The sequence below is a fragment of the Nonomuraea sp. NPDC003727 genome, assembly GCF_053586935.1.
Map to the genome: position 1 here is coordinate 243,993 of NZ_JBSFNE010000007.1, position 205,592 is coordinate 449,584.

Annotated in this window: 197 protein-coding genes, 2 tRNA genes and 2 riboswitches; of the genes, 83 read left to right on the plus strand and 116 right to left on the minus strand. The window is 70.7% G+C overall.

Annotated elements, in window-relative coordinates; translation table 11 throughout:
• Window positions 1–36 precede the first annotated feature (36 nt).
• Both ACWDLG_RS19840 and ACWDLG_RS19845 read right to left on the minus strand, forming a co-directional pair.
• The gene (locus ACWDLG_RS19840; protein WP_449921867.1) at window positions 37–447 is read right to left on the minus strand and encodes an HPP family protein; all 411 of its coding nucleotides are present in this window, start codon (window positions 445–447) and stop codon (window positions 37–39) included.
• An 89-nt stretch (window positions 448–536) separates the two neighbouring features.
• Window positions 537–1,010: a carboxymuconolactone decarboxylase family protein gene (locus ACWDLG_RS19845; protein ID WP_449921868.1), complete on the minus strand. Its 474-nt coding sequence runs from the start codon at window positions 1,008–1,010 to the stop codon at window positions 537–539.
• Between the two features lie 87 nt (window positions 1,011–1,097).
• Here ACWDLG_RS19845 and ACWDLG_RS19850 point away from each other — a divergent pair, with 87 nt between their 5' ends.
• Window positions 1,098–1,652: a CGNR zinc finger domain-containing protein gene (locus ACWDLG_RS19850; RefSeq protein WP_449921870.1), complete on the plus strand. Its 555-nt coding sequence runs from the start codon at window positions 1,098–1,100 to the stop codon at window positions 1,650–1,652.
• A gap of 224 nt (window positions 1,653–1,876) precedes the next feature.
• Here ACWDLG_RS19850 and ACWDLG_RS19855 read toward each other — a convergent pair whose 3' ends face one another.
• Window positions 1,877–2,377, minus strand: a complete 501-nt coding sequence (locus ACWDLG_RS19855) for a DUF1269 domain-containing protein (RefSeq protein WP_354915658.1) — start codon at window positions 2,375–2,377, stop codon at window positions 1,877–1,879.
• Between the two features lie 162 nt (window positions 2,378–2,539).
• Window positions 2,540–2,947 (minus strand): DUF7144 family membrane protein, encoded by a 408-nt coding sequence (locus ACWDLG_RS19860; protein WP_354915655.1) that lies wholly within the window; start codon window positions 2,945–2,947, stop codon window positions 2,540–2,542.
• A 93-nt stretch (window positions 2,948–3,040) separates the two neighbouring features.
• Here ACWDLG_RS19860 and ACWDLG_RS19865 point away from each other — a divergent pair, with 93 nt between their 5' ends.
• The 7 genes from ACWDLG_RS19865 to ACWDLG_RS19895 all read left to right on the plus strand — a co-directional run bounded on the left by ACWDLG_RS19865 (window position 3,041) and on the right by ACWDLG_RS19895 (window position 17,544).
• Complete coding sequence (locus ACWDLG_RS19865; RefSeq protein WP_449922148.1) at window positions 3,041–3,925, plus strand: SseB family protein; 885 nt, start codon at window positions 3,041–3,043, stop codon at window positions 3,923–3,925.
• Entirely contained in the window at window positions 3,922–4,311 is a 390-nt protein-coding gene (locus tag ACWDLG_RS19870; protein ID WP_449921873.1) for a hypothetical protein, read from the plus strand. Before ACWDLG_RS19865 ends, ACWDLG_RS19870 begins: the two co-directional genes overlap by 4 nt.
• Before the next feature lie 115 nt (window positions 4,312–4,426).
• Window positions 4,427–4,831 carry a YbaB/EbfC family nucleoid-associated protein gene (locus ACWDLG_RS19875; protein WP_449921874.1) on the plus strand — a complete coding sequence of 135 codons (405 nt, stop codon included), beginning with the start codon at window positions 4,427–4,429 and terminating at the stop codon, window positions 4,829–4,831.
• Window positions 4,828–5,175: a hypothetical protein gene (locus ACWDLG_RS19880; protein WP_449921876.1), complete on the plus strand. Its 348-nt coding sequence runs from the start codon at window positions 4,828–4,830 to the stop codon at window positions 5,173–5,175. The genes ACWDLG_RS19875 and ACWDLG_RS19880 overlap by 4 nt, the downstream gene beginning before the upstream one ends.
• An 87-nt stretch (window positions 5,176–5,262) precedes the next feature.
• The gene (locus tag ACWDLG_RS19885) at window positions 5,263–16,422 is read left to right on the plus strand and encodes a WXG100-like domain-containing protein (RefSeq protein WP_449921878.1); all 11,160 of its coding nucleotides are present in this window, start codon (window positions 5,263–5,265) and stop codon (window positions 16,420–16,422) included.
• Window positions 16,423–16,457: 35 nt separating this feature from the next.
• Window positions 16,458–16,985, plus strand: a complete 528-nt coding sequence (locus tag ACWDLG_RS19890) for a hypothetical protein (protein WP_354915638.1) — start codon at window positions 16,458–16,460, stop codon at window positions 16,983–16,985.
• The gene (locus tag ACWDLG_RS19895; protein WP_449921880.1) at window positions 16,978–17,544 is read left to right on the plus strand and encodes a hypothetical protein; all 567 of its coding nucleotides are present in this window, start codon (window positions 16,978–16,980) and stop codon (window positions 17,542–17,544) included. The genes ACWDLG_RS19890 and ACWDLG_RS19895 overlap by 8 nt, the downstream gene beginning before the upstream one ends.
• Here the strand turns inward: ACWDLG_RS19895 and ACWDLG_RS19900 are convergent.
• Window positions 17,541–18,377: an LLM class flavin-dependent oxidoreductase gene (locus ACWDLG_RS19900; RefSeq protein ID WP_449921882.1), complete on the minus strand. Its 837-nt coding sequence runs from the start codon at window positions 18,375–18,377 to the stop codon at window positions 17,541–17,543. The two genes, ACWDLG_RS19895 and ACWDLG_RS19900, sit on opposite strands and share 4 nt — an antisense overlap.
• A gap of 70 nt (window positions 18,378–18,447) precedes the next feature.
• On the opposite strand from ACWDLG_RS19900, the gene ACWDLG_RS19905 reads away from it, so the two are divergent.
• On the plus strand, window positions 18,448–19,500 hold the full coding sequence (locus ACWDLG_RS19905) for an aldo/keto reductase (RefSeq protein WP_449921884.1): 1,053 nt from the start codon (window positions 18,448–18,450) through the stop codon (window positions 19,498–19,500).
• On the opposite strand, the gene ACWDLG_RS19910 is transcribed toward ACWDLG_RS19905, so the two are convergent.
• Window positions 19,475–20,044, minus strand: a complete 570-nt coding sequence (locus tag ACWDLG_RS19910; protein WP_449921885.1) for an MFS transporter — start codon at window positions 20,042–20,044, stop codon at window positions 19,475–19,477. The genes ACWDLG_RS19905 and ACWDLG_RS19910 overlap by 26 nt on opposite strands.
• 46 nt (window positions 20,045–20,090) lie before the next feature.
• Complete coding sequence (locus ACWDLG_RS19915) at window positions 20,091–20,522, minus strand: Lrp/AsnC family transcriptional regulator (protein WP_354915941.1); 432 nt, start codon at window positions 20,520–20,522, stop codon at window positions 20,091–20,093.
• Between the two features lie 112 nt (window positions 20,523–20,634).
• On the opposite strand from ACWDLG_RS19915, the gene ACWDLG_RS19920 reads away from it, so the two are divergent.
• The gene (locus ACWDLG_RS19920; protein WP_449921887.1) at window positions 20,635–21,459 is read left to right on the plus strand and encodes a tryptophan 2,3-dioxygenase; all 825 of its coding nucleotides are present in this window, start codon (window positions 20,635–20,637) and stop codon (window positions 21,457–21,459) included.
• Window positions 21,460–21,670: 211 nt separating this feature from the next.
• Here the strand turns inward: ACWDLG_RS19920 and ACWDLG_RS19925 are convergent, their stop codons facing one another.
• Entirely contained in the window at window positions 21,671–21,982 is a 312-nt protein-coding gene (locus ACWDLG_RS19925; RefSeq protein ID WP_449921888.1) for a hypothetical protein, read from the minus strand.
• A gap of 1,043 nt (window positions 21,983–23,025) precedes the next feature.
• Here ACWDLG_RS19925 and ACWDLG_RS19930 point away from each other — a divergent pair.
• Window positions 23,026–23,256, plus strand: coding sequence for a hypothetical protein (locus tag ACWDLG_RS19930; RefSeq protein ID WP_354915620.1), 231 nt, complete (start codon window positions 23,026–23,028; stop codon window positions 23,254–23,256).
• A 383-nt stretch (window positions 23,257–23,639) separates the two neighbouring features.
• Here the strand turns inward: ACWDLG_RS19930 and ACWDLG_RS19935 are convergent, their stop codons facing one another.
• Together ACWDLG_RS19935 and ACWDLG_RS19940 are read right to left on the minus strand one after the other, a co-directional pair.
• The gene (locus tag ACWDLG_RS19935) at window positions 23,640–23,972 is read right to left on the minus strand and encodes a hypothetical protein (protein WP_449921890.1); all 333 of its coding nucleotides are present in this window, start codon (window positions 23,970–23,972) and stop codon (window positions 23,640–23,642) included.
• Window positions 23,973–24,293: 321 nt separating this feature from the next.
• Entirely contained in the window at window positions 24,294–24,794 is a 501-nt protein-coding gene (locus ACWDLG_RS19940) for a MarR family winged helix-turn-helix transcriptional regulator (RefSeq protein WP_354915617.1), read from the minus strand.
• Window positions 24,795–24,893: 99 nt separating this feature from the next.
• Here ACWDLG_RS19940 and ACWDLG_RS19945 point away from each other — a divergent pair, with 99 nt between their 5' ends.
• The 3 genes from ACWDLG_RS19945 to ACWDLG_RS19955 are packed head-to-tail and all read left to right on the plus strand — an operon-like array spanning window position 24,894 to window position 27,815.
• Window positions 24,894–25,787 (plus strand): EamA family transporter, encoded by an 894-nt coding sequence (locus ACWDLG_RS19945; protein WP_449921892.1) that lies wholly within the window; start codon window positions 24,894–24,896, stop codon window positions 25,785–25,787.
• Entirely contained in the window at window positions 25,784–27,019 is a 1,236-nt protein-coding gene (locus tag ACWDLG_RS19950) for an MFS transporter (protein WP_449921893.1), read from the plus strand. Before ACWDLG_RS19945 ends, ACWDLG_RS19950 begins: the two co-directional genes overlap by 4 nt.
• Window positions 27,012–27,815 carry an NAD(P)H-binding protein gene (locus tag ACWDLG_RS19955; RefSeq protein ID WP_449921895.1) on the plus strand — a complete coding sequence of 268 codons (804 nt, stop codon included), beginning with the start codon at window positions 27,012–27,014 and terminating at the stop codon, window positions 27,813–27,815. Before ACWDLG_RS19950 ends, ACWDLG_RS19955 begins: the two co-directional genes overlap by 8 nt.
• 85 nt (window positions 27,816–27,900) lie before the next feature.
• Here ACWDLG_RS19955 and ACWDLG_RS19960 read toward each other — a convergent pair whose 3' ends face one another.
• Window positions 27,901–28,983: an epoxide hydrolase family protein gene (locus tag ACWDLG_RS19960; protein WP_449921897.1), complete on the minus strand. Its 1,083-nt coding sequence runs from the start codon at window positions 28,981–28,983 to the stop codon at window positions 27,901–27,903.
• Between the two features lie 145 nt (window positions 28,984–29,128).
• Between ACWDLG_RS19960 and ACWDLG_RS19965 the strand changes: the two genes are divergently transcribed.
• Window positions 29,129–29,665, plus strand: coding sequence for an NUDIX hydrolase family protein (locus tag ACWDLG_RS19965; RefSeq protein WP_354915602.1), 537 nt, complete (start codon window positions 29,129–29,131; stop codon window positions 29,663–29,665).
• Window positions 29,666–29,778: 113 nt separating this feature from the next.
• Here the strand turns inward: ACWDLG_RS19965 and ACWDLG_RS19970 are convergent, their stop codons facing one another.
• The 4 genes from ACWDLG_RS19970 to ACWDLG_RS19985 form a co-directional block, all read right to left on the minus strand.
• Window positions 29,779–30,042, minus strand: a complete 264-nt coding sequence (locus tag ACWDLG_RS19970; RefSeq protein ID WP_354915599.1) for a hypothetical protein — start codon at window positions 30,040–30,042, stop codon at window positions 29,779–29,781.
• Window positions 30,043–30,056: 14 nt separating this feature from the next.
• Entirely contained in the window at window positions 30,057–32,144 is a 2,088-nt protein-coding gene (locus ACWDLG_RS19975) for a hypothetical protein (protein WP_449921898.1), read from the minus strand.
• A 296-nt stretch (window positions 32,145–32,440) separates the two neighbouring features.
• A complete protein-coding gene (locus ACWDLG_RS19980; RefSeq protein WP_449921900.1) occupies window positions 32,441–34,009 on the minus strand; it encodes a peroxidase family protein in 1,569 nt (522 codons plus the stop codon).
• Entirely contained in the window at window positions 34,009–35,199 is a 1,191-nt protein-coding gene (locus tag ACWDLG_RS19985) for a cytochrome P450 (RefSeq protein ID WP_449921901.1), read from the minus strand. Before ACWDLG_RS19985 ends, ACWDLG_RS19980 begins: the two co-directional genes overlap by 1 nt.
• Window positions 35,200–35,320: 121 nt before the next feature.
• Between ACWDLG_RS19985 and ACWDLG_RS19990 the strand changes: the two genes are divergently transcribed.
• Window positions 35,321–36,241, plus strand: a complete 921-nt coding sequence (locus ACWDLG_RS19990; protein ID WP_449921903.1) for an acyl-CoA desaturase — start codon at window positions 35,321–35,323, stop codon at window positions 36,239–36,241.
• A gap of 139 nt (window positions 36,242–36,380) precedes the next feature.
• On the opposite strand, the gene ACWDLG_RS19995 is transcribed toward ACWDLG_RS19990, so the two are convergent.
• Both ACWDLG_RS19995 and ACWDLG_RS20000 read right to left on the minus strand, forming a co-directional pair.
• Window positions 36,381–37,328 carry an NAD(P)H-dependent flavin oxidoreductase gene (locus ACWDLG_RS19995; protein ID WP_449921905.1) on the minus strand — a complete coding sequence of 316 codons (948 nt, stop codon included), beginning with the start codon at window positions 37,326–37,328 and terminating at the stop codon, window positions 36,381–36,383.
• A gap of 10 nt (window positions 37,329–37,338) precedes the next feature.
• A complete protein-coding gene (locus ACWDLG_RS20000) occupies window positions 37,339–37,854 on the minus strand; it encodes a PadR family transcriptional regulator (protein ID WP_449921907.1) in 516 nt (171 codons plus the stop codon).
• Between the two features lie 56 nt (window positions 37,855–37,910).
• On the opposite strand from ACWDLG_RS20000, the gene ACWDLG_RS20005 reads away from it, so the two are divergent.
• Window positions 37,911–39,329: an MDR family MFS transporter gene (locus ACWDLG_RS20005; RefSeq protein ID WP_449921908.1), complete on the plus strand. Its 1,419-nt coding sequence runs from the start codon at window positions 37,911–37,913 to the stop codon at window positions 39,327–39,329.
• Here the strand turns inward: ACWDLG_RS20005 and ACWDLG_RS20010 are convergent.
• Window positions 39,326–39,769 carry a MarR family winged helix-turn-helix transcriptional regulator gene (locus ACWDLG_RS20010; RefSeq protein WP_449921910.1) on the minus strand — a complete coding sequence of 148 codons (444 nt, stop codon included), beginning with the start codon at window positions 39,767–39,769 and terminating at the stop codon, window positions 39,326–39,328. The two genes, ACWDLG_RS20005 and ACWDLG_RS20010, sit on opposite strands and share 4 nt — an antisense overlap.
• Entirely contained in the window at window positions 39,766–40,356 is a 591-nt protein-coding gene (locus tag ACWDLG_RS20015) for a DJ-1/PfpI family protein (RefSeq protein ID WP_449921911.1), read from the minus strand. The genes ACWDLG_RS20010 and ACWDLG_RS20015 overlap by 4 nt, the downstream gene beginning before the upstream one ends.
• Window positions 40,357–40,416: 60 nt before the next feature.
• Here ACWDLG_RS20015 and mads6 point away from each other — a divergent pair, with 60 nt between their 5' ends.
• A complete protein-coding gene (mads6, locus tag ACWDLG_RS20020) occupies window positions 40,417–41,739 on the plus strand; it encodes a methylation-associated defense system protein kinase MAD6 (protein ID WP_449921913.1) in 1,323 nt (440 codons plus the stop codon).
• On the opposite strand, the gene ACWDLG_RS20025 is transcribed toward mads6, so the two are convergent.
• Window positions 41,708–44,401, minus strand: a complete 2,694-nt coding sequence (locus ACWDLG_RS20025) for a BTAD domain-containing putative transcriptional regulator (RefSeq protein WP_449921915.1) — start codon at window positions 44,399–44,401, stop codon at window positions 41,708–41,710. The two genes, mads6 and ACWDLG_RS20025, sit on opposite strands and share 32 nt — an antisense overlap.
• Window positions 44,402–44,481: 80 nt before the next feature.
• Here ACWDLG_RS20025 and ACWDLG_RS20030 point away from each other — a divergent pair, with 80 nt between their 5' ends.
• The gene (locus tag ACWDLG_RS20030) at window positions 44,482–45,396 is read left to right on the plus strand and encodes a M23 family metallopeptidase (RefSeq protein ID WP_449921916.1); all 915 of its coding nucleotides are present in this window, start codon (window positions 44,482–44,484) and stop codon (window positions 45,394–45,396) included.
• A 49-nt stretch (window positions 45,397–45,445) separates the two neighbouring features.
• Here ACWDLG_RS20030 and ACWDLG_RS20035 read toward each other — a convergent pair whose 3' ends face one another.
• A complete protein-coding gene (locus ACWDLG_RS20035) occupies window positions 45,446–46,264 on the minus strand; it encodes an FKBP-type peptidyl-prolyl cis-trans isomerase (protein ID WP_449921918.1) in 819 nt (272 codons plus the stop codon).
• A 153-nt stretch (window positions 46,265–46,417) separates the two neighbouring features.
• Between ACWDLG_RS20035 and ACWDLG_RS20040 the strand changes: the two genes are divergently transcribed.
• On the plus strand, window positions 46,418–47,467 hold the full coding sequence (locus ACWDLG_RS20040) for a DUF2293 domain-containing protein (protein ID WP_449921920.1): 1,050 nt from the start codon (window positions 46,418–46,420) through the stop codon (window positions 47,465–47,467).
• Window positions 47,464–47,856: an MmcQ/YjbR family DNA-binding protein gene (locus ACWDLG_RS20045; RefSeq protein WP_449921922.1), complete on the plus strand. Its 393-nt coding sequence runs from the start codon at window positions 47,464–47,466 to the stop codon at window positions 47,854–47,856. The genes ACWDLG_RS20040 and ACWDLG_RS20045 overlap by 4 nt, the downstream gene beginning before the upstream one ends.
• Here the strand turns inward: ACWDLG_RS20045 and ACWDLG_RS20050 are convergent.
• From ACWDLG_RS20050 to ACWDLG_RS20095, 10 genes are all read right to left on the minus strand, one after another.
• Complete coding sequence (locus ACWDLG_RS20050) at window positions 47,818–48,387, minus strand: LysE family translocator (RefSeq protein WP_354909486.1); 570 nt, start codon at window positions 48,385–48,387, stop codon at window positions 47,818–47,820. The two genes, ACWDLG_RS20045 and ACWDLG_RS20050, sit on opposite strands and share 39 nt — an antisense overlap.
• Window positions 48,388–48,546: 159 nt before the next feature.
• Window positions 48,547–49,725, minus strand: a complete 1,179-nt coding sequence (locus tag ACWDLG_RS20055) for a kynureninase (protein ID WP_449921924.1) — start codon at window positions 49,723–49,725, stop codon at window positions 48,547–48,549.
• Window positions 49,722–50,690, minus strand: a complete 969-nt coding sequence (locus ACWDLG_RS20060) for an amidohydrolase family protein (RefSeq protein ID WP_449921926.1) — start codon at window positions 50,688–50,690, stop codon at window positions 49,722–49,724. Before ACWDLG_RS20060 ends, ACWDLG_RS20055 begins: the two co-directional genes overlap by 4 nt.
• A gap of 4 nt (window positions 50,691–50,694) precedes the next feature.
• On the minus strand, window positions 50,695–51,207 hold the full coding sequence (locus ACWDLG_RS20065; protein ID WP_354909480.1) for a 3-hydroxyanthranilate 3,4-dioxygenase: 513 nt from the start codon (window positions 51,205–51,207) through the stop codon (window positions 50,695–50,697).
• Window positions 51,204–51,614 (minus strand): RidA family protein, encoded by a 411-nt coding sequence (locus tag ACWDLG_RS20070; protein ID WP_449921928.1) that lies wholly within the window; start codon window positions 51,612–51,614, stop codon window positions 51,204–51,206. Before ACWDLG_RS20070 ends, ACWDLG_RS20065 begins: the two co-directional genes overlap by 4 nt.
• Entirely contained in the window at window positions 51,614–52,324 is a 711-nt protein-coding gene (locus ACWDLG_RS20075) for a 2-keto-4-pentenoate hydratase (protein WP_449921930.1), read from the minus strand. Before ACWDLG_RS20075 ends, ACWDLG_RS20070 begins: the two co-directional genes overlap by 1 nt.
• Window positions 52,321–53,325, minus strand: a complete 1,005-nt coding sequence (dmpG, locus tag ACWDLG_RS20080) for a 4-hydroxy-2-oxovalerate aldolase (RefSeq protein ID WP_449921932.1) — start codon at window positions 53,323–53,325, stop codon at window positions 52,321–52,323. Before dmpG ends, ACWDLG_RS20075 begins: the two co-directional genes overlap by 4 nt.
• Complete coding sequence (locus ACWDLG_RS20085; RefSeq protein WP_449921934.1) at window positions 53,322–54,293, minus strand: acetaldehyde dehydrogenase (acetylating); 972 nt, start codon at window positions 54,291–54,293, stop codon at window positions 53,322–53,324. Before ACWDLG_RS20085 ends, dmpG begins: the two co-directional genes overlap by 4 nt.
• Entirely contained in the window at window positions 54,290–55,084 is a 795-nt protein-coding gene (locus tag ACWDLG_RS20090) for a 2-keto-4-pentenoate hydratase (protein WP_449921936.1), read from the minus strand. Before ACWDLG_RS20090 ends, ACWDLG_RS20085 begins: the two co-directional genes overlap by 4 nt.
• Window positions 55,081–56,487 (minus strand): aldehyde dehydrogenase family protein, encoded by a 1,407-nt coding sequence (locus tag ACWDLG_RS20095; protein WP_449921937.1) that lies wholly within the window; start codon window positions 56,485–56,487, stop codon window positions 55,081–55,083. Before ACWDLG_RS20095 ends, ACWDLG_RS20090 begins: the two co-directional genes overlap by 4 nt.
• 45 nt (window positions 56,488–56,532) lie before the next feature.
• Here ACWDLG_RS20095 and ACWDLG_RS20100 point away from each other — a divergent pair, with 45 nt between their 5' ends.
• The 4 genes from ACWDLG_RS20100 (at window position 56,533) to ACWDLG_RS20115 (ending at window position 59,191) form a co-directional block, all read left to right on the plus strand.
• The gene (locus tag ACWDLG_RS20100) at window positions 56,533–57,291 is read left to right on the plus strand and encodes an IclR family transcriptional regulator (RefSeq protein ID WP_449921939.1); all 759 of its coding nucleotides are present in this window, start codon (window positions 56,533–56,535) and stop codon (window positions 57,289–57,291) included.
• A 122-nt stretch (window positions 57,292–57,413) separates the two neighbouring features.
• Window positions 57,414–57,932 carry a VanZ family protein gene (locus ACWDLG_RS20105; protein WP_449921941.1) on the plus strand — a complete coding sequence of 173 codons (519 nt, stop codon included), beginning with the start codon at window positions 57,414–57,416 and terminating at the stop codon, window positions 57,930–57,932.
• A gap of 173 nt (window positions 57,933–58,105) precedes the next feature.
• The gene (locus tag ACWDLG_RS20110; protein ID WP_354909459.1) at window positions 58,106–58,858 is read left to right on the plus strand and encodes a GntR family transcriptional regulator; all 753 of its coding nucleotides are present in this window, start codon (window positions 58,106–58,108) and stop codon (window positions 58,856–58,858) included.
• Between the two features lie 117 nt (window positions 58,859–58,975).
• Window positions 58,976–59,191 (plus strand): hypothetical protein, encoded by a 216-nt coding sequence (locus ACWDLG_RS20115; protein WP_354909456.1) that lies wholly within the window; start codon window positions 58,976–58,978, stop codon window positions 59,189–59,191.
• A 219-nt stretch (window positions 59,192–59,410) separates the two neighbouring features.
• Here ACWDLG_RS20115 and ACWDLG_RS20120 read toward each other — a convergent pair whose 3' ends face one another.
• Complete coding sequence (locus ACWDLG_RS20120) at window positions 59,411–60,427, minus strand: DivIVA domain-containing protein (protein WP_354909455.1); 1,017 nt, start codon at window positions 60,425–60,427, stop codon at window positions 59,411–59,413.
• 211 nt (window positions 60,428–60,638) lie between these two features.
• On the opposite strand from ACWDLG_RS20120, the gene ACWDLG_RS20125 reads away from it, so the two are divergent.
• Complete coding sequence (locus tag ACWDLG_RS20125; RefSeq protein ID WP_354909453.1) at window positions 60,639–61,160, plus strand: gamma carbonic anhydrase family protein; 522 nt, start codon at window positions 60,639–60,641, stop codon at window positions 61,158–61,160.
• Here the strand turns inward: ACWDLG_RS20125 and ACWDLG_RS20130 are convergent.
• Entirely contained in the window at window positions 61,132–62,022 is an 891-nt protein-coding gene (locus ACWDLG_RS20130; RefSeq protein WP_449921943.1) for a hypothetical protein, read from the minus strand. The two genes, ACWDLG_RS20125 and ACWDLG_RS20130, sit on opposite strands and share 29 nt — an antisense overlap.
• Before the next feature lie 45 nt (window positions 62,023–62,067).
• Here ACWDLG_RS20130 and ACWDLG_RS20135 point away from each other — a divergent pair, with 45 nt between their 5' ends.
• Both ACWDLG_RS20135 and ACWDLG_RS20140 read left to right on the plus strand, forming a co-directional pair.
• Window positions 62,068–64,239, plus strand: a complete 2,172-nt coding sequence (locus ACWDLG_RS20135; RefSeq protein ID WP_449921945.1) for a hypothetical protein — start codon at window positions 62,068–62,070, stop codon at window positions 64,237–64,239.
• Between the two features lie 195 nt (window positions 64,240–64,434).
• Window positions 64,435–64,596, plus strand: a complete 162-nt coding sequence (locus ACWDLG_RS20140; RefSeq protein WP_354909446.1) for a hypothetical protein — start codon at window positions 64,435–64,437, stop codon at window positions 64,594–64,596.
• 86 nt (window positions 64,597–64,682) lie between these two features.
• On the opposite strand, the gene ACWDLG_RS20145 is transcribed toward ACWDLG_RS20140, so the two are convergent.
• The 7 genes from ACWDLG_RS20145 to ACWDLG_RS20175 all read right to left on the minus strand — a co-directional run bounded on the left by ACWDLG_RS20145 (window position 64,683) and on the right by ACWDLG_RS20175 (window position 71,521).
• The gene (locus tag ACWDLG_RS20145; RefSeq protein WP_183653791.1) at window positions 64,683–64,964 is read right to left on the minus strand and encodes a metal-sensitive transcriptional regulator; all 282 of its coding nucleotides are present in this window, start codon (window positions 64,962–64,964) and stop codon (window positions 64,683–64,685) included.
• A gap of 17 nt (window positions 64,965–64,981) precedes the next feature.
• Window positions 64,982–66,043 carry a glycosyltransferase gene (locus tag ACWDLG_RS20150; protein ID WP_354909444.1) on the minus strand — a complete coding sequence of 354 codons (1,062 nt, stop codon included), beginning with the start codon at window positions 66,041–66,043 and terminating at the stop codon, window positions 64,982–64,984.
• The gene (locus tag ACWDLG_RS20155) at window positions 66,040–66,870 is read right to left on the minus strand and encodes a hypothetical protein (RefSeq protein WP_449921949.1); all 831 of its coding nucleotides are present in this window, start codon (window positions 66,868–66,870) and stop codon (window positions 66,040–66,042) included. The genes ACWDLG_RS20150 and ACWDLG_RS20155 overlap by 4 nt, the downstream gene beginning before the upstream one ends.
• 140 nt (window positions 66,871–67,010) lie before the next feature.
• Window positions 67,011–69,104, minus strand: a complete 2,094-nt coding sequence (locus ACWDLG_RS20160; protein WP_449921951.1) for a (Fe-S)-binding protein — start codon at window positions 69,102–69,104, stop codon at window positions 67,011–67,013.
• 92 nt (window positions 69,105–69,196) lie between these two features.
• Window positions 69,197–69,778 carry a TetR/AcrR family transcriptional regulator gene (locus ACWDLG_RS20165; RefSeq protein WP_449921952.1) on the minus strand — a complete coding sequence of 194 codons (582 nt, stop codon included), beginning with the start codon at window positions 69,776–69,778 and terminating at the stop codon, window positions 69,197–69,199.
• Entirely contained in the window at window positions 69,775–70,686 is a 912-nt protein-coding gene (locus ACWDLG_RS20170; RefSeq protein ID WP_449921953.1) for a class I SAM-dependent methyltransferase, read from the minus strand. Before ACWDLG_RS20170 ends, ACWDLG_RS20165 begins: the two co-directional genes overlap by 4 nt.
• Window positions 70,687–70,711: 25 nt before the next feature.
• Window positions 70,712–71,521, minus strand: a complete 810-nt coding sequence (locus ACWDLG_RS20175; protein ID WP_449921955.1) for a sugar phosphate isomerase/epimerase family protein — start codon at window positions 71,519–71,521, stop codon at window positions 70,712–70,714.
• Between the two features lie 36 nt (window positions 71,522–71,557).
• Here ACWDLG_RS20175 and ACWDLG_RS20180 point away from each other — a divergent pair, with 36 nt between their 5' ends.
• The 5 genes from ACWDLG_RS20180 to disA all read left to right on the plus strand — a co-directional run bounded on the left by ACWDLG_RS20180 (window position 71,558) and on the right by disA (window position 76,081).
• On the plus strand, window positions 71,558–72,256 hold the full coding sequence (locus ACWDLG_RS20180) for a class I SAM-dependent methyltransferase (protein WP_449921957.1): 699 nt from the start codon (window positions 71,558–71,560) through the stop codon (window positions 72,254–72,256).
• A gap of 85 nt (window positions 72,257–72,341) precedes the next feature.
• Entirely contained in the window at window positions 72,342–72,716 is a 375-nt protein-coding gene (locus ACWDLG_RS20185) for a MerR family transcriptional regulator (RefSeq protein WP_354909427.1), read from the plus strand.
• Window positions 72,713–73,018: a thioredoxin gene (gene trxA / locus ACWDLG_RS20190; RefSeq protein WP_449921960.1), complete on the plus strand. Its 306-nt coding sequence runs from the start codon at window positions 72,713–72,715 to the stop codon at window positions 73,016–73,018. Before ACWDLG_RS20185 ends, trxA begins: the two co-directional genes overlap by 4 nt.
• A gap of 137 nt (window positions 73,019–73,155) precedes the next feature.
• On the plus strand, window positions 73,156–74,571 hold the full coding sequence (gene radA, locus ACWDLG_RS20195) for a DNA repair protein RadA (RefSeq protein WP_449921962.1): 1,416 nt from the start codon (window positions 73,156–73,158) through the stop codon (window positions 74,569–74,571).
• Window positions 74,572–74,995: 424 nt separating this feature from the next.
• On the plus strand, window positions 74,996–76,081 hold the full coding sequence (gene disA / locus ACWDLG_RS20200) for a DNA integrity scanning diadenylate cyclase DisA (RefSeq protein ID WP_354909421.1): 1,086 nt from the start codon (window positions 74,996–74,998) through the stop codon (window positions 76,079–76,081).
• 6 nt (window positions 76,082–76,087) lie between these two features.
• Here the strand turns inward: disA and ACWDLG_RS20205 are convergent, their stop codons facing one another.
• Window positions 76,088–76,771, minus strand: coding sequence for a hypothetical protein (locus ACWDLG_RS20205; RefSeq protein WP_449921964.1), 684 nt, complete (start codon window positions 76,769–76,771; stop codon window positions 76,088–76,090).
• A gap of 68 nt (window positions 76,772–76,839) precedes the next feature.
• On the opposite strand from ACWDLG_RS20205, the gene ACWDLG_RS20210 reads away from it, so the two are divergent.
• Window positions 76,840–77,706: an A/G-specific adenine glycosylase gene (locus tag ACWDLG_RS20210; RefSeq protein WP_449921966.1), complete on the plus strand. Its 867-nt coding sequence runs from the start codon at window positions 76,840–76,842 to the stop codon at window positions 77,704–77,706.
• 311 nt (window positions 77,707–78,017) lie between these two features.
• Here ACWDLG_RS20210 and ACWDLG_RS20215 read toward each other — a convergent pair whose 3' ends face one another.
• The 6 genes from ACWDLG_RS20215 to ACWDLG_RS20240 form a co-directional block, all read right to left on the minus strand.
• Window positions 78,018–78,911 (minus strand): TIM barrel protein, encoded by an 894-nt coding sequence (locus tag ACWDLG_RS20215; protein WP_449921967.1) that lies wholly within the window; start codon window positions 78,909–78,911, stop codon window positions 78,018–78,020.
• Window positions 78,912–79,843: 932 nt separating this feature from the next.
• Window positions 79,844–82,345, minus strand: coding sequence for an ATP-dependent Clp protease ATP-binding subunit (locus ACWDLG_RS20220; protein ID WP_354909412.1), 2,502 nt, complete (start codon window positions 82,343–82,345; stop codon window positions 79,844–79,846).
• Window positions 82,346–82,645: 300 nt separating this feature from the next.
• Entirely contained in the window at window positions 82,646–82,978 is a 333-nt protein-coding gene (locus ACWDLG_RS20225) for a histone-like nucleoid-structuring protein Lsr2 (protein ID WP_354909410.1), read from the minus strand.
• A gap of 386 nt (window positions 82,979–83,364) precedes the next feature.
• On the minus strand, window positions 83,365–83,862 hold the full coding sequence (locus ACWDLG_RS20230) for an RDD family protein (RefSeq protein WP_354909408.1): 498 nt from the start codon (window positions 83,860–83,862) through the stop codon (window positions 83,365–83,367).
• A 97-nt stretch (window positions 83,863–83,959) separates the two neighbouring features.
• Complete coding sequence (locus ACWDLG_RS20235) at window positions 83,960–85,369, minus strand: RDD family protein (RefSeq protein WP_449921970.1); 1,410 nt, start codon at window positions 85,367–85,369, stop codon at window positions 83,960–83,962.
• An 86-nt stretch (window positions 85,370–85,455) separates the two neighbouring features.
• Window positions 85,456–86,025 carry an amino-acid N-acetyltransferase gene (locus ACWDLG_RS20240; RefSeq protein WP_449921972.1) on the minus strand — a complete coding sequence of 190 codons (570 nt, stop codon included), beginning with the start codon at window positions 86,023–86,025 and terminating at the stop codon, window positions 85,456–85,458.
• A gap of 276 nt (window positions 86,026–86,301) precedes the next feature.
• A riboswitch (cyclic di-AMP (ydaO/yuaA leader) is annotated at window positions 86,302–86,452 on the plus strand.
• Window positions 86,453–86,457: 5 nt separating this feature from the next.
• Here ACWDLG_RS20240 and ACWDLG_RS20245 point away from each other — a divergent pair.
• Complete coding sequence (locus ACWDLG_RS20245; RefSeq protein ID WP_449921974.1) at window positions 86,458–87,501, plus strand: NlpC/P60 family protein; 1,044 nt, start codon at window positions 86,458–86,460, stop codon at window positions 87,499–87,501.
• Here the strand turns inward: ACWDLG_RS20245 and ACWDLG_RS20250 are convergent.
• On the minus strand, window positions 87,498–87,713 hold the full coding sequence (locus ACWDLG_RS20250; protein WP_354909400.1) for a LuxR C-terminal-related transcriptional regulator: 216 nt from the start codon (window positions 87,711–87,713) through the stop codon (window positions 87,498–87,500). The genes ACWDLG_RS20245 and ACWDLG_RS20250 overlap by 4 nt on opposite strands.
• Before the next feature lie 225 nt (window positions 87,714–87,938).
• Complete coding sequence (locus tag ACWDLG_RS20255) at window positions 87,939–88,355, minus strand: winged helix-turn-helix transcriptional regulator (RefSeq protein WP_449921976.1); 417 nt, start codon at window positions 88,353–88,355, stop codon at window positions 87,939–87,941.
• 78 nt (window positions 88,356–88,433) lie between these two features.
• Between ACWDLG_RS20255 and ACWDLG_RS20260 the strand changes: the two genes are divergently transcribed.
• Window positions 88,434–89,363 (plus strand): NADP-dependent oxidoreductase, encoded by a 930-nt coding sequence (locus tag ACWDLG_RS20260; protein ID WP_449921978.1) that lies wholly within the window; start codon window positions 88,434–88,436, stop codon window positions 89,361–89,363.
• A 105-nt stretch (window positions 89,364–89,468) separates the two neighbouring features.
• Here ACWDLG_RS20260 and lysX read toward each other — a convergent pair whose 3' ends face one another.
• The gene (gene lysX / locus ACWDLG_RS20265; protein ID WP_354909395.1) at window positions 89,469–90,950 is read right to left on the minus strand and encodes a bifunctional lysylphosphatidylglycerol synthetase/lysine--tRNA ligase LysX; all 1,482 of its coding nucleotides are present in this window, start codon (window positions 90,948–90,950) and stop codon (window positions 89,469–89,471) included.
• 143 nt (window positions 90,951–91,093) lie between these two features.
• Between lysX and ACWDLG_RS20270 the strand changes: the two genes are divergently transcribed.
• Window positions 91,094–91,582: a hypothetical protein gene (locus ACWDLG_RS20270; RefSeq protein ID WP_449921980.1), complete on the plus strand. Its 489-nt coding sequence runs from the start codon at window positions 91,094–91,096 to the stop codon at window positions 91,580–91,582.
• A gap of 39 nt (window positions 91,583–91,621) precedes the next feature.
• On the opposite strand, the gene ACWDLG_RS20275 is transcribed toward ACWDLG_RS20270, so the two are convergent.
• The 6 genes from ACWDLG_RS20275 to ACWDLG_RS20300 all read right to left on the minus strand — a co-directional run bounded on the left by ACWDLG_RS20275 (window position 91,622) and on the right by ACWDLG_RS20300 (window position 97,633).
• On the minus strand, window positions 91,622–92,404 hold the full coding sequence (locus ACWDLG_RS20275; RefSeq protein WP_354909390.1) for a type III pantothenate kinase: 783 nt from the start codon (window positions 92,402–92,404) through the stop codon (window positions 91,622–91,624).
• Window positions 92,405–94,885, minus strand: coding sequence for an L-aspartate oxidase (locus ACWDLG_RS20280; protein WP_449921982.1), 2,481 nt, complete (start codon window positions 94,883–94,885; stop codon window positions 92,405–92,407).
• Window positions 94,886–94,959: 74 nt separating this feature from the next.
• Window positions 94,960–95,370 (minus strand): aspartate 1-decarboxylase, encoded by a 411-nt coding sequence (gene panD / locus ACWDLG_RS20285; protein ID WP_449921984.1) that lies wholly within the window; start codon window positions 95,368–95,370, stop codon window positions 94,960–94,962.
• Window positions 95,371–95,379: 9 nt separating this feature from the next.
• Window positions 95,380–96,201 (minus strand): pantoate--beta-alanine ligase, encoded by an 822-nt coding sequence (gene panC / locus ACWDLG_RS20290; protein ID WP_449921986.1) that lies wholly within the window; start codon window positions 96,199–96,201, stop codon window positions 95,380–95,382.
• Between the two features lie 48 nt (window positions 96,202–96,249).
• Window positions 96,250–97,140: a Rossmann-like and DUF2520 domain-containing protein gene (locus ACWDLG_RS20295; RefSeq protein WP_449922150.1), complete on the minus strand. Its 891-nt coding sequence runs from the start codon at window positions 97,138–97,140 to the stop codon at window positions 96,250–96,252.
• Between the two features lie 262 nt (window positions 97,141–97,402).
• Entirely contained in the window at window positions 97,403–97,633 is a 231-nt protein-coding gene (locus ACWDLG_RS20300) for a chaplin (RefSeq protein ID WP_354909378.1), read from the minus strand.
• A 191-nt stretch (window positions 97,634–97,824) separates the two neighbouring features.
• Between ACWDLG_RS20300 and ACWDLG_RS20305 the strand changes: the two genes are divergently transcribed.
• Genes ACWDLG_RS20305 through ACWDLG_RS20315 form a run of 3 tightly spaced genes read left to right on the plus strand, consistent with a single transcriptional unit; the run spans window position 97,825 to window position 100,496 of the window.
• The gene (locus ACWDLG_RS20305; RefSeq protein ID WP_449921988.1) at window positions 97,825–98,787 is read left to right on the plus strand and encodes an SAM-dependent methyltransferase; all 963 of its coding nucleotides are present in this window, start codon (window positions 97,825–97,827) and stop codon (window positions 98,785–98,787) included.
• Window positions 98,788–98,791: 4 nt separating this feature from the next.
• Window positions 98,792–99,274, plus strand: coding sequence for a cation:proton antiporter regulatory subunit (locus ACWDLG_RS20310; protein ID WP_354909374.1), 483 nt, complete (start codon window positions 98,792–98,794; stop codon window positions 99,272–99,274).
• A gap of 37 nt (window positions 99,275–99,311) precedes the next feature.
• A complete protein-coding gene (locus ACWDLG_RS20315) occupies window positions 99,312–100,496 on the plus strand; it encodes a cation:proton antiporter (RefSeq protein WP_449921989.1) in 1,185 nt (394 codons plus the stop codon).
• Window positions 100,497–100,574: 78 nt separating this feature from the next.
• Here the strand turns inward: ACWDLG_RS20315 and ACWDLG_RS20320 are convergent, their stop codons facing one another.
• Together ACWDLG_RS20320 and ACWDLG_RS20325 are read right to left on the minus strand one after the other, a co-directional pair.
• Window positions 100,575–101,765, minus strand: coding sequence for a cytochrome P450 (locus ACWDLG_RS20320; RefSeq protein ID WP_449921991.1), 1,191 nt, complete (start codon window positions 101,763–101,765; stop codon window positions 100,575–100,577).
• The gene (locus ACWDLG_RS20325) at window positions 101,765–102,496 is read right to left on the minus strand and encodes a TerC family protein (RefSeq protein ID WP_449921993.1); all 732 of its coding nucleotides are present in this window, start codon (window positions 102,494–102,496) and stop codon (window positions 101,765–101,767) included. The genes ACWDLG_RS20320 and ACWDLG_RS20325 overlap by 1 nt, the downstream gene beginning before the upstream one ends.
• A gap of 103 nt (window positions 102,497–102,599) precedes the next feature.
• Window positions 102,600–102,715: riboswitch (SAM riboswitch) on the plus strand.
• 47 nt (window positions 102,716–102,762) lie between these two features.
• Between ACWDLG_RS20325 and ACWDLG_RS20330 the strand changes: the two genes are divergently transcribed.
• The gene (locus tag ACWDLG_RS20330; RefSeq protein ID WP_449921995.1) at window positions 102,763–104,019 is read left to right on the plus strand and encodes an aminotransferase class V-fold PLP-dependent enzyme; all 1,257 of its coding nucleotides are present in this window, start codon (window positions 102,763–102,765) and stop codon (window positions 104,017–104,019) included.
• 46 nt (window positions 104,020–104,065) lie between these two features.
• Here ACWDLG_RS20330 and ACWDLG_RS20335 read toward each other — a convergent pair whose 3' ends face one another.
• The gene (locus tag ACWDLG_RS20335) at window positions 104,066–104,578 is read right to left on the minus strand and encodes a DoxX family protein (protein WP_449921996.1); all 513 of its coding nucleotides are present in this window, start codon (window positions 104,576–104,578) and stop codon (window positions 104,066–104,068) included.
• A gap of 91 nt (window positions 104,579–104,669) precedes the next feature.
• Here ACWDLG_RS20335 and ACWDLG_RS20340 point away from each other — a divergent pair, with 91 nt between their 5' ends.
• The 3 genes from ACWDLG_RS20340 to ACWDLG_RS20350 are packed head-to-tail and all read left to right on the plus strand — an operon-like array spanning window position 104,670 to window position 107,061.
• The gene (locus tag ACWDLG_RS20340) at window positions 104,670–105,815 is read left to right on the plus strand and encodes an NADH-quinone oxidoreductase subunit D (RefSeq protein ID WP_449921997.1); all 1,146 of its coding nucleotides are present in this window, start codon (window positions 104,670–104,672) and stop codon (window positions 105,813–105,815) included.
• A complete protein-coding gene (locus tag ACWDLG_RS20345) occupies window positions 105,812–106,894 on the plus strand; it encodes an acyltransferase family protein (protein ID WP_354909360.1) in 1,083 nt (360 codons plus the stop codon). Before ACWDLG_RS20340 ends, ACWDLG_RS20345 begins: the two co-directional genes overlap by 4 nt.
• Entirely contained in the window at window positions 106,891–107,061 is a 171-nt protein-coding gene (locus ACWDLG_RS20350) for a hypothetical protein (protein ID WP_449921999.1), read from the plus strand. Before ACWDLG_RS20345 ends, ACWDLG_RS20350 begins: the two co-directional genes overlap by 4 nt.
• Here the strand turns inward: ACWDLG_RS20350 and ACWDLG_RS20355 are convergent.
• From ACWDLG_RS20355 to dacB, 11 genes are all read right to left on the minus strand, one after another.
• A complete protein-coding gene (locus tag ACWDLG_RS20355) occupies window positions 107,046–107,507 on the minus strand; it encodes a DUF3180 domain-containing protein (protein WP_354909357.1) in 462 nt (153 codons plus the stop codon). The two genes, ACWDLG_RS20350 and ACWDLG_RS20355, sit on opposite strands and share 16 nt — an antisense overlap.
• Window positions 107,504–108,007: a 2-amino-4-hydroxy-6-hydroxymethyldihydropteridine diphosphokinase gene (gene folK / locus ACWDLG_RS20360; protein ID WP_354909355.1), complete on the minus strand. Its 504-nt coding sequence runs from the start codon at window positions 108,005–108,007 to the stop codon at window positions 107,504–107,506. The genes ACWDLG_RS20355 and folK overlap by 4 nt, the downstream gene beginning before the upstream one ends.
• Window positions 108,004–108,369, minus strand: coding sequence for a dihydroneopterin aldolase (gene folB / locus ACWDLG_RS20365; protein WP_354909352.1), 366 nt, complete (start codon window positions 108,367–108,369; stop codon window positions 108,004–108,006). Before folB ends, folK begins: the two co-directional genes overlap by 4 nt.
• Window positions 108,359–108,808 (minus strand): nuclear transport factor 2 family protein, encoded by a 450-nt coding sequence (locus ACWDLG_RS20370; RefSeq protein WP_449922001.1) that lies wholly within the window; start codon window positions 108,806–108,808, stop codon window positions 108,359–108,361. Before ACWDLG_RS20370 ends, folB begins: the two co-directional genes overlap by 11 nt.
• Window positions 108,805–109,647 carry a dihydropteroate synthase gene (folP, locus tag ACWDLG_RS20375; RefSeq protein ID WP_449922003.1) on the minus strand — a complete coding sequence of 281 codons (843 nt, stop codon included), beginning with the start codon at window positions 109,645–109,647 and terminating at the stop codon, window positions 108,805–108,807. The genes ACWDLG_RS20370 and folP overlap by 4 nt, the downstream gene beginning before the upstream one ends.
• A gap of 188 nt (window positions 109,648–109,835) precedes the next feature.
• The gene (folE, locus tag ACWDLG_RS20380) at window positions 109,836–110,414 is read right to left on the minus strand and encodes a GTP cyclohydrolase I FolE (protein WP_449922005.1); all 579 of its coding nucleotides are present in this window, start codon (window positions 110,412–110,414) and stop codon (window positions 109,836–109,838) included.
• On the minus strand, window positions 110,411–112,402 hold the full coding sequence (ftsH, locus tag ACWDLG_RS20385; RefSeq protein ID WP_449922007.1) for an ATP-dependent zinc metalloprotease FtsH: 1,992 nt from the start codon (window positions 112,400–112,402) through the stop codon (window positions 110,411–110,413). Before ftsH ends, folE begins: the two co-directional genes overlap by 4 nt.
• Window positions 112,403–112,634: 232 nt before the next feature.
• Window positions 112,635–113,189 (minus strand): hypoxanthine phosphoribosyltransferase, encoded by a 555-nt coding sequence (hpt, locus tag ACWDLG_RS20390; protein ID WP_354909343.1) that lies wholly within the window; start codon window positions 113,187–113,189, stop codon window positions 112,635–112,637.
• 10 nt (window positions 113,190–113,199) lie between these two features.
• A complete protein-coding gene (gene tilS / locus ACWDLG_RS20395; protein WP_354909340.1) occupies window positions 113,200–114,198 on the minus strand; it encodes a tRNA lysidine(34) synthetase TilS in 999 nt (332 codons plus the stop codon).
• A gap of 187 nt (window positions 114,199–114,385) precedes the next feature.
• Window positions 114,386–115,492, minus strand: a complete 1,107-nt coding sequence (locus ACWDLG_RS20400; RefSeq protein WP_449922009.1) for a zinc-dependent metalloprotease — start codon at window positions 115,490–115,492, stop codon at window positions 114,386–114,388.
• Between the two features lie 100 nt (window positions 115,493–115,592).
• A complete protein-coding gene (gene dacB / locus ACWDLG_RS20405) occupies window positions 115,593–116,756 on the minus strand; it encodes a D-alanyl-D-alanine carboxypeptidase/D-alanyl-D-alanine endopeptidase (RefSeq protein ID WP_449922011.1) in 1,164 nt (387 codons plus the stop codon).
• Window positions 116,757–117,064: 308 nt separating this feature from the next.
• On the opposite strand from dacB, the gene ACWDLG_RS20410 reads away from it, so the two are divergent.
• Window positions 117,065–117,562, plus strand: coding sequence for an inorganic diphosphatase (locus ACWDLG_RS20410; protein WP_354909332.1), 498 nt, complete (start codon window positions 117,065–117,067; stop codon window positions 117,560–117,562).
• A gap of 338 nt (window positions 117,563–117,900) precedes the next feature.
• Here the strand turns inward: ACWDLG_RS20410 and ACWDLG_RS20415 are convergent, their stop codons facing one another.
• The 5 genes from ACWDLG_RS20415 to ACWDLG_RS20435 form a co-directional block, all read right to left on the minus strand.
• A complete protein-coding gene (locus ACWDLG_RS20415; protein WP_449922013.1) occupies window positions 117,901–119,067 on the minus strand; it encodes an NlpC/P60 family protein in 1,167 nt (388 codons plus the stop codon).
• An 87-nt stretch (window positions 119,068–119,154) separates the two neighbouring features.
• Window positions 119,155–119,796, minus strand: a complete 642-nt coding sequence (locus tag ACWDLG_RS20420) for a hypothetical protein (protein WP_449922015.1) — start codon at window positions 119,794–119,796, stop codon at window positions 119,155–119,157.
• Window positions 119,797–119,801: 5 nt separating this feature from the next.
• Window positions 119,802–121,577 (minus strand): hypothetical protein, encoded by a 1,776-nt coding sequence (locus tag ACWDLG_RS20425; protein WP_449922016.1) that lies wholly within the window; start codon window positions 121,575–121,577, stop codon window positions 119,802–119,804.
• A gap of 401 nt (window positions 121,578–121,978) precedes the next feature.
• Entirely contained in the window at window positions 121,979–122,776 is a 798-nt protein-coding gene (locus ACWDLG_RS20430) for a hypothetical protein (protein ID WP_449922018.1), read from the minus strand.
• Between the two features lie 74 nt (window positions 122,777–122,850).
• Window positions 122,851–124,461 (minus strand): ABC-F family ATP-binding cassette domain-containing protein, encoded by a 1,611-nt coding sequence (locus ACWDLG_RS20435; RefSeq protein WP_449922019.1) that lies wholly within the window; start codon window positions 124,459–124,461, stop codon window positions 122,851–122,853.
• Window positions 124,462–124,580: 119 nt separating this feature from the next.
• Here ACWDLG_RS20435 and ACWDLG_RS20440 point away from each other — a divergent pair, with 119 nt between their 5' ends.
• Entirely contained in the window at window positions 124,581–124,928 is a 348-nt protein-coding gene (locus ACWDLG_RS20440) for a hypothetical protein (protein WP_449922021.1), read from the plus strand.
• Window positions 124,929–125,295: 367 nt separating this feature from the next.
• Here ACWDLG_RS20440 and ACWDLG_RS20445 read toward each other — a convergent pair whose 3' ends face one another.
• Window positions 125,296–126,321, minus strand: a complete 1,026-nt coding sequence (locus ACWDLG_RS20445; RefSeq protein ID WP_449922023.1) for a hypothetical protein — start codon at window positions 126,319–126,321, stop codon at window positions 125,296–125,298.
• 158 nt (window positions 126,322–126,479) lie between these two features.
• Here ACWDLG_RS20445 and ACWDLG_RS20450 point away from each other — a divergent pair, with 158 nt between their 5' ends.
• On the plus strand, window positions 126,480–127,799 hold the full coding sequence (locus ACWDLG_RS20450) for a sensor histidine kinase (protein WP_449922025.1): 1,320 nt from the start codon (window positions 126,480–126,482) through the stop codon (window positions 127,797–127,799).
• Window positions 127,738–128,361, plus strand: a complete 624-nt coding sequence (locus ACWDLG_RS20455) for a response regulator transcription factor (protein ID WP_354909526.1) — start codon at window positions 127,738–127,740, stop codon at window positions 128,359–128,361. The genes ACWDLG_RS20450 and ACWDLG_RS20455 overlap by 62 nt, the downstream gene beginning before the upstream one ends.
• A gap of 390 nt (window positions 128,362–128,751) precedes the next feature.
• Here ACWDLG_RS20455 and ACWDLG_RS20460 read toward each other — a convergent pair whose 3' ends face one another.
• Together ACWDLG_RS20460 and ACWDLG_RS20465 are read right to left on the minus strand one after the other, a co-directional pair.
• Window positions 128,752–129,198 (minus strand): type II toxin-antitoxin system VapC family toxin, encoded by a 447-nt coding sequence (locus ACWDLG_RS20460; protein WP_449922027.1) that lies wholly within the window; start codon window positions 129,196–129,198, stop codon window positions 128,752–128,754.
• Window positions 129,191–129,403, minus strand: a complete 213-nt coding sequence (locus tag ACWDLG_RS20465) for a hypothetical protein (RefSeq protein WP_449922028.1) — start codon at window positions 129,401–129,403, stop codon at window positions 129,191–129,193. The genes ACWDLG_RS20460 and ACWDLG_RS20465 overlap by 8 nt, the downstream gene beginning before the upstream one ends.
• 274 nt (window positions 129,404–129,677) lie before the next feature.
• Between ACWDLG_RS20465 and ACWDLG_RS20470 the strand changes: the two genes are divergently transcribed.
• Window positions 129,678–129,875: a hypothetical protein gene (locus ACWDLG_RS20470; RefSeq protein WP_449922030.1), complete on the plus strand. Its 198-nt coding sequence runs from the start codon at window positions 129,678–129,680 to the stop codon at window positions 129,873–129,875.
• Between the two features lie 219 nt (window positions 129,876–130,094).
• On the opposite strand, the gene ACWDLG_RS20475 is transcribed toward ACWDLG_RS20470, so the two are convergent.
• On the minus strand, window positions 130,095–130,496 hold the full coding sequence (locus ACWDLG_RS20475; RefSeq protein WP_354909310.1) for a winged helix-turn-helix transcriptional regulator: 402 nt from the start codon (window positions 130,494–130,496) through the stop codon (window positions 130,095–130,097).
• 79 nt (window positions 130,497–130,575) lie between these two features.
• Between ACWDLG_RS20475 and ACWDLG_RS20480 the strand changes: the two genes are divergently transcribed.
• From ACWDLG_RS20480 to ACWDLG_RS20495, 4 genes are all read left to right on the plus strand, one after another.
• On the plus strand, window positions 130,576–131,286 hold the full coding sequence (locus ACWDLG_RS20480) for an NADPH-dependent F420 reductase (RefSeq protein ID WP_449922031.1): 711 nt from the start codon (window positions 130,576–130,578) through the stop codon (window positions 131,284–131,286).
• A gap of 141 nt (window positions 131,287–131,427) precedes the next feature.
• A complete protein-coding gene (locus ACWDLG_RS20485) occupies window positions 131,428–132,531 on the plus strand; it encodes a DUF4185 domain-containing protein (protein WP_449922152.1) in 1,104 nt (367 codons plus the stop codon).
• Complete coding sequence (locus ACWDLG_RS20490; protein ID WP_449922033.1) at window positions 132,528–133,478, plus strand: DUF4432 family protein; 951 nt, start codon at window positions 132,528–132,530, stop codon at window positions 133,476–133,478. The genes ACWDLG_RS20485 and ACWDLG_RS20490 overlap by 4 nt, the downstream gene beginning before the upstream one ends.
• A complete protein-coding gene (locus ACWDLG_RS20495) occupies window positions 133,475–134,239 on the plus strand; it encodes an SDR family NAD(P)-dependent oxidoreductase (RefSeq protein ID WP_449922035.1) in 765 nt (254 codons plus the stop codon). Before ACWDLG_RS20490 ends, ACWDLG_RS20495 begins: the two co-directional genes overlap by 4 nt.
• A 30-nt stretch (window positions 134,240–134,269) precedes the next feature.
• Here ACWDLG_RS20495 and ACWDLG_RS20500 read toward each other — a convergent pair whose 3' ends face one another.
• Complete coding sequence (locus tag ACWDLG_RS20500; protein ID WP_449922037.1) at window positions 134,270–134,719, minus strand: MarR family winged helix-turn-helix transcriptional regulator; 450 nt, start codon at window positions 134,717–134,719, stop codon at window positions 134,270–134,272.
• Window positions 134,720–134,775: 56 nt separating this feature from the next.
• Between ACWDLG_RS20500 and ACWDLG_RS20505 the strand changes: the two genes are divergently transcribed.
• A complete protein-coding gene (locus tag ACWDLG_RS20505) occupies window positions 134,776–135,570 on the plus strand; it encodes an alpha/beta fold hydrolase (protein ID WP_449922039.1) in 795 nt (264 codons plus the stop codon).
• A 54-nt stretch (window positions 135,571–135,624) separates the two neighbouring features.
• Here the strand turns inward: ACWDLG_RS20505 and ACWDLG_RS20510 are convergent, their stop codons facing one another.
• The 6 genes from ACWDLG_RS20510 to ACWDLG_RS20535 are packed head-to-tail and all read right to left on the minus strand — an operon-like array spanning window position 135,625 to window position 143,408.
• Window positions 135,625–136,845 (minus strand): enolase C-terminal domain-like protein, encoded by a 1,221-nt coding sequence (locus ACWDLG_RS20510; RefSeq protein WP_354909294.1) that lies wholly within the window; start codon window positions 136,843–136,845, stop codon window positions 135,625–135,627.
• A complete protein-coding gene (locus ACWDLG_RS20515) occupies window positions 136,842–139,835 on the minus strand; it encodes a glycoside hydrolase family 38 N-terminal domain-containing protein (protein ID WP_449922041.1) in 2,994 nt (997 codons plus the stop codon). Before ACWDLG_RS20515 ends, ACWDLG_RS20510 begins: the two co-directional genes overlap by 4 nt.
• Window positions 139,832–140,644 carry a carbohydrate ABC transporter permease gene (locus ACWDLG_RS20520; RefSeq protein WP_449922043.1) on the minus strand — a complete coding sequence of 271 codons (813 nt, stop codon included), beginning with the start codon at window positions 140,642–140,644 and terminating at the stop codon, window positions 139,832–139,834. Before ACWDLG_RS20520 ends, ACWDLG_RS20515 begins: the two co-directional genes overlap by 4 nt.
• A complete protein-coding gene (locus tag ACWDLG_RS20525) occupies window positions 140,641–141,489 on the minus strand; it encodes a carbohydrate ABC transporter permease (protein WP_449922045.1) in 849 nt (282 codons plus the stop codon). The genes ACWDLG_RS20520 and ACWDLG_RS20525 overlap by 4 nt, the downstream gene beginning before the upstream one ends.
• Window positions 141,486–142,715, minus strand: coding sequence for an ABC transporter substrate-binding protein (locus ACWDLG_RS20530; RefSeq protein ID WP_449922047.1), 1,230 nt, complete (start codon window positions 142,713–142,715; stop codon window positions 141,486–141,488). Before ACWDLG_RS20530 ends, ACWDLG_RS20525 begins: the two co-directional genes overlap by 4 nt.
• Before the next feature lie 15 nt (window positions 142,716–142,730).
• On the minus strand, window positions 142,731–143,408 hold the full coding sequence (locus ACWDLG_RS20535; protein WP_449922048.1) for a FadR/GntR family transcriptional regulator: 678 nt from the start codon (window positions 143,406–143,408) through the stop codon (window positions 142,731–142,733).
• Between the two features lie 38 nt (window positions 143,409–143,446).
• Here ACWDLG_RS20535 and ACWDLG_RS20540 point away from each other — a divergent pair, with 38 nt between their 5' ends.
• On the plus strand, window positions 143,447–144,265 hold the full coding sequence (locus ACWDLG_RS20540; protein WP_449922050.1) for an alpha/beta hydrolase: 819 nt from the start codon (window positions 143,447–143,449) through the stop codon (window positions 144,263–144,265).
• Between the two features lie 15 nt (window positions 144,266–144,280).
• A complete protein-coding gene (locus ACWDLG_RS20545) occupies window positions 144,281–144,547 on the plus strand; it encodes a hypothetical protein (RefSeq protein WP_449922052.1) in 267 nt (88 codons plus the stop codon).
• 24 nt (window positions 144,548–144,571) lie between these two features.
• Here the strand turns inward: ACWDLG_RS20545 and ACWDLG_RS20550 are convergent, their stop codons facing one another.
• The 3 genes from ACWDLG_RS20550 to ACWDLG_RS20560 all read right to left on the minus strand — a co-directional run bounded on the left by ACWDLG_RS20550 (window position 144,572) and on the right by ACWDLG_RS20560 (window position 147,316).
• Window positions 144,572–145,099 carry a DUF305 domain-containing protein gene (locus ACWDLG_RS20550; protein WP_449922054.1) on the minus strand — a complete coding sequence of 176 codons (528 nt, stop codon included), beginning with the start codon at window positions 145,097–145,099 and terminating at the stop codon, window positions 144,572–144,574.
• Entirely contained in the window at window positions 145,084–145,932 is an 849-nt protein-coding gene (locus tag ACWDLG_RS20555) for a lytic polysaccharide monooxygenase (protein WP_449922055.1), read from the minus strand. The genes ACWDLG_RS20550 and ACWDLG_RS20555 overlap by 16 nt, the downstream gene beginning before the upstream one ends.
• 406 nt (window positions 145,933–146,338) lie before the next feature.
• Window positions 146,339–147,316 carry an NAD(P)/FAD-dependent oxidoreductase gene (locus tag ACWDLG_RS20560; RefSeq protein WP_449922056.1) on the minus strand — a complete coding sequence of 326 codons (978 nt, stop codon included), beginning with the start codon at window positions 147,314–147,316 and terminating at the stop codon, window positions 146,339–146,341.
• A 437-nt stretch (window positions 147,317–147,753) separates the two neighbouring features.
• Between ACWDLG_RS20560 and ACWDLG_RS20565 the strand changes: the two genes are divergently transcribed.
• Window positions 147,754–147,990: a hypothetical protein gene (locus ACWDLG_RS20565; protein WP_449922057.1), complete on the plus strand. Its 237-nt coding sequence runs from the start codon at window positions 147,754–147,756 to the stop codon at window positions 147,988–147,990.
• Window positions 147,991–148,031: 41 nt separating this feature from the next.
• Window positions 148,032–148,823 (plus strand): class I SAM-dependent methyltransferase, encoded by a 792-nt coding sequence (locus tag ACWDLG_RS20570; RefSeq protein WP_449922059.1) that lies wholly within the window; start codon window positions 148,032–148,034, stop codon window positions 148,821–148,823.
• A gap of 18 nt (window positions 148,824–148,841) precedes the next feature.
• On the opposite strand, the gene ACWDLG_RS20575 is transcribed toward ACWDLG_RS20570, so the two are convergent.
• On the minus strand, window positions 148,842–149,663 hold the full coding sequence (locus tag ACWDLG_RS20575) for a helix-turn-helix transcriptional regulator (protein WP_354909262.1): 822 nt from the start codon (window positions 149,661–149,663) through the stop codon (window positions 148,842–148,844).
• Window positions 149,664–149,818: 155 nt separating this feature from the next.
• Here ACWDLG_RS20575 and ACWDLG_RS20580 point away from each other — a divergent pair, with 155 nt between their 5' ends.
• A complete protein-coding gene (locus tag ACWDLG_RS20580) occupies window positions 149,819–150,664 on the plus strand; it encodes an NAD(P)-dependent oxidoreductase (protein WP_449922061.1) in 846 nt (281 codons plus the stop codon).
• Window positions 150,665–150,792: 128 nt separating this feature from the next.
• Here the strand turns inward: ACWDLG_RS20580 and ACWDLG_RS20585 are convergent, their stop codons facing one another.
• The 5 genes from ACWDLG_RS20585 to ACWDLG_RS20605 form a co-directional block, all read right to left on the minus strand.
• A complete protein-coding gene (locus ACWDLG_RS20585) occupies window positions 150,793–151,707 on the minus strand; it encodes a phosphotransferase (protein ID WP_449922063.1) in 915 nt (304 codons plus the stop codon).
• Between the two features lie 313 nt (window positions 151,708–152,020).
• Window positions 152,021–152,296 (minus strand): hypothetical protein, encoded by a 276-nt coding sequence (locus ACWDLG_RS20590; RefSeq protein WP_449922065.1) that lies wholly within the window; start codon window positions 152,294–152,296, stop codon window positions 152,021–152,023.
• 214 nt (window positions 152,297–152,510) lie between these two features.
• Window positions 152,511–153,092: an SMI1/KNR4 family protein gene (locus ACWDLG_RS20595; protein ID WP_449922066.1), complete on the minus strand. Its 582-nt coding sequence runs from the start codon at window positions 153,090–153,092 to the stop codon at window positions 152,511–152,513.
• Window positions 153,093–153,243: 151 nt separating this feature from the next.
• Window positions 153,244–153,645 (minus strand): hypothetical protein, encoded by a 402-nt coding sequence (locus tag ACWDLG_RS20600; protein ID WP_449922067.1) that lies wholly within the window; start codon window positions 153,643–153,645, stop codon window positions 153,244–153,246.
• A gap of 550 nt (window positions 153,646–154,195) precedes the next feature.
• Complete coding sequence (locus tag ACWDLG_RS20605) at window positions 154,196–155,653, minus strand: hypothetical protein (RefSeq protein ID WP_449922068.1); 1,458 nt, start codon at window positions 155,651–155,653, stop codon at window positions 154,196–154,198.
• Between the two features lie 589 nt (window positions 155,654–156,242).
• On the opposite strand from ACWDLG_RS20605, the gene ACWDLG_RS20610 reads away from it, so the two are divergent.
• The 3 genes from ACWDLG_RS20610 (at window position 156,243) to ACWDLG_RS20620 (ending at window position 158,715) form a co-directional block, all read left to right on the plus strand.
• The gene (locus ACWDLG_RS20610) at window positions 156,243–157,118 is read left to right on the plus strand and encodes a metalloregulator ArsR/SmtB family transcription factor (protein ID WP_449922070.1); all 876 of its coding nucleotides are present in this window, start codon (window positions 156,243–156,245) and stop codon (window positions 157,116–157,118) included.
• Window positions 157,115–157,714 (plus strand): dihydrofolate reductase family protein, encoded by a 600-nt coding sequence (locus ACWDLG_RS20615; protein WP_449922072.1) that lies wholly within the window; start codon window positions 157,115–157,117, stop codon window positions 157,712–157,714. Before ACWDLG_RS20610 ends, ACWDLG_RS20615 begins: the two co-directional genes overlap by 4 nt.
• A 446-nt stretch (window positions 157,715–158,160) precedes the next feature.
• Window positions 158,161–158,715, plus strand: a complete 555-nt coding sequence (locus ACWDLG_RS20620) for a hypothetical protein (RefSeq protein WP_449922074.1) — start codon at window positions 158,161–158,163, stop codon at window positions 158,713–158,715.
• A 282-nt stretch (window positions 158,716–158,997) separates the two neighbouring features.
• Here the strand turns inward: ACWDLG_RS20620 and ACWDLG_RS20625 are convergent.
• The 6 genes from ACWDLG_RS20625 to topA form a co-directional block, all read right to left on the minus strand.
• A tRNA-Thr gene (locus ACWDLG_RS20625) sits at window positions 158,998–159,074 on the minus strand.
• A gap of 57 nt (window positions 159,075–159,131) precedes the next feature.
• Window positions 159,132–160,598 carry an alpha/beta hydrolase gene (locus tag ACWDLG_RS20630; protein WP_449922075.1) on the minus strand — a complete coding sequence of 489 codons (1,467 nt, stop codon included), beginning with the start codon at window positions 160,596–160,598 and terminating at the stop codon, window positions 159,132–159,134.
• A gap of 103 nt (window positions 160,599–160,701) precedes the next feature.
• Window positions 160,702–161,526: a PSP1 domain-containing protein gene (locus tag ACWDLG_RS20635; protein WP_354909524.1), complete on the minus strand. Its 825-nt coding sequence runs from the start codon at window positions 161,524–161,526 to the stop codon at window positions 160,702–160,704.
• 114 nt (window positions 161,527–161,640) lie between these two features.
• Complete coding sequence (locus tag ACWDLG_RS20640; RefSeq protein ID WP_449922076.1) at window positions 161,641–162,816, minus strand: DNA polymerase III subunit delta'; 1,176 nt, start codon at window positions 162,814–162,816, stop codon at window positions 161,641–161,643.
• 10 nt (window positions 162,817–162,826) lie between these two features.
• Window positions 162,827–164,710: a dTMP kinase gene (gene tmk, locus ACWDLG_RS20645; RefSeq protein WP_449922077.1), complete on the minus strand. Its 1,884-nt coding sequence runs from the start codon at window positions 164,708–164,710 to the stop codon at window positions 162,827–162,829.
• 318 nt (window positions 164,711–165,028) lie between these two features.
• Window positions 165,029–167,689, minus strand: a complete 2,661-nt coding sequence (gene topA / locus ACWDLG_RS20650; protein WP_449922079.1) for a type I DNA topoisomerase — start codon at window positions 167,687–167,689, stop codon at window positions 165,029–165,031.
• A 177-nt stretch (window positions 167,690–167,866) separates the two neighbouring features.
• Here topA and ACWDLG_RS20655 point away from each other — a divergent pair, with 177 nt between their 5' ends.
• The gene (locus ACWDLG_RS20655; RefSeq protein WP_354909235.1) at window positions 167,867–168,052 is read left to right on the plus strand and encodes a DUF5703 family protein; all 186 of its coding nucleotides are present in this window, start codon (window positions 167,867–167,869) and stop codon (window positions 168,050–168,052) included.
• Between the two features lie 192 nt (window positions 168,053–168,244).
• Here ACWDLG_RS20655 and ACWDLG_RS20660 read toward each other — a convergent pair whose 3' ends face one another.
• From ACWDLG_RS20660 to ACWDLG_RS20670, 3 genes are all read right to left on the minus strand, one after another.
• Window positions 168,245–170,230, minus strand: a complete 1,986-nt coding sequence (locus tag ACWDLG_RS20660) for a chaplin family protein (protein ID WP_449922082.1) — start codon at window positions 170,228–170,230, stop codon at window positions 168,245–168,247.
• A 182-nt stretch (window positions 170,231–170,412) separates the two neighbouring features.
• Window positions 170,413–171,018 (minus strand): hypothetical protein, encoded by a 606-nt coding sequence (locus tag ACWDLG_RS20665; protein ID WP_449922083.1) that lies wholly within the window; start codon window positions 171,016–171,018, stop codon window positions 170,413–170,415.
• A gap of 187 nt (window positions 171,019–171,205) precedes the next feature.
• A complete protein-coding gene (locus ACWDLG_RS20670; protein WP_449922085.1) occupies window positions 171,206–172,483 on the minus strand; it encodes a M20/M25/M40 family metallo-hydrolase in 1,278 nt (425 codons plus the stop codon).
• A gap of 108 nt (window positions 172,484–172,591) precedes the next feature.
• Between ACWDLG_RS20670 and ACWDLG_RS20675 the strand changes: the two genes are divergently transcribed.
• Window positions 172,592–172,680: transfer RNA gene (locus tag ACWDLG_RS20675), tRNA-Leu, on the plus strand.
• A 416-nt stretch (window positions 172,681–173,096) separates the two neighbouring features.
• Here ACWDLG_RS20675 and ACWDLG_RS20680 read toward each other — a convergent pair.
• Window positions 173,097–173,756 carry a CAP family protein gene (locus tag ACWDLG_RS20680; RefSeq protein WP_449922087.1) on the minus strand — a complete coding sequence of 220 codons (660 nt, stop codon included), beginning with the start codon at window positions 173,754–173,756 and terminating at the stop codon, window positions 173,097–173,099.
• Window positions 173,757–173,974: 218 nt separating this feature from the next.
• Between ACWDLG_RS20680 and ACWDLG_RS20685 the strand changes: the two genes are divergently transcribed.
• The 6 genes from ACWDLG_RS20685 to ACWDLG_RS20710 all read left to right on the plus strand — a co-directional run bounded on the left by ACWDLG_RS20685 (window position 173,975) and on the right by ACWDLG_RS20710 (window position 181,378).
• Complete coding sequence (locus ACWDLG_RS20685; RefSeq protein WP_449922088.1) at window positions 173,975–174,985, plus strand: polysaccharide deacetylase family protein; 1,011 nt, start codon at window positions 173,975–173,977, stop codon at window positions 174,983–174,985.
• A gap of 530 nt (window positions 174,986–175,515) precedes the next feature.
• The gene (locus tag ACWDLG_RS20690; RefSeq protein ID WP_449922090.1) at window positions 175,516–176,907 is read left to right on the plus strand and encodes an MDR family MFS transporter; all 1,392 of its coding nucleotides are present in this window, start codon (window positions 175,516–175,518) and stop codon (window positions 176,905–176,907) included.
• 279 nt (window positions 176,908–177,186) lie between these two features.
• On the plus strand, window positions 177,187–177,597 hold the full coding sequence (locus tag ACWDLG_RS20695) for a hypothetical protein (protein ID WP_449922092.1): 411 nt from the start codon (window positions 177,187–177,189) through the stop codon (window positions 177,595–177,597).
• Between the two features lie 226 nt (window positions 177,598–177,823).
• Window positions 177,824–179,290, plus strand: a complete 1,467-nt coding sequence (locus ACWDLG_RS20700; protein ID WP_449922094.1) for an alpha/beta hydrolase — start codon at window positions 177,824–177,826, stop codon at window positions 179,288–179,290.
• 315 nt (window positions 179,291–179,605) lie between these two features.
• Window positions 179,606–180,886, plus strand: a complete 1,281-nt coding sequence (locus ACWDLG_RS20705) for an ArsB/NhaD family transporter (RefSeq protein WP_449922096.1) — start codon at window positions 179,606–179,608, stop codon at window positions 180,884–180,886.
• A 51-nt stretch (window positions 180,887–180,937) separates the two neighbouring features.
• Window positions 180,938–181,378, plus strand: a complete 441-nt coding sequence (locus tag ACWDLG_RS20710) for a CBS domain-containing protein (RefSeq protein WP_354909186.1) — start codon at window positions 180,938–180,940, stop codon at window positions 181,376–181,378.
• A gap of 62 nt (window positions 181,379–181,440) precedes the next feature.
• Here the strand turns inward: ACWDLG_RS20710 and pdxR are convergent, their stop codons facing one another.
• Window positions 181,441–182,844, minus strand: coding sequence for a MocR-like pyridoxine biosynthesis transcription factor PdxR (gene pdxR, locus ACWDLG_RS20715; RefSeq protein WP_449922097.1), 1,404 nt, complete (start codon window positions 182,842–182,844; stop codon window positions 181,441–181,443).
• Window positions 182,845–182,964: 120 nt separating this feature from the next.
• On the opposite strand from pdxR, the gene ACWDLG_RS20720 reads away from it, so the two are divergent.
• The 4 genes from ACWDLG_RS20720 to ACWDLG_RS20735 all read left to right on the plus strand — a co-directional run bounded on the left by ACWDLG_RS20720 (window position 182,965) and on the right by ACWDLG_RS20735 (window position 185,777).
• The gene (locus ACWDLG_RS20720) at window positions 182,965–183,711 is read left to right on the plus strand and encodes a metallophosphoesterase (RefSeq protein ID WP_449922154.1); all 747 of its coding nucleotides are present in this window, start codon (window positions 182,965–182,967) and stop codon (window positions 183,709–183,711) included.
• Entirely contained in the window at window positions 183,701–184,351 is a 651-nt protein-coding gene (locus ACWDLG_RS20725) for an HAD family hydrolase (RefSeq protein ID WP_449922099.1), read from the plus strand. The genes ACWDLG_RS20720 and ACWDLG_RS20725 overlap by 11 nt, the downstream gene beginning before the upstream one ends.
• Before the next feature lie 362 nt (window positions 184,352–184,713).
• Entirely contained in the window at window positions 184,714–185,157 is a 444-nt protein-coding gene (locus ACWDLG_RS20730) for a YbhB/YbcL family Raf kinase inhibitor-like protein (RefSeq protein ID WP_449922101.1), read from the plus strand.
• A complete protein-coding gene (locus ACWDLG_RS20735) occupies window positions 185,154–185,777 on the plus strand; it encodes a protein-L-isoaspartate(D-aspartate) O-methyltransferase (protein ID WP_449922102.1) in 624 nt (207 codons plus the stop codon). Before ACWDLG_RS20730 ends, ACWDLG_RS20735 begins: the two co-directional genes overlap by 4 nt.
• A gap of 53 nt (window positions 185,778–185,830) precedes the next feature.
• On the opposite strand, the gene ACWDLG_RS20740 is transcribed toward ACWDLG_RS20735, so the two are convergent.
• Genes ACWDLG_RS20740 through ACWDLG_RS20750 form a run of 3 tightly spaced genes read right to left on the minus strand, consistent with a single transcriptional unit; the run spans window position 185,831 to window position 189,035 of the window.
• Window positions 185,831–186,607 (minus strand): ABC transporter permease, encoded by a 777-nt coding sequence (locus tag ACWDLG_RS20740; protein WP_449922104.1) that lies wholly within the window; start codon window positions 186,605–186,607, stop codon window positions 185,831–185,833.
• Complete coding sequence (locus ACWDLG_RS20745) at window positions 186,604–188,118, minus strand: ABC transporter permease subunit (protein ID WP_449922106.1); 1,515 nt, start codon at window positions 188,116–188,118, stop codon at window positions 186,604–186,606. The genes ACWDLG_RS20740 and ACWDLG_RS20745 overlap by 4 nt, the downstream gene beginning before the upstream one ends.
• Entirely contained in the window at window positions 188,115–189,035 is a 921-nt protein-coding gene (locus ACWDLG_RS20750) for an ATP-binding cassette domain-containing protein (protein WP_449922108.1), read from the minus strand. Before ACWDLG_RS20750 ends, ACWDLG_RS20745 begins: the two co-directional genes overlap by 4 nt.
• A gap of 134 nt (window positions 189,036–189,169) precedes the next feature.
• On the opposite strand from ACWDLG_RS20750, the gene ACWDLG_RS20755 reads away from it, so the two are divergent.
• Together ACWDLG_RS20755 and ACWDLG_RS20760 are read left to right on the plus strand one after the other, a co-directional pair.
• Complete coding sequence (locus ACWDLG_RS20755; protein ID WP_449922110.1) at window positions 189,170–190,513, plus strand: sensor histidine kinase; 1,344 nt, start codon at window positions 189,170–189,172, stop codon at window positions 190,511–190,513.
• A gap of 96 nt (window positions 190,514–190,609) precedes the next feature.
• On the plus strand, window positions 190,610–191,269 hold the full coding sequence (locus tag ACWDLG_RS20760; RefSeq protein ID WP_449922112.1) for a response regulator: 660 nt from the start codon (window positions 190,610–190,612) through the stop codon (window positions 191,267–191,269).
• Between the two features lie 118 nt (window positions 191,270–191,387).
• Here the strand turns inward: ACWDLG_RS20760 and ACWDLG_RS20765 are convergent, their stop codons facing one another.
• Together ACWDLG_RS20765 and ACWDLG_RS20770 are read right to left on the minus strand one after the other, a co-directional pair.
• On the minus strand, window positions 191,388–191,729 hold the full coding sequence (locus ACWDLG_RS20765; protein WP_449922114.1) for a hypothetical protein: 342 nt from the start codon (window positions 191,727–191,729) through the stop codon (window positions 191,388–191,390).
• A 110-nt stretch (window positions 191,730–191,839) separates the two neighbouring features.
• A complete protein-coding gene (locus ACWDLG_RS20770; RefSeq protein WP_449922115.1) occupies window positions 191,840–192,751 on the minus strand; it encodes a LysR family transcriptional regulator in 912 nt (303 codons plus the stop codon).
• A gap of 129 nt (window positions 192,752–192,880) precedes the next feature.
• Here ACWDLG_RS20770 and ACWDLG_RS20775 point away from each other — a divergent pair, with 129 nt between their 5' ends.
• Together ACWDLG_RS20775 and ACWDLG_RS20780 are read left to right on the plus strand one after the other, a co-directional pair.
• Window positions 192,881–193,468, plus strand: a complete 588-nt coding sequence (locus tag ACWDLG_RS20775; protein WP_449922117.1) for an isochorismatase family protein — start codon at window positions 192,881–192,883, stop codon at window positions 193,466–193,468.
• A 50-nt stretch (window positions 193,469–193,518) separates the two neighbouring features.
• A complete protein-coding gene (locus tag ACWDLG_RS20780; RefSeq protein ID WP_449922119.1) occupies window positions 193,519–193,938 on the plus strand; it encodes a hypothetical protein in 420 nt (139 codons plus the stop codon).
• A gap of 37 nt (window positions 193,939–193,975) precedes the next feature.
• On the opposite strand, the gene ACWDLG_RS20785 is transcribed toward ACWDLG_RS20780, so the two are convergent.
• Both ACWDLG_RS20785 and ACWDLG_RS20790 read right to left on the minus strand, forming a co-directional pair.
• Window positions 193,976–194,623: a response regulator transcription factor gene (locus ACWDLG_RS20785; RefSeq protein WP_449922121.1), complete on the minus strand. Its 648-nt coding sequence runs from the start codon at window positions 194,621–194,623 to the stop codon at window positions 193,976–193,978.
• The gene (locus ACWDLG_RS20790) at window positions 194,608–195,867 is read right to left on the minus strand and encodes a sensor histidine kinase (RefSeq protein WP_449922123.1); all 1,260 of its coding nucleotides are present in this window, start codon (window positions 195,865–195,867) and stop codon (window positions 194,608–194,610) included. Before ACWDLG_RS20790 ends, ACWDLG_RS20785 begins: the two co-directional genes overlap by 16 nt.
• 249 nt (window positions 195,868–196,116) lie before the next feature.
• Between ACWDLG_RS20790 and ACWDLG_RS20795 the strand changes: the two genes are divergently transcribed.
• Window positions 196,117–196,557: a hypothetical protein gene (locus ACWDLG_RS20795; RefSeq protein WP_449922125.1), complete on the plus strand. Its 441-nt coding sequence runs from the start codon at window positions 196,117–196,119 to the stop codon at window positions 196,555–196,557.
• A 103-nt stretch (window positions 196,558–196,660) separates the two neighbouring features.
• Here ACWDLG_RS20795 and ACWDLG_RS20800 read toward each other — a convergent pair whose 3' ends face one another.
• Entirely contained in the window at window positions 196,661–199,147 is a 2,487-nt protein-coding gene (locus ACWDLG_RS20800; protein WP_449922127.1) for a tetratricopeptide repeat protein, read from the minus strand.
• A 178-nt stretch (window positions 199,148–199,325) separates the two neighbouring features.
• Between ACWDLG_RS20800 and ACWDLG_RS20805 the strand changes: the two genes are divergently transcribed.
• The 3 genes from ACWDLG_RS20805 to ACWDLG_RS20815 all read left to right on the plus strand — a co-directional run bounded on the left by ACWDLG_RS20805 (window position 199,326) and on the right by ACWDLG_RS20815 (window position 201,648).
• A complete protein-coding gene (locus ACWDLG_RS20805) occupies window positions 199,326–199,781 on the plus strand; it encodes a carboxymuconolactone decarboxylase family protein (protein WP_354909156.1) in 456 nt (151 codons plus the stop codon).
• A gap of 219 nt (window positions 199,782–200,000) precedes the next feature.
• The gene (locus tag ACWDLG_RS20810; RefSeq protein WP_449922129.1) at window positions 200,001–200,459 is read left to right on the plus strand and encodes an iron chaperone; all 459 of its coding nucleotides are present in this window, start codon (window positions 200,001–200,003) and stop codon (window positions 200,457–200,459) included.
• A gap of 157 nt (window positions 200,460–200,616) precedes the next feature.
• Window positions 200,617–201,648, plus strand: coding sequence for a hypothetical protein (locus ACWDLG_RS20815; RefSeq protein WP_449922131.1), 1,032 nt, complete (start codon window positions 200,617–200,619; stop codon window positions 201,646–201,648).
• 232 nt (window positions 201,649–201,880) lie between these two features.
• Here the strand turns inward: ACWDLG_RS20815 and ACWDLG_RS20820 are convergent, their stop codons facing one another.
• Together ACWDLG_RS20820 and ACWDLG_RS20825 are read right to left on the minus strand one after the other, a co-directional pair.
• The gene (locus ACWDLG_RS20820) at window positions 201,881–202,435 is read right to left on the minus strand and encodes a hypothetical protein (protein ID WP_449922132.1); all 555 of its coding nucleotides are present in this window, start codon (window positions 202,433–202,435) and stop codon (window positions 201,881–201,883) included.
• A gap of 625 nt (window positions 202,436–203,060) precedes the next feature.
• Entirely contained in the window at window positions 203,061–204,107 is a 1,047-nt protein-coding gene (locus ACWDLG_RS20825; RefSeq protein ID WP_449922133.1) for a hypothetical protein, read from the minus strand.
• A gap of 604 nt (window positions 204,108–204,711) precedes the next feature.
• Between ACWDLG_RS20825 and ACWDLG_RS20830 the strand changes: the two genes are divergently transcribed.
• Window positions 204,712–205,293: a signal protein gene (locus tag ACWDLG_RS20830; RefSeq protein ID WP_449922135.1), complete on the plus strand. Its 582-nt coding sequence runs from the start codon at window positions 204,712–204,714 to the stop codon at window positions 205,291–205,293.
• Window positions 205,294–205,592: the final 299 nt, after the last annotated feature.

Consider the following 205,592-nt stretch of genomic DNA (forward strand, 5'->3'; position numbering starts at 1 on the left):
ACGCGCGGCACCACGGCCAGGACGGCGGTGCGGAGGTCAACGTGAACGGCGGAAACGGGCCACGCGCGGCACGGCGGCCAGGATGGCGAGGATGGCCGCACCGGCCACCAGGGCGAGGGCGGGGACCGGCTGACCGGCCACGCCCAGCAGCGCGGCCGACGCCGCGGCGGGGGCATGGAAGGTGCCGGTGACCAGCATCGCCACGACCCCCGCCCCCACCGCCAGCATCGCGGCCGTTGTGCCGGGCCCGGCGACGAACGCCGCGCCGAGCCCTGCCGCCGCCGCCATGAGGTGGGCGAGCAGCACGGTGAGCGGGCGGGCCGCCGGGGTGCCGGGGGCGACGGCGATGAGCGCGGCCGAGGCGGCGAGCGGAGGTGCGAGCGTGGGCTCCCCGGCCACCGCCTGCACCACCGCCAGCGGCGCGAGCAGCACCAGCGTTACCGCCACAGGCCGCATCCGCCCGACCCTGGCCGCCCACCCGGCACCCTCCCCCCGACCGGGACCCTCGGCACGGCCGGCGCCCAGGCGCGCGATCGTCATGCCGTCGGCCAGTCGTTCTCGGTCTCCGCCACCTTGTTGACGTAGTTCGTCATCGTCTGCAGGGCCACCAGCGCGATGATCTCCAGGATCTGCTCGTCGTTCCACCCCGCGGCGCGCGCCTGGGACGGGTCGGCGTTGCCGCGCGTCTCCGTCAGCGCCCGGGCGAACTCGACGGCCGCGGCCTCCTTGGCGTCCTCAGCGGTGCCCTGCTTGGCCAGCTCGACGTCGGCGTCACTGAGCCCGGCAGCCGTCTTGCCGCTGTAGGTGTGCGCGGCGACGCAGTACGAGCAGGCGTTGGCCGCGCCCACGGTCAGCGCGATGCGCTCGAAGGCGGTCTGCGGCAGCGTGCTCTTCTTCAGCGCCCGCGCCAGCCCCTGGTAGCCCTCCAGTACGGCAGGCGAGTTCGCCATGACGCGCACCATGTTCGGCACCTTGTCCAGCTTGGGATCCCCCTGCACCGGCTTGATCATCTTCAGCACTCCTTCTAACGGGATAACCCCGACAAGCCCGTTACGTTATCACGGACTTTGAGAGGAATTCCCGTTAGAATGAAGGGTATGGACGACCCGTTGGCACTCCGGCTGGCCGGCACCATCCGAGCCCGCCGCAGCGGCCTCACCGACGCCTTCGCGACCGTCGACGGCCTGACCGCCTGGGTGCGCGACCAGGACCTGTCCCCCTACCTCGACACCGCGGCCTTCACTGCCGACGAGCGGATCAGGGTCGGCACGGTCGCTCTCCGCCAAGCCGTACGCGCCCTCTTCGCCAAGGCCGTCTCCCCTCACCCGCCCAGCCCGGCGGATGCCGGAGCCCTGCCCCCGCTCCCCGAGGCGCTCGCGCTGGTCAACAGCGCCGCCGCCCCCACGCGCCGCCGCCTCGAGTGGTCGCACGCGCCGGAGGAGCATCTCGAGGTGCACGGCGACCACCTGTCGTCGGCCCTGGCCAACGCCGCGATCGACTTCTTCGCCGGCCCCGATCTTTCGCGGGTCAAGGTGTGTCCCGCCCCGAGGTGCGTGCTGTATTTCGTCAAGCGCCATCCCCGCCAGGAGTGGTGCTCGGTCGCGTGCGGTAACCGCGCCCGCGCCGCACGCCACTACCACCGCGACCGTTAGACGGGTGGTTCCGATGGCGGCTCGTAGGCGATCAGGAATCGAGTGATGGTCGCGCGCCGCCCCGGCTCGTGGGCGCCCGGCGACCCAGGGGCCGGTCAGGCGTGGCCGCCCGGCGAACCTGGGGCCGCGTCGGGCGTGTGGCGATCGGGACAGGCCAGGAGGACGCCCGGCGGCCCGGGGCCGGCCAGGCGGCGACGGACGCCTGGCCGCCCGGGGTTGGTTGGTCAGGCGTTGACGCCCTGCGCCGCCTTGACCGCCTCGCGCAGATGGTCCTCCTGGTCCTGGCTGAGCGAGGTCTGCAGGATGTCGCCGCCGTACTGGGCGATCTCCGGGATGACCTTGTCCGGCGTGCTCTTCACGACCAGGACGAACAGCGCGGCCTTGCCCGGTTCCATCTTGGCGCCGAGGTCCTTCATGAACTTGTCGTTGACGCCTACGTCGGTGAGCGCCCCGCCGGCCGCGCCGGCCGCCGCGCCGATCGCCATGCCGAACAGCGGCATGAAGAACAGCAGCCCGATCAGGCCGCCCCACAGGGCGCCGCTGGTGGCGCCCAGCCCGGTCATGCTGGTGGACTGGTGCAGCTTGATCTTCCCGTCCAGCCGGCGCTCCACGACGGCCACGTCGGCCAGCGTGATGAGGTTCTGCTTCTGCATCTCGAACAGCCGGTCGCGGACCATGGCGGCGGTGTTGACGTCCGGGTAGGAGATGACGATGAGGTTGCTCATGGATGGTCCTGCTTCCTGTCGCGTTGTGGGACGGCCTTCTTCCCGGCACGAGCGACCGCGCCCGGCCCTCGCGAGGTCGGCCATATGCGTTCTTTCCCGATGCGGGTTATAACGAAGTCCGCAAAACCCCCAAAAGCGCATGTATCCGACAGATGCGGAGCCTCACTCCGCGAGCGTCTTGGCCTCCCGGCCGTGCACGATGAGCGCGTACAGCACCAGCACGTCGATGGCGATGACCGCCAGCGACCACCAGGGGTTGACCGCGATCCAGGTAAGCTGCGTGATCGCGTTGATCATCAGCAGAACGACCGCCGCGATGCGGGCCCAGCCCTTGCCGAAGCTCACCGCGACGCCGGTGACGGTGAGCAGAACACCCCAGATCAGGTGGAGCCAGCCCCACCCGGTCAGGTCGAACAGCAGGAGTTTGGTGAAGGTCTGGACGTAGACCTGGTCGTTGATGATGGCGGACAGGCCGCTGACGATGTTGAAGATCCCCGACATGATCATCAGCATGCCGCCGAACCAGATCCAGCCGACCCAACCGGTTACCCGTTCCGTATGGATGGCCATTGGTCGAACCTCCCCCGACGTTTCGAGCCCCTATTGGCGTGTGTTCCCAGGTAAGGCCTGGGGCATGCGAGTTGGGAGCACGCCTTGGCTAGGGTGATCGTCGTGCGGAACCCGTCCAGTCCTTTCGAGGAAGCGCTCTGGGCCGCGTTCGAGGCGGGTGCGACGGCCCTGTGCCTGAGCCTGCTGAAGGACGCCGACCTGGCGCTGCCCATCTCCGCGGCCGCCTTCGAGGGAACCGAACCGGTCGCCTGGCCGACCGCCCGCGACGGTGACCGTACCTGGATGCTGGCCTACACCTCGGTCGAGGCGATGGTCGCCGCCAGTGCCACCTTCACCGAGCATCACCGGGTCGTCTCGATGCTCGAGCTGGCGGCGGGCTGGCCCGACTCCCGCTGGGGCCTGGCCGTCAATCCCGGCCTGCCCGTGAGTTTCCTCCTGGAGTCGGGTACGGTCGCCAGGCTCGCCGTCCCCACCCTTGTCCAGGACCTCGCGCTCGCCCCCCGGTCGGGCGTGCCGGTGATGCAGAAGCTGTTGCGCCCCTCCGACATCCACGACCTGCTGTCCGGCGGCGAGCCGAGGGTCTCCGGGTACTGCCACCACGCGCTCGACGTCTCGCACATCGCCACGCCCGCCGTGCTCGCCGAGGCGCTCGGGCAGCCCGACCTCGTCACCCCCGAGGGCGCGCTCAACCTGCTGCGCTGGCGTCCCGTGGGGCTCGACCTCTACCGCACGCCGTACGGCGGGGTCGACGAGGAGCGCCGCGACGCGGTCGCCGGATGGGTGGTGGAGGAACCGCCCTTCGTGGGGCTCGGCCTGGTGCCCAACCCCGACCAGGTCATCCGCGAGTACAAGGTGTACGGCGTCGGCCTCACCCACGGCGCGGAGATCTGGGAGCTGAAGCACGACGGGATCGAGCGCAGGCGCGCCGTCTACCACGGCGACCTGCGGCGCTGGTTCCTGGTCGGGCGGCGCGCATGACGCCGTCCCCCTACCGCGCCAGATGGCGGGGCGCCGACTACCCGGCCAGCCCGGAGGCGTCCGCCCTGGAGGTCTGGCTACGGCTGCGCCGCGAGGATCCGGCCGAAGGCTTCACCGAGGTCGAGCAGGGTTGCCATGTCATGACGGTTCCCGCCGCCGAGTGCGAGGGCGTCTGGTTCGTCACCACGGTCTGCACGTGGCGGGGCACGGAGTTCATGGTGCTCGCCGAGCGTGACGGCGAGGTGCTGCTGGAGTACCTGGGCGGCTCGGCGCCGGAGGCGGTGGCGCTCGGCATGGAGCGGGTCGAGCGCGGGGTCTACCGGCGCTGGGTCACCCGTGATGACGTGGGAGAACTCCAGGAGCGTGCGGTCCCCCTCCAGCTGTGAGGCTGTGTGACACATGAGCAATTTGCGGGACATCTTGTCGGATGATGTTCATGTGCCGGAAACTAGCGTGTAACACGTACGCTGCTGGCGCGCGTGGTGGGGCGAGGGGGGTGACATGGAGTCCTTCGGCGAACGAGACCCCGCGGGCCTGCAGGCCTACGCGGACGAACTGCGCGCGACCTTCATGCGGCTCCAGGAGGACGGCGCGGAGCTGCACGCCAAGGCCAAAGCCGTCCAGGTGAGCGCGAAGTCACGCGACGGTCTGGTGTCGGTCACGGTCGGCTCGCGGGGCGAGCTGATCCGGCTCGACATCGACCCGCGCATCTACCGGCATCCCGACGCCAGAGGGCTGGCCGACACGATCACCGAGACGGTGCACCAGGCGGCCGCCAAGGCGCGCGAGCAGATCATCGAGGTGTTCTCCCCGCTGATCCCGGCCGATCAGATGGAGGCGCATCTCGAGGGCGACCTCGAGACCGTGCTGGCCCAGCTGGCCGACCAGATGGGCGGGAGACGATGAGCTACCCGTACGGCGTGGACCTCGTCAGGCCCATCACCTACGAGGGGATCACGCAGTGGTCCGACATGGCCGGCGAGATGGAGAAGGACCTGCCGCGCCTGGTGGACGAGCTGCGGCAGGCCCTGGCCACCGAGCCATGGGGGTCCGGCGCCGAGGGCAAGGCCTTCTACGCCAACCACTACCAGGGTGACGGGCCGACCAAGCTGTTGGATCGGTGCTCGAACTTCCCCCAGCAGTTCGCCGACGCCGGCGACCGGGTGCGCGAGGGCGTCGAGAACCTGTTCACCACGGACGCGACGATCGCCTATGACATCGGGACGGGCGAACGGGTCCGGGAGGTCTGAGACGAGAAAGAGCGCGACGGCGAGGGGCCTGACGCGCGGTGACGAACAGTCGGACGGCTGACGGGGGACGGTGTGGCAAGCGGCGGCGTGGAGGTTCAGGGCCCAGGGGGTCGGGCCACCAAGCAGGACGTGGTCGTCGTCATCGACAGGGACGTCCGCCCGGCCTGGGAGACGGAGTCGCTGCCCGACTGGGTCAACTACTGGCTGATCCCCATGCTGTCGGCGGGCCAGAAATGGCCTGAGGCCAGCGAGACCGGATTGTCGAAGCTGTCCCAGGCCTACTACAACCTCGCCACGGGAACGAGCCGGTATCCCGAAGCGGCGGGCCGCGCCGCCAGGGCCATCGTGGCCGGTTGTTCCGCGCCGTCCACAGCGGAGTTCGTCGGCAGGGCGCGCGAGCTGTGCGGCAACCCGGCAGGCACGACGGCCGTGACGAACGAGTCGATGAGCCGCGCGGCCGAGGCCAGCAACTTCGCCGTCGAGACGCAGTACTCCAAGCTGTCCATCAACGTGGCCTTCTGGGTCACCGTCGTGGCGATCGCCATCGCCCTTCTCGTCGCCTTCTTCACCGCGGGCTCGACCGCCCCGTTCGTCGGCCCGTACGCGGCGGCGGCACGAGCGGCGATCACCCGCATCCTCGTCAGGCTCACGGCGATCGCGAGCCGCGCGATCGGCCCCAGAGGCGTGGCCATGCTGGCCGCGCTGAGCGGACCCACCGGCCGTGCCGCCGTGCTCAGATTCCTCGCCTCCCCCATCGGCAAGGAGCTGGTCGAGGAGATCGGCGAGGAGTTCTTCATCGACGCCTACGCCCAGTGGGAACAGATGCAGATGGGCACGCGGACCGAGTGGGACTGGCAGAAGTCGGGTGCCGCGGTCGTGGGCGCGGGCGGCGGCGCCGTGATCGGCACGAGGCTGGCCGGTCCGATGTCCCACATCACCGACCACGTGCCGGGCTTCGCGGGGCGCGCGCTGAACACCGGTCTCACCAACGCCATCGCCTCGCCGTTCGGCAGCATGATCGCCAACACCCTCGTCTACCGGCAGTGGCCGCCGGAGAACCCGTTCACCCTCGACGCCATGGTGGGCGGCTTCATGGGCGGCGCCGGACGTGCGGGAGTGCCGTTCCTCACCGACACCACCATCAGCCCTTTCAACCCCGACGTCTACACAGCGGTGCTGCACCCGCTGTCGACCCTCGCCAGCGCGAGCGACCTGGCCGCCGCCGCCGACCTGGCCCGCTCCGGCCAGAACCCCTCCGGCCCCGCGGGCAACGGCCCGACGGGCAACGGCCCGACGGGCAACGGCCCCGACCCGTCCGGCGACCCGTCGACGGGCGGGCCGAACATGACGGGCTCGGGCGGGACCTCCACGACCGGCTCGGGCGGTACGGCGGGCAGGACCGGCCAGGCGGGCACGCAGCAGGGCGGGTCGTCGTCCACCGTGGCCGGCGGGGAGGGCACTCGGAGGGGGTCGAGCACGACCTCGACCGACCCCGACAACCAGGTCGTGGTCACCCCGGAGGAGGAAGAGGAGCAGACGCAGCCGGCCGGTGACCCGACCACGCAGGCGACGCGCCCCTCGGCGCAGCAGCCTGACCCCCAGGGCCGGTCCCAGCAGCCCTCCACGGGCGAGCAGAACCAGGCGTCCGAGCCGCTCACCCAGGGAGACCCGGACACCGCCCAGAACCCCACGGCCCAGAACCCCGACCCCGGCCAGACCCCGTCCAGCACCCAGAACCCCGACACGGGCCAGAACCCCACCACGGCGCAGAACCCGGACACCGGCGAGAATCCCGCCGCGTCGCAGAACCCCGACACCGGCGAGAACTCCGGCACGTCCCAGAACCCCGACACCGGCGAGACCGGCGAGAACTCCGGCACGTCCCAGAACCCCGACGCGGCCCAGAACCCGGACACCGGCCAGGACCCCGCCGTCCAGCCCACCGCGGCGACCGGCGAGCAGGCCGGCACCGGCCAGGCCCAGACGTCGGAGTCCGGCACCACCACGACCGCCGCCACGCCGTCCGCTCCCACGGCGCAGCAGCTGGCGGCCGCGGCCGCCGCGCGCGAGGCCGCCGCGCCCACCGCCGCCCGGAAGGCGATCGACGAGGCGCTGTTCCACGTCGCCCCGGACGCCCTGTGGCTCCAGAACGGCGACGTGCGCCTCACCGATGTCACCGGCCGAACCGTCACGATCTCCGCAGAAAAGATCAACAGCGCCAGGAGGGGGCTCCGGGCCAACGCCAAGGACGGCATGCCCGAGGAGGTGCTGCGCGTGAACGCGGCGGCCTGGCTGGGCGCCGAGATCGCCGGGCTCGCCGGCCGGTCGCGGTCGAACGGCGCGGTCGACGCGCTCGAACAGCTCGCCGAGCTGTCCGAGCCCAGCCGCGCCGCCGCGACGAAGGCGATCTCGGATGTGCTCGCCGGCAATCCCGACGCACGGCTGAGCGCGCTGATCGCCGATGATCCGGGGGCCGGGGACGGCTTCATGCGGCCCGGCTTCCACGACGACTCCGCGGCCGACGTGGCCACGAAGGTGCGGGCGCTCGATCCGGAGACGGCCAACGCGCCTCAGGCTCCTCCCGCCGCGCCCACCACCCGTCCGGGCCCCAGGACGTCCAGGACCGTCGTCGACACGACGTTGACGGCCGATACCCGGCCGCCCTCGCAGGCCGACCTGAACGACGCCGAAGTCAAGGCCCTCGTCGACGGTGAGGCGGTGAAACCGTCCGACCTCGGCAGGGGCGTGCGCTCCATCGTCTGGTCGGCCGGCGGTCCCCAGCTGCGCGTCGAGATGGACGGCCGGCCCACGATGCACTTCCGGCTCGTGTACCCGTCGTCGGCCTCGGGCGGTCATCCCGCCGTCGTGCTGAACTCGGGCACCGAGAGCGACCCTCACGTCCTGCGGCTGTCGGGACGGCTCGGCTCCGAGCTGGTCTCCGTCACGCTGGTGCAGTACCTCACGCATGCGGCGCAGGAGCTCGACGCCGTCGCCGTGGAGCCCAGCCAGGGCCCCATCAGGGGTGTGCTGAACCGGCTGACCGGCCGGGGCGACGCCGAGACCAGCCAGGCCGCGTACGTGGAAGCCCGGTACAACGAGCACCGCCACCTCGCCAGGCGTTGGCTGAACGCGTCGAGCCAGAGCGAGCAGGAGGCGCTGAAGAGGCTGATGGACGCGGTGGCCGCCGACCTGGCCCAGCGCGGCGAGACGGCGCCCACGCCACCGTGGATCGCCGGAGAGCAGGGTGTGCTCCCCCCGGCTGCCCCCGTGGCGGAGACACCGCTCGCCGAAGCGACCAGGCTGGCGCGCGGACAGGCCGACTCGCTGTCACGCGCGGTGGCGGGCCTCGAGGCCCGGATCAAGGCGCACGCGGAAACGGCGAAGAAGGCGAAGGAGGCGAAGAAGAAAGCTCTCGACGACGCGAAGAAGGCGGACGGGCAGCGGGACCAGTTCGCGAAGGAACGCGCCCGCAAGGCTCGCGCCGAGGCGGACAAGCAGCAGGAGATCCAGCGTCGCCACGAGCGGATCATCAGGGCCTACAAGAAGGCGCTGACAGCGGCCCGGACCGTCCAGGGCGACTACGCGCGGCTCGCGGAGAGCCTGCACCAGCTGACCGCCGCCGACCCGGCCGCGGTGACGGCCGCCAAGAGCGAGCTGGCCCAGGCGGCCGAGGACGCGAAGAGGCGCGTCGAGGCCTACAAGGAGGCCCTGCTGGCGGCTCTGCCCGCTCCCGACGCCGTCGCGAACTCGATGGCCGAGCAGCTGCCGCACATGACCAGACTGACCCAGCGGATCAACGCGGGCATGCTGGCTCAGGGGATCGACGAGCAGTTCACCGTGGATGATCTGCACCGGGCGCTGCTCGGGCAGTGGAAGCAGCTGATCTCGAAGGAGGGCGTGGTCCTGCGGGTCGGCGTGCTCTCGCAGGGTGAGGTGAACGTCAAGCTGACAGTCGCCGAGCTGATCGAGGTGATAGGCCACTGGGCCAGGTCCGGCCAGATGATGTTCGGCCGCCTCCCCCAGGGCGGTCTGGCGATCGCGGCGGAGATGGTCCGCACGGTGACCTACAAGATCGGCGGCAAGCTCGCGGGCCTGGTGAAGGTGATACCGGGCGTCGGCTCCCTCGTGAAGCTCTTCAGCCCCGGTGGGGAGCTGAACTACGGCCGGAGCCGCTCGACGAGCGGGAACGCCCTCGACAACGTGGTCGGCGGCGCCGTCGAGGACAACAGAGGCGAGGCGACCCCGTTCAAGGGGCGTGGCACGTACACGGTGCGCATCCGTACCTCGCCTCAGGAGGGCTGGGTCACGCTCGACCCGGTCGACAGCGGCACGAGTAACGATCTGTCCGAGCTGCACGTGTGGATCGGGGCCTCGCACACCGACCGCCCGGTACGCAAGCCTGTCACGCTGGCCGAACTCGAGGCCAGGCACCCGGCGCCGGCGAAGGCCAACGGCGCGCCCGCCGGGCAGACCGGGGACACGCGCACGTTCCCCCCGAGCGTCACTCTCAACGCGACCGGGGCGGAGGAGCTCATCGACGGCGCGATGGAGAGGCTGGGCAAGAACGCCGGCTCGGACACCCTGCGGCAGCTCCGCAACTTCGTGTCCGAGCAGTGGCCCAGCGAGATGGCCGACGCCGTCAACACCGGCATCCAGGGCAAGCTCTCGCACAACGGGCGCGAGGTCGCACGGGTCGAACTGCGGACCGAGCCCGACTACGAGTCGGCGCGGTTGGCGGGAACCCCCAGTAACGAGCGCTGGAAGGAGGACCTTGGTGTCGCGGTCACCAACTCGAACGGTGGCCAGTCGTCCGGGTTCTCCAGCGGCGGCTCGGTCGGCATCGGCCGCGCGTTCGGGTGGCTCGCCGGCCTGCTGCAGAAGCTGAACCCGAAGGCCAAGTCCTCGTGGGGCGTCAACGCCAACTACGGCCGGTCGCGGTCCGAGAGCGTGAGCGCCGGAGGAACGGCCTACAAGCCGGTCGTCGACCGCAGCATGGCCCACCACCAGGACGTCGTGCTCAAGCACAAGACCGTGCTGGTGATCACGATGATCGAGGGCGACGACCGCCTCGATCCGGTCGAGACGACGGGCGAGATGCAGATCGTGGCCACCGAGTCGGAGGCGGCCCGCGCGGGCATGCCGTTCGACCCCGCCGCGGTGGTGCTGGGCGACGACAAGCAGCCGCTCAGGAACGCCGACGGAGAGATCGTCCTGCGCGACGACCCGCAACAGATCGGGCCGAAGACCGGCCAGGAGGCCCGGCCGATCTGGCAGGGCGACCAGGAGCACCAGTTCGCCGACGCGGGCTTCGCGCTCGTCAAGGGGGTCACCAACCTCGACCGGACCCTGTCGGACGCGATCACCGCGCTGCGCAGCCTCGGCCTCCTGCCCACCCCCGTTGACGGCGAGCTGATCTACTCCGAGGACGAGTACGAGGCGGCCGCCCAGCACACCAACCAGATGGAAATGGAGCAGCAGGTCCGCGACCTGAACGTCAAGACCCGGCTCAACCAGGCCATCCACCAGGGCATCCTCATCCCGCTCGTGCGCAACCACGCGGGGGAGAGCACCCAGATCTTCACCCTCGAGCTGAAGATCGGCCTGGACGTCACGACGACCACCCTGGTCGCGCAGGATTTCAACCAGGCCATGGCGCTGCTGTACATCGGGTCCGACACCAACGTCGTGTCGGCCGGGCACGGGCATTCAGGGGGTCTGAGCGGCGAGGTGAGCGCCGCGCACGAGCCCGGCGAGAACTCGGCCGGGTTCAGTTTCAAGGCCCGCCTCGGCGCCGCCCTCGGCGGCAGCACGAGCTCCGGGTCCGCCAAGGGCGACACCGGCAACGACGTGTTGCTCCACGAGTTGCTGACCGACGGGAAGACGGAGACGGAGGGCACGGTCACCGCCACCCTCCGCAGCGGCGACAGCGAGCCGGTGGTGCTGTCCGAGCACGAGACGACGGTCAGCATGGCGGTCCCGACCGCCATGCTGGCCGACCCCAGCAGACCTCCAGGACAGTGGCAGGCCGCCCCCGCCGAGCTGATCGACAACGCGACGATGCACCACGTCGACACGACCGGCCTCCTCCCGGCGGCCAGGAGACTGTTCTCGCGGTTCCTGCGCTGGGGCACGAGCGCGCTGCATCACGTGGCGAACTTCCTCGGCCACCACAACGTCCTGAGCCACGCCGTGAAGGGCGGCTCGCCGTACACCACGGGCTTCGCCGTGAACTCGCGCAGCTTCAACCAGGGGCGGCGCTGGTTCCGCCTGCCCGGCCCGTCCCGGGCTCGGCTCAGCCTCGACTGGAAGCCGGGAAAGGTCCGCGCCCTGGGAGCCCACGAGGGCGTCATCGCGGACATCTTCCTTCAGTTGGAGAGCCTGAACACCACCTTCTCCGCTTCCGCCAACGGGTCGGTCAACGCCGGGGTCGGCGCCGGCTACCAGAACGGAAAGGGCGCGAACGGCAGCGCCAACGCCGGCTGGGGCAAAGCCGGGTCGATCGCGCGCTCGATGTACCAGCTGCTGATCTGGGGCAGGGAGCGGCTGGCCATCGACATCGGCGTCCAGCACTACTTCCAGGCCGACGGGCAGTTCTCGATGAACGCGTTCCCCCCCGGCTCGGTCACCCCCGTCGGGGAGACCGTGGACGGCTCGGCCATCTTCTCCGTCCCCGAAGAGGTGAGCCTGCGCCTGTACGCCGAGGGCAAGCTGCAACTGCCGCCATGGATGACGGCCGACTCGGTGGAGCGCTGGCTCGACGACAATCTGGAGCTGGACCGGACGGTCGCGGTTCCGCTCGTGCAGCGCTACCTCATGGAGCTGCGGACGCTGCCGGCCGACCAGCGGCCCGAGCTGGCCGACAGGCACACGCGCGAGGCACTGGAGAACAAGCTCTCCACCCTGCCCGGTCTCGCGGACATGATGGCGGCGCCGGACGGGCACCGCCTGTCAGCGGCGGCGGCACTGGCCGCCAAGTCCCGACGTGTCAGGTTGGTCAACCATCTCGCCACGAAGATCGGCGACTCTCTGATCGAGAACGTCGTGTTCTCCCTCGGCGGCAAGCGCGTCAACCTCCTCGAGCAGACCATGGCCCACCTGGCGCGGCTGGCGCCCGGTGTCCTCGATGCCGACGCCCCCGCTCCCGACAAGCTGTACGGCTCGCTGAACGGCAGGCGCTGGCGCGGCAAGGTCGACAACATGACCGGCCGGTTCGGTTACCACACCGCGTTCACCATGAGGACGGGCCGCTTGGGCAGGACCGAGCGGTTCAGGGTGCGGATGCATCTGAATCTCGACCCCGACTCCGTCCAGGATCTCGGCCGCACCAAGACGAAGGTGCCCCTCGGACAGGACTACTCCTACAAGCAGAAGGGGTACACGCTCTCCAGCGGCCGCAACCGCGGGGGATCGGTCGACGGCGGCGGCGCGAACGCGGTCGGTGGCGGGAACGGCTCGGTGTCGACCGACAAGAACCGGTCCACGTCGAGTTCCTCCCACATGCAGCAGACCACGGTCGAGCGTTTCGGCGGCCCGGCCGACATGCACAGGCTCCTGCAGAGCGGCCAGCTGACCGTCACGATGGAGCGCTTGCCCTCCCGGTTCCGCTGGTTCGGCCTCAGGCGCGCGGCGCGCAGGGCGGCCGACGCGGTGCTGCATCCCGAACGCGCCACGGAAACCGAGTTCACCGTCGACCTCGAGATGGTCCGCCTGGTCGAGAGCACCGAGATCCGCCCCTACGAGGAGGGCGCGGTGCCCGAGCTGGACGGCGCCAGGGATCCGCGCTCGTTCCCGCTGCCGAACGCGACCAAGACCGAGACGATCGAGCAGGACGGCTCCCTGTACGACAGCCTGCGGGCCGCCGTGGCTTTCCGTCACGGAGAGGCCGCCGCGCGCGAGGTCGAGGACCAGCTGCAGACGATGACCGACGACCTGACGCTGATCGCGCTGCTGAAGCGGATGACCGCCGGGGAAGGGCTGCTGATCGGCGAGGTGAACCCGCGCAGCGCGAGCGGCCTGGGCCAGGAGGTCACCCTCCAGGCCAGGACGTTCAAGAAGGGTGTCGTGGTCGGCGTCCTCGAGGACAGGGAAGGCGGAGACGTCCAGCGGTTCCAGCACGAGTGGTCGACGACGGTGAGCACGGGCACGATGCTCCCGCTCGGCAGGGGCGCAGGCGGCAGCCACGGCCCCTCAAGCGTGTCGGCGGGCGTCTCCAGCGGTGAGCAGGCCACCGACCGCTACACGGTGGGCAGGGGAAGCCGCGTCGAGCACACCACGTACACGCGGGGCAGGCGGCTCAAGGTCGCGTTCGAGGTGGCGTTCGACGCCACGCTGACGGAAGTCGGGCGAACGGTGACCGGCCGCCGGGTTCGCGGCCCTTCCGAGTTCCTCCCCGAGGCGGGGACCGCCACCGTGGTCGTCGAGATGTTCGAGGGCCAGTTCAACGCCATCAACGCGGCCATCGAGGCGGGCGTGCCTCTCGGCGCGGGATGGGTGTTCGCCGTGCCCACCTTCGAGAACGACCCGATCGTGTGGCAGGGGCAGGTCACGGAGGAGGCGCCGTGGCGCCTGCTGAACGAGGCGCGCACGGTCGCCTCGCGCGGCAGGCCCGTCGTCCTCGACCAGGTGGAGCCGGACGGCACCCTGCGCAGGTACCTGCTCGACGACAACGGGGTGCACAGCCTGCCGACGGATCCGAACGATCCCGAGGCCCTGCTCGTCGCGGCGGACAACGGCTTCGCCGAGGCGTTCGGCACGCTGCCGCAGCCGCTGCTCGACCTCGCCATCGAACACAATCTCCCGCTGCGTCAGATCTTCTTCGCCTCGACGGTGGAGGGCACCCTGTCCGACAAGGTGCGGGCGGAGCTGGAGGACCGCGGCGTGCCGTACGCGGAACCCACCCCGGCCTTCCCCGCGCAGCCGGCGGAGGAGACGCCCGCCGTGGATCCGGCGATGGCAGGCAGCGACGTGGGCCAGGGCGGCGTCAGCGTCCAGTCCGCGGTCTCCGCCACTTCCCCTGCCATCCCCGGCACGCCGTACGATCCCTCGGCTCGCGCCGGGAGCGCCCCCCTCACCATGGACGACCTCAGGCAGCGGATACCCACGGCCGAAGAGCTGGGCGACGGCTTCGTCGCGGTGCGCCTGATGGCCGACGGCCGGACGTTGGAGGTGGCCACCGCGAAGCACGGGATCCTCTACACCCAGCTGAACGTCGGCGAGGTCGTCTCCGGCGACAACGCCGTCACGTCCAGGGGGACCGCGCCCGACGACCCGGCCACCACGGTGATCAACGAGCACGCCGACCCCGTCATCGTCAAGGCGACGGTGGCCCACGAGATCGTCCACCTGCTCCAGTGGGCGGCGGCCGAGCAGAACGGCGCGGGCCAGGGCGTGGTCAGAGGCTCCCTGCCCTCCGCCGAGCAGCAGGAGGGGCGTGACCACTGCCTGGAGCCGCGGCTCAGGGAGCACGCGGTCCTGTCCAGCGACTGGCGGCAGGCGAGCGACCCTGCGGTCCAGCTGCGGATAGCCCAGGCGATCGACGCGGTCGCCGCCGACATCGTCGCTCGCGGGCACCTGGCCCCCGAACCGCCGTGGGGCTCGGGCCCGCCGGTGACCTCGACGCCGGCCAGGGGCTCGATCGCCGCTCTCCTCAACACGGGGGCCGGTCCCGTGCTGGGCTCGGCCGCCACGATCGGCGCGTTCGACACGACGCCGACGGCCGCGGACGCCCTCAGCAGAATCGCCAACGTCGACTCCGTCACGGCCACCGGTCCTGGCCGCTTCGAGGTGAAGTGGCCGGGCGGCCAGTTCACGCTGGTGGTGTCCGAGGCCGACCTCGCACCCGGCGAGGTGCGCTCCTACCCGCAGCTCGGCCGGCCTGGCGAGCTCGTGATCGAGGTGTCGCAGAGCGGCGGCAGGACCGTCACCACCGGTGTCGCGGCGCGGATCGCCGAGCGGATCGCCGAGCTGGAGGGGCTGCCGCCGGGCAGGACGATGGCTCGCGGCGCCGCCGACCCTCGCCTGGAGGAGAGCGCACCCGTTCTCGGCCGCGAGGACCTCGCGGTGCTGGCCAGGCTCAGAGCGAGGATCGAGGACCTGGCCGACGCCCCGCGGCTCGCCCGCCGCCAGCGCGAGGACGCCTTGCGCGCGCAGGCGGCGCGGGCGGGCCTGGAACCCGGCACTCCCGGAGCCAGGACGCGGCTGATCGCGGCGGCCAGGGCGGGCCAGCTCAGCCCTGCCCAGGTCGACGCCATCCTCTCCCTCGTCGGCCACCAGCCGACCGCGGCGGTGAACGCGGCCGTGGCGGCCGTCGAGCGCGCCGCGCGGCGGGCCGGGGCCAGTGTGAGGAGGTACGGCAACGGCCTGCTCGACATCGTCATCCCGGGACACGCCCCCGTCGCGGTGGAGCTGACGGCCCACCGGGGGCTGCGCTCGGAGCCGTTCAGGGCGACCGTCGAGGAGCACGTCGCGACGTTCCAGGTGGCGACGTTCGGCTCGATCGGCGCCATCGAGCGGGAAGCCGCCGCGGCGGCGGTCGGCGCCATCGCCGCGCGACTGAACCTGCCGTCCGGTCCCGCCCTCCTGACGCGGGAGCCGGTGACCGGCGGGCAGGCCGTGCTGACCACGGCGGATCACCAGAACATCGCCAGGCTGTGGGAAGCCGCCCGGCAGGTCGAGGCCGCGACGCCGCAACAGCGGCGCAGCAGGCTGCTGGTCCTGATCGCCATGGCCGACTCGATGGGCGTCGGACAGGACGGCCCCAACCGGTCTCTGCTGCCGCCGTCCCTGGTCGACTCCCTCGTCACGAGGGTGGACAACCGTCTGGCGACGCGGCAGGCCCAGCGGGAGGAGCGGATGGAGCAGGCCCGCAGGCGCAGCAACACCACCGGCTGGTACCCGCCGGAGGACGAGGAGGAGTGCCTCTGCCCGCCGGACGAGGCCTGTGTCTGCGGGCGGCGTCGCGACGGCTCGGGAGGCGGGCCTGCGCCCGCACCGTCGGCGACGCCGGCCTCGGCTCCCACCCCGGCAGCCACCCCTTCAGTCACCCCGGCCCCGGCTCCCACGCCGACGCCCGTGCGGCGGGTCGTCGGCAGCGGCGACTCGCTCGCGGACATCTCCGAGGACGTCTACGGTGACGAGCGCTACTGGCCGGAGATCTGGAAGCGCAACCGCGATCTGATCGGGCCCGATCCCGGCGCGCTGAAAGAGGGTATGGAGCTCGTCATGCCGGAGAAGGTAGGAGGTCCATGACGGCGGTGCATGATGGGACGAAGGAAAGGACGGCCATGCCATTCGCGGTAGCGCGCACGAGAGACGAGGCGCATCTCTACCTCGACCTGCACCCGTGCCAAAAGTGCGGTTCGGTCGAGACGACGTGGGCCACCAGCGTGGTGACCGTCGAGGGTGAGCTGGCCAGCCGCTACACGGGCACCTGCGAGGAGTGCGGCGCCGAACGGGAGTTCCTGTTCGGCCTGCCGCCACAGCCCGTGATGCCCGAGGGCTATCCCACCTTCGGCGGCCCCGAGCCCTCTCAGCTCCTCGACGCCGGCGAGTGGATGTGGGTGGCCGATCTGACGGCCGGCAACGTGCCCGTGGACGACCGGGCCGAGGCGCGCAGGACCCTGTCGATCGCCGCCGCGTCCGTCGCCGAGGTGCTGAAGTTCGTCGAGCCGGGGGCCGAGGAGGTGCCCGACTCGGCGTTCTGGTCCGAACGTGGCCTGAAGGTACGCGCGGCCGAGCCCGGCAGGTTCACCGTCGACAGGTTGCAGGTCGTCAGAGACACCTACAGAGACCTGGTGACCGACTATGCCTGAGCTCGGCCTGGCCCGCTCGCTGGTGGAGGGCTACCTCTACCTCGATCTGGCGGCCCGGGAGGTCGGAGGGAACGCGGCGGAGCGGGCGACGCTGACCGAGGGCGAGGAGAGCTGGACCCTACGGCTCGACGGCGTCGAGGTGGAGGTGCCGTACCAAGGTGAGGCCACGGCCAGGCTCGACGAGCTGACCTTCGGCGAAGGGCGCTCCGAGCTGATCGACCCGGGTCAGTGGGTGTTCGTCGCCGGCACCTACGCGCGCCGTACCCTCAGCGAGAGTCTGTCGTTCACCGCGAACCCCGACGACGACGAGCAGTTCGAGAACGTCGCCGCCGGTTGGCAGTTCGCGGCCGACGCGATCGCCGAGGCGCTGAAGTTCCTGCCGCCCGGGGCCGACGCCGTACCCGCCGAGGCGTGCTGGACCCCCATGGGCAGGGCGCTGCACGAGGCGAACCCCGAGCGGTTCACCAGGCAGCAGCTGGAGAGCGACCTGCTCTTCTACCGGCAGAACCTGGAGGACTTCTGGCAGCTCCACCGGCCGGACGATGACGCCGCGTTCTAGGCGAAGCGGCTGACGACCTTGTCGAACACCGCGCGCTCCTCGGGCTTGGGCGCGTAGCAGACGATCTCGTCGAAGCCGATCGCCTGGTAGCGCTCCACCATCCTGGCGAAGGCGTCGGCGGAGGCCCACGGCGTGAGCGAGCCGTACGCGAGCAGGATCCTGCGCACCTCCCCCGGCTGCCGGCCGCGCTCGCCGCAGAGCCGGTCAAGGGTGCGGGACCGCTTGACCGACGCCTCATGGAACTCCTCCTCGGCGGAGGCTCCGGTGAAGGTCACCCACGCGTCGGCGTGGTCGGCCACCACGGCGAGCCCCTTCGGGCCGTTGGCGGCGACGATGAGCGGGATGCGCGGCTGGACCGGCGCGGGCGACATCGCCGCGCCGGAGTAGGGGTAGTGCGGGCCCTCGTGGTCGCGGGTGTCGCCCGACAGCAGCCGGTCGACCACGCCGACGAACTCCCGCAGGCGCTCGGCCCGCTCCCCCGGGTTCCAGAACGGCACCCCGGCCATGGCGTGGTCGGCGGGCCACAGGCCGGAGCCGATGCCGAGCTCGAAGCGCCCGGCCGCCACGTGGTCGATGCTCACCGCCTGCTTGGCCAGCACGGTCGGCCGCCGGTAGGCCATGTTGGCGATCAGCAGGCCGACCCTGATCCGCGTCGTGGTGGCCGCCCACGCGGCGATGATCGTAGGCCCGTCGTGGACGGGTGTGGCGGCGTCGCGCGAGTTGAGCAGGTTGTCGCCCGTCCACAGGCTGTGGAAGCCCGACTCCTCGGCGATCCGCGCCCATAGGCCGGCTTCCTGCCAGGTGCCCGGGTTGACCTTGAGACCGAAACGCATGGGCCCACTCCATCTCTTAGGGTGTCGTCGTCCGGATCATCGGGTTTCCGCCGAACGAAGGATAGTAAGCGTGCGTTACCGAACCCTGGGCGGCACCGGCATGCAGGTGAGCGTCCACTGCCTCGGGACCATGATGTTCGGCGCGGTCGGCAATCCCGACCACGACGACTGCGCCCGCATCGTCCACGCCGCGCTCGACCAGGGCGTGAACTTCGTCGACACCGCGGACATGTACTCCGCGGGCGAGTCCGAGGTGATCGTGGGCAAGGCCCTGAAGGGCCGGCGCGACGACGTGGTGCTCGCCACCAAGGTGCACTTCCCGATGGGCGCGGGCCCCAACAGGGGCGGCAACTCCCGGCGCTGGATCGTCAAGGAGGTCGAGGAGAGCCTGCGCCGCCTGCGGACCGACTGGATCGACCTGTACCAGGTCCACCGGCCCGACCACACCACCGACGTCGAGGAGACGCTGTCCGCGCTGACCGACCTCGTCCGCCAGGGCAAGATCCGCGCGTTCGGCTGCTCGACGTTCCCCGCCGAGGAGATCGTCGAGGCGCATCACGTCTCCGAGCGCCGCGCCCTGCACCGCTTCAGGACCGAGCAGCCGCCGTACTCGCTGCTCGCCCGCGGGATCGAGGCGTCGGTGCTGCCCGTCTGCCTGCGGTACGGTATGGGCGTCCTCACCTGGAGCCCGCTCGCCTCCGGTTTCCTGTCGGGCGCCTACCGCAAGGGCAGGAGCGTCGACCTGACCACCGGGCGTCCCGCGCTCACGCCCGCCCGCTTCGACCCCTCCCTGCCGCAGAACGCCGCCAAGTACGAGGCGGTGGAGCGGCTGATCGAGGTCGCGTCGAGCGTCGGCTGCTCGCTTCCCGAGCTCGCCGTGGCGTTCACGGTGGCGCACCCCGCCGTCACCTCGGTGATCATCGGGCCGCGGACCGTCCGCCAGCTGGACGAGCTGCTGAAGGGGGCCTCGCTCGTCCTCGACGACGAGACCCTGGACCGGATCGACGAGATCGTGCCGCCGGGCACCAACCTCTACCAGCCCGACGGCGCCTGGCGGCCGATCTCCCTGGCCGACGCCGCACGGCGCCGCCGGCCGCTCAGGGAGCGTGCCGCGGCCGAGTAGCGCCGGCCGTGTCCGCCTTCGGCGCTCCGACGAACAACGCCGCGACCACCACGGCCGGCAGGACGTCAGCCAGGAAGACCCACCTGCACGAGAACATCTCGGCGACGTAGCCGCCCCACACGGGCCCGCCGACGTAGCCCACGATGATCGCCGCCGACACGGCCACGACCAGGGGCCACACCCTGGCGCCCTGGAAGGCGGCGACCAGGAGCACGAACCCGGCCCTGATCGCCACCGCGGCGGCCAGCCCCTGGACGGCTCGCCCGCCCACCAGCGCGGTGGCCTCGGTCGCGAAGGACGCCACGATCGAGGCCACGCCGAACACCGCGACCGCGGAGACGAACACGCTCCTGCGCGCCTTCACCGGGATCAGCACCCCCACGAGAGCGAAAAGATAGGCATCCGCCGCCCACCCGGCGGCGGACGGGGTGATGCCGTAGGCGAAGGCGATCGGTTCATCGATCGCGTCCATGACGGTCGCGTTCACCGCGAAAAGGAGCACGGAGAGCGTGAAGGCAGCAAGTGTTAACCAACGTCTGATCATGGACAGACGATAGAAAAGGTAGCTTGACGATCACTTGCACCCCTGGTCAAGGTGCCGTGGCCCGCCACGGCACGGGGCTGGACAGCACCATCGAGCTGGACGGCGTGCCGTAGGCGGCGAGCCGGTCGATCAGCGACTCGAAGTCCTCCATCGTGGGCACCGCCACCCTCAGCACGCAGCACGCCCCGCCGGTCACCCGGTGCACCTCGAAGATGTCGGCCGAGTCGAGCGCCTCCGGGTGGCGCAGCACGCAGCCAGGCCCGTAGCAGGACATGGTGACCAGCGCGACCACGCTGCGCCCCGTCCGCCGGGGGTCGACGTAGGCGCGGTAGCCGCCGATGACGCCCGACTCCTCCAGCTTGCGCACGCGCTCGGCGACCGCGGGCGGCGACAGGTGCACGCGGCGGGACAGCTCGCTGAAGGACAGCCGCGCGTCGGCCTGCAGTTCACGCAACAACAACCAGTCCAGGTCGTCCACTTTCACTTCCGAAGGTGAGAAGGGCGAATCCGCCATGGATGTGTGGGCAAACAGTCTAAGGACCGTTCGATCGGCATTCCAACCTCACGGTCGGCCGGGCAGGATGAGCCGCATGGAAGTCATGCCGATGACCGCTGTCCAACGGGACGAGAGAGCCGAGGCCAACGGCGGCGCTCCCACACTCGAGTTCGACCGTGGCGTGCCGTACGACCGGTATGTCCGCGCCAGCACGCTGCACACGCTGCAGCGGACACTGAGCGACGACCCGGGCGAGATGTCCTTCCTGATGATCAGCCAGATCATGGAGCTCTACTTCGGGCTGATCCGCTACGAGCTGCGCGACGCGCAACGCCTGCTGCGCGACGACGACGTGTGGAACGCGCTCGCGCCGCTGCGCAGGGCCGCGCTGCACCTCGACGGGCTCAACGCGGCGTGGCGAGGGCTGCGCTGGATGACCCCCTCGGAGTTCAACCAGTTCCGCGACCTGCTGGGCGAGGGGTCGGGTTTCCAGTCGGCGATGTACCGGCACCTGGAGTTCACGCTGGGGCTCAAGACCGAGTCGGTGATCCGGCCGTTCCGGCGCCAGCCCGAGGTCCACGCCGAGCTGGTGGAAAGCCTGGAGGCGCCGTCGCTGTGGGACGAGGTGACCGCGCTGCTGGAGCGCCGCGGCCTGGTCACCGGCGGCGAGGGCGTGGTCGACGCCTGGGTGTCGATCTACGGCGACACCACGCCGGGCAACCACCTGCGCATGCTCGGCGAGGCGCTGGCGGACGTGGCCGAGGGCTTCGGCGACTGGCGGTACCAGCATCTGCAGGCCGTACGGCGCTCGATGGGGGCCAAGGCGGGAAGCGGCGGGTCGGCCGGACTGGTCTGGCTGGAGCGGAGCATGGCGCGCACGGTCTTCCCCGAGCTCTGGACCGCCCGCACCTTCATCTAGGCATCCAGACGCACGCCGCACGCCTGGCGGCCCGCCTCCGGATCTGGCGGCGCGGGTCTCCGCACCTGGCGGCACGCCCGCGCGCATGGGGCGCCGGTCTGCGCGCTTCCGGCGGCACAGGTCTCCGCGCAAGGGGACGGCCACCGCATGATCTCGGGTGATCATGCGGTGGCCGGCTCTCATGTGCCCTGGCCGGGCGAGAGCGTGACGGTTAGTTCGGCGGCGTCAGGTCCCAGAACGCCTCGCAGTTGTCCGGCCACGCCGGGGTGTCGTCGTCATCGTCACCGGGCTCGGGCCACACCGTGCAGACGGCGTGCGCGATCCTGCCATCGGCGTTCCGCACGACGACGTCGAGGTCGGGACCGGTGTTCGCCAGGGAGACGCCGACGACGTTGCCGGGGTAGTTCTCCACCGTTGACAGGTCGTGCCAGGTGGGCGTGGTGCGCGGGTCACGGACCAGTGTCCTGCCGTCCGGGGTCACCGTCGCGACGAACTTGGCGCGCTTGACGAAGGCGGCAGCCACGCTGCTGCCTGGCCCGGCAGGACCCCTGTCGCCCTTGTCGCCCTTCGGGCCCCTGAGGCCCTGTGGCCCCCTGTCGCCCTTCGGACCCCTGGGCCCCTGCGGACCGCGGGCCCCGGCAGGGCATTTGCAGTGGCGATGACCGCGGTGACGGGAGCAGCAACGCCCGAACGTCTCCCAGGAGACGGTCGCCTGCACGGCTGCGGTCTGGGTTCCGGCGAGAACAGCGCTCGACGCACCCCACGCCTGAGCGGAGGGCAGGAGGAGGGCACCCATGGTGAGGGTGGCCAGCGTCAGCTTGCGAACACTTCCGCGCCATTGCGGAAGGCCGGTCTGTATCGTCATTTTTGTCCGTTTCGTGTCATCCAGGGCCTGCGAAGCAGCGAACTTCGTGACAGACCTGAGTAGCGGCGATCTACCCGGCACATGGACGGCTCAGGCGTGCCCGCTCCCCATATGACGTCCAAGACTCGATACTCAAAAAGAAAGACCGACATACCCCCGAAAACACGCTATTAGTCCCGCAGTCTCACTTTCTGGACTTATCCCTGCGACGGCTTGGGGTACTTCGGGGGTTTCGCGTGGAGGATTCGCGCGGGAGCCCCTGGGGAGGCGGAGTTCTATCCACTCGAACGACTCCTTTGCCAAGGGAGATGGCGGAGTGTCCGTCCTGGCGACTATCGCCCGGTTCCCGGCAGGATTCCGCCGATTCCCTGCGCGCACAGGGTTTTTGCGAGACTCGCGCAGTCAACGCGACACCAGAAGGAGGTCAGCAGGCCGGCGACGCTCTCCTCTGTGACCCGCTTTCCGCTGCCCAAGAGAGGCCAAACAAACAACTGCCTTTTCTCGAAAGAAGGCAAGGAATGTTCCAGTCAAGTGCCCCTGAGGCTACCGAAAGAATACTGACCCTTGGTCCGCGGAGGACGAGACTCTGCTTGAAAGCCAGCATCGAATAGCCCATTATGATTGCCGAGCGCTTTGGTGCTCTGCCAGAAACAACTGACGGCAGCGGTAATCCGCAGGCCATCTCAACGGAGGACACAAACATGCTTCGTCGCATTCTCATTGGTGCCGCGATCGCCAGCACCGTCTTCGCCGGCTCGAGCGTCGCGCACGCCGACTACACCAAGCCGGAGAAGGACAAGGAGCTTGAGTGCTCGCAGGTCAACAACGCCACCGGCGGTCTCATCGGCGGCATCCTGGGCAACGTCCTGAACCTGAACAACACCCAGGTCGCCATCCTCGCGATCGCCGAGCAGGAGAACTGCGAGGACTAGTCCGGCGCTCGTTGGACGCGAGATTGTTCTGACACTATCCGTCCCATTGAAACGAATTGCACTCCCCCCTTATGACGCAGTTCTTTCGAGTGTCAGCTGTGCGGTCCGCTTCTCGGAGCGGGCCGCCCATCGCGCCCAGCAGGGCACGAGGCTGGTTCCGCCGTTTCCCGACGGCACACTCCTGGGCGGGCCCCAGGCAGTCCAGGAAGTCCAGGAATGGTGGACAACGCTCCGCAGCGATTCGCCATCACCTGAAAAGGTTGTCAGCGAGTCCGTCCCGCGTGGGTTCTCCGGTTATCTGGTCGCGACCTCAGACGTCGCCGGAGACCCCTCTGCGGGGCGGACCGCTCCCATGTTTCCCCGCCTGACCAGCGGCGCGTAGGTCACGAACCCCGCCCGGTCGCCGGCGCAAGCACGATCCTCTCCCCGTCGACGGCGATGCCCGCGTGCGCGTGGCCGGAATCCGCATGTCGCCGCGCCTTTTCCGATCCGGGCCCGTCCGTTCCGCCACCGCCCCGCGAATACGGCATGCCCGGCATGAGCGGCACCGCATTCGTCGCCCGGTCGCCGGCTTCCCGCTCACCGGCTTCCCGCTCACCGGCTTCCCGCTCGCCGTATCCGCAGCCCAGGCAGCCGGAAAGCAGCAGGCCCGCGCCGCCACCCAGGTCCTGACCATTCGATCCACCTCGCGACGATTGCTCTCCCCAACCATCCACGCGACACTCGGTGCTTTTGTCGCCGGCCGGTGGAGAATTGTCGAAAGAATGCGGGTTCCTGTGCCGTCTTGACGCTTCCGGGAGGCGTGCTCGATCTTCCGCTGGGCGCGGGAAAGCGAATGGTTGACTCTTTCAGAGATACTTGTGGCGCGCCACGAATGACCGTGGAATCGAGCAGTGAGATAGGTTATTTTTTTCTTGTCCACCGAAGGGACGGCAGCCTTGCCCGTTCGGTTCTCAACGGGCAAGGCTCTGTCCGCTCCACGACCGTCCGGCGGACCGCTCTCCCCCCGGCGTCCCGGTCCTTGACCCTCCCCGCGATCAGTCGATCGAGGTGTCGCCCATCGACTCGAGCACCACGCGCAGCAGCCCGCACAGTTGCTCGCGCTGCTCGGGGGCGAGGGCGGCCAGCATCCGGGCCTCGTTGGCGACGTGCAGCCCGATCAGCTCGTCGACGAGCGCGTACCCGCGAGGGGTCAGCCTGATCCGCACCGACCTGCGGTCGTCGCTGTCGCGGATGCGCTCGACGAGCCCCTTGGCCTCCATCTTGTCGATCCTGTTGGTGATCGCTCCCGAGGTGACCATCGCCGCCTTGAGCAGCGCTCCCGCCGTCAGCTCGTACGGCGGGCCGGAGCGCCGCAGTGTGGCCAGCACGTCGAACTCGAAGTTCTCGAGCCCGTGCTCGGCGAAGAACTCCTTGAGCCCGTGACCGAGGAGCCTGGACAGCCGCGAGATCCTTCCGACGACGCCCATGGGCCAGACGTCGAGGTCAGGCCGCTCCCTGCCCCACTGCGCGATCACCGCGTCCACTGCGTCACTCATGCCCTGTCCTCTCAACGGAAATAATCTCAACGTTCATAGACTTGACGTTCACACACGCAGCTGATGTTATCTCAACGTTGAGATTATCAATGAGAGGTGATGGACGTGTCCACGATCCAAGCAGTCCCGATCGCACGGCGGGGGTTGTCGAGCGATCTGGCGCTGGCCGCCCTGGCCCCGGTGAGCTGGGGCACCACGTACGTCGTCACCGCGACGCTGCTGCCGCCTGACCGGCCGATGCTCGCCGCGACGCTGCGGGCGCTGCCCGCGGGGCTGGTCCTGCTGGCCGCCACCCGCCGCCTGCCGAGCGGATCGTGGTGGTGGAAGGCCGCGGTGCTCGGCATGCTCAACTTCGGCGCGTTCTTCCCGCTGTTGTTCTTCGCCGCCTACCGGCTGCCGGGCGGGGTGGCGGCCACGATCGGCTCGGTCCAGCCGCTGGTCGTGGCGCTGTTGTCGGTGGTGATCCTGCGGGCGCGGCCGGCCCGCGCCGTGCTGTACGCCGCTCTGGCGGGCACCGGCGGCGTGGCCCTGCTGACCCTGACCGCCGAGGCCCGCCTCGACCCGCTCGGCATCGGCGCGATGCTGGTGGCCACCTCCCTCATGGGTGCCGCCATCGTCCTGACCAAGAAGTGGGGTCAGCCGGAGTCGCCTCTGGTCATGAGCGGCTGGCAGCTCAGCATCGGCGGGCTGGTCCTGGCCCCCCTGACGTTGGTGACCGAGGGCCTGCCCCCTGCCATCACCGGCCAGAACCTGCTCGGCTTCGCCTACCTGGGCATCATCGGCACCGCCGTCGCCTACGCCCTGTGGTTCCGCGGCATCGACCGCCTCGCGCCCACGTCCGTCTCCCTGCTCGGTCTCACCAACCCGCTGGTCGCCACGCTCGCGGGCCTGCTGGTGCTCGGGCAGACCCTCACCGGCTGGCAGATCGCCGGCTTCGGCATCGCGCTCGGCGCGCTCGTGGCCGGCCAGACCTTGAACAGGAAGGCGTCATGACCGCGACCCGTGACGGGGTGGCCCCCGAAGCCGAAAGCCCCGTGATCGTCACCGGTCCCTCCGCCGACCGCGTATCGCTGAAGACCTGGCTCGCCGTCGCGGCCGTCGCGCTGGGGACCTTCTCCGTCGTCACCATCGAGCAGCTCCCGGTGGGCCTGCTCACCTCCATCGGCGGCGACCTCGGCGTCTCCGAGGGTACGGCCGGCCTCATGGTCACCGTGCCCGGCCTGGTCGCCTCGGCCACCGCGCCCCTTCTCCCGGTGGCGATCCGCCGGCTCGACCGCCGCGTGGTGCTCATCGGCCTGCTCGGCCTCATGGTCCTGGCCAACGCGCTGTCCGCGCTGGCCCCGAACTTCGCCGTCCTGCTCGCCTCGCGCTTCCTCGTCGGGATCAGCATCGGCGGCTTCTGGGCGCTGGCCGCCGGCATCGCCGTACGCCTGGTGCCCGACCGCTTCGTGCCGCGCGCGACCTCTCTCGCCTTCGGCGGGGCGACGGCCGCCAACGTGCTCGGCGTGCCCGCCGGCACCCTGATCGGCGGCCTCACCGACTGGCGCGTGGCGTTCGCGGCCGTGGGCGCGCTGGGGCTGATCGTGGTGACGGGCCTCTGGCTGCTCGTGCCCCGGCTGCCCGCCACCGAGCCCGTACGGCTGCGCGCGCTCCCCCAGCAGTTCCGCAACCCCGTGGTCAGGACCGCGGTCGTCTCGACCTTCCTCCTGGTGAGCGGGCACTTCGCCGCCTTCACCTTCGTGAGCCCCATCCTGCGCGACATCGCAGGCGTCAGTGAGAGCCTGGTCAGCCCGCTGCTGCTCGCCTTCGGCGTGGCCGGGGTGCTCGGCACGTTCGTCGTGGGCGCCGGCGCCACCCGCGACGTCAGGAAGACCGTCATCGCGCTCGGCGCCGCGCTCGCGGCGATCCTGGCGCTCTTCCCCCTCCTCGGGAGCAGCCCGCTGAGCGGGTCGGCCCTGCTCATCCTGTGGGGCCTCGTCTACGGCGGGGTGCCCGTGGCCGTCCAGACGTGGATCTTCAAGGGCGGGCCCGACGCCGCGGAGGCGGCCACCGCGCTGAACACCTCGGTGTTCAACCTGGCCATCGCGCTGGGCGCGCTGCTCGGCGGCGTGGTCGTGGACGCGGTCGCCGTCACCGGCGTCCTGTGGTTCGGCGCGCTCCTCATGCTCCTCACGTCATTGGCGGTGTGGCGGACCGGGAGCGGGGAAGGGCGAAGGAATGGCTGACCGAGAGATCGTGGTGCTGGGGGCGACGGGTTCCACCGGACGCAGGGTCGCGGCGCTGCTCCGCGACGCGGGCCACCCCGTGCGGGCGGCCTCCCGGCACGGCGAGGTTCGCTTCGACTGGTCCGACGAACGTACGTGGCGGCCCGCCGTGGCCGGCGCCACGGCGATGTACCTCATGGCGCCGCACGAGCTGCCGGTCGACCCCGCTTTCGTGGCGACGGCCGTCGAGGCGGGCGTCGGCCGGATCGTGCTGCTGTCCAGCGGCGGCATCGAGGCGATGGGCGACGAGCGGCTCATGGCCGCCGAGCGGACCGTACGCGGCTCCGGCGCCGAGTGGACGATCCTGCGGCCCTCGTGGTTCGACCAGAACTTCGACGAGGGCGTCATGCGGGAGGCGGTGCTCGCGGGCGAGCTGGCGCTGCCGCTGGGCGACCTGCGGCAGGCCTTCGTCGACGCCGGCGACATCGCGGCCGTCGCGACCGCCGCCCTGGTCGAGGACGGCCACGCCGGGCGGGCCTACGAGGTGACGGGGCCGCGTGCGCTGTCGTTCCCCGAGGCGTTGCGGATCATCGGGTCGGCCGCCGGACGGCGGATCGGGTACGTCGGCACCGCCGAGGGGTACCTGGCGGCCATGACGGCGGCCGGCCTGCCGCGCGAGCGGGTCGAGGCGGAGATCGAGGCGTTCGCCGGCCTGCGCGCGCTCGGCGACCAGGTGCCGACCGACGTGGTCGAGCGCGTCACGGGCCGCCCGCCGACGTCCTTCGAGAGCTTCGCCGCCAGGGCGTCGTGGAACTGATCCCGGCCTGAGCCGTTCGCCTTGTTCGCCGGAGACGGCGAAGGGGGCCCGTGGCGTCCCACGGCCCCCTCTTCCCCTCGCTGGATCAGCCGCGCCCGGCGAAGAAGGCCCGGACGTCAGCCGCCAGCACCTCGGGCACCTCGTGCGCGGCGTAGTGGCCGCCCACGTCGTAGGTGTTCCACTGCTCGATGGTCTTGTGGTCGCGCTCGGCGAAGCGGCGGATCGACTGGAAGTCGTTGGCGAACCCCGCCAGGCCGATCGGGACCGTGGTCGGCTCCGTGGGGTGCTCGGCCTTGGCGTCCTCGTAGTAGAAGCGGATGGACGAGCTCGCGGTGCCGTAGAACCAGTGGATCGCGATGTTCGTCAGCGTGAAGTCGCGGTCCAGGTGACCGCCGATCAGCTGGCCCATCCAGCCGAGCAGACCGGCGGGCGAGTCGGCGATCGCGTGCGCGAGGGTCTGCGGCGACTGCGACTGGAGCTGGTTGAAGGCGCCCATGTTCTCCCAGAACCACTGCAGGTGCTGGAGCGCCGCCTGCTCGTCGTCGGTCAGGTCCTGCAGCTCGGCGGGGTCGCCGCTGGGGAAGGAGAAGATCTGCGTGACGTGGACGGCGACCACGCGGTCGGGGGCGAGCCTGCCCACCTCGGGCGAGACGAGCGAGCCGCCGTCGTTGCCGACCACGCCGTAGCGCTCGTAGCCCAGCCTGGCCATCAGCTCGACCCACGCCTTGGCGGTCCGGTACCTGTTCCAGCCCTTCTCGGCGGTCGGCCCCGAGAGGCCGAAACCCGGCAGCGACGGGATGACCAGGTGGAAGTCACGCGAGAGGTCCTCGATCACGTCGAGGTATTCGACGACCGTGCCGGGCCAGCCGTGCGTGAGGATCAGCGGGAGCGCGTCCTGCTTGGCCGAGCGGACGTGGACGAAGTGGATGTTCTGGCCGTCGATCTCGGTGGTGAACTGCGGGTGGGAGTTCAGCCGCGCCTCCCAGGCACGCCAGTCGTAGCCGCCGCGCCAGTAGTCGACCATATCCCTGACCCACTCGACGCTCACGCCGTACTCCGAGCCGGATCCGGGGATCTGGTCGGCGAAGCGGGTCAGGGCGAGCCGCGCGTGGAGGTCGTCCAGGTCGGCCTGCGGAACCTCGACGCGGAAGGGGCGGATCTCGGTCATGGCACTCTCCTCCAGAACGGAACGGCTTGTTCTGTTCCAACAATAGCAGAATGAAGTCTTCCGTTCCACACTTTCTCTCATCGGGGAGAACTGACACTCCGGGTCCCTGCCCACCGGGACCACCAGGGGGAAGTACCATCAGCGAATGATCGAAAATACCGAAACCGTGCCTGGCTGGCTTGCTCCGGACGAGCTCGAGCTGATGCGGGGACGGATGCCGATCCTCTACGTCGACGCCGTCCCGGTACGCGTCGACGACACCGGCGTGGTCACCCACGTGGGCCTGCTGCTGCGCATCACCGCCGACGGCGAGGTCACCAGGGCGCTGGTCTCCGGGCGGGTGCTGCACCACGAGCGGATCCGCGACGCGCTGCTGCGCCACCTGGAAAAAGACCTCGGGCCCGTGGCGCTGCCGCAGCTCCCGCCGTCGCCGCAGCCGTTCACGGTGGCCGAGTATTTCCCGACGCCGGGCGTCACGCCGTACCACGACCCGCGCCAGCACGCGGTGTCGCTGGCCTACATCGTCCCCGTCGTCGGGGACTGCAGGCCCCGGCAGGACGCGCTCGACCTGGTGTGGTTCACTCCCGAGGAGGCGGCCTCGCCGATGGTCCAGCAGGAGATGATCGGCGGGCACGGCGTGCTGCTGAGGCAGGCGCTCGCGTTCGTCGGCCGCCTGCCCTGACCGCAGTGGTCGAGCCCGCACGAGGCGATCGGTAGGGCAGGGCCCACTTCGCGGGCGGGCAACGACACCGCCCGGTCTGGCACGCCCGGATCACGGGGCGCCGGAGGCGGGGCTCAGCGCGGCACGTGCGGTGCGCGAGGCCGCGTGACGGCCGCGTAGCGGCGCAACCAGGCCGCGGCCTCCGCCAGGTCGGCGGAGGCCGCGACGCAGGCGGCGAGGTGAGCGGCCACCGAGTGGCGCAGCCACGGTGGCGCGGCTCCCGCCTCCTCCAGTTTCGCCTCGATCTCCCGCAACCGTTCGGCGCACTCGGCGAGCGCACGGGCGTCGGTCTGCAGGACCATCGCGTGTGCCGCGATCACTTCGGTTGCCGCCGGCATCGAGCTCCTCAAGATCAGCTGGTCAGAACGGGGACGGCCGCGTCCACGATCGTCTGGCGGTCGGCGGACGTCAGGCACAGCAGGGGACGGGCGCCGTCGAGACCGAGCCTGCGGAGCGCGTCGGCCAGCGGATGCGCCCGCGGCGCGACGGCCAGCCGCAGCCGGGGCACGGGATGCGCCCTGCCCCTGCCTCGGGTGCGCGCGCAGGAGCGCAGCACGGTGCCGCCATCGCGCGCGTAACCGACCAGGTCGCGATCGCCGAGCGGCAGCCAGGGGCCGAGCGCTCCGCGCAGGGAGAGCAGCCCGCCCGCCGAGACGCTCACGGCCCTGCCCGTCAGCCAGAACGCCAGCGGCAGCTCGTACGGCCGGCGGCCCCACACCCGGGTGGCCACGTCGGAGACGTCCGCGCGGTCGACCGCCGAGGCCACCGTGAACCACCCCGAACGCCTGCGGTCCGCGGCGCGCAGCAGGTCGTGCCAGCCGTGCCGCCACGGGTCAGGCACCACGATCCCGAGATGGAGCTCGCGGTAGGCGCCCACGCTGGTCCGCCGGTTCCACGCGACGTGCAGCGCGACGAGCGCCCGCCCGCCGAACCCCGCCGCCGGGCCGAACCCGCTCCCCCGCAACAGCTCCGCCGCCGCCACCGCGTCGGCGGCGAAGTACGCGGTGCACGCGCTGCCCTCCAGGCACCTGACGGGCAGCTCGGCCGTACCCTCACCGCGGGTCGGCACGGTCAGGAACGGAAAGCCCTCGGGGTACGGCTCGCGGTCGAACAACTGGTAGGCCTGCGAGCGCACCACCCTTCCCCGGTACGGCGTGAGCCGCTCGTCGATCACCTTCCTGGCCTCGGGCAGGTCATCGGCGAGGTTGGCGATGTAGCGCTCGATGCTGTGGCACTGCGGGAACAGGTGGGTGGGGTCGGCGTAGTCGACCACGTACCAGCCGGGATGCAGGTCGAAGCAGGTGCCCGCGCCCTGGCCGTCGAGGGTCGGGATGATGTCGTGCTGGTTGGTGACGCTGGCCACCCAGGTACGCGGGTCGGCCGGACGTTTGAAGTCGACGGGCGCACCGACCGCGATGGCGTGGGTGACGGTGTGGCGGGCGCAGAAGCCGGAGTTCTGGGCGAGGTTCATGATCGCGGCGCCGCCGGCGCTGTGGCCGATCAACGCCACCTGCGCGCCCTCGGGCAGGCCGTAGTCGGCGACGGCCTTGGCCAGGGCACGGCTGTAGGGGCTGCTGTCCAGCACCGCGCTGCTGAAGGCGCCGAGAAGGTCCTGGGGCGAGTCGTTGTCGGGGACGCCCGCCCGCATGCCCGGCGCGAGGATCACGTGGCGCGTCACTCCGTCGGGGCCCTCGACGCTCTGGATCAGCGCCTTGCCCTTCGTGCCGAGCGCGCTGATGTTGCCGAGGAAGGCGAGCAGCGATCCGTGGTCGTGCAGCGGCACGCCGGCCTCGACGCGGCGGGCGGCGCCCTCCCCCGTGTCGAGCACGGCGACCGCCCGGTTGCTCATACCGGTGATCGGGTCGGCGGTGGCATAACCCCTGCCGGTCGCGATCAGCCATGCGGTGGCGTCGTTGAGCGGGTTCTCGTCGAGGAGGGCGCGCAGCGCGAGCACCTCGCCGAAGGCGGGGGCCAGCGCGCTGAGCGTGCGGGCGGCTCCCCTGTCCTTGAGCAGGGCACGCAGCGCGCGGACCGCCTCCAGGTCGCGGTCGTCCGCCGCGGCGGCGATGAGCCTGCCGAGCATGGGGTCGGTGGTCAGCTCGGGATGGTCGAGAGCGACGGCGGCGATCCGCAGGCGCAGGGAGGTGGCCAGCACCCGGACGGCGAGGCTCTCGCCGCCCGCCATCGCTCCGGCCTTCGCGGCGAGGGTGGCCAGCGGGCCTCCGGTGACGGCGCAGCCGAGCCCCGCGGGGTTGGTGACCGTTCTGAGGAGGGCGCGCTGGGTCAGGCAGCCCACGACGGGGGCGCGGGGGATCGCGGCGAGGATGCTGCGGTCGGTGAGCGCGGCGGTGGCGTGGGCCGCCGCCTCGCGGATGAGGATTCCCAGGTCGACGAGGCCGCACGCGGCATCCCTGAGCGCACCGGCAGGCAGCTCCTCCACGGAGAGGGCGCCCTCCGCCCCTCGGCCGTCGCCCGGCGCGCGAGCGAGGGTCTCCCCCTCCGACCCTCGGCCTTCTCCCGATGCGGGAGCGGGCGTCTCCCCCTCCGGCCCTCGGCCTACCCCCGGTGCGGGAGCGGGGGTCTCCCCGCCGGGGAGAGAGCCCCGTGCCGGAACGGGTCTGTCTTCCGGGGCGCGCCGCGGCCCTTGGAGCTCCCCCGGGGCCGGGTGGCGGGGGCGGGGCGGGCGGTGGAGCGGGTCCGGGGCGGGCCGGTCGCCGGGAGGCGGGGTGGAGCCGGTCATGGGCGGTCCAGGCGGGTCATGCTGACGTAGCGGGGCCGCGGGTCCTCCGGGGTGTTCCTGCGGACCACGTCCGCCAGGCACCGGGTGCCCGCGATGATCCGCATGCCCTGGGGCGAGAACGTCGCCGGGGTGAACACCCGGGGCGCCAGCAGCGGGTTCGTCAGCGCCTGGGAGAAGGCGTCGATCGCGATGATCTTCGTCAGCAACGGCGGCAGTATCGCCTCGGGCGAGCCCGGCTCCTCGGCGAACAGCCCGACGTACAGGTCGAGGTCGTCGACCCCCCCGTACAGCGACCGCAGCGCGTCGGCGACCTTCGGGTCGCCCGTCACCTGCTCGAAGCGCCGCACCCGGGGGAAGCGGCAGTGCTCCCGGTAGCTGTTGTACGGCGCCAGGCCGAGCGAGCGCGAGTCGGCGATGCTGGCGATGTCCACCTCCCGCAGGAGCGGGTCGGTGTTGAACAGGCTGATCCGGCCCGCCCGCTGCCGGGAGGCGTCCTCGAAGAGCCTGCCGAGCCCCATCTGGGGGATCAGCGGTCCGCCGAGCAGGGTCTCGGCCATCGGCAGCTCGCGCCCGCCCACCGACAGCGTGGACGGGATCAGGCTGTGCCAGCGGTAGACCAGGTTGAACTCCACCGAGGCCCAGTTCTCGCGGTGCCACGGGACGCGGGCGAGACGGGCCGACAGCCGCGGGTCGAGGGTGAACCGGAAGTGGTAGGGCGTGATGTGGTTGATGTACTCCTCGACCACCAGCTTGATCAGCATCACGATGAGGATGTTGCGCGTGGTCTGGAACAGCCTCTCGTCGTCCCATCGCGGGTAGTGCTCGGCCAGCAGGGCGGCCACCCGGTTGTGCTCGCGCAGGAACAGCACGGTGAGCATGGTGAAGCCGAGCTGGATGTTGCCGCGGTCGCTGCCGGTGGCGAACAGGGTGTCGCGCTGGGCGTCGGTGAGCTCGTCGAAGCGGATCACGCTGAGCGGCGCGAACTCCGGCTTGATCTTGCCGTTCTCGCAGAGACGGGGCGGGAACTCGCCGCCGTCGATGAGCCGGCTCTTCAGCCGGCCGCCGGTGAACGTGCGCAGGGCGGCCGTCGCCGCCCCGTGCAGGCCGTAGAGCTGGTTGAGGTCGATGTGGTGGTTGGAGGTGTTCTTGCGGGGGTCTCGGGGCGTGGCGGTGTCGCCGCGCAGGAAGCCGTCGGTGAACCACTGGGCGAAGTAGGCGAACAGCACCGTCGAGCGGGGGCAGGGGATCATCTCGGCGTCCCTGGTGAACAGGTCGGCCGCGCGTTCGGGGGTGGGCCTGCCCTCGGCCCCCTCGACGGGGGGCAGGTGCCGGCCGCTGTAGGAGCGGTCGGTCAGTGAGGCCCACGAGGTGTAGTCGGCCATGGTGCTGAGCGGTTCGGGCCGCGGCGGCATCTCGCGGACGGCGTGGTCGATCAGCGTGGCGTTGACGCGCCGCCGTACGGGCTGGACGGCCTGCACGATGTCCCAGAGCGGCCGCGCGCTGGTCAGGGCGAGGAACCTGAGCCGGTTGACGGCTCCGTCGGTGGCGATGGTCCGGGCGGTCATCAGGACTCCAGGGCGAGGACGAACCGGTCGGGGAAGATCCCGTTCGAGCGGGAGACGCCCTCGATCACCTGCACGCCGGGCCGCCGCAGCAGCCGCCGTACGGCCTCGCAGATGACCACCCTGGCCGGATGCACGCCCAGGCACGCGTGGTGCCCGTGGCCGAAGAAGAGCTGGTGCCGGCCCGGCCGGTCGAGCCGGAAGGACTCGGGCTCGGCCAGCACGTCGCCGTCGAACATCGCGGAGGCGACGGCGGCCAGCACGAAGGTGCCGGCCGGGATCGGTGTCCCGGAAAGTTCGTGGTCGCGCTCGCAGATCCTGGGAAGCAGCTTGAAGAAGGGGTTGAACCGCAACGCCTCCCACACGTAGCGGTCGAAGTCGTTGTCGCACGCGGCCGCGGCCAGCACGTCGGGGCGCAGCAGCAACTGCTCCGTCGCCTCGACCATCGCGCCGGGAGCGCTCTCCAGGAACCCGAGCGCCAGCCCCGCCATGTTGATCACGAGCCGTTCGTCGTCGAAATCGGTGGCCGCGAGCCTGCCGAACACGTCGCCGGACGGCCCCGCCCCCGACCGCCGCACGGCGAGTCGCTCGCGCAGGTAGGCCATCATCTGCCTGCCCGCCTCGACGGAGGCGGCCTGGACGGCGGGATCGCCGAGGTAGTTGGCGAAGCAGTCGGTGATGATGGTCCGCGACCACCGCGACAGGGTCTGCGGGTCGGGGCCGGGGAACCCGAAGTACTCCGCGCACACGCCGAGCGCGACCGGCCTGAACAGGTCGTGCACCACGTCGATCTTCCCGTACGGCGCCGCCGCGTCGAGCGCCTCGTCGGCCAGGCGGCCCGCCAGCGCCCGCACCTCGACGACGTCGTCGGGGTCGAGCACGTACCGCATCAGCCCCTTGTCCCGCCAGTTCATCGCCGTGGCGTCCCTGGCGAGCATGAACGCGCCGCCGAGGGCGGCGTCGAGCCGCGGCCCGAACGAGCGGACGCTGAACACCTCCTCGTCGGAGAGCACCTCGGTGACGTCGGCGAAGCGGGTCACGACCGTGAAGACGGGGGTCACGAAGACCGGGCGCCGGCTCCTCAGCTCGGCGTACAGCTCCCGCCACTCGGTTCGCATCCACTCACGGACCAGGCCGAACGCGGCCATCGGATCGCGAGCCAGCACGTCGTCGTACCTGTCCAGATGGCCCATGACGCTATGTAGCCACATCGTGACGGCCGATCCCGATGGCTACCCTGTGGAGTGTTTTGGCTCTCCTGGGTAACTGATCCGTCACTCAAAGGCAACTGCCGTGACCTTCGGGCCCGATCCTATGAATGAGGGCGTGAATCCGGAGACCGTCGCGGTCGGCAGCGGCCGCCGCACCGCCTATCTGGTCGTCCTCGTGATCCTTCCCCTGTCGCTCGTGGCGCTCGCCGTGCCGGCGGCGTGGGGCTGGGGCATCGGGCCGCGCGACGTGGTCATCGCGGTGGCGATGTACCTGGTCAGCATCTTCGGGATCGCGATCGGCTACCACCGGCTCTTCACCCACCGGGCGTTCCGGTGCGCCAGGCCGTTGCGGATCGCGCTCATGCTGGCCGGGGGGATGGCCGTCGAGGGTCCTGTCACGCTGTGGTCGGCCGAGCACCGGCGCCACCACAAGTACGCCGACAGGGAGGGCGACCCGCACTCCCCCTGGCGCTACGGCGACAGCGGCCTGGCCCTGCTGCGCGGCATGGCGCACGCGCACGTCGGCTGGTTCTACACCGCCCGGCGCCGCTCGAACCGCCGGCACTGGGTGCCCGACCTGCTGGCCGACCCCGACGTGCGGCGGTTCGACGCCTGGTATCCCGCGGTGGCCGTGCTGTCGTTCGCGCTGCCGGCGGTGGTGGGCGGGCTGTGGTCGATGTCGTGGACGGGCGCGTGGACGGCGCTGTTCTGGGGCGGGCTGGTGCGCTACGCGGTCGTCCACCACGTGACCTGGTCGGTCAACTCGATCGCCCACACCTTCGGCTCCCGCCCGTTCGCGACACGGGACCGCTCGTCGAACGTGCCGTGGGTGGCGTGGCTGACCCTCGGCGAGGGCTGGCACAACTGGCACCACATGGAGCCGACGTGCGCCAGGCACGGAGTGCTCCCCGGCCAGCTCGACCCGAGCGCCCGGCTGATCCGCTGGTTCGAGCTGGCGGGCTGGGCCCACGGCGTGCACTGGCCCGACCCCGCCCGGCTGGCGCGCGCCTCCCGCGCCCCCTAGAACCTCCGATCCCGCCCGGCTGCCGCAGCGCCTTCCGCGCCCCCCTAGAACCTCCGATCCCGCCCGGCTGCCGCAGCGCCTTCCGCGCCCCCCTAGAACCTCCGATTCCGCCCGGTCGGCGCGGCGCCTTCCGCGCCCCCTAGAACCTCCGCAGCAGCGCCGCGGCGGTCGCGAAGTCGGCGACGACGTCGGCGGCGGGGCGCCGCTCCCGCACGAGGCCCACCGCCTCGCTCGCGTAGACGACGGCGACGTCGTAGTCGCCGGCGGCACGGGCGGCCGCCACAGCGGCGTGGGCCTCCTCGTCGGCCGCCAGCGCCTCCTCCTTGCCCTCCCACTGGTCGAAGAAGGCGTTGCGCAGCCCGCGCCCGCCGTACTCGGGGGGCCAGCCGAGCCGCTGGGCCACGTCGAAGACCCGCCCGTAGACGGTGTCGGTCTCCGCCGCGGCGAGGATCCTGCGCAGCGCGGGCGCCGAGACCATGGTCTCGCTGCAGGCCAGGAACGCGGTGCCGACCCAGGCCCCCTCGGCCCCCGCGGCGAGCACGGCCGCCAGCCCGCGCGCGCCGGCGATGCCACCGGCGGCCAGCACGGGGATGCCGACCGCGTCGAGGACGCCCTGCAGGAGGGGCAGCGTGGCGACGTCGTTGCGGCCGTGGCCGCCGCCCTCCCCGCCGCGGGCCACGACGGCGTCGACTCCGGCCGCCTCGGCCTCCCTCGCCTCCCGGGTCGTGCCCGCCTGCGTGACCACGGTGATGCCGGCCTGCCTGAACGGCTCGACGTAGCCGGCGTAGGGCCCGAAGCTGACCGACACCAGCGCGGGCCTGGCGGCCAGGACGGCGTCGATCTGGCCGGGGTTGCCGGGCAGCGTCCATGCCATGAGGCCGATGCCGTACGGCCGGCCGCTCTCCGCCGCGACGGCGGCCTCGTCGGCGATCCACTGGGCCGACGCGGTGGCCGGCACGCCGATCATGCCGAGCGCGCCCGCGGCCGAGATCGCCGCGGCGAGGCGGCCCGCGCCCACGCCCGCCATGGGGGCGCCGACCAGAGGAACGGAGAGACCGAAACGGTCAGTGAGCCAGGTACGTGTCATGCCGGCAGTCTTACCCCGTTGACGTGCGGAGATCCGCGATGGTGTCGTCGGCCCACGCGATCGTCGTCCGGATGTGCCGCAGCCCGTGGTCGAGCGCGTAACGTCCGTAACCCCGCTCCGCCCCGGGTCTGGCGTGCAACGCCTCCAGCAGGCGCAGCTTCTCGACGTACCGCTCCCGCAGCCGTTCGAGCGCGGCCACCGCCTCCTCCGGATCTATCACCGGCAGCAGGAAGGCCTGCAGCGCGCCTTCGCTCCTGACGGTCAGGCTCGGCGTCTGCTCCACGACCCACGCGCGCAGGTGCTCGGTGCCCTTGGGGGTGATCGTGTAGGTCTTGCGGCCCCTGGCCCCCTCCGCGTCGACGGTGACGAGCTCGTCGGCCGCCATCTTCACCAGCTCGGGATAGATCTGGCTGTGGCTGGCCTGCCAGACGTAGTTGAGCGAGGCCTCGAACAATTTGGCCAGGTCGTAGCCGCTGGACGGGCCCGATGCCGTCAGCAGGCCGAGCAGCGCGATCCGTAGGGACATGACCACGATGATACCTCAGCTTTGACATGTAAGTCCTTACATGTCAATCTCGACGCATGTTGCTGATCCTGGCCGTTCTTGGCGGCATGTTCCTGGCGATGCTCGACCAGACGATCGTGGGCACCGCGCTTCCCGAGATCACCGCCGAGCTCGGCGGCACCGACCTCTACACCTGGGTCGTGACCGCCTACCTCCTGACCTCCACCGTGACCGTCCCCCTGTACGGCAGGCTGTCCGACCAGCACGGCCGCAAGCCCCTGCTGCTGATCGGCGTGGTGGTCTTCCTGGCCGGCTCCGCGCTGTGCGGCCTGGCGCAGGACATGCCGCAGTTGATCGCGTTCCGGGCGCTGCAGGGCCTGGGCGCCGGCGCGTTGCTGCCGTTGTCGCTCGCGTTGATCATCGATCTGTTCCCGCCCGAGCGAAGTGCCCGCGTGCAGGGCGCGGTGGGCGGCGTGATGGCGTTGAGCTACCTGGCGGGGCCGTTCCTCGGCGGGTTGTTCACCGACCACGCGAGCTGGCGGTGGGCGTTCTACGTGAACCTGCCGATCGGCATCGCGCTGGTCGCGATCATCGCGTGGCGCCTGCCGTACCTGAAGGGCACGGGCGGGGGGCGGCCCGACTATCTCGGTATCGCGGTCTTCACCGTCGCGATCAGCGCCCTGCTGGTCGGCCTGACGGAGAAGGGCGTCGACGGCAACACCTGGACCGATCCCGCCGTCGCGGGGCCGATCGGCGGCGCGCTGCTGGCGCTGGTGGCGTTCGTGCTGGTGGAGCGGCGGGTCGCGAGTCCGATCATGCCGCTGCACCTGTTCGCCGACCGCACCTACACGCTGGTCATGGTCACGTCGTTCTTCACGGCCTTCTGCATGTACGCGGGCGTGGTCTTCCTGCCGCGCTACTTCCAGCAGGCGCTCGGTGCCAGCGCCACGGACTCGGGCCTGCGGATCTACCCGCTGATGCTCGCGATGGTGGCCGGCAGCGCCGTCATGGGCACGCTGATGTCCAGGACCGGCAGGTACAAGCCGTACCTCGTCGCCGCGCCGTTCCTGCTGGTCGCCGGGTCGCTGCTGTGCGTGAACCTCGGTCTGGGGACCTCGAGCCTCGCGCTGGCGGCGTGGATGGTGCTCCTCGGCCTCGGCATGGGCCCGATGCTCTCGGGCCTCACCGTCGCCGTGCAGTCCACGGTGGCGCCCCAGCACATCGGCACCGCCTCGGCCAACCTCTCCTTCTTCCGGCAGATCGGCGGATCGGTGGCGCTGGCGATCGCTGGCACCGCCTACGGGTCGGTCATCACGTCGGAGGCGCCTCTGCACGGCCTGCGGGCCGCGCACGCCGCGGCGAACGCCACCGTGATCCCGTGGCTGGGCGTGTCGGGCGCGCTCATCGCCCTGGTCGCACTGCTCGCCCTGCCCAGCCGTGGCATCGTGCGAAGGAACGGCCCGCGCCCCGGCGCCGAGGCGCTGGCCGCCGCCTAGGAGGTCTCGATCGCCTCGAGCGCGGCCGACAGCCGCCGCAGCGCCTCGACCGCGGCGCTCCACTCGGCCTCGCCCAGCTCGGCCAACATCCGCTCGGCCAGTTCCTGGTGCCCCGGATCGATCTTCCTGACGGCCGCCAGTCCCTCGGGAGTCGGCCGCAGGAGCTTGGCCCTGCGGTGGGCGGGGTTGGGCAGGTACTCCGCCAGCCCCTTCTCCACCAGCAGGTCGGCGATGCGCTGCACGCCCTGGCGGGTCATCCCCATCACCCTGGCGATGCCCGCCACCGGCAGCGGTTCCTTCAGCACCGCGCCCAGCACCTGCCACCAGGCGGCGGTGAGGCCGGCCGGCCTGGCCAGCCTCTCCGCCACCTCCATGAACTGCCCGTTGAGCCGGAACGCCGTCAGCGCGCTCGCGGACAACAGCGCTCCGGACTCGCTCATGGCGCCATCAGCACCTCGACCGCCGTCGCGTCGCTGTGCTTGAACAGCCTGAACCACGCGTCGAGCTTCTCCGGCTTGTAGACGTCGAGCGCGGCCAGGACCTCCCTGCCGAAGGCCACCGGCTCGGTCGGCCCCGCCGTGACGAGGCCGCGGTCGGTCACCGCGTCGGCGTCGACGTAGTGCTCGGCGCCGTTGTAGCCGTCGCGCTGCACATAGCCGGGGAACGCGCTGGTGTGGTCGCGGTCGTCGAGCAGCCCCTCCGCGGCCAGGCCGGCGACCGCGCCGCAGATCGCCGCGACGGGCACGCCCGCGTCGAGGAACTCGCGCGCCTTCCGCGCGAACGCGACGTTGCCGCCCTCGTCCCAGAGCTCCGCGCCGGGGAGGATCAGCATCGCGCTGTCCGCCGGAGAGAGCTGGTCGATCGTGATGTCGGGCAGGATACGCGAGCCGCCCATCGTGACGATCGGCTCGGCGCTCTCGGCCACGGTGACGATGTCGTACTGCTCGCCGCGCAGGTGCGCGGTGGCGTATCCGGTCTCCCAGTCGGCGAGGGTGTCGTAAACGGCGAGGTGAACGATGCGCTTCATGACAACATCCTGTCATTACGACAACGTGTTGTCAATCGAAAATCTGCAAGGATGTGCCCTATGGCAGAGATCGTCGGGGGCGGACGTCCGGTCAACGACGCCGAACGGCGGGTGATCGCCCATCTGCGCGACCACGCGCCCCACGACTGGCTGCTGCTGCACAACGTCGAGATCCCGCGCAGGGGCGACCTGTTCGAGGTCGACCTCATCGTGCTGACCGGCCACTCCCTCGTGGTCATCGACGTCAAGGGCACCAGGGGCCGCATCGAGGTCGCGGGACAGCGCTGGTTCCCGCCCCGCAGGGAGGCGTTCGGCTCGCCCGTGGCCAAGCTGCGCGGCACGGCGAGGGCGCTGAAGGGCCTGCTCGTCGACAAGCACCGCGAGCTCGAACGCGTCTACGTCGACAGCCTGGTCGTGCTCTCCTCACCCGACGCCGAGCTGGTCGACCGCGGAGGGCGCGAGGCCGGCAACGTCACGTCCCTGCCCGACCTCGTCGCCGCGCTCGCCGACCCCGGCAGGGTACGGCGCGGCGGCACCCGCGACGCCAAGCCGTACCTGCCGCAGATCCTCGACGCGCTCAACGCCACCGTACGGCGCAGCACCGCCCCGCCCAGGTTCGGCAACTGGGAGGTCGCCGAACGGCTCGGCGGCGACAGCAGGGTGACCGAGTACCGCGCCTTCAACGCCACCGTGCCGGGCAGCGAGACCGTCCTGCTGCGCGTCTACCAGGCCGACCCGCTGGCCGACCAGGAGCAGCGGGCCGCCGAACGGCAGCGCATCGCCAACGCCTACCAGTCGCTGACGCGGATCCCCGCCCACCCCGCCGTCGTCAGGTCGCGCGACTTCTTCGCCATCGACGACGAGAGCAGGTTCGTGCTCGTCCTGGACGACGTGCACGGCAGGGCGCTCCACCTCCAGCTCCAGGAGCGCAGGACCGACCTGGTCAAGGGGGCGCTGCGGGGCATGCTCTCCGGCCTGGCGCACGTGCACGCCCACGGGGTGGTCCACCGGGCGCTGACGCCCGCCTCCGTGCTGGTCACCGAGGATGGCCAGGCGATGCTCACCGGGTTCGACTACGCCAAGGGCGCGCCCAGGGCGTACACCGTGGCCAACGAGCTGAGCAACGTGCTCGACGCCCAGTACGTCGCCCCGGAGTGTCACGACCGGCCCGACCTGATGACCCCCGCGTCCGACGTCTACGCGGCCGGCGTGATCGCCCACCAGCTCCTGCCCGACGGCGCCGGCGGACTGGTCCAGGAGATGCTGCACCCCGACGCCGGCAAGCGGCCGAGCGCGGCCGAGGCGCTCGCCGCCCTCGACGGCACGGCCGTCGCGGTCACGGAGGGCCGGATCAGACGGCTTCTGCGGCGAGTGATCCCCTGAGCGCCACGGCCTCGCTCAGGTAGTCGCGGGCCAGCTCGGCCCGGCCGGCCGAGCGGTACAGCTCGCCGAGGAGCTCGGCCGAGGACGCCTGGCCGCTGCGGTCGCCGAGCCGGCGGAAGACCGCCAGCGAGCGTTCGAGCCCCGTCGAGGCGGGGACCAGATCGCCGCGGGCGGCCTGGAGCCCCGCCAGCCGCTGCAGGGCGTAGGCGCCGCAGTGCAGGTCGCCGAGGCTTTCGAAGATCTCGAGCGCCCGCTCGACGTGGTGTCCGCCGAGCTGGACCGACACGCAGCCCTCGCGGTGGACGTCCCCGAGCTCCTGGGCCAGGCGCAGCGCCTGCCCCAGCCACTGCTCAGCCTGGGCCGCGTCGCCGGACTTCAGCCAGACCCTGCCGATGGCCTGGCGGGTGTAGGCCTCGCCGTTGAGGTCGCCGATCGCGCCGAACATCGCCAGGGCGCTGCGGAAGTGGGACAGCGCGGTGACGTGCCTGCCGCGGAACTGCGCGACGGCGCCGAGCCCGGAGACGGAGGTGGCCTCCGCCCTGACGTCGCCGAGCTCGCGGAAGATCCGGCGGGCGCGGGCGAACATCTCCTCCGACTCGGCGTAGCGGTCCTGGTAGAGGCAGACCTGGGCGAGGCCGCGGAGCATGGCGGCTTCGCCGTACCTGTCGCCGGCGACGCGGGCGGCGGCCAGCGCGGTGCGGTGGGTGCGCTGCCAGGCGTCGAAGTGGCAGCGCAGGTCGAGGTAGGGGACCAGCGCGGCGGCCAGCCCCCACGCCTGCTCGGCCAGGCCCGCCGCCACGGCCAGGCCCACGGCGTCCTCCAGCGCCCCCTGCTCCACCTCGAACCAGGCCAGCGGGTCGGCGGTGAGCATGTCGAGGGTGCCTCGCGGCAGCCACCAGCGCGCCGCGGTGGCCGAGCTGAGCGTGAAGACGGTCGTGGGCAGCTTGGCCGTGGCCACCTCGGCGGTCGCGGTCCACCCCGCCACCACCCTGGCGAGCGCGGCCGGATCGCCCCGCTGCTCCAGCGCGTGGCACCTGACCAGGTCGGGAAGCTGGTAGCGGGGCTGGCCGAGCCGGTCGGTACCGACCAGGGTGAGCAGGTCGGCGTCCACCAGGGCGTCCGTGACGTCGTCCGCCCGGTGCCGGTCGAGCACGGCGTCGACCACCCAGGCGGGGATCGCGGCGCCGCCGAGCCTGCCGAGGGTGTGCAGGGTCCTGGCGGCCTCCCCCGGCAGGCCGCGGTAGCTGTGGTCCAGCCCCGTGCGCACGTCGAGGTCGCCGATGCGCAGCTCTCCTATCCTGCGGTTCTCGTCCATGAGCCGGCTCTGGAACACCGCGAGCGACCAGCCGGGGCGCGCGGCAAGCCGGGCCCCGGCGATCCGTACGGCCAGCGGCACGTACCCGCAGGCCCGCACGATCGCCGTGGCCGCCTCCGGCTCCCGCGCCGTTCTCTCCTCGCCCACGATGCAGCTCAGCAGTTCCTCGGCCTCGGCGCGCGCGAGCGACTCCAGGTGGATCTGGAGCGCCCCCGGCAGCGAGGTGAGCTTCGTCCTGGCGGTCACGATCACCGCCGACCCCGGGCCCGGCAGGAGCGGCCGCACCTGCGTGACGTCCGGCGCGTCGTCCAGAACCACGAGCATCGGGCGGTCGGCCAGGATCGTGCGGTAGAGGGCCGAGCGTTCGGCCACCGAGTCGGGGATCGAGGTGGCCCCCATCGCCCTGAGCGCCTGGGCCAGCAGGTCGGCCGGGTCCGCGGCGGCGAGGCTGAGGAACAGCTGCCCGGCGGGGAACCTCTCGGCGAGCGCGTGCGCGGCGCGGACGGCCAGCGCGCTCTTGCCCGACCCTGGAGGCCCCGAGATCACCGCGAGGGAGAAGGCGCCGGCGAGGGCCGCCGACTCGCGCGCCCGGCCCACGAAGTCGGGCACGTCCGGTGGGAGCTGGCGCGGCACGGAGACCGAGGAGCCTCTCGGCAGCTCCCCCGCCAGCACCCTGGCCTGCACCTCGCGCAGCCCCGGTCCCGGCTCCACGCCGAGTTCGGCGACCAGCTGCCGCCTGATCGCGGCGTAGCTGGACAGCGCCTCCGCCTGGCGCCCGCTCCCGTGCAGGGCCAGCATGAGCTGCCCCCACAGGTCCTCGCGGAACGGGTGCTCCGCGCACAGGGGACGCAGCAGGGCGACCGCCTCGCCGTACTCGCCCTGCGCGAGGAGGGCGGCGATGAGCTCGCGGGCGGCGGCCAGCCGTACCTCGGGGAGGGCGGCGAGCCTGCGCGTCCACAGCGGGTGGTCGGGCAGGTCCACCAGCGGGGCGCCGCGCCACAACGCGAGCGCGGCGGCCAGCGAGCCGGGGTCGCGGCGGGCCACGAGGTGCTCGAACTGCAGCAGATCGAGGTCCTGGGGGGCGACCTCGATCAGGTAACCGGACCCTTCAGCCCGGATGCGCGCGCCGAGGGAGGAGCGCAGGGAGCTGGTGTAGGTGCGCAGGTTCGCCTGGGCCGAGCGGGGCGGGCGGTCCCACAGCACGTCGACCAGCAGGTCCGCACCGACGAGATGGTTGGCGTCGAGAAGCAGTGTGGCCAGCAGCATGCGCGGTTTCCTGCCGGAGATGCGCAGTGGCCGCCCTCCGGCCCGCGCCTCCAGCGGACCGAGCACATGGAAGGACACCATGGCAGCCCTCTGTACGTTTTTTGTGCGGATTATCCCCACCCTGGGCCCTGGCAAGACATATCGGTGCGGAAGGGGTCCCAGTGAAACTCCGAGCAGTCGCCATCGCGGGCTTAGCCCTGTTCCTGAGCGTCGCCGCCGCCGACCCGGGCGACGGCGGCGACCCACCCAACGAGGTGACGGCCGACGTGAGCGTCATGGCCACCAACTTCCAGCTGCCCTTCCCGTGCGGGCAGTCGTGGAACGGCAACAGCAGCGCCAGCGACGCCCACCAGTCATGGGAGATCGACTTCAACAGAGGCAGCACCCCGGACGCCGACCTCGGCGACCCCGTGGTCGCCGCCGCCGCCGGAACCGTGGTCATCTCCGCCCACCAGGGCTCCACCAACGGGTACGGCAACCTGGTCAAGATCGACCACGGTGGCGGATGGGCCACCTACTACGCGCACCTGAACGTCCGCTCCGTCAGCGCCGGCCAGACCGTCTCGCAGGGCCAGAAGATCGGCACCGTCGGCAACACCAGCAAGCCGGGCAACTACATCTCACCCCACCTCCACTACGAGGTACGGCTCGGCACCAGCTACCCGTCCAACATCCAGAAGGCCGTCTTCAACGGCGTCACCTTCGGCTACCCGATCCAGACGCTGACCTCGAGGAACTGCGGCAACACCACCAACCCCTACACCCCGCAGGAAGTGTGCGGCGCCGGCTACAGCGTGATCGACTCGGCCGCCCTCGGCTCCTCCGGCACGGTCTACCTGCTCTACAACAGCGGCAACGGCTACAACTGCGTCGCCACGATGAAGAGCACCTCCCTCGGCACCGCCACGGCCACGACCGCCTACCTGGAAGTGCAAGGCAGCGCCCGGATCACCGACTCGGGCAACTTCTCGTACTACGCGGGACCGGTCCGCGCCGCTGCCGCCGGCAAGTGCGTCAGGTGGGGCGGCAAGGCAGGCACCGCCACCTACGACAGCCCCTTGGAACACTGCGGCTGACCAGCCCCGGCCAGGGCCTCCACAGCGCGGTGGAGGCCTCTGTCGCGCGTCACACCAGGCCGATGACGTCGACCACGTAGACAAGCCGGCTCCCCGCGGGGACCGTCATCCCGCCCGTCGTCACGCCCTTCTCCGGCACGGCGGGCGTGGTGATGGCGACCCTGCTGCCCACCCGCCTGCCGTCCAGGCCCTCCACCCAGCCGGGCGGCACCGCGCCGTCCTCCAGCACGACGACGCGCGGGCCGCCGCCGGCCGACGAGGAGTCGAAGACCTTCCCGCTGGGCCAGCGGGCGCCGACGTACTGCACGACCACCCTGGATCCGCGCGTCACCGGCGGGCCCGAACCGTCGATCAGGACCCCCTCGCGCAGGGGGTCGGGCAGGTCCGGCAGCCGCTTCCCGACCAGCCTCGCGTCCGGCGGGTATCCGGCGAGGATGTCGAAGACCAGCACCAGCGTCTCGCCCGGCGCGGCGCTGCCCAGTGCCTCGGGCGGGCCGTACCCGAGGTGGGCGGGGCCGACCAGCATGACCCTGCTGCCGGCCGGACGGCCGAGCAGCGCCCGCTCCCACGCCGGCGAGACGTGCCTGCCGTCCAGGACGACCGTGAGGGGCCGCTTGGTGTCGTAGGTCGTCACGTACGGCTTGGCGCCGTCCCACCGGCGGATCTCGACCTCGGTCAGCACCACGTCGCCCCGCTTCGTGAACGGGCCGGACCCCTCCGACAGCACGCTGACGACCGGGGTGTCCGCGGGGCGGCGCGAGGGCAGCTCGATGACGGGCCGCTCGCCGAACGCGCCGGTCACCGTGGGGGTGGTGGCGGCGCAGGCGCCGGCGAACACCACCAGGCAGAGAAGGGCGAGCGCGCGCACGATGATGACCTAGCCGGGATCGTGCCAAGCGACGCCTGACCACCTGCCATCTCCCCGCAAACCCCCGCACAGCGGGCCGTACCCCGAGGGGAGCCCGGCCACCACCCGCGGGAGGGGAGCCGACGCGCCTGAGGGGCGGCACACTGGTGTGCTGTGAGCCGACCGAACCTGGCGCGCAGGGTCGCGGACGCGGCCGAGATCGCGCTCACCACCCGCAAGTACGTCACCTTCCTCGACGTCGTCACCGGCCTGCGCTGGCTGCACAGCCGCCATGTCGACACCTGGCGCCAGGGCAGGGCCGCCACGCTCGCCGAACTGGCCGCCGTCGACGACGCCCGCCTGCTCGACGCCGTCGTGGCGCTGCGCGAGTGGGCGCGGTCGAAGGGCCTGCGCCCGATGGAGACGCCGTACCTGTCGGGCGGCAGGGACCGGCGCGAGCTGCGCTTCACCACCGCGGGCGAGCAGGACTGCTTCCGCGTGCACTGGCTGTCCCCCGATCTCAGCGACGCCCGCGTCAAACAGCTCACCGAACGGCAGAGCAAGGCGCCCGACCTCGTCGTGGTCTCGCCGCAGCAGCCGTGGACCTGCGCCTCGTGCGGCGACACCGGCCCCTACCTGATCATGGAGGACGACCGGCCGCACTGCCTGACCTGCGCCGACCTCGACCACCTCGTCTTCCTCCCGTCGGGCAACGCCGCGCTGAGCCGCAGGGCCAAGAAGGAGAGCGTGCTGTCGGCGGTGGTCGTGCAGTACAACCGGCGGCGCAAGGTCTACCAGCGCCAGGGCGTGCTGGTGGAGGAGGCGGCGCTGGCCAGGGCGGAGGAGCAGTGCCTGGGCGACGAGGAGGCCCGCGAGGCGCGCCGGGCGCGCGACCGCGAGCGCAGGGCCGAGCAGGACCTCGACCACCAGGCCAGGATGGCCGCCGCGATCGTGCGGCTCTTCCCGTCCTGCCCGGCCGAGCGGGCCGAGTCCATCGCCGCCCACGCCGCCCAGCGCGGCAGCGGCCGGGTCGGCCGTACGGCCGCCGCCAAGGCCATGGACGAGAACGCGATCACGCTCGCCGTCGTGGCCTCGATCCGCCACCTGGACACCGGCTACGACCGGATGCTGATGGAGGGTGTCCCGCGCATGGAGGCGCGCGAGCGCATCCGGCCGGTGATCGAGGCCAAACTGTCGGAGTTCAAGGGTAGAACTCAGGGATGAGCGACTGGCATGCCGTCCGAGAGGCGGTCCGTGACTTCGCGCTGAGCCTGCCGGAGACCCACGAGGCATTCCCCTGGGGCGAGAGCGTCATCAAGGTCAACAAGAAGGTGTTCGTCTTCCTCGGCATCGACGAGCCCACGGAGAAGTGGAACCCGGCGTTCGGCGTGAAGCTGCGTTCGGAGTCGCACGGCCACGCGCTGACCGTCGAGGGCGCCGAGCCCAGCGGCTACGGGCTGGGCAAGGCGGGCTGGGTGACGGTCCCGTTCGAGAGCGACCTGCCCGAGACCGAGGTGCTGCTCGACTGGGTGGAGGAGAGCTACCGGGCGATCGCTCCCAAGCGGGCGGTCAAGCTACTGGACGGCCAGGCGCAGGGCGAAGCCGACCAGTAGCACTCCGGTGATCCGCTCGACGCGCCGCCGTACCCGGGGGGTGCGCAGCACCGCGCCCAGCCGGTCGATCACGAGCACGTAGACGAGGAACCACAGGAAGTAGAGCCCGGCGAAGACCGCCGACAGCAGCAGCGCGTCGTCGGGTCCGGTCATGAACTGCGGCAGGAACGTCACCTGGAACAGCAGGACCTTCGGGTTGAGCAGGTTGGAGAAGAAGCCGTTGCGGACGTGCCGCTGCCCTGCGGCCCGCGCCTCCTGCGGCTTGGCGCGGAACGACTGCACGCCCAGCCAGAGCAGGTAGGCGATGCCGAGCCACCTGAGCGCGGTGAAGGCGGCCGGTGAGGCGGCCAGCAGCGCCGACAGGCCGAGGGAGGCCGCGGTGGCGTGGACGGTGAGGCCGAGCAGGCCCCCCGCCATGGTGAGCAGTCCCGCGACGCGGCCGTGGGTGAGGGAGCTGCGCATGATCAGCGCGGCGTCCGGGCCGGGGATCATGATCATGACAAGGGCGGTGACCGCGAAGGTCAGCAGCATGGCGGGGGTCTCCCGGAAGCTGGGCGCGCTCCGGGAGACCCGCGGGTGTGCAGGCCGCACAGAACCGCGGACGTACATTGAGGCGCCTTGTGGGCGCCCTTGATGTTACTTGTCCGAATTCCCGTACGGCGCGGCGGGCCTGCCAAGCCGATGGATCGCTCAGGTGACGGCGAGCCGCTGGGCGTACTTCTCGTCCCGCCACAGCTCCTTGTCCAGCACCTCCAGCAGCGTCTGGGCCGCGTCGTAGACGTCCACGTGCCGGATGTAGAGCGGCGCGAAGCCGAAGCGGAGGATGTCGGGCGCCCGGAAGTCGCCGTGCACGCCCCTGTCGATCAGCGCCCGCATCACCGGGTAGCCGTCGGGGTGGTAGAAGCTGACCTGGCTTCCCCTGTGCCGCGGGTCGCGCGGGGAGGCGGGCTCCAGCGCGTCGCCGACCAGGTCCATGAACAGCGAGGTCAGCTGCACGCTCTTGGCCCTGACCAGGTCCATGTCGACGCGCTCCCACACGTCGAGCGCGGCCTCGAGCGCGGCGAACGACAGCACGTGCGGCGTGCTGACGGTGAAGCGCCTGATGCCGTCGGCGGGGCGGAAGCGCGGCTCGAAGGCGAACGGCTCGGCGTGGCTATACCAGCCGGACAGCACGTTCTCGGCGGCCTCGTGGTGGCGCGGGTTGACGTAGAGGAAGGCGGGAGCGCCGGGACCCCCGTTGAGGTACTTGTAGGTGCAGCCGAGCGCGAAGTCGGCCTGCGAGACGTCGACGCGCAGCGCGCCCACGCTGTGGCAGACGTCCCAGATCATCAGCGCGCCCGCCGCCTGGACGCGCGCGGTCACCTCGGCCACGTCGTACCGCTCGCCCGTGCGGTAGTTCACCTCCGACAGCAGCACGGCGGCCACGTCGTCGCCGACTCCCTCGGAGAAGTCGCGCACCTGGCAGCCGAGCCCCTCGAGGATGTAGTTGTCGGTCGGGAAGTTGGTCACGTCGGCCACCACCACGGGCCGTGAAGGCCGCAGCCGCATCGCGGCGGCCACCGCCTGGTGCACCGCGATCGACGTGGTGTTGCCCACCACCACCGTTCCAGGGCCCGCGCCGATCAGCGGGGCCAGCCGGTCACCGGTGGTGAGCGGCTGGGCGTACCAGCCGGCGCTGTTCCATCCGCCGACCAGCTCGCGGCCCCACTCCTCCTCGACCGCCCTGCGGACCCGCTCGGACGCACGGCGGGGCAGCGCGCCGAGAGAGTTGCCCACGAGGTAGATCACGCCCTCGGGCAGCACGAACTCGTCCCTGAACTCCCGCAGCGGGTCGGCCGCGTCAAGAGCCCGACATTCTTCACGATTCACGGTGTTTCTCCAAGAAAAGCCTCGGCATTGCCTCCCAGGATCCTGGCGCGCGCCTGGTCGGAGAGGAAGCCCGCGCCGCTGACCAGCCGCCCCACGGGGGACTCGCCGAGCGGATACGGGTAGTCGGAGCCGAGCATCACACGGTCCTCCCCCAGCGTGTCGACCAGCAGCCGCAGCGCCCGCTCGTCGAAGACGACGGAGTCGACGCTGAAGCGGTCGAGGTAGTGCGAAGGGGGATGCTCCGAGGTGCCGATGACATCGCTCCTGCGGTGCCACGCGTTCTCGAAGCGGCCCAGCCAGAAGGCGAACGAGCCGCCTCCGTGGGCGAAGCAGATCCGCAGCGTCTCCGGCACGCGGTCGAAGACGCCGCCGAGGATCATCGCCAGGATCGACAGGTGGGTCTCGGCCGGCATGCCGACCAGCCACTGCGCCATCCACCTGTCGAGCCTCGGCCCCGTGGGCATGTCCCACGGGTGGACGAAGACGGGCACGTTCCTGGCCGCGCAGTGCTGAAGGAACTGCACGACCCCCTGGTCGTCGAGGTCCCTGTCGCCGACGTGGTTGCCGATCTCGACGCCCCGGTGACCGGCCGCCAGACACCGGTCGAGCTCCTCGCAGGCCAGGTCGGGATCCTGCAACGGCACCTGGCAGAACGGGATCAGCCGATCGCCGTCGCAGATCTCCAGCGCCAGGTCGTTGAAGATCCGCGCGACGTTCGCGGCCTGCTTTGCCGGGCGGTCGTAGGCGAAGAACACCGGCGTCGGGGAGACGACCTGCCGGTCCACGCCCATCGTCGCCAGACGCACCTCGGGATCCCAGCAGTCGTCCTGGATCCTGCGGAAGTCGCGGTCGTTGACGACGATCATCGCCTCGCGCTCGGAGTCGATCCGCAACCGGGGCGCGCCGGGCCAGCCCAGGTCGGGCCAGCCCTTGGCGACGTAGTGCGTGTGGACGTCGACGATCACGCGGTCAGCCCTTGCCGGGGTGCAGGGCGCCGCAGTTGTCGCAGGTGCGCGCCTTCTCGTCGGAGTAGAACGCCTCGAAGACCGGCGGCAGGTCCTTGACGATGTCGCGGACCTGGAGCTCGACCTCGTGGACCATGGCGGCGCACTGCTGGCAGTACCACCTGAACTTCTCCAGCGTGCCCTCCGGCCTGATGCGCTCGATCACCAGGCCGACAGAGTCGGCCTCGCGCTGCGGGGAGTGCGGCAGGTTGCCCGGCAGCAGCCACATCTGGCCTTCGCGGATGTGGACGGTGTCGGGTCCTTCCGGAGTCATGACGTTGAGGTGCATGTTCCCCTTGATCTGGAAGAACAGCTCCTCGTACGGGTCGACGTGGAAGTCGGTGCGCTGGTTGGGGCCGCCGACGACCATGACGATGAAGTCGTCCGCCTGCTCGAAGACCACCTTGTTGCCCACAGGCGGCTTGAGCAGGTGGGCGTGCTCGTCGATCCACTTGGTGAAGTCGATGGGCGGGATCATGCGCGCTCCTTGGGTGAGTAGGCGACGGCCTGCATCTCGATGAGCAGGTGCGGGTGCGGCAGCTGATGGACGGCCACCGTGGTGCGCGTGGGCCCGGTCTCGTCGAAGAACTCGGCGTAGACCTCGTTGTAGCCCTTGAAGTCGTTCATGTTGACCAAGTACGTGGTGATCTGTACCAGGTCGGCGAGGTCGGCTCCAGCCGCGCGCAGGATGTCGCCGATGTTCTCGATCACCGCTCTGGTCTGCGCGCGGATGTCGAGGTCCGTGGTGCCCAGCTCGTCGACCTCCACACCGGCGAAGGTGTTGTTGGGCCGCCTGGAGCTGGTCCCCGACACGTAGAGGAAGTCGCCCGCCCGCCTGACGTGCGGGAACCTCCCCCTCGGCGTGGCCTTTCCCTCGACCAGCATCACAGCGTCACCTGCCCGAGTCGCTGGATCTCCACCCGCACGTGCGCGCCGGCCCGCAGCGGCTCGGCGGGCGTGGCGGCGCCCGCCAGGAGGATGGCGCCCTCCTCGATCACCAGCCCCACCCGGGCGGCCAGCCGGGCCGCCTCGACGATCGCCCTGCGCGGGTCGCCGAGGATCGCCGCCGTCGACCCGACGTGCACCGGCCGCCCGTCGATCTCGAAGATCACACCGAGGTTCCAGTCGTCGACGTCGTAGGGCCGCCACGGCCCGATCGCGTAGCCCGCCGCCGAGGTGTTGTCGGCGATGACGCTCTCCAGCGAGAACCTGAAGTTCTCGTAGCGGGAGTCGATCACCTCGATGCCCGCCGCGACCGCGGCCACGGCGCCCGGCCGCCGGGCGTCCTCGACGCTCTCGATCCTGCGCCCGACCAGGTAGACCACCTCGGGCTCGACCCTCGGATGGATGTAGGCGCCGTGGTCGATCTCGGCCATCGACGGCGTCAACCGGCCCAGGATGAGGTCGTCGACCCCCATCTGGCGGCGCTTGGCCTCGCTGGTGAAACCCAGCTTGACGCCCGACAGCGGCTCGCCGCGCAGGGCGACGACCTCGGCCTGGATCTCGTAGGCGGTGGCGACGTCGAGCCCGTCCCCGGGCTGGGGAATGGGCATCCTGGTGCGCGCGGCCTCGTGCAGCGCCTGCGCCAGCTTCATTTCGTCAGGTCCAATGCGATGTCGACGATCATGTCCTCCTGGCCGCCGACCATCCCGCGGCGGCCGGCCTCGGCCAGGATCTCGCGGGTGTCGACGCCGTATCGCTGCGAGGCCGCCTCCGCGTGCCGCAGGAAGCTGGAGTAGACGCCCGCGTAGCCGAGCGTCAGCGTCTCCCTGTCGACCCGCACGGGGCGGTCCTGCAAGGGCCGCACCAGGTCGTCGGCGGCGTCCATGAGCGCGTAGAGGTCGCAGCCGTGCTGCCAGCCCATGAGGTCGGCCACGGCGACGAACACCTCGAGCGGCGCGTTCCCCGCGCCCGCCCCCATCCCGGCCAGCGAGGCGTCCACGCGGGTGCAGCCGTTCTCCACCGCGACCACCGAGTTGGCCACGCCCAGGCTGAGGTTGTGGTGGGCGTGGATGCCGATCTCCGTCTCGGGCCTGAGCGCGTCACGGTAGGCCCTGATCCGCTCCCTCGCGCCGTCCATGGTGAGGCCGCCGCCGGAGTCGGTGACGTAGACGCAGTGCGCGCCGTACGACTCCATGAGCTTGGCCTGCGCGGCGAGGACCTCGGGCGGGGCCATGTGCGACATCATCAGGAACCCCGCGACGTCCATGCCGAGCTCGCGGGCGGTGGCGATGTGCTGGGCGGAGATGTCGGCCTCGGTGCAGTGCGTGGCGATCCTGACCGAGGTGACGCCCAGCGCGTGAGCCTTCCTGAGGTCCTCGATGGTGCCGATGCCCGGTAGCAGCAGCGTGGTGAGCCTGGCGTTCGTGACGGCACCCGCGACGGCCTCGATCCACTCCTCGTCGGTGTGCGCGCCGGGGCCGTAGTTGAAGCTGCCGCCCGCCAGACCGTCGCCGTGCGCGACCTCGATCGCCGCCACGCCGGCCGCGTCGAGCGCGGCGGCGACGGCGGTGGCCTGGTCGAGCGTGTAGCGGTGGCGGATGGCGTGCATGCCGTCCCGCAACGTCACGTCCTGCAGGTAGATGCGCGGGCTCATGCCCAGCCCTCCTCGTCGCTCGACCCCGCGTGACCGGCCGGCGCGGCGACCGGTACGGCCGCGGCGGTCTCCGCGAGCCGTTCGGCCGTGCGCAGGGCGGCCGCAGTCATGATGTCGAGGTTCCCCGCGTAGGCGGGCAGGTAGTGGGCCGCCCCCTCCACCTCCAGGAAGACGCTCACCTTCACCCCGCCCCGCGCCCCGTTGGCCAGCGTCCACACCGGCTCGTCGGCCGACACGGGCGTGAACTGCACCTCCTGCTTCAGCCGGTACCCGGGCACGTACTCCTGCACCGAGGCCACCATGGCGGCCACCGATGCGGCCACCTCGTCCTCCTCGCAGGAGTCCACGAGGCAGTAGACGGTGTCCCGCATGATCAGCGGCGGCTCCGCCGGGTTCAGCACGATGATGGCCTTGCCCCGCCGCGCGCCGCCCACCTGCTCCAGCGCCCTGGCCGTCGTCACCGTGAACTCGTCGATGTTGGCCCGGGTGCCCGGCCCCGCCGACTTCGAGGCGATCGAGGCCACGATCTCCGCGTAGGCGACCCCGGCCACCCTCGACACCGCGGCCACGATCGGGATCGTGGCCTGGCCGCCGCACGTCACCATGTTCAGGTTGGGCGCCGACAGGTGGGCGTCGAGGTTGACCGAGGGCACCACGTAGGGGCCAAGCGCGGCGGGCGTGAGGTCGATGACGCGCTTGCCGTACGACTGGACGACGGCGGCGTTGTGCGCGTGGGCGCCCGCCGAGGTGGCGTCGAGCACCAGGTCGACCGACTCGAAGGACGGCAGCGACACCAGCCCCTCGACCCCGGCTGAGGTCGTCTCCAGGCCCCTGCGCCGCGCCCTGGCCAGGCCGTCCGAGGCGGGGTCGATGCCCGCCATGGCCACGACCTCGACCTTCTTCGAGAGCAGGGCCTTGAACATCAGGTCGGTCCCGATGTTCCCCGAGCCGATGATCGCCAGCCTCATGCGAACACCGCCCGCACCGAGCCGAGACCGTCGATGACCGCCTCGAACACGTCGCCCTCCTCGACCGGCACGACGGGGCCGAGCGCGCCGGTCAGCACGACGTCTCCCGCGCGCAGCGGGTAGTCGGTGCCGCCGAGCGTGTCGGCGAGCCAGACCGCCGCGTTCAGCGGGTGGCCCATGCACGCCGCGCCCGCCCCGGTCGACACCTCCTGACCGCGCCTGGTCATCGTCATCCCCGCCAGGCGCAGGTCGAGCCCGCGCAGCCCCACCGGCGTGTTGCCGAGCACGAAGGCGCCGCTGGAGGCGTTGTCGGCGATGGTGTCGGCCAGGGTGATGTCCCAGTCGGCGACGCGCGAGTCGACGATCTCGATGGCGGGCAGCGCGAAGTCCACCGCCCTGATCACCTCGGCCACCGTGAAGGGCCCGCCCACCAGGTCGTGTGCCAGGACCAGGGCGACCTCCGCCTCCGCCCGCGGCTGCAGGAACCTCTCGTACGGCACCGGCAGCCCGTCGAGGTAGGCCATGTCGGCGAACAGCACGCCGAAGTCGGGCTGGTCCACCCCCAGCTGCTTCTGCACGGCGAGGTTGGTCAGCCCGATCTTGCGCCCGACCAGCCTGCGCCCCTCGTCGAGCGCCCGGCGCGTGTTGATCTCCTGGACGGCGTAGGCCTCCTCCGCCGTGCTCACCAGGTCCTTGACCGGAGCGCACGGTTTGCCCGAGCGCTGGGCTTCGAGCAGCCGGTCGGCCGCCTGGGTGCGAACGTCCACGGCCTCGGCCCACTCGTCGTTCATGCGCCACCTTCCAGCTTGATCGTGATCGTGGTCGGTTCGGAGTAGAAGTCCAGCGACTGGGTGCCGCCCTCCCGGCCGATGCCCGACAGCTTGACGCCGCCGAACGGGGTGCGCAGGTCGCGCAGGTACCAGGTGTTGACCCAGACGAGCCCCGCCTCCAGCCGGCGCGCGACCCGGTGCGCCCGGTCGAGGCCGGTCGTCCACACGGTGGCGGCCAGGCCGTAGTCGGAGTCGTTGGCCAGCGCGACGGCCTCGTCCTCGGTGTCGAACGGCGCCACGTGGCAGACCGGCCCGAAGATCTCTTCCCTGTTGAAGCGGGAGGACTCGGGCAGTCCGGTGACCACCGTGGGCTCGACGAAGTACCCGGGGCCTTCGGGGGCGCCGCCACCGGTCAGGAACTTGGCCCCCTCGTCGCGGGCCAGCGCGTAGTACGACAGCACCTTCTCCCGGTGCTGCGCCGAGATCATCGGCTGCGGGGTGACGGTGGCGGCCCGCTCGGCCAGCAGGGCGCAGAACTCCTCGAAGACGGGCCGCTCGACGTAGAGGCGCTCGGTGCACAGGCACACCTGGCCGCCGTTGGTGAACACCGACCGCACGCTGCCCTCGACCGCCTTGCCGAGGTCGGCGTCGGCGAAGACCAGGCCGGCGTTCTTGCCGCCGAGCTCGAAGGAGATCGGCTTCACCCGGTCGGCGACCGACTTCATGATCGCGGTTCCGGTGCGGGTGGAGCCGGTGAAGGTCACCCCGTCGACCCCTTCGTGCGAGACGAGGAGCCGGCCCGACTCGCCGTACCCGTGGATCACGTTGACCACACCGGGCGGCAGTCCCACGGAGGCGCAGATCTCGGCGAAGAGGGCGGCCGAGCCGGGGGTGTTCTCCGACGGCTTGACCACGACGGTGTTGCCCGCGACCAGCGCCGGGCCCAGCTTCCAGGTCATCAGCAGGAACGGCAGGTTCCACGGCACCACGACCGCGACCACGCCCAGCGGCCGACGCACGGTGTAGCTGAGGACGTCGGGCAGGTGGAAGGCCTCGGCCGGGCGCTGCGCGGCGATCTCGGCGAAGGCGCGGAAGTTGGCCGCGCCGCGCGGGATGTCGAGCGTGCGGGTCTGTTCCAGCGGCTTGCCCGTGTCGGCGATCTCGGCGGCCACCAGGTCGTCGAACCGCGCCTCGATCCCGTCGGCCAGGCGGCGCATCCACGCGGCCCGCTCGGCCATCGGCAGCGCGGCCCAGTCCGGCGCGGCCGCGCGGGCGGCGCGCACGGCCCGGTCGACCACCGCCTGGTCCGCCTCATGGACCTGACGAACCACCTGTCCGGTCATGGGATCGTAGGACGGGAACGGCTCGCCCTCCGCCACCCAGGATCCGCCAATGAAGTGGGCTACCTGCTCAAATGACATCATCCCTCCACCAAGGGGTATAGAACTTCCCGGCGGTTTCGGACAAGAATGCGTTCCGTGACACGGAACTCCGACCGGCTGTCGATGCTGGAGAAGTCATGGCTCGTCCTGGACGCGTTCCGGCCGAGCGGCGGCCCGCTCCGGCTGATGGACGTCGCCCAGCACTGCCACCTCCCCAAGACCACCGCCTTCCGGCTGCTCACCGAGCTGACCGAGATCGGCGCCGTCGCACGCAGGGAGGACGGGTACTACCTCGGCCGCCGGTTGTTCGAGCTCGGTAGCATCGTCCCTCTCGAACGCGACCTGCGCCACGCCGCCCTGCCGTTCATGCACGACCTCTACGAGGCCACCCGCGAGACGATCCACCTGGGCGTGCGCGACGGCTTCGACGTGGTCTACGTCGAGAAGATCCGCGGCCACGAGTCGTTCTCGCTGCCCTCGCGGGTGGGCGGGCGGCTGCCGCTCACCTGCACCGGGGTCGGCAAGGCGCTGCTGGCCTACTCGGGCCCCGCGTTCATCGAGGAGGTCCTCGGGCGGCCGCTGCGCAGGCTCACCCCGCACTCGATCGTGGACCCCAAGCGGCTGGAGGAGGCCCTCGGGCAGATCCAGGCGGCGGGCCTGGCCTACGAGCGGGAGGAGGCGCAGCTCGGCGGCGCCTGCATCGCGGCGCCGGTCTTCCGCGCGGGCGCCGCGGTGGCGGCGCTGTCGGTGTCGGTGCCGCTGGCCCGTTTCCATCCCACCCGGCTGGCGCCGGCGGTCAAGACGGCCGCACTGGGTGTGTCCAGGGCGCTCACCCGGGCGATCTAGCCGGCGCGTCCGGTCACCGACCGTGGCCGGCGTTCCGGCGCCGGCGGGCCCGGAACTTGTCCCACACCCGCCGATATTTGGCTGCCCTTTCGGACACTTTTCCGTACCTGCATTATTGCCCCGTGGGCCAAACCTGGGATTTATGGGGACATGTCATCATCGCGGGGCTGTTGGGGGTTCCGCTGGCCGTCCTGGCGGCGCTGGCGCTCACCCGGGCGCGCCGCAGGCGCGGGCACCCCGCTCCGGCCCGCACCGCCGTCGCCGACGTCGGCATCGTCGCGGGCACGGCCCCCTGGATCTGGATGATCCTCACCCCGGCAGGCGGTCGGAGCGGCGTCAATCTCGTGCCGTTCGCCGACCTGACCTGGATCGCCTCCGCGCCTCCCGCGACCGTGTTCGTGCAGGTCGGCGGCAACCTGCTGGTCTTCGCCTGCCTGGGTGCGCTGCTTCCGGTCCGGTCGGCCCGCTTCGCGAGCCCGGCCCGCGTGGCCGCCGTGGCGGCGGCCGCCTCCACGACCGTCGAACTGCTGCAGTACGGCCTGCGCCTCGGCCGCTACTCCTCGATCGACGACGTCTTGATCAACACGGTGGGGGCGATTCTTGCCGCGCTGATTACTCGCCGCTGGTGGGGGTCCAGATAGTGGCCAGGACCGTTCCACAGTAACGGCCCGCGAAAACTCGCGACGGTCACCACACGGGCACGATCCACTCAAAAGAAGCTCGGGACCATCCTGCGTATCTGTGCGATCGTGGACAAGGCGGGGCAAGTTCTCTGGAGACGCCAAACCTGGTTGGTGACAGAGGGTGATCAAACGTGTCTGAATCCCCGGTACCTCAGGAGCCCCCGATCTATCGACGGATCGCCGACGGCCTGCGCGCCAGGATCCTGTCCGGCGAACTGCGTGACGGGGAGCGACTACCGGGCGAGAACGCGCTCATGGCAGAACACGGAATCGCTCGCGCCACCGCCCGACAGGCGCTGGCCGTGCTGATCAATGAAGGGCTGGCGGTGCCGAAGCGAGGTTCTGGGGTCTACGTCCGACAGTTCAAGCCGATCCGCAGGCACGGATCACGACGCCTGTCCCGCGAGCAGTGGGGTCAGGGACGGGCCATCTGGGACGCCGACACCCGCGGCCGCCCCTTCACCGTGGACGCGGTGGAGGTGGCCCGCGGGCGCGCCGACGAGGCGACCGCCGGCGTCCTCGACAGCACCGAGGTGTGGATCAGGCGCCGCCGGTACTCGGTCGACGCCCGGCCCGTCCAACTGGCCACGTCCTACTTTCCGGCCGACCTGGTGGAGGGCAGCGCGATCACGTTGCCGGACACCGGGCCCGGCGGCGTCTACGCCCGGCTGCGCGACCTCGGCCTGCCACCCGCGCACTTCACCGAGGAGGTGCGCGCCCGCATGCCGCAGCCCGGGGAGGCGGGCCTGCTGGAACTGCCCGCGGGCACTCCGGTGATCGTGATCTCCAGGACCGCCTACACCGCGGGTGGCCTGCCCGTCGAATACAACGAGATGGTCCTTGACTCCGCGTCCTACGTACTCCAGTACGACTTCGACGCGTAGGTCAAGCTGATTTGTCAAGCGATAGGTTGACCTGTCCCCTGCGATCATTGATTTCTCTAGAGATGTGGCGCACCTTCTAAGAGGAAGCGGAAGTGGGGACCCGGAAAGGGTGACCAGATGTCCTTTGACCGGCATCTCGCCGAGATCGCCCTGGAGTACCCCCACTGGACCATCTGGCGGAGCGACGCGGGCCGCTGGTGGGCCACCCGGCACCACCCGCTGAGCGCGGAGCAGCGCGACGCGGGATGTGCCATGACCATCGACGCCGACGACCCTGAGGGCCTCCGCGAACAGTTGAGGGATCAGGAGAGGCGGGCAGGGCCCGCCCCTTAGCGCGCGTGCTGTGGATCGTTCTAGGCGGGGGATCCACGGCACGCGCCCCGGCCTCGTCCCGAGGCCACGAGCAGCCCGGTGCCGGGTTCAGCGTCTCGGCGGCTCCGGCACCGGGCCCCCAGGCGCGGAAGTCTCCGACCCTATCGGGGGCGGGGGCTTCCGCCCCGGCTTTCTCTCCCGGCCCCGCCCGCCGAGGGGGACGTGAGCCGGCGCGCGCCGCTACTTGTGCGCCAGCGTGCCCAGATTGACGTCGGTGTCCTCGGAGACCGGAGCGACCTGGGGCTGTTCCTCCACCGCGTCGGCCGGCTCGTCCTCGACGATCACCCGCACCTCGTCGACCTCCTCGGCCGCGGGCTCGACCACCGGCTCGACGGCGGGCTCCAGCATCGGGATCAGCGGCCCCGCCGCGTTCTCCCTGCGCATCAGGTCGCCGAGCACCGAGGTGATCTCGTTGAGGCGCCTGACCACCTCGCCGTGGGTGTCGGTGAGGTAGGTGACCCGCCGTCCCGCGTGCTCGTCGAGCGCGTTGACGCGCTGCTCGGCGGCGGAGAGCGCGGCCTGCGCCTGACCCTGGGCGGCGGCCAGCGTCGCCTCGGCCTCGGCCCGCGCCGCCGTCACCGTGGACTCGGCCTCCTGCCGCGCGCCCTCGACGGTCTGCTCCGCCTCCGCCCTGGCCGCCGTGAGCATCCTGTCGGCCTCGGCGTGGGCCACGCGCACCGCCTCTTCCGCCTCGGCCCGCGAGGTGGTCAACGTCTCCTCCGCGTCCGCGCCCGCCTGGGCCAGCATGCGCTCGGCCGCACCGGTCGCCTCGCCCACCCGGCGCTCGGCCTCGGCCTGCGCGCTGGTCAGGATGTTGTCGGCGGTCTCACGCGCCGAGGAGACCATCCGCTCGGCTTCCATGGTGGCCGTCTCGCGCACCCTTCTGGCCTCGGTCTCGGCGTCCTCCCGCTTGGCGGCCGCCTCCTCCTCGCCCAGCTTGAGGATCTGGGCGAGCCGCGGGCTGAGGTCGTCGTAGCTCTGCGGCGCCTCGACCATCCGGCGTCTGGCCTCGGCCAGCTCGGCACGGCCCTGCTCCGCCTGGTCGATCGCTCGTGCCAGCCGCTCCTCCAGATCCCTGATCTGGTTGCGGGAGCGGATCACATAGTCGTTCACCTGACGGCGGCTGTAGCCGCGCATGACGGTTTCGAAGACGTCTTCCTGCATCAGGTCGGGAAAGCTCTCGTGCTGGTTTGTCATGAGGAGTACCTAGGTGGGGAGCTTGCGGTTTGTGAGGGTCCGACAACGACGTGTCAGGAGACGACTTTCCTGCCATCTGCCCAAGTCCGCAACCCGAACGCCATACCTGCCCGGAGAATCCTGATGGGAAACGCGCGCTGTGCGCCTGCTCAGATGCCGCCGAGCCGGCCAGGCACGATCCTCTCAGGACGCGGCCACTACGATGGTCAAGATGTACATCGCAGCCCTGGATGACGGTGCAATTCCTGACATTCACCCAGACGCATATATCGCGCCGGGCGTGGTCGTCGTCGGGAATGTCACAGTAAGCCGTGGAGCCAACATCTGGTACGGCTCGGTCCTGCGCGGCGACGACGAGCGCATCGAGGTCGGCGAGGAGTGCAACGTTCAGGACCTGTGCTGCCTGCACGCCGACCCCGGCGAGCCCGCCGTACTCGAACCACGCGTGAGCCTCGGCCACAAGGCCATGGTCCACGGCGCCCACGTCGAGACCGGCGCGCTGATCGGCATCGGCGCGATCGTGCTCGGCGGCGCCCGGATCGGGGCGGGCAGCCTGGTCGCGGCCGGCGCGCTGGTCGGCCCCGGCAAGAAGATCCCCTCAGGCGTGCTCGTGGCGGGCGTGCCCGGCAGGGTGGTCCGCGAGCTCACCGACGACGACAGGGCGAGCTTCGCGCAGACCCCCGACCGGTACATGGCCAAGGCGCTCAGGCACCGGCGGGCTTCAGCAGTTTGATCAGCACGTCGTCAGGGGCCTTCATCAGGTCCGCCTCCGGCGTGGCGGGCCGCAGGAAGCGCACGTAGTCGACGGTCATCCTGAGGTCAGGCCTGCCCTTGATCGTCCTGGTGGCGTTGGCCTTGGCGGCGTCCTTCTTCAGCGCGCCGTAGCCGTCCCAGTCGGTGTAGCCGGTCACGCCCCACTCCAGCACCTTCGGCAGGTCGGGCCGCAGCCATCGCTGTCCGACCTTCCACGTGCCGCCGTCCTCCTTGTACAGCGCGGACACGACGGCGCCCGTCCTGGCGAGGATCAGCTCCGTCCAGCCGGCGCCGACCCGCACCTCCTTCGGCTTGGAGGCGCCGTCCACGGTCTCCTTCAACTCCACCCCTTCGGCCTTGTCCCCCGTGCCGGTGGTGACCGAGATCCAGTTCGGCTTGTCGTTGGACCGCGGCACGCGCAGCATCGCGCCGCCGAGGGAGAACTTGCGCCGGGGCGTGCCGCCCTTCCTGCCCTCGACCTTGAGCCTGGTGTGCAGGACGATGTCGCCGGCCAGCTCCTGGTAGACGAACGGGCCGCGGAAGGCGTCGAACCAGGTGGAGGTCGTGGGCTCCAGGTAGAGGGCACCCTTCGCGGTGCCGTCCACGTCGAGCTTGGCGAGCCGGTCCGGGTCGCCCTGGGTGTCGCTCAGCTGGCTCCAGACGGCGAGCTCGGCGGCGCTGGAGAACTCGCTGGAGGCCGAGCCCACCTCGCCGCCTGGGTCCGGGGCGCGCACGTCGGCCGCGGTGAGCGCCTTCGGCGCGGGAGGCCGGCTCGACGCCGCCGTGCCGCACCCGGCCAGGGCACAGGCGGCAAGCAGGGACACCGCGATCTTGGCTCTCATAATGGGACATTCTTGCGCGTCGCGGCGTCGGGCTACGATGCCGCCATGCGGTTCACGGCCATCGAGGCGGACGTCCGCGCCATGGTCTCAGACCCGCGCTGGGCGACACTCCCCCTCCCGACCAGGGCCAACGCCATCGCATCCCGAGCCCTGGCCACACCCGACGGCGGCAGGTGGATCTTCGGCGCGCACGCCCGCTGGTACCTCCAGGACCCGGGCGACGGCCGCTGGCACCTGTCGGCGCCGCCCCGCAACAGCCCCGCCCGCCTCGATCGCCACACCGGCGTCCTGCTGCCGCACCTGGTGCCCACCGGCCCCGACTTCGCCGCCGGACGCTGGTCCAGCCAGGCCTTCGTCGGCCCCGACGTGCCGCCGGCGCTCACCGCGGAGATCCGCGCGCTGGTCAGGGCGAACGGCAGGCGCTCGGTCGACGACTACCCGCTGACCTCCTTCCGCGACGTCTTCGCGAGCGACGTGCCGAGCACCGTGGCGGCGATCTGGGCGGCGATCATGTGGTGCGCCTACGCGCCCGCCTTCGACGGCAACGAGCAGCTCCTCTCGGTGTTCGGCGAGTACCTGGGCCGCCCGCTGCCGGGCGACGAGTGGGTGCGCTGGCTGCCGTCCCCGCCGCTGAAGTCCCTCGTCACCCTGTACGGCGAGCGCGTCCGCGCCGGCGCTCCCCGATCGGCGTTGCGCCTGGCCGCCCTCATGGCCGACACTGCGGGGATCCTGCGCGCCGACGCGCGCTTCCGTCCCCGGGCCGAGGCGCTCATCGCGATGCTGGAGCCGGCGCTGCGCAACCCCTCCCTGGACCACCAGACGGCCACGGGCCCCCTGCCCCGCCCGACCCCCGCCCCGCCGTACGGGCCAGGCGGGCCTCACGGGCCAGGCGAGCCTCACGGGGCCGCCGCGCCCTACGGGCCAGGCGCATCTCACGGGCCAGGCGGGTCGCACGGGGCCGCCGCGCCGTACGGGCCCGCCACCGGGTCGTTCCCACCACCGCCTCCCGTCGGGACCACCGGCGCCTTCCCACCACCGCCTCCCGTCGGGACCACCGGCGCCTTCCCTCCACCGCCTTCCGTGGGGTCCACCGGCGGCTTCCCGCACGCCGCGGGCCATGGCACGGGCGGCCCGCCCCCGGCCGCCTGGCGCTCCACCGCGGGCGGGAGCGCGCCCGGATACCAGGGCGCCGTGCCCTCCGGCCTCCACCAGCCGCCGCCCACGACCACGGAAGGGGCCGCACCTGGCTCCTGGGGCGATCCGAGCGGCCGGACAGGCTCCTGGCGCGATCCGGACACCACGACCGGTCCCTGGATCGAAACGGGCGTCACAACGGGCCCCTGTCGGGACGCCGGCCCCACAGCCGGCCCCACAGCCGGACCCACAGCCGGCTCCCAGAGCGGGACGACCGGCCCAGCGCACGGAACCGGCCCCGCGACAGGCGCGTGGATCGAAACGGGCGCCATGACCGGCCCCTCGCGCGAAACCGGCCCCTCGCGCGAAACCGGCTCCCACGGCGGGACGGGCGGCGCAAACCATGGATCCGGCCCCACCACCGGCTCCTGGAGTGGAGCCGGCGCCGCGACCGGCCCCTGGCGGGAAGCCAGCGCCACAGCCGGCTCCCGGACACCGAGCGGGGCCTCTCAGGGCGGCGTGGGCGGCGCTCAGGGCGGCGTGGGCGGGGCCGCGGCCGAGGAGGCGGCGACCCGGAACGGGGCCGCCGCCGACAAGGCCCTGCGGCGGGCCTGGCTGTCCAGGGTGCCCGAGCACCTGGCGCGTGCCGTCCTGGCCGAGACCGACCCGGGCGAGCACTTCCGCCACACGGTCGGCGACCTCCTGGAGGCCGTGGCCTTCTCGTCAGATCCGCACCGGACGGCCGCCGCCCTGCTCGCCGCCGACCACGCCGACGCCCCCGAGGGCCTGCCGACCGTGGTCGCCTGGCTGGATCATCGCCTGCGCCACGCGCTCCGCGTCCAGTTGGCCGCGCCGCGCGGCGAGCAGACCGAGCCCGACGGGTTCGAGGTGGGCCCCCGCTGGCTCGACGCCGTACCGCCGACCAGGGACGGCGCGGCCGCGGTGCTGGGCGCCGCCTACGCGGCGGGGCTGGCGTGGTGCCGGCTGACCCGTACGCCGGTGCCCGAGCGCGGTTTCCCCGGGGCCGCCGCGATCGTGCACAGGTTGATCCATGAGCGCGACGATCCCCATCTAAACCACTAATCTCGCTATTTCACCCTTACTCGGTAAATATCACTCTTGGAACGGTATTCGCCGAATTGTGATCTCGGTTTCGGGAAATGATCCTTGTGGGGGCAGGATGGCGCCGCAAGGAATGACCCCGATGGGCCATGTCGCCAGAAGAGCCTCCGCCGTAACCTCGAAGAGGGTGTGGGCTGCGGAAGGAAGGACGACGCGGTGGGGCACGACGACCTGGACTCTCGGGTTCACGACCGTGTCGCGTTGGACGAGATTGCGCTCTACGCCGAGGTTCTGTCCGCCGTAGCCATCAGTGAACGGCGGCTCACCTTGGATGAGCTCGACGACGCGCTCGGATTGCGGACTTCGGCGAGCCGCTGAAGACCATCACATTGACCTAGTCCCGGACTCCCGCGGGGTCCGGGACACGGTTTTTCGGATGGTTCACCGAAGCCCGGAATGACTAGTCACGAACGAACGAGCCGCGCGATCGCCGCGGACGCCTCCTTGACCTTCGCCTCCGCCTCCGGCCCGCCGGTGTTGATCGCGTCGGTCACGCAATGGGAGATGTGCTCCTCCAGCAGCCCGAGCGCCACCGCCTGAAGCGCCCGCGTGGCCGCCGAGACCTGGGTGAGGATGTCGATGCAGTAGGCGTCGTCCTCCACCATGCGCTGCAGGCCCCGGATCTGACCCTCGATACGCCGCAGGCGGGTCAGATAGGCCTGCTTGTCTCCGCTGTACCCATGCATGCATCAAAGGTACCCAGTCAGCGCAGTTCGGCGATCAGCTCTTCCCAGAGCGTCGCGACCGCGTCCGCCGAGTGCCGGGAAGCGGTGTCGAGCGCTCCCGCGGCGAGCGACCTGCGCCTGCGGTCGTCGTCGATCAGCGTGAGCAGCGCCGCTGCGTACATCTCGATCTCGCCGTCGGGCACGAGGACGCCGTTGTAGCCGGTGATGATGTACTCGGCCGGGCCGCGGGCGCCGTCGAAGCCGACGACCGGCACGCCGCAGCCCATCGCCTCCAGGACCGCCATCCCGAGCGTCTCGGCCCGCGAGGTGGTGGCCACGATGGACGCCTTGGCGAACTCCCCCGCCAGGTCGGGCGTCGTCCCCATGAAGTAGACGTGGTTGTGCAGGTCGAGGTCGCGCACCAGGTCACGCAGCCGGCGTTCCTCCGGGCCGCCGCCGTACAGCCGCAGCCGCCAGTCGGGCCGCTTGTCGGCCACGATCGCGAACGCCCTGATCAACCGGTCGTAGGCGCGGGTGGCGACCCAGCGCCCGCCGGTGGCCACGATCCTGTTGTCCATCCTCGACCGCGGCCACAGCCCGCCGGGCAGCGCGTCGGGCACCGTGAGGACGGCGGGGGCGGCGCCCAGCAGCCGCTCCCAGTCCGCCCGCCCGCTGTCCGTGGCCGTCACCACCGCGTCGAGCCGCGGGTAGAACCGCTGCACCGGCCCCGGTACGGCAGGCCGCCCCCACTCCCGCGCGATCTTGAGCGTCTCCTTCGGCGCGTATCTGGCCGCCTGGACACTGATCGGTGGCCGGGTGGTGACCAGAACGTCACTCTTGAGCGTGCGAAGCAACCGCCACAGCGCCACCTCCGTGCGCATCTGACCGCGCGGCAGCAGATGCCTGGCGCCCGGCCTGGCGTCGACGAGCGTGCGCATCCGCACCTTGCCGCTGACGGCGAAGAACGGCTTCTCCTTCTGCCGCCTGACGCTGATCACCTCGACCTCGTGCCGCTCGGCCAGGTCGGAGGCCAGGTTGAGGGTGGAGCGGACGTCGCCGCGCATGCCGTACGCGGAGGGGAGCACGAAGCTGACCTTCACACGCCCACCTCGATCCGCAGCTCGTCGTCGGCGGTGTAGCAGGGCCGGACGGGCACGCCGTCCACGCGCATCGCCGGGTAGTGGAGGCGGCCGCGCTTGCCGTCCACGTCGTCGAGCCGGGAGGCCAGCCGCAGCGGGCGGGGAACGCCTTCCACCTCCAGCGACGGTTCCCACGTCCCCACGCCCTCGGGGTCGGCGGCGACCACGTCGACCAGCGAGACGGCGGCGTGGAAGCGCACCCCCTGCACGGTCGCGGCGGCGGCCACGGTCGCGGCGTCCTTCCCGTCCCCGGGAGGGTCCTTGACCGGGGCGGGCTGCCTGCGGCGCAGGGCGATCCTGGCCTCGTGCCTGGAGTCGTCGTCGTCGAGCCCCGTGTAGGCCAGCAGGCCCGTCACCTCGAACCGGCCCTCCCTGAACCAGACCGCCCGCACCTCCGCGGCCGGCTCGGCGTCGGAGACCCTGAGCGCGAGGTAGCCGTTCCTGGTGCGGTAGGCCCGGTAGGCGACGGTCCGCTTCGACAGCGCGTAGGTGTCGAGATGGTCGAGGGAGAAGCCGGGGTCGACGCTCCTGATGCGGCTCCTGCCGTCCTCCTGCCGCAGGTAGGTGTCCCAGCGGCCGGCCCCCAGGGTCAGCGGCGCGAGGGAGACCGCGAGCGTGGCGTCACGCGCCCGCACCGCCGTCGTGGCGAGCGCGACCTCCCGTTCCACGCCTGTCGCGCGGTGGCGCAGCACCAGTTTGGTGCCCGGGTCCAGCGGCCCTTCGATGGCGAGTCGCAGGGAGAGCACGTCAGCCAGGGTGACTTCCGCGTCCGTCACGACGACGCGCATCAGCAGCCCCCTCCCCGTCGAATGAAGCCATGCGACGTTGAGGTTACCGTGATTTTCCCGTTATGTGGAGAAAGGTTTTCGGCTTCGTCGCGCGTCTGACATGGGAAAGTCCGCAACACAGGGTGTTGCGGACTTCCGACTCAGCCCTTGACTGACTTGATCAGCAACTGGGCCACGTCCACGACTTCGAGCGTCTCCTTGGCCTCGCCGTTGTTCTTCTTCTCGTTGATCGCGTCGCCGAGCATCACCATGCAGAACGGGCAGGCGGTGGAGACGGTGTCCGGGTTCGTGGTCAGCGCCTCGTCCACCCGCTCGGTGTTGATGCGCTTGCCGATGCGCTCTTCCATCCACATGCGGGCGCCACCGGCTCCGCAGCAGAAGCCCCTGTCCTTGTGCCGGTGCATCTCCTGGGTCTGCACGCCGGGGACCTTCGACATGATGTCGCGCGGCTGGCTGTAGACCTTGTTGTGGCGGCCGAGGAAGCACGGGTCGTGGTAGGTGATCTTCTCCTCGATCGGGGTGATCGGGGTGAGCTTGCCCTCGTCCACGAGCTTGGCCAGCAGCTGGGTGTGATGCACGACCTCGTAGGTGCCGCCGAGCTGCGGGTACTCGTTGGCGAGGGTGTTGAAGCAGTGGGGGCAGGTCGCGACGATCTTCTTGACGCCCGCCTCGTTCAGCGTCTCGATGTTCTGCTGGGCGAGCATGTTGAACAGGAACTCCATGCCCAGGCGGCGGGCCGGGTCACCGGTGCACGCCTCGGCGGGGCCGAGCACCGCGAACTTCACGCCCGCGATGTGGAGCAGCTCGGCGACGGCCTTCGTGGTCTTCTTCGCCCGGTCCTCCAGGGCGCCCGCGCAGCCGACCCAGAACAGGTACTCGGTGTCCTCGGGCATCTTCTCGTCGATGAGCGTGACCTCGAAGTCGAGCTCCGCGATCCAGTCGGCCCGCTTCATCTCGGACATGCCCCACGGGTTGCCCTTGTTCTCCAGGTTCTTCACCATCACGCCCGCCTCGGACGGGAACGACGACTCGACCATCACCTGGTAGCGGCGCATGTCGAGGATGTGGTCGATGTGCTCGATGTCGACCGGGCACTGCTCGACGCAGGCGCCGCAGTTGGTGCACGACCACAGCACGTCCGGGTGGATGACGCCTTCCTCGCCGACCAGCGGCTTCTCCAGCAGCGCGAGCACGTCGGTGTCGGCGTGGCTGGTGTCGCCCTGCAGCAGGTACGGCGCGACCTTGAAGGCGTGGTCACGCTGGTCGAGGATGAGCATCTTCGGCGACAGCGGCTTGTCGGTGTTCCACGCGGGACACTGCGACTGGCAGCGGCCGCACTCGGTGCAGGAGTAGAAGTCGAGGAAGCCCTTCCAGGTGGTGTCGCCGATCTTGCCGCGGCCCAGCCGTTCGGGGTCGAGGTCCTCGTCCTCGAAGTCGACGGGCTTGCCGTCGACGCGCAGCTCCGGCGCGCCGCCGAGCCCGTCGGGCCGGCGCGAGAACAGCACGTTCAGCGGCGCGGTGAAGATGTGGAGGTGCTTGGAGTTCACCACGATGACGAGGAACACCAGCATGAAGCCGATGTGCAGCAGCAGCGCGATCTCTTCGAGCAGGGAGCTGGCCAGCAGCACCTCGCCCAGGGCCAGCGACACGAACGCGCCACCGTCGTAGGGGAGGTTGCCGTTGGCCGCCGCCGCGCCGCGGGCGAGGAACAGCGTCCAGATGATGTTGAAGATCATGAACAGCACGAGCCACGCGCCACCGAGGTGCGAGCCGGAGAAGCGCGACTTGCGGCCCAGCGTCTTCGGGGAGTTCTTGATCCGGATCGCCGCGAACGCGATCAGGCCGAGCACGCAGGCCACCGCGATGAAGTCCTGCAGGAAGCCCAGCACCGACCACTGCCCGATGAGCGGGATGTGGAAGTCAGGCCGGCCGGTGATCGCGCCCTGGATGATCGCGCCGTAGGCCTCGATGTAGACGGTCAGCAGGATGAAGAAGGCCCACATGACGAAGAAGTGCGCGACACCCGAAGGCGTCCACTTCAGCAGCTTCTTCTGCCCGAAGACCTCGACGAGCTGCGCCTTGACCTCGGTGCCCACGTTGTCCTTGGCGTACTGGACGCGCTCGGGCGCGGGTGGGCCCACCGTGGCGAGCTTGAACAGGAACAGTGTCCGGCGGCCCGCGACGGCGACCGCTGCCACGGTCATCGCGAGCCCGATGATGGCGACCCAGAGCACGTGTCCTCCCACAGACTGCGTTGGCTGCCCACTATCCTACCGACGGGTAACTTTTGGTCGGTACGGCACCGCGACCATAGTAGAACGATGCTCTACGAGGCCAGATAGCGCTGTACGGCAGGACCGACCAGCTCCACCAGCTCCTCGAGATCAGCCGAGGCCACCGGCTCGAGCCTGAGCACGTGACGCGCCAGCACCACCCCGATGAGCTGGGCGAACGCGGCCTCCATCCGCAGGTGCGAGATGCCCAGACCATCGGCCACCCGGTACAGCAGCGCGTTGGTGATGAACTCCCGCATCATGAGCACCACCTGCTCGTTGGTCATGGCCGACCGCATGAGCGCGAGCACGGGCTCCCTGGCCTGCGCGTCGGCCGTGACCGTGAGGATCAGCCGGACCAGCCGCTCGCCCACCTCCTCGCGCGGGCCGTCCAGCAACCGGCCCAGCACGTCGTCGGGATCGATGGGCAGCCGCATGGCCTCGACGAACAAGCCCTCCTTGGTCGCGAAGTAGTGGTGCACGAGGGCGGGGTCGACCGCGGCTTCGCGGGCGATGCCGCGGACCGTCGCCTTGTCGAACCCCTTCTCGGCGAACACCTGCCTGGCCGCGGTGAGGATGTCGCCACGCGTGTCCGAGGCGCCCGGCCTGCGTCCCGTCCGGCGCTTGACCGTCATCCGCCGACCGCCAGGTAGACGCGCATCGGGACGGTGAGCACGCCGTCGGGGAAGACCCGCAGCAGCTCGGCGCGCTGCAGGGCGACCAGCTCGTCGGCGGCCTCGGCGGGCATCGTCGCCATGTAGGAGTGGGAGCGCAGGTCGAGCAGGAAGGCGTCGACGGCGACCCGGCGCGTCCAGCGCAGCCAGCGCTCCTCGACCGGCAGCGCCTCCGCGATCTTCGGCATGTTCCACTCGGGTCGCGCCGGACCCCAGTAGGCGGCGCACGCCTCCGCCAGGCGGACCTCGTAGGCGGCCAGCCAGTCGGCACTGGCGGCGTCGGTGGTGTTCCACCAGGCGGCGACCCTCCCGCCGGGGCGCAGCACGCGCCGCGCCTCCGCGATCGAGACGTCGGGGTCGAGCCAGTGCCACGACTGGGCGTAGGTCACCAGGTCGGCGCCGCCGTCCCTGAGGGGCAGGGCGTTGCCGTCCCCCTGCACGGCCACCACGACACCCCGCGCCACCTGCCCGCCGTCACCATCCGCATGGACACCGTCCGCGTGGACACCGTCCGCGTGGTTCCCGTCCGTGTGATTCCCGTCCGCGTGGTGCCCGGCCGTGTGTTGCCCGGCCGTGTGTTGCCTGTCCGCGTGTTGCCTGTCCGTGTGGTTGCGCGCCATCAGCCGCGCCAGCATCTCGCGGCCGGGGTCGACGGCCACCACGCGGGCACCGCGATCCCGCAGGGCACGCGCCGAGATGCCGGTGCCCGCGCCGACGTCGACCACCGTCGCACCCGCCAGCGCGACGCCGGACAGCTCCGTGAGCGCGTCGAACAGCTCACCCGGATAGCCGGGGCGGCCCGCGTCGTAGGCGTCGGCGACCCGGTCGAACACCCTGCCAAGCGCGCGAGAGGGGCCAGTGACACTCATGAGAGGACTTTCCCCCGCGGCCCGCTCATCTAGACGCCGCGAGGTGCAGCCTGGCGAAGGCCAGGGCCTCCGCCAGATCGTCGATCCGTTCCGTACGGCTGGACGCCTTGCGCGTGTTGATCTCCAGCACCACCAGCCCGTCGAAGCCGGTGTTGGCCAGCCGTTCGAGGACCTGCGCGCACGGCTGGTTGCCCCTGCCGGGGACCAGGTGCTCGTCCTTGTTCGGCACGCCGACGCCGTCGGCCAGGTGCAGGTGCGCGAGCCGGTCGCCGAGCTTCACCGCCATCTCCATCGCGTCGGAGCCCGAGACCGCCGTGTGCGACAGGTCGAGGGTGACCTGGGGGAAGGCGTAGTCGATCGGATTCCAGTCGGGGGAGTACGGCACGACGTCGTTGCCTCGCGCCTTGAGGGGGAACATGTTCTCCACCGCGAAGACCACGTCGGTCTCGTCGCGCATCCTCGCCAGGCCGTTCTCGAAGTCGCGGGCGTAGTCACGCTGCCAGCGGAACGGCGGGTGGACCACGACCGTGCGCGCGCCGAGCCGCTCGGCGGCCTTCTGCGCCTTCAGCAGCTTGGCCCACGGGTCGCGGCCCCACACGCGCTGGGTCACCAGCAGGCAGGGCGCGTGGATCGCGAGGACGGGGATCTCGTAGTGGTCCGACAACCGCTCGATGACGTCGATGTCCTGGCTGACGGGGTCGGCCCCCACCATGATCTCCACACCGTCGTAGCCGAGGCGGGCGGCCAGCTCGAAGGCGTCGGGGGTACGTTCCGGATATACCGAAGCAGTGGACAATGCGATCTTCGCATTGGGCACGCGGATGACATCTGCCACGCTGCCAGCCTACGCGCGAGGCCGTACCGTGGGGGCATGCCGCGCGTCGCCACCGGAGCCATCCCCAGCCCGAACATCTGGAACACCCCCGCGATCTACGAGCTGGAGAACCGCGCGGTCGACCCCGACGGCGCGGCCGACGCGGCGATGCGGGCGATCCGCCCCTGGGACGGCGCGACCGTGCTCGACATCGGCTGCGGCAGCGGCTACCACCTGCCGTCCTTCGCCGCCACAGCGGCCAGGGTGATCGGCGTCGAACCCCACGGCGACCTCGTCGGCCTGGCCCGCCGCCGCTGCGACGGCCTCGCCAACGTGTCCGTCCACGCGGCCACCGCGCAGGCGCTGCCGGTGCCCGACGCCGGCGTCGACGTGGCCGTCGCCCGGTGGGCCTACTTCTTCGGCCCCGGCTGCGAACCGGGGCTGCGCGAGCTGTCCCGCGTCGTACGGCGGGGCGGCGCGGCGTTCGTGATCGACCTCGACGCCACGCGCGGCGCCTTCGGCAGGTGGTTCCAGCGCACGGTGCCGGCGTACTCGCCCGGCGCCGTGGAGGACTTCTGGTCCCGGCAGGGATGGCAGCGCGCCGAGCTGGACCTGCGGATGGTCTTCGAGCGCCGGGCCGACCTCGAGGCGGTGCTGCGCATCGAGTTCGCGCCCGAGGTGGCCGAGGAGGCGATCCGGGAGACGACCGGAGTGGAGCTGGCCTACCCGAACGTCCTGCGCTGGCGCTACTTCTGACCGGCGCGGTGGGCGACCGGTCGTCCGATGGCGGCGTTTCGGGCCGCTTGACCTTGACACTGACGTCAACGTTTACCGTTGTGGCATGCGGATCGGAGAGCTGGCCGAACGGACAGGTGTGAGCGCTCGTTCCCTGCGCTACTACGAGAAGCACGGGCTCCTCAGCGCCCGCAGGGGAGCGAACGGCTACCGCGAGTACTCCCTCTCGGACGTGAAGCTGGTCAGCGAGATCCGCCAGCTGCTCACGGTGGGGTTCACGCTCGAGGACGCCCGCCCGTTCGTCGACTGCCTCCGCGCGGGTCACGCCTCGGGCAGCGCGTGCGCGGAGTCCGTCGCCGTCTACCGGCGCAAGCTGGCCCAGATCGACGAGGAGATCGGCGTCCTGCTGGCCAGGCGTGCGGAGGTGGCAGGACAGCTCACCCAGGCCTGCACCGGATGTTTCGCGAAGGAGAAGGCATGATCAAGCTGACGACTGAGAACTTCGAGGAGCTCGTGCTCAAGAGCTCCGAGCCGGTCCTGGTGGACTTCTGGGCGGAGTGGTGCGGACCCTGCCGGATGGTGGCGCCCGTCCTGGACCAGATCGAGGCGGAGCACGGGCTGGCCATCGGCAAGCTCAACACCGACGAGAACCCCGAGATCATGACCAGGTACGGCGTGATGGGCCTGCCCACCCTGCTGCTCTTCGAGAACGGCGAGCCGGTGAAGCAGGTCGTCGGCGCGAAGCCCAAGCGCATGCTGGAAGCCGAGCTCGGCCTCTCCTGACCCCGGCCGCCTCTCCACGACGAGCCTCGGACACGGCTCCGCAGGACGTCCGGAACGCCTGGTCACCGTGACAGCGCCCGAGGCCGCCGCATCCCGGCTGCGGCCGATTGTCGGCCACGCAGGCTAGCCTGCTCCGCATGGCACCGAAGACCGCACAGAAGCCCGGTTACCGCTGCGCCGAGTGCGGCTGGCGCACCACCAAGTGGGTCGGCAGGTGCGGCGAGTGCCAGGCGTGGGGCACGGTCGACGAGGAGGGCGCCCGAGCGGGGGTCCACGTGGTGCAGCCCGGCGCCACCAGCGGCCCCGCCGTACCCATCGGTGACGTCAAGGCGGAGATCGCCACCGCCCGCCCGACCGGCGTGAGCGAGCTCGACCGCGTCCTCGGCGGCGGGCTGGTGCCGGGCGCGGTCCTGCTGCTGGCGGGCGAGCCGGGCATCGGCAAGTCCACGCTCCTGCTGGAGGCCGCCGCCCGCATCGCCGAGTGGACCACCGTCCTCTATCTCACGGGCGAGGAGTCGGCCGCCCAGGTCCGGCTGCGCGCCGACCGCATCGGGGCGATCCGCGACAAGCTCTACCTCGCCGCCGAGACCGAGCTGTCGGCGCTCATGACCCATGTGGAGAAGGTCCAGCCGCAGCTCCTGATCGTCGACTCGGTGCAGACGGTCGGCTCCGCGCAGGCCACGGGCGTCCCTGGCGGCGTGACGCAGGTGCGGGAGGTGGCCGCCAATCTCGTCCGGCTGGCCAAGGAGCGCAACATGGCCACCGTCCTGGTCGGCCACGTCACCAAGGAGGGCTCGATCGCCGGCCCCCGCACCCTCGAGCACCTGGTCGACGTGGTGCTCAGCTTCGAGGGAGACCGCCACTCCAGGCTGCGCATGGTCCGCGCGATCAAGAACAGGTTCGGCCCGACGGACGAGGTCGGCTGCTTCGACCTCCACGACCGCGGCATCGAGGGCATCACCGACCCCAGCGGCCTGTTCGTCTCGCGCCGCAGCGAGCCGGTGCCCGGCACCTGCGTCACCGTCACCGTCGAGGGCACCAGACCGCTGCCCGCCGAGGTCCAGGCGCTGGTCGCGCGCACCGAGGCGCAGCAGCCGCGCCGCACCTCCTCCGGCCTCGACCCCTACCGGGTGCAGATGATCCTGGCCGTCCTCGAGCGCAGGCTCAACGCCAGGCTGGGCGGCTGCGACGTCTTCACCGCCACCGTCGGCGGCATCAAGCTCGCCGACCCCGCCGTCGACCTGTCGGTCATGCTCGCCGTGGCCAGCGCGGCGGGCGACAAGCCGCTACCGCAAGGGCTCGTCGCGCTGGGCGAGGTGGGGCTGGCGGGCGAGCTCAGGCCGGTGCGCGACGTCCGCCGCCGGCTGTCGGAGGCCGCGCGGCTGGGGTTCAAGCGGGCGCTGGTGCCCCGGGGCTCGCTGGAGGAGGGCGGCAGCCGCCGCCGGCCGGGTGAGCAGCGCGCGCTGGTCCCGGTGGGGCCGGTCGCGTTCGCTCCAGGGTTCGAGGTGATGGAGGCGGAGAACGTCTGGGACGCCCTCACCCACGTCACCTGATCACCCCGCCCAGCCGGCCGCCGGTCCCGCAACGGTTGCATAACGACTACGCGGTCGGGGGGCCACCGTCATGTGCCGCGACGTCGGTAAAGGAAATGAAAGCGCGCGACACGGGCAGGAGAAGGGCGGCCGCACGATCCGACGTGACGGCGCCCGGCCCCGTGGGCCCGCAGTAGCGTGATGGACGGCGCGGGACCGGCGGACCACGGTGGCCTGTCGTCGGCGTGCCGTACGGGCAGGAGCGGGACGGACCCGGAGCGGGACCCCCCTGACCGGCGGCGGCAGGGCGACGAAGGCGGGTCGTCCTGCGGGAACGACCTGTCCATCCGAGACGACGTCCGGATGAGGATGGGGTTCATGAGACTACGGGTACGGCACACAGGTTGGCCGGTAAGCTGGATTTTGACTAGGACACGGGGGTCAGGTGGCAAACGACAGGAGTCTTGACGACCGTCGTCGCACAGCCCTCGCCTCGGTTGCCCCGGGCACTCCACTGAGAGACGGTCTGGAGCGCATTCTGCGCGGCCAGACGGGCGGGCTCATCGTCCTGGGCTACGACAGCGTGGTCGAGGAGCTGTGCAGCGGCGGGTTCGAGCTGGACGTGGAGTTCTCCGCGACGCGGCTGCGCGAGCTGGCCAAGATGGACGGCGCGATCGTGCTGCGCAGCGACGATCACAAGATCGTGCGGGCCGCGGTGCACCTCGTGCCCGACCCCGCCATCCCCACCGACGAGTCAGGCACCAGGCACCGTACGGCGCAGCGCGTCGCCCGGCAGACCGGCTTCCCCATCATCGCGATCAGCAAGTCGATGCGGATCATCGCCCTCTACCTCGACGGCATCCGCTACGTCCTGGAGGAGTCGGCGGCCATCCTGTCCAAGGCCAACCAGGCCCTGGCCACCCTCGAACGCTACAAGCACCGCCTCGACGAGGTGTCCGGCACCCTGTCGGCGCTGGAGATCGAGGATCTGGTCACGGTCCGCGACGTGGCCTCCGTCGCCCAGCGCCTGGAGATGGTGCGCCGGATCTCCGAGGAGATCCAGGGCTACGTCGTCGAGCTCGGCACCGACGGCCGCCTGCTGTCCCTGCAGCTGGACGAGCTGGTCGCCGGAGTCGACTCCGACCGCGAGCTGATCGTGCGCGACTACCTTCCCGCGTCGGTGACGCGGACCAAGCGCAAGGTCACCGACGTCCTCAACGGTTTCGACGCGCTGTCGGCGAGCGAGCTGCTCGACCTGTCCGCGGTGGCGCGGGTGCTGGGGCGCGGGGCGAACGAGACGCTCGACAGCCCGGTCAGCCCGCGCGGGTTCCGGCTGCTGGCGAAGGTTCCGCGGCTGCCCGCGACGGTCGTCGACCGGCTGGTCGACCATTTCGGCGGGCTGCAGAAGCTGCTGGCGGCCAGCGTCGACGACCTGCAGGCGGTCGGCGGCGTGGGCGAGTCGCGGGCCAGGAGCGTGCGCGAGGGCCTGTCGCGGCTGGCCGAGTCCAGCATCCTCGAACGCTACGTCTGACCCGCCCTAGCGGAGGTGGAAGACCGCCTTCGGGCTGCGCAGGCCACCCTTGCGCACCACCGCGACATACGTGCCGGGCAGCGCGCCGGCCCGCGTGCCCGAGCAGTCGACGCCCGAGCGGCGCCGGTCCCATTCGAGGCTGTGGACGTACGGGATGCCGCGCTCCAGCTTGCGGACCTCGACGCCTTCGCCGCTCACGCAGTCGGCCGTCGACCACACCCGGTCGTCGCCCGATGTGATGCGGATCTCCATCGCCCGCGGCCCCACGTCCGCGGTGCACATGACCGGGCCGGTGTTCACCAGGGTGAGCATGAAGGTGGGACGAGCCTGCGCCGCATAGACCTCCTGCCGCTGCTCCAGATTGAGGACCATGTCCTTCTCCTCGCACGGCAGGCCCGCCCTGCGCACCGGCGGTGCCGGGGTGGGCTTGGGCGAGGGTGCGGCGGAGGGCGTCACACGCGTCTTCGACGGCTGCGGCGTCGGCGTCGCCGTCACGGAGGGCAACCCCGCCAGAACCTGCTCCACCCCGGGCTGCGAGGGCTTCCCGGCGTTCGACGCGTGCTCGGGCCCACCCGTGGCCGAACACGCCCACGCCACGAAGGCCACCACGACCAGCACCCCGACAAGTACGGTCATACGCCGCCGCCAGTAGACATCCCCAGGGACGCCGCGCAGGGTATCCGGTTCCATACCCCCAGGATGCTGAAGCCGCCGTGCACGCAGAGTGACGACACGCCGTAACCCACTAGTCTGAGCGGGTGGCCGACCCGAACCTCCTACGAGAGCCGATTCTCGACTGGTACGCCGACAATGCCCGCGATCTCCCCTGGCGCCGCCAGGACGCCACCCCCTGGGGCATCCTGGTCAGCGAGATCATGCTCCAGCAGACGCCCGTCGTGCGCGTCCTGCCGGTGTGGCAGCAGTGGATGGAGCGCTGGCCCACCCCCGCCGACCTCGCGGCGGAACCCCCCGGCGAAGCCGTACGCCACTGGGGCCGCCTCGGCTACCCGCGCCGGGCGCTGCGCCTGCACGCCTGCGCCAGGGCGATCACCACGGAGCACGGCGGATCGGTGCCGTCCGACCACGCGACGCTGCTCTCGCTGCCCGGCATCGGCGAGTACACCGCCGCCGCCGTGGCGAGCTTCGCCTTCGGCGGCAGCCATCCGGTGCTCGACACCAACGTCCGCCGCGTGCTGGGCAGGGCCGTCCGCGCGGAGGAGTACCCACCGGCCGCCACCACCGCCGCCGAACGCCGCCTCGCCCAGGACCTCCTCCCCGCCGTGGGCGCGCCCGTCTGGGGCGTGGCGGTCATGGAGCTCGGCGCCCTGGTCTGTACGGCCCGCGGCCCCCAGTGCGAGCGCTGCCCGATCATCACGCAGTGCGCCTGGCGGCTCGCCGGGAAGCCGCCCGGCCAGGCACGCAAGGGGCAGACCTACGACGGCACCGACCGGCAATGCCGGGGCCGTCTCCTCGCGGTGCTGCGCGCGGCGCACGGGCCGGTGCCCAAGACGGCGCTCGACGCGGTGTGGGACGAGCCGGTCCAGCGGGAGCGGGCGCTCGACGGGCTGATCACCGACGGCCTGGCCGAGGTCCTGGACGACGGAACCTACCGCCTGCCCACCTGACCCGCCCAGGGGTACGCCCCCGCCTCGGGCCCAGGGCACGGTTCAAGCCTGGACCCGCCGTCCTGGGGTCGGTGTCCGGGACCGCCGCCCGCCGCCCTGTGGGTCGGCGGCGTTCCTGAGCCGCCGCCCGCCATCCCGGGGTCAGCCTTCCTGGGCCGCCGCCCGCCCCCCCTGGGGTCGGCATTCCTGGGCCGCCCGCCGTCCCGGGGTCGGCGTTCCTGAGCCGCCGCCCGCCCCCCTGGGGTCGGCATTCCTGGGCCGCCCGCCGTCCCGGGGCCGGCGTTTCCAGGGCGCGGTGGAGAGGAGAGAGGTCAGGCGGCGAGCTGGAGGCCCAGCGAGGTGAGGTTCGTGCGGGCCCAGTCGAGCTCCTCGGCCAGCATCGACACCAGCGCCCCCGGCCCCTTGGCACGTCCCGGCACCGCCAGGTTGTGCGTCTCGACCTCGATGTGCGCCGTGCCGTTGACCGCGCCCGACAGGATCGCCGTCAACGTGTCGTGCAGAACCGCGCCCGTGTCGGTGTGGTTGTGCACGTGTCCCAGCTTGACCACCGGCGCCCCGACCTCGGCGAGCCCGCGCAGCGCGGCGCCGGGCTCCTCGCCGCCGCCGCAGGCCAGGTGGCAGGCGTCGAGGCAGACGCCGAGATGCTCGGAGTCGATGCCGCCCACCCGCTCGACGGCCTGCTCGGTCGTCTCGAGGACGCATCCCGGCCACGGCTCGAACCCCACGCGGATCGTCTTGCCCGTGACGCTGTGGATGCCGCGCAGCTCGCGGGCCAGCCGCTCCAGCCTGCGCGTCGCGATGGCGTGCAGGTCGGCGGGCCAGTCGCGGCGCCAGCCGATCGGGATGGTGGAGATGCTGCCGAACCGCACGTCCTCCGGCAGGAGGAAGGCGAGGATCTTGGCGAGCGCCATCGTGTAGCGGTAGCGCTCGGGCTTGGCCCAGTCGGGACCCGGCACGTCCTGGTTGCGGCCGCCGGTGCCGTTCAGGCTGACCACTTCGAGACCGCGTTCCTCGAGGGAGCGGCGCAGCCGTACCAGCTCGATGCGGTCGGCGATCAGGTGGTCGGCCACGGTGGGCGACAGCCACAGCCCGACGCCCATCCGGTCGACGCCCAGGCGCTTGCGCACCGGGACGGCGTAGCGGGTCAGGTGGGCGATGAGGTTCTCGAGGTCCTCCGCGGGGTGCACGCCGGCGTTGTACGCCAAGTGAACGAGCGTTCCGTCATCGTGACGCAGGCGCATCGGCTTCCTCCACGGCTTGCACTGGGTGTTGTGTCCGTCGCTCGGACGTGTGCCGAGCTTGCCCGCCGGACCGGGGCCTCCGCGTCCGCCCTGAGTTGACTTCCGACTACGCCTCAGGGATGAGCCCCAACCTAGGGACGCCTTCTTGTGGGTCACTTGTGCGGGACTTGGCGTGCTTTGCTCTACGGATTGTAGTACTACTTCTCGTGGCGGTATAGCCGAACCCAACCTGGAGTCACCAATCTGACATCAAACCGATGCCCACCCCAGTAACGCGACCCATCCCCGCCCGCCCGGCGCGCCCTCTCCGCCCCCGTTCGACAAGCCGGCCCCCCGCCCCGCACACTCTCCGCCCTCTTCCCGTACGGCAGGCCGGTCCGCCTCTCCGCCCGCCTCCCCGTACGGCAAGCCGGTCCGCCGCCCCGCGGCCTCTCCCTCCCTGTACGGCAAGCCGGTCTGGCGCCCCCGTGGTCACGGGGTCCCGCCCGTCGCAGGCGCGCCGCCCAGCAGGACTTCGCTCCCCTCCCCAACGGAGGGGAGTGATAACCCACACACCCCAGGCTCGGGCACTCCATCGCTGGGCGCAGGCGTCGGACCGGCGCTGGGTGAGCACCTGCGAACCGAAAGGTCGGCAAGACGGGGAACCTCGGGGAGAAACGTCCGCAAGGCGGGAGGAATGGCGCCCCCAAAGACCGCCGCCCGAGAGACCGCCCTCGAGAGGTCGCCGACTGAGAGACCGCCCCGAGAACCCGCCCAAGAACCCGCCGCCCGAGAGACCGCCCCGAGGGACCGCCGACCGGGGGACCGCCGCCCAAGGGACCGGCCGGGGCGACGGTGGCTGAACACGCAGCAGGGCCCGCGTGGGGATCCCACGCGGGCCCTGGCAAACCCAGCGCTTAGTTCTGGATCGGCTCCGCGATCGCGGCCGCCGAGTCGGGAACGCGCGAGGCGGTCTCGCCGACGAAGACGAACTTGGCGTTGTCGCCCTCGCCCTCGATGTCGACCTTGATCACCTGGCCGGGACGCAGCTCGCCGTACAGGATCTTCTCCGACAGGGAGTCCTCCAGCTCGCGCTGGATCGTACGACGGAGCGGACGGGCGCCCATCACCGGGTCGTAGCCGCGGTCGGCCAGCAGCTGCTTGGCGGCGGGCGAGACCTCGAGCCCCATGTCGCGGTCCTTCAGCCGCTCGCTCACCTGGGCGAGCATCAGATCGACGATCTGGATGATCTCCTTCGGCGTGAGCTGGTGGAAGACCACGATGTCGTCGACACGGTTGAGGAACTCGGGCCGGAAGTGCTGCTTGAGCTCCTCCTGGACCTTCGACTTCATCCGGTCGTAGTTGGACTCGGCGTCGTTGGACTTCGCGAACCCGACCCCGATGCCCTTGGAGATGTCGCGGGTGCCGAGGTTGGTGGTCATGATGATGACCGTGTTCTTGAAGTCGACCACCCGGCCCTGGGCGTCGGTCAGGCGACCGTCTTCCAGGATCTGCAGCAGCGAGTTGAAGATGTCGGGGTGGGCCTTCTCGATCTCGTCGAACAGGACCACGGAGAACGGCTTGCGCCGCACCTTCTCGGTCAGCTGGCCGCCCTCTTCGTACCCGACGTAGCCGGGCGGGGAGCCGAACAGCCTGGAGACGGTGTGCTTCTCCATGAACTCCGACATGTCCAGCATGATCAGAGCGTCTTCGTCGCCGAAGAGGAACTCCGCCAGAGCCTTGGACAGCTCGGTCTTACCGACGCCCGAGGGGCCGGCGAAGATGAACGAGCCGCCGGGACGGCGCGGGTCCTTCAGACCGGCACGGGTACGCCGGATGGACCGCGACAGGCCCTTGATGGCGTCGTCCTGGCCGATGATCCGCTTGTGGAGTTCGTCCTCCATGCGGAGCAGGCGCTGGGACTCCTCCTCGGTCAGCTTGAAGACCGGGATGCCGGTGGCGGTGGCCAGGACCTCGGCGATGAGCTCCTGGGTGACCTCGGCCACGACGTCCATGTCGCCGGCCTTCCACTCCTTCTCCCGGCGCTCGCGCTTGAGCTGGAGCTGCTTCTCCTGGTCGCGGAGGGCAGCCGCCTTCTCGAAGTCCTGCGCGTCGATCGCGGACTCCTTGTCGCGGCGGACGTTGGCGATCTTCTCGTCGTACTCGCGCAGGTCCGGCGGAGCGGTCATCCTGCGGATGCGCATCCGGGAACCGGCCTCGTCGATGAGGTCGATCGCCTTGTCGGGAAGGTAGCGGTCGCTGATGTAGCGGTCGGCCAGCTGCGCGGCGGCGACCAGCGCGTCGTCGGTGATCGACACGCGGTGGTGCGCCTCGTAGCGGTCGCGCAGACCCTTCAGGATCTCGATCGTGTGGCTGAGCGACGGCTCGGCCACCTGGATCGGCTGGAAGCGGCGCTCCAGCGCGGCGTCCTTCTCGAGGTACTTGCGGTACTCGTCGAGCGTGGTGGCGCCGATGGTCTGCAGCTCGCCGCGGGCCAGCATCGGCTTGAGGATGCTGGCGGCGTCGATCGCGCCCTCGGCGGCGCCCGCGCCCACGAGCGTGTGCAGCTCGTCGATGAACAGGATGATGTCGCCTCGGGTGCGGATCTCCTTGAGCACCTTCTTCAGGCGCTCTTCGAAGTCACCGCGGTAGCGGGAGCCGGCCACGAGCGCGCCCAGGTCAAGCGTGTAGAGCTGCTTGTCCTTCAGCGTCTCGGGCACCTCACCCTTGACGATCTTCTGTGACAGGCCCTCGACGACGGCGGTCTTGCCGACGCCGGGCTCGCCGATGAGAACGGGGTTGTTCTTGGTCCTCCTGGAGAGGACCTGCATGACCCGCTCGATCTCCTTCTCACGGCCGATGACCGGATCCAGCTTGCCCTCGCGGGCCGCCTGGGTCAGGTTGCGGCCGAACTGGTCGAGCACCAGGGACGTGGACGGCGCGGACTCCTGCGGGCCACCCGCGGCGGCCGGCTCCTTGCCCTGGTAGCCGTGGAGCAGCTGGATGACCTGCTGCCGCACACGGTTGAGATCGGCTCCAAGCTTGACCAGCACCTGGGCAGCCACACCCTCACCCTCGCGGATGAGCCCGAGCAGGATGTGCTCGGTGCCGATGTAGTTGTGGCCCAGTTGCAAAGCCTCACGGAGCGACAGCTCAAGAACCTTCTTGGCCCGCGGGGTGAACGGAATGTGCCCCGACGGAGCCGATTGGCCCTGGCCGATGATCTCCTCGACCTGCTGGCGCACACCCTCAAGGCTGATGCCGAGGCTCTCCAGAGCCTTGGCGGCTACGCCCTCACCTTCATGGATCAAGCCAAGAAGAATGTGCTCAGTGCCGATGTAGTTGTGGTTGAGCATCCTGGCCTCTTCTTGGGCCAAGACGACAACCCGCCTCGCTCGGTCGGTGAACCTCTCGAACATCTCGTCGCTCCTCACAGAGCGGTCAGTCAGGCCGGTAAATCCGGTCCCGTCCTCCCGCATGCTAGCCCTGGCTCGGCGAACCGCTGACACGCTCTATAGCAGAGACGTTCCCCGAGAGCAGGGCGTTCACCCTCCATCCAACTACCTACAGGGGGTGCTGTGTTCCCGATACGCCGCAAGCGAACGACGTTTAGAGCATGAGCCACCGGCCGCACGACATGCCCGGTTTTCACCGGCAAACACGATCATGCGCTTATGGCGATCTCCGGGGTTCTAGGCGATCGGCATAAGCGCATGATGTCAGTGGGCTTGTTCGTACTTCTCCACGATCGCGGAGGAGATGCGGCCGCGCTCGCTGACCTGGAGGCCGTGGGCCTTGGCCCACTGCCGAATCTCGGAGCTCTTCTCACGGCTCATGGAACGTGCTCCGCCGCGCACCCGGCGACGGGCCGCAACGGCACCCGACTTGCGGGCGGACGTCACGAAAGGCGACAGCGCGTCCCGCAGCTTCTTGGCGTTAACGTCGCTGAGGTCAATCTCATACGACGCGCCGTCAATGGCGAAGCTGACCGTCTCATTGGCCTCGCCCCCATCGAGGTCATCGATGAGAATCTCCTGGATCTGCTTGGCCATCTACGGAATCCTTTCCCGGCGCATTGTTTCATTCGCGTGCCAAACATATACCCGGAAAGGCGACGAGACAATTCAGCGCTTCGCGGATTCCCTGACTCCCGGGTCAGTTCGGTCCCCGGACGGACCCGTCCTGTTTGGACGGCGCCCGGCGGCTGCATTCCGCCCCACGCCGCCTCATGGGGTTTGTGGGAGACGCGCCCTTTATGCACGTGCCGCCCTGCGACGGACGGGACAGCTGTTGTCGACTCTCCGCCCCGACGATAGCGCCAAAGGGAGCGCCACCTGGCGGGGTGTGTGCCACCTAGCCTAATGCCAGTCTCTCCAGAGTTCTTACCCGATCGCCCGGAAAATCCTGAAAAATCGGCGTCTGGGGGCAGATGCACACTTCAGCGAGGGTCTTTGATCACCAACGAACCCGCCCACCGGTCGTGCAACCCCTGCTGGAGGGGCTTGTCGATCAAGATAGACAGTCCGACGGCGAACACCAGGATTCCGACAACGACATTGGCGCCAGGAATCCCCGCGAGCGCGATCGGCCCGGGATAGAGCAGCGCGCGTTTCGCCAGATCCTCCGGCCCCAGCCGCCGCCCCGGGGCAGGCGCCAGCCTTATCTTCATGATCGCCTTCCCGAAGGTACGGCGCCGCCGGTAATGGACCAGGCAGTCATAGCCCGCATAACCCAGCCCCACGGCCAGCCAGGCCAACAACCTCGGCAACCGGTCGCCATACACCTCAAGCAGGCCGACAGTCCGCAACAAACCCCAGGCCGTGATGAACAGAATGTAATAGAGAACCCCGACGACGAGAGCCTCAATGCTTCGCGCGACGAGCCGTTCCCACCAATCGGCCGGTACGGCCGGCACTCCTGGCGGCGGCGCGACCATAAGCCCCATTCTGTACGCCGGCCGGCCGCGATTACAGGGCCGGGGACGCGAAAACGGGGGCCGGCGCGACGCCGGTCCCCGTTTTTTCGGTATCCGCTTACTTGATCTTCACGACCACGGTGCCGGCGAACTTGTCGGCGAAGGTCTGCTGCAGCGGCTTGTCCCAGAGGTGGGAGGCGCCGTTGACGCCGATCGCGGCGAAGGCCAGCAGGCCACCGAGGATCGGGATGGCGTTGAGGATCACGCCGCCCCAGGTGATGCCGGCCCGCTTGATGGCGGAGTCGCTCTCCAGACCGCCGGGGGGCAGCGAGCCGCCGACCGGGACGATCTTGATACCCATGATCATCTTGCCGACCGTCTGCCCCTTGGACTTGGTCAGCAGGAACTCGTAACCCACGTAGAACAGCGCCGCGAGGACGGCGAGGATCGCCGCGAGGACGAGCGGGTTCATGCCGGTGAACGTGCCGGTGGCGAGGTCGTAGCTCGGACCCGCGACCATGAACAGGACCGTGCTCACGATGATCCAGAAGACCGCGAAGATCACGCCGTCGACGATGCGGGCGACCAGGCGCTGCCACCACTCGGCGAGCGGGGCGGGTGCGCCGGGCGGCTGCAGGCCGGCCGGAGCGCCGTACGGCTGGCCGTAGCCGGGCTGGCCGTAGGCGGGCGGCTGCTGCTGGCCGTAACCGGGCTGGTAGGGCTGCTGCTGACCGTAGGGCGAGGACTGACCGTAGCCGGGCTGCGACTGGCCCTGCTGGCCGTAGCCCTGCTGACCATAGCCGGGCTGCTGGCCATAACCGGGCTGCTGACCCGAGGGCTGGCCGTAACCGGGCTGCTGGCCGGATGCCGGCTGGCCGTACCCGGGCTGCTGCTGGCCGTAGCCGGGCTGGCCGTACTCCGGCTGCTGGCCGTACTCGGGCTGCTGGCCCGAGGAGCCCTGCTGCTGGCCGTAGCCCTGCTGCCCGTACTCGGGCTGCTGGCCGGACGAGGCCTGCTGCTGACCGTAGCCCTGCTGGCCGTACTCGGGCTGCTGGCCCGAGGAGCCCTGCTGGCCGTAGCCGGGCTGGCCGTACTGCTGGCCGTAGCCCTGCTGACCGTAAGGCTGCTGGCCGGAAGCGGGGGGCTGCTGGCCGTAGCCCTGCTGGCCCGAGGAGGGCTGGCCGTAGCCGGGCTGCTGGCCTGACGCGGGCTGGCCGTAGCCCTGCTGTCCATAGCCGGGCTGCTGCTGGCCGTAGCCCTGCTGGCCCGAGGAAGGCTGGCCGTAGCCGGGCTGCTGCTGCTGGCCGTAACCCTGCTGGCCGTAACCGGGCTGCTGGCCGTAGCCCTGCTGGCCGTAGCCTTGGTCGGGCTGGCCCTGTGACGGCTGACCGTAGCCGCCGCCCTCATGGCGATAGCCGACGATCGTCACATCAGGATCCGGCTGCTCGCCAGGGCGTCCTGCGTTCTGCTGACCGTATCCGGAATTGTCGTCAGGTTGGTCCGGGTACGGCGGCTGTCCGGTGCTCACCGTGTCACCTCGCTTCGATGGCGCATGTGGCACATGTCAGGACACATGCTTGCTGTTGCCCAACGTATCGACATGAGTATCAACAATCACCTTTCCTCTTGGTCAACGCCGTAGTCAACTGCGTCCAGATGAAGCAGCATCCTGGTGTTGCCAAGGGTGTTGGGCTTGACGTGCTCGAGGTCCAGAAACTCGGCCACACCCTCGTCGTAGGAGGCCAGCAGCTCGGCGTAGACCTCGGGTGATACCGGTGTTCCCTGGATGGGCACGAAGCCGTGTCGGGCGAAGAAGTCGACCTCGAACGTCAGGCAGAAGACCCGGCGAAGGCCCAGGTCGCGAGCCGTTCTCACGAGCGCGGTAACAATACGGTGACCGACGCCTGAACCTTTGGCCGCGGGATCCACGGCTACCGTGCGAATTTCGGCGAGGTCCTCCCACAGCACATGGAGCGCGCCACAGCCGACCACCTGGCCGCCGCGCTCGGCGACCCAGAACTCCTGGACGTCCTCGTACAGCGTGACCGTGGCTTTTTCGAGAAGCTTGCGGCCCGCCCCCGCGTAGATGTCGACCAGGCGCTTGATCGACCTGACGTCCGGCGTGCGGGCGCGCCGTACGACGATCTCGGTGTCCTGCATTGGGCGCTCGACGGCCTGCTCCATGGCCCTTCAGCGTACCGAGCTTGTTTCGGCCCATCCCTAACTACCATCACATGACCTCACGTAGCGAGGCGAGCACGCTCCGCATCGACGCACGACATGCCCGACAAATCTCTGCCAATCCGGGCAAAGGGCACGCAATGCCCTGGTTGATCAGGCTTTCGCGTGACCCGCCCGTGATCCTTTGTTTGCGCATCCTCTACTGGATCCGTAGTTCTGGTTGAGCACGAACCTGGCTTGCACTAGTGTCCAGCGACGATGTCACCCACGCAGCCAGGCGTGGGTGACGCGCCTAATCCCCCACCACGGGGAGCCGGGGACCCGCCGGCGGACCACCGACCGCCACAGGGGTGAGTCCGAGTCCGTGCTCGGTAGGGCTGCTCCGGCCCGAACCCGTCAGCTAACCCGGTCGGCGGCTACGAGAGGAGCTGGTTGGTGAAGCGCAGGCGCACTCACGAGGGGAAGTCCGCGGGCAAGCACGCCCGCCCCCACGAACCGGGCTCCCCCAGGAAGCGGTTCGCCGTCGTGAGCGCCGCGATGGCCGTCCTCGCCCTCGCCATGCCGCTGAGCCCGGCCGCCGCCGACCCCAAGCCGACGCTCAAGGAGCTCGCCGAGCGCGTCGAGAAGATGCACAACGACATCGAGACGCTCACCGAGCAGTACAACGGGCAGCGCGAGAAGCTCAAGGGCGTCAAGAAGTCCGCCGAGACCGCCAAGAAGGTCCTGGCCACCAGCGAGGCCGATCTGGCCGCCAAGCGCGCCCGAGCCACGCTCGTGGCCGAGAGCACCTACATGTACGGCGGCCTCGCCGACGGCCTGGCCTTCACCTCGGCGGCCGACCCCGACTCCTTCCTCGACGCCGCCGCCACCTCCTACGCCCTCGGCCAGCAGCAGGGCCAGGAGGTCAAGGAACTCGCCGAGTCCATCGCCGCCGCCGAGAAGGCGAGGTCGACCGCCAAGACACGCCTGGCCGAGGTCCAGAAACTCGTCAACGACCTCGGCAGCAAGCGCGACAAGATCACCTCGATGGTCGCCAAGACCGAGAGCAGCCTGTTCCGGCGCGCCCTGGGCGAGGCGGGACGGCCGGGCACCCGCGCCAGCAGGGTCAACCTGCCCATCATCGGCAGCGGCAAGGCCGCGCAGGCCGCCCGCTGGGCGCTGACCCAGCAGCTCAAGCCGTACGTGTGGGGCGCCGAGGGGCCGAGTTCCTTCGACTGCTCGGGCCTGGTCATGGCCGCCTACCAGCAGGTGGGCATCAGCCTGCCGCACTACACCGGCGACCAGTGGACGGCCGGCACCCACATCTCGCGCGAGCAGCTACGCCCCGGCGACCTGGTCTTCTTCTACAACGACCTGCACCATGTGGGCATCTACATCGGCGGCGGGATGATGGTGCACGCGCCCCGCACGGGTGACGTCGTCCGGGTCGCCGCGATCGCCAACAGGCCGTTCGCGGGAGCCGTACGGATCGCCGACTAGATCAGTCGCCGGCGCGCGGCCCAGGCCACGGCCTCGATGGCCGTGGCGACGCCGATCCTGTCGCAGATGACGCGCAGGCGGCGGCGGACCGTGCGGCCGCTGATCTCCAGCGTTCTGCCCACGCGGTCGACCGTGACGCCCTTGGCCAACTCCGCGAGCAGATCCAGGTCGTCCTGGCTCAACACGACTCCGTCGTCGGTGAGCACATCCATCGGGAGCCCTCCCCCCAACAGCACAACTCGGCGACGTCTCGGCTCGAGCACCGCTGCTCGTCCCGCAGACGGTAAACGCATACTCGAAAGGTCGTCAAGGTTGATTCCACGAAGCGCTTGACGGCGACTATTGACTTGATCGTTTCTATATGAAGAACTCGCGCGGCATACGGCGCGAAGATCAGGCCACAACCGGCCGACCGCAATGCGCTCTTATCCTGAATTTCACGCCGTTTTTTCAGCGGCCTGCCCGGCGTCATAGCGTTCGCGGGCAAGCTCGACATCCTCGATGTGACTCTCCGCCCATTCCTTGATCGCGGCCATGAGCGGGAGCAGACTCGTTCCGAGTGGCGTGAGCTCATAATCCACGCGCACCGGCACCGAGGCGGTCACCGTTCTGAAGACCAGCCCGTCCCTTTCCAGCCCGCGAAGCGTCTGCGTCAGCATCTTCTGGCTCACACCCGCGACCGTCCTGGCCAGATCGCTGTATCGCATCGAGCCGCCGGCCAGGGCGGTGAGTATCAGGCTGACCCATTTGTCGCTGAGGGTGTCCAGCAGCTTCCTCGAGGGGCACTGCGCGACGTACGCGTCGTACTCCTGCTTGGCCGCGGCACGGCGCGCGGCCGCCGTCCTGGTCGCCATGCGAGCTCCTCCGGGTGGCTTACGCACTTCCAGGTGCCTTCTTACCAGAAGAGAGCTTCTCTCCCTAGGGTCGTCCGTATGACAACCATGCGTGCGCTCATCGGCGGTTCCGGCTCTCCCGAGCTCATCGAGGCTCCGGCTCCCCAGGCGGGCCGGGGCCAGGTCCGGATCAAGGTCGCCGCCGCCGGCCTGAACCCGTTCGACCTCGCGGTCGCCTCAGGTTCGCTCAGCGACTACGGCGTCGCCCGCGAGCTCGACTCCTACGGCCTCGGCTTCGACGCCGCGGGCGTGGTCGACCAGGTGGGTGAAGGCGTCGCCATCGCCCCCGGGCAAGAGGTGATCGCCTTGGTCAGCCGGCTCGAACTGCCGACCAAGGCCCAGGCGGACCACGTGGTGGTCGACGCGGCGGCGGTCGCGCCCGCTCCGGCGGGGTTGTCCTTGGTCGAGGCCGCCACCCTGCCGCTCAACACGCTGACCGCGTGGCAGTCGCTCGACCGGGCGAACCTGAGCCAGGGCCAGACCGTCCTGGTCACGGGGGCCGCGGGCGCCGTCGGCGGGTTCGCGGTGGAACTGGCGGCGGCCCGCGGCCTGCGGGTGGTGGCCGCGGCGGGAGGCGACGACGAGGAACTGGTCCGGGAGTTCGGCGCCGAGTGGTTCGTCCCGCGCGGGGAGGATCTGGGCGAGGCGGTCAGGAAGCGGGTGCCAGGCGGGGTGGACGCCGTGATCGACGCCGCCGTGACCGGCCTGGCGGGACTGAACGCCCTCCGCGACGGGGGGACGTTCGTCACCCTGACGGCCGGCGTGGCACCGGTCGCGCTGCGGGGGACGGACGTGGCCACCGTGTTCTTCCGCGAGGAGCCGTTCCAGCTCGCCGAGATCGCCCGGCTGGCCGGGCTCGGCCGGCTGACCGCGAGGGTCGCCGGGGCCTACCCCCTGGAGCAGGCCGGCGACGCTTACGCCCGCCTCGCCAAGGGCGGCCTGCGCGGTCGCCTGGTCCTCACCCTCTGACACCGCCACCCGTCCGGGTACGGCCCGCCGGGCCGCCTCAGGACGCGACCGCCCCGATCGTCACCGGCGAGCCCGCCCGGCGGTGACGACCGGCGTGGACACGCGTCAGCCGGTGGGCTTCACCAGCGGGAACAGGATCGTCTCCCGGATGTTCTTGCCGGTGAAGGCCATGATCATCCGGTCGATCCCGACCCCGACGCCACCCGTCGGCGGCATCGCGTACTCCAGCGCCTGCAGGAAGTCCTCGTCGAGCTGCATCGCCTCGGGATCGCCGCCGGCCGCCAGCAGCGACTGCTCGGTGAGCCTGCGGCGCTGCTCGATCGGGTCGACCAGCTCGGAGTAGGCGGTGCCGAGCTCGGTGCCGAACCCGATCAGGTCCCACTTCTCGGTGAGCAGCGGGTTGTCGCGGTGCTGCCGAGTGAGGGGCGAGGTCTCCAGCGGGTAGTCCATGACGAACGTCGGCTGGACCAGCGTGTGCTCGACCAGCTCCTCGAAGAGCTCCTGGACGAGCTTGCCCTGGCCCCACTTCGCGTCCCAGTGGACGTGACGTTCGTCGGCGTACTTCCTGACCTGCTCGAGCGGGGTGTCGGTGGTGATCTCCTCGCCCAGCGCCGCGGAGACCGCGTCGTACAGCCTGACCCTCGGCCAGCGCGCGAGGCCGAGGTCGATCTCGACGCCGTCGTGCACGACCACGGTGGTGTCCAGCGCGGCCACGACCGCCCGCTGGTACATCCGCTGCGTGAGCTCGGCCATGTCGTTGTAGTCGAGATAGGTGCCGTACGCCTCGAGCATCGTGAACTCGGGGTTGTGCGTGGAGTCCGCGCCCTCGTTGCGGAAGTTGCGGTTGATCTCGAAGACCTTCTCGATGCCGCCGACCACGAGCCGCTTCAGGTAGAGCTCGATCGCGATGCGGAGGTAGAGCTCCATGTCGTAGGCGTTGATGTGGGTCTTGAACGGCCGTGCCGCCGCGCCGCCGTGGATCGGCTGCAGCATGGGCGTCTCGACCTCGAGGTAGCCCTCCTCGTGCCAGAAGTCGCGCACCGCGCGGACCGTGGCGCTGCGGACGCGGGCCATCGAGCGCGCCTCGTCGTTGACGATGAGGTCGACGTAGCGCTGCCGTACCCGGGCCTCGGGGTCGGTGAGGCCGACGTGCTTCTCCGGCAGCGGGCGCAGGCACTTGGAGGTGATCTGCCAGCGGTCGGCGAGGATGGACAGCTCACCGCGCCGGGAGGTGATGACCTCTCCCTCGATGCCGACGTGGTCGCCGAGGTCGACGTCGCGCTTCCACGCCGCCAGCGACTCCTCTCCCACCTTGTCGAGGGAGATCATGACCTGCAGGTCACCGCCGCCGTCACGCAGCGTGGCGAAGCAGAGCTTCCCGCCGATGCGGTTGAGCATGACGCGCCCCGCGACGCCGACTTTGTCGCCGGTCGCGGTGTCAGGGTCGAGACCCTGGTACTTCTCCCTGATCTCGGCGTTGGTCGCCGTACGGGGGAAGGTCACCGGATAAGGATCGACGCCCTCGTCACGAAGGCGGTCGAGCTTCTCCCTCCGGATGCGCATCTGCTCGGGAAGTTCGTCGCTCACAACACCAAAGGGTACCGATATGGCGCAATGCAAGAGTTCGTCAGCTCTTTGCAAAGGGAGTGCAAGGAGGCGGGGTTACCAATGACCCAGGAGCCCAGGGGGATCCGGCAGGGAGCCGGAACCGCGGGGCTCAAGGAGAGATCATGATGAAGAAGCTCGCGACAGGCTTCCTCGCAGTGGCCGCCACCGGCACACTCGCCCTGTCGCTCCCCGCCACCGCCAACGCCTCGACGACCTCCTCCTCCACCGGCGCCTCCGACTACGACGACTACTGGGGCTCCTACTACGCCAAGTACGGCCTGGCCAAGGCCAGCGGCTGGATCGGCGTCGAGGGCGACTACGAGGACGGCAACTCCGTTCACGTCAAGGGACGGCTCTACGACCTCGACAACAGGACCTACAACCAGGGCGGCAAGTGCGCGTACGTGAAGTTCCAGGCGGCCGACGACGAGTACGACTGGTACCAGGTCTACTCGCGCTACTACTGCGGCTACCCGGGCTACAAGTCCTTCCAGTTCCACGAGGACGACGTCTACGCGGTGCGCGTCAAGGTCTGCCAGTACGACCCGTCCACCCACCGCGTCAGCAAGTGCGGCAAGTGGTGGGACCTCTACGACGCCGAAGAGGTGTGAGAAACCGGATCGAAGGGCCCCTCCCACGGGGGCCCTTCGTCATGTCGCGTTGCGGTTGTAGATGAGCCTGAGCCCGATGAGCGTGAGCCACGGCTCGTGCACGTCGATCGAGCGCGCCTCCCTGACCACCAGCGAGGCGAGACCGCCGGTCGCCACGACCGTGACGTCGTCGGGGTCGTCGGCGAGCTCGGCCGCCATCCGCTCGACGATGCCGTCGACCTGGCCGGCGAAGCCGTAGATGATGCCCGACTGCAGCGCCTCGACGGTGTTCTTGGCGATCACGGAGCGCGGCCTGATCAGCTCCACCTTGTGCAGCTGGGCCCCGGCGGCGGCGAGGGCGTCGACGGAGATCTCGATGCCCGGAGCGGTGACCGCGCCGACGTACTCTCCCTTGGCCGACACCGCGTCGAAGGAGGTGGCGGTGCCGAAGTCGACGATGATGCAGGGCCCGCCGTACTGGTCGATGGCGGCCAGCGAGTTGACGATCCGGTCGCTGCCGACCTCCTTGGGGTTGTCCATCCTGACCGGAACTCCCGTGCGGATGCCGGGCTCCACGATGACGGCGGTGACGTCGCCGTAGTAGCGGCGGCACATCTCGCGCATCTCGTTCAGCACCGAGGGCACGGTCGAGCAGATCGCGATGCCGCTCACGTCCGCGTCCTTGAGCAGGGGCGACTGGGCGAGCAGCCCCTGCAGGACGACCGCGATCTCGTCAGCGGTACGGCGGGCATCGGTGGCGATCCGCCAGTGCTCGATGACCTCCTCGCCTTCGAAGAGGCCGAGCACCGTGTGGGTGTTGCCGACGTCGATCGCGAGCAGCATCTAGTTCCCCCGTAGATCCAGGGCTATGTCAAGCGCAGGTGCCGAGTGCGTGAGCGCTCCCACAGCAACGTAGTCCACGCCAGTTTCGGCTACATCACGGGCCGATTCCAAGGTCAGCCCGCCACTTGCCTCGAGCCTGGCCCGGCCGTCGACGAGTCGCACCGCCCTGGCCAGCTCCGCCACGGTGAAGTTGTCCAGAAGGATCTCCTCGGCGCCTTCGGCCAGGACGGGGGCGATCTGGTCGATGCGGTCCACCTCCACCTCGATCGGCAGCTCGGGATACAGGTCTCTCACCTTGCGGAAAGCCTCGGCGACTCCGCCGGCGGCCACCACGTGGTTGTCCTTGATGAGCGCCGCGTCCGACAGCGACATGCGGTGGTTGACCCCGCCGCCGGCCCTGACCGCGTACTTCTCCAGCGCCCGCAGGCCCGGCAGCGTCTTGCGGCTGTCGCGCACCCGGGTTCCGGTCCCCTCGACCGCGTCGACCCAGCGCGCGGTGAGCGTCGCGATGCCCGACAGGTGGGTGAGGAGGTTGAGCGCGGTGCGCTCGGCCGTCAGCAGGGCGCGCGTCTCGCCCTCGACGGTCATGAGCACGTCGCCGTGCCGTACGCGCTCGCCGTCCTTGGCTCTGCGCTCGACGGTGGTGGCGCCCAGCCTGCGGAAGACCGCCTCGGCGACGGCGAGCCCCGCGACCACCCCGTCAGCCCGTGCCACCACGTCGGCGGTGGCGCGCTGCCCCGCGGGGATCGTGGCCAGTGAGGTGACGTCGCCGGCCTCCTGAAGGTCCTCGGCGAGCGCGCGCGAGACGACCTCGTCCACGGTCGCCGGGTCGAGCCCCGCGGCCTCCAGCTCCCGCGCCAGGCGCGGGGCCGTCTCGTGCGGCGTGTAGGTCATGGTCAGCCCCTCGTGAGTCAGCGTGATGTCCAGATGTCCCAGCCAGTTCTCGTCGTCGCGGTCGGGGAAGTCCTCCCGCCAGTGCGAGCCCCTGGTCTCCAGGCGGGCGTAGGCGGCGGCCACGAGGACCGAGGCCACGGTGAGCAGGTTCGTGGTCTCCCACGACTCCACGCAGGGCTGGACCGCCACGGGGGTCCAGCGGGCGTCCCTGAGCGCGACGCCCGTCTGCGTGACCGAGGACCGGCTGCGCAGCACGCCCGCGCCGCTGCTCATGTGGGCCTGGATGCGCGTGCGGGCCCGGGGGTCGACCAGGCCCTCCTCCGCGGTGGCCGCGGCGGGTTCGCCGGGGGCGGGCCGTAGCCGGTGGATGTCCTCGGCGATGCGCTCGGCGAAGACCAGTCCTTCCAGCAGCGAGTTGGAGGCCAGCCGGTTCGCGCCGTGCACGCCCGTGCAGGCGACCTCGCCGCAGGCGTAGAGCCCCTCGATCGAGGTACGGCCGCGCAGGTCGGTCCGGACGCCGCCGCTGGCGTAGTGGGCGGCGGGCATGACGGGGATCAGGTCCGTGGCGGGATCGATCCCGTGCTCGAGGCAGATGCCGTAGATGGTCGGGAAGCGGGTCTTCCACTTGTCGAGCCCGAAGTGGCGGCCGTCGAGGTAGACCTGGCCCGGCTGTCGCGTGATCGCCTTGGCCACCACGTCACGGGGCGCGAGCTCGTCGGTGAACCTCTCGCCGCCTGCGTCGACGAGGTAGGCGCCCTCGCCGCGTACCGCCTCGGAGATCAGCGGCTGCTGGCCGGTGGACTCCTCCCCCAGCCACAGCACGGTCGGGTGGAACTGCACGAACTCCAGGTCCCTGACGACGGCGCCCGCGCGCAGCGCCAGCGCGACGCCGTCGCCCGTCGAGACGACGGGGTTGGTGGTGGCGGCGTAGATCTGGCCCATGCCGCCGGTGGCCAGCACCACGGCCCTGGCCCGCGCCTCTCCGACACCGTCGCGCGCGCCCTCACCCATGACGTGCAGGGTGACGCCGCGCGCCCGGCCCCCCGCGTCCTTGACCAGGTCGAGCACGAGGGCGTGCTCGATCACCTCGATCGCGGGGTGCGCGAGGACCGCCTGGATGAGCGCCCGCTGCACCTCGGCGCCGGTCGCGTCGCCGCCCGCGTGCACGATGCGGTTGCGGTGGTGCCCGCCTTCGCGGGTGAGCTGGAGCTCGCCGTTCTCGTCGGTGTCGAACCTGGCGCCCCTGGCGATCAGGTTGCGCAGCGCTCCCGGCCCCTCCGTCACCAGCGTCCTGACGGCCTGCTCGTCGCACAGGCCGACCCCGGCGACCAGCGTGTCGTCGAGGTGCTCGCCGGGCGAGTCGGCGGGGTCGAGAACGGCCGCGATGCCGCCCTGCGCCCACCTCGTGGAGCCGGACGACAGCACGTCCTTGGTGACGACCAGGACCTTCGCGGTGGGGTCGAGCTCGGCGTGGTGCAGGGCCACGGTCAGCCCGGCGACGCCCGAACCCACCACGATCACGTCCGCCTCGACCGTCCAGCCGGGGGCGGGGGCGGTGAGCTTCATGGGGATCGCGGGTGCACTCATGGGGGAGCCTCCTCGGATTTCGTCACTATGACGATAACGCCCCGCGATCCGTGCTCCTTCCCCGCCCCCTCCCCTTAGACGTGGAGCTCGTCGCCGCGCATGGCGCCCTCGACCGCGGCCGCGGGGTCGGCGCCCAGCTCCACGATCCTGTTGTCCCGGTCGACGTGGACCACCCGGGGAGTGAAGGCCCGCGCCTCGGCGTCGTCGAGCTGGCCGTACGCGATGATGATCACTAGGTCGCCCGGTGAGACCAGCCGGGCCGCGGCGCCGTTGATACCGATGATCCCCGACCCGCGCGGGCCGGTGATGGCGTAGGTCACCAGGCGGGCGCCGTTGTCGATGTCGACCACGTGCACCTGCTCGCCCGGTAACAACCCGGCCGCCTCCATCAGCTCCTCGTCGATGGTCAACGATCCCACGTAGTGCAGGTCGGCCTGCGTGACCGTGGCTCGATGGATCTTGGACGTCAACATGGTCCTGAGCACGACGCTCCTTCAGAAAGCGATAAGGACGTTGTCGATCAGGCGGGTGGTGCCGACCTTGGCCGCGACAGCCAACACCGCCTCGCCCCGGAAGTCGTCGGGAATCTCGGCGAACGTCGCGGGGTCGACGAGGACAACGTAGTCGGCCACGAGTCCGGACGCGGCCAGCTCCCCCTCGGCGGCGGCGCGGACGGCGGCGGGCGAGAGCCGCGCGGCCCCCGCGTGCAGGGCGCGCGAGAGCGCCAGCGCGCGCTGCCGGTCGTCGGGCGTGAGGTACCGGTTACGGCTGGAGAGGGCCAGCCCGTCGGGCTCGCGCACGGTCGGCGCGCCCACGACCTCCACGGGCAGGTCGAGGTCGGCGACCATGCGCCTGATGAGCGCGAGCTGCTGGGCGTCCTTCTGGCCGAAGACCGCGACCTGGGGCCCGACGAGGTTGAACAGCTTCAGCACCACGGTGAGCACGCCGTCGAAGTGCCCGGGGCGCACCGCGCCCTCGACGATCGCGCCCATCCGGCCCGCGGAGAGGCTCACCTGACGGTCGGGGCGGTACATGTCGTCGGCCGAGGGGGCGAAGACCACGTCCACCCCCTCGGCCGCGCAGATGTCGAGGTCGGAGTCGAAGGTGCGGGGGTAACGGGAGAAGTCCTCGGCGGGGCCGAACTGGAGCGGGTTGACGAAGATGCTGACCACGACCTGGTCGGCCAGCGTACGGGCCACGCGCATCAGCGAGCGGTGACCCTCGTGCAGGGCGCCCATGGTCGGGACGAGCGCCACGCGGCCCGAGGAGCGGGCTTTCTCGAGGCCGGCGCGGTCGTGCGCGACGATCAGTTCCATCGGTGTCCTCCTAGACTGATCAGGTCCAGGCGGAACGTCCCGGCCCGATCAGGTCCACATGTTTCCCCCGAGCGCGTCGAGCAGCCGCTCGGCCGCCTCGGGCTTCAGCAACCCGGCGGCGAGCGCCCGGTCCGCCGTGAGCCTAGCGAGTGCCACGTATGCGTCGGCCGCTTCGGGCGCCGCCAGTATCAGCGCGTCGACGTGCTTGCGCACGGTGCCGGCGTCGCCGCGCACCACCGGCCCCGTCAGCCCCGTGATGCCCAGCCTGAGCACGTTGTCGAGCGCGGCCCCGAGCAGCGGGCCGAGCATCCTGCCCGGGTGCTCGACCCCGATCTTCGCCAGCAGCTCCTGCGACTCGGCGATCAGTGTGACCATGTGGTTGGCCGCTCCCGCGAGCGCCGCGTGGTAGAGGGCGCGGTCGCTGTCGGCGATCCAGACCGGCTCGCCGCCCATCTCGATGACCAGCGCCTCGGCGATCGGGCGCAGCGGCTCGGGTGAGGTGACGCCGAAGGAGATGCCGGTGATCCTGTTGAGGTCGTCGTCCCTGCCGGTGAAGGTCATCACGGGATGCAGGGCCAGCGGCAGCGCGCCCGCCTGCCGGGCGGGGTCGAGGACGGCCAGGCCGTAGGCGCCGCTGGTGTGGACGAGCAGCTTGCCGCGAACGTCGGCCCCGGTGGCCGCGAGTCCGGCGACCAGGCCGGGCAGCGCGTCGTCGGGGACGGTGAGCAGGATCAGTTCGGCCTTGCTGACGACCTCTTCGGGGTTGACCGTGCGCACGCCGAGCCGTTCGCCCGCCCAGCGCTGCGAGGCGTCGGAGACGCCGCTCGCCGCCACGACCCTGTGACCGGCCTGGGCCAGCGCCGCGCCGAGCACCGAGCCCACCTTGCCCGCGCCCAGCACGCCGACGGCCAACCGCCCCGGGCGATCCCCTGCGTCCATGACGTCGCGCTCCCTGTCATCCGACACTGCTGACCAGGGTAACCGCCGGTCGTCACCGGCCACGGTCATGGCTCTTTTGCCGCATGTTGGGAGGGGACAAAACCCAGCAAGGGCATACATAGTGGACACCCCTGCCGGAGTGGACGCCGGGCACGGTGACCGGCGCCCGCTCCCCACAAGGAGGGCCGACCCACCGCCGACGGGCCGGCCCCTGGTGTGAGACGCGCCCGCCGTGCTCCATCGCACGGCGGGCGCGCGCCTATCAGTGCTGGTGGACGTCGACCGAGGCGCCACCCTTGCACCCGGCCACGGCCCAGCCGAAGATGCCCACGGCGTTGCCGCACACGTTCACCGGAATGGAGATCGGCGCGAAGATCTGGTTGCCGGACAGCACGCCGTTGTTGCCGCTGGTGATGTTGTCGGCGTGGGCGGCGGGCGCGCCGAGCGCCATCATGGCCAGCACACCCGCGACGACGGCAGACTTCTTGAACATGGGGGATGTCCTCTCATTGCGCGGCACGGGGCCGCGGTCGGTCTCCGCATCGGCGATCGAACCGGGGTCACCGGGGGGAGCGCCCGGGTGATCGCTCGATGACACCGGGTTACCGTAGCGCAAAGCGGCGACAAGGAGTAGTCATCACATCACCAGGCGTGTCGGTCGAAGGTCATGAGATAGTCCGTGGCATGTGGCTCACCTGGCGAGCGGCGATGGAGCGGGCACTGTACGGGGAGAGCGGCTTCTACCTGCGCGAACGCCCGTCCGGGCACTTCCGCACCTCGGTCGGCGCCTCACCGGTCTTCGCCGGGGCCGTGCTGACGATGCTGCTGCGCCTCGACGGCGCGCTGGGCCGTCCCGACCCGCTCGATCTCGTCGACATCGGCGCCGGCGACGGCGCGCTGTCGGCGCACGTGCTCGCGGCGGCCCCGCCGGAGCTGCGGGCCAGGCTGAGGGTCACGGCCGTCGACCTGTCCTCCCGGCCCGCCGGGCTGCCCGAGGCGATCAGGTGGAGCCACACGATCCCGCAGGGCATCACCGGCATGGCGATCGCCAACGAGTGGCTGGACAACGTCCCCTTCGACGTCGTGGAGCAGACCGCCGCCGGCCCGCGCCTGGTGCTGGTCCACACCGGGACGGGCGAGGAACGGCTCGGCGACCCGCCCGGCGAGGACGATCTGGCCTGGCTCGAGCAGTGGTGGCCGCTGCGGCGGGTGGGCCAGCGGGCCGAGGTCGGCAGGTCGCGGTGCGCGGCGTGGGCGGCCGTGATCGCCCGGCTGGCGGGCGGCCAGGCGATCGCCGTCGATTATGCACACCCTGTGGATAACCGGCCGCCCCGCGGCACGCTCACCGGATACAGGGACGGTTCGGTCGTGGCGCCCATACCCGACGGGACCTGCGACATCACCGCACATGTCGCACTCGACGCGTGCGCGGAGGCGGGCCGGCAGGCCGGCGCGATATCCACAACTTTGTCCACACAGCGCGACATTCTGCGCACTCTGGGAGTCACCGGCACCCGTCCCGCACTCGACCTCGCGCGGACCGACCCGTCGGGCTACCTGAGGGCGCTGGCCCGCGCCTCCCAGGAGGCCGAGCTGATCGACCCAGCAGGCTTGGGCGGTTTCGGCTGGCTGAGCCAGATACGTTAGCTATGTGGAGATCGAACAGACCGCGCTTCCAGGCATCGGGCTCAAACACGAGTTCGGCACCCATTCGGGCCGCCGCGTCGCCGTCGTCTCACACCGGACGGGGCGGCGCGACCTGATCATCTACGACCGGTCGGACCCCGACCGGGCGTGCGAGGCCATCCAGCTCAACGACGAGGAGGCCGACGCGCTCGCCGAGCTGCTCGGCGCGCCGCGCATCGTCCAGCGACTCAACGCCCTCCATCGCGAGATCGAGGGCCTGATGAGCCTCCAGGTGCCGGTCGTGGCTGGCTCGCCGTACGACGGCAGGACACTGGGCGACGCTCGCATCCGCACCCGCACCGGCGCCTCCGTCGTGGCCGTGGTGCGCGGGGCGCAGGTCTTCGCGAGCCCCACCCCCGACTTCAGGTTCACCGCCGGAGACGTGGTGGTCATCGTCGGCGACGCCGAGACGACCGCCACCGCCGCCGACATCCTCACGGACGGCTGATGCGCCTGCCCCTCACCCCCGCGGCGGTAACGCCCTGATGCAGGTACTCGCCGTCGACGTGCACGACACCGGCATAGTCTTCCTCGAACTCGGTGGGATCATCCTGGCCCTCGGCGTCCTCGGCGCCCTGGCGCTGCGGGCCGGCATCTCCGCCATTCCCCTTTACCTCCTCGCCGGACTCGCCTTCGGGCAGGGCGGCATCCTGCCGCTGGCCACCAGCGAGGAGTTCATCGCCATCGGCGCCGAGATCGGCGTCGTGCTTCTGCTGCTCACGCTCGGACTGGAGTACAACGCGAGCGAGCTGGTCTCCAGCCTGCGCGGCAACGCCAGAGCGGGCCTGGTCGACATGGTCCTCAACGCCGCCCCCGGCGCGATAGCCGCGCTGCTGCTGGGGTGGGGGCCCGTGGCCGCGGTCGCCATGGCGGGCGTCACCTACGCCACCTCCTCGGGCATCACCGCGAAGGTGCTGTCCGATCTGGGGTGGATCGGTAACCGCGAGACGCCCGTCGTGCTGTCGCTGCTGGTCTTCGAGGACCTGGCGATGGCCGTCTACCTGCCGCTGCTCACCGCGATGCTGGCAGGCGTCTCGCTGCTGACGGGGACGATCTCCCTGGGCATCGCGCTGACCACGGTCTCCGTCGTCCTGCTGATCGCGCTGCGCTACGGCAGGTTCATCGAGGCGTTCGTCTCCAGCCCCAACAACGAGGTGCTGCTGCTGAAGGTCCTAGGCCTGGCCCTGCTGGTGGCCGGCGTCGCCCAGCAGCTGCAGGTGTCGGCGGCCGTCGGCGCCTTCCTCGTCGGCATCGCCCTGTCGGGCGAGCTGGCGCACGAGGCCAGAGCGCTGCTGATGCCGCTGCGCGACCTGTTCGCCGCCGTGTTCTTCGTCTTCTTCGGCCTGCAGACCGACCCCACCAAGATTCCGCCGGTGGCGCTGCTGGCCCTGCTGCTCGCCGCGGTCAGCATCGTCACCAAACTGCTGACCGGCGCCTACGCCGCGCGCCGGGCGGGCATCGCCAGGGCGGGCCAGATGCGCGCGGGCATCGCGCTGGTGCCGCACGGCGAGTTCAACATCGTCATCGCGGGCCTGGCGGTGGCGGCGGGAGTCCATCCCGATCTCGGCCCTCTCGCCGCCACCTACGTGCTGATCCTCGCGGCCTTCGGCCCGCTGGCCGCCAGGCTGGCCGAGCCGCTTCTCACCCGGCCGCCCTCATCGGGGCCATGATTCGCCGGAGCCACGATTCGTGGGGCCAGGATTCGTCGCGGCCACGATTCGCCGGGGCCATGAGAGGTCCCGCCTCGCTCACCCGCAGGAAACGTCCACGGAGCGGAGCCCTCGGATGATGTAGCCGGGGTTCCAGACGGGCTCGCTCGTCAGCTCCATCTTCGGCGCCCTCTTCAGGAGGGCGCCGAAGGACTCCACCAGCTCGATCCTGGCCAGCGGCGCGCCCAGGCAGAAGTGGATGCCGGCGCCGAAGGAGATGTGCGGGTTGTCCACCCTGCCGACGTCGAGCCGGTCGGGGTCGGCGAAGACCTCCGGGTCGCGGTTGGCCGAGCCGAACAGCAGGGCCACCTCGACGCCCTTCGGGATGGCCACGCCGCCGACCTCGATGTCCTCCAGCACCCAGCGCTCGAACATCTGCAGCGGGGTGTCGTAGCGCATCAGCTCCTCGATCGCCGTGGGCACCAGCGAGAGGTCGTCGCGCAGCCGGGCCAGCTCGGCCGGGTTGCGGAACAGCGACCACCAGCCGTTGCCCGTGACGTTCACGGTCGCCTCGTGGCCCGCGTTGAGCAGCAGCACGCAGGTGCCGACCAGCTCGTCCTCGGTCAGCTCCTCGATCTGGGCGAGCGCGCTGACCAGGTCATCGCCCGGGTCGGCCGTGCGGACGCGGGCCAGGTCCTTGAGGTAGTCGGAGAACTCCGCCGCCGCCCTGACGGCCGTGTGCTGGGCCTCCGGCGACGGGTTCAGCTCGTACATGCCGCAGATGTCGGCCGACCAGGGCCGCAGCAGGTGCCGGTCGCCCTCGGGGACGCCGAGCATCTCGGCGATGACGGTGACCGGCAGCGGCTCGGCCACCTCGGCGATCAGGTCGCCGCCGCCCTTCTCGACGAAGTCGTCGACCAGACCGTCGACGATCGCACGGACCCTGGGCCGCATCGACTCGACCATGCGAGGGGTGAACGCCTTGGAGACCAGGCGGCGCAGGCGGGTGTGGACGGGCGGCTCGACGTCGAGCATGCCCGCCCTGACCACCCGCCAGAACGGTTCCTGGAACTCCGGTTCGGGCTCGCGGCCGAACTCCTCGTGGGTGGCCAGGTGCAGGTAGGACCGGCCGAGGCGGCGATCCCTGAGCAGCGCGTTGACGTCCGCGTGCCTGGCGATCAGCCACTGTCCCGTGGGCTCGAAGAAGCTGACCGGCGCGTCCCGCCGCAGCTCCTCGTAGGCCGCGTACGGCGAAGCTACAAAATCCGGATTCCAAGGATCAAATCGCACTATTGCATATTAGATTCGGCTTTCGCGTGCCTGCTCCGCATCCTGATGTTGAGCATCTCGACGATCACCGAGAAGGCCATCGCGAAGTAGATGTAACCCTTCGGGATGTGCTGGTCGAAGCCCTCGGCGAGAAGCACGACGCCGATCAGCACCAGGAACGCCAGCGCCAGCATCTTGATGCTCGGGTGCTTGTCCACGAACCTGCTGATGGGCCCGGAGGCGAACAGCATCACCAGCACCGAGACGATCACCGCCGCGACCATGACGGCCAGCTCGTCCACCATGCCGACCGCGGTGATGACCGAGTCCAGCGAGAACACGATGTCGAGCACCATGATCTGCAGGATGACCGAGGTGAAGGAGGTGACCTTCCGCTCCTTGCCGCCCTGCTCCTGCGGCTCCATGCTGTGGCCGATCTCCAGCGCGCTCTTGGCCAGCAGGAACAGACCGCCGAGGATGAGGATCAGATCCCTTCCCGAGATCTCCTGCCCCAGCACGCTGAAGAGCGGCTCGGTCAGTCGCACCACCCAGGACAGACCGAGCAGCAGCAGCAGACGCGAGACGAGCGCGGCGGCCAGGCCGAGGACCCTGGCCCTGTCGCGCTGCTCGGGCGGCAGCTTCCCGGCCAGGATCGAGATGAAGATGATGTTGTCGATGCCCAGGACTATCTCCAGGGCGACCAGGGTGAAGAACCCGATCCAGATCTGTGGGTCTGCCACCCAGTCCAACATCTCATACCTCCTTGGTTCGCTGTTCTCATCCCCAACGAGCCGGTCGCCCCAATAGTTCGCGGCTTGCGAAATGCGGGTCCGGGTCGGTTATAGTTCCGGCGTAGGTCATGAGTGCCAGCGCCAAGCCCCGGCTCGCTGGCCGGCAACCCTCGCGTCCGCGGCGGGGTGCCCCGGGTGAAGACCTGGTCCGTCACGAAGTGTGGCGGGCAAGCGCGGGCTCCGACACGCCACGGCCAGGGGTCCGATGACCCCAGGAGGGCTGTGCCGTGTCCGTCGCGACGATCGTCGACCCCGTTCAGGTGAAGGTGCTGGGCGAGGACCTCCAGGTGCCCGTCAAGGGTGGCCGCCTGGTCTCCTACGCCAACCTGGACTACGCCGCCAGCGCGCCGTGTCTGGAGCCGGTCAGCGCGGCGGTGACCGCCGCGCTCCCGGCCTACTCCAGCGTCCACCGCGGCGCGGGCTACGCCTCCCAGCTCACCACCGCCCGCTACGAGCAGGCGCGCCACACCGTGCGCGCCTTCGTCGGCGCCCGCACCGACGACGCCGTGGTCTTCACCCGCAACACCACCGACGCCACCAACCTGCTGGCCAGGTGCCTGCCCGAGGGCACCACCGTCGTGGTCTTCGACACCGAGCACCACGCCTCCCTCCTGCCGTGGCAGCGGGTCGTCCGCCTCGCGCCGCCCGCCTTCCCCGGCGAGGCCGTACGGCAGGCCGACGACGCGCTCGCCGCGATCGACGGCCCCAAGCTGCTGGTGGTGACCGCCGCCTCCAACGTGACGGGCGAGCTGTGGCCGATCGCCGCCCTCGCGCACGTCGCCCACCGGCACGGCGCCCGCGTCCTGGTCGACGCCGCCCAGCTCGTCCCCCACCGCAAGCTCAACCTGACCGCGCTCGACCTCGACTACGTCGCCTTCTCCGGGCACAAGCTCTACGCGCCGTTCGGTGCGGGCGTGCTGGTCGGGCGGCGCGACTGGCTGTCGGGCGCCGAGCCGTACCTCAAGGGGGGCGGCGCGGTGAAGTCCGTGAGCGCCCTCGACGAGGGGAGCGCCGAGTGGCACGAGGACGCCGAGCCGAGGCACGAGGCGGGCACCCCGAACGTGCTGGGCGCGATCGCGCTGGCCGCGGCGTGCGACGCCCTCACCGCGACGGGCTGGACGCCGCTGGTGCGCGAGGAGGAGCGGCTGATCGCCCGGCTGCGCGCGGGCCTGGCCGCGGTCGAGGGTGTGCGTGAGCTGTCGCTGTGGGGGCCGGACCACCCGCGGGTCGGCATCGTGTCGTTCGTCGTCGACGGCTACACGGCCAGGGAGGTCGCCGAGGCGCTGTCCACCGAGTACGGCATCGGCGTGCGTGACGGGAAGTTCTGCGCCCACCCGTTCGTGCGGCACCTGCTGGATGCGACCGACGGGGGTTGCGAGGACGACACCGCCTCGGCCGTACGGGCCTCGATCGGCATCGGCACGACCGAGGAACACGTCGACCGCCTGGTCGCCGCCCTGCACGACCTGGTGTCCCGCCGCTAGGACCGGTTGGGCGTGCCGGGTGGCACGTCGCCGCTCTCCGGCTCGCCTAGGACCGGTTGGGCGCGTCGGGTGGCACGTCGTCGCTCTCCGGCTCGTCGAAGATGTCCATGGGGCGCTCGATTTCGCGCTCGGCGGCGCGACCCGCGGCTCTGCGCCGGGCGCCGCGGGCGAACAGGGCGTCGATCCCGACGCGCCCCCCGCCGAGCGCCACCAGCAGGAGGCAGGCCGAGCCGAGGGCGGCGACCAGCTCCCATCCGCCCGCCGACACGAAGACGCCCCTGCCGGCGTGCACGAACACCAGGGCGCCTGCCATGTCGGCGACCAGGGCGAGCGCCGCCACGCGCACCATCAGGCCGAGGACGAGGCAGGCGCCGCCGACCAGTTCGGCGACGGTGGCGAAGGTGGCGGCGGCCGTCGGCAGCGGGACGCCCTGCTGGGCGAACATCCGCGTGACGGCGTCGAGCCCGCCCTGCCACTTCTGCCATCCGTGGGCGATGAAGATCACGCCGATCGCCACGCGGGCGACCAGCGCGGCCAGGTCGAAACCCACTCCTTTCATGGGCCCTTTTGTCCCCATATCACCTGGCAAAATGCGCGAACAGACCATACCTTGACTGGATCACCACCACCGCCAGTGGCAGCATGACTGTATGGAAGAACGCGTGGTCGGGATCGGAGCGGGCGCCAAGGAGCTGGCCACGGAGGACATGATCCTCAACATCGGCCCCCAGCACCCCTCGACGCACGGTGTTCTCCGGCTCCGCCTCACCCTCGACGGCGAGCGCATCGCCACGGCCGAACCCATCATCGGCTACATGCACAGAGGCGCGGAGAAGCTGTTCGAGGTCCGCGACTACCGGCAGATCATCATGCTGGCCAACCGGCACGACTGGCTGTCGGGCTTCGCCAACGAGCTCGGCGTGGTGATCGCCGCCGAACGCATGCTCGGCATGGAGGTCCCGGTCCGCGCCGTGTGGGCGCGCACGCTGCTGGCCGAGCTGAACAGGGTCCTGTCGCACCTGATGTTCCTCGGCTCCTATCCGCTCGAACTCGGCGCGATCACCCCGATCTTCTACGCCTTCACCGAGCGTGAGCGCATCCAGGGCGTCATGGAGGAGATCTCCGGCGGCCGGATGCACTACATGTTCAACCGCGTCGGCGGCCTCAAGGAGGAACTGCCTGCGGGCTGGCTCGACCGCGTCACCTCGGTCGTCGCCGCCACCCGCGCCAAGGTGCCCGACATCGAGAACCTCATCCTCGGCAACGAGATCTTCCTGGCCCGCACCAAGGGCGTCGGCGTCCTCGACCGCGACACGATCATGCAGTACGGCGTGACCGGCCCCATCGCCAGGGCCTCCGGGGTCGACGTCGACCTGCGGCGCGACCAGCCGTACCTCGCCTACGACGAACTGCCCGTCAAGGTCGTCACCCGTACGGCCGGCGACTGCCACGCCCGCTTCGAGGTCCTCATCGACCAGCTCAAGGTCTCGCTCGACCTGGCCGACGCCTGCGTCGAGCGGCTGCGCTCGCTGCCGCCCGGGCCGATCAACCAGCGCCTGCCCAAGGTGCTGAAGGTGCCGGAGGGCCACACCTACGCCTGGACGGAGAACCCGCTCGGCGTCAACGGCTACTACCTGGTCTCCAAGGGCGACAAGACGCCGTGGCGGATGAAGCTGCGCTCGGCCTCCTTCAACAACATCCAGGTGCTGCGCGAGATGCTGCCGGGCCACCTGGTCGCCGACATGGTCGCGATCCTCGGCTCGATGTTCTTCGTGGTGGGTGACATCGACAAGTGAGGGACAGATACGTCGACTGGCTCCGCGCGGTCAGTCTGATCACCGTTGTCGTCTGGCACTGGGCCTTCACCATCCTCGTCTGGACACCCGAGGGGCCGTCACCCACCAGCCCGCTCGGCTTCACCTCGGGGCTGTGGATGCTGACCTGGCTGTTCCAGGTGCTGCCGCTGTTCTTCTACGTCGGCGGCCACGTCCACCTGCTGTCGTGGCGCCGGGCCTGCGAGCGCGGAACGGGCATCGGCGCCTTCGTCTGGCGGCGTATCAAGGCCCTGGCCATCCCCGCGCTGACCCTGTCCGGCGCCTGGATCGCCGTCGGCGCGGTCGTGACGGCGCTGTTCGACGTGCCGTGGATGTGGCGGGTGGTGCTGCTGGTGCTCAGCCCGCTGTGGTTCCTCATCGTCTACCTGATGCTGATCGCGCTGCTGCCCGTCGCGCTGTGGCTGCACCGCCGCTACGACGTGCTCACCCTCATCTGGCTGGGCGGCGCCGCCCTGGTCGTCGACGTCGTACGGCTGCGCTACCAGGTCGAGTGGGTCGGCTGGCTCAACATGATCCTGGTGTGGGGCCTGGCCCACCAGGCGGGCTTCTTCTACGACAGGATCGTCGCCCTGCCCCGCCGCTACGACGTCGCCGTCCTGTGGACCGGCCTGTTCGGCCTGTTCGGCCTCGTCTACTCGGGCCTGTACCCCGGCAGCATGGTCGGCGTGCCGGGCGACAAGCTGTCGAACATGGCCCCGCCGACCTTCGTCATCGTGGCGCTGCTCATCTTCCAGATCGGCCTGGTCGAGGTGCTGCGGCCGACGATGGAGCGGGTGCTGGAGCGGCCCGCCTGGAAGCGGGTCAACGACACCATCAACAGGTTCGCGCTGCCGCTGTTCCTGTTCCACACCACTGGGATGGCCATCGCGCTGGGGGCGTGGTGGGCGCTGTTCGGCTTCCCGTCGGCCGACCCGCGGCCCAACCTCATGTGGTGGCTGGAGCGGCCGTTCGCCATCATCGGCCCGCTGCTGTGCACGCTCCCGGTCATCTACCTCTTCTCCCGCCGCGGCCGAGCGGACCGCACCCCGGCCCCCTCGTGAGCGCACAACGTCCGCGGATCGAGCTCTGCGGCACGATGACCTGCTTCCTCGTCGACCGGATCCGGAGCGTGGACATCACCTTCATCCCCGGTGCACCCGTCTCTTACCTCGGCCGCGACGAGATGGCCGAGGTCGAGGACGCCGTCGCGCGCTATCTCGGCCTTTGAAGCTCGTCCTGCGGATCCTTCGGGACGCGGCAGGAGTTCTCCAGGTAGAGGCCCGCGACGATGAGCACCACGAACGCCAGGAACGACCCCGTGGCGACGAAGAACTCCACCCGCGGGGTCTCCCTGGTCAGCAGCTGGACCGTCGTCAGCGAGAACCCGGCGAAGACGCCCGCGAAGACCGCGCCCGCGTACGCCGAGGCCTTCCCCAGCGCCGCCAGCCGGGCCACCGCCAGCGGCTCGACCGGTTTGGTGTCGGGCTTGCGGGCGATGCGCGCACGCGTCATCCAGCCGCTGTAGAACTCGCCGACGGCCAGCAGCAGGACGGTCGGGATCGCCGTCCACGGCACCAGCGGCAGATCGGCGTAGAACTGCCTGACGAACAGCCACGACAGCAGGGCGACGACGACCAGCACGCCTACCAGGACGGCGGGGCGAGTGGGCTTCAATCCGGCCCCTGCAGCTTGAGGTCCTGGCGCAGCCGCACGCCTGACTGGTCGAGCCCCTTCAGCAGGTCGGCGACCGGGCCGCGGCCCGGCATCACCGCCGAGGGGTCGGCCTCCACCCACGGCACCAGGACGAAGGCCCGCTCGTGGGCGCGCGGGTGCGGCAGCGTCAGCTCGGGGTCGTCGGAGACCACGTCGCCCGCGGCGATGATGTCGACGTCGAGCGTGCGCGGGCCCCAGCGTTCGGCCCTGACCCTGCCGAAGGCGTTCTCGATGCTCTGCGCCCGGTCCAGCAGCGTCTCGGGGGTGAGCTTGGACTCGGCGATGACGACGGCGTTGAGGTAGGGCTTCTGGTCGTCGGGGCCGCCGACGGGATCGGTCTCGTAGACCGGTGAGACCGCGACGAAGCGCAGCCCCGGCGCGTCGAACAGCGAGTCGATCGCGCCCTGAAGCGTCTGGAACCGGCTCCCCAGGTTGCTTCCCAGGGCGAGGACCACTTTCATGCACGGCTCCGCAGGATCGTGACGGCCACGTCGTCGAAGGGCAGCGGGATCGGGGCCGCAGGCTTGTGCACGGTGATCTCGGCCGCCTGCACGGTGTCGTCGGCCAGGCAGTGCTCGGCCAGCCGGGCGGCGAGCGTCTCGATCAGGTTGACCGGCTCCCCCTCGACGATCTTCGTCAGCGCCTGGGCCAGCTCGCCGTAGTGGACGGTGCGCGTGACGTCGTCGGTGTCGGCGGCGGGCCCGGTGTCGAGGAACAGCGTGGCGTCGATCACGAACTCCTGCCCGAGCTCGCGTTCGGCGGGCAACACCCCGTGGCGGCCCCGCGCGCGCAGCCCTCTGAGGGTGATCCGGTCAGCGGTCACGTTCGGCTTCCTCCTCCTCGTCCTCCTCGTCGCTCTGCAGCACCGGCGAGCCGTGGTGCATCCACAGCCGCCAGCCCCTGCCCGACCTGACGTAGACGTTGCTGGCCACCACCTTGCCGGCGGCGAAGCTGGCCTCGCCCTCCTCGCCCACCGTCAGGATGTTCTCCACGCAGGTCAGGATCGCCACGTCGCCGAGCACGGTCGTCTGCACGTCGGTGAGCACGAACTGGATGTAGGTCGTGTTGGCCATGATGAGCGCCCACGACCGCAGCACCTCGGCCCGGCCCGACAGCATCGACCAGCCTGGATGCACGCACGACACCTGGCCGTCGGCGGTGTCCTCGGCCCAGATCTCGGTCATCTTGTCGAGGTCGGCGTCCTCGATGGCGGTGTAGAAGGCCTGGTTGACCGTCTCGATCGCGGCGATGTCGACGCTCATCGGCCGCTCCCTCGGGTCCAGGCGGCCGCCACGCGGACGGCGTCGGCGTTCGGAGCCACGTCGTGCACCCGTACGCACCAGGCGCCCGCCTGCGCGGCCAGCGCCGTGACCGCGGTCGTGGCGGCGTCGGAGCGCTCGAACGGGCGGGGAGTGCCGTCGGGATCGGCCAGCAGCCTGCCGAGGAACCTCTTGCGCGACGCCCCGATCAGCAGCGGGAAGCCCAGCTCGGCCAGCTCGCCGATGCCGGCCAGCAGCGCCCAGTTGTGCTCGGCGGTCTTCGCGAACCCCAGCCCGGGATCCAGCACGATCTGACTCTCGGAGACACCCTCCGCCAGCACCAGCGCGACCCGCTTTTCCAGTTCCTCGCGCACCTCGGCGACCACGTCGGAGTAGACCGCCCTGCTGTCCATGTCGTGGCTGTGGCCCCGCCAGTGCATCACCACGTACGGCACGCCCGTCGCGGCCACCACCCGCGGCATGTCGGGGTCGGCCAGACCGCCGCTGACGTCGTTGACGAGCGCGGCACCGGCCTCGACCGCCGCCCTCGCCACCTCGGCCCGCATCGTGTCGACACTCACCGTGACGCCCTCGGCCGTCAGAGCGCGGATCACGGGGACGACCCTGGCCAGCTCCTCCTCCTGCGACACCCGCGCCGCACCGGGCCGGGTGGACTCGCCACCGACGTCGACCAGGTCGGCGCCCTCCTCGACCAGCTCGAGGCCGTGGCGGACGGCGGCGTGCTCGTCGAACCACTGGCCGCCGTCGGAGAAGGAGTCGGGCGTCACGTTGACCACACCCATGACGAGGCAGCGCTCCTCGACTGGCAGCCCCATCTTCATGTCACCAAGCCTAGGTGCATCACTCGTGTCGTCTCCCCGCCGGGTCTCCCCTTTGTGGATAACGATCTGTCTCACCCCCGTGTACGGCTATGGCGTGACATGCTCCCGTGACGACCGCGGTTCCTGGATGGACAGGCGCCGACCGCGAAGGGTGGCGCCTGTCCGGGCGTGCCGTACCGGAGGAAGGGTCAGCGACCCAGGATGAGGGCCATCGCCTCGGCGCGGGTCTTCTCGCTGGTGCGGAAGTCGCCCCTGACCGCGGAGGTCATGGTCTTCGCGCCCGGCTTGCGGACCCCGCGCATGGTCATGCACAGGTGCTCGCACTCCATCACCACGATCACGCCGCGCGGCTCCAGCACCCGCATGAGCGCGTCGGCGATCTGCGAGGTCATGCGCTCCTGAACCTGCGGGCGCCTGGCGAAGACGTCGACCAGCCGGGCCAGCTTCGACAGCCCGGTGACCTGCCCCTTGTCGTTGGGGATGTAGCCGACGTGCGCCAGCCCGTAGAAGGGGACGAGGTGGTGCTCGCACGTGGAGTACACCTCGATGTCGCGCACCAGCACCATCTCGTCGTGGTCGACGTCGAACACCTTGTTCAGCACGTCCTCGGGGCGCTGGTGCAGCCCCGAGAACTGTTCGGCGTACGCGCGGGCCACCCTGGCGGGGGTGTCGAGCAGGCCGTCACGGTCCGGATCCTCGCCGATGGCGTACAGGATCTCCCGGACGGCCTTCTCGATCCGGGCGTGATCGACCTCGCGCGGCTTCACGCACCCTCACCAGAGGGGAGGGCGTTGTCGGCGCGCGCGGTCAGTGCGCCGTTTCCGGACTGCTCCTTCGGCGTCAGCACCGGCGGGCGGTCCGAGGGGAGCCGCTTGCCGTAGCCCGCGTAGGACGGGCGGTGCTCCTTGACGACGACGGGCGAGAAGATCTGGAGCACCTGCTCGCGGGAGAGGGTCTCCTTCTCCATGAGCTCCAGCACCAGGTTGTCGAGGACGTCGCGGTACTCCACGAGGATGTCCCACGCCTGGTCGTGCGCCGTCTCGATCATCCGGCGCACCTCCTCGTCGATCGTGGAGGCGATCTTCTCGGAGTAGTCGCGCTCGTGGCCCATCTCGCGGCCCAGGAAGACCTCGGCCTGGCCGGTGCCGAACTTGCGGGCGCCGAGCTGCTCGCTCATGCCGTACTCGGTGACCATGCGGCGGGCGACGGCGGTGGCCTTCTCGATGTCGTTGGAGGCGCCGGTGGTGGGCTCGTGGAAGACGAGCTCCTCCGCCGCGCGACCGCCGAGCAGCATCGCGAGCTGGTCCATCATCTCCGACCGCGTGGCGAGGAACTTGTCCTCCATCGGCAGGGTCATGGTGTAGCCGAGCGCGCGGCCGCGGGAGAGGATCGTGATCTTGTGCACGGGGTCGCTGTTGGGCAACGCGTGCGCCACGAGCGCGTGACCGCCCTCGTGGTAGGCGATCATCTTCTTCTCCTTGTCCGACATCACCCGCGTCTTGCGCTCGGGGCCGGCCATGACGCGGTCGATGGACTCCTCGAGGGTGTCCATGGTGATCAGCTTCTGGTCGGCGCGCGCGGTGAGCAGCGCCGCCTCGTTGATCACGTTGGCCAGGTCGGCACCGGTGAAGCCGGGCGTACGGCGGGCGATGACGTCGAGGTCGACCTCGGGCGCGAACGGCTTGCCGCGGCCGTGGACCTTGAGGATGCCCTTGCGGCCCTCCAGGTCGGGACGGTCGACGGTGACCTGCCGGTCGAACCGGCCGGGACGCAGCAGCGCCGGGTCGAGGATGTCGGGCCGGTTGGTCGCGGCGATGAGGATCACGCCGCCCTTGACGTCGAAGCCGTCCATCTCGACGAGCAGCTGGTTCAGCGTCTGCTCGCGCTCGTCGTGACCGCCGCCGAGGCCGGCGCCGCGGTGGCGGCCGACGGCGTCGATCTCGTCGATGAAGATGATCGCCGGCGCGTTGGCCTTGGCCTGCTCGAACAGGTCACGCACGCGGCTGGCGCCGACACCCACGAACATCTCGACGAAGTCGGAGCCGGAGATGGAGTAGAACGGCACGCCCGCCTCACCCGCGACCGCGCGGGCGAGCAGGGTCTTGCCGGTGCCGGGCGGGCCGTACAGCAGCACGCCCTTGGGGATCTTGGCGCCGATGGCCTGGAACTTGGCCGGGGCCTGCAGGAACTCCTTGATCTCCTGCAGCTCCTCGATGGCCTCGTCCGCGCCGGCGACATCGGCGAACGTCGTCTTGGGGGTGTCCTTGGTGATCAGCTTCGCCTTCGACTTGCCGAAGTTCATCACCCGGCTGCCGCCGCCCTGCATCTGGTTCATGATGAACAGGAAGATGAGGACGATGATGACGATCGGCAGGAAGCTGACGAGCAGGCCGATCAGGAAGTTCTCCTGCGGCACCTCGACGTTGAAGCCGTTCTTGAGCTTGCCGGCCTGGTCCTGCTTCTCGAGCTCGTCGACGAGCTGCACACCCTGCCCCGCCACCCAGCTCGACTGGATGCGGTTGGTGGAGACGTCGCCGATCTTGACCGGGGTGTTGAGCGTCAGCTCGATACGCTGGTCCTTGTCGACGACCTTCGCGTTGGAAACGTTGCCGTCGCGGATCTGCTTGAGCACCGTGGACGTGTCGGCTGTCTTGAAGTTGCCGTCACCGCTCCACATCGTGGTGACAAGCAGGAGCAGCACGACGATGCCCAGGATCCACAGCAGTGGCCCACGTGTAAATCGCTTGAGATCCATCCGATGCGGAACCCCTGCGGGCCCGTCCCTTCCTGACCAAGGCCTTGAACCCCGACGATCCGGGGCTGCGGCATCCGACACCGCTCCTACTGACTACCCGAGGGCGACACGGGGTCACCCCCTCGGTGTCAGAAGGTACACCGGGGGAGGCGCAGGGTCACTGCCCGCTCCACCGGCCTTGCCCTACCAACGTACGTCAGGCCGCTCGATGTTCCCCGCCATTCGTCGGCTGTCAGCTGTTGTAGACGTGCGGCGCGAGCGTCCCGATGAAGGGGAGGTTGCGGTAACGCTCCGCGTAGTCGAGCCCGTAGCCGATGACGAACTCGTTCGGGATGTCGAAGCCGATGTACTTGACCTCGATCGGCACCTTGACCGCGTCGGGCTTGCGCAGTGCCGCGCAGATCTCCAGCGAGGCGGGGTTGCGCGACTTCAGGTTGTCGAGCAGCCAGCTCAGCGTGAGGCCGGAGTCGATGATGTCCTCGACGATCAGCACGTGGCGGTTGGTGATGTCGGTGTCGAGGTCCTTCAGGATCCGCACCACGCCCGACGACTTGGTGCCGGCGCCGTAGGAGGACACCGCCATCCAGTCGGTCTGGACCGGCAGGTGCAGGGCCCGGGCCAGGTCGGCCACCACCATCACCGCGCCCTTCAGCACGCCGACGAGCAGCAGGTCCTTGCCTGAGTAGTCTGCGTCGATCCGAGCCGCCAGTTCGCCGATCTTGGCCTGGAGCTCGTCTTCGGAGATGAGGACCCTCTCGAGGTCCTTGCCCATGTCGGCTGCGTCCACCTGGGTGTCCTTACGCTTGGTTCTCTTGCGCGGGGGCGAACACAAGGGTGCCATACCGCCGAACCACACCAACTCCCCCGGGTAGGTCGGCCCTTCCCTGCCCTCGCCATGCCGTGATCAGCCGTTCCACGGCCATCACGTGGCCCGCCGACAGCGCTCCCGAGGGCGAGCCCGCGGCGATCGCCGCGCGCCGCAGCACGCGCCGCCGCACGGCGGCCGGAAGACCGTCGAGCCCCGGTACGGCAAGCGTCACAACCCCCCCGATATCGCTTAGAGCGCAATCGTCGAAGGCCCTCGCGGCCCATTCGTCGAGGGCGTCGGCGTCGTCCCTCGCCAGATCGGCGGTCCGCGCGAGCGCCTGGGCGACGCCTGGCCCCAGCTCCCCCTCCAGCACCGGCAGCACCCTGGTGCGCACCTTCACCCTGGTGTAGCGGGTGTCGGTGTTGTGCGGGTCGTCCCACACGTCGAGACCCAGCGCCGCGCAGGCGGCCTCGGTGGTGTCCCTGCCGAGCCGGAGGAACGGCCTGCGGTAGCGGCCCGCGCGCTCCGCCATCCCCGACAGCGATCGTGGTCCGCTGCCCCTGGCCAGGCCGAGCAGGACGGTCTCCGCCTGGTCGTCACGGGTGTGGGCGAGCAGGACCGTCACGGCTCCCAGCCGGTCGGCCGCCGCGGCGAGCGCCTGGTAGCGGGCGTCGCGGGCGGCCGCCTCGGGGCCGCCCGCCGTACCGACGCTGACGGTGAGGACCTCGACCGGGTCCAGGCCCCACCCCCTCGCCGTCTCGGCGACCTTCACCGCCCGGTCGGCCGAGCCGTCCTGGAGCTGGTGGTCGACGGTCAGGAGACCGGCGCGGATGTTCGCCCTGGGCGCAACGAAGGCCAGGGCGGCGGCCAGCGCGAGCGAGTCGGCGCCGCCGCTGCAGGCGGCCAGCACCAGGTCGCCGGGGACGAGGTCGGCCAGCGCCTCGCGGACGGCTCGCCGTACGTCGGCGACGGCCGGATGTGGGCCCATGGCGCCATTCTCCCGCCCCTCGGGCCCCGCTCAGCCGGACGGTCCCCGCGACGCCCGCGCCTGGCAACATCGGGGAACGTTCCCGCGTCCGGCCAGACCGCCGGAATCGTCCCTGCGCCTGGCCGGCTCTCCGGACCGTCCGCGTCCAGCCGGACCGCCGGGATCGTCCCGACGACGCCCGCGCCGGTCAGGCCTCCGGGTCGGCCGGCTGGGCCGGGAGGGCGGGCGGGCTCTGCGGGACGACCCGCGCGATCCACCGGTCAGGATCGGCGATCTCGTCCGACATCGGCAGCGTCTCCGGCGAGGTCCACACGCGGTTGAACCCGTCCATCCCCACCTTGCCGACCACGTGCCGGACGAAGGCCGAGCCCTCGGCGTACTGCTTCATCTTCATCTCGAGGCCCAGCAGCTTGCGCACCGTGCGGTCGAGGCGCGACATCCCCTCGCGGCGCTGGCTGAACTTCGCCCTGATGTCGGCCACCGACGGCACCACGCTCGGGCCGACCGCGTCCATCACGTAGTCGCCATGCCCCTCCAGGAGCGTCATCACCGCGGTGATCCGGTCGAGGATCTCCTTCTGCTCCGGCGTCTGGATCACGTCGATGAGGTTGCCGTCGCCGGTGCCGCGCACCACGTCCGCCACGGTGTCGGCGGCGGCGCGCAGCCGTTCGAGCAGGGTGGCCACGTCGAGGTCGGAGGCGAGCAGGAAGTCGGTCATCTGCGACCTGACGTACTCGCGCAGCCACGGCACCCCCGTGAACTGCACCCGGTGCGTCTCCTCGTGCAGGCACACCCACAGGCGGAAGTCGCGCGGGTGGACGCCCATCTCGCGCTCGGCGTTGACGATGTTCGGCGCGACGAGGGTGAGGCGGCCGATGGGCTCGCGTCCCGTCGGGTCGGGCGGCAGGAACAGCTCGTACTGGCCCAGCACCCGCGAGGCGAGGAAGGCCAGCACGGCGCCCACCTCGACGCCGGTGATCCGCGACCCGACGGCGCTGACGATGGCGGGCGGCGGGTTGTCGCGGTTGGCCATCCGCTCGGTCAGCGGTTCGAGCACGACGCGGAAGCCTTCGACGTTCGCCCGGATCCATCCCGGCCGGTCGACGATGGTGGCGGGCTGCGGCGGGGTGGCCGCCTCTATCTTGGTGAACTCGCGGACGTGCCCCTCCGCTTCACGGGAGAGGGTGCGCAGTTCGGTGACGGCGTGGCGGGCCTCCTCACGGCTCACCTGTGGTCCGGGGCGCACCAGGCGCGTTCCGGTCGAGACGGCCAGATCCCAGTCGATCACCTGCATACCGTCCACCGTACGTGGTCGGCTCGCCCACTGCGAAGAACTGGCCCGCCCTCCTGCGCGGGCCCGGCGCCGCCGCCCGGCTGCCGCGTGCCCGGGCCGGTCAGGAGCGGGCGACGATGGCGGCCAGACGGTCGAGGACCGACTCGGCGGTGTAGGGGACCTTGTCGGCCAGGAAGGCGAAGGTGACCAGCCGCCCCGAGCGCGTGGTGGCGAACCCGGCCAGCGTGTTGACGTGGTTGAGCGTGCCGGTCTTGGCGCGGACCAGGCCGACCTGCCCCTTGCTGTCCCCGCCGGTGAAGCGGTGGCCGAGCGTCCCGGTGAACCCCGCGATCGGCATGCCGGCGAGCAGCGGACGCAGCGCGGGGTCCTTGGCCGCCACGGCCAGCACACGGGCCAGGCCCTCCGCGCTGATCCGGTTCCTGATGGACAGCCCCGACCCGTCGGAGACCGTCACGCCCTTGTCGATGCCCAGCCGCTTGAGCACCGCCAGCACCGCCTGGGAGCCGCCCTCGAAGGAGGCGGGCCTGCCCTCCTTGATGGCCACGTGCCTGGCCAGCGCCTCGGCCAGATCGTTGTCGCTCTTCGTGAGCGTGCGTTCGACGAGCGCGTAGACGGGCGCGGACTCCACCGCGGCGAGCGTGGCCGCCCCGCGGGCCGCCTTGGCCGGGCGGATCGACGCGCCGACGCTGATGCCGTACTTGCCGAGGGTCTTGGCGAACGCGGTGGCCGCGTAGGCGGCCGGGTCGGCGACGCGCGGCGTCGAGGAGGCCGGGTTCTGGCGGCCCTCGTCGATCGCCAGCGCGTGGACGGGAGCGGCCTCGCCGTCCGGGATGTAGTTGGGCTTCCAGCCGGGCGCGGACCCACTGCCGGTGAAGAGGGAGGCGTCGTAGGAGAGCGTGACCTTGGTGACGCCCGACGACTTGAGCGCGGCCGCGGTGCGGGAGGCGAGCTGGACCATCGACGCCTGCTTGGGATAGGCGCCCGGCTTGGCCGACGGCCCGGCCAGCGTCGGGTCGCCGCCGCCGACCAGCACGATCGAGTTGCGGTTCGGGCCCTGGACGACGGAGGTCTTCAGGCGGGCGTCGGGACCGAGGGAGGCGAGCGCGGCGGCGCAGGTCACCACCTTGGTGGTGGAGGCCGGGGTGATCCCGGTGGCGGCGCCGGCGGCGAAGATCTGCTCCCCCGTCCCTGCGTCGATGACGACGGCGCCCACCCTGTCACCGAGCGCTTCGTCACCCAGGGCGTCGGCGAGCTGTGCGGTCAAAGTACCCTTAGGGGGGAGAGGTCCGTCTCCACCCGAGGCCAGCACCGGCCCCGCGGTGACCACAGGGACGGGCGAAGGCTCAGCACGCTCGGTCGGCAGTGGTTCAGGCCTCGTCAGCGCGCCCAGGCTGAGATCGTTCGTCAGCGCGTACGCGCCGGCGACGATCGTCACCGCCTGGAGCATGGCGAGTGTGGTCAACGCCACCCACCGCTCGCGCCGCACCACGTCGCCGACCTCTCTCTCAGTTCGCCTACGAGACATTAACGCCCAACCGGGGGTGCCCGGGGGGCTCGAGCGGAGGAACCGCGGTGGAGTTCGACGTTGTCGTTGAAATTCCGAAGGGGCAACGGAACAAGTACGAAGTGGACCACGAGACCGGCAAGATCAGGCTTGACCGGCTCCTGTTCACCTCCACGCAGTACCCCGCCGACTACGGCTTCATCGAGCACACCCTCGGCGAGGACGGCGACCCGCTCGACGCCCTCGTGCTGCTGCAGGAGCCGACCTTCCCCGGCTGCTACATCACCTGCCGCGCGGTCGGCATGTTCCGCATGACCGACGAGAAGGGCGGCGACGACAAGGTCCTGTGCGTGCCCGCCACCGACCCGCGGATGGAGCACATCCGCGACATCCACCACGTGGCGGAGTTCGACCGGCTGGAGATCCAGCACTTCTTCGAGGTGTACAAGGACCTGGAGCCCGGCAAGTCGGTCGAGGGCGCCAACTGGGTGGGCCGCGTCGAGGCCGAGGCCGAGATCGAGCGCTCGTTCCAGCGCGCGAAGGAGCAGGGCTACACCGCCCACTGACGGTTTCCCCGCGGGGCGCGGGGTTTCGTGGTGGCTCACGTCTCACGGGACCTCCCGTCTCGCGGGTGTGTCCGTCTCAGCGGACCCGCGACTCGTCGAATCTCGTGCCCTGTGGAACGTCGCGCTTCGTGGCACGTCGCGCCTGGTGGCACCTCGCGGCTTGTGGCACCTCGCGCCTTGCGGAACCTCGCGTCTTGTGGACGCTCGCTCGGCGACCGTTGTCCTCCGGCGTGCGGTGGATAGTGCGCACCGCCGGATCTCGGCGCTTCCGGACGCTCACGTCTCGCGGAAGCGATGTCGCTGGAGGATTCCCTCGGCGTACGGCCGAACCGGGCGGCCTAGCGGGGACGGGTCGCGCCGACCAGGTCCCTGCGCCACATGGAGGCGATGCGGACCACGTCTCCCGTCTGCGGCGCGTGCACCATCATGCCGCGCCCGACGAAGATCCCCACGTGGTGGATGTCTCCGGGATTGTTCGTGACCTTGCCGAAGAACAGCAGGTCACCCCTCTGCAACTGATTCAGAGGGACGTGCGGGCCCGCGTTCCACTGCGTGCCCGTCCAGTGGTCGAGCCGCACCCCGACCTTCTCCCAGGCCCGCATGGAGAGCCCGGAGCAGTCAAAGCCCGACGGGCCGGCGGCCGCCCACACGTACGGCTTGCCGAGCTGCGTCAGCGCCCAGTTGGCCACGACGTCACCCGTCGTCTGGCCTGGTGTCATCCATCTGGCGGCCGATCCGGCCCCGCTGGCCTTCGCCAGCCGCTGTTGTCGCTCCAGCCGGGCCTGTTCCATCGCGGTGGCCCGCTGCCTGGCCAGCTGTTCGGCCTCGGTGCGCGCCGCGTCCACGCGTTTCTCCAGCGTGACCTTCTCCGCCTCGATGGCCTCGGTCTCGCGTTGCTGCGTGTCGACCGCCGCCTCGGCCGCCGCCTTGGCCTCTTCGGCCTGCGCGGCGGCCCGTTGTTGCTCGGTGTAGGCGTCCTCGGCCTGCGCGCGGAGCACGGTCGCCACCTGTTGGGTGTCGCGCACCTGTTTCAGCTTCTCGGTCTGCTCCTGGCCGATGGATTCGAGCGTGCTCGTCCGGTGCAGGTAGCCCTCGAGCCCGCCGCCGTCGCTGAACAGGCTGACCATGGGATTGCTGAGATCCATGCCCGCGTACGACTGCGTGGCCAGCATCGAGACGGCGGCCTTCGTCGCCGCCACTCTGTCCTCGGCCGCTTTCAGCCGCTCCATGGCCATGGAGTGCCGCTCCCGCGCCCCGTCCAGCCGGACGATCTGGCCGTTGTACGCCTCGACCATCCGCCCGGCGTTGACGGCCAGCTCGTCCAGCCGCGTGTTGGCCGCGGCCAGCCGTACGCTTGCCACCCCGAGCGCCTTGGCCCGCTGCTTCACGGTGGCGCGCGCCCTGGCGACCTCACCCGCGGATGGCGCGGGCTCGGCGGCGGCCGGTGGGCACAACGTCGCCACCATGCAACAGGCGACGAACAGGCGTGTTCTGACGGTATGCATACGATTCCCCCCTGCGCATGCGTCGTCACTCTATGCACACGATTCCCATTAGTCACACAGCGCACACATGAAACTTACGTAACGTAATCACCGCAGGCGGAGTAGGCGTTCTATCCACGGCCGGAGTCCCGTCGAGGGCGGTATCGCCCCCTTCGGGTAGGCGAAGACCGGCGTCTCGCTCCCATACGCAGCGTGAAGTTCGGCGGCCTTGCACCAGTCGGCGGTGACGCGGGCGGCGGCCCACGCGGCGGCGATGGCCGGGCGCGCCTCGGGATGGCGTTCGAAGGTCTGGTAAAGGGTCATGGTGGCGTGGGCGGCCTGGTGCCCGACGCGGGGATAGGCGGCGCCCGCCAGGTAGGGGGCGGTGACCCTGCCGCCGTAGGCGGTGCCGAGTACCCAGGTCCAGTCGGCGACGACGAGGGCCAGCACGGGGTCGGGCACGGCGGCGGCCGCGCCGTACATGCGCTCCTGGCGGGGTCCGGCGAGCCTGCACCTCGTCCACAACCAGTCGAGGTCGGCGGGAGGGTCGCCGCGGGCCAGCCACGAGAGCGTGGCGAGGGAGCGCGCGGTGAGCAGGCGGGACAGGTCGAGCACGTCCCTGAGCATGCGGGGGCCGGGGTCGAGCCAGGTCGGCCAGTCGATCTCATGGACGCGGGGCACCAGGTCGGCCAGTTCCCCAGGAACGGGGAGCGGGCAGACCCGGTGCCCCTTGACGGTGAAGCGCTCCACCGGGCTTACGCGTTCTCCTGCCTGGCCGGCGCCTCGGTCAGGACCTGTGGGGACTCCTCGGCGGCCGTGACCGCCGGTGTCCCGCCGCTTGCCCGCTCAGGCGCGCCGCCCCCGGACGCCGCGCCCCCGGCCCTCGACCCTCCGGCACCCGACCCTTCGGCACCCGTGGACCCTGAACCTGAGGATCCGGAACCCGTGGACCCGGAACCTGAGGATCCGGAACCTGAGGATCCGGAACCCGTGGACCCGGAACCTGAGGATCCGGAACCTGGGGACCCCCGGCCGCCGGAACCGCCTGAACCCTGCTGCGGATCCTTCGTCGGCGGGACGGTCGGCGCGGGAGTGGGGGTGGGATCCGGCTTGGGCGGCTCCGTCGGCAGCCGCGTGGCCGTCGGCTCCGGAGTGGGCGGCGGGGACGTCGCCGGCTGCGTGGCCGTGGGGGTCGGGCTGGGGGTCGGGGTGGGGGGCGAGGTGGCGGTGGGCGTCGCCGTAAGGGTGGGCCGGGGGGTGGGCGTCCTCGTGGGGCACGGCGTCTTCGTCGGACTGCCGTGGTGGTCACGGGGCGGGTTCGTCCCCGGCGGCTCCCCCGGCGTCAGCGTCGGCGGCGTCGGTGCCGGGCCGGTGCGGGTCGGCTGGGGCACCCACGGGACACGCGGCGGCGCCGGCACGGGGTCCGGCGTCGTCGCGGTCACCGGCGCCGTCGACCGGTGCGCCCCGACGGGATAGGTCGCCGAGCTGTTGAGGATGGGCTCCACCGTGATCGGCGTGTCGTGAGGGTTCGGCAGCCAGGGCAACCTGATCCCCGGCGGCTCCCCGGTCGCGGGAAACGCCCCCGAGGCGATGCCCGTGATCCCGTCACCCTCCTTGCCGAAGTAGGTGAAGATCATGCCGATGGCCGCGAGGGCGGCGACCGCCGCCAACGCGCCCGCCAGCGCCTGCGACCAGCGCCGCGCCCTCCCGTCTCCCGCGTGGGGAAACCCGGCCGCGTCCAGCGCGGCCGACCGCCGCGCCACATACCTCCGGTACGGCAGCAGCTCGGGGTCGGCGAAGCAGCTCATCACCCTGACCCTGAGCGTCTCCGGCAGCGCCGCGGCGGGCATCAGCTCGAAGACCTTCGCGATCGACACCTGCCCTGCCCGGTGCGGCGCGCAGGTCTCGCACCTGTCCAGGTGGGCGACCACCTCCCCGCGCATCTCGGCGGTCAGCTCGCCGGAGAAGCCGGTGAGGATGGCGGCCCGCTGCGGGCAGTCGTAGGGACCCTTCCGGGCGAGGACCTCGGCGGTGATCGCGTCGCCGAGCCGTTCGGCGGCCGCCTCGTGGGTGATCTCGATCTGGCGCGGCGTGACCCCGAGAACCGCCGCGACATCGAACGTGGACAGGCCGTGCCTGGTGGTCAGCTCGAGCAGCTCGGCGTCGGCCGCCGTCAGGCTGCGGACGGCGTTCCACGCCATGACGCGCAGGTCGGCGTCGGCGGGATCGGCCAGGGCAGGGAGCGCGACCATCGCCTCGGTCTCGTCGCCGCCACCGCCGGTGCGCCGGCGCAGGCACTCCTGCCTGGCCAGCGCGTAGAGCCAGCCGCGCAACCTGTCGGGCTCGGCCAGGGCGCCGATGTGGGCCTCGGCGGCGATGAGGGTGTCGCGCAGGGCGACCTGGGCGCTGTCGGGATTGCTGAGGAGGGTCCAGCAGTAGTGGTAGATGCCCTCGGCGTGCGTGTCGTAGAGCGCCGCGAGGGCACCAGGGTCGCGGGCGCGGAGAGCCTCGACCAGGACGCGGTCGTTCATCTGTTGTGTGGCGCGGAACCCATGGCTCGGAGCAGCGCCACCCTCCTTTCCACGCTCTTGCGGCAGGGGTGATGTCCGGGCGGGCCGGCCGAGCACCTGACGCGGACTGCGGGCACGCTGACCGGCCTCCCTTCAGCCAGATGGGACCGAGAAGGCGAGCCGCGGCCTCGCCGCCGCTGCGCCGACGTGACCGAAGGTAATGGATCGGTAACTTGCCGTTCTACCGGTTCATTGGGGTCCGCCAAGAAAAACCCGTAGCCCTGACCGATTTATCGTCTTATTGACGAGCGGATCGCCAAAGAAAGCCCGTCCGGAAATGTCACGAATGACAGCGCACAAAGAGGGCCCGCGGGAAAGCGCGGGCCCTCGTCGGGTCGTCAGGGGCGTGGATCAGGGTGCCGTCAGGGCTTGCTCTCGCCCGGCGGCATCTGCCGTCCCTTGTCGTACGCGAACGGCGCGGTCGTCGGCTTGACCGTGTGCACCGGTTGCGCCCCGCCCAGCGCCAGCTCCTCGTAAGGACGTCCGGTCGAGCCCCAGGTCCTGGCCACCACGTCCGTCATGGCCACCTTCGCCGTCGCGGGCAGCCCTTCGACCGTCAGGATGAACCGCGGGGGCTTCCCCGCCCGCACGTCGTCGACGAACGTGCTGGCGCCGGCCACCAGCTTGCCCGCCTGGTCACGCAGCAGCGCGGTCACGACCAGGCTGCCGGCGGGCAGCACGTAGGGGTTGTCGACCTCGCCGGTGACCAGGTAGCTGCCGTTCTTCTGCTTGACGGTCTGCGACCTGGTGATCGGGAACGGCAGCAGCGACGACGGGACGCGCGCCGCCTGCCGCCACTGCGTCGAGCGGTACTCGATCGTCACCTTCGCCGGCTTTCCTGAAGCCGGCATCTGCCCGGTGAAGGGCAGGTCGCCCCCCGGCGGGACAGCGTCGAGCGGCTGGTCCATGCGGGCCACCTCGGCGCCCTTGGCGTCGCGCCCCACGATCGTGGCGACGACGTGCTCGCCGAAGTGCCAGGGGTTGCTGTTGACCAGCACGCCCGCCCAGTTCACGACGTACCCGTCGGCGCTCTTGGCGACCGACGAAGCCTGCTCTTTGAGCACGAGCGGCTTCATCTGGACAGGTGGCTTCTCCGCCGCGGCACAACCCGCCACGAGGACGAGGGCGAAGGCGGCGATGGTACGGATACGCGGAATCACGTTGCCGTGATAACCCGTTTCCGGGTACGGCAGGCATGAACACGCGCCTGCCGTACCAACTCTTTAGTCAATGTTCAGCGTTGGCGGGCCACGCGTGTTTCGTCCCACACCGGTTCGGCGGATTCGTACACATTTCCATCCGCCCCGAACACCAGAAACCTGTCGAAGTCATCGGCGAACCAGCGGTCGTGCGTGACCGCGACCACCGTGCCGTCGAAGGCGTTCAGCCCCTCCTGCAGCGCCTCGGCGCTGGCCAGGTCGAGGTTGTCGGTCGGCTCGTCGAGCAGCAGCAGGGTCGCGCCCGACAGTTCGAGCAGCAGGATCTGCAGCCGCGCCTGCTGCCCTCCCGACAGCGTCTCGAAGCGCTGGTCGGCGATGAGCCCGGCGAGCTCGTAGCGGGCCAGGACCTTCATCGCCTCGTTCTTGAGCTTGGCGTGCTCGGTCATGACGATCTCGCACGGTGTGCGGCCGTGGAGCTCGGGGCGGGCGTGCGTCTGGGCGAAGTGTCCCGGCACGACGCGCGCGCCCAGCCTGGCCACTCCCGTGTGCGCGACCGGCTCCCCGGCCAGCAGGCGCAGGAAGTGGGACTTGCCCGACCCGTTCGAGCCGAGGACGGCGACGCGCTCGCCGTACCAGATCTCCAGGTCGAACGGCTTCATCAGGCCCGTCAGCTCCAGGCTCTCGCTGATCACCGCGCGCTTGCCCGTACGGCCGCCGCGCAGCCGCATGCTGATCTTCTGGTCGCTCGGCGCCACCTCCGGCGGCCCCGCCTCCTCGAACCGGCGCAGCCGCGTCTGGGACGCGTGGTAGGCGGCCGCCATGCCGTCGTTGTACCTGGCCTTGTTCTTGAGCATGTTGACCAGGGCCTTGAGCTTGGCGTGCTCCTCGTCCCACCGCCTGCGCAGCTCGTCGAGGCGCTCGTTCCTGGCCTTGCGGGCCTCGGCGTAGGTGCCGAACCCACCACCGTGGATCCAGACGCCGCCCGACTCGACCGTGACGATGCGGTCGGCGGCGTTGGCCAGCAGCCGCCGGTCGTGACTGACCAGCATGACGGTCTTCGGAGTCTCGTTGAGCTGCTGCTCCAGCCAGATCTTGCCGGGCACGTCGAGGTAGTTGTCCGGCTCGTCGAGCAGCAGCGTCTGGTCGGGCCCGCGCAGCAGCGCCTCCAGGACCAGGCGCTTCTGCTCCCCGCCCGACAGCGTGGACGTCTCGCGGTACTTCACCCTGTCGTACGGCACGCCGAGCGCCGCGATCGTGCAGGTGTCCCAGAGCACCTCGATGTCGTAGCCGCCCGCGTCGGTGTAGTCGGTGATCGCCTGGGCGTAGCGCATCTGGGTCTTCTCGTCGTCACGCTCCATCATCGCCAGCTCGGCCTGGTCGAGGCGGTGCGCCGCCTGCCGTACCGCGGGTGGGGCGACGCTGAGCAGCAGGTCGTGCGCCGTGCTGCCGTCGCGGATGCTGCCGATGAACTGGCGCATGACGCCCAGCCCGCCCGAGCTGGCCACGCTGCCCTCGACCGGCTGGATGTCGCCGGCGACCAGGCGCATCAGCGTGGTCTTGCCGGCCCCGTTCGGCCCGACGAGCGCGGCCTTGACGCCCTCGCCGATGCGGAAGGACACGTCGTTGAGCAGCGGCCGCCCGTCAGGCAGGACGTAGGTGAGGTGCCCCACCTCGACGTGTCCCATAGCGCCCCCTTCAGATCCCGTGCAGGCTATCCGTCCTCCCCCGTGTCCGGCATCCCATTTCTCACCGGCTAGCCGCTTATCTGATCCTTGAGCGTCGGGATGAGGAGAATCTTGTTCTGATGCGGGCCGAGCAATTCGAGGCCAGTACGGCCAGCCTGCGCATCGCTGCTCGCGCCCTGGCCATCGTGGAGCGACGCAACGGCAGCCTGGCCGAGGAGGTACTCACCGAGGAATTGCCCTGGGTGACGTGGCTGCCCGAGACCGAACGTCAGGCTTGCGTCCGCGAGCTTCTCGGGCATCTGACCGCCGGAGCGGATACCGGCGAGCTCCTGCCGTTCGGCCGGGCCCTGACGTCTTGGCGGTCCACCGCGGTGGTGTGGAGCGATCCGCAGCTTGCCCGCGAGCTCCAGGGGCCCTTTCCCGGCGACGGGCCTGCGGTCCCCAAGCCACATGGCGAGTCGTCATGACCGGCCGCGAGGAGGAGGTCCCCCGCCCCAACCCCTGGGGTGTGCGGTTCGCCGATCGTCGTGCCGCTGAAGGCTGGAACCACCTGCTCTCCCAGGCCCGGGAGAACCTGGACCGGGCGTGGGTTGCGATCACCGGCGATCCGCGTCACGTGGACAACCGCCAGCACCCTCTCAAAGGCGCGCTGGGCGCGGTGAAGGTGGGCGGAGAGCCTCTGGAGCAGTGGCAGTACGAAGCGACTTCCGGTGGCCGCATCTGGTATGCCATCGATGACGACAACCGCACGCTGTGGATCACCGAGGGCGGGCACCGTACACCCCGAACAGACCGACGAGCGCAACGGTCACAAAGCGCACGTCAGAACCTTCCTCATCGAATGCTTGCTTCCTGTACGGCCGGACCGAGGAATCGGGCGGGCGCTGGATGCTGGGTGAGCGCCTGATAGCAGGTGATCAGACCGACCAGGGCCGTGCCCCAGAACAGGAACCCGCCGTAGGTCAGGCCGATCACCCACAGGTTCGCGCTGCCGGGCGCGGTCGGGAACTCGGCGAGGCCGACGAACTCACCGATCGTGGTCACCGCCGCCGGCAGCCCCATGGACAGCAGGCCGACGCCACCGATCCAGCCGGCGCCCAGCACCAGCCGGCGGGGCACCCACCGGGCCCAGCCCTGGATCAGCGCGAGCGCGCACAGCGCGCCGAACACCGGAATGGTGACGCTGAAATCGGCCAACGGGCTGTACCAGTGGTGCGCACCCACCAGCCCCGATTCACGGTAGCCGCCCACCGGGTAGCCCAGGGCCCACACCGCCTTGAGCGTCGCGTAGGGCAGCGGCGCCAGCGTCGCGGCCCAGCCGAACCGGCGCAGCCGGCGGCCGACAGCTCGCACGTCCACCGACTCGGGGCGCGTGCGACGCTGGTAGGACCAGGCGGCGACGGCGAGCGCCCCGACGCCGGCGAGCACGATGAGCTGGTCGACGAACAGCGTCCAGTACGGCTCGGCCGCCCAGCCGGGCAACCCGGTGACCCACAAGAGCACCCGCAGCAGGTTGAGCAGCAGGATCTGGCCGCCGAAGCACAGCAGCGCCAGCGCGCCGATCCAGGTCGCCGCAAGCAGGCCCGTGCGCGGGATCCGCCGCCCGAAGGGCCGCACCGTGGCCAGCGCCAGCACGGCCATCGCGGCCAGCGCGAGCACGCTCCCCCACCCGGCCAGGCCGTCCAACTCGGGCAGCGGCCGGCTGGCGCACGGATCCGCGGCGGTGGCCGTGGCGGCCTCGGTGGCGCTGCAGCGCACGGCGAGCCACTCACCGCCCATCGTCCAGTAGGCGCGCAATCCCGCGTACGCCGCCGCCCAGCCGGCGGCGAGATAACCCGCAACAGGTGATCGTTGTCTCATGAGGTCTCCGTCCGATGTTCGTTCGGTGATCCCACACTCCCTCCGCGGACGCCGCTCCCGCGTCTGCCCGAGGGCCAGGAAAGATACGACCTCAGGCATACGCGGCTCCGCCCCTGGGCAGACGCGGCGCGCCCTTGCCCGTTCGTAGACTCAGGGCCATGTCACAGGCGATCGGACGGCTGCTCTCGCAGGCCAGGGCACGGCCGCCGCTCGCCGACGCCGCCCTGGCCACGCTGGTGGGCCTGCCGCTGCTGGGCTGGACCTGGCTCGTGCTGACCGCGACTCCCGGCCCCGCGCCGCTCGCGTTCGCGGGTGCTCTACTGGCGCACACCGCGATGGGCTTGCGGCGCGCAATGCCGTTGGCGTCCTTCGGCGCGGTCTCGGTGGGATGCGCGGCGATGCTGGCCGGCACCGGGGTCCTGCTGCTGCCACCGTCGATGCTGGTGTTTCCGTGGTCGCTCTACTCGGTGTGCGCCTACGGATCGCGGCGTGCTCTGGGCTGGGGGCCGGCCGCGGCCGTGCTCGGATCCGCAGCCGTCGGCGCACGGTTCTGGCTCAACCCGCGCCAGGCGGCCGGCCTGCCCCCGGCGTACGTCTTCCTCTTCCTACTCGCCGTCACCATGGTGGCGTGGAGCCTCGGCATGTGGCGCCGGACGCAGCGGGCGTACCTGGCCTCGCTGGAGGATCGGGCGCGCAGAGCGGAAGCCGATCGGGAGGAACGCGCTCGACGGGCCGTAAGCGACGAGCGAGCCCGGATCGCCAGAGAGATCCACGACGTGGTCTCGCACTCGCTGTCAGTGGTGATCAGCCAGGCGCAGGGCGGCACCTATGCGGTAGGCGCCGATCCTGGCCGGGCTGCGGAAATCCTCGCCACGATCGCCGACGCCGGACGCCACGCGCTGGCGGACATGCGCGGCCTGCTGGGCGTGCTGCGCGCCGACACGCCGCTGGAGCCCGAGTCCGGAGACTCCGCGCCGACGCTGGCCGAGCTGCCCCGGCTGCTGGAGGGGACCAGGGCCGCCGGGCTGGAGGTGACGTTCCGGCAGGACGGCACCGAGCGGCGGCTCAGCCCCGCCGCCGAACTGGCGGTCTACCGGCTGGTCCAGGAGTCGCTGACGAACACGCTCAAGCACGCGGGCGCCGGCCGCCGGGCCCTGGTGGTGCTGAGCTGGGAGACGGCCGAGCTTGCGGTGCGGGTCCAGGACGACGGCCCCGGGGATCCCGGCGGGCCCGGCGACGGCGCAAGGCTCGGCCTGGTCGGCATGCGCGAGCGATTCCTTGCCTTCGGCGGTACGGTTACCGCCGGACCGGCAACGGCCGGTGGGTTCCACGTGTCCGCCCGCCTGCCGTACCCCTGCGGACCGGAGCGAAGGGGCAGACGTGACGATCAGAGTGTTCTTCGTCGACGACCAGGTGATGGTCCGGGCCGGCTTCGTGATGGTGGTCGAGGCTCAGCCCGACATGATGGTCGCCGGTGAGGCCGGCGACGGCGCCGAAGCGCTGGAGAAACTGGCCGTCACGACCGCCGACGTGGTCCTGATGGACGTCCGGATGCCACGTATGGGCGGGGTTGAGGCGACCCACCGCCTGCTCGCTCGTCCCGGACCTGCGCCCCGGGTGGTCGTGCTCACCACGTTCGACCTCGACAAGTACGCCTTCGCCGCGCTGCGGGCCGGAGCCAGCGGTTTCCTGGTCAAGGACGCGCCGCCGGAGGACCTGTTGGCCGCGATCCGCACCGTGCACCGTGGCGACGCGGTCATCGCACCGTCCACCACCCGTCGGCTCATCGACCACATCGCCGCCGACCTCCCGGTGCCCGATGACGGTCCTGACCCACTGGCCGCGCTGACCCCACGGGAACGCGAGATCCTCCAACAGATCGCGCTCGGCCGGTCCAACGCCGAGATCGCCGGTCGGCTGCTCCTGTCCGAGGGCACAGTGAAGACCCATGTGGGCCGCATCCTGGCCAAGCTCAAGCTCCGTGACAGAATCCAGGCCGTGATCTTCGCCTACGAGAACCGCCTTGTCCGCGCTTCTTGATCGACAGATCCCGGGTTCGAGTCCCAGGCGCCCTACCAGCCAAAACGGCGGTCATCGATCTTGCCCAAAAGGGCGACGACGGCCATTTCGACAGCCAAGAGGCCTGACCTCGCCAGGAATCCGGCCACTTGCGCGTTCTCTGATCACCCGAACAGCTTCTTTGCGACCGCCTCGACGGTCGCTCGTTCGATGTCCGGGAGCACGTGCGTGTACGTGTATCAAGGAATGCGGGGCCAGTAATCAGGCCAGAAGAAGACGGCAATCTCGCGGCGCGGCATGGGGGTCACGGGTTGCACGTGAGGTGTCCCACCTCGACGTGTCCCATGGCGATTCCCTTTCAGAGGTCCTCGCGCAGGCTACATGGGCGTTTCGCGGGCGGGCATCCTCTTTTCAGCGCGCACGGCCGGCCACACCCCGGAGAAGTTCGGTCTTCACGACTCCCTCGACCGCGTGGCAGAGCTTGGCATCAGTTGTGAGCAACGGAATAGCTCTGTCGAGCGCCAGTTGGGCGAAGATCGCGTCATACATGCGGAGGGTGAGCCGCACCGCCAGAGTGGCGGCTCTCTCGAGCCGGTCTGCGTCGACCTGGTGGACGCGAACCCCGAACTCATCAATGACCCGGACGGCCGCGACGAACTCTTCAGCCGTCAGGCGACCGGCGAGAAGCCCCTTCTTCCGCAAGACTCCCGCGACTTCGATGCGCGCGAAATCGGCTGTCTCCAGCCCGACCTGATCATGCAGGAAGGCCTCTTGAATTTCGCGAGCATGCTCGAAGCCAGGTTGATCGACAAACCACCTCAGGAACACGCCCGTATCGACGACGTAGGCGTCAGCCACGCGACTCGTCCCGAAGGCGATGGAGCTCTTCGTCCACGCCCGTTACTCCACGCATCCGCTCCCGGATCCGTTCCAGGGTCAGCGCTGCTCCCTCACGGCGGCGTGTCGCTGCGATGTTCTCACGGACGAGTGCCAGCACCGGCGGCACCTGGTCCTCGGGCAACTGGTCGACCAGCGAGTGGAGCTCGTCACGCATCGCGCTCATATACGGAGTCTACGATTCAGGCATGATCGACGGCAGCGCCTCGCCGTTAGCGCGACCATAGGCGTCATGGCTCGCACGTGAAGTGCCCCACCGTGTCCCATGGCGATTCCCTTTCAGAGGTCCTCGCGCAGGCTACATGGGCGTTTCGCGGGCGGGCATCCTGTTTTCAGCGCGCACGGCCGGCCACACCGCGGAGAAGCCGTCGTGCCGCTGAAGGGTGGAACCACCTGCTCTCCCAGGCCCGGGAAAAACCTGGACCGGGCGCGGGTGTCACGTGGACAACCGCCAGCACCCTCTCAAAGGCGCGCTGGGCGCGGTGAAGGTAGGCGGAGAATTCCTGGAGCAGTGGCAGTACGAGGCGACTTCCGGTGGCCGCATCTGGTACGCCGTCGATGACGACAACCGCACACTATGGATCACGAGGGCGGGCACCGGACACCCCAAACAGACCGACAAGCGCAGGGGTCGCTGACACTAGACAGGGGTCATGGCTTGCACGTGACGTATCCGAACTCCCCGTGACCCACGGCGATTCCTCCATCGGTGGCTCGCGCAGGCTGCATGGCGGTTTCGCAGGCGGGCATCCGATTTTCAGCGCGTGCGTCGGCCACACCGCGCAACAGTTCGGTCTTCACGACTCCCTCGACCGCGTGGCAGATGAGCCTCTCGGCGTCAACCTGGTGGGCGGGGGCTAGCTGCCGGTACGGCGGTGCGCCTGGTTCCGCTCCTCGAACCGGTCCTGCGCGTCCAGGACGGCGTCGCCGTACCGTGCGGCCCACACGCCCATCGCACGCATGGGGCCGAGCAGCGCGACACCGGCCTCTGTCAGCGCGTAGTCCACGCGCGGTGGCGCCTCCGCGTACGCCCGGCGGTCGACCAGGCCGTTGTACTCCAGGCGCCGCAGTGCCTCGGTGAGGACCTTGGGGCGGATCCCGCCGATCCGGGCGACCAGTTCACGTGGCCGCATCGGACCGCTCTGGCCGAGCGTGTACACGACGACGCTGTCCCAGCGGTTCGCGAGCACCTCGAACGCCATGCGCGCCCGGCAGTCGGAGGTGTACGCGAGCTCCGGCAGGTCGGGGAGATTCTCCACGCCCCCATCCTGCCCGCTCCGACGGACACCACGTGGTGCGCATCGGGCCACCTACCGTCGGGGACCGGCATCACCTGCGATGTCACCTCGGCACTGCCGGGTCGCCGACGATCCGGAGTCAGGAGTCAGGAGTCACACCATGCGTATCGGCATCCTCGGCACGGGCATGATGGCCACGACACTGGGCGGCGCGTGGGTCCGCGCGGGGCACGACGTGCTGGTCGGCGGACGCGACCGGGCCGCGGCCGCCGCGACGGCGGCCCGTATCGGCGCCGCGGGGTACGGGACTCTCACGGACGGGGCGGCCCACGGCGACCTCGTCCTCGTGGCGGTCCCCGCGGACGTGGCGCCGAAGGTGGTGGAGGGGCTCGCCGGCACCCTCAGCGGGCGGACGGTCGTCGACTGCACGAACCCCATCGCGCCGGCCGACGGCGGGCTGATGCTGACGACAGGCGGCACGACGTCGGTCGCCCGGCGGATGGCGGAGGCCGCGCCGGGGGCCCACGTGGTCAAGGCGTTCAACCTGTGCCACGAGAGCATCTGGACGCTGCCGCGCCCGGCTTTCGAGGGCGCCCCGCTGGCCGTACCGTTCTGCGGGGACGATCCGGGCAGCCTCGACCAGGTCACCGAACTGATCACGTCGATGGGCTGCACCCCCATGCCCTGCGGGGGGCTGGCCCGCGCGGTCTACATCGAGGCGACGGCGGCGTTCGCCATCGGGGCGTGGTGGTCAGGAACGGAGCCGCGGTTCGCCTTCCCGACACCGGCACAGGCCTCGCCGAACTCCTAGAGCCTGCCGTTCGACGGCGTCGACGCCGCGGCGTGAGGGCGCTCAGGGCGAGAAGTACAGCAGGACGGCAAGAACTACTAGACAATAAGTCATCTAATGACTAGAACTACGAGGACATCCCCCATCTGATAGGGGCCCGTGATGCGGCGACTCCTGCTGTCTCTCGTTCTCGTCCTCACCACGATCGCCGGCGCCCCCGCGGCCGCCCTGGCCGCCGCCTGCGACCTGCCCACCTTCCGCGGCGCCGGCACCGACGCCAGGCTGACCTCCCTGTTCACCGCGTACGGCAACGACAACAGCCGCCTGGACGACTGGACGGGCGCCGACGGCACCTACTCCGTCAGGCTTCCCGACGGCAAGGAGCTGTGGGTGTTCTCCGACACCTTCCTCGGCCAGGTCAACCCGGACGGCTCCCGCCCGCCGGTCAGGGAGGAGGGCGGCACGACCGTCTTCCTCAACAACTCCTTCGCGGTGGAGCGCGACGGCCGGCTGTCCACGATCTACGGAGGCACCGCCGAGGACCCCAAGGCCGTGATGCCGCCCCGCGACAAGGACCACTGGTACTGGGCCGGCGACGCCACGCTCGCCGGCGGCGTCCTGGAGGTCACCTACCAGGAGTACGAGCGGTTCGGCACCGGCCCGTGGGACTGGCGCTGGCACCGCAACGTGGTCGCCCGCTTCGCCCCCGGGCGCCTCGACCGGCCGATCAGCGTGCACGACCTGCCGTCGGGGCGCAAGGTGGCGTGGGCGTCCGCCGTCCACAGGGACGGCCGCCACACCTACGTCTACGGCGTGGAGGACCTGGGCTCGCCCAAGTACATGCACCTGGCCAGGGTCAGGGGCGCCAGCCTGCTCGGCACGTGGGAGTACCTGAAGGCGGACGGCACCTGGTCGAGGAACCAGGCCGACTCGGCCCGCCTGATGGAGGGCGTGGCCAACGAGTACTCCGTCAGCCGGGTCGGCGACGGCTACGTGCTGATCACGCACGACACCACGGAGGTGCTGAGCTCCAGGATCGTCGCCTACACCGGCTGCACGCCGTACGGGCCGTTCGGGAACAAGACCACCGTCTACACCACACCCGAGACCGGCGGGAACATCTTCACCTACAACGCCCACGCGCACCCGGAGATCGCCGGACCCGGGCTCGTGGTCTCCTACAACGTCAACAGCTTCGTCAACACCGATCACTATCGCGACGTGACGATCTACCGCCCGCGCTTCCTGGACCTGGCGTTCGAGTGACGCGCAACTGGGCCGCCCGGCTGCGGGAGATCACGGTCGAGGGCATGCGCGCGCTCGTCCTGGAGAACGAGCGGCTGCGCGTGACCGTGCTGGCCGGCAAGGGCGGCGACGTCGTGGAGTTCCTGCACAAGCCGACCGACACCGACCTGGTGTGGCTCTCGCCGCAGGGGCTGCGCAGGCCGCTCCCGCAGCAGGCGGCCGACGACGTGGGCGCGTTCCTCGACCACTACGAGGGCGGATGGCAGGAGGTCTTCCCCAACGGCGGCGCGCCCAGCGTGTACCGGGGCGCGCGGCTGGCCCAGCACGGCGAGGTCGCGGGGCTGCCGTGGTCGGTGGAGGTGCTGTCCGACTCGCCCGAGGAGGTCGCGGTACGGCTGGCGGTGCGCACGCGGCGCCTGCCGTACCGGGTGGAGAAGGTGTTCAGGATCGCCTCGGGGACGGCGGCGCTGGAGATCGAGGGACGGGTCACGAACGAGGCGGGTGTGGCGCTGCACGCGATGTGGGGCCACCACCTGGTCTACGGCCGGCCGTTCCTGCGACCGGGCGCGCGCATCAGGGTGCCCGAGGGGGTGACGGTGATCCCGCACCCCTCGTCGATCGATCCGCTCGGACGGCGGGCGGCGGAGCTGTTCGTGGCGCCGCCGGAGGGGGCGCCCAGCGAGATCGTCTATCTGACAGGCTTCGACACGGGATGGTACGAGGTTCTGGCCGGGGTCGGCCTGCGGGTGGAGTGGGACGCGGGCGCCATGCCGTACCTGTGGCTGTGGCAGGAGGCCGGTGCCACGAAGGACTGGCCGTGGTGGGGCAGGGCGTACGTGGTGGGGCTGGAGCCGTTCTCCGGCATGCCGACGGACGGCCTGGCCACGGCTGTGGACAACGGGACCGCGATGCTCCTCGGGCCCGGCGAGTCCAGGACCTCATGGGTGCGCGCGGAGGTGATGACGTGAGCGAGTTCGACGGCAAGGTGGCCCTGGTCACGGGCGGGTCGACGGGCATCGGGAAGGCGGTCGTCGAGCGGCTGGCAGGGGCGGGCGCGGCGGTCGTCTACTGCGGGACGGAGGCGCCGTTCGGGGGCGAGCGGGTCACCGGGGTCGTCGCGGACGTGCGCGACGGGGAGCGGATGCGCGAGCTGGTCGAGCTGGCCGAGTCCAGGTACGGCGGGCTGGACATCGTGGCGACCTGCGCGGGCGTGCAGCGGTACGGCACCGTGGAGGACACGCCGGTCGAGGTCTGGGACGAGGTACTCGACATCAACCTCAAGGGTGTCTTCCTGACCTGCAAGGCGGCCGTTCCGGCGCTGCGCAGGCGGGGCGGCGGGTCGATCGTCGTCATGTCGTCGGTGCAGGCCTTCGCCTCCCAGGCGCACGTGGCCGCCTACACCGCGAGCAAGGCCGCGCTGAACGGCCTGACCAGGGCGATGGCCCTCGATCACGCCGCCGACGGGATCAGGGTGAACGTCGTGTGCCCCGGCTCGGTCGACACCCCGATGCTGCGCTGGGCGGCCGACCTGTGGCGCGGGCCGCTGTCGCAGGACGAGCAGGTCGCGGCGTGGGGCCGGGCCCATCCGCTGGGCAGGGTGGCGCGGCCGGAGGAGGTGGCCGAACTGGTCGCCTTCCTCGCCGGGCCGCGCTCGTCGTTCATCACCGGCGCCGAGCACCGGGTCGACGGCGGCCTGCTCGCCCGCAATCCAGCCGCGCTGCCCGACTGACAGCGACGACCGTGCCCGCCGGGGTTCGACTCACCGCAGCCTGGTCACCGCGCCGGGCGTCAGCCGACCGGCGAGCTGCTCGAGCAGCGCGATCACCTCGCCGATCTCGCCGGGGTCCGTGGTGCCGAGTGCCGCGGCGAGCGGGCCGTCGATCGGCGTGGACCGCACCCGCGTCACCCTGTCCGACAGGGCCGGCGCGGGTGTGATCACCTGACGCCTGCGGTCGGCCGGGTCGGGCGCGGTGACGACGGCGCCCGCCTCCTTCAGCCGGGCGACGGCGGCCGACACCGCGCTCTGCGGCAGCCCGGTGCGGGCGGCGACCTCCCCGACCGTGGTCTCGGGGTGCGCGCGCAGGTCGCTGACCACGATCAGCACCGTGCGCACGCTCGTGGTCCGCGGGCCGATCCCCTCGGTCGGCATGGACTCCTCGCCGATCTTCATCAGCGTACGGCCCAGCAGGAACAGCTCCACTCCGTTCATGTCCCCAGACTACATCAGACTTGATGCATCAAATTTGATGCTTTATGGTGAGAGCCATGACGAACCACATCCACGTCGAGGTCAGGGGCGACGGCCCGGTGCTGCTGCTGTCGCAGAGCGGCGAGGGCGACGCCGACAGGGGCAAGGACCTGGTCGACCGGCTGGTCGGCGACTTCACCGTCGTCACCTACGACCGCAGGGGGCTCTCGCGCAGCGCGCTCGACGACCCCGCCGTCACGATCTCCATGGCCGAGCACGCCGAGGACGTCCACCGGATCCTCGCGGAGGTGACCGACCAGCCGGCGGCCATGCTCGGCTGCAGCTTCGGCGCCGCGCTCGGGCTCCACCTGGCCGCCAGGCATCCCGAGCAGATCCACACCCTCATCGCGCACGAGCCCGTCGCGCCGTGGCTGCTGCCCGGCGACCTCATGGAACGTCACGTGCGGGAGCTGGCCGAGGTCCAGGAGGTCTTCGAGCGCGAGGGGCTCGTGCCCGCCGTCAAGCTGGTGGCCGAGGTGCTCGGCATCGACCCCGGCAGCGACGACAAGGAGCCGGACCTCACGCCGTTCCCCATGACGCCGCAGCGGGTCGCCAACTTCACGCACTTCCTGCGCCACGACCTCACCGCGATCAGGGAGGATCGGCTCGACCCCGAGGCGCTGCGCCGCTCACCCGTGCGGATCGTCCCCGTCGCCGGCCGTACGACGCCGCGGGGGGTGTTCGACTACCGGTGCGCCGAGGAGCTGGCCGCGCTCGTGGGCGCCGAGCTGGAGGTGCTGCCCGGCGGCCACAACGGCAACCTGACCCATCCGCGCGCGTACGCGGACGGGATCAGGCGGCTGCTCGGCTGAGGGCTGAGGTCGCTCAGGTCGCTCAGGTCGCTCAGGTCGCTGAGGTCGCTGAGGTCACGGCCCCGCGGCCGGGTCGGCGAAGCGCTCGTTCGGCACCTGGGCGTACCACCCGGGCCTGCCGGGGTCGCGGTCGTAGGGGTAGCCGCCCAGCTCGGCATAGAGCTCGGCGTAGCGGGCCAGCCGTTCCCTGTCCAGCCGCACCCCCAGCCCTGGCCCGTCCGGTACGGCGATGCGCCCGTCCCGGTAGGCCAGCTTCCCTCCGGCGATGACGTCGTCGACGAGGTGGTGGTAGTGCGCGTCGGCCGCGTAGGTGAGGTTGGGCAGCACGGCGCCCAGGTGCAGCATGGTCGCCAGCTGGATGCCCAGCTCGCCCGAGGAGTGCACGGCCACGCCGAGCTGGAACGTCTCGCACACCGCCGCCGCCTTCACGCACGGCCTGACGCCGCCCCAGAAGGTGGTGTCGAGCAGCACGACGTCGGCGCCCCGCCGCAGCACGTTGGCGGCCAGTTGCTCGAAGTTCACCACGACGGTGTTCGTCGCGAGGGGCACGGAGACCCGCTCGCGGATCAGCCGCAACCCTTCCAGCCCGAGGACCGGGTCCTCCAGGTAGTCGTTGTCGAGGTCCTCGATCGCCCTGCCGAAGCGCAGCCCCTCCGCCATGGACAGCACCGCGTTCGGGTCGTAGCGCAGCCGGTCGCCGGGGAAGGCGGCGGCCAGCGCCCGGTAGCACTCCAGCTCGTAGTCGGGCGGGAACACCCCGCCCTTGAGCTTGTGGACGGTGAAGCCGTGCGCCCGCTTCAGCGCCCTGGCGTGCTCGACGAGCTGGTCGGGCGTGCGCACCTCGGGCGCCGCGTCGCCCTGGTAGCGGAAGAACAGGTAGGAGGCGAACGGCACCGACTCCCTGAGCCTCCCGCCGAGCAGGTCGTGGACGGGCACGCCGAGCTGCTGGCCGATCAGGTCGAGGCAGGCGAACTCCAGCGCGGCCAGCAGCTGGGTGCGGTTGTTGTAGAGCGAGGCCGTCGGGTTGGCGATCTTGAAGCGGAGCGCCTCGAGCTGGAAGGGGTCGTGGCCGGACAGGTAGTCGAGCAGGCCGCGGAAGGCGGCGGCGGCGCCCTCTCCCCCGCCGCCCATCTCGCCCAGCCCGATCAGCCCGTTGTCGGCCTCGACCTCGACGATGGTCCTGACGAACCTGCCCCAGTGGGCGCCGTTGCTGTGCCGCAGCGGCGCTTCGAGCGGGACGGCCACCGTGGTGGCCCTGATGTCAACGATCTTCACAGCATCCCCCGAACGGCGGCCACCCCGCAGGCGGGCAGCCGTACCTTGACCTGCTCGTCGTGGACCTGCAGCGGCGTCCCGCCGACCGTGGCCGCGCGCAGGCCGCGCAGCCTCACGGTGGCCTCGACCTCGGTCGCGGCCAGCGACTGGAGCCGCATGACGACCCCCTCGGCGGTACGGCCGAGCGAGGTGATGTGGACCTCCGGATGGTCCACGGTCGCGAAGACGCCCTCCGCGCCGGGCCGCGCCGTCCCCGTGGCGAGGATGCCGAGGAACGGGTCGGTGAGCCCGGCGGCGGCCAGCGGGCCGAGCACCCTGCTCGTCATGGTCGAGGAGGAGGTGACCGCGTAACGGAAGGTCGTCTCCCCCTGTTGCTGGGTGGGGAAGTTCGTGTCCCAGATGTTGTTGAGCGCCCAGGAGTAGATCGTGCCCGGCTCCTCGGCGAGCGTGGCGGGGAAGGGCGCGTAGGGCATGTGGATGGTGCCGAGCTGCACCAGCGGCGCCTCGAGCGTCGCCCACGCCACCGACAGCTCCGGGTCGTCGAAGGCCATCCAGTGCCTGATCGGCAGCATGTAGGCGGCCGAGCCCGGCACGCTCGGACCGCCGCCGACACCCCCGGTCAGCTCCCAGGCCGCGGGCGGTCCGGCGCAGGCGAACGGGAAGGCCAGGAAGACCGCCTCCTTGGCCGGAGTGCCCTGCTTGGCCAGCCGGTAGGTCAGATCGACCCGCGGCACCCCGTCGTAGAGCTCGATCGTCGTGCGCACCCAGTCGACGCCCTTGGCCTGCAGCTCGACGACCAGCTTCTCGCCGATCGCGGTGCGCTCGGCCTTGACGACGGCGGCGTGACGGCCGATCGCCCGGTCGCCGAGCAGCGTCCTGTCGTGCGCGCCGACATGCCCGGACATGTGGTTGAAGTGGGGGGCGGTGGCGTAGCGGTCGTAGACGTACTGCCCGAACCCGGCGGCGGCGTCGGCGTTGACCAGGTCCCTGCCGGCCCGCTTGTCGAAGATCGAGCGGATGTACGCTTCCTTGATGTCGTAGCCGACGCGGTAGAACTCGTTCTCGATCGTCTCGCCGGTCTCCCTGGTCGTGACGGCCTCGCCCGGCCTGATCGACAGGAACGCGTAGCCGTACCCGGGAAGGTCGCCGACGACCGCGCTGACGTGCCGGCCGATCGGCCTGGTCGGCCAGTCGACGGGGTGGACGACCTCCTCGTGGTGCGGGACCCGCTCGCCGGTCCGCTCGTCCACCAGCGCGATCGGCTCGTCCAGCGGCACCACGTCGCGCGGCAGGAAGGCCCGCACCACGTCCGTGCGGCGCTGCGTGCCGGGGTTCACGACGACGAAGCCCCTGCCGCCGAAGGTCCTGCCGAACCTGCGCATGCCCGCCTGCAGCAGGTCGGCGGAGTCGTCCTGCGCGTCGTAGGCGCCGGCGGACTTGCGCGTCCACTGCAGCCCGCCCGAGTCGCCCGCCTCCTCGGCGTCCTCCCACGGGTTGGCCGCGCCCCAGGTGTGCTCGTTGAACAGCGCCACCTTGTCGTAGGCCAGATCGACCTGCTCGGTCGCGTCCGCGCCCGCCAGGGTGTGCAGCGTCTCGGCGGCCCGCAGCGCGCTCTGCGCCCGTCGCACGTAGCCGAGCGGGCGCGCGCCCGAACCCAGCCCGTCGGCCCACCAGTCGGTCCAGTCGCCCTCGTGGACGGCCAGCCGGTCGTGATAGCGCTCCTCGACGTGTGCGAAGAAGTCGCTGTTGACGGCCGAGCGCAGGTGGGGGTAGGCCCATCTGGTGTTCCACTCGCGCACGATCGAGGCGGGCACGATCGAGGGGCCCGCGTTGTCCGCGTGCGCCCCCTGCACCCTCAGGTGCAGGGCGTCCAGCGCGTACGGCTCCCGCTCCGCGTCCGGCCCCTGCCAGCCGAACGTGCCGGGGCCGTACGGGTAGCCCCGCCCGGCCAGCGCGCACAGGTAGCGCGGCAGCAGGTCGTCGGCCAGCTCGAAGGAGTCGGCGAGGCCGACCGTGTTGCCCTCCATGTAGGCCATGCCGTGCGGCGTGTCGGTGAACCAGACCAGCAGCTCGTTGCCGCTGGGCGCCCGCCACCGGAACGGCCGCGTGAGCTTGTCGCCGCCGTGCAGGTACGGCACCGACCGCCCGGCCCAGTTGTGGGCGGCCGCCAGGTAGCGCACGCCCACCGAGTTCAGCGCGTCGATCAGCCCGACGACCGCGCCCGGCACGTCGGTGTGCATCGCCGAGCGGGCGGGCAGCTCCTCGGTGAAGCGCAGCTGCCGGTACAGCTCCTCGGTCGAGCACGCCTCGGTGTGCAGCTGGAACGGCAGGGCGGTCACCTCGATCAGCCCGTCACGCATCCGCTCCTTGAAGGCCGCGACCAGGTCGCGGGGGCGGGCGGCGAGCCAGCGCAGCGCGGGCATCGACGACTCCACCGTCCATCGGAACCTCGCGTCGTCGGGCCAGTCCGCGCTCTCCTCGGTCAGCCGCAGCGCCGCGTCCAGATAGTCGAGGTGGTGGCGCAGCACGGTGCCCTGCGGATCGGTGTAGCCGATGTCGAGATGCGAGTGGTGGACGACGAAGACGTCCCAGTGGCGCTGCGGCGTGACGGTGACCAGCGCCTGGCCGATCACGCCCTCGCCGTCGCGCAGCTCCAGGGTGAGGTCGCGCGGCCGGGTCACCTCGGGCACGAGCAGCGTCACGTCGGCGCCCTCGGCCCTGTCCACCACGCCGTCCGCCGCCCCGTCCCCCGTGCGGTCGTCCGCGCTGTCCGGATCGGCCAGGACGTGTTCCAGGTGGGCGGGCACCAGGCCGGTCACCGACACCCTGACCGCCTGGCGGCCGTCGTGGGTGATCAGCGGCAGCACCGAGACCCGTGCCTCCAGGCCCCGCACGGAGATCACCGGTGTCGAGGTGTCCTCGCGCAACGCCTGCCGTATGCCGTCATAGTCGGGGGAACCAAGGCTCGGCTGCAGCAGCCGGCTCGTCATGACAGACCTCCTAGGGCGAGTCCACGGGCGAACATCCGCTGGGTGACCACGAACAGCACCACCGTGGGCAGTGACACGACCAGCCCCGCCGCCAGGCCGACGGGCACCGGCGTGCCCGCGTAGACGTCGGTCAGCAGGCCTGCCAGCGCGGTCATCACCGGCCGCACCTCGGCGGTCTGCGACAGCGTCAGCCCGAACAGCAGGTCGTTCCAGATGAAGGTGAAGTTGAGGATGAACACAGCGGCGAGCGCGCCGGCGGCCAGCGGCAGGTAGACGCGGAAGAAGACACGCAGGGTGGACGCGCCGTCCATCCTGGCCGCCTCGAAGATCGAGAAGGCCACGCCGGAGAAGAAGTTGCGCAGCACGAAGGCCGACAGCGGCACGCTGATCGCCGTGTAGACGATGATCATCCCGAGCCGGGTGTCGTAGAGCCCCGCGTCGCTGTAGCCGACGAAGAGCGGGACGAGCAGCATCTGCGACGGGAAGATCGTGCCGCCGAAGATGACCATGAACCAGAGGAAGCCGTGGCGCAGCCGCAGCACGACGATCGTGTACCCCGCCATCGCGCCGATCAGCACCCCGAGCGCGGGGGAGACGACGCTGTAGAGGGCGGTACTTGCCAGGCTCTGGCCGAGGTCCGCCCGGTTCCACGCCTGGAGGAAGTTCTGGATCAGGGCGACGTCGGGCGAGGGGATCCACGCCCGCGAGGGGTCGTAGGTGTCGGCGGGCCGCGCGGCGTTGACGACCAGCAGGTAGGTGGGGCCGAGCCAGATCAGCCCCAGCACGACGAGGACGAACCTCCTGATCATGCGCGCCTCCGCAGATACAGGTACGAGGCGAGGCCCGTGACCACCGTCAGCAGGACGGCGACCGCAGAGCCGTACCCGTATTCGCCGGCCACGAACGTGTCGCGGTACATCGTGACGGCGAGCGTCTCGGAGTTGCGCCCAGGACCGCCCTGTGTCATGACCCACACGATGTCGAAGCTCTTCAGGCTGGCCACCAGCGCGAGCCCGACGACCACGGCGGTCAGCGGCGCCAGCAGCGGCCAGATGACGTGCCGGAACAGCCGCCACCCCGAGGCCCCGTCGAGCCGGGCGGCCTCGATCGGCTCCTTGGGTATCGACTGCAGCCCGACCGCGAACAGCAGCGTGTTGACGCCGAGCTGCTGCCACGTCCAGACCAGCAGCATGGCGATCGTGTTCAGCGGCGCGTCCTGCAGGAAGGCGGTGTCGACGCCGAGCAGCCGGTTGGCGATGCCGTCGTGCGACAGGATCGGGCTCCACACCAGGCCGAGCCCCGCCCCGCTCAGCGCGTAGGGCAGCATGAACGGCACGCGGAACCACGCGCCGCCCCTGATGTCGTACGACAGCACCGCCACCAGCAGTCCGAGGCCGACCGGCAGCACCATCGTGCCCACGACCCAGATCAGCGTGTTGCGGGTCGCGGTGAGCAGCGCGGGATCGTCGAACAGCTTGACGAAGTTCGCCGATCCCGCGAACTCCGGCGGGGCCAGCCCGTCGTAGCGCGTGAGGCTCAGGTAGGCCGTCCAGACGAAGGGCGCGTACAGCAGGCCCGCCACCAGCAGGACCGCCGGGGAGACGTATCCCGCGCGGAACCTGCCGAGCAGCGGAGCCGTCGTCCTCCCTGTCACTGGTGCGTGCTCCAGTACTCGTCGGCCTTCTTCTGGATGTCCTCCAGCACCTGCCGGTAGGTCTCCGGCTTGGCCACGAACAGCCCGAAACCGTCGAGCGCCGCGGCCAGGATCGGCGGTGGCGTGGCCTCGAAGTAGCGGTTGACCAGGCGGTACCCGCCGCTGCCCGCGTCCTTGGTGACCTGCCCCAACGCCTCGCTCTTGATGGTCACCCTCGGGTTTGCGCTGACGTCGCCGCGGGCGGTGGCCCACTTCTCCTGCGCCTGCGCGGTGGTCCACCACTTGAGGTACTTCATGCTCGCCTCGGGATCCGGCGCCTTGGCGAGCGAGCAGAGCGGCCCGCTCTCGAAGATCATCGAGGTCTTGGGCAGGGCCGGATTGACGTTCGGGATGACGAAGAACCCGGCGTCCAGGTTGCGCTGGGTCATGCTGGTGTTGAACCAGGTGCCGAACGACACCATCGCCACCTTCTCGTTCTTCAGCGCGTCGGCGGGGTCGGTCTTGTCACCCGGGTGGCTGAAGTATCCGGCGTCGATGAGCGACTTCCACTTCTCCATCACCTGGACCACGCCGGGGTCGGTGTACTTCGCCTTCCCCGTCGAGAGGCGGTCGTAGAGGTCGGGATCGGTCCCGGCCAGGAGTTGCTCGAACCAGACGAAGGAGAACAGGACGGAGGTGTGGTAGATGGCCTTGATGTCGGCCTTCTTGAGCGTCTCGGCCACCGTGATGAGCTCGTCCCAGGTGGTGGGCGGTTTCAGGCCGTGCGCGTCGAAGATCTTCTTGTTGTAGAACATCCCCCAGTAGGCGACGTTCAGCGGCACGCAGTACTGCCTGCCGTCGACGGTGTAGTAGGTGGCGAGGTCCTGCGACAGGTCGCCGTTCCTGATCGCTTCCTGCCAGACGGCGGTGGTGTCGGCCACCTGCTTCTGCCCGACGATCTCCTTCAGCAGCTCCCCGGTCTGCCAGGTGAACAGGTCGGGCTTGGCGTCGGTGCGGAACGCGGCCTTGATGAAGGCCTGGTAGGTCGGCTCGTCGGTGTAGCCGACCGGTTTCATCGCCAGGCCGATCTGCTGCTTGGACAGGGCGCCCATCTCGGTGAAGTAGGGACTCCACGCGCCCTTGTCGTTGTAGAGGGTCAGCTCCGTCTTGGCCTGGCGGGCGGGGGTGCTCCCGCACGCGGCCAGGAGGAGGAAAGCGGTCATCAGGATGGGGGTTCGCCGGATCATGACCGGCCTCCTGTTCTACATGAGCCTGTGCTCGATCACCGTTTTCACGTCGATCAGGTGGGAACGCATGAGCTCCTCCGCGGCCGCGGCGTCGCCTGCCTCGATCGCCTCGAGGATCGCCAGGTGCTCGTCGTGGTCACGACGCCGGTCGTCGAACAGCCGCAGGATCTCCCGCTGCTCGGAGGCGTGCACGCGCAGCAGGGAGTCGACGACCTCGCCGAGCACGCTGTTGCCCGCCAGCCTGGCCGCCACCCGGTGGAAGGTCATGTTGGCCTCGTGCAGCTCGGCGTCGTCGCCGCGCAGGTGCATGGCCGCCTGGCCGAGCACCTCCCGCAGCTCCTGCGCGCCAGGACGGCCCGCCGCCAGCCCTGCCAGCGGCGGCTCGATGAGGATGCGCGCGTCGAGCAGGTCGAGCAGCTGCCCGCCCGGCATCGCGCGCCTGTTGGGATTGGGCAGCACGACCCGCTCGATGTCCGCGCCGACGTAGAGGCCGGAACCGTGCCGCATCTCGATCGCGCCGGTCGCCTCCAGACGGCGCAGCGCCTCGCGCAGCGTGGGCGTGGTCACGGCGAACCGCTGCGCCAGCTCGCGTGTGGTGGGCAGCCGGTCGCCCGGCTGCAGCCCGCTCTCAGTGATCAGACCGAGAACCTGCTCGGTGAGGACGCCGGAGAGGGAAGGCCGGGCAACCATCATCTAATGATTAGATCACTTATCTCCTGTATTTTCACCTCATGAAGAGAATCGCCGGGGTAGCGGGCGTTCTGGCGCTGCTCGCCCTCCTTGGGGTCGCCGGCGCCGGCTGGTACTACTCCGGCCTGGTCATCGACCCGTCCCACGGCGATTCGTATCCGCTGGAGGTCGTCTCCTACGACGGCACTCGGGTGACCCTGCGCGGGGGCGCCGACACCGACGCCCCCGGCTCGTTCGGCCTGACCTGGGCCGCCGGCAACGCGATCCTCGGCGACGTGGTGGCGCGCGGCCCCGGCACCGTCACCCGCAAGGTCGACACGGTACGGCGGGGCACGCTCCGACCCGGCGTCCGGGCCTACCTGGACAGGTGGATGTGGGGCCACGAGGACCCGCGCTCGGCGGTGGGCGTGCCGTACCAGGAGGTGCGGATCAGGTCCGAGCTGGGCGACTTCCCCGCCTGGCGGACCGAGGGGAACGGCACGACGTGGGTGATCGCCGTCCACGGGCGCAACGCGAACCCGGCCGAGGCGTCCCGCGTCATCCCGGTTTTCCACAGGCTGGGGATGCCGGTGCTGAGCATCACCTACCGCAACGACGAGGGGGTGCCCGCCGGCCCCGACGGCAAGCACCACCTCGGCGCCTCCGAGTGGAAGGAGGTGGCCGCCGCGATCTCCTACGCGCGCGCGTCCGGCGCCACCGGCGTCTACCTGTACGGCTGGTCGATGGGCGGCGCGATCGTGCCGATGGCGGCGCGCATGCTGCCGGACGCGCCGATCAAGGGGCTCATCCTCGACAGCCCCGTCATGGACTGGCGGGCGCCGATCGAGCTGGGAGCCAGGCAGCGGGGGGTGCCGCTGTGACTGGCCTCGGTGGGGATGTCCGTGGTCGAGTGGCGGACCGGGTTGTCGTTCGCCGAGCTGGACCAGGTGGCGCACGCGGCGGACCTCTCGGTGCCGGTGCTGCTGTTCGTGGACGACGACGACCAGACGGTGCCGGTGGGGCCCGCGGTGGAGTTCGCCCGCCTCCGCCCGGACATTGTTCGACTTTTCAGGACATCGGGCGCTGGGCACACGGGCTCCTGGAACGTCTCCCCCACCGCCTACGAGAAGGCCCTGACCGACTTCGTCACCCCGCTCCCCTGAGGGGCACTCGCTCTCGCGCTCTCGTCAGGGCCTGGCGTCCTGGTCGAGGAAGGTCAGCATCTGCTCGATCTGCGCCTGCCGCGACCGCTCCACCTGCCCGGCCCACTCCTTCACCCGCGGGTTCGCCCCGTTGTAGACCTCGACCCGCGCCATCTGGATCGCGTCGTCCTGGTGGGCGATCAGCAGGTTGATCAGGTCCCGCTCGTTCTTCACCGCGGCTATCCGCGCCCGGTCGGTCTCCGGGAGCCCGCCGTGCCCGGCATGGGCGTCGGACGGGGCGGTCAGCGGCTGGTCCCATGCCGACAACCACCTGGTCATCGTGGTGACCTCGGCCGCCTGGGTGCGCTCGATCGCCGCGGCCAGCGTCTTCATCCCGAGGGTGGTGGCCTTGCCGCCCGCCAGCCGTACGATCTCGATGCCCTGCTTGTGGTGCGGGATCATCATCTGCAGGAACATCACGTCGTCGGCGTTGACCTGCTCCTGCGGCTGCTCGCCGCAGCCCGCCCCGAGGAGCAGGGCCGCGGCGAGGGCGGCGATCAGACGCGCTTCCACAGCGCCGGCACGTTGGGCGGCTCCCATCCGGCGATGGCCGTGTGGGCCTGCAGGCACTCGTAGGACAGACCGGCGTACGTCACGCGGTCACCCCCCTTGTAGGCCTTGCCAGCCTGCCACGTCCCCGCGGGCACTGTCGAGGTCGGCGTGGGCGTAGGCGTGGGCGTCGGTGTCGGGGTGGGGGTCGGAGTGGGCGTCGGGGTCGGCGTGCCGCCGCCTCCGCCGAAGTCGACGTCGGAGCAGGTGTAGAAGGCCTCGTTGCTGCCGACGACGCGCTGCCAGATCGAGTAGAGGATGTGGCGGCCGCTGCGCTGCGGCAGGTTGATCGTCCAGTTCGTGAACGTCGTGGGGTTCTGGTTGGTGAACGTGCGGATGTGCACGAGGTCCGACCACTTCAGGGGCATGGTCGGGTTCCACCCGTCACGGGTGATGTAGAACTCGAAGTTGCTGTTGGAGTGGGGTGCGGTGGCGTGGTAGGTGAGCGTGAAGCTGCCAGGTCGCACCGACGTGGCGGGCCAGTCGGCGCGCTGCAGGTCGAGGCCCCGGTACTTCTCGCGTCCCGCGCTGCAGAGCTTCCCGTCGGGGATGAGCTCGCGATGCCGTCCGCCCGCTTCGAGGAGGGAGACCTCGTTCCAGTCGTAGAACGCCTGGGTCCCCCCGGCGGCGACGGCGGCCTTGCAGGCGTCCGACCTGGGCGCCTCCGGCCCTTCGTTCTTACAGACGTAGACGCGGCTCGGCGGGTTGGACATCGTGCCATGTGCGTTGGCGGCGCCGGCGGGGAGGAGGACGAGAGCGGCTGTTCCTGCGGCTAAGGCGGCGGTTCTCTTGTTCACGGGAGCTCCCGGGGGTGTTAACTAACAGGAAACCTTCCTAAGGATTAACTTTGAACGACCCCCCGCGCAAGGGCCCCTGTCAGCAACTTTTCCGTTCTGGCGGTCCCGTCGTCACTTCGAGCGTTCCAGAGTTCGACGGCCCGCGCCGCCGTCGCGAACGGCACGGGGCAGACGGATCCCCGCGCCCTCGCCCAGGGCGCCCACCCCACGCCGGCCGCGCCGCGCCGCGCCGGACCGCGACCGCGACCCGGCCGGACGGGACTGCAGGCGCACGGGACTACGGGCGGGCGGGACCGCGGACGCGACCGCGGACGCGACCATGGGCGCGACTGCGGGCAGGACCGTGAGCGGGACGGCGGGCCGCCCCGCGGGCGGGACGGCGTGTGCTGGCCTTCCGTGTCGCGAGCTACCGCGCCGCGGCTGCCTCCGCCGCCCGGTGGTCCTCGACGGCCCGGTCGACCTCCTCCTCCACCAGGTCGGTGTTGATGGCGATGGCCGCCGCCGAGCCCATGCCCGCCGCCGTGATCACCTGCGCCCGCCGGTCGGCGACGTTCCCGACCGCCCAGACACCGGGCACGCTGGTACGGCCCGAGCCGTCGGTGACCAGCCAGCCGTGCGCGTCCTTCTCGCAGCCCAGGCCGGCCAGCAGCGCGTCGTGCGGCGTCATGCGCGGGGAGACGAACGCCGCGCTCCTCGGCACGACCCGCCCGTCGGCCAGCTCGACCCCGCGCAGCCGGTCACCGTCCACCACCAACCGCTTGATCACGCCCTCGACGACGGGCACCCCGCGGGCGGCCAGCCGTACCCGGTCCTCGTCGGTCAGCTCGAGCGTGTGCGAGAAGAGCACGACATCGCCCGACCACTGGCGCAGCAGCAGCGCATGGTGCAGCGCGCCCGGGTTCGTGCCGAGAACACCGATCGGCTCGTCACGCACCTCGTACCCATGGCAGTACGGGCAGTGCAGCAGGTCCTTGCCCCACCGCTCGCGCACCCCGGGGATGTCCGGCAGCTCGTCGCGCAACCCGGTGGCCACCAGCACCCTGCGGGCCGTCAGCGTCGCCCCGCCGGCCAGCTGGACGGCGAAGCCCGGCTCGACCTGGTCGACCTGGCCGAGCTGATTGACCTGATCGACGCGGCCCTCGACCCACCGCGCGCCGTACCCGGTCACCTCGTCCCTGCCCACCGCGAGCAGGGCCGCGGGGGACATGCCGTCCCTGGACAGGAAGCCCTGCATGTGCGCGGCCGGGGCGTTGCGGGGCTCCCCCGCGTCCACCACGGCCACCCGCCGACGGGCCCTGGACAGCACCAGCGCGGCATTCAGCCCTGCCGCGCCGGCGCCGATCACGATCACGTCGTACTCGGCCTCGTTCGTCATGTGGATCATGGCGATCACCTCCGTACCCAGAGTGCGACCGCGGGCGCCGAAGCCGCAAAATCTGTTGCCGTTTCCGGGACACCTTCGCCTGCGCCACACGCCACGCCCGGACACCGGCCGTTCCTGGCCCCACCCACCCGCCGACCCGGGGCACCGGCCGTTCGTGGCCCCACCGACCAGTCGGCCCGGGACGACGGCCGCTCCTGGTCCCACCCACCCGCCGTCCCAGGGCGCCGGCCGCTCGTGGCCCCACCCACCAATCGGCCCAGGGCACCATCTGCTCGTGGCCCCACCCACCCGCCGAACCCCGGGGCACCAGCCGCTCGTGCTCACGCCCACCCGCCGGCCCGGGGCGCTCCAGGCCCCGTCGCGGGCGTTGATCCGCGGTGGCGGGCACGCCATGCTGCTTCGGTGAAGGCGCACCCGACCGGCACGGAGTGGTCCCGATGGGAAAGAAGTTCTCGATCCGCGGTGTCGAGTTCGACCTCGACGACATCACCGACGCCCACCTGCAGCGGGGATACTCCGGAGGGCACCTCGAGGTGACGACGGCGGACGGCCGCAGCCACGTGTTCTACCTGGACATCCGGGACGCCTATGACGAGCAGGCGTATCTCATCCTGAAGTACGAGTCGGGCTGCTATTCGGAGACGCGCCCGAGGAGCTGGGGCCGGACCGAGTGACGAGCGCCGGGTTTGTCGGTGCCGCCTGCGAGAGTCGGGCCATGCCGACCTCAGGTCTCACCCCCATCGCCGCCTTCTGGGACTCCTCGGCGGACACCTTCGACGACGAGCCCGACCACGGCCTCCGTGACCCGCATGTCCGCGCCGCCTGGGCCCGGCGGCTGGCCGGATGGCTGCCCGGGCCGTCAGCCGACGTCCTCGACCTCGGGTGCGGGACGGGGTCGCTGACCCTGCTCCTCGCCCAGCTCGGACACCACCCCACTGCGATCGACCTGTCGCCCCGCATGATCGCCCAGGCGGAGCGCAAGCTGTCCGAGGCGGGCTTCGCCGTACCGCTGATCGTCGGCGATGCCGGCGACGCGCCCGGGGTGGGCCGCCACGCGTTCGACGCGATTCTCGTTCGCCACCTCGTCTGGACCCTCCCCGCCCCCGAGGAGGCGCTCCGTCGCTGGCTCGACCTGCTCAGGCCGGACGGTCGCCTCATCCTGGTCGAAGGCCGATGGGGCGGTTCCGACGCAGGCGGTTCCGAAGGAAGCAGCTCCGACGGAGACGGCTCCCACACAGGCGGTTCCGACGGAGACCGTTCCGACGGAGACCGTTCCGACGGAGACGATTCCGTAGGAAGCAGCTCCGACGCAGGCGGTTCCTACGCCCCGGGATCTCCTCCCCTGCCGTGGCTGGGCGGGGTCCCCGCCGTACGGCTGATCGCGGCGCTGGAGCCGCACGCCCGCATCGTCCACACCGAGCACCTCACCGACCCGGCGCTGTGGGGCCGTCCGATCAGCGACGAGAGGTACGTCGTGATCGCCCAGGCTCCTCGTCCTCACCGGTGAGCGGACACGACCACCGGCTCAGCCACTCACCTGCGCCATTTCGAGGAGCAGCATCGCGTCGTGGTCGGGCGTCCCCGGTTCCGCCTGGTAGACCACCAGCCGATGCCCTTCGCTGCGTGCGACGGTCAGCACCTCGTAGCTCAGCGCCATGGGGCCGACGGCGGGATGCCGGAAGCACTTGCGGCCGTTGGTGCGCCTGCGCACGTCGTACCTGTCCCACAGGGCCGCGAACTCCTGGCTCTTGACGACCAGTTCTCCCACCAGGCCGACCACGTCGGGCGCGTTGGGATAGGTCCCGGCGACGGCACGCAGGTGAGCCACCGTGGCCGCGGCCACCTCGTCCCAGTTGCCGTAGACGCGTTTGCCCTGCGGGTGCAGGAAGGTGTAGCGGGCGGTGTTCCGCAACGCGGCCGGCCACTCCTCGATCCCCGGCAGCAGCCTCATCCCCGCCTCGTTGGCGGCCAGCAGGTCGTTGGCCCGGCTCAACACGTAGGCCGGGCAAGGACGGACGATCTCCAGCAACCGCCGCACCTCGGCCCTGACCTGCTGGGGCGGCCGGACCGCGGTCGGCCTGGCCGCGGGAGCGTTGGCCAGCTCGAACAGGTGCCCTCGCTCGTCATCAGTCAGCCGCAGCACCCCGGCGATCGCCTCCAGCACCGGAGGGCTGGGATTGCCCTGCTTGCCCTGCTCCAGGCGGGTGTAGTACTCGATGCTCACCCCGGCCAGCATCGCCACCTCTTCGCGGCGCAACCCGGGCGTACGGCGGCGCCCGGTGGTGGCGGGCAGCCCCACCTCCTGGGGCGGGATCCTGGACCGCCGAGCCCGGAGAAACTCCCCCAAATCACTCTTCGCTGGCATTCCCACAGTATGTCGCTCCGTCGATACCCAAGGGGGGCCCTGCCAGAGCACCCCTTAGGCGGGCCTGCCGCACCGCGCCCCGAGGCAGGCACGCTGGTTCCGCACGCCGAACCAACCGCTGACCAAGGAGAAGAACGATGGCCGTTGTGGCAATCGTCGGAGTGGGCATCATGGGCCAGGGCATGGCCGCCAACCTCGCTCGCCACGGGCACGACGTGGTCCTGTGGAACCGCAGCCCGCTGCACCAGTCGATCTCGGACACCGCGCTGGTCGCCCCCACCCCGGCCGAGGCGGCTCGCCAGGCCGACGTGGTCTTCGAAGTGACCGCCAACGACGAGTCCTCGCGCACGGTCTGGCTGGGCCCCGAAGGCATCCTGGCCGGCGCCCGCCCCAGCACGATTCTGATCTCCTCGGCCACCCTGTCGGTCGACTGGATCACCCGGCTCGCGGCCGTCTGCGCGGAGCGGAACCTCACCTTCTACGACATGCCGCTGACCGGCGGCGCGGCGGGTGCCAGGACCGGCAACCTCACCATGCTGGTCGGCGGCGATCCGGCACGGCTGGCCGAACTCGCCCCGGTGCTGACCGCCGTCTCCCGGGAGGTCCGGCACTTCGGCCCCGTCGGCGCCGGCACTCGCTTCAAGCTGGTGCTCAACGCGCTCCAAGCCGTCCACATGGCCGCGTTCGGCGAGGCGATGCGGCTCGCCGGGTTGGCGGGCCTGGACCTCGGCCAGGTGGGGGCGGCGCTGCTGGAGCGGCCGGGCGGGGTCATCACCACGATGGCGCACGACAACCTGGTCACCCCGCCCCAGCCGATCAACTTCTCCGCCGAGTGGGCACGCAAGGACCTGGACTACGCCTCCCGCCTGGCCGGGCCGACCGACTACCCCCTCCTTGACGCCACCCTGGCGGTCTTCACCCAGGCCGTGACGGAGGGCCACGGCGGGGAGGACTGGAGCGTCGTCAACCGGCCACGACCCTGAACGGGTGACCGACCGCACTCCACCACCATCCCGAACCGGTGACCGGCCGCGCTCCACCACGATCCTCAACGGGTGGCCGATCGCGCTCCGCCACGATCCCGAACCGGTGACCGGCCGCGCTCCGGCCGTCAGGGGCGGGGCCGTTCCGCCGGGACAAGCGCAAGCGTCGCGGCGGTGTGATGCCTCACGAGCCCCTCCATGAAGTCCCGGTCGGGAAAGTCGCCCTCCAGTAGCCGCAGCGGGCCGGCGACCAGCGACAGGTGCTGCGCGAGCCGATAGAGCTCCATCCGGCGCTCGTCCAGCCCGTCGACGTGCAGGTGCGCGTAGTGCTCGTGGAACCGGATCCGCAGGAAGACGTGCTCCCACTCGACGTCGAAGAACATCGTCCCCTCGATGTCGACGAGCACCGGCTCGTCCTGGTCGTCGATCAGGACGTGGTCCGGGCCCAGCTCGCCGTGGATCAGTCCGTGGCTCGACCGAGGCTCGATGGCGGCGGCCAGTTCCTCGAGAACGGCGACGCACTCCGCCCTCGCCTCCGCGATCTTCCCGACACGGGCGGCGGCCTCGTCCAGATCCCGGAGCGCGCGGTCGAGCACCGCCGTCACGCAGGAGTCCGGCTGCGTGACCGAACCGTCGGCCACCTCAGCGATCTTCCCCATGCGCGGGCTCGTGCGCTGCCGCATCCGCTCCAAGGACCGGGCGAGCTTCCCGAGGATCGCCGTTCCGCCCTGCGGGTCGTCGTCCAGCCGCCTCTCCAGCGTTCCGCCGCGCACGTCCTCGACGAGAGCGAGATCGGCGGGAAAGCGCGACTGGGAATCGTCGGCGACGTACAGCCGCGGCACCCGGACGCCCACCTCCTCCAGCAGCCCGTGGGCGGCCGAGAAGAGGCGCAGACCCGAGGCGTGCGAGAAGGGCCCCTCATCCTCCACCGCGGCAGGCCAGTAGTTCTCGTCGTCGGACCAGAGGTACAGGATCGCGGCGAACCCGTCGTCGAACAGGAGCCGGTAGACGCCCTTCTTGCTGCCCCCTCTGAGCCGCTCCACGCCGGCCACCCGACGGCTCGCCCCGAAGACGCTCCGCGCCAGGTCACTGACGTCCCCACGCTCCAGAAACACCCGACCACCCGCAAGCCCCATGATCAGAACTGTAACCGCGCGGGGCCGTCGACGAGGAAGCGGGAGCGTCCGCCCACCGGCTATGACCTGGACACCTCGGCCGGCGACATCGCAGCCTCGGTGACCACCAACAACTCGATCAAGGACTGCTGTACAGCAACCAGGTACAGGCGCCCGCCCCCATGCCCGAATGGCAAGCGGACCCGCGCCATTGAGCACCGGGAGCGAGGCGGCGCCACTCCTATGGCCGTAGCCGCACTGCCGCTTCGATCCGGCCGCCGATCCCCACGATCGCGAACACGATGGCCAGAGGTGCGAGGCTCTCGTTTCCGTTCAGCACGGAAAGGAACCCCACGACTCCAGCCATGAAGATCAGGGCGCTGCTGATTCCACAAACCACATAGGCGTTATTGCGAGTTCTCGGGGTCGGAGCGATGACTCCCAGGGCCTGGATGGCTGATTTTCGTCCCGCCGGGTCGCGAATCTTCTCAAAGGGCGCAGCGAAAGGCTCATCCATGGGACCCAGAATGTCACGATGATGACCATGGGTGGCCTACCCGCGGATTACGATCAGGGTCCGCGCCAACCGGCGAAAGGTCGCCTTGGGCTGCGGAGAAAGCCAAGGCAGGAGAGGCCGTGAAGGCGCTGACGATGATGTATTCGCGACGGCCTAAGGTGGCCCATCTCCCTCACAACGATGTGGAAGGTGCGCCGGCCAGGAGCGGGGGCGGTCAATAGCCGCTGTACTGGTCCCGCATCAGGTCCCAGAACGATCGGAAGCGCGTGGCTCCGGGCAGCCATGAGGCCATGAACCAGGCTTCCCACTCACCATCAGGGGTCTTGATGTGTGGGTTGAGCAGGAAGGCGCCTTCGTCGTGCTCGCCGATCCAGAGGGTGTCCGGGATGTACTCGGTCCGAAGGTGCAGGCAGCAGTCCTGCGCCTCGCCGTAGGTGAAGTACTCCTCGTCAGATACGGGAGGAAGGTCCTCGTCAGCCCACCCGAGCGCGATGTCTGGATCTACGTCTCGGAGCCAGCCGATTTCCGTGACCGACGCAAGGTGACCCTCTCCGTAGCCGACGATGTCCCAGCCGTTGGCGGCCTGGAGATATTGCCGGTAGCTGGGTGGAAGGGTGATCCCAAGACGTTCCTCAGCGCGGGCGATCTCTTCCTCGCCGGCACCGGTCGAGCCCAGCCGTTGGGGATCCCGAGTCTCGTACTTACGCTGCTCGGCGTGATCGCGATAGTTCCACTCAAGGATCTTCTCGCTACCGGTGCGCAGAAGATCAAGCCATGCATAGGAGGGGGTGCTCATGGGCGGAAGATACGGGGACGCTCCGACACGCGGCGGGGGCAGCCGGCCGGGCATCGTGGGGGCCTGGCCTTCCCTGACCTGCCACGCCGCCGCGTCACAGGGGTCCGGACAGGACCCCGTGACGAGCGGTAGCCGCGCAGGCCGACATCCGTCAAGCGGCGTCGAGAGCCTCGGTGATCTTGCGAGCCATCTCGGCCATGGCGGGGCTGGGCTCGCCCTTCCCGGGCCGGGCGGAAGCTTCGATGGCGACGATGACGGTGCGGCGGAAGTTGTCGGCCTCCGCCGGAGCCTGCTTCTTGAGCAGGCTCATGGCCGCCGTCAGGGCCGGCAGCACGTGGTCGGCGAGTGCGGCCGTGGACTTGCCGTTCAGGCCCTTGGGCGCCTTGGTGAGCACGTGCCCGACCAGGCCGGTCGCCGAGGTCAGGGCGATGGAGCCTTCGGTGGCGATCCTGTGGGGCGAGCCGGCGGCACCAGCGGCGGCCATCAGCGAGACGGCGCCCCACGCGGCGGTCCGCAGGGTGAACGTGTCCTGGTCGTTAAGGGTGATGGACATGGTGGTGTGCTCCTTCAAATCTGTTAGGAAACTCAATTGATGGAATGCGGGCCTGTTGGTGCCGGGGGTGTCGAGATTGCTCAGGCCGGGTCGCCCGAGAAGATCTCGCCCGGCCTTGCGGCCGCACTCGCTGCACCGTTCATGGCATTCACCATCGCCGACCGCTCTGATACCGGGCTGTTGCCGTCCTGACGCGGCCGCTGACACGACCTAGGCAGGGTCAGCCGGGTCGAGGGCTCCGGTGATCTCGCGGGCCATCTCAGAGAGGCGGAATCGCCACCCCGGCGTGCGCAGGCACAGCACGTCCAGATCAGCAATGCCCGGACGGCCGCCGAGACCTCAGTCTGAGCATTGAGCAGGCTGGCCGGTGGCGGTCAGGTCCACCCGGCGTCGAACCGATGAACATGCGCGCGGGGCCTCGTCCAGCCCGGCCTGGTCGGCACGGGCCGCGATCACTGCCCTTTTCTCTCCTACTACTCCCCGAGCACAGCACACGAAATGGGCCCGGAGGATGCTCCGGACCCATTCCGTGTGCAGAACGGTGGTGAAGTCAGCGGTTGTAGGAGCGAGCCGTCACGCTCCCAAGCCCATTACTCCCGTCCTTTGACAGATAAACGGTTATCCCTTCGTCGTGAAGGTTGATCCACCCGCCACCCTGCCCGTAGGGGGCATCTTTCGCGCGTATGGAGTCGGCGTACAGGGTGCCCGGGTAGTTGGAGCCGCGTGTGCGCCAGACCGCTACCCCGCCTTGGGGGAAGGTGATGTCTCCGTCACCGTCCTTAAGACCCTTCACGTACTCGGTGGCGACGCCGTCGAACACGCTCTCGCCGGCGTACAGGGCACCCGAGTCGTTGGAGCCGCGCGTGCGCCAGACTTTCACCCCACCCGGGAGGAAGGTGATATCTCCGTCACCGCTCTTAAGACCCTTCACGTACTCGGTGGCGACGCCGTCGAACACGCTCTCGCCGGCGTACAGGGTGCCCGGGTCGTTGGATTCGCGTCTGCGCCAGACTTTCACCCCACCGGGGAGGAATGTGATGTCTCCGTCGCCGCTCTTAAGACCCTTCACATACTCGGTGGCGACGCCGCTGACGGTGGCCTCGCCGGCGTACAAGGCGCCCGAGTCGTTGGAGCCGAATTCGCGCCACACGTGCATCGCGCCCTTGGAGAAGGTGAAGGTTCCGTCGCCCTTGGTCGACCCCTGTACCCACGGGGTGGTGACGCCATTGACGGCGGTGAGGGCTTCCAGGATGGGATTGCGTACCTGAACGGTCGTGGTGGAGATGTGCCGCTGGGTGCCGAATTCGGCGACGAGGGTGTAGGTGGTGTCGCGCTTCGGGGCGTCGGCGGCGTCCAGCACCAAGGAGTACGGGCCATGCGACCCGGCGTGCTTGACCTTGGGAACGGGCTTCCGGCCCCCCGGGAACAGGATCTCGTAGGTGAAGTCGTCGGACCCCTCCCAGTTCAGCGTGACCTTTGTTCCGGCGTCCACGACGGCGTTGTCCGCGAGGAAGCCGTGCGGCGCCGGTATCTCCTGTGGCGCGGTCTTCACCAGCGCCACCGCCGTGTAACTGTTGCGCGGGCTCCCGCCCTTGCTTCTGCTGGCGTTCTCGGTCACTGTCAGCACGGCCAGCCCGGGTGTGGGGGCGACGGTGATGTTCTCCAGCGTCAGCACCATGTAGTCACCGGGGCCGAAGTTGATTGCTTTACCGCCCTTGTCGGTGACCTGGAATGCGGAGCCTTGCGTCTGGACGGTCACCGAACGGGGGCTACCTGACTTGATGTCGGTGTACTCGGCTTTGTGCGTGATCGTGGCGAAGTCCTGGGCAAGTGTGAGGTCGCCGGCGCCAGTGCCGACGGGAACCGTCAGCGTGATCTTGGAGTACGCCGTCTGCCCGGTGTTCGTGACGAGCAGGTACACCGTCCCCGTGGACTTGGACTGCCGCCCGGCCTCTGACGCCGCCAGGGGCGCCGGGTCGGTGAGCACGGTGTAGGTCAGCATGGTCAAGGTCGCGACTCCTTCTCTGGGAGGACGGCGCAGCCTGATGACCGGCGCGCCGAGATAGGACCGGGCTGGACAGGTCGGGCAGCGATACGGGTGATACATCCGAAATCCGGCGCTTGTGACGCACCGCAGAAGACCACCCTTAGATCCAAACGCCGGCATTGGAGCGCGACAAGAGCACTCAAGGACGCCATAACAGGACTAGTCAGCAACATCTTCAGCGCCTTGACACGCATTCGGACCATGCGTCACTGCGCCACGCGAAGTAGCAAACCGTGCCTCGTTGCAGACTGTCCGGGGCAAACGTGCTGCATGCGGACACTGCGCCCGAGGCGTTGCAAACGGTCTCCCGCGCGTGCAGCACACCCAGAGGGGCGCGCAAAGCGGCCCGCCGAGCGGAAGGCCTCGACCCCGCTGTGGATCCGCGTGCCGATGGGGCCACGAGCCGGCCGCCAGCGAATCGTGCGCGCCCCTGAGCAGGTCCGTGAGAGCACTCGCCTTCGACGCAGACCTGCCCTTCACCTACGCTTCCGAGCCCACCCCCCGAAATATTCCTTGACACGAATATTCTCCATGGAGAATACTTCTCGGCATGGACGCACTCCTCGCCGCTCTGGCCGACCCAGCCCGCTGGCGGCTCGTGAGCCTGCTGGCCGAGCGGCCCCGGCCGGTCGGAGTCCTCGCCCAGCTCGCAGAGGCACGCCAGCCGCAGACGACCAAGCACCTGCAGGCTCTGGAGCGTGTCGGCGTCGTCACCTCCCAGCGCTCCGGTCAGCGCCGCATCTACGCGCTCCGAACCGAGCCCCTACGGGAGCTGGCGGCTACGCTCACCCGACTGGCCAACGCCGCGGACCAGGCCGGCGGCCCGCGCGAGACCTACGACCGCTACGGTCTCGGCCTCCACACAGAGCGGCTCGCCGCCAAGGAACCGGGGTGGGCCGACGGCCGCTCGTTCACCTTCCACCGGCCGCTGGACGGGCGCCCGCAGGAGGTCTGGCGCCACCTGACCGAGGCCTCCCTGCTCGCCCACTGGTGGACACCGGACGACCTGCGCGTCTCCGAGCTCGTCTTCGAGGCGCGACCGGGCGGGCGGATCATCCATGAGTACCGCGACGCCGACGATGCCGACGGCTCCGACCTGGTCGCCGGACGCGCACACGGAGTCGTCGAGGACGTAAGCCCCGGGGAGCACCTCGCCTACCGGCTCTCCCCGCTGCTTCCCGACGGCAGCCCGGCCTTCACCGCCCACCTCGACCTCGACCTCCGGCCCACCGGCACCGGTACGGACCTCGACGTCCGCTTCAGCATCACCGACAGCACCATCGAGTCCGCGGACTTCATCGCAGGCATCGAGATCGGCTTCGGCCAGAGCCTCGACAAGCTCATGGCGACCCTCGCCGCGGACTCCAGCAACACCGACACCACCGGCGGCGCCGGAAATGACATCACCATGAGGAGCCCGAAATGACCAGCTCGACTGGCCGCAAAGTAACCGCGAACCTGAGCCTCACCCTTGACGGTCGTTACCACGGCCCCGGCGGGCCCAACGACTTCGGGCCGTTCGCCCCGTATGTGACCACCGACGTCGCGCGCGACCACATGACCCGCATCTGGGAGAACGCCACGACGGCGCTGCTCGGCCGACTCAACGCCGAGGGATTCATGGGTTACTGGCCGTCGGTCGCCGAAGACGACAACGCCGACCCGCGTGATCGCGGATACGCCACATGGCTGGTCGACACCGAAAAGGTGGTCTTGTCGACCACCCTGGCCCAAGCACCGTGGGACCGCACCCGCGTGGTGAACGCACCCGCCGCCGACGTCGTCGCCGACCTCAAGGCCACCGGTGAGGGCGACATTCTCGTCAACAGCAGCGCGAGCATCATCAAGCCGCTGCTGTCGGCGGACCTGCTCGACCGGCTCTACCTCATGATCTTCCCCGAGATCGCCGGAGGTGGGCAGCGACTGTTCGACGACGGCCTGCCGGCCACCAAGTGGACGCTCACCCACCAGGAGACCGGCGAGCTGGGCGAGATGGCCATGGTCTACGACCGAGTCCGCTGAACGGGCACAGCTTGAAGTGCACTGGTGGCAGCTCCTACTCCTCGGCGGCGCCCGGTGTCGAGCGTCAGATGATCGAGAAGAGGCAAGCGTGATCGGCCCTGCTGAGGGCCGCTGTGGCATAGGACCGTCGCCACGGTTTGAGGGGATTCACAGGCTCATCACCGCGGCCCTCGATGCAGGGCTATTTCCTGATGCCGATCTCGACGCCCCCGTCCCAGCGGGGCCGACGCCACTGCACGCGAGCCGTCAAGCGGCGATCCGATCGCAGGCCATGCACCCGCCGGGCCGAGAGGTGACAACCCTTACGAGGGCTGTCTACCCAGGATCTCTCAATGAGCGATCGCCCAGCCCGAGACGCGGGAGCCGAAGTCGGCGATCGTCACGGCCTCAACCCGCTTCGAAGGGAAGCCCCGCGTCGACTCCGCACACTTCCTGCTCGCTATTCCATGCACACCTTCGACCTGGGGGTTTCTGTGGGCACATGGGCCGCTTACCTCGCATGTCAGGCACCGAGCGACGCCGCGAAGATCCTCCCTGCTGGTAATACCTGGGGTCCGGATCCATGGGAGGAAGTGGTTGCCCCGGGATGGTCGGTCGCTGAGACCGAGATTCTGGCGGCCGAGGATCATGAAGCTGTCTTGGCGCAGACGAACGGGCGCGCGCTGTTGGCTTTCGTATTGGACAGCGATTTGGCGCACGTGATGGGGGCTGCCGATGGTGAGACTTGCTGGGAGCTGTATCTCAATGAGCACCATGCCGAGGCATACGACGTTGCACCACCCGAAGTCGCCTATGCCCAGGACGCTGATCTTCACCAGCAGATAAGCGTCTGGATCGAGGCTGCTACAGGCCACGTTGTGTCACCAGAGCAAGTCTGCAAGGTCATCTCTACTCCCCGCACCTTTGCCGATGATGCCCTGCGCTCGCTGCTGTACGTCTTTGGCATCGTCACCGAGCACATGTCGTTCGGTGATGATCTCTCCGACCTATGGCGCTCGTGAGAGCCCCTACATGGGGCCAGGGCAACGATGCCCGCGAGGCCAGATGGAAATATCCGGTCTTGCATCGACATGGCGATCATGCACGAAGCGATTCAACTGCGCCAAGATCACGGCATCGTCAGGATTAGCTCGCCGTATCCGAAACGAACGTGTCGTCATGGAGGGAAACGATGTCCCATGACCGACCCCGAAGACGGAGGGGGTTCAGTCCCCGACCGGAACTCGTAGTCACTCACTTAGACACGCAGAAGCCCTCCGCGATCCCGCGGAGGGCTTCTGAGCTGGAGCCGCCTTCGGGATTCGAACCCGAGACCCCTTCATTACGAGTGAAGTGCTCTGGCCGACTGAGCTAAGGCGGCGTGCCATACAACGTCATGAAGTCTACAGGAGCCCGCGGAGTCCTCGCGCCTTCCTTTTCACTCGATCGCGGGGCATCTCGTGTCCTCGCGCGGCGCCCGGCCGGTCAGCAGGTAGGCGTCGACCAGCCCGTCCACGCACGTCGACCCGTTCAGGTAGGCGGTGTGCCCGTCGCCGTCGAAGCTCACGAGCACGCCGGACTCGAGCTGCCCGGCCAACGCCCTGGCCCAGCCGTACGGCGTGGCGGGGTCGCGGGTGGTGCCCACCACGAGGATCGGCGGCGCGCCCGACGCCCGCAGCGGCCGGGCCGGGGTGGTCGGCGGAGCCGGCCAGAAGGCGCAGGGCAGCGAGCTCCACATGATGAACGCCCCGAAGCCCGGCACCTTCCGCTCCGCCTCCTCCGCCGCCTTCGCGAACCCGGCGGTCGTGCGGGGGTAGGGGCTGTCGACGCAGTTGACGGCCATGTTGGCCTCGGTCTGGTTGGTGTACGTGCCGTCCTCCGCGCGTCCGACGAGTCGGTCGGCGCTCCGCAGCAGCAGGTCGCCGTCGCCGTTGGCCGCCGCGTGGAGCGCGTCGGACAGCAGCGGCCACGACCGCCGGTCATACAGCGGGGTCAGCGCGCCGAGCGTGGCCAGCGCCTCGGTGACCTGGCGCCCGCCACCTCGCAGGGGCCTGCGGTCCGTACGGCGAAGCACCCCCGCGAGCTCGGCGACGGCACCGTCGACCGTACGGCTCCGCAGAAGGCAGTCGGGAGCGGCGACGCAGTCTTCGGCGTAGGCCCTGAAGGCGTCGGAGAAGCCCTTGGCCTGCCCTTCGTTCAGCCGCACCCGGGTGAGGGCGGGGTCGATGCCTCCGTCGAGCACGAGCGCCCGCACGCGACGGGGGAACAGGTCGGCGTAGTGGGCCCCTAAGGACGTCCCGTACGACTTGCCGAGATAGGTCAGCCGGTCGTCGCCGAGCGCGGCGCGCAGGATGTCGAGGTCGCGGGCGGCGTTCGTGGTGCCGAGGTGCGGGAGCAGGCGGGCCGAGGCGGCCTGGCAACCGCGGGCGAACTCCCGGGAGCCCTTCTCGAGCGCGGCCACCTCGGCGGTGGTGTCAGGGGTGGCGTCGAGGGCGAGGAAGGCGTCCAGCCGTTCGTCGCTCAGGCACTCGACCGGCGACGACTCGCCGACGCCGCGCGGGTCGAAGCCGACCACGTCGAACCTGGCCCGCACCTCGGGGCTGACGACCAGCCGGGCGGCTCTGCCGTACTCGATGCCCGACCCTCCCGGGCCGCCGGGGTTGATGACGAGGGAGCCGAGGCGGTCGCCGGTGGCGGGCAGCCTGATCACGCTGATGGACAGCCGGTCGGCGCCCGGGCGGGCGTAGTCGAGCGGTACGGCGAGCTCGGCGCACTGGAACCCGTCGCCGCAGTCGCTCCAGGCAAGCTTCTGCCGGTAGAGGTCGGGAGAGGGGGTGGCGGGCGCGCCGCACGCGGCGACCAGCAGGCTCACCCCGAGACCGATGACGAACCCGCGCCGCCCCACCCCACGTCACCTCCGCGATCCGACTCCGGCACGAACGCCACCCGAGGCCGCCCTTCAGGAACGAGCCCGTGCCGTCAATCTCCAGAGCCCGCGCCGGCAACCGTCAGTCGCCCTCGCCGTACGTCGAGTCGTACGCCTTGCGCGGACCGCACACGCTGGCCTTCGAGCACGAGCACCGCCGCCCGCCGTCGTTCAGCCGCACCACCACCGAGTCGGACGGCACGTTGTGCCCCACCACGGTCCCCGGCCCCTCGGGGGTGTCCACAGCGGCCCCGACCCGCGGCGTGGACGCCCGGAACTCCTGGTACAAGGGATGCTCGTACTTCAGGCAGCACATCAACCGGCCGCACGCCCCGGCGATGCGGAGCGGGTTGACCGGCAGGTCCTGGTCCTTGGCCATCCGCACCGACACGGGCTCGAAGTCCTTCAGGAACGTCGCGCAACACAGGTCGCGCCCGCAGGGGCCGATCCCGCCCTGCAGCCTCGCCTCGTCACGCGGCCCGATCTGCCGCAGCTCGACCCTGGCCCGGAGATTGCGGGCCAGGTCGCGCACCAGCGCCCGGAAGTCGACCCGATGCGGGGCCGAGAAGTAGACCGTGTAGACGTTCTCCTTGTCGAGGTAGTCGACACCCACCACCTTCATCGGCAGCGCGTGGCGTTTGATGAGCCGCTTGGAGACGCTGCGGGCCTCCGCGCGCCGCCGTTTGTTGGTCTCGTCGCGCGTCAGGTGCTCCTCGCCCGCCAGGCCCTGGCACACCGGCAGGCCGTCGATGTCCTCACTGGAGTACTGCGGCGCCCACACGCATTCGGCGACCTCCGGCCCCGCGTCGGTGGGAACCAGCACCTTGTCTCCCACCTTGGGGCTGTGCCCACCCGGATCGAGGTAGTAGAGCCTCCCGTAGCGGGTGAAGCTCACGGCCATGATCATTCCCATGGGCTCGCGCTCGCCTCCTGACGGCCTCGGACATCCATACCGGCCTTCATTCCCACCCTACGAGAGGCAGCACCGCTCAGGGGGCACGGCAAGCATCGAAGTCGGCGGTCAGGGGCGGCGCAGCCCCAGCATCATCGCCTCGACCGCGATCTGCGGGTTGACGTTCGCGGCCAGCCGTTCCCTGCACTGCATGATCGCGTCGATCCGCCGCAGGCTCTCCTCGGGCGTCGACGCTCTGGCCAGCGCGTCGAGGTGGAAGCGGTGGTCCTCGTTGGCCAGCTGTACCGGAGCGCCCAGCTGTACGGCCAGCACGTCACGGTAGTACGACACGAGCTCGAGCAGCGCCACGTCCAGGGAGTCGCGTTTCACCCTGGTGGCCCGCGACTTCTGCCGGTCCTCCAGCTCCTTGAGCGCCCCGGCGCCGCCCCGCACCAGCCCCCTGTTGAGGCCCTTGCCCGAGGACCCCTCACCGTAGAGCTTCCTGAGCTCGGCGGTCTCGCTCTCGTTGAGCGCGGTGGTCGCCGCGGCCGCCTCCTCCTCGGCGGTCTTGACCAGGCGCTCGGCGGCCGTGATGCAGTCGCCGACCCCGCTGAGCGAGCGGGGGATCGCCAGCACGGCCTCGCGGCGCTGCCGTACCCCATCGTCGAGGGCGAGCGCCCGCGCACGGGACAGGTCGCCCTGCGCGGCCCGCGCGGCGAAGGCGGCCATCTCCCACGGCACGTTCTCGCGGGTGGCCAGCACGTGGGCCACGGCCTCGCCCGAGGGGGTGACCAGGCCGACGACCCTGCACCTGGACCTGATCGTGATGATCATGTCGTCGGGGGCGGGCGAGCACAGCAGCCACACCGTCCGCGGCGGCGGCTCCTCGATGGCCTTGAGCAGCGCGTTGGCCGCCGACTCGGTGACCCTGTCGGCGTTCTCGAAGAGGATCACGCGCCAGCGGCCCTGGGTCGGGGCGCCGGCGGCCCGCAGGATGAGCTCGCGGGTCTGCTTGACGCTGTAGGACAGGCCCTCGGGCTTGACCGCCTCCAGGTCGGGGTGGGAGCCGATCATCACCTGATGGCACTGCTCGCAGTGGCCGCACCCGCCCGACGGGCACAGCAGCGCGGCGGCGAAGGCTCGCGCCGCGTCTTCGCGGCCGGACCCGGGCGGCCCGGTGAAGAGCCAGGCGTGCGTCATGCCCGCGCCGCGCCCGCCCCCCACCACCTCGGCGGCGGCGAGAGCGGCCCGCGAGAGAACGGCAGCAGCCTGCTCCTGGCCCACCAGGTCGTCGAAGACGCTCACCGGGACAAGGTTAGTCGCGGATGGCGGGCATCGTGCCGGTGATGTCTTCGGACTCGCTCGGCACCGGGTCGGGCAGGATGTCGCGCACCCGGTCCTGGACGGTCCTGCTGATCTCGTCGAGCGGCAGCGTGCCGTCGACCACGAGGTAGCGTTCGGGCGCCGCCGCGGCGAGCTTGCGGAACTCCTTGCGCACCCGCTCGTGGAAGTCCAGCGGCTCCGACTCGATGCGGTCGGCCGCGCCGCCCAGCCGGGTCAGCCCGATCGACGGCGGGGTGTCGATCAGCACCGTCAGGCGCGGCACCAGCCCCTTGGTCGCCCAGGCGTTGACGTCGGCCACGTCGGCGGGGTCGAGCGACCGGCCCGCCCCCTGGTAGGCGAGCGAGGAGTCGACGTAACGGTCGGTGATCACCAACGCGCCTCGCTCCAGCGCGGGACCGATGACCTTCTCCACGTGTTCGGCGCGGTCGGCGGCGTAGAGCAGCGCCTCCGCCCTGGGCGACAGGCCCTTCTCCGCCGCGTCCAGCAGGATCGCGCGCAACCGCATACCTATCTTGGTCGAGCCGGGCTCTCTGGTCTGCACCACGTCGTACCCCTGGTCGCGCAGCCAGATCGCCAGCAGTCGCGACTGCGTGGTCTTGCCCGAACCCTCTCCGCCCTCGAAGGCGATGAACACCCCCGGCACTTCTTCCACATCCCCCGGTGTGTAGCGCTCGCCACGCAGCGCGGCGAGCAGGTCCTCCGAGAGTGACACACCCTTCCTGTCGTCCACCCGCCGCAACGCCAGGGCGCCGCCGACCATCACCAGGCCGCCCACGGCGAGCAGCGCCAGCACGGCACCTCCGGTGAGGCCCGCCGCGGGCGCGACCACGGCCGCCACCAGCAGCAGCGTCACCCTGGCGACCGGCTCCATGAAGGCGCCCCGCAGGACGTCCATGCCGACCCGCCAGGCGACGCCCGCGCACAGGCCGAGCGCCACCGTGAGCATGACCACCACGGACCGGTCACCGACGAGCGCGATCACGCCCAGCGCCGCACCCACCGCGACGACCGAGACCCCCAGCAGGCGCAGCCGCGACAGCTGTGTCAGAACCCGAGAACCGAAGAACAATCCGATCGCGACGCCCACGCCGAGCGCCCCGACCACCACCCCGTAGGCCACCGCGCCGGCCAGCACGCTGACACCGACGAGCGCGCCGCCCGCGGCCACCGTGGCCAGCAGCCCCGCGCGCACACCGCGCGCACGCCGGTCGGCGCCCACGGCCCGCCAGCCTTCGCGCACCGAAGGCGTCGCGACGGCGCCGCCGCGCCTGGGCAGCCCGCGCAGCGTGAACACCAGCGTGGCCGACACCAGGTAGGCGAGCGCGCTCCCGGCCACCATCCACTGCCCCGCCGCGGTCAGCACGGTGAACAGCAGCGCGGCGACCGGCGCCGTGCCGTACGTCACGAGGACGCCGAGCCTGGTCGCCTCCTCCAGCCGCTCCGTGGGCACCAGCGCGGGCACCGCGGTGTCGCTCGCGGCCCCCCGGAACAGGGTCGCGCACTCGACGAGGAAGGCCGCGGCCACCACCCACGTGTAGCTGCCGGCCAGCGGCACCGACGCCACCAGCGCGAGCCTGGCCAGGTCGGCGACGAGCATCGTCATGCGCCGGTCGAGCCGGACGCCGATCGGGCCCGCCAGCGGGCCGAGCAGCAGCGCGGCCAGCAGCTTGGCGAGGAACACCCCGCCGACGGCCGCCGCCTGCGACTGGTAGCCGTTCGCCGCGGTGACCTGCGCGGCCAGCACGGTCAACGCGAGAAGGGTGAGCCAGTCGCCCAGGCTGCTCGCGGACATGGCCATCCACAGCCTGCGGAAAGATGAGATGTCCAGCACATGCGCCGGTCTGCGGACGGTCATGGTGTCAGGGTATCCAGGGGGGTTGAGGTCGGGAGTCTGATATGCCCGGCTGTTCGTGGCCTGAGGGTAATACCTGTGGACTCCCCGCGCAGGCAAGTTCGGCCGGGCAGACCGCGCGGTGTCGGCCCACGCGCGCCCCCGCTCCCCGCGGCCCCGTTCGCGCGCGCACCCGCACGCCCAGGCGGCACCCGCCCACTGACGGTGAACGACGGAACGACGAACCGGGCACGGCACGCGCCATGCCCGGCTGAAACCGCTCTGCTGACCGGCTGCCGGATCACCCCGTCAGCTTACGATCGGTGACCGACAATTCACCGGTCACGATTTGGCGGCAGGCTTCTTCCTCGTCGTCGTGGTCGTCTTCTTCTTGGCCGGAGCCTTCTTCGCCGCAGGCGCCCGCTCACGCCGCTCGGCCAGCAGCTCGGCGGCCCGCTCGATGGTGATGTCCTCGACCGTGTCGCCCTTGCGGAGCGAGGCGTTGGTCTCCCCGTCGGTGACGTAGGGCCCGAAACGCCCCTCCTTGACCACGACCGGCTTCTTGGAGTTGGGGTCCTCGCCCAGCTCGCGCAGCGGCGCGGCGGCAGCCGTACGGCGACCGCGCTGCTTGGGCTGCGCGAACAGCTCCTTGGCCTGCTCGATCGTGATCGTGAGCAGCTCCTCCTCCGAGCCGATCGACCGCGAGTCGGTGCCCTTCTTGATGTAGGGACCGAACTTGCCGTTCTGCGCGGTGACCTCCTCGTCGTCGATCACGCCGACCACGCGCGGGATCGACAGCAGCCTGAGCGCGTCCTCCAGCGTGACCGTGTCCAGCGACATCGACTTGAACAGCGAGCTCGTGCGCGGCTTGGGCGCGTCGGCCTTCCTGGTGCGCTTCTTGGCGTCGTCGTTGGCCTCGGGCAGGACCTCGGTCACGTACGGCCCGAAACGCCCGTCCTTGGCGACGATCATGTTGCCGGTCACCGGGTCCCTGCCCAGCTCGCGGTCGCCGGTCGGCCTGGCGAACAGCTCCTCGGCCTTCTCGGCGGTCAGCTCGTCGGGCGTCATGTCCTCGGGGATGTTGACGCGCACGCCCTCGCGGTCGAGGTAGGGGCCGTAGCGACCCACCCTGATCACGATGTCGCTGCCCTTGATCGGGAAGGAGCTGATCTCCTTGGCGTCGATCTCGCCGAGGTCGGTGACCATCTCCTTCAGGCCCTCGTCGCCCTCGTGGCCGAAGTAGAAGCGGCGTAGCTCGGGAACGCGCTCGGCCCGGTCGTTGGCGATGTCGTCGAGGACCTTCTCCATCTCGGCGGTGAAGTCGTAGTCGACGAGGTTGCCGAAGTGCTGCTCGAGCAGGTTCACCACGGCGAAGGCCAGGAAGGAGGGCACCAGCGCGGTGCCCTTCTTGAACACGTAGCCCCGGTCGAGGATCGTGCCGATGATCGACGCGTACGTCGAAGGACGGCCGATCTCCCGATCCTCCAGCTCCTTGACCAGCGACGCCTCGGTGTAGCGGGCCGGCGGCTTGGTGGAGTGACCCGACACGTCGAGCCTGGTCAGCCCGAGCGCGTCGCCCTCCGCCAGGTTCGGCAGCCGCTTCTCGGAGTCGTCACGGTCGGTCGACGGGTCGTCGGCGCTCTCGACGTAGGCCTTCAGGAAGCCGTGGAAGGTGATCGTCCGGCCCGTGGCGGTGAACTCGGCGCCGCCGCCCGCCACCTTCACCGTGACCGACTCGCCGACCGCGTCCTTCATCTGCGAGGCCACGGTCCGCTGCCAGATCAGCTCGTACAGGCGGAACATGTCACCGCTCAGCCCGGTCTCGCCGGGCGTGCGGAACTCCTCACCGGACGGGCGGATCGCCTCGTGCGCCTCCTGGGCGTTCTTCACCTTGCTGGCGTAGACGCGTGGCTTATCGGGCACGTACGCCGAGCCGTACAGCTTGATGGCCTGCGACCTGGCGGCCGCGACCGCCGTCTCCGACAGCGTGATGCTGTCGGTACGCATGTAGGTGATGAAGCCGTTCTCGTACAGCCGCTGCGCCACCTGCATCGTGTACTTCGCGGAGAAGCCCAGCTTCCTGCTGGCCTCCTGCTGCAGCGTGGTCGTCCGGAACGGCGCGTACGGCTTGCGGGTGTACGGCTTGCGCTCCACCGACTCGACGGCGAACGACGCGGTGCGCAGCCGTCCGGCCAGCTCGGCGGCGGCCTGCTCGGACAGGTGGAGCACGCTGGCGTTCTTGAGCCGCCCGTCGGGCCCGAAGTCGCGGCCCTGCGCGACGCGCTTGCCGTCGACGCCGGTCAGCGTGGCGGTGAAGTCGCGCGGCGTCTCCTCCGGCTTGTTGGAGTCGAACAGCGCGGAAAGGTCCCAGTAGTGAGCGGCGGTGAACGCCATCCGGTCGCGCTCGCGCTCCACCACGAGCCGCGTCGCCACCGACTGCACGCGGCCCGCGGACAGGCGGGGCTTGACCTTCTTCCACAGCACCGGGCTGACCTCGTAGCCGTAGAGGCGGTCGAGGATGCGGCGCGTCTCCTGGGCGTCGACCAGCCGCAGGTTGAGGTCGCGCGGATTGGCGACGGCCTCCCGGATCGCCTGGGGCGTGATCTCGTGGAACACCATGCGGTGCACGGGCACCTTCGGCTTGAGCACCTCGCGCAGGTGCCACGCGATGGCCTCGCCCTCGCGGTCCTCGTCAGTGGCGAGGTAGAGCTCGTCGGCGTCCTTCAGGAGCTGCTTGAGCTTGCTGACCTGAGCCTTCTTGTCGGGGTTGACGACGTACAGCGGCTCGAAACCGTGGTCGACGTTGACGCCGAGGCGTGCCCAGGCCTCCCCCTTGAACTTCTCGGGGATGTCGTCCGCCTTCTCCGGCAGGTCACGGATATGGCCGATGCTGGATTCGACGATGTATCCGCGCCCCAGGTAGCCCGCGATCGTCTTCGCCTTGGCCGGCGACTCGACGATCACCAGGCGATTTCCGCCGGCGCTGCCGTTGTTGGCTGGCACGCTGCTTCCTACCTCGCTGTTCGCTTGCGTATCCCCCTGCCGGGAGCGGGCACAGATCTGAAAGGTAACCCGTGCCGAGGGTTTTTCCTTCCCCGGGGGCCACCGTCTCACTCAAGGACGCAGAATAAGGCCGAGTGAGTGCCATCGCTCCCTAACTCACCCTGGAGACTAATCGCTGTGCTGGCCTACTCCTACATGGACGTCTATATCCCACGCGACACTTCGCGTGAAGCCGCACGTCAGCTGCTGACCGAACATGCTGAATACGGACAGTGGGAGCTCGCCAGAGTGCGGCTGCACCCCGATGGCAGCCGGCATGTGCGGCTCCGTCGCAAGGTTATCCGGGTCCGCAGCACGTTGTGACATGGCTTTGCCCGCCCTGGGGCCGCGCCCCCCAGAACGGGCAAAGCGTCTCGCCTTTGCCCGTTCCCGCTGGCACGGCCGGGCAAAGTGTCATGGGTCCCGCGAGGGGACGACGGACCTGTGCCCGCCCCCGGTTTGGAGCGGGCAGACGATCCTTTGGTGTTCACCCGCCGGACGCGGGTGGTGCGATGGCTACTTCTTGCCGAAACGAATACGGCGGGTCGTCGCGAACAGCGTGGCGGAGACGGCGAACATGGCGCCCATGACCAGCGCCAGCAGCGCGTTGGAGGTCATCCCGGTGACGCCGGCCGGCTGAGCGGCGCTCATCAGACCGAGGTCGCCGACGGGCAGGGACTTGGCGGCCGAACCGACCGCCCCGCCCACCGGGGTGGAGGCGACCAGCGAGCCGGCCGGACCGAGAGCCGAGCCGGGGTTGGTGCCGGCGGGAGCGCCCTGGCCCTGCTGCAGGGCGGGCACGGTGGGTACGGCGGGCATGGCGGGCGTGGCGGGCTGCCCCGGCAGGCCGGGCAGACCAGGCAGCGCGGGCAGGCCGAGCGTGCCGGTGAGGTCACCGACCACCGGCAGGGCGGGCAGGCCCGAGCCGCTCATCTGCTGGGTGAGGTTGCCCACATCCTTCACGCCGGCCATGGCGGGTACGGCAGGCATGGCGGGCAGCAGGCCGCCGGCCTTCGCGCCGGCCATCCTGCCGCTGGTGCGCGTCCAGCCGAAGGCGCTGGGGCCGTCGCCGACCGGCCGGCCCACCCTGGCGCCGCCGAGGCACCCCGCCGCGGCGTCACCCAGGACGGCGACCGCGTTGCCGCAGACGTTGACCGGAGCGGTGATCGGCGCGATCACCTGGTTGCCCGCCAGGACGCCGGACCGGCCGGACGTGGTGTTGCCGCCGCCGCCGACGCCGTTGTGCGGGGAGACGGACGCGCCGCCCCTGCATTGGGCCTCGGACAGGCCCAGCGCCGCCACCGCGTTGCCGCAGGCGTTGATCGGCGCGGTGATCGGCGCGATCACCTGGTTGCCCGACAGCACGCCCGAGCGTCCGGAGGTGGTGTTGCCACCCGCGCCCCTGCCGCCGTTCTTCACCGACACGCCGCCCTTGCAACCGGCGAAGGCCTGGCCGAGAACGGCGACCGCGTTGCCGCAGACGTTGACCGGAGCGGTGATCGGCGCGATCACCTGGTTGCCCGACAGCACGCCCGAGCGCCCCGAGGTGGTGTTGCCACCGGCGCCGCTGCCCGCGGCGGTGTTCTCGACCGAGCTGCCGCCCTTGCAGCCGGCGGCGGCGTTGCCGACCGCGTTGCCACAGGCGGTGATGGGCAGGCTGATCGGGGCGATCACCTGGTTGCCGCTGCCGGCGCTGAAGCGCCCGTCGGTGTCGTTGCCCGAGGAGCCAGGACGGCCCGGCGTCCTGTGGTAGCCGTGGCCCGGCTTGCCCGGGCGGTTGGTTACGCTCGACCCGCCCTTGCAGCCGGCGAACGCCTGGCCGAACACCGCCACCGCGTTGCCGCAGATGTTGATCGGGCCGCTGATCGGCGCGATCACCTGGTTGCCGCCGAGCACGGAACTCCGGCCCGAGGTGGTGTTGCCCCCCGCGCCGCCCTTGCCGACGTTCTTCACCGAGGCGCCGCCCTTGCAGCCCGCGGTGGCGTCGCCGAAGATGGCCAGCGCGTTGCCGCAGGCGTTGATCGGCGCGTTGATCGGCGCGGTGACCTGGTTGCCGCCCAGGATGCTGCTGTCGCCGGAGGTCCTGTTGCCCCCCGCGCCGCCCTTGCCGACGTTCTTGACGGAGGCGCCGCCCTTGCAGCCCGCCTGGGAACTGCCGAACAGCGACAGCGCGTTGCCGCAGGCGTTGATCGGGGCGTTGATCGGCGCGTTGACCTGGTTGCCGCCCAGGATGCTGCTGTTGCCCGACGTCCTGTTCGGGATGCCCGTGTTCCCGACGTTCTCGACCGACGCCCCGCCCTGGGAGGTCGCGGTCGAGTCGCCGGCCGCGGCGATCGAGTTGCCGCTGATGTCGACGGGAAGCGAGATCGGCAGGTTGACCTGGTTGCCACCACCGATGGAGGAGTCTCCGGAGGTGTCGGCGGCGGCGGTGCCGCCACCGAAGGACATGACCGCCACCGCGAGCAGAGCCGCGGGAGTCGAAGCCTTGGCCCACGTACGCATGATGAATGCTCCTAGTGGTTCTGGGGGGATTACCTGACAGTTCGCGGGCAGCCGAGGCCGAGCGAGGTCGTGACGACGACCGCGCACAGCGGAGACCTCGGAAAGGTCGCGAACCAGATCTGACCGGTGAAAGCACACGCTCCGCGGAGGGGACTCGGCCCACGCTCCGGCTTCGAGCGGAATCAGTCAGGTGAGAACGAAGGGTCGTCCGCCGCTGTGCGGAAGACCGGGGGCAGCACGCACGCCAGCGGGGCGCGCTGAGCCGTCTCGCGCGGGTCGACACAGGACCGCGCGAGGTCCCCCATGCCCGGCCCGAACGGGCCGTTGCCACCGCTGTTGGGGGCCAAACCCTTGGCGCCCATGCTCTTGCCCGCGGTGGAAGGTGCGGGGAAGCCGGGCTTCGACTGGCTGGTCAGCCCGTCGACTTCAGCTCCGGCCATGGCCTCGGCGGTGTCCATCACCAAGGCGGTGCCGCCTGCCGTGGGGAATCCGGCGACGGCCTGAGGGGTGTCGGCTCCTGTCGCCGCGGTGGTCTCCGCGGCAGCCGGAGTGGTCCCTGCGGCCGCCGACGTGACATCCGCGGCAGCCGGAGTGGTCTGCGCTGCCGACGTGACATCCGCGGCAGCCGGGGTGGTCTCCGCGGCCGCCGGAGTGGCGGTGAGCAGACCGAAGAGCGTGGCGAGCAGCCAACCGGCGGCCAGCAGGCCGCCCACCGTCAGCGCTCGTGCGATGACCGAGCAGGCGCCGGCCGCGAACCGCGCCATCCGGGCGGCCCGATCGGTGGTCACGCGCTCCTCTGAAACAGTCACGGGCACGCGCCGAGCAGGGAGGGCATACGCCCTCCACTGCCGCACCGGCATGCGTGCCACGTGACCTCCCGAGCCAGAAACCGACCTCATCTGTGAGGCCGGTCCGTGGACTCACCCCTCAACGGTCCGTAACCGTAGCAGCACCCAAGGTGGTCGCAAGGGCTTTTCAGCAGAGTCCCAGGAATCGGTCAAGCACCCGCACCCCGAACTGGAGCGAATCGACCGGCACCCGCTCGTCCACCCCATGGAACATCCCGGAGAAGTCCAGGTCCGCCGGAAGGCGCAGCGGCGCGAAGCCGTACCCGGAGATGCCGAGCCGGCTGAAGGCCTTCAGGTCCGTGCCTCCCGACAGCGCGTACGGCACGGCCTTCGCGGCCGGGTCCTCCGCGACCAGCGCCTCGGCCATCGCCGACACCAGTCGTCCCTCGAACGGGAACTCCAGCGCCACCTGGTGCTGCACGAACTCCCTCGACACGTTCGGCCCCAGCAGCTCGTCGATCGTGGCGAAGAACTCCTCCTCGAACCCGGGCAGGAACCGCCCGTCCACCACCGCCTCCGCGCTCTGCGGGATCACGTTGGCCTTGTAGCCGCCCTGGAACATCGTCGGGTTGGCGGTGTTACGGAGCACCGCGCCGATCATGCGCGCCATCGGGCCCAGCTTGTCGACGTCCTCCGGGCCGATCTCCAGCTCCTCCAGCAGCCGCTTCACGGTCGGCGTCAGCCGTACCGGCCACTCGTGGCGGCCGATGCGCGCCACGGCGTCGGCGAGCTCGGTGACGGCGTTGTCGCCGTTGAGCATCGAACCGTGACCCGCGCGGCCCTTGGCCGTCAGCCGCATCCAGGCCATGCCCTTCTCGGCGGCCTCGATGAGATACAGGCGCCGGTCGTCGCCCAGCGACACGCTGAACCCGCCGACCTCGCCGATTGCCTCCGTGACGCCCTCGAACAGCCCCGGATGGTTGTCCACCAGCCAGTTGGCGCCGTAGGCGCCACCCGCCTCCTCGTCGGCGGTGAACATCAGCACCACGTCACGCGGCGGCCTGCGCCCCTCCCGCACCCGCTGCCTGGCCACGGCCAGGATCATCGCGTCCATGTTCTTCATGTCGACGGCGCCCCTGCCCCAGACGCACCCGTCGTCGATCTCCCCTGACAGCGGGTGGTGCCGCCAGTCGCCCGCGTCGAACGGCACGACGTCCAGATGCCCGTGGAGCAGCAGCGCGCCCCTGCCCGGGTCCTCCCCCTCGATCCGGGCGACCACGTTGGCCCTGCGGTCGCCGCTCTCGAGGATCAGCGCCTCCAGGCCCACCTCGGCGAGCTTCTCGGCCACGTACTCCGCGGCCTTCCTCTCACCCGGACCGGCGTTGTCGCCGGCGTTCCTCGAATCGATGCGGATCAGGTCGCGGCAGAGGTCGACGACCTCGTCCTCGCCGGTGCGCGCGGTCATGCGGACTCCTTCGATCAGGTCTCGAGGAAACACGGTATGACGCACCCCGCAGAGTTTGCTAACCTTACTGAGCCGACGCGGGATGACGGTCCCGCGTGCAGGCACCAAGTCCGGGTGGCGGAATAGGCAGACGCGCTAGCTTGAGGTGCTAGTGCCCTTTGCGGGGCATGGGGGTTCAAGTCCCCCCTCGGACACCACGAAGGCCCTGAGAATGTGCGAGTCACAGGCTCAGGGCAGCTTCATTTCCGCCTCCGGAACGAGCCGTGACACTCCGCTGATACTTGTGGGGCCGAGCACGACGATCACGCACTCGCGACCAGGGCCGCGAACCAGTCGGCGGCCTCACGTTTGATCGCCGGGTGTCCCCGCCCCCTTGATCCCGAGAGTTCAAGTCCCGCGCCGGCTTCCGATGCTGCGGTGCTGGTTGAGCTCCGGTCGCTCTCGGCGAGCCGACGCTTGAGCGCGGCCGGACTACGACCTCGCGGCCTGACCAACGCGGAGAAGCGCAGCGCCCCCATCCTCTCGCCGATGGACGGGGGTGCTCTCGTTCGTACGCAGCGGCGCCAGGCGGTCGGCAGGGGGGAGCGGCGGCGCCGTTCGTGGGCGGGACGGGTTACCTGACAGGCCGAGGGACGTTGTCCCTGAAGTGGGCCCCGTCGTTCCCGAGGAGGTTGCCGGGCGGGTTGTAGAGGCACACGACGTACGTGTCGAACCGGCCGGATGCCTGCCTGGTGGCATGCGCGCAGCCCAGCTGGGTTGAGGACTTCCACACCACCTGCGTGAACCAGCCGGTGTCGAAGGAGTACCCGGGCTTGTTGAAGTCGTAGTGCCTGATCCCGTCGTACCAGCCCTTCACGGTGTCAGCGCACGAGGTCACCGTGCCGGAGTTGGCGGTCGAGAAGAAGGACAGCGCCTCCCCGCGGCCGTTCTTGAAAGGTGAGCTGTGGTCGATGGCTCCCTTGTCGGCATAGTAGGCAGCGGATTTCTTGGCCGCTTCCAGGCCCTCCGGCTCAGTCCACATCGCGGGTACCCCGTGCCGCGCGCGATAGGTGTTGTGCGCCTTGAGGCAGTCCTGCTGGTAGGCGTCATCCGCGGTCAGCCGTGAGGAAGAGCGGACCTTCGCCGATTCAGCGAGGCCGCTCCCGGGGAGAGAGGCGACGGCTTCCCGCGGCAGCGGTTGCGGGCCGTGGGCCTGGCTCTGCGTCGACGCCGAGAGCGGCGGTGTGGCGCTCGCGGGGGTGACGCCGAGGGCGAGAGGGAGTGTCAGTGCCACGGCGGCCGGCAGTACCCGCGGGGGGAGGGACATGAGAGGACTCCGATCGAAACCTGTCGCGCTATGTGATCCTTCAGACGCGGACGGTAGCCGAGCGTGATCGGACGGTCACACTAGCCGGTCGGTGACATGCGCCTTTCCCATCGAAGGCGATCTTTGCCGGCGCGGCCGGACCGGCGTCCCGACAAGGTAGGTGAAAGGATCTTGCACTGCTCCGAATGGAGCAAAGACGCGAAATCCGCGTGCATCAGGCGATCTCGAACAGCCATTCTTTGCCCATGCATGGGCATCCCACGGAGCCGATCCTCTCCAGCGGACTGCTGGGCTTTCCCCCTGATGCTCGCGTGCTCATCGTCAACTGCGACGACCTGGGTATGAACGAGGCCATCAACATCGCGGTGATCGACTCGATCGACAGGGGAATCGCCAGTTCCTGCAGCCTGATGGTCCCCTGCCCGGCCGCGCGGCATGCCATGGTCCAGCTCCGCCGTCGACCGGAGATCCCCTTCGGCATCCACCTCACCCTGGTCTGTGATGCAGCCACCTACCGGTGGGGACCGTTGACCGCACCGGAGAAGGCGCGCTCGCTCGTCGACGATCAGGGCCGGCTGTTCGTCGCCACACCCGACGGACGTGCCGCGCTGCTCGCCCGTGCCCGCCTCGACGAGGTCGAACGCGAGTTCCGGGCACAGATCGACACCGTCCTGGACGCCGGGCTCGCGCCAACGCATCTGGACTTCCACTGCCTGGCCGACGGGGGGCGTGACGACATTCTCGACATGACCGTGATGCTGGCCGCCGAGTACGGCCTGGCCGTTCGGGTATGGCTGGAATCGGGGCGGCGCAGGATGCGCGAACAGGGTCTGCCGGTCATCGACAACCCCTTCCTCGACAGCTTCTCCCTTCCCCTGGAGGACAAGACGGCTCGCTACACACGCCTGTTGTGCGAGCTACCGGCCGGGCTCAGTGAATGGGCGGTGCATCCGAGCCTCGGCACCCCACCGACCCGGGCGATCGACCCTGGGTGGCGCGTACGCCGAACCGATCACGAATTCCTCACCTCGCCCGCCACCCGCGATCTCTTCCGCCAACAGAACATCACCGTCATCGACTACCGGATGATCCAGGAGGCCTGGTCCCGTCGCGGGCCTTCTTCTCCAGAAGTGCGGGAAACGAGCGAAGCCGCTTCGGGCAGCGATCAGGACGCCGCAGGGAGAACCCGCTCATGAACGCCCCATTTCCAAGCAACGATCACGTGGGTGGAGCCTTGGCAGCCCGAGTGTCCCCTCGGACGCGAACCGCCGGCCCTGAGGTTCTGGTCGGGTGAACGTCATGGCCAAGACTTCGTGCTTGTCGGAGCGACAGATCTGGCGCGTGCCCGGTTCGCCGTGAACTTTCGCCTTGCGCGCGGGCAGCTTCGGCCCCGCGCGAAGCGACTGCGGTATCTCACCGGCCAGACCCCCGGGACAGCCGGCCTGACCAGGGGAAGGCCAGCCGGAGAGGTTCCCTGACTCGAGGGTGACCACAGGTGAAAACCGGGTGACATTTCGCGTCACTTGCCGCAAGGTGGAGCGCGGTCGATGAGTTTTGTCGGTGGTGTCGGTCAGTCTTTGTATGACCACGACTGCTAGTGCGACCCGAGGCTGGGCCCCAGCCATGACCATCATGTCCGACGACCCCGATCGAGGTATCCGTGTCCAGCCCACAGCTCGACTCACCCGCCACATCCGCGCCCGCCGTTGCGGGCCGCACTCCGCCCGTGATCCGGCTGCTGGTGCTCGCCACCTTCGTGGTCATCCTCAACGAGACGATCATGATCAACGCGATCCCGAAGCTGATGGGCGCGTTGCACATCACCGAGCAGACCGCGCAGTGGCTCTCGACCGCCTTCATGCTGACCATGGCCGCGGTCATCCCGGTCACCGGCTGGTTCCTGCAGCGGGTGTCCACCCGTCGCGCGTACACCACGGCGATGGGTTTGTTCCTGCTCGGCACGGCGTTGGCCGCGGTCGCGCCGACGTTCGAGGTGCTGCTGGGCGCCCGCATCGTCCAGGCGTCCGGGACGGCCGTGATGATGCCGCTGCTGATGACCACGCTGATGCAGGTGGTGCCCGAGGCGGACCGGGGCCGGGTGATGGGCAACGTCACCCTGGCCATCTCGGTCGCGCCCGCGATGGGGCCGGCGGTCTCGGGAGTGATCCTCCAGTTCGGGTCCTGGCGGCTGCTGTTCGCCGTGGTGCTCCCCATCGCCGCAGTGATCGCTTGGGGCGGGCTGAAGCAGCTCAAGAACGTCGGAGAGCCCCGGTTCAGCACCGTCGACTGGTTGAGCGTGGTGACCGCGGCCGCGGGCTTCGGCAGCCTGGTCTACGGGCTCAGCCGGTTCGAGGGCGGTGACGTCCGCCTCGCCGCCGCGATCGTGGCCTCCGGCCTGCTCCTCATCGCCGTCTTCGTCGTCCGCCAGCTGAAGTTGCAGAAGCGCGGTGTGCCGCTGCTGGACCTGCGTACCCTGCGCCACCGCACCTACACGGTCGCACTGATCATGATGTCGGTGGCCTTCATGTCGATGCTCGGCTCGATGATCCTGCTGCCGCTGTACCTGCAGAACATCCGCGGACTCAGCGCCCTGCAGACCGGACTCCTGGTGATGCCGGGCGGCCTCGCGATGGGGCTGCTCGGTCCGACCGTCGGCCGCCTGTTCGACCGGTTCGGCGGCCGGGTCCTGGTCATCCCCGGCGCGATCGGGATCATGATCGCGCTCGCCGGCTTCACCCAGGTCACGATGACCATGCCGTACTGGCAGCTGCTCGGTCTGCACGCGCTGCTGATGGTGTGTCTGGCCGCGACCTTCACCCCGGTGTTCACGCTCGGGCTCGGCGCGGTTCCCCCGCACCTCTACTCCCACGGCAGCTCGATCCTGAGCACGCTGCAGCAGGTCGCCGCGGCCTTCGGCACCGCGCTCGTGATCACCGTGATGAGCGCGCGAGCCGATGCCCTGAGATCGGCGGGAGCCCCGGAGGCTCTGGCGACCCTCGACGGCATGCGGCTGGCCTTCATCATCGGCGCGGTGCTGTCCGTGGCCGTGGTCGTCACCGCCCTGCTCCTGCCGGCCCGGGCGAACAACTCCGGCGAACTCGTCGGAGCCGGTCACTGACGCCGGCGTGCCGGCGGTGAGCGGAACGCCAAGGCGGGCGGGCCATCAGCGACCCTTCCTCGACGCTTGTCGAACGTGATGCCGGAGCAATGCGAGATCGCCCGCCTTGACCGAACTGGCCGAGCTGCTCCCGAACGACAGGCTCCGCCTCGACGAACGCCCCATCGCCGATCATGGCGTGGGGCGTTTGTGCGGGGACGGCACCTCCAGGCCGCGCAGGACGGTGCCTGCCGTACCAGGTTCCTTGCTCGTCCCCATGTCGCGAAGGAGATGGTCGCGTTGACCAGGTACGTGATCGGGCCGGACGTGGCCCTTCGACTGGCCCGCGACGAGGCCGTGATTCCCGATGAGCACCAGATCCTGGCTCCGACGCTGCTTCGCTCACAGCTGCTGTCGCTCCTCTACCAGGCGGTCCGCTGCGGCGAGGCGACCAAGAAGGACGCCGCTCGGCAGCTCGACCACGTACGTGGGCTACGGATCCGGCTGCTCGGCGACCGCGTCCTGCAGAGCACCGCGTGGAAGGTCGCCGACCGGCTCGGATGGGATGACACGTACGCCGCCGAGTACATAGCCCTGACCCAGCTCCAGGCCGACGCGTTCGTCACGCTCGATGCTGAGCTCGCTCAGGCCGTGCAGGGGCTCGTGACGACGGCGCCCATCGAGGCTCTGTTCTCGTCGAACGCGGTGTGAGCCGCAGCTCGTCGAACCGGCCTGGTCATGGGCGTCGTGTCGGCACGGGCAGGCGGATCCGCGCGGCCCGCGCGCTGATCGCCCGGAGCTCCCGTGGTCGGTTCGAAGCCTCCTGTCCGTTTCATGACGAGGTCATGGGTGATCGGTGACGCGGTCTCTGGGACGGAGATCGGCGGTTCGGCAGAGTCGACGACACAGGCCGAACGATCACTGAAGAGGACCCACCATGCGAAATCTTGCGAGACTGGCCGCTGTCGGAGCATCCGCCACCGTGCTTGCCGCGGGCCTGGTGACGCCCGCGCAGGCGGCCGCCACCTCGTGGGCGCCCTGTCCGGCCGAGCGCGGAGTCGACGCGCGGCAGGAGTGCGCCACCCTCCAGGTTCCGATGGACTACCAGGCGCCCGGTGGGCCGACGATCTCGCTGGCGGTGTCGCGGATCAGGACCGCCAAGCCCGGTCTGCGCCATGGCGCCCTGTTGATCATCCCGGGCGGGCCGGGCAGCCCTGGCCTGAACCGGCCGAGCGTGCTGGTCAAGCGGCTGCCCCAGGAGGTGCTCGACCGCTTCGACATCGTCGGGTTCGATCCTCGCGGCGTGGGCAGGAGCTCGCCGGTCTCGTGCGGGCTCGAGTCCAGCGATCTCTCGCTCACCAGGCTCAAGCCGTACCCCGACGCCGACGGCGGCATCGCGGAGAACGTCGCCTGGTCACGCAGGATCGCCGAGGCCTGCGCCCGCAACGGCGGGCCGCTCGTCCGGCACATCAGCACCCGCAACGAGGCCAGGGACATCGACAGGATCCGTACGGCGCTGGGCGAGAGGAAGATCTCCGCCTGGGGCGTCTCCTACGGCACCTACGTGGGCGCCGTGTACGCCACCATGTTCCCCGACCGCACCGACCGGGTCGTCCTGGACAGCAACGACGATCCCGATCCGCGCCGGGTGGCGCGGCAGTGGCTGGCCAACTACGCCGTCGGCGTGGAGGACCGCTTCCCCGACTTCGCCTCCTGGGCCGCGGCCCGTGACGGCGACTACGGCCTCGGCACTGACGCCGCCGCGGTTCGCCGCGCCTTCCTCGACCTCGCGGCGAAGCTGGACCGCAGCCCCTTGGCGTGGCCAGGCGCCAACCCCGGGCAACTGAACGGCAACCTGCTGCGGGAGATCATGCTCAACGCGCTCTACTCCGACGCGAACTTCCCCATGCTGGCCGGACTCATGCGCGCCGCTCTGACCACCCCGGACGAGCTCCCCCCGCCGAACACGCCGTCCCCCGACGCCCTGCAGAACACCGCCGCCCACGCCGGCGCGACCATGTGCAACGACGTCGAGTGGCCGGACTCGGTGGCCCGGCACGAGCGTCAGGTGTCGCGCGACCGGGCCGCCCACCCGCTGACCGCGGGCATGCCGGTCAACATGGGGCCGTGCGCGTACTGGCCCGTCAAGCCCGCCGAGCGGCCCGTGCGGGTCAGCTCGCGCGGACCGGCCAACGTGCTGCTCATCCAGAACCTGCGTGACCCGTCGACGCCGTACAGCGGTGCGCTGAAGATGCGCCAGGCGCTCGGGCAGCGCGCCCGCATGGTCAGCGTCGACTCCGGCGGCCACGGCGTCTACCTCGCCAACGGCAACGCCTGCGGCGACCAGGCCGTGACCGAGTTCCTGACGACCGGGGTGCTGCCGGACCGCGACAAGGACTGCTAGGAATCTCCCCGATCGTGGGTGCGGGCCCGCCCGTAAACGTGCCGCGACGCCTGCCCGCGCTCCCGGGCTGAAGAGTGGCGTGCGGGCGGGGGTACGGGATCCCGACGGGTCACGGGCGGGGGTGCGGGATCCCGACGGGTCACGGGCGGGGGTGCGGGATCCTGACGGGTCTTGATACGTTTCCTACGGGTGCGCCGGGAAGTCTGGTCGGCATTTTCAGGTCATGCGGCTGAAGGGCTGACACATGCGCGCTGATGATCTCACTGTCACGTTCCCGGCCGCCTGCCCGGCGCCGGCGGGCCGGGCGAACTGCGCATGGCGGTGACCGCCTGGCTGGCGGTGGCGGTCTTCCTGGGCGCCTACGCGCTGATCGCCACCGAGAAGATCCACCGCGTCGCGGCCGCGCTCGGCGGGGCGGGGATCATGCTGCTGGTCCACGCCACCGACGCCGAGGCCGCGTTCTTCTCCGAGTCGACCGGGATCGACTGGAACGTCATCTTCCTGCTGCTCGGCATGATGGTCATCGTCGGGGTGCTGAAGCAGACCGGGGCCTTCGAGTACCTGGCCATCTGGGCGGCCAAGAGGGCACGCGGCCGGCCGTTCCGGCTCATGGTCCTGCTCATCCTGATCACGGCGGGCGCCTCGGCGCTGCTCGACAACGTCACGACGGTGCTGCTGATCGCGCCGGTGACGCTCCTGGTCTGTGAACGGCTGGCGCTGCCGGTGGCGCCGTTCCTGATCGTCGAGGCGATGGCGTCCAACATCGGGGGTACGGCGACGCTGGTGGGCGATCCGCCGAACATCATCATCGCCAGCAGAGGCGGGCTGACCTTCAACGACTTCCTCGTCCACCTGGCGCCGTTCATCGTGGTGCTGCTGGTGGTGTTCGTCGGGGTGTGCCGGTTGCTGTTCCGCGAGTCCTTCTCCTACGACCCGGAACGCGCCGCCGAGATCATGAGCCTGAACGAGCGTGCGGCGATCAGGGACCGGCGGCTGCTCTGGCAGTCGCTCGCCGTCCTGGCCGTGGTGATGGCGGTCTTCGTGCTGCACCTGTACGAGCCGTCGGTGGTGGCCGTTCTCGGCGCGGGTGTCCTGGTGGCCGCCACCAAGGTGACCACGTCGGAGGCGCTGGACGAGGTCGAGTGGCCCACGCTGGTGTTCTTCGCCGGGCTGTTCGTCATGGTCGGCGCGCTGGTGCACACCGGGGTCGTCGCGCAGATCTCGCGGCTGGCCGTCGAGGCCACCCAGGGACAGCTCGGGCCGGCGACGATGGTGCTGCTGTGGGCCTCGGCGGCGCTGTCGGCCATCGTGGACAACATCCCCTACGTGGCCACGATGAGCCCGATCGTCGAGCAACTCGTCAACGCCAACGGCGGCGAGGGCGGTCAGGTCCTGTGGTGGGCGCTGGCGCTCGGCGCCGACCTGGGCGGCAACGCGACCGCGGTGGGCGCCGCGGCCAACGTCGTGGTGGTGGGCATCGCCGCCCGCAACGGCACCCCGATCAGTTTCTGGCAGTTCACGCGCTACGGCCTGGTGGTCACGGTCGTGTCGATCGTTCTCGCCACGCCGTACCTGTGGCTGCGCTACCTCATGTGACCGTCCTGGCCGGTCCTGATCCACGACCCTGCCGCGCGTTACGCTGACGGCATGCGAGCGCGCGACCTTGCCGGCGACTTCCCCACGGTCACCCTCGACACCCCCGCCATCGAGGCCGCCCGCCTGCTGGCCGACCGCGACCTGCCGGGGTTGATCGTCCTCGACGAGAGCGGCCGCCCGTTCACCATCCTGCCCGGCACGCAGGTGCTGCTGCTGGCCGTACCGCGCTACTGCCAGGACGACCCGGCGCTGGCTCGCGTGGTGGACGAGGCGCACGCCGACCTGTTCCTGCGCCGGCTGGGCGACCGGACGGTCCGCGCGTGCCTGCCCGAACGGCAGCGTGAGCTGCCGATCGCCGAAGGGAAGGCGACGGTGCTGGAGATGGCCGCGCTGATGGCCCGCACCCGCAGCCCCCTGGTCGCGGTGGTGGACGACGGCAGGCTGCTGGGTGCCGTCACCCTGCAGGCCCTGCTCGACCACACGCTGGCCTAGCAGCCGAGACAACGCGGGAGTACCGGCCCCTCGCCGCGATGCCGCCTCCCGCGGTGTGCGGGCTACGGGAGAAGCACGGAGGTCAGGGCCGTGGCGAGGGCGTCGAGGGCGGCCGGGTAGGCGCGTTCGGACGACGCCGCGAAGCCGATCAGCAGGCCGGACGGGGAGCCGGCGGGGTCGTGGTGGAGTTCGATGAGTCCGCGGAGCGCGAGCCCGTGGGCGGCGCAGTGGTCCAGGACTTCCCGCTCGGTGGGGCCGTCGTCAGGGAGGGTGACGAGGGTGTGGAGCCCCGCCGGTACGCCGTGGGCGGTGAGGCCCGGGATCGCGGCGACGCGGTCGAGCAGGAGCGCGCGGCGGCGGGCGTAGCGCAGGCGGGCGGCGCGGATGTGGCGGTCATAGGCGTAGGTGGCGATCAGGTCGGCGAGGACGAGCTGGTTGAGGGTCTCGGTGTACTGGTCGGCTTCCCGCTTGGCCAGCACGACCTCCTGGAGGAGGTGGGGCGGCAGCACCATCCAGGCCAGCCGGAGCGCGGGGGCGAGGGTCTTGGAGGCGGTGCCGCAGTAGACGGTGTGGTCGGGGGCCAGCCCCTGGAGCGCGCCGACGGGCTGGCGGTCGTAGCGGAACTCTCCGTCGTAGTCGTCCTCGATCAGGAGGCCGCCGGTGTCGCGGGCCCACGCGTAGAGCGCCTGGCGGCGGCTGGAGTGCAGCGGGACACCGGTCGGGTAGTGGTGGGCCGGGGTGAGGAACACCGCCGCGGTGCCCGGCACCAGCGCGTCAGCGCGGGCGCCGTGCGCGTCGACCGGCAGGGGGACGGTGGCCAGCCCGGCGCGCCGGACCACGTTCCTGAAGTGGTTGTGGCCGGGGTCCTCGACGGCCGCGGTCGTGGCGTGGCGCGCGGCCAGCACGGCGCCGAGCAGGGTCACGCTCTGGTAGTAGCCGGAGGTGATGACGATGTGGTCGGGGGAGGCGATGACGCCGCGCGTGCGGCCGAGGTAGTCGGCGAGCGCGCGCCGTAGCGCGATGTCGCCCTGCGGGTCGCCGGACGCGAAGATCTCCGGCGGGCCGCCGGTGAGGACCCGGCGGGTGGAGGCGAGCCAGGCGCGGGTGGGGAAGGCGCTGATGTCGGGCAGGCCGGGACGCAGGTCGTGGCGGGGAGGCGGCGGCGCGGACGCGGGCCGCGGGGCGGCCGGGGCGCGCGCCGGCAGCTCGGCAACCGTGGTGGCGGACCCGGGGCGGGTGACCAGGAAGCCCTCCTCGACCAGCTGGTCGTAGGCGGCGGTGACGGTGCCGCGTGAGAGGCCGAGTTCGCGGGCCAGCCCCCGGGTGGACGGCATGCGGGTGCCCGCGGGCAGCCGTCCCTCCCGGATGGCCGAGCGCAGGGCGGACTCCAGGCCGGCGCGCCTTCCGGTGCCGGTCTCGACGCGGAGATACAGGTCGATCCCCGAACTGGTCCAAGAAAGTGGCACAGGACTGGATCTTATCTGTAGTCCGGTTGCTTCCTAGGCTCTGAGCTCGACAGCCCGGGACGCGGCGGGCACCAGCGTGCCGCGCGACGACACCGCCTCGAAGGGATGCCCGCCTTGACAGTGATCGCGCACCTCAGCGACACGCACATCGACGACGGCGAGCGCAGCCTCGAACGCGCCGCGGCCGTCATGAGCCACCTCGAAGACCTTCCCTACGACCTGGACGCCGTCCTGATCACCGGGGACATCGCCGACCACGGCCTGCCCGCCGAGTACGAGCGCGCCCGGCGGCTGTTCGCCTCGCGGCACCCGGTCCTGATATGCCCGGGCAACCACGACGACCGCGCCGCGTTCCGCGAGCACCTGCTCCAGCGGCCCGCGTCGGCCGCGCCGATCAACCAGTCGCTCCGCGTCGGCGACGCCGTCGTCGCGCTCTGCGACTCCTCGGTGCCGGGCAAGGACGAGGGCTTCCTGGAGGACGAGACCCTCTCCTGGCTGGAGCGCCTGCTCGCCGACACACCGAGGACGGTGCCGGTGCTGGTCGGCTTCCACCACCCGCCGGCCCTGCTGCACGACCCCTTCATCGACGGCCTCCGCCAGTTCGGCGCCGAACGGCTGGCGGCGCTCGCGGACCGCCACGACAACATCGTGGCCTTCCTTTCCGGGCACGCGCACACGGCGGCGGCGACCACCTTCGCCGGTCGGCCCCTGCTGGTGGCACCGGGTGTGGTGTCCACCCTCCGGCTGCCATGGGAACGGCGGGCCCGTCCCGATGACCACGTCCACCTCGACCAGCCGCCCGCGCTCGCCTTCCACATCCTCGACGACGAGGGGCGACTGACCACCCATTACCGCAATGTCGTCTAAGTTGGTGATCTTCGACAACGACGGCGTGCTGGTCGACAGCGAGCCCACGGCACACCGGGTGATGTCCGCCTACCTCACCGAGCTGGGGTACCCGATGACCGTGGACGAGTCCCTGCACCACTTCCTGGGCAACGCCGGGCGCAACGTCCACCAGGTGATCGCCGACCGCTACGGAGGAGTCCTGCCGGAGGACTTCACCGCCCGCTGCCACGAGCGCGTCTTCGCCGCCTTCCAGAAGGGCGTGGCCGCCGTGCCGGGCGCGGCCGAGGTGCTCGCGGAACTGCGCCGGCGCGGCGTCCCGTACTGCCTGGCCTCCTCGTCGGACCACGCCTGGATCGACCTCACCCTCGACCGGGCGGGGCTTCGCGACCTGCTTCCCGCCGAGGCCGTCTTCAGCGCCCAGGACGTCGGCGGCGTGGGCAAGCCGGCGCCCGACGTCTTCCTGCACGCGGCGGCGACGCTCGGCGTCGCTCCTGACGACTGCCTGGTGGTCGAGGACAGCCCCAACGGGGTCCTGGCCGCCCGTACGGCAGGCATGGACGTGCTCGGATACACGGCGCTGACCCCCGCGCAACGGCTCGTCGACGCCGGGGCGACCGGGCTGATCTCCCACCTGCCCGAACTCCTCGACCATCTCTGACACCTGCCGACTAGAGCGAGGCCCGGCTCCCGGAGGCGACCGCTCACGAAGCCCGGTTCCCTGTAGGCGGCCGCGCTCGGCCCGGTCCTGCCACAGCCCGAGAGAGACACGACGAAGGCTGATCCGCGGACGAAGGGGCGGGCGCGGGCCCGGAGGAAGATGCGGACGCCGATCCAGGGCGCGCAGGCGCAGGCCCAGCGGAAGACGGGGCACAGGCCCAGGAAGGCACGGGCGCAGGCGCGGGCCCAGCGGAAGGCGCGGTTCGCCGACCAGGACGGGGCCGCCTGGCCAGGGCGGACAGGTGGAGCCGGACACCCGGGATAGCCTTCGGGCGGCCTGGGCAGCAGGTGGGCATGACTGGGATGACAATACGGAGCACCGCGTTCAAGGATCACGGGGAGATCCCGCGCGACCACTCCCGCGCGGCCGGCGACGTCTCCCCCCAGCTCCAGTGGTCGGGCGTGCCGGACGACACGGCCGAGCTGGCGCTGGTCTGCGACGACCCCGACGCCCCGAGCGGCACCTTCATCCACTGGCTGGTCGCCGGCATTCCGCCGGGAACCACCGGGCTGGACGCCGGCGCCGACCTGAAGCAGTACGCCGTGGGACGCAACGACTTCGGCGAGCCGGGGTACGGCGGGCCGCACCCGCCTTCGGGCGGCAGCCGGCACCGCTACTTCTTCCGCGTCTACGCCCTGTCGGCCCCGACGAACCTGGCGGACGGGTTCGACTTCGAGGAGCTCAAGCTGCGGATCGATGCCACCACGCTGGCTGCCGGCACCCTGGTCGGGACCTACGCTCGGTGACCAGGACCCTGGTGCGGGCCGTCCAGGAGGCAGGGGTGCGCGACCCGCGCCTGCTGGAGGCCGTGCGCGCCACCCCGCGCAAGGGGTTCGTGCCGCCGGAGTTCGCCGCGCGGGCCGAGCGGGACGAGCCGATCCCGATCGGGCACGACCAGCCGACCTCGCAGCCGACGCTGATCGCCCGGATGGTCGAGGCCCTGCGGCTGTCGGAGACCGACAGGGTCCTGGAGATCGGGACGGGATACGGCTACCAGACGGCCCTGCTGGCACGGCTGGCCCGGCAGGTGTACTCCGTCGAGCGTCACGCGGACCTGGCGGCGCACGCCAGGGCGAACCTCGGGTCGGCGGGTGTGCGCAACGCCGAGATCGTGGTGGGCGACGGCAGTCTGGGCCTGGCGGAGCACGCGCCCTTCGACGCCGTCGTCGTCTCCGCGACGGCGCGCCAGGTGCCTGCCGCCCTGGCCGCGCAGCTCGCCGAGGGCGGCAGGCTGGTCATGCCGATCCGCACGCGGGAGGCCGACATGGTCACCCTGTTCGTCAAGCGGCACGGCCGCCTGAGACAGCAACGCCTGCTGCTGCCCGCCTGCTTCGTGCCGCTGGTCCAGCCGGGGACCGACCGGTAGTCCTTTCCCGCCGGCAGTCGCGTCCCCCACGTCCCGCCGGGCAGTCGTGTCACTCACGCGTCGCGCCCTCGCAGGAGCAGGCCGCCGGTCAGCAGCGCCGCGGCGGCCCACGCGGCGAGGACGCCGAGGCCGGCCCACGGGCTGAGAGGCAGGCTGTCGAGGTGGGCGGTGGCCTGGACGGCGAGCCCCGCGTTCATCGGCGAGATCCGCCACAGCAGCCGCTGCCAGTCCGGGTCGTTGATCAGGAAGGGGACGGCCGCCAGCACGTACAGCAGGCCGAACAGCACCCCCATGGCCGTCGCCGAGTCCCGTACGGCGGTCGCGACGCCCAGGCTGAGCAGGGCGATCAGGGCCAGGTAGAGCACCGAGCCGGCCGCCGCGCGCAACGTCGGGCCGTCGGCGAGCGACAGGGGCGGGAAGCCGTTCGCCGGGGTGAAGCCGTTGCCCGGCAGGATGAGCCGTCCGGCCGTCAGGGAGCCCAGGACGGCGACAGCACCGGCGGCCAGCGTCACGCCGGTGAGGACGACCGCCTTGGCGGCCAGGACGGTGACCCGGCGCGGCATCGCCGCCAGCGTGACGTGGATCAGGCCGGTGCCGTACTCGCCGGTGATCGCCAGGACGGCCAGGATGGCGACGACCGCCTGGCCCGCCTGGACCCCGATGAGGCTGAGCTTGGTGACGTCGTCGGTGCATCCCGTCGCCTGGCAGGACACGGTGGCCGCCGCCGCCGCGCTCAGCGCCGGGGTCAGCGCGACGAGGGCTAGCAGCAGCCAGGCGGGACCCGCCAGGGTACGCAGCTTGGTCCATTCGGCGTGCAGTGCCTGCCTCATGCGTCCCTCCGGCGCAGCCGGACTGCGGCCAGGCCGAGCGCGAGCGCGGCGTAGCCACAGGACACGGCGAGGCCGGCCCAGGGTGGCAGCGGGTAGTAGCCGGCCTGCGGCGAGATGTTGCCGACCACGTGCGCGTACTCGGGAAGGCTCTGCTGGATCGCGAAGCCGGCGGCCGGAGTGAGCCGCATCAGCCACTGCGTCGCGCCCAGGGGCAGGACGGAGGACGTCGCGAGGATGTGCGGAAGGACGATCGCCGCGAGGGCGACGGTGACCGCCGCGGCGCTGCGCCGGAACAGCGCGCCCAGGGCGAGCGCGAAGACGGCGACGACGGCGAGCAGCGCCGCGACGCCCGCGACGACGCGCACCTCGGTGAGCACGGGCACCGGAAGGACGTAGTTGCCGTTGGCGCGCAGGACGCGCGTGCCGATCAGGACCGTCGCCGTGGCGGCGGCCAGCCCGGCCACGAACGTCGCCACGGCGATCACCACGGCCTTCGCCGCCAGCACCCCGCCGCGCCGCGGGACGGCGATCAGCGTGGTGCGGATCAGCCCCCTGCGGTACTCGCCGGTGACGAACAGCACCGCCACCACGACCACCCCGATCAGCCCGGCCAGCACGCCGGACAGGGTGCTCTCGATGGTCCTGCCCTCGTCGCTCGGCCCGATGTCGCCGACGCCGGTCACGCTGACCGCGCCGCCGGACCGCTCGACCCTGCCCGGATGGTGCGGTTTGCCGTCGGGCCCCACGGTGACGCCGATGTCGTCGTGGCTCCACGCGCCGCCCGCCGTACCGTCCACGCCGATCTGGTCGAAGACGGCGGTGGCCTCGGAGAAGCGCGCCGCCGTGATGCTGCCGCCGAAGTCGCCCCGCGTCGTCGTGACCGCGCCGGGGGAGGTGGCGAAGATGCCGACGCGCACCGTGTCCGGCAGCCCGGCCAGGGTGACCGTGCCGACCGTGGTCCACCGCCGCCCGTCGGCCGACTCGTAGCCGGTGAGGGAGTCGCCGGTCCTGGTGAGCCGCAGCCAGCGCGGCGACTCCTTCGAGACGCCGCCAGGACGTCCTGCGACGTCGTGCACGAAGTCGTGCTGCATCCGGACGCCGTGCTCGGCCGTGACCATCACCGCCGCGTAGGTGGAGCCCTGGCGCGTGCTCTCCTTGACGATGACCCCGGCCTTCGCCCACGGCGTCAGTCCGGCGACCTCGTTCCTGACCCCCGGCGTGACGTCCGGCAGGCGGATCCTGCCGCTCAACGAGGTCACGCGGGCGGTGATGCTGCCGTCCCCCGCGAGCGACCGGTGCACGAAGAAGAACCTGTCGTTCACCGCCTGGCCCTCGGGCCCCAGCGGTGGCTCGGGGCAGGGAACCTCGACCGGGCCCGCGCTGCACGACGTGTGGCTGCCCGACGCCGCCAGCAGCCCCAGCAGCGCGGTGACCAGCGCCGCCACCACCAGGCCGACCACCCAGCCGCGGACCGTGCGGAACTTTGTCCATTCCGCGCGCAGCACGCTCATCGCGCCGCCCCCCTGAACTCCACGGTGTCCCTGGTCAGCTCCATGTAGGCCTCCTCCAGCGTCGCTCGGTGCGCCGCCACCTCGGAGAACGGCACGCCGTCCCGGCCGAGCAGCGCCACGACCCGCTCGGGGGCCAGCCCGGAGACGGTGAGCGTGTCGCGGCCGGCGGCGGCCACCGCGGCGCCGCCCTCCCTGGCCAGCGTCCGCATCGCTTCGGAAAGTGCCGAGGTGCGCAGCGTGACCCGGTCACGGGAGGCGGCCGCGATCAGCTCGGCCGTACCGGTGTCGGCCACGACCCTGCCGCGGCCCACCACCACGAGATGGTCGGCGGTGTCCTCCAGTTCGCTCATCAGATGGCTGGAGATCAGTACGGCGCGCCCCTCGGCGGCCAGCGACCGCAGCAGGCCGCGGATCCACACGATGCCCTCCGGGTCGAGGCCGTTGACCGGCTCGTCGAGCATGAGCACCGGCGGGTCGCCCAGCAGCGCCGCGGCGATCCCCAGCCGCTGGCGCATGCCCAGCGAGAACCCGCCCGCCCTGCGCCGCGCCGCCGACGCCAGCCCGACCAGTTCCAGCACCTCGTCGACCCGCCGCGCGCCCATGCCCTGCGAGTGGGCCAGCCACAGCAGATGGTTGCGCGCGCTCCGGCTGGGCTGCAGCGCCCCGGCGTCCAGCAGCGCGCCCACGTGGCGCAGCGGGTGCCTCAGGCTCCGGTACGGCCGGCCGCCGACCAGCGCGTGACCCTCGTCGGCCGCGTCCAGGCCGAGGACCACCCGCATCGTGGTGGACTTCCCCGCGCCGTTCGGGCCGACGAACCCGGTGACCTGGCCCGGCCGTACGGTGAAGGACATCCCGTCCAGCGCCATGGTCCGGCCGAACCGCTTACGCAGCCCGGCGACCTCGATCGTTGCTCGCATGCCGGGAGATTAGGCAGCGGCGGCGGCGCGAGTCGTCACGCCGCCGAGCGATCTTCCCCGTCGCTGGGCCGAGCGACACCGGGTCCCTCACACGAGGGATGCCATCGACCCGGCCTGCGGCGACAATGACCTGTGTGGTTCGGGCATGGGTGCATCGCAGGGGCGCGGAGTTTCCGCACGCGTTCATCGTGGTCGGCGCGCTGCTGACGCTCGTCGCGGTGGCCGAGTCGATCCTGCGTGCCCGCGGCCTGACCGCCGACCGGCCGGCCGGGCTACCGGTGTTCGTCCTGCTCGGTCTGGCCACCACGCTGCCGCTGGCGCTGCTGCGGGCGCAGCCGGCCGTGGCCGCCGTCGTCGTCTCCGGCACGGCGGTGCTGTCGCTGACGGCCTTCGAGACCCTGACCGTGGCGGGGGCGTGCGCGCAGCTGGTCGCGGGCTTCCGGCTCGGGCGCGGCGACGGGCGGCGGTGGCTGGCGCTCGTGCTGGCCGCGCCGTTCCCGCTGCTGGCCCTGCTCGGCACCGGCGCGGTCAGCGACGTCGCACCCACGCGGGGCGCGCTTGAGGCGGGCGCACTCGGGACGGGCGGGCTCGGGACGGGCGGGCTCGGGACGGGCGGGCCAGGCGGGCTCGGGACGGGCGGGTTCGTGTCTGGCGGGTTCGGGCTGCACGACGCGGCGGGCATGTCCGCCGGCGGCTACCCGTACCTGCTCGTCCTGCTGCTGGCCTGTCTGGCCCCGGCGGCGGCCCTGGCCGGCGTCGCCTGGCGGGCGCGCGGCGACGCGCGCGAGAGCGGCGTCGCCCGGCAGGCCATCGCCGACACCCTGCTGGAGCACACGGCGCGCGGCGAGCGCGCGCGGATCGCACGCGAGCTGCACGACGTCGTCGCCCACCACATCTCCCTGGTCGCCGTGCAGGCGGAGACCGCGCGGCTGGCCACCCCCGGCATGCCGGCCGCGGGTGCCGAACGGCTCTCGGCGATCGGCGACACCGCCAGAGCCGCACTGACCGAGATGCGGCGGCTGCTGGGGGTGCTGCGCGAGGACGCCGAGACCACCTCGGCGGACTGGCACCCCCAGCCGGGCCTGCGCCTGTCCGAGCTCAACGAGCTGGTCGACGAGTCGCGGCAGGCGTCAGGGACGGCCACCCGCCTCATCCTGCGCGGGGACCCGGTCGAGCTCGATCCCGGCGTCGAACTCGCCGCCTACCGCATCATCCAGGAGGCCCTCACCAATGCCAGGCGACACGCGGCGGGCGCCGCCGTCGACGTGGAGCTGCGCTACACCGGCCAGGGGGTGCTCGTGCGCGTCCGCGACAACGGGCCAGGCCCGTCACCGGACGCGCCGACCACGGGCCACGGGCTGTCCGGCATGCGCGAGCGCGCGGCGGCCGTCGGCGGCGAACTGTCCACCGGCCCCGCCCCGGGCGGCGGCTTCCTCGTCGAGGCCCGCCTGCCGGGCAGAACGGCGGCCGACCGGTGAGCGCGCCACCGAGCCGCGAGCCGCGCCGACGGAGAAGATCGGCGACCAGTCAATGAGCGCGGCACGAAGCATGCCGGGAAAGGGGACGAGCTGCCCATGAGCACGGTGCGGATCGTCGTGGCCGACGACCATCCGGTGGTGCGCACCGGATTCGCCGAGCTGCTCGGCACCCAACCCGACTTCACCGTGGTCGGCACCGCCGGCGACGGCGCCGAGGCCGTACGGCTCTGCCGCGAGCTCTCCCCCGACGTCGTCCTGATGGACGTGCGCATGCCGGGCACGAACGGCATCGACGCCACCAGGCGGCTGGCCGGCGACGGCGGGCCGCGCGTCCTCATCCTGACGACCTTCGACCTGGACGAGTACGTCTACGACGCGCTGCGCGCCGGCGCCAGCGGGTTCCTGCTCAAGGACGTCACCGCCGAACGGCTCTTCGACGCCGTGCGGGTCGTCGCCGGCGGCGAGGCCCTGCTCGCGCCCACCGTGACCCGCCGCCTGATCAGCGAGTTCGCCCAGCTGCACCGCCGGACCGAGACCGCCGCGCTCTCCGCGCTGACCCCTCGCGAGACGCAGGTGCTCCGGCTCATCGCGGAAGGACTGTCCAACCCGGAGATCGCCGGCCGGCTGACCGTGACGGAGGAGACGGTCAAGACGCACGTCAGCCGCGTGCTGAACAAGCTCGGCCTGCGTGACAGGACGCAGGCCGTGGTGGCCGCCTACGAGACCGGCCTGGTCGTCCCCGGCCGCCGCCCCTGACCCGGCCGACCCGGCCCGGCGGCCGCCGTCCCTGACCCCGCTCATCCGGCGCGCGGATCCCGGTAGAACGGACGGCACTCCAGCATGCGCCCGTCCCGCACCCTGATCTGCTGCACGATCAAGGTGTCGACGTGCCTGCCGGTGGCACGGGCCAGGAAACGCACCCGGTTCCGCACGATGACGGTGTCGGGTGCTCCTGCTCCAGGAACTCCATCGACTCCCAGACGTCGCTGAAGACGGCCAGAAACCGCTCCATCTCGGCATGTCCCCGCCAGGTCCCGGTGCCGGTGAACGGCAGTCCCGGCGCCTGGTGAAGGACCACCTCGGCGTCCAGGAGAGCCGCGACGGGCTCGTAACCGGCCTTCCCGAACCCTCCCGCGGCCACGTACGCGGCTTCGGCCGCGTAGAACTTCTCCATCACCGCCCAGGCCCCCGACCGCTCCCCGTCAACCGTGCTCACGCCAGGATCATCCCCGGCATACCGGGCCGTCCGCCGGCGCGAATCGGACTTCTCGCCTGGCCCGTCACCGGACGGCCTGGCGCTGACCGATCTCGAGACGATCGGCGCGGTCAGCCTGGCCGGCCGGCCAGCGGGCCGCTGTCGTTGACGGCGGCGTGGGTGAAGGCGTCGACGCGGGCGGTGGCGCCGGTGGTACGCCAGATCAGCCCCCATTCGAACGGCGGAGCGTCATCGATGGGCAGGTAGACGACGTCAGGACGGGCGTAGTAGTGGACGGCCTGCGCACCCACGACGAGCATCCCGGCGCCCGCCCCGACCAGGGCGAGCGCTTCCTGGACCGTTTCCGTGACCTGGCCCTGGCGGATGGGCCTGCCTGAAGGGGTGGTCTGCGGCGCCCGGTCCAGACGCCAGTAGCCGGGCAGGGAGGCGGACGGCTGCAGGAGGACGTCGCGGGCCAGGTCCTCCAGGGTGACCGAGGCGCGGCCGCTGAAGGGGTGTCCGGCGGAGACGGCCAGCATGCGCGGCTCGGTGAACAGGACCGGGCCGGTGGCCAGGTCGGGTTCCCTGACCGGGAAGCAGACGATCGCCACGTCCACCTCCTCGGTCCGCAGCCGGTGCAGGAAGTCGGACATGTGCAGCTCGTGCAGCCGGACCTGGCAGTCGGGATGGCGTCCGCGGAACGTGGTGGCGGCCTCCAGCGCCACCTGGCCGGCCGCCGCTCCGGCGAACCCGAGGTGCAGCAGGCCGCTGATCCCTCTGGCCGCCGCGATGGCCCGGTCCAGCCCCGCCTGGATCTGCGCGTGCGCCGGCGCCAGGTCGTCGTACAGCCTCCGGCCGATCGACGTGAGGTTCACCCGGCGGCTGGTCCGTTCGAACAGCGGGGCGCCGATCCGGCGCTCCAGCTTCTGGATGGTCTGGGTGACGTGTGAGCGGGACACCAGCAGCCGCTCGGCCGTCCGGCCGAAGTGCAGTTCCTCGGCCAAGGCCAGGAATGCCGCGATCTCGTGCCGTTCCAGCCCCACTGCTCCCCCTGCGCCGTTCACTGTGACTGAACGATTGTTCCAGGTCGCGGCGTTGTTGGGCGATTCGCCGTCGATCAGAGTTGGCGGTGCGGGGGACACCCCGCGATCACCTGCTGACAGGAGCTTGAGATGAGCTTTGTGCCCTTCACCCCGGACGACGCCGCCGTGCTGCTGATCGACCACCAGGTCGGGACGATCGGCTGGGTCGGCTCGGCCGACCACGACGAGCTGCGGGCCAACACCGTCCGCCTGGCCAGGACCGTCAAGGCGCTGGGCATGCCGACCGTGCTGACCACCAGCATGGAGGACCAGGTCCAGGGGCCGCTGATCCCCGAGCTCGAGCAGATCATGCCTGCCGAGTACGCCGCGCGGATCCAGCGCACCGGAGTGGTCAACGCCATGGCCGACCCCGCCTTCTCCGCCGCCGTGGAGAAGACCGGCCGCCGCCGGCTGATCGTCGCGGGTGTGACCACCGACGTGTGCGTGGTCTACCCGGTTCTCAGCGCCCTCGCCGGCGGCTACGAGGTCCAGGTCGTCGTGGACGCCTCCGGGTCACTCACCACGGTCAGCGACGAGATGGCGCTGCGCCGCATGGAGCGCGCCGGCGCCGTGCTCAACACCACCCGGCCGCTGCTGGCCGAGCTCGCCGACAACTGGGCCGGCCCGGCCGGTCAGGCCGTCCTGCGCGTTCACGCCGAGCTCGAGGCGCAGCGCTGATCCTCCCGGGCCCCGGAGAGCGGCCCCGTCCCCGTGGCAGGAGCGACGACATGACAAAGATCCTTCTGATCGGGCTCCATCCCGGCGCGATCGACTTCGGCAGGCATCCGGGCCTCGACGAGGCGACGCTCGCCGCCCGGATCGAGCAGGGCTTCGCGGCCGTGCGGACGGCCGGCTTCGAGGCGGAGCCGTGCCTGGTCGACGCCGACCCGGACGCGGCTGAGAAGACCGTCCGTGACCGGCTGGCCGAAGCATCCTTCGACCTGGCCATGATCGGCGGTGGTGTGCGCATGACACCCGAGCACACCCTTCTCCTCGAACGGCTGATCAACGTGCTGGTCTCGGCGGCGCCGGGCATCCGGTTCTGCTTCAACACCTCCCCGGAGAGCACGCTCGATGCCGTACGCCGGTGGATGCCGGCCGGCCGCGCCCACGAGGGGAGGTCACCCGGCCCGAAGGAAGCAGTTTGACGCGCCTCGAAGGCAGCCCGCCGCACGCCCCGCCGTGTCAGGGGTTGTTCAGGTAGGCGAGGACGGCGAGGACGCGGCGGTTGTTGGTGTCGTCATCGGTGATGCCGAGTTTGCCGAACATGGAGGTGGTGTACTTGCTGATGGCGCTTTCGCTGAGGAAGAGCCGCTGGCCGATGGCCTGATTGGACAACCCCTCGGCCATCAGGCCGAGCACGGCGTGTTCGCGTTCGGTGAGCCCTCCGAGTCGCCGGTCCGAGGACCCGCTGGACAGCAGCTTGGTGATGACGGCCGGGTCCATGGCGGTCCCGCCGCCGGCGACGCGCTCCAGCGCGTCGATGAACTGGTCGGCGTCGAACACGCTGTCCTTGAGGAAATAGCCGACGCCGCCGGAACCGTCGGCCAGGAGTTCGCGGGCATACAGCTGTTCGACGTGCTGGGAAAGGATCAGGACCGGCAGTCCTGGCACTTCCCGGCGGGCGGCGAGAGCCGCCCGCAGGCCCTCGTCCGACTGGGTCGGCGGCATGCGGACGTCGACGACGGCAACGTCCGGCCGCCACGTCAGCAACGCGTCGAGCGTCTCGGGTCCGGTGGTCGCGGTCGCCACCACCTGGTGTCCGTACGCCTCGAGGAGGCGGATCATCCCGTCGCGCAGGAGGTAGAGGTCTTCGGCTACAACGATTCGCATGGGACCACCATCCTCACACGGGTCGGACCGCCCGCCGGACTGGTGATCTCCACGGTGCCGTCGAAGACCGACAGCCTGCGGCGCAGCCCCGCGAGCCCGCCGTCGGCTCGCACGCTCACCCCGCCCCTGCCGTCGTCCTCGACCTCGACGGCGATGCCGGTGTCGTCGCGGACGACGGAGATCCGCGCCCGGGTCGCACGGGCGTGCTTGGCGGCGTTGGTCAGCAGTTCGGCCACGCCGAAGTACAGGGCGGACTCGATCGGCGGGTCCAGGCGTAGCCGGACGTCGGCGCTGACGGTCGCCTCGAGCGGGCTGTCCAGGGCGAGAGCGCGGACGGCGTCGACGAGCCCCCGCTCGTTCAGCACCGGCGGGCTGATGCCCCTGACCAGTTCGCGCAGCTCGGTGAGGGACGTGGTCGCGCCGGCTCGCGCCTGTCGCAGCAACGCCTTGGCCTGGTCGGGATCGGTCTCCATCAGCTTCTCCGCGGTCGCCAGGGACATACCGAGCGCGACCAGGCGGGCCTGCGCTCCGTCGTGCAGGTCCCGCTCGATCCGGCGGATCTCGGCGGCCTGCGCGACCGTGGTGTCCGCGCGCTGGGCCGTCAGCTCGTCCACCCGCTCGGCCATCGTCATCGCGGGCGACGGGCCCAGGAAGCGGACGGCTACCGGCTCGGCGGACCGCCAGGCGTACGAGGCGCCGCCGATCGCCACGGCCAGGCCGAGCACCCCGATCAGGCGCGCGAAGAACGCCGGCTGGGACAACCCGAGGACGGCCGCCGCGAGTCCGGCCGGCGGGATCGCGCAGATCACGCCCACGGTGACCGGTGCGATCGCCGTGAACCGCAGGTCACGCCAGGTGGCGGGATCGCGCCACCTGGTCCGCCATTGCTGGTCCATGCGGGCGTCCCGGCTGGTGCGCTCGTAGGAGTACCCGTTCCACCAGTACCCGGTCGACATCTGTGTCACCGCCCCGGGCTGCCGGTATCCGCCGGGGATGACGGTGCCCGTCCATTTTGCGACGAGGGAGCGGAACATCCGGCAGACCGGGCGGGACAGGGCGAGCGTGCCGATACACGCCCACAGGAACGGCACTGTCCCCGACCACGGGTCTCCGTCCCACCACCAGATCCATACCGCCACGGCAGCGGCCCACACGGCCGGGACCAGCATGGCGACGGCCGCCACGACGCACGCTCGCCCGAACCCCACACAGGCACTCACCACCCACGACACCAGCTGTCGCATGATTCCCCTTCTCACTCCGGCACCCCGACTCACCAGCACCCGGACCGCGGCACCCGCAGCGGGCTGGTGTCTCCACAGTGCACCGCACGGAGTCTGACACCCCCCGGATCGGCGCTGAAGTGGGGCTGGACCCACCAACCCGTACGTCCAGGCGCATACCGCCCCTCCCGTCGCGCTCCCTAACGTCGACACCACGCCAGCCGACACAAGGCCGGCACCACGCGAGCCGACGCAAGGGGAGATAGCGACATGAAAACCACCAACCGCACCACGGCCGAGACCGCCCGCCCCGACCGTCCGCACACGCGACGAGCCTTCGCCACGGCGAAGATCCTCGTCGCGGCCTACGGCGCGCTCAGCGCCGCGGTCCTCGTCACGGTCGCCATCGTCGCGACCACCGGACACGCGGTGACCTCGTTCATGTGGGGCCGGTCAGCCGGAGTGCTCGCGAGCGCCGCGGTGGCCTACTGGCTGACCGTCCTCGCCGCGCGGGGAGCACGATGGGCCTATCTCCGTATGCGCATCATCACGGTCATCATGCCGATCGCGATCATCGCCATCGACATGATCCCCGGAATGCTCCCGGCGTGGTTCGTCATGACGCAGGCCGTCTGCGCCCTCCCCGTCGCCGCGGCCGCATTCGTCGTCAACGGATCCCGGCTGCGCGCCGCCTTCCCCAAGACACGCTGACCCCTCGCCCGCACGCTCCCTGCCCCGTCTCCAGCACCCGGTCGGCCGAACGGTGCGTCAATCGCGACCCGGCGGATCCGCGGCGTCCCGACCGGTGGCGTGATCAGTAGGCCCCGGGGTTGAGCTCCTTCAGGACGGCCTGCCCCGCCGCGCGATGCTCGGCGGCCGCGGCCGGATCCGTCCCGTCGAGCACGACCGCGATCCCCTCGTGGGCCAGCGCCTCCGCGTACCGGTTGCCCAGTCTCGGGGCCAGCTCCAGCGCCTGCCGGTGCAGCCGCAGGGCCTCCTCGGGCAGGCCCGCCAGCCGGCAGGTCTCGGCGTAGCCGTTGAGGAAGCGGATCTTCCAGTGTTCCTCGAAGAGTTCGTCCAGCAGCGCGAACGCCTCCCGATGGCTGGCCAGCGCCTCCTCGTACCGGCCCATCTGCCGCAGCGCGACGCCCAGGCAGTTGAGGCACCAGGCCTCGTTGTGCTTGTGCCCGTCCTCGCGGGCCAGCGTCAGCGCCTCCTGCAGGTGCCTCACCGCGTCGCCGGGTTCCTCGGGGGCGACCGCCACGCCGAGGGTGATCCGGGCCGTCAGCGGGGATGCCGACGCGGGGTCGGTGTGCGGGATGTCCAGCGCCTGCCTGGCCAGCCGCGCCGCCTCCTCGCGGTGTCCCAGCTGCAGCATCGCCCAGGACTCGCACGCGGTCGCATGGGCCGCGCCCATCGGGCAGTCGGCCGCCGTGTACAGCCTTCCCGCCAGCCGGAAGAGCTCGAGCGGCTCCTCGACGTACCCCTCGTCCCATCGCAGATAGGCACGGCGCATGGCCAGCTCGGCCTCGAACCGGGCGTCCCCCGTCCGGGACACCAGCGGTGCCGCCGCCTCGTACGCGGCCTCGGCCTCCGCCATCCGGCCCGCGTTGTACCGGGCGAAACCCAGGTCGCTGTGCGCCTCGGCCAGTTGCAGCGGATCGCCCAGACGCTGCGCGGCCACCAGCGACCGCTCGAACAGGACATTGAGGTGCGTGGTGCCGCAGCGCCGTGCGAAGAAGGTGCGCATGAAGCGCGGCAGCTCGCACGCATGGGCGTCGGCTCCGGTGGCGACCGCCACCTCGAAGGCGGCCATCAGGTTCGAGTACTCCGTGACGAACCAGAAGAGGGCCGCCTTCTTGTCGGTGAACCGCGGCAGCTCGGCGGGAGGCCGGCCAGCGGAGGCCGCCCGGCTGCCCGAAAGCAGCGGCATCGCGGCGTCGGCGGCGGCCGCCGCGTGCACGTAGTAGTCGAGCACCCGGCCGAGCGCCTGCTCCCGCTCCTCCGCTGAGTCCTGCTCCTCAACGGCCCGGCGCGCGTGCTGGTGCACCAGGTCGTGCAGCCGGTACCGGCCGGCCGCCGGCTGCTGGACGAGGTGCGCGTCGAGCAGGTCCTCCAGCATCGCCCGGGCGCTGCGCAACGGCACGTCCGCCAGCGCCGCCGCCACGTACTCGTCGAAGGAGGACCCGAGCAGCAGGCCCAGCAGGCGGAACAGGCGGCGCTGGCCCCGGTCCAGCTGCCGCACCGACATCGCGAACGCGGTGTCGAACTCGTCCGCGCCCTCCCGCATCCGCTCGACGAGGATGCCCACGGTCCAGCCCGGCCGGTGCCGCAGCCTGGCCGCGGCCAGCCGCAAGGCCAGCGGCAGGTGGCCGCACAGCCGCAGCACCTCGGCCGCGGACTCCGGTTCGCGGGACAGCCGGCCGTCCGAGCCGCTGGGGTCACCGCTGGCGCGGGCCAGCAGCTCCGCGCTCTCCTCGGGGGTCAGCACGTCCAGCGAGACGGGGGGCACCTCGTCCAGGCCCAGCAGCCGATTACGGCTGGTGATCAGGGCGACGGAGGCGCCGGCGCCGGGCAGCAGCGGGCGGACCTGGTCGGCGTCGGCGGCGTTGTCGAGGACCACGACGGCCCGCCGGCTCGCCAGTTCCGACCGCCAGCAGGCGGCCAGCGGTTCGATGTCGCCCTCCTGCGGGATCTTCTCGGAGGGGACGTCGAGCGCGGCGAGCAAGGTCCGCAGCGCGGCGTCGTGATCGAGGGGCTGCCGTCCCTCGGTGAAGCCGTGCAGGTCCAGATAGAGCTGGGCGTCCGGGTAATCGGCGGCCAGCAGGTGCGCGGCGTGCACCGCCAGGCAGGTCTTGCCGACGCCCGCCATGCCGTCGACGGCGACCACCCGGCCGCTGTCCACCGCGGCGAGCACGGCGGCGAGCGGGGCCTGGCGTCCGGTGAAGTCGGGCACGTCGCGCGGCAGATCGTTGCGTGGCGGGCGCGGGGCCCCGGCGGGCGGGGACGGCGGCTGCACCTGGCGGCTGCTCTTCGGGGGCGCCGGCAGCGGGCTCGAGGCGCGTTCCCACAGCGGACGCAGCGGGCGGGGGTCACGCTTGACGAGGCGGCAGAGCGCGATCACCGCGGGCCAGGGCGGTGCCGTCTGGCCGCTGAGGTAGCGCGACAGCGAGGACGAGCTGAGACCCGTGTCCCGCGCGAGGGCCCGCACGCCGAGCCCGGACAGTTCCTGGAGCATCCGCAGCCGGGCGGCCAGCTCATCCTGGGGATCGGCCGTCGTCGTCCGCTGCTGCACACCCACGGTTCTCCGCCTCTCTGTCCCGCTCCGGCACTGACTTTCCGCGCCGGATCTGCGCTGGTCAAGGCCGTTTCAGCTGTCCCAGCGTGTCCCATCTCCCTCGTCCTGGCAAACCCGCTGGGCTGTGATGGACCCACGCCCCGCAAGGACGGGCGCCGAACCTGAAGAGGAGAACACCGACATGCAGTCCCGTATGCAGAACCCCGCCGTCGTCCTGTCCGGTGCGATGCAGCCCATCCAGGAGCTCTTCAAGAGCGTGCACTCCGGCGGGGTGGACGGGCAGATCCTGGAGCTGGTGCACCTGCGGGTCAGCCAGATCAACGGCTGCAGCGCCTGCGTCGACGGCGGCGTCAAGACGAGCCGCAAGGCCGGAGTGAGCGACGAGAAGCTGGCCACGGTCGTCGCCTGGCGGGAGACCCCGTACTTCACCGACGAGGAGCGGGCGGCGCTCGCGCTGGCCGAGGCCGCGACGCGGCTGGCCGACCGTCCCGACGCGGTGAACGACGAGATCTGGGACGCGGCCGCCACCTACTTCGACGAGAAGCAGCTGGCCGCGATCATCCTGATGATCGGCGTCACCAACCTGTTCAACCGGCTCAACGCCACGACCCGCCAGCTGGCCGGCGCCTGGGGCTGACGGTCCCGCGCCCGCCCCCCGGAAGCCGGGAGCGCGCTCGCCCACCGGAAAGCCGGCTCGCCGGCCGGAAAGCCAGAGCGCGCTCGCCCTCCCTGGGAAGCCGGAGCGCGCTCGCCCGCCGGAAACACGTCGCGTCGAACGTCAGTTTCGGAGAAGCCGCCGCAGCGGCGTCCATGACACCCTTGACCATCAAAGCCGCATACCGGAAGGAAGCTCCCAATGAAGGACACGAAGCAGGCCGACAAGACGTTCGACGGATTCACGGAGCATGAGCGCGCCGCGATGAAGGAGCACGCCAAGGAGCTGAAGGCGGCCGCGCGCCGCGGATCGCGCGCCGACAAGGCCGCCGAGGACGAAGCCGCCGTGCTCGCGAAGATCGCCGAGATGCCGGACGCCGACCGGGTCCTGGCCGAGCGGATCCACGCGATCGTCAAGGAAAGCGCGCCGAGCCTCGCGCCGAAGCTCTGGTACGGCATGCCCTCGTACGCCAGGGACGGCAAGGTCGTCTGCTTCTTCCAGAGCGCCCAGAAGTTCAACGCGAGGTACGCGACGTTCGGCTTCAGCGACCAGGCGAACCTCGACGAAGGCGCCATGTGGGCGACCTCCTACGCCCTGAAGGAGCTCACCGCCGCCGACGAGGCGATGATCGGCGAGCTCGTGAAGCGAGCGGTGAGCTGAAACCGGACCGCCACGCCGTACAACGCGGCTGATGGGAGTCTGGCCCGCGAATCGCGACAACCCAGCCCGCATGACACCGCCGCCAGAAAGCGGACCCGCTCAGTCGACGGTCATCCGCTACCCTGACTCGGATTGATCATTTCCGGGAGAGGGCGCCGTGATGCAGGAACCCGCGGCAGATGCGTTATCTCCCGTTTCGGCAGCGCTGCGCTTCGGTGCGGTTCTGGCCGCGGCTGGACCGGTGGTCCTGACGGCCTTCGGGGTCGGCAGGCAGAGCGTCGGCTGGTTCTGTTCCGAGACGGGTTCTGCTCCTCCTGCGGGTGAAGGCCCATACGCGCTGGAGCACGTGCCGGGAGAACTGCTGTTCTGGGGCGTTCTCCTGCTGCCGGTCTTCGTGGCCGGCCTGCTCCTGCGCGGGTCACGTCGGGCCACGCTCGCCGCCGTCGCCACGGTCAGCACCGTGCTCGCGTTCGGGCTCGTCACGGCGTTCTACCTACCCGGTCCCGACCCATGCACCGGGCAGGAACATGTGGTCATGCCGCCCTGGCCTTTGATCGCCTGCTATCCGGTGGCCGCAGGGGCACTGCTCCTGGTGGCCCGGTCACCCCCGCCTCGGAGACCGTACGGGATCATCCTGTGGGCGGGAGCCGTCGGCGCGGCGGCATGGGCGGCGATGTTCCACCGCTGGACGATCACATACGACATGTTCTTGGGTGGCTTCGTCTATCTGAAGACCCCGGAGTCCATCTGGGACGGCCTCGCCTGGTGGTCCGGTAAGGCCGACGCGATCGGATTACCGGTCGCACTCGTCGCATTGGCGGCGGCCGCGAGAGTCACCGCTTCCATCCGATGGGGACGGTGGGTGGGCACCGCGGCCGCGGTCGCCCTTCTCCTCTTCCCGCTGCTCGACGTCGTGACGTACGCCGGCCAGTACAGCGGCGACTACGAGATGTCTTTCGCCGATTCGGTACGGTGGCCGCTGCTTGTCTCGGCCGTCCTCGTCGCGTCGGCCACTTGGAGCCCCGCCGGGCGGATCTCCTGGGCCACGACCATCCGCCTGGCGCGAAGCATGATGCGCGGACAGTCGAAAGATGTGGCCGCTGGTCGGGTGAAAGAACTCGCCGTCGCCACTGTGATCGCGGTTGCCGGCATCTGGTTGATCGTCTCGTCCTTCACACCGACGCGGTAGGAGTACAACGACAGACCCCCCGGTCCGGAGTGGTATCTACGCCGGGAGCACTTCATCACGCGATTCGATCGTCCAGTACACCGGAGTGCTCCACCCAGCTCAGAAGCGGATTCGACATGGTCGTCTTCCGTGCCCGTTCACCCGCGTCCGGCGTCGTTGCCAGCACCAGCGTTAGCATCGTCCACTGAAGCGAAACTTGCCGTCAGCTGAGGCGAAGGCCTCTGTCATGCGCTCAGTCGCGAACGGTGTAGCCGCCCTTGCTCAGGGGCAGGATCGGCGCCGTGCCCATGCAGATCGGCAATTCCTGCTCGAACCCGAGGACGGCCCAGCTCCAGCCGAGCCGGTCCCGCTTGCCTTCGTCGTCGACGGTGAACCCGACCCGCTTGCCGGTCGGGATCTCGATCTCCGCAGGGGACGCGCTGACCTTCTCGATAACTCCGGTCACCACCGCGACGTCTCCGCCGACGTTGAGGCAGTCGATCTTCCCCTGGAAGTCCGCGAAGACCTTCCCGTCGGGGAACCAGTGCTGGACCCGGAAGGTGCCCTGGGACTCCGTGGCGAAGCCCTTGGCTTCGATGGCGAACCGGACCTTGTGCCCCTTCCACCCGGCCCCGAGGATGTCGAGAGTGCCCTCACCGGTCCCGGACAGGAGGAAGTCCGGCAGCGCGGCGGGCTTCGGTCCGGGGTCGGCCTGTGCGGCCGGCGCGGTCACTGTGAGTACGGCGAGCCCGGCGGCGAGCCCGGCAAGGGCGACACGGCTCCGGCGGGCCAGTCGTGTGATGGTCATCGAGAATCCCCTTGATCTCAACTGTTCGTAACACCACCAGGCTCGCGACCGGGATGCCGCCACCCCTCCCACCCGAGGGTGATCCCGCTCCCCCTTACGTGGGAACTCGCCCGGCCGGTGGCACGTCAGCGGAACGGGACACCGCGATCGCATGATCGGCCCCGGTTGGGAGCCCTTGGAAGCGCGGGCGGCTCCCAAGGAGGGAGAAGAGACCGGGTGAGCCGGGAAAACGAGAAGGTCCCTGGAGGCGTAATGCCTGCTCAGGGACCTTCTTCGTGAAGCGCGGCCGAGAGGACTCGAACCCCTAACCTTCTGTTCCGTATCCAGTTCGAGATCGTCCAGGGGCATCCATCGCTGTCAGAAGCGCCTGCTCAGCGACTTCTCTCGCTTGATCAGCTTCCAGGCGTGTACACCGGTGTCCGGGGACGTTGTTAGCAACGGCGTTAGCAAGATCAGTTGGTCCACCGGCCATCCTGGTGTTGCCGACTGGTGATCAACCGGCCTGTTGAACCGCGGGCACGAAGCCGCCCTATGTTTCTCCGCCATCGGCAAGGCCGCCGAAAGATCCTGGATCTGTCGGTGTCATCGCCGATGTGAACGTCGGCGATGGCGGCTGGCGAAAGGATCAACACCGGTCCCAGTGACGGGATGAAGCGAGTTGAACATCGTCTTCTTTGACGGTCAGGGCGCCCCCGGCCCTGTCCCAGAGAGCAGCCCGGCCGGTCGCGTCTCCGAACAGCACTAGAGGACGGCCCGGGACGGGTGCCGCGCCCTTAAAAGCGATCTTCTCGGTAACGGGCACAAGGCAGACCGCCTTCGGCTCAATCCCGTGAAAGGCTGCCGTCGTCCCTGCGGCCCGCAGTTCCCGCAAGGCGATGACGCCACTCCGGTACCCCTCCTGAATGCCGAGGACGCAGGGCACCAGAACCGCGACCATCAACGCGAACAGTGTGGCGAACGTGACCGCCCAGAGAGGAACGATCAGGTTCACGTGATAGCCCCATCCGACAATCGCCAGAGAGACCAGGGCCAACAGCAGCGTGAGGCCGGTCAAGGACCATGCCGGCTGCAATGCCCGCCACCACGGTAGCTCGACGTCATCCGCGCCCAGACCAAAGACACTGAGATAGGTCTCATACGTCAGCTGCCCATAGACCATGGGCAGCGGTATCGCGATGGTCACCAGCATGGGAAGCAGCCATGAAAGGGCGACCTTCAGCGACGTGTAATGGAAGAAGTGACGAACTCCGGCGATGGTGAGGGGCGTGATCAGCGCCAAACCGGCCAGACCAACGACGTCGGGGGGCGGGTCCGCGGCGAGGGCCCACCCTAGGAACGCCATCACCGGAGGAAACATGCTGCCCAGCAGCCAGGAGCGCAGCAGCCACCTGCAAGGGATGACCGACGCGACCACGACGGCGAGCGCGACAGCGGTCCACGGTTGCCTCGGCCACGTTTGCCCCAGGATGACACCGCCAGCGAGCGGCGCAAGCACGGAAAACGCACCGCCAGTCGCGGCCATCGCCGCACGCGGTGGCTTCGACGAACGATGTCTCGCCTCCAGACGCCGTAATTCGTCCTCGGAGCTCTCGCCCACCGCCTTACGCACCAGCAGCCGGCGACCGTTGAATTCCGTGGTGCGACTATTCGCGAGAGCCTCAGCATCGGCCACGGACTGCGCATGTACTTCGCCGTCGACCGGGCGCCCCGTCAAGGAGTCGAAAACCCGGTACCGGGAGTCGAAGTTTCCCGGCGGTCGACGAAGGTGCGTCCATCTGATGCGGACGGAGACTCCATCCTGAATGCACGAGCGAAGCAGGTGGCGCCTTCCCGCGGTGAGCGCTCCGATGCGCGATCCGGCGATGGGCACATCGACCTGGAACCGTGACCCATCTGTGGACCGACGCACCCGCCAGCCGCGGGACCCGCACATCACAGGCACTAGCTCGGCATCCTCGGGCGGGGCTTCGAACTCCACGCGCACCGTATGGTCGTACGGGTATGGCGTGTTGGCTTCGGCCCATGGTTCCCAGGTCGTCTCGTATGGTCCAATGGACCTTTCCGCCGGTCCGGCTTTACGGCTCCGGGCGGCCAGCAAGACCATCAGCACGAGTAAATTCCGGACTGCCACCTCAAGAGTGTCAAGCAGAGCGGTCAACGCTTGGAGCCATTCCCGCCAACCTTCATCGAACTGTGAGACCAGACGAAGCCGGGGAGCGCGTCGGTTGAGCATAACCAGATTCTCACTTCGTGCCCATCGAGCCTATGATTCTCGAATGTCCCCTCGATCCGCTAGACCGCTTCTGCTGGTCCTCGGTCTCCTCGCTGGCTGCGGCGTGGCCCAGGAAAGCCGCGCGGACAGCATCGTGCCCTCAAAACCGGAGGACACGGCGGCGGAGACCATCCAAGGACGTTGGTGGACTTGGGCGGCCTCCGAAGACGAGAGCACGAATCCTGTCACGGACACGACAGGGGAGTTCTGCGACCGGAACCAGCCAGAGGATGTGTGGTTTCTCGCTGAGACCTTTGGCGTTACCTTGCAGCGAAAATGCAAGGTTCCCGCGGGACGGCCGGTGGTCTTCCCGCTGGTGAATCAGATCGGCGCCGAGGCGCATTGCAGGGAGTTTATGGCCACAGCGAAGGGCACGGCCACCTTTGACGGCAAGGTGATCAGGTCAGAACGGATGGAAGGCAACGACGTCACCGTGACTGGTGTAGCGGGCAATCCTCTGACTGGTGAGGAGGGAACGACCACGTCATACGCTTGTGGTGTCTGGGTGCGCCTCCCGCCTCTGAAGGCCGGCCGTCACAAACTGACCATTCGCGGGTCCTCCGGAGACTTTCCGCACCGGCGTTGATTACACGCTCATCGTCGGGACCGACCAGCAAGCATGAGTACATCCTGAGAATTCGACGAGCGATTAGAAAGGATTACCGGCTACCTCCCGCCGGTAACCGGGCGCCCACCGTACTGATGACCGTTTGCCTGTCGGGGCGGCCCGGCCCGCCGCGCTCGGTTGCGTCCATGGGAGTGGTGTACGAGTTTGACCTGGTCACAGGCATGGCGGCGTGAAATGGCGACGGCCATCGCGTGATCCTTCGATTAGCGAAGATCAAATTCGAAGGAGAACACGCGATGGCCGCGGACAACAGTGTG

Excerpts from the sequence above, each read along its gene's own strand:
- ACWDLG_RS20455 (WP_354909526.1), top strand. The coding sequence starts at position 127,738 with ATGGTCCGGGCCGGCTTCGTGATGGTGGTCGAGGCTCAGCCCGACATG.
- mads6 (WP_449921913.1), top strand. The coding sequence starts at position 40,417 with ATGGCAGAGATCGTCGGGGGCGGACGTCCGGTCAACGACGCCGAACGG.
- ACWDLG_RS20635 (WP_354909524.1), bottom strand. The coding sequence starts at position 161,526 with ATGATCATGGCCGTGAGCTTCACCCGCTACGGGAGGCTCTACTACCTC.
- ACWDLG_RS20515 (WP_449922041.1), bottom strand. The coding sequence starts at position 139,835 with ATGACGAGCCGGCTGCTGCAGCCGAGCCTTGGTTCCCCCGACTATGAC.
- ACWDLG_RS20795 (WP_449922125.1), top strand. The coding sequence starts at position 196,117 with ATGAAAACCACCAACCGCACCACGGCCGAGACCGCCCGCCCCGACCGT.
- ACWDLG_RS20670 (WP_449922085.1), bottom strand. The coding sequence starts at position 172,483 with ATGACCGCGCGCACCGGCGAGGACGAGGTCGTCGACCTCTGCCGCGAC.
- ftsH (WP_449922007.1), bottom strand. The coding sequence starts at position 112,402 with ATGGATCTCAAGCGATTTACACGTGGGCCACTGCTGTGGATCCTGGGC.
- panC (WP_449921986.1), bottom strand. The coding sequence starts at position 96,201 with ATGGAACTGATCGTCGCGCACGACCGCGCCGGCCTCGAGAAAGCCCGC.
- ACWDLG_RS20340 (WP_449921997.1), top strand. The coding sequence starts at position 104,670 with ATGGAAGAACGCGTGGTCGGGATCGGAGCGGGCGCCAAGGAGCTGGCC.
- ACWDLG_RS20225 (WP_354909410.1), bottom strand. The coding sequence starts at position 82,978 with ATGGCCAAGCAGATCCAGGAGATTCTCATCGATGACCTCGATGGGGGC.
- ACWDLG_RS20805 (WP_354909156.1), top strand. The coding sequence starts at position 199,326 with ATGCAGTCCCGTATGCAGAACCCCGCCGTCGTCCTGTCCGGTGCGATG.
- ACWDLG_RS20590 (WP_449922065.1), bottom strand. The coding sequence starts at position 152,296 with ATGGATGAGCCTTTCGCTGCGCCCTTTGAGAAGATTCGCGACCCGGCG.
- ACWDLG_RS20775 (WP_449922117.1), top strand. The coding sequence starts at position 192,881 with ATGAGCTTTGTGCCCTTCACCCCGGACGACGCCGCCGTGCTGCTGATC.
- ACWDLG_RS20660 (WP_449922082.1), bottom strand. The coding sequence starts at position 170,230 with ATGCGTACGTGGGCCAAGGCTTCGACTCCCGCGGCTCTGCTCGCGGTG.
- ACWDLG_RS20155 (WP_449921949.1), bottom strand. The coding sequence starts at position 66,870 with ATGCGCGTCGTCGTGACGGACGCGGAAGTCACCCTGGCTGACGTGCTC.
- ACWDLG_RS20240 (WP_449921972.1), bottom strand. The coding sequence starts at position 86,025 with ATGGAGCAGGCCGTCGAGCGCCCAATGCAGGACACCGAGATCGTCGTA.
- ACWDLG_RS20465 (WP_449922028.1), bottom strand. The coding sequence starts at position 129,403 with ATGAGCGCGATGCGTGACGAGCTCCACTCGCTGGTCGACCAGTTGCCC.
- ACWDLG_RS20270 (WP_449921980.1), top strand. The coding sequence starts at position 91,094 with ATGATGAAGAAGCTCGCGACAGGCTTCCTCGCAGTGGCCGCCACCGGC.
- trxA (WP_449921960.1), top strand. The coding sequence starts at position 72,713 with ATGATCAAGCTGACGACTGAGAACTTCGAGGAGCTCGTGCTCAAGAGC.
- ACWDLG_RS20145 (WP_183653791.1), bottom strand. The coding sequence starts at position 64,964 with ATGCATGGGTACAGCGGAGACAAGCAGGCCTATCTGACCCGCCTGCGG.
- ACWDLG_RS20530 (WP_449922047.1), bottom strand. The coding sequence starts at position 142,715 with ATGATCCGGCGAACCCCCATCCTGATGACCGCTTTCCTCCTCCTGGCC.
- ACWDLG_RS20135 (WP_449921945.1), top strand. The coding sequence starts at position 62,068 with ATGCGGTTCACGGCCATCGAGGCGGACGTCCGCGCCATGGTCTCAGAC.
- ACWDLG_RS20045 (WP_449921922.1), top strand. The coding sequence starts at position 47,464 with ATGAGCGACTGGCATGCCGTCCGAGAGGCGGTCCGTGACTTCGCGCTG.
- ACWDLG_RS20710 (WP_354909186.1), top strand. The coding sequence starts at position 180,938 with ATGCGAGCGCGCGACCTTGCCGGCGACTTCCCCACGGTCACCCTCGAC.
- ACWDLG_RS20315 (WP_449921989.1), top strand. The coding sequence starts at position 99,312 with ATGCAGGTACTCGCCGTCGACGTGCACGACACCGGCATAGTCTTCCTC.
- ACWDLG_RS20620 (WP_449922074.1), top strand. The coding sequence starts at position 158,161 with ATGCACACCTTCGACCTGGGGGTTTCTGTGGGCACATGGGCCGCTTAC.
- ACWDLG_RS20440 (WP_449922021.1), top strand. The coding sequence starts at position 124,581 with ATGCGGGCCGAGCAATTCGAGGCCAGTACGGCCAGCCTGCGCATCGCT.
- ACWDLG_RS20400 (WP_449922009.1), bottom strand. The coding sequence starts at position 115,492 with ATGCAGGTGATCGACTGGGATCTGGCCGTCTCGACCGGAACGCGCCTG.
- ACWDLG_RS20165 (WP_449921952.1), bottom strand. The coding sequence starts at position 69,778 with ATGACGGTCAAGCGCCGGACGGGACGCAGGCCGGGCGCCTCGGACACG.
- ACWDLG_RS19880 (WP_449921876.1), top strand. The coding sequence starts at position 4,828 with ATGAGCTACCCGTACGGCGTGGACCTCGTCAGGCCCATCACCTACGAG.
- ACWDLG_RS20205 (WP_449921964.1), bottom strand. The coding sequence starts at position 76,771 with ATGGAACCGGATACCCTGCGCGGCGTCCCTGGGGATGTCTACTGGCGG.
- ACWDLG_RS19910 (WP_449921885.1), bottom strand. The coding sequence starts at position 20,044 with ATGATCAGACGTTGGTTAACACTTGCTGCCTTCACGCTCTCCGTGCTC.
- ACWDLG_RS20335 (WP_449921996.1), bottom strand. The coding sequence starts at position 104,578 with ATGAAAGGAGTGGGTTTCGACCTGGCCGCGCTGGTCGCCCGCGTGGCG.
- ACWDLG_RS20505 (WP_449922039.1), top strand. The coding sequence starts at position 134,776 with ATGACGAACCACATCCACGTCGAGGTCAGGGGCGACGGCCCGGTGCTG.
- ACWDLG_RS19855 (WP_354915658.1), bottom strand. The coding sequence starts at position 2,377 with ATGAGCAACCTCATCGTCATCTCCTACCCGGACGTCAACACCGCCGCC.
- ACWDLG_RS20435 (WP_449922019.1), bottom strand. The coding sequence starts at position 124,461 with ATGGGACACGTCGAGGTGGGGCACCTCACCTACGTCCTGCCTGACGGG.
- ACWDLG_RS19970 (WP_354915599.1), bottom strand. The coding sequence starts at position 30,042 with ATGCCGGCGGCAACCGAAGTGATCGCGGCACACGCGATGGTCCTGCAG.
- tilS (WP_354909340.1), bottom strand. The coding sequence starts at position 114,198 with ATGGGCCCACATCCGGCCGTCGCCGACGTACGGCGAGCCGTCCGCGAG.
- ACWDLG_RS20700 (WP_449922094.1), top strand. The coding sequence starts at position 177,824 with ATGCGAAATCTTGCGAGACTGGCCGCTGTCGGAGCATCCGCCACCGTG.
- ACWDLG_RS19850 (WP_449921870.1), top strand. The coding sequence starts at position 1,098 with ATGGACGACCCGTTGGCACTCCGGCTGGCCGGCACCATCCGAGCCCGC.
- ACWDLG_RS20010 (WP_449921910.1), bottom strand. The coding sequence starts at position 39,769 with ATGAGCGAGTCCGGAGCGCTGTTGTCCGCGAGCGCGCTGACGGCGTTC.
- ACWDLG_RS20535 (WP_449922048.1), bottom strand. The coding sequence starts at position 143,408 with ATGATGGTTGCCCGGCCTTCCCTCTCCGGCGTCCTCACCGAGCAGGTT.
- ACWDLG_RS20075 (WP_449921930.1), bottom strand. The coding sequence starts at position 52,324 with ATGAAGCTGGCGCAGGCGCTGCACGAGGCCGCGCGCACCAGGATGCCC.
- ACWDLG_RS20120 (WP_354909455.1), bottom strand. The coding sequence starts at position 60,427 with ATGACAAACCAGCACGAGAGCTTTCCCGACCTGATGCAGGAAGACGTC.
- ACWDLG_RS20745 (WP_449922106.1), bottom strand. The coding sequence starts at position 188,118 with ATGAGCGTGCTGCGCGCGGAATGGACAAAGTTCCGCACGGTCCGCGGC.
- ACWDLG_RS20615 (WP_449922072.1), top strand. The coding sequence starts at position 157,115 with ATGACCAGCTCGACTGGCCGCAAAGTAACCGCGAACCTGAGCCTCACC.
- ACWDLG_RS20705 (WP_449922096.1), top strand. The coding sequence starts at position 179,606 with ATGGCGGTGACCGCCTGGCTGGCGGTGGCGGTCTTCCTGGGCGCCTAC.
- ACWDLG_RS20725 (WP_449922099.1), top strand. The coding sequence starts at position 183,701 with ATGTCGTCTAAGTTGGTGATCTTCGACAACGACGGCGTGCTGGTCGAC.
- ACWDLG_RS20750 (WP_449922108.1), bottom strand. The coding sequence starts at position 189,035 with ATGCGAGCAACGATCGAGGTCGCCGGGCTGCGTAAGCGGTTCGGCCGG.
- ACWDLG_RS19960 (WP_449921897.1), bottom strand. The coding sequence starts at position 28,983 with ATGACCGAGATCCGCCCCTTCCGCGTCGAGGTTCCGCAGGCCGACCTG.
- ACWDLG_RS20255 (WP_449921976.1), bottom strand. The coding sequence starts at position 88,355 with ATGGCGACCAGGACGGCGGCCGCGCGCCGTGCCGCGGCCAAGCAGGAG.
- ACWDLG_RS19985 (WP_449921901.1), bottom strand. The coding sequence starts at position 35,199 with ATGGGCCATCTGGACAGGTACGACGACGTGCTGGCTCGCGATCCGATG.
- ACWDLG_RS20760 (WP_449922112.1), top strand. The coding sequence starts at position 190,610 with ATGAGCACGGTGCGGATCGTCGTGGCCGACGACCATCCGGTGGTGCGC.
- ACWDLG_RS20595 (WP_449922066.1), bottom strand. The coding sequence starts at position 153,092 with ATGAGCACCCCCTCCTATGCATGGCTTGATCTTCTGCGCACCGGTAGC.
- ACWDLG_RS20480 (WP_449922031.1), top strand. The coding sequence starts at position 130,576 with ATGTCACCTCGGCACTGCCGGGTCGCCGACGATCCGGAGTCAGGAGTC.
- ACWDLG_RS19875 (WP_449921874.1), top strand. The coding sequence starts at position 4,427 with ATGGAGTCCTTCGGCGAACGAGACCCCGCGGGCCTGCAGGCCTACGCG.
- ACWDLG_RS20260 (WP_449921978.1), top strand. The coding sequence starts at position 88,434 with ATGACAACCATGCGTGCGCTCATCGGCGGTTCCGGCTCTCCCGAGCTC.
- ACWDLG_RS19870 (WP_449921873.1), top strand. The coding sequence starts at position 3,922 with ATGACGCCGTCCCCCTACCGCGCCAGATGGCGGGGCGCCGACTACCCG.
- ACWDLG_RS20305 (WP_449921988.1), top strand. The coding sequence starts at position 97,825 with ATGTGGCTCACCTGGCGAGCGGCGATGGAGCGGGCACTGTACGGGGAG.
- dmpG (WP_449921932.1), bottom strand. The coding sequence starts at position 53,325 with ATGAGCCCGCGCATCTACCTGCAGGACGTGACGTTGCGGGACGGCATG.
- ACWDLG_RS20740 (WP_449922104.1), bottom strand. The coding sequence starts at position 186,607 with ATGAGGCAGGCACTGCACGCCGAATGGACCAAGCTGCGTACCCTGGCG.
- ACWDLG_RS19965 (WP_354915602.1), top strand. The coding sequence starts at position 29,129 with ATGATCGAAAATACCGAAACCGTGCCTGGCTGGCTTGCTCCGGACGAG.
- ACWDLG_RS20275 (WP_354909390.1), bottom strand. The coding sequence starts at position 92,404 with ATGCTGCTCGCGATCGACGTCGGCAACACCCACACGGTGCTCGGCCTC.
- ACWDLG_RS20250 (WP_354909400.1), bottom strand. The coding sequence starts at position 87,713 with ATGGATGTGCTCACCGACGACGGAGTCGTGTTGAGCCAGGACGACCTG.
- ACWDLG_RS20570 (WP_449922059.1), top strand. The coding sequence starts at position 148,032 with ATGCCGACCTCAGGTCTCACCCCCATCGCCGCCTTCTGGGACTCCTCG.
- ACWDLG_RS20565 (WP_449922057.1), top strand. The coding sequence starts at position 147,754 with ATGGGAAAGAAGTTCTCGATCCGCGGTGTCGAGTTCGACCTCGACGAC.
- ACWDLG_RS20545 (WP_449922052.1), top strand. The coding sequence starts at position 144,281 with ATGTCCGTGGTCGAGTGGCGGACCGGGTTGTCGTTCGCCGAGCTGGAC.
- ACWDLG_RS20115 (WP_354909456.1), top strand. The coding sequence starts at position 58,976 with ATGTCCTTTGACCGGCATCTCGCCGAGATCGCCCTGGAGTACCCCCAC.
- ACWDLG_RS20580 (WP_449922061.1), top strand. The coding sequence starts at position 149,819 with ATGGCCGTTGTGGCAATCGTCGGAGTGGGCATCATGGGCCAGGGCATG.
- ACWDLG_RS20295 (WP_449922150.1), bottom strand. The coding sequence starts at position 97,140 with ATGGACGCAGGGGATCGCCCGGGGCGGTTGGCCGTCGGCGTGCTGGGC.
- ACWDLG_RS20050 (WP_354909486.1), bottom strand. The coding sequence starts at position 48,387 with ATGCTGCTGACCTTCGCGGTCACCGCCCTTGTCATGATCATGATCCCC.
- ACWDLG_RS20445 (WP_449922023.1), bottom strand. The coding sequence starts at position 126,321 with ATGAGACAACGATCACCTGTTGCGGGTTATCTCGCCGCCGGCTGGGCG.
- ACWDLG_RS20015 (WP_449921911.1), bottom strand. The coding sequence starts at position 40,356 with ATGAAGCGCATCGTTCACCTCGCCGTTTACGACACCCTCGCCGACTGG.
- ACWDLG_RS20790 (WP_449922123.1), bottom strand. The coding sequence starts at position 195,867 with ATGCGACAGCTGGTGTCGTGGGTGGTGAGTGCCTGTGTGGGGTTCGGG.
- ACWDLG_RS20820 (WP_449922132.1), bottom strand. The coding sequence starts at position 202,435 with ATGACCATCACACGACTGGCCCGCCGGAGCCGTGTCGCCCTTGCCGGG.
- ACWDLG_RS20230 (WP_354909408.1), bottom strand. The coding sequence starts at position 83,862 with ATGGTCGCGCCGCCGCCAGGAGTGCCGGCCGTACCGGCCGATTGGTGG.
- ACWDLG_RS20280 (WP_449921982.1), bottom strand. The coding sequence starts at position 94,885 with ATGAGTGCACCCGCGATCCCCATGAAGCTCACCGCCCCCGCCCCCGGC.
- ACWDLG_RS20785 (WP_449922121.1), bottom strand. The coding sequence starts at position 194,623 with ATGCGAATCGTTGTAGCCGAAGACCTCTACCTCCTGCGCGACGGGATG.
- ACWDLG_RS20540 (WP_449922050.1), top strand. The coding sequence starts at position 143,447 with ATGAAGAGAATCGCCGGGGTAGCGGGCGTTCTGGCGCTGCTCGCCCTC.
- ACWDLG_RS19895 (WP_449921880.1), top strand. The coding sequence starts at position 16,978 with ATGCCTGAGCTCGGCCTGGCCCGCTCGCTGGTGGAGGGCTACCTCTAC.
- ACWDLG_RS20180 (WP_449921957.1), top strand. The coding sequence starts at position 71,558 with ATGCCGCGCGTCGCCACCGGAGCCATCCCCAGCCCGAACATCTGGAAC.
- ACWDLG_RS20185 (WP_354909427.1), top strand. The coding sequence starts at position 72,342 with ATGCGGATCGGAGAGCTGGCCGAACGGACAGGTGTGAGCGCTCGTTCC.
- ACWDLG_RS20095 (WP_449921937.1), bottom strand. The coding sequence starts at position 56,487 with ATGATGTCATTTGAGCAGGTAGCCCACTTCATTGGCGGATCCTGGGTG.
- ACWDLG_RS20600 (WP_449922067.1), bottom strand. The coding sequence starts at position 153,645 with ATGTCCATCACCCTTAACGACCAGGACACGTTCACCCTGCGGACCGCC.
- ACWDLG_RS19945 (WP_449921892.1), top strand. The coding sequence starts at position 24,894 with ATGGACGTGTCCACGATCCAAGCAGTCCCGATCGCACGGCGGGGGTTG.
- ACWDLG_RS20065 (WP_354909480.1), bottom strand. The coding sequence starts at position 51,207 with ATGATCCCGCCCATCGACTTCACCAAGTGGATCGACGAGCACGCCCAC.
- ACWDLG_RS20025 (WP_449921915.1), bottom strand. The coding sequence starts at position 44,401 with ATGGTGTCCTTCCATGTGCTCGGTCCGCTGGAGGCGCGGGCCGGAGGG.
- ACWDLG_RS19845 (WP_449921868.1), bottom strand. The coding sequence starts at position 1,010 with ATGATCAAGCCGGTGCAGGGGGATCCCAAGCTGGACAAGGTGCCGAAC.
- ACWDLG_RS20685 (WP_449922088.1), top strand. The coding sequence starts at position 173,975 with ATGGAGCAAAGACGCGAAATCCGCGTGCATCAGGCGATCTCGAACAGC.
- ACWDLG_RS20415 (WP_449922013.1), bottom strand. The coding sequence starts at position 119,067 with ATGCATACCGTCAGAACACGCCTGTTCGTCGCCTGTTGCATGGTGGCG.
- folP (WP_449922003.1), bottom strand. The coding sequence starts at position 109,647 with ATGAAGATGGGGCTGCCAGTCGAGGAGCGCTGCCTCGTCATGGGTGTG.
- ACWDLG_RS20830 (WP_449922135.1), top strand. The coding sequence starts at position 204,712 with ATGTCCCCTCGATCCGCTAGACCGCTTCTGCTGGTCCTCGGTCTCCTC.
- ACWDLG_RS20005 (WP_449921908.1), top strand. The coding sequence starts at position 37,911 with ATGTTGCTGATCCTGGCCGTTCTTGGCGGCATGTTCCTGGCGATGCTC.
- ACWDLG_RS20560 (WP_449922056.1), bottom strand. The coding sequence starts at position 147,316 with ATGATCCACATGACGAACGAGGCCGAGTACGACGTGATCGTGATCGGC.
- ACWDLG_RS20425 (WP_449922016.1), bottom strand. The coding sequence starts at position 121,577 with ATGAACGACCGCGTCCTGGTCGAGGCTCTCCGCGCCCGCGACCCTGGT.
- ACWDLG_RS19990 (WP_449921903.1), top strand. The coding sequence starts at position 35,321 with ATGAATGAGGGCGTGAATCCGGAGACCGTCGCGGTCGGCAGCGGCCGC.
- tmk (WP_449922077.1), bottom strand. The coding sequence starts at position 164,710 with ATGACCGTCCGCAGACCGGCGCATGTGCTGGACATCTCATCTTTCCGC.
- ACWDLG_RS20325 (WP_449921993.1), bottom strand. The coding sequence starts at position 102,496 with ATGTTGGACTGGGTGGCAGACCCACAGATCTGGATCGGGTTCTTCACC.
- ACWDLG_RS20300 (WP_354909378.1), bottom strand. The coding sequence starts at position 97,633 with ATGTTCAAGAAGTCTGCCGTCGTCGCGGGTGTGCTGGCCATGATGGCG.
- ACWDLG_RS19955 (WP_449921895.1), top strand. The coding sequence starts at position 27,012 with ATGGCTGACCGAGAGATCGTGGTGCTGGGGGCGACGGGTTCCACCGGA.
- ACWDLG_RS20810 (WP_449922129.1), top strand. The coding sequence starts at position 200,001 with ATGAAGGACACGAAGCAGGCCGACAAGACGTTCGACGGATTCACGGAG.
- ACWDLG_RS20170 (WP_449921953.1), bottom strand. The coding sequence starts at position 70,686 with ATGAGTGTCACTGGCCCCTCTCGCGCGCTTGGCAGGGTGTTCGACCGG.
- ACWDLG_RS19920 (WP_449921887.1), top strand. The coding sequence starts at position 20,635 with ATGGAAGTCATGCCGATGACCGCTGTCCAACGGGACGAGAGAGCCGAG.
- ACWDLG_RS20070 (WP_449921928.1), bottom strand. The coding sequence starts at position 51,614 with ATGCTGGTCGAGGGAAAGGCCACGCCGAGGGGGAGGTTCCCGCACGTC.
- ACWDLG_RS20730 (WP_449922101.1), top strand. The coding sequence starts at position 184,714 with ATGACAATACGGAGCACCGCGTTCAAGGATCACGGGGAGATCCCGCGC.
- ACWDLG_RS20450 (WP_449922025.1), top strand. The coding sequence starts at position 126,480 with ATGTCACAGGCGATCGGACGGCTGCTCTCGCAGGCCAGGGCACGGCCG.
- ACWDLG_RS20220 (WP_354909412.1), bottom strand. The coding sequence starts at position 82,345 with ATGTTCGAGAGGTTCACCGACCGAGCGAGGCGGGTTGTCGTCTTGGCC.
- ACWDLG_RS20130 (WP_449921943.1), bottom strand. The coding sequence starts at position 62,022 with ATGAGAGCCAAGATCGCGGTGTCCCTGCTTGCCGCCTGTGCCCTGGCC.
- ACWDLG_RS19980 (WP_449921900.1), bottom strand. The coding sequence starts at position 34,009 with ATGACCGCCCGGACCATCGCCACCGACGGAGCCGTCAACCGGCTCAGG.
- ACWDLG_RS20100 (WP_449921939.1), top strand. The coding sequence starts at position 56,533 with ATGCGTTCCGTGACACGGAACTCCGACCGGCTGTCGATGCTGGAGAAG.
- ACWDLG_RS19860 (WP_354915655.1), bottom strand. The coding sequence starts at position 2,947 with ATGGCCATCCATACGGAACGGGTAACCGGTTGGGTCGGCTGGATCTGG.
- ACWDLG_RS20500 (WP_449922037.1), bottom strand. The coding sequence starts at position 134,719 with ATGAACGGAGTGGAGCTGTTCCTGCTGGGCCGTACGCTGATGAAGATC.
- ACWDLG_RS19890 (WP_354915638.1), top strand. The coding sequence starts at position 16,458 with ATGCCATTCGCGGTAGCGCGCACGAGAGACGAGGCGCATCTCTACCTC.
- ACWDLG_RS19950 (WP_449921893.1), top strand. The coding sequence starts at position 25,784 with ATGACCGCGACCCGTGACGGGGTGGCCCCCGAAGCCGAAAGCCCCGTG.
- ACWDLG_RS19995 (WP_449921905.1), bottom strand. The coding sequence starts at position 37,328 with ATGACACGTACCTGGCTCACTGACCGTTTCGGTCTCTCCGTTCCTCTG.
- ACWDLG_RS20000 (WP_449921907.1), bottom strand. The coding sequence starts at position 37,854 with ATGTCCCTACGGATCGCGCTGCTCGGCCTGCTGACGGCATCGGGCCCG.
- ACWDLG_RS20370 (WP_449922001.1), bottom strand. The coding sequence starts at position 108,808 with ATGAGCGTCGACATCGCCGCGATCGAGACGGTCAACCAGGCCTTCTAC.
- ACWDLG_RS20610 (WP_449922070.1), top strand. The coding sequence starts at position 156,243 with ATGGACGCACTCCTCGCCGCTCTGGCCGACCCAGCCCGCTGGCGGCTC.
- ACWDLG_RS20085 (WP_449921934.1), bottom strand. The coding sequence starts at position 54,293 with ATGAGGCTGGCGATCATCGGCTCGGGGAACATCGGGACCGACCTGATG.
- ACWDLG_RS19940 (WP_354915617.1), bottom strand. The coding sequence starts at position 24,794 with ATGAGTGACGCAGTGGACGCGGTGATCGCGCAGTGGGGCAGGGAGCGG.
- folK (WP_354909355.1), bottom strand. The coding sequence starts at position 108,007 with ATGAAAGTGGTCCTCGCCCTGGGAAGCAACCTGGGGAGCCGGTTCCAG.
- ACWDLG_RS20125 (WP_354909453.1), top strand. The coding sequence starts at position 60,639 with ATGTACATCGCAGCCCTGGATGACGGTGCAATTCCTGACATTCACCCA.
- ACWDLG_RS19900 (WP_449921882.1), bottom strand. The coding sequence starts at position 18,377 with ATGCGTTTCGGTCTCAAGGTCAACCCGGGCACCTGGCAGGAAGCCGGC.
- ACWDLG_RS20780 (WP_449922119.1), top strand. The coding sequence starts at position 193,519 with ATGACAAAGATCCTTCTGATCGGGCTCCATCCCGGCGCGATCGACTTC.
- ACWDLG_RS20090 (WP_449921936.1), bottom strand. The coding sequence starts at position 55,084 with ATGAACGACGAGTGGGCCGAGGCCGTGGACGTTCGCACCCAGGCGGCC.
- ACWDLG_RS20485 (WP_449922152.1), top strand. The coding sequence starts at position 131,428 with ATGCGGCGACTCCTGCTGTCTCTCGTTCTCGTCCTCACCACGATCGCC.
- ACWDLG_RS19930 (WP_354915620.1), top strand. The coding sequence starts at position 23,026 with ATGCTTCGTCGCATTCTCATTGGTGCCGCGATCGCCAGCACCGTCTTC.
- ACWDLG_RS20520 (WP_449922043.1), bottom strand. The coding sequence starts at position 140,644 with ATGATCAGGAGGTTCGTCCTCGTCGTGCTGGGGCTGATCTGGCTCGGC.
- radA (WP_449921962.1), top strand. The coding sequence starts at position 73,156 with ATGGCACCGAAGACCGCACAGAAGCCCGGTTACCGCTGCGCCGAGTGC.